215 protein-coding genes, 7 tRNA genes, 2 pseudogenes and 1 riboswitch (2 of these 225 only partly in view) are annotated in these 230,686 nt (G+C 53.1%); of the genes and pseudogenes, 83 read left to right on the top strand and 141 right to left on the bottom strand.

Going from position 1 to position 230,686, the window contains the following annotated elements; genetic code table 11:
• Together I2123_RS05135 and I2123_RS05130 are read left to right on the top strand one after the other, a co-directional pair.
• A protein-coding gene (locus tag I2123_RS05135; protein ID WP_213051933.1) for a DUF1190 family protein crosses the window boundary here: on the top strand, positions 1-554 show its 3' portion. Its footprint begins 115 nt before the window's first position; 554 of the gene's 669 nt are visible here — the last part of the coding sequence; its start codon lies off the left edge, out of view; its stop codon occupies positions 552-554.
• A gap of 7 nt (positions 555-561) precedes the next feature.
• Complete coding sequence (locus I2123_RS05130) at positions 562-1,722, top strand: glutathionylspermidine synthase family protein (RefSeq protein WP_213051932.1); 1,161 nt, start codon at positions 562-564, stop codon at positions 1,720-1,722.
• 49 nt (positions 1,723-1,771) lie between these two features.
• Here the strand turns inward: I2123_RS05130 and ygiD are convergent, their stop codons facing one another.
• Together ygiD and ribB are read right to left on the bottom strand one after the other, a co-directional pair.
• On the bottom strand, positions 1,772-2,560 hold the full coding sequence (gene ygiD, locus I2123_RS05125) for a 4,5-DOPA-extradiol-dioxygenase (RefSeq protein ID WP_213052467.1): 789 nt from the start codon (positions 2,558-2,560) through the stop codon (positions 1,772-1,774).
• A gap of 251 nt (positions 2,561-2,811) precedes the next feature.
• The gene (gene ribB, locus I2123_RS05120; RefSeq protein WP_056772983.1) at positions 2,812-3,465 is read right to left on the bottom strand and encodes a 3,4-dihydroxy-2-butanone-4-phosphate synthase; all 654 of its coding nucleotides are present in this window, start codon (positions 3,463-3,465) and stop codon (positions 2,812-2,814) included.
• A 133-nt stretch (positions 3,466-3,598) separates the two neighbouring features.
• Positions 3,599-3,774, bottom strand: a riboswitch (FMN riboswitch).
• Between the two features lie 132 nt (positions 3,775-3,906).
• Between ribB and ubiK the strand changes: the two genes are divergently transcribed.
• Positions 3,907-4,179 carry a ubiquinone biosynthesis accessory factor UbiK gene (gene ubiK, locus I2123_RS05115; protein ID WP_112164652.1) on the top strand — a complete coding sequence of 91 codons (273 nt, stop codon included), beginning with the start codon at positions 3,907-3,909 and terminating at the stop codon, positions 4,177-4,179.
• Positions 4,180-4,247: 68 nt separating this feature from the next.
• Here ubiK and yjeH read toward each other — a convergent pair whose 3' ends face one another.
• The 4 genes from yjeH to I2123_RS05095 form a co-directional block, all read right to left on the bottom strand.
• Complete coding sequence (gene yjeH, locus I2123_RS05110) at positions 4,248-5,498, bottom strand: L-methionine/branched-chain amino acid transporter (protein ID WP_112164651.1); 1,251 nt, start codon at positions 5,496-5,498, stop codon at positions 4,248-4,250.
• A 96-nt stretch (positions 5,499-5,594) separates the two neighbouring features.
• Complete coding sequence (gene hldE, locus I2123_RS05105; RefSeq protein ID WP_112164650.1) at positions 5,595-7,022, bottom strand: bifunctional D-glycero-beta-D-manno-heptose-7-phosphate kinase/D-glycero-beta-D-manno-heptose 1-phosphate adenylyltransferase HldE; 1,428 nt, start codon at positions 7,020-7,022, stop codon at positions 5,595-5,597.
• A gap of 75 nt (positions 7,023-7,097) precedes the next feature.
• A complete protein-coding gene (gene glnE, locus I2123_RS05100; protein ID WP_213051931.1) occupies positions 7,098-9,935 on the bottom strand; it encodes a bifunctional [glutamate--ammonia ligase]-adenylyl-L-tyrosine phosphorylase/[glutamate--ammonia-ligase] adenylyltransferase in 2,838 nt (945 codons plus the stop codon).
• Between the two features lie 57 nt (positions 9,936-9,992).
• Positions 9,993-11,300: a CYTH domain-containing protein gene (locus I2123_RS05095; protein WP_213051930.1), complete on the bottom strand. Its 1,308-nt coding sequence runs from the start codon at positions 11,298-11,300 to the stop codon at positions 9,993-9,995.
• Positions 11,301-11,564: 264 nt separating this feature from the next.
• On the opposite strand from I2123_RS05095, the gene I2123_RS05090 reads away from it, so the two are divergent.
• A complete protein-coding gene (locus I2123_RS05090; RefSeq protein ID WP_112164647.1) occupies positions 11,565-12,185 on the top strand; it encodes a TIGR04211 family SH3 domain-containing protein in 621 nt (206 codons plus the stop codon).
• Between the two features lie 178 nt (positions 12,186-12,363).
• A complete protein-coding gene (locus I2123_RS05085; protein ID WP_213051929.1) occupies positions 12,364-13,599 on the top strand; it encodes a multifunctional CCA addition/repair protein in 1,236 nt (411 codons plus the stop codon).
• Positions 13,600-13,672: 73 nt separating this feature from the next.
• On the opposite strand, the gene bacA is transcribed toward I2123_RS05085, so the two are convergent.
• Together bacA and folB are read right to left on the bottom strand one after the other, a co-directional pair.
• Positions 13,673-14,497, bottom strand: a complete 825-nt coding sequence (gene bacA / locus I2123_RS05080) for an undecaprenyl-diphosphate phosphatase (RefSeq protein ID WP_112164715.1) — start codon at positions 14,495-14,497, stop codon at positions 13,673-13,675.
• 187 nt (positions 14,498-14,684) lie between these two features.
• Entirely contained in the window at positions 14,685-15,041 is a 357-nt protein-coding gene (gene folB, locus I2123_RS05075) for a bifunctional dihydroneopterin aldolase/7,8-dihydroneopterin epimerase (protein ID WP_213051928.1), read from the bottom strand.
• Between the two features lie 107 nt (positions 15,042-15,148).
• Here folB and plsY point away from each other — a divergent pair, with 107 nt between their 5' ends.
• Complete coding sequence (gene plsY, locus I2123_RS05070) at positions 15,149-15,778, top strand: glycerol-3-phosphate 1-O-acyltransferase PlsY (RefSeq protein ID WP_213051927.1); 630 nt, start codon at positions 15,149-15,151, stop codon at positions 15,776-15,778.
• 101 nt (positions 15,779-15,879) lie between these two features.
• Here plsY and tsaD read toward each other — a convergent pair whose 3' ends face one another.
• The gene (tsaD, locus tag I2123_RS05065; protein WP_112164643.1) at positions 15,880-16,893 is read right to left on the bottom strand and encodes a tRNA (adenosine(37)-N6)-threonylcarbamoyltransferase complex transferase subunit TsaD; all 1,014 of its coding nucleotides are present in this window, start codon (positions 16,891-16,893) and stop codon (positions 15,880-15,882) included.
• Positions 16,894-17,223: 330 nt separating this feature from the next.
• On the opposite strand from tsaD, the gene rpsU reads away from it, so the two are divergent.
• From rpsU to rpoD, 3 genes are all read left to right on the top strand, one after another.
• The gene (gene rpsU, locus I2123_RS05060; RefSeq protein ID WP_001144069.1) at positions 17,224-17,439 is read left to right on the top strand and encodes a 30S ribosomal protein S21; all 216 of its coding nucleotides are present in this window, start codon (positions 17,224-17,226) and stop codon (positions 17,437-17,439) included.
• Positions 17,440-17,574: 135 nt separating this feature from the next.
• Complete coding sequence (dnaG, locus tag I2123_RS05055) at positions 17,575-19,323, top strand: DNA primase (protein WP_213051926.1); 1,749 nt, start codon at positions 17,575-17,577, stop codon at positions 19,321-19,323.
• 193 nt (positions 19,324-19,516) lie between these two features.
• A complete protein-coding gene (gene rpoD / locus I2123_RS05050) occupies positions 19,517-21,355 on the top strand; it encodes an RNA polymerase sigma factor RpoD (RefSeq protein WP_112164641.1) in 1,839 nt (612 codons plus the stop codon).
• A gap of 82 nt (positions 21,356-21,437) precedes the next feature.
• On the opposite strand, the gene mug is transcribed toward rpoD, so the two are convergent.
• Positions 21,438-21,935: a G/U mismatch-specific DNA glycosylase gene (mug, locus tag I2123_RS05045; RefSeq protein WP_213051925.1), complete on the bottom strand. Its 498-nt coding sequence runs from the start codon at positions 21,933-21,935 to the stop codon at positions 21,438-21,440.
• Positions 21,936-22,077: 142 nt separating this feature from the next.
• Between mug and I2123_RS05040 the strand changes: the two genes are divergently transcribed.
• Positions 22,078-22,154 (top strand) — tRNA-Ile (locus I2123_RS05040).
• 178 nt (positions 22,155-22,332) lie between these two features.
• On the opposite strand, the gene I2123_RS05035 is transcribed toward I2123_RS05040, so the two are convergent.
• From I2123_RS05035 to I2123_RS04905, 26 genes are all read right to left on the bottom strand, one after another.
• Positions 22,333-22,572: a hypothetical protein gene (locus I2123_RS05035; protein WP_213051924.1), complete on the bottom strand. Its 240-nt coding sequence runs from the start codon at positions 22,570-22,572 to the stop codon at positions 22,333-22,335.
• Positions 22,573-23,199: 627 nt separating this feature from the next.
• Positions 23,200-23,454 (bottom strand): hypothetical protein, encoded by a 255-nt coding sequence (locus I2123_RS05030; protein WP_213051923.1) that lies wholly within the window; start codon positions 23,452-23,454, stop codon positions 23,200-23,202.
• Positions 23,455-23,723: 269 nt separating this feature from the next.
• Positions 23,724-25,379: a hypothetical protein gene (locus tag I2123_RS05025; protein ID WP_213051922.1), complete on the bottom strand. Its 1,656-nt coding sequence runs from the start codon at positions 25,377-25,379 to the stop codon at positions 23,724-23,726.
• Between the two features lie 3 nt (positions 25,380-25,382).
• Entirely contained in the window at positions 25,383-25,922 is a 540-nt protein-coding gene (locus I2123_RS05020; RefSeq protein WP_213051921.1) for a baseplate complex protein, read from the bottom strand.
• Positions 25,897-26,619 (bottom strand): hypothetical protein, encoded by a 723-nt coding sequence (locus I2123_RS05015; protein WP_213051920.1) that lies wholly within the window; start codon positions 26,617-26,619, stop codon positions 25,897-25,899. Before I2123_RS05015 ends, I2123_RS05020 begins: the two co-directional genes overlap by 26 nt.
• The gene (locus I2123_RS05010) at positions 26,609-27,136 is read right to left on the bottom strand and encodes a tail fiber assembly protein (protein ID WP_213051919.1); all 528 of its coding nucleotides are present in this window, start codon (positions 27,134-27,136) and stop codon (positions 26,609-26,611) included. Before I2123_RS05010 ends, I2123_RS05015 begins: the two co-directional genes overlap by 11 nt.
• A gap of 1 nt (position 27,137) precedes the next feature.
• Positions 27,138-30,146, bottom strand: a complete 3,009-nt coding sequence (locus tag I2123_RS25430) for a phage tail-collar fiber domain-containing protein (RefSeq protein ID WP_244879881.1) — start codon at positions 30,144-30,146, stop codon at positions 27,138-27,140.
• 9 nt (positions 30,147-30,155) lie between these two features.
• The gene (locus I2123_RS04990) at positions 30,156-30,722 is read right to left on the bottom strand and encodes a hypothetical protein (RefSeq protein ID WP_420834350.1); all 567 of its coding nucleotides are present in this window, start codon (positions 30,720-30,722) and stop codon (positions 30,156-30,158) included.
• Positions 30,723-30,735: 13 nt separating this feature from the next.
• Positions 30,736-31,920, bottom strand: a complete 1,185-nt coding sequence (locus I2123_RS04985; protein ID WP_213051917.1) for a baseplate J/gp47 family protein — start codon at positions 31,918-31,920, stop codon at positions 30,736-30,738.
• Positions 31,913-32,245 carry a DUF2590 family protein gene (locus I2123_RS04980; protein ID WP_213051916.1) on the bottom strand — a complete coding sequence of 111 codons (333 nt, stop codon included), beginning with the start codon at positions 32,243-32,245 and terminating at the stop codon, positions 31,913-31,915. Before I2123_RS04980 ends, I2123_RS04985 begins: the two co-directional genes overlap by 8 nt.
• Positions 32,245-34,689, bottom strand: coding sequence for a phage tail tape measure protein (locus I2123_RS04975; RefSeq protein ID WP_244879880.1), 2,445 nt, complete (start codon positions 34,687-34,689; stop codon positions 32,245-32,247). Before I2123_RS04975 ends, I2123_RS04980 begins: the two co-directional genes overlap by 1 nt.
• Complete coding sequence (locus I2123_RS04970; protein ID WP_213051915.1) at positions 34,689-34,826, bottom strand: DUF6890 family protein; 138 nt, start codon at positions 34,824-34,826, stop codon at positions 34,689-34,691. The genes I2123_RS04975 and I2123_RS04970 overlap by 1 nt, the downstream gene beginning before the upstream one ends.
• Positions 34,827-34,876: 50 nt before the next feature.
• Positions 34,877-35,134, bottom strand: coding sequence for a putative phage tail assembly chaperone (locus I2123_RS04965; RefSeq protein WP_213051914.1), 258 nt, complete (start codon positions 35,132-35,134; stop codon positions 34,877-34,879).
• Positions 35,131-35,370, bottom strand: coding sequence for an Rz1-like lysis system protein LysC (lysC, locus tag I2123_RS25770; protein WP_420834345.1), 240 nt, complete (start codon positions 35,368-35,370; stop codon positions 35,131-35,133). The genes I2123_RS04965 and lysC overlap by 4 nt, the downstream gene beginning before the upstream one ends.
• Positions 35,255-35,626, bottom strand: a complete 372-nt coding sequence (locus I2123_RS04960; protein WP_213051913.1) for a hypothetical protein — start codon at positions 35,624-35,626, stop codon at positions 35,255-35,257. Before I2123_RS04960 ends, lysC begins: the two co-directional genes overlap by 116 nt.
• Positions 35,626-35,967 carry a M15 family metallopeptidase gene (locus I2123_RS04955; RefSeq protein WP_213051912.1) on the bottom strand — a complete coding sequence of 114 codons (342 nt, stop codon included), beginning with the start codon at positions 35,965-35,967 and terminating at the stop codon, positions 35,626-35,628. The genes I2123_RS04960 and I2123_RS04955 overlap by 1 nt, the downstream gene beginning before the upstream one ends.
• Entirely contained in the window at positions 35,964-36,257 is a 294-nt protein-coding gene (locus I2123_RS04950) for a phage holin family protein (RefSeq protein WP_213051911.1), read from the bottom strand. The genes I2123_RS04955 and I2123_RS04950 overlap by 4 nt, the downstream gene beginning before the upstream one ends.
• A 13-nt stretch (positions 36,258-36,270) precedes the next feature.
• Entirely contained in the window at positions 36,271-36,723 is a 453-nt protein-coding gene (locus I2123_RS04945; protein ID WP_213051910.1) for a phage protein, read from the bottom strand.
• Positions 36,724-36,725: 2 nt separating this feature from the next.
• Positions 36,726-37,853: a DUF2586 domain-containing protein gene (locus I2123_RS04940; protein ID WP_213051909.1), complete on the bottom strand. Its 1,128-nt coding sequence runs from the start codon at positions 37,851-37,853 to the stop codon at positions 36,726-36,728.
• A 9-nt stretch (positions 37,854-37,862) separates the two neighbouring features.
• Complete coding sequence (locus I2123_RS04935) at positions 37,863-38,552, bottom strand: phage virion morphogenesis family protein (protein ID WP_213051908.1); 690 nt, start codon at positions 38,550-38,552, stop codon at positions 37,863-37,865.
• Complete coding sequence (locus tag I2123_RS04930) at positions 38,549-39,055, bottom strand: phage tail protein (RefSeq protein ID WP_213051907.1); 507 nt, start codon at positions 39,053-39,055, stop codon at positions 38,549-38,551. The genes I2123_RS04935 and I2123_RS04930 overlap by 4 nt, the downstream gene beginning before the upstream one ends.
• Complete coding sequence (locus I2123_RS04925) at positions 39,052-39,504, bottom strand: head completion/stabilization protein (RefSeq protein WP_213051906.1); 453 nt, start codon at positions 39,502-39,504, stop codon at positions 39,052-39,054. Before I2123_RS04925 ends, I2123_RS04930 begins: the two co-directional genes overlap by 4 nt.
• Positions 39,505-39,597: 93 nt before the next feature.
• Positions 39,598-39,789 (bottom strand): hypothetical protein, encoded by a 192-nt coding sequence (locus tag I2123_RS04920; protein ID WP_213051905.1) that lies wholly within the window; start codon positions 39,787-39,789, stop codon positions 39,598-39,600.
• A complete protein-coding gene (gene gpM, locus I2123_RS04915) occupies positions 39,786-40,499 on the bottom strand; it encodes a phage terminase small subunit (RefSeq protein ID WP_213051904.1) in 714 nt (237 codons plus the stop codon). The genes I2123_RS04920 and gpM overlap by 4 nt, the downstream gene beginning before the upstream one ends.
• A gap of 2 nt (positions 40,500-40,501) precedes the next feature.
• Positions 40,502-41,536 carry a phage major capsid protein, P2 family gene (locus tag I2123_RS04910; protein ID WP_213051903.1) on the bottom strand — a complete coding sequence of 345 codons (1,035 nt, stop codon included), beginning with the start codon at positions 41,534-41,536 and terminating at the stop codon, positions 40,502-40,504.
• Positions 41,537-41,601: 65 nt separating this feature from the next.
• Positions 41,602-42,441: a GPO family capsid scaffolding protein gene (locus I2123_RS04905; protein ID WP_213051902.1), complete on the bottom strand. Its 840-nt coding sequence runs from the start codon at positions 42,439-42,441 to the stop codon at positions 41,602-41,604.
• A gap of 226 nt (positions 42,442-42,667) precedes the next feature.
• Between I2123_RS04905 and I2123_RS04900 the strand changes: the two genes are divergently transcribed.
• Genes I2123_RS04900 through I2123_RS04890 form a run of 3 tightly spaced genes read left to right on the top strand, consistent with a single transcriptional unit; the run spans position 42,668 to position 45,794 of the window.
• Positions 42,668-44,455 carry a terminase large subunit domain-containing protein gene (locus I2123_RS04900; RefSeq protein ID WP_213051901.1) on the top strand — a complete coding sequence of 596 codons (1,788 nt, stop codon included), beginning with the start codon at positions 42,668-42,670 and terminating at the stop codon, positions 44,453-44,455.
• Positions 44,452-45,483: a phage portal protein gene (locus tag I2123_RS04895; RefSeq protein WP_213051900.1), complete on the top strand. Its 1,032-nt coding sequence runs from the start codon at positions 44,452-44,454 to the stop codon at positions 45,481-45,483. The genes I2123_RS04900 and I2123_RS04895 overlap by 4 nt, the downstream gene beginning before the upstream one ends.
• Positions 45,480-45,794, top strand: a complete 315-nt coding sequence (locus I2123_RS04890) for an Ogr/Delta-like zinc finger protein (protein ID WP_213051899.1) — start codon at positions 45,480-45,482, stop codon at positions 45,792-45,794. Before I2123_RS04895 ends, I2123_RS04890 begins: the two co-directional genes overlap by 4 nt.
• On the opposite strand, the gene I2123_RS04885 is transcribed toward I2123_RS04890, so the two are convergent.
• The 10 genes from I2123_RS04885 to I2123_RS25420 all read right to left on the bottom strand — a co-directional run bounded on the left by I2123_RS04885 (position 45,777) and on the right by I2123_RS25420 (position 51,665).
• Positions 45,777-45,983, bottom strand: a complete 207-nt coding sequence (locus I2123_RS04885) for a hypothetical protein (RefSeq protein ID WP_213051898.1) — start codon at positions 45,981-45,983, stop codon at positions 45,777-45,779. The genes I2123_RS04890 and I2123_RS04885 overlap by 18 nt on opposite strands.
• Positions 45,984-46,085: 102 nt before the next feature.
• Positions 46,086-48,236 (bottom strand): replication endonuclease, encoded by a 2,151-nt coding sequence (locus I2123_RS04880; protein ID WP_213051897.1) that lies wholly within the window; start codon positions 48,234-48,236, stop codon positions 46,086-46,088.
• Between the two features lie 201 nt (positions 48,237-48,437).
• Complete coding sequence (locus I2123_RS04875; protein ID WP_213051896.1) at positions 48,438-49,268, bottom strand: Dam family site-specific DNA-(adenine-N6)-methyltransferase; 831 nt, start codon at positions 49,266-49,268, stop codon at positions 48,438-48,440.
• Complete coding sequence (locus I2123_RS04870; RefSeq protein WP_213051895.1) at positions 49,265-49,540, bottom strand: DUF3850 domain-containing protein; 276 nt, start codon at positions 49,538-49,540, stop codon at positions 49,265-49,267. The genes I2123_RS04875 and I2123_RS04870 overlap by 4 nt, the downstream gene beginning before the upstream one ends.
• Entirely contained in the window at positions 49,531-49,809 is a 279-nt protein-coding gene (locus tag I2123_RS04865; protein ID WP_274611818.1) for a DUF2732 family protein, read from the bottom strand. The genes I2123_RS04870 and I2123_RS04865 overlap by 10 nt, the downstream gene beginning before the upstream one ends.
• A 74-nt stretch (positions 49,810-49,883) precedes the next feature.
• Entirely contained in the window at positions 49,884-50,315 is a 432-nt protein-coding gene (locus I2123_RS04860) for a hypothetical protein (protein WP_213051894.1), read from the bottom strand.
• Between the two features lie 7 nt (positions 50,316-50,322).
• A complete protein-coding gene (locus I2123_RS04855; RefSeq protein ID WP_213051893.1) occupies positions 50,323-50,688 on the bottom strand; it encodes a hypothetical protein in 366 nt (121 codons plus the stop codon).
• 2 nt (positions 50,689-50,690) lie between these two features.
• Entirely contained in the window at positions 50,691-50,894 is a 204-nt protein-coding gene (locus I2123_RS04850; protein WP_213051892.1) for a phage filamentation protein Fil family protein, read from the bottom strand.
• Between the two features lie 9 nt (positions 50,895-50,903).
• The gene (locus I2123_RS04845) at positions 50,904-51,413 is read right to left on the bottom strand and encodes a phage regulatory CII family protein (RefSeq protein ID WP_213051891.1); all 510 of its coding nucleotides are present in this window, start codon (positions 51,411-51,413) and stop codon (positions 50,904-50,906) included.
• Between the two features lie 30 nt (positions 51,414-51,443).
• Positions 51,444-51,665, bottom strand: coding sequence for a regulator (locus I2123_RS25420; protein WP_244879878.1), 222 nt, complete (start codon positions 51,663-51,665; stop codon positions 51,444-51,446).
• 110 nt (positions 51,666-51,775) lie between these two features.
• On the opposite strand from I2123_RS25420, the gene I2123_RS04840 reads away from it, so the two are divergent.
• The 3 genes and pseudogenes from I2123_RS04840 to I2123_RS04830 all read left to right on the top strand — a co-directional run.
• The gene (locus I2123_RS04840) at positions 51,776-52,360 is read left to right on the top strand and encodes a phage repressor protein CI (RefSeq protein ID WP_213051890.1); all 585 of its coding nucleotides are present in this window, start codon (positions 51,776-51,778) and stop codon (positions 52,358-52,360) included.
• Between the two features lie 2 nt (positions 52,361-52,362).
• Positions 52,363-53,379 (top strand): phage integrase, encoded by a 1,017-nt coding sequence (locus I2123_RS04835; protein ID WP_213051889.1) that lies wholly within the window; start codon positions 52,363-52,365, stop codon positions 53,377-53,379.
• A 310-nt stretch (positions 53,380-53,689) separates the two neighbouring features.
• Positions 53,690-53,806 (top strand): annotated as a pseudogene (locus I2123_RS04830) (replication endonuclease); the annotation flags it as partial.
• Positions 53,807-53,921: 115 nt separating this feature from the next.
• Here I2123_RS04830 and I2123_RS04825 read toward each other — a convergent pair.
• From I2123_RS04825 to I2123_RS04815, 3 genes are read right to left on the bottom strand one after another with little or no spacing between them, the layout of a single operon-like run.
• Entirely contained in the window at positions 53,922-54,428 is a 507-nt protein-coding gene (locus tag I2123_RS04825) for a hypothetical protein (protein ID WP_213051887.1), read from the bottom strand.
• Positions 54,425-54,781: a tlde1 domain-containing protein gene (locus I2123_RS04820; protein ID WP_129991656.1), complete on the bottom strand. Its 357-nt coding sequence runs from the start codon at positions 54,779-54,781 to the stop codon at positions 54,425-54,427. Before I2123_RS04820 ends, I2123_RS04825 begins: the two co-directional genes overlap by 4 nt.
• A 12-nt stretch (positions 54,782-54,793) precedes the next feature.
• Positions 54,794-55,285 carry an Hcp family type VI secretion system effector gene (locus tag I2123_RS04815; protein ID WP_213051886.1) on the bottom strand — a complete coding sequence of 164 codons (492 nt, stop codon included), beginning with the start codon at positions 55,283-55,285 and terminating at the stop codon, positions 54,794-54,796.
• A gap of 156 nt (positions 55,286-55,441) precedes the next feature.
• On the opposite strand from I2123_RS04815, the pseudogene I2123_RS04810 reads away from it, so the two are divergent.
• Positions 55,442-55,861, top strand: a pseudogene (locus I2123_RS04810) (tyrosine-type recombinase/integrase); the annotation flags it as partial.
• 129 nt (positions 55,862-55,990) lie between these two features.
• Positions 55,991-57,718, top strand: a complete 1,728-nt coding sequence (locus tag I2123_RS04805) for an AIPR family protein (protein ID WP_213051885.1) — start codon at positions 55,991-55,993, stop codon at positions 57,716-57,718.
• A gap of 518 nt (positions 57,719-58,236) precedes the next feature.
• Here I2123_RS04805 and gdhA read toward each other — a convergent pair.
• The 8 genes from gdhA to malK all read right to left on the bottom strand — a co-directional run bounded on the left by gdhA (position 58,237) and on the right by malK (position 66,195).
• The gene (gdhA, locus tag I2123_RS04800) at positions 58,237-59,580 is read right to left on the bottom strand and encodes an NADP-specific glutamate dehydrogenase (protein ID WP_112164639.1); all 1,344 of its coding nucleotides are present in this window, start codon (positions 59,578-59,580) and stop codon (positions 58,237-58,239) included.
• Between the two features lie 136 nt (positions 59,581-59,716).
• Positions 59,717-60,202, bottom strand: coding sequence for a methylated-DNA--[protein]-cysteine S-methyltransferase (locus I2123_RS04795; RefSeq protein ID WP_213051884.1), 486 nt, complete (start codon positions 60,200-60,202; stop codon positions 59,717-59,719).
• A gap of 165 nt (positions 60,203-60,367) precedes the next feature.
• Positions 60,368-61,066 carry an acid phosphatase gene (locus I2123_RS04790; protein ID WP_213051883.1) on the bottom strand — a complete coding sequence of 233 codons (699 nt, stop codon included), beginning with the start codon at positions 61,064-61,066 and terminating at the stop codon, positions 60,368-60,370.
• Between the two features lie 67 nt (positions 61,067-61,133).
• Positions 61,134-61,574 (bottom strand): DUF2000 domain-containing protein, encoded by a 441-nt coding sequence (locus tag I2123_RS04785; RefSeq protein ID WP_112164636.1) that lies wholly within the window; start codon positions 61,572-61,574, stop codon positions 61,134-61,136.
• Between the two features lie 51 nt (positions 61,575-61,625).
• Entirely contained in the window at positions 61,626-62,465 is an 840-nt protein-coding gene (locus I2123_RS04780) for an AraC family transcriptional regulator (protein WP_213051882.1), read from the bottom strand.
• A gap of 160 nt (positions 62,466-62,625) precedes the next feature.
• Complete coding sequence (gene malM, locus I2123_RS04775; RefSeq protein ID WP_112164634.1) at positions 62,626-63,528, bottom strand: maltose operon protein MalM; 903 nt, start codon at positions 63,526-63,528, stop codon at positions 62,626-62,628.
• A 232-nt stretch (positions 63,529-63,760) separates the two neighbouring features.
• Positions 63,761-65,059, bottom strand: coding sequence for a maltoporin (locus I2123_RS04770; RefSeq protein ID WP_167457506.1), 1,299 nt, complete (start codon positions 65,057-65,059; stop codon positions 63,761-63,763).
• Between the two features lie 26 nt (positions 65,060-65,085).
• Complete coding sequence (malK, locus tag I2123_RS04765) at positions 65,086-66,195, bottom strand: maltose/maltodextrin ABC transporter ATP-binding protein MalK (protein ID WP_112164632.1); 1,110 nt, start codon at positions 66,193-66,195, stop codon at positions 65,086-65,088.
• A 377-nt stretch (positions 66,196-66,572) separates the two neighbouring features.
• Here malK and malE point away from each other — a divergent pair, with 377 nt between their 5' ends.
• The 3 genes from malE (at position 66,573) to malG (ending at position 70,323) form a co-directional block, all read left to right on the top strand.
• A complete protein-coding gene (gene malE, locus I2123_RS04760; RefSeq protein WP_112164631.1) occupies positions 66,573-67,787 on the top strand; it encodes a maltose/maltodextrin ABC transporter substrate-binding protein MalE in 1,215 nt (404 codons plus the stop codon).
• An 87-nt stretch (positions 67,788-67,874) separates the two neighbouring features.
• Positions 67,875-69,419: a maltose ABC transporter permease MalF gene (gene malF, locus I2123_RS04755; RefSeq protein ID WP_213051881.1), complete on the top strand. Its 1,545-nt coding sequence runs from the start codon at positions 67,875-67,877 to the stop codon at positions 69,417-69,419.
• 13 nt (positions 69,420-69,432) lie between these two features.
• Positions 69,433-70,323: a maltose ABC transporter permease MalG gene (gene malG, locus I2123_RS04750; RefSeq protein WP_112164629.1), complete on the top strand. Its 891-nt coding sequence runs from the start codon at positions 69,433-69,435 to the stop codon at positions 70,321-70,323.
• Between the two features lie 349 nt (positions 70,324-70,672).
• Here malG and malQ read toward each other — a convergent pair whose 3' ends face one another.
• Both malQ and malP read right to left on the bottom strand, forming a co-directional pair.
• Positions 70,673-72,760 carry a 4-alpha-glucanotransferase gene (malQ, locus tag I2123_RS04745; protein WP_213051880.1) on the bottom strand — a complete coding sequence of 696 codons (2,088 nt, stop codon included), beginning with the start codon at positions 72,758-72,760 and terminating at the stop codon, positions 70,673-70,675.
• Positions 72,761-72,769: 9 nt separating this feature from the next.
• Entirely contained in the window at positions 72,770-75,172 is a 2,403-nt protein-coding gene (malP, locus tag I2123_RS04740; protein ID WP_120078301.1) for a maltodextrin phosphorylase, read from the bottom strand.
• Between the two features lie 323 nt (positions 75,173-75,495).
• Here malP and malT point away from each other — a divergent pair, with 323 nt between their 5' ends.
• The 4 genes from malT to pdeR all read left to right on the top strand — a co-directional run bounded on the left by malT (position 75,496) and on the right by pdeR (position 83,758).
• Entirely contained in the window at positions 75,496-78,222 is a 2,727-nt protein-coding gene (gene malT / locus I2123_RS04735; RefSeq protein WP_213051879.1) for an HTH-type transcriptional regulator MalT, read from the top strand.
• A 251-nt stretch (positions 78,223-78,473) separates the two neighbouring features.
• Positions 78,474-78,758 (top strand): YjcB family protein, encoded by a 285-nt coding sequence (locus tag I2123_RS04730; protein WP_112164626.1) that lies wholly within the window; start codon positions 78,474-78,476, stop codon positions 78,756-78,758.
• 389 nt (positions 78,759-79,147) lie between these two features.
• On the top strand, positions 79,148-81,445 hold the full coding sequence (gene bglX / locus I2123_RS04725; protein WP_213051878.1) for a beta-glucosidase BglX: 2,298 nt from the start codon (positions 79,148-79,150) through the stop codon (positions 81,443-81,445).
• Between the two features lie 294 nt (positions 81,446-81,739).
• The gene (gene pdeR, locus I2123_RS04720) at positions 81,740-83,758 is read left to right on the top strand and encodes a cyclic di-GMP phosphodiesterase (RefSeq protein WP_112164624.1); all 2,019 of its coding nucleotides are present in this window, start codon (positions 81,740-81,742) and stop codon (positions 83,756-83,758) included.
• A gap of 29 nt (positions 83,759-83,787) precedes the next feature.
• On the opposite strand, the gene I2123_RS04715 is transcribed toward pdeR, so the two are convergent.
• Complete coding sequence (locus I2123_RS04715; protein WP_112164623.1) at positions 83,788-84,654, bottom strand: crotonase/enoyl-CoA hydratase family protein; 867 nt, start codon at positions 84,652-84,654, stop codon at positions 83,788-83,790.
• A 394-nt stretch (positions 84,655-85,048) separates the two neighbouring features.
• Between I2123_RS04715 and I2123_RS04710 the strand changes: the two genes are divergently transcribed.
• The gene (locus I2123_RS04710) at positions 85,049-87,085 is read left to right on the top strand and encodes an NADPH-dependent 2,4-dienoyl-CoA reductase (RefSeq protein WP_213051877.1); all 2,037 of its coding nucleotides are present in this window, start codon (positions 85,049-85,051) and stop codon (positions 87,083-87,085) included.
• A gap of 60 nt (positions 87,086-87,145) precedes the next feature.
• Here the strand turns inward: I2123_RS04710 and rlmG are convergent, their stop codons facing one another.
• The gene (rlmG, locus tag I2123_RS04705) at positions 87,146-88,297 is read right to left on the bottom strand and encodes a 23S rRNA (guanine(1835)-N(2))-methyltransferase RlmG (protein WP_213051876.1); all 1,152 of its coding nucleotides are present in this window, start codon (positions 88,295-88,297) and stop codon (positions 87,146-87,148) included.
• A gap of 171 nt (positions 88,298-88,468) precedes the next feature.
• On the opposite strand from rlmG, the gene I2123_RS04700 reads away from it, so the two are divergent.
• The 4 genes from I2123_RS04700 (at position 88,469) to I2123_RS04685 (ending at position 92,024) form a co-directional block, all read left to right on the top strand.
• Positions 88,469-88,975: a M48 metallopeptidase family protein gene (locus I2123_RS04700; RefSeq protein WP_056782395.1), complete on the top strand. Its 507-nt coding sequence runs from the start codon at positions 88,469-88,471 to the stop codon at positions 88,973-88,975.
• Between the two features lie 29 nt (positions 88,976-89,004).
• Entirely contained in the window at positions 89,005-89,991 is a 987-nt protein-coding gene (locus I2123_RS04695) for a Gfo/Idh/MocA family protein (RefSeq protein WP_213051875.1), read from the top strand.
• Positions 89,992-90,017: 26 nt separating this feature from the next.
• The gene (locus tag I2123_RS04690; RefSeq protein ID WP_112164619.1) at positions 90,018-90,764 is read left to right on the top strand and encodes a glutamine amidotransferase; all 747 of its coding nucleotides are present in this window, start codon (positions 90,018-90,020) and stop codon (positions 90,762-90,764) included.
• 285 nt (positions 90,765-91,049) lie between these two features.
• Positions 91,050-92,024, top strand: coding sequence for a TerC family protein (locus I2123_RS04685; RefSeq protein ID WP_112164618.1), 975 nt, complete (start codon positions 91,050-91,052; stop codon positions 92,022-92,024).
• Between the two features lie 64 nt (positions 92,025-92,088).
• Here the strand turns inward: I2123_RS04685 and I2123_RS04680 are convergent, their stop codons facing one another.
• Both I2123_RS04680 and mgtA read right to left on the bottom strand, forming a co-directional pair.
• Entirely contained in the window at positions 92,089-94,482 is a 2,394-nt protein-coding gene (locus I2123_RS04680; protein ID WP_213051874.1) for a beta-N-acetylhexosaminidase, read from the bottom strand.
• A gap of 129 nt (positions 94,483-94,611) precedes the next feature.
• Positions 94,612-97,314: a magnesium-translocating P-type ATPase gene (gene mgtA, locus I2123_RS04675; protein WP_414063933.1), complete on the bottom strand. Its 2,703-nt coding sequence runs from the start codon at positions 97,312-97,314 to the stop codon at positions 94,612-94,614.
• A 361-nt stretch (positions 97,315-97,675) separates the two neighbouring features.
• On the opposite strand from mgtA, the gene treR reads away from it, so the two are divergent.
• The 14 genes from treR (at position 97,676) to phnN (ending at position 112,073) form a co-directional block, all read left to right on the top strand.
• Positions 97,676-98,626 (top strand): trehalose operon repressor TreR, encoded by a 951-nt coding sequence (gene treR, locus I2123_RS04670; protein WP_112164615.1) that lies wholly within the window; start codon positions 97,676-97,678, stop codon positions 98,624-98,626.
• A gap of 140 nt (positions 98,627-98,766) precedes the next feature.
• Positions 98,767-100,185 carry a PTS trehalose transporter subunit IIBC gene (treB, locus tag I2123_RS04665; RefSeq protein WP_112164614.1) on the top strand — a complete coding sequence of 473 codons (1,419 nt, stop codon included), beginning with the start codon at positions 98,767-98,769 and terminating at the stop codon, positions 100,183-100,185.
• Between the two features lie 47 nt (positions 100,186-100,232).
• Positions 100,233-101,876, top strand: a complete 1,644-nt coding sequence (gene treC / locus I2123_RS04660) for an alpha,alpha-phosphotrehalase (protein ID WP_213051873.1) — start codon at positions 100,233-100,235, stop codon at positions 101,874-101,876.
• 332 nt (positions 101,877-102,208) lie between these two features.
• Positions 102,209-104,347 (top strand): anaerobic ribonucleoside-triphosphate reductase, encoded by a 2,139-nt coding sequence (nrdD, locus tag I2123_RS04655; RefSeq protein ID WP_112164612.1) that lies wholly within the window; start codon positions 102,209-102,211, stop codon positions 104,345-104,347.
• A 4-nt stretch (positions 104,348-104,351) separates the two neighbouring features.
• Entirely contained in the window at positions 104,352-104,816 is a 465-nt protein-coding gene (gene nrdG, locus I2123_RS04650; protein ID WP_213052464.1) for an anaerobic ribonucleoside-triphosphate reductase-activating protein, read from the top strand.
• Between the two features lie 224 nt (positions 104,817-105,040).
• Positions 105,041-105,766, top strand: a complete 726-nt coding sequence (gene phnF, locus I2123_RS04645; protein WP_112164611.1) for a phosphonate metabolism transcriptional regulator PhnF — start codon at positions 105,041-105,043, stop codon at positions 105,764-105,766.
• On the top strand, positions 105,767-106,210 hold the full coding sequence (gene phnG, locus I2123_RS04640) for a phosphonate C-P lyase system protein PhnG (RefSeq protein ID WP_213051872.1): 444 nt from the start codon (positions 105,767-105,769) through the stop codon (positions 106,208-106,210). It begins immediately after the preceding gene.
• Positions 106,211-106,213: 3 nt separating this feature from the next.
• Positions 106,214-106,795 (top strand): phosphonate C-P lyase system protein PhnH, encoded by a 582-nt coding sequence (gene phnH / locus I2123_RS04635; RefSeq protein WP_112164609.1) that lies wholly within the window; start codon positions 106,214-106,216, stop codon positions 106,793-106,795.
• Positions 106,795-107,877 carry a carbon-phosphorus lyase complex subunit gene (locus I2123_RS04630; protein WP_213051871.1) on the top strand — a complete coding sequence of 361 codons (1,083 nt, stop codon included), beginning with the start codon at positions 106,795-106,797 and terminating at the stop codon, positions 107,875-107,877. The genes phnH and I2123_RS04630 overlap by 1 nt, the downstream gene beginning before the upstream one ends.
• Entirely contained in the window at positions 107,867-108,745 is an 879-nt protein-coding gene (locus I2123_RS04625) for an alpha-D-ribose 1-methylphosphonate 5-phosphate C-P-lyase PhnJ (RefSeq protein WP_213051870.1), read from the top strand. Before I2123_RS04630 ends, I2123_RS04625 begins: the two co-directional genes overlap by 11 nt.
• Positions 108,742-109,533, top strand: a complete 792-nt coding sequence (gene phnK, locus I2123_RS04620) for a phosphonate C-P lyase system protein PhnK (RefSeq protein ID WP_112164606.1) — start codon at positions 108,742-108,744, stop codon at positions 109,531-109,533. Before I2123_RS04625 ends, phnK begins: the two co-directional genes overlap by 4 nt.
• A gap of 28 nt (positions 109,534-109,561) precedes the next feature.
• Positions 109,562-110,269, top strand: a complete 708-nt coding sequence (gene phnL / locus I2123_RS04615; protein WP_112164605.1) for a phosphonate C-P lyase system protein PhnL — start codon at positions 109,562-109,564, stop codon at positions 110,267-110,269.
• Complete coding sequence (gene phnM / locus I2123_RS04610; protein ID WP_112164604.1) at positions 110,266-111,402, top strand: alpha-D-ribose 1-methylphosphonate 5-triphosphate diphosphatase; 1,137 nt, start codon at positions 110,266-110,268, stop codon at positions 111,400-111,402. Before phnL ends, phnM begins: the two co-directional genes overlap by 4 nt.
• Before the next feature lie 98 nt (positions 111,403-111,500).
• Entirely contained in the window at positions 111,501-112,073 is a 573-nt protein-coding gene (gene phnN / locus I2123_RS04605) for a ribose 1,5-bisphosphokinase (protein ID WP_213051869.1), read from the top strand.
• 119 nt (positions 112,074-112,192) lie between these two features.
• Here phnN and I2123_RS04600 read toward each other — a convergent pair whose 3' ends face one another.
• Together I2123_RS04600 and I2123_RS04595 are read right to left on the bottom strand one after the other, a co-directional pair.
• Entirely contained in the window at positions 112,193-112,834 is a 642-nt protein-coding gene (locus tag I2123_RS04600; RefSeq protein ID WP_213051868.1) for a Rossmann-fold NAD(P)-binding domain-containing protein, read from the bottom strand.
• Between the two features lie 86 nt (positions 112,835-112,920).
• The gene (locus I2123_RS04595; protein WP_213051867.1) at positions 112,921-113,373 is read right to left on the bottom strand and encodes a YhbP family protein; all 453 of its coding nucleotides are present in this window, start codon (positions 113,371-113,373) and stop codon (positions 112,921-112,923) included.
• A 116-nt stretch (positions 113,374-113,489) separates the two neighbouring features.
• On the opposite strand from I2123_RS04595, the gene I2123_RS04590 reads away from it, so the two are divergent.
• Positions 113,490-113,813 carry a GIY-YIG nuclease family protein gene (locus I2123_RS04590; RefSeq protein ID WP_112164601.1) on the top strand — a complete coding sequence of 108 codons (324 nt, stop codon included), beginning with the start codon at positions 113,490-113,492 and terminating at the stop codon, positions 113,811-113,813.
• Positions 113,814-113,832: 19 nt separating this feature from the next.
• Here I2123_RS04590 and I2123_RS04585 read toward each other — a convergent pair whose 3' ends face one another.
• Positions 113,833-114,336 (bottom strand): GNAT family N-acetyltransferase, encoded by a 504-nt coding sequence (locus tag I2123_RS04585; protein WP_112164600.1) that lies wholly within the window; start codon positions 114,334-114,336, stop codon positions 113,833-113,835.
• Complete coding sequence (gene ubiT, locus I2123_RS04580) at positions 114,330-114,851, bottom strand: ubiquinone anaerobic biosynthesis accessory factor UbiT (protein ID WP_112164599.1); 522 nt, start codon at positions 114,849-114,851, stop codon at positions 114,330-114,332. The genes I2123_RS04585 and ubiT overlap by 7 nt, the downstream gene beginning before the upstream one ends.
• 304 nt (positions 114,852-115,155) lie before the next feature.
• Between ubiT and ubiU the strand changes: the two genes are divergently transcribed.
• Both ubiU and I2123_RS04570 read left to right on the top strand, forming a co-directional pair.
• A complete protein-coding gene (gene ubiU, locus I2123_RS04575; RefSeq protein WP_213052463.1) occupies positions 115,156-116,151 on the top strand; it encodes a ubiquinone anaerobic biosynthesis protein UbiU in 996 nt (331 codons plus the stop codon).
• A gap of 14 nt (positions 116,152-116,165) precedes the next feature.
• Positions 116,166-117,044 carry a U32 family peptidase gene (locus tag I2123_RS04570; protein ID WP_213052462.1) on the top strand — a complete coding sequence of 293 codons (879 nt, stop codon included), beginning with the start codon at positions 116,166-116,168 and terminating at the stop codon, positions 117,042-117,044.
• A gap of 58 nt (positions 117,045-117,102) precedes the next feature.
• On the opposite strand, the gene I2123_RS04565 is transcribed toward I2123_RS04570, so the two are convergent.
• The 3 genes from I2123_RS04565 to I2123_RS04555 are packed head-to-tail and all read right to left on the bottom strand — an operon-like array spanning position 117,103 to position 120,406.
• The gene (locus I2123_RS04565) at positions 117,103-118,266 is read right to left on the bottom strand and encodes an ABC transporter permease (RefSeq protein ID WP_112164597.1); all 1,164 of its coding nucleotides are present in this window, start codon (positions 118,264-118,266) and stop codon (positions 117,103-117,105) included.
• The gene (locus I2123_RS04560) at positions 118,263-119,435 is read right to left on the bottom strand and encodes an ABC transporter permease (protein WP_112164712.1); all 1,173 of its coding nucleotides are present in this window, start codon (positions 119,433-119,435) and stop codon (positions 118,263-118,265) included. Before I2123_RS04560 ends, I2123_RS04565 begins: the two co-directional genes overlap by 4 nt.
• Entirely contained in the window at positions 119,432-120,406 is a 975-nt protein-coding gene (locus I2123_RS04555) for an HlyD family secretion protein (RefSeq protein ID WP_112164596.1), read from the bottom strand. The genes I2123_RS04560 and I2123_RS04555 overlap by 4 nt, the downstream gene beginning before the upstream one ends.
• 341 nt (positions 120,407-120,747) lie before the next feature.
• Between I2123_RS04555 and I2123_RS04550 the strand changes: the two genes are divergently transcribed.
• The gene (locus I2123_RS04550) at positions 120,748-121,773 is read left to right on the top strand and encodes a luciferase-like monooxygenase (RefSeq protein ID WP_213051866.1); all 1,026 of its coding nucleotides are present in this window, start codon (positions 120,748-120,750) and stop codon (positions 121,771-121,773) included.
• 89 nt (positions 121,774-121,862) lie between these two features.
• Here the strand turns inward: I2123_RS04550 and I2123_RS04545 are convergent, their stop codons facing one another.
• The 13 genes from I2123_RS04545 to secG all read right to left on the bottom strand — a co-directional run bounded on the left by I2123_RS04545 (position 121,863) and on the right by secG (position 134,797).
• Positions 121,863-123,797, bottom strand: coding sequence for a DEAD/DEAH family ATP-dependent RNA helicase (locus I2123_RS04545; RefSeq protein WP_112164594.1), 1,935 nt, complete (start codon positions 123,795-123,797; stop codon positions 121,863-121,865).
• A complete protein-coding gene (gene yrbN / locus I2123_RS25765) occupies positions 123,787-123,861 on the bottom strand; it encodes a protein YrbN (protein WP_223499600.1) in 75 nt (24 codons plus the stop codon). The genes I2123_RS04545 and yrbN overlap by 11 nt, the downstream gene beginning before the upstream one ends.
• 121 nt (positions 123,862-123,982) lie before the next feature.
• Positions 123,983-124,867, bottom strand: a complete 885-nt coding sequence (gene nlpI, locus I2123_RS04535; protein WP_112164593.1) for a lipoprotein NlpI — start codon at positions 124,865-124,867, stop codon at positions 123,983-123,985.
• A 130-nt stretch (positions 124,868-124,997) separates the two neighbouring features.
• Positions 124,998-127,121 carry a polyribonucleotide nucleotidyltransferase gene (gene pnp, locus I2123_RS04530; RefSeq protein WP_112164592.1) on the bottom strand — a complete coding sequence of 708 codons (2,124 nt, stop codon included), beginning with the start codon at positions 127,119-127,121 and terminating at the stop codon, positions 124,998-125,000.
• A 273-nt stretch (positions 127,122-127,394) separates the two neighbouring features.
• Positions 127,395-127,664 carry a 30S ribosomal protein S15 gene (gene rpsO, locus I2123_RS04525; protein WP_112164591.1) on the bottom strand — a complete coding sequence of 90 codons (270 nt, stop codon included), beginning with the start codon at positions 127,662-127,664 and terminating at the stop codon, positions 127,395-127,397.
• Positions 127,665-127,787: 123 nt separating this feature from the next.
• Entirely contained in the window at positions 127,788-128,732 is a 945-nt protein-coding gene (gene truB / locus I2123_RS04520; protein ID WP_112164590.1) for a tRNA pseudouridine(55) synthase TruB, read from the bottom strand.
• Complete coding sequence (rbfA, locus tag I2123_RS04515; RefSeq protein ID WP_101078324.1) at positions 128,732-129,145, bottom strand: 30S ribosome-binding factor RbfA; 414 nt, start codon at positions 129,143-129,145, stop codon at positions 128,732-128,734. Before rbfA ends, truB begins: the two co-directional genes overlap by 1 nt.
• A gap of 78 nt (positions 129,146-129,223) precedes the next feature.
• Entirely contained in the window at positions 129,224-131,917 is a 2,694-nt protein-coding gene (infB, locus tag I2123_RS04510; RefSeq protein ID WP_112164589.1) for a translation initiation factor IF-2, read from the bottom strand.
• 23 nt (positions 131,918-131,940) lie between these two features.
• Positions 131,941-133,449: a transcription termination factor NusA gene (nusA, locus tag I2123_RS04505; RefSeq protein WP_112164588.1), complete on the bottom strand. Its 1,509-nt coding sequence runs from the start codon at positions 133,447-133,449 to the stop codon at positions 131,941-131,943.
• A gap of 23 nt (positions 133,450-133,472) precedes the next feature.
• Positions 133,473-133,925: a ribosome maturation factor RimP gene (rimP, locus tag I2123_RS04500; RefSeq protein WP_056782522.1), complete on the bottom strand. Its 453-nt coding sequence runs from the start codon at positions 133,923-133,925 to the stop codon at positions 133,473-133,475.
• A gap of 228 nt (positions 133,926-134,153) precedes the next feature.
• A tRNA-Met gene (locus tag I2123_RS04495) sits at positions 134,154-134,230 on the bottom strand.
• A gap of 59 nt (positions 134,231-134,289) precedes the next feature.
• Positions 134,290-134,376, bottom strand: a tRNA-Leu gene (locus I2123_RS04490).
• Positions 134,377-134,461: 85 nt separating this feature from the next.
• The gene (gene secG, locus I2123_RS04485) at positions 134,462-134,797 is read right to left on the bottom strand and encodes a preprotein translocase subunit SecG (RefSeq protein WP_213051865.1); all 336 of its coding nucleotides are present in this window, start codon (positions 134,795-134,797) and stop codon (positions 134,462-134,464) included.
• A gap of 87 nt (positions 134,798-134,884) precedes the next feature.
• Between secG and I2123_RS04480 the strand changes: the two genes are divergently transcribed.
• Complete coding sequence (locus I2123_RS04480; protein ID WP_213051864.1) at positions 134,885-135,067, top strand: hypothetical protein; 183 nt, start codon at positions 134,885-134,887, stop codon at positions 135,065-135,067.
• Here I2123_RS04480 and glmM read toward each other — a convergent pair.
• The 4 genes from glmM to rlmE form a co-directional block, all read right to left on the bottom strand.
• Positions 135,057-136,397: a phosphoglucosamine mutase gene (gene glmM / locus I2123_RS04475; protein ID WP_112164586.1), complete on the bottom strand. Its 1,341-nt coding sequence runs from the start codon at positions 136,395-136,397 to the stop codon at positions 135,057-135,059. The two genes, I2123_RS04480 and glmM, sit on opposite strands and share 11 nt — an antisense overlap.
• 2 nt (positions 136,398-136,399) lie before the next feature.
• A complete protein-coding gene (gene folP, locus I2123_RS04470) occupies positions 136,400-137,239 on the bottom strand; it encodes a dihydropteroate synthase (RefSeq protein ID WP_112164585.1) in 840 nt (279 codons plus the stop codon).
• A 126-nt stretch (positions 137,240-137,365) separates the two neighbouring features.
• Positions 137,366-139,309, bottom strand: coding sequence for an ATP-dependent zinc metalloprotease FtsH (gene ftsH, locus I2123_RS04465; RefSeq protein WP_112164584.1), 1,944 nt, complete (start codon positions 139,307-139,309; stop codon positions 137,366-137,368).
• Between the two features lie 56 nt (positions 139,310-139,365).
• Complete coding sequence (gene rlmE / locus I2123_RS04460) at positions 139,366-139,995, bottom strand: 23S rRNA (uridine(2552)-2'-O)-methyltransferase RlmE (RefSeq protein ID WP_112164583.1); 630 nt, start codon at positions 139,993-139,995, stop codon at positions 139,366-139,368.
• Between the two features lie 182 nt (positions 139,996-140,177).
• On the opposite strand from rlmE, the gene yhbY reads away from it, so the two are divergent.
• On the top strand, positions 140,178-140,474 hold the full coding sequence (gene yhbY, locus I2123_RS04455) for a ribosome assembly RNA-binding protein YhbY (protein WP_112164582.1): 297 nt from the start codon (positions 140,178-140,180) through the stop codon (positions 140,472-140,474).
• Between the two features lie 181 nt (positions 140,475-140,655).
• On the opposite strand, the gene greA is transcribed toward yhbY, so the two are convergent.
• Positions 140,656-141,132 carry a transcription elongation factor GreA gene (greA, locus tag I2123_RS04450; RefSeq protein WP_112164581.1) on the bottom strand — a complete coding sequence of 159 codons (477 nt, stop codon included), beginning with the start codon at positions 141,130-141,132 and terminating at the stop codon, positions 140,656-140,658.
• 282 nt (positions 141,133-141,414) lie between these two features.
• Here greA and dacB point away from each other — a divergent pair, with 282 nt between their 5' ends.
• The 3 genes from dacB to pmrB are packed head-to-tail and all read left to right on the top strand — an operon-like array spanning position 141,415 to position 144,631.
• Complete coding sequence (gene dacB, locus I2123_RS04445; RefSeq protein ID WP_213051863.1) at positions 141,415-142,848, top strand: serine-type D-Ala-D-Ala carboxypeptidase; 1,434 nt, start codon at positions 141,415-141,417, stop codon at positions 142,846-142,848.
• A gap of 20 nt (positions 142,849-142,868) precedes the next feature.
• Entirely contained in the window at positions 142,869-143,531 is a 663-nt protein-coding gene (pmrA, locus tag I2123_RS04440; protein WP_112164579.1) for a two-component system response regulator PmrA, read from the top strand.
• Positions 143,528-144,631, top strand: coding sequence for a two-component system sensor histidine kinase PmrB (pmrB, locus tag I2123_RS04435; RefSeq protein ID WP_213051862.1), 1,104 nt, complete (start codon positions 143,528-143,530; stop codon positions 144,629-144,631). Before pmrA ends, pmrB begins: the two co-directional genes overlap by 4 nt.
• Positions 144,632-144,685: 54 nt before the next feature.
• Here pmrB and cgtA read toward each other — a convergent pair whose 3' ends face one another.
• The 4 genes from cgtA to rplU all read right to left on the bottom strand — a co-directional run bounded on the left by cgtA (position 144,686) and on the right by rplU (position 147,521).
• Positions 144,686-145,858, bottom strand: a complete 1,173-nt coding sequence (gene cgtA / locus I2123_RS04430) for an Obg family GTPase CgtA (protein ID WP_112164577.1) — start codon at positions 145,856-145,858, stop codon at positions 144,686-144,688.
• Between the two features lie 33 nt (positions 145,859-145,891).
• Positions 145,892-146,848 carry a DMT family transporter gene (locus I2123_RS04425; RefSeq protein WP_112164576.1) on the bottom strand — a complete coding sequence of 319 codons (957 nt, stop codon included), beginning with the start codon at positions 146,846-146,848 and terminating at the stop codon, positions 145,892-145,894.
• Between the two features lie 85 nt (positions 146,849-146,933).
• The gene (rpmA, locus tag I2123_RS04420; RefSeq protein ID WP_112164575.1) at positions 146,934-147,191 is read right to left on the bottom strand and encodes a 50S ribosomal protein L27; all 258 of its coding nucleotides are present in this window, start codon (positions 147,189-147,191) and stop codon (positions 146,934-146,936) included.
• 18 nt (positions 147,192-147,209) lie between these two features.
• Complete coding sequence (rplU, locus tag I2123_RS04415) at positions 147,210-147,521, bottom strand: 50S ribosomal protein L21 (protein ID WP_056782448.1); 312 nt, start codon at positions 147,519-147,521, stop codon at positions 147,210-147,212.
• A gap of 259 nt (positions 147,522-147,780) precedes the next feature.
• On the opposite strand from rplU, the gene ispB reads away from it, so the two are divergent.
• Complete coding sequence (gene ispB, locus I2123_RS04410; RefSeq protein ID WP_112164574.1) at positions 147,781-148,752, top strand: octaprenyl diphosphate synthase; 972 nt, start codon at positions 147,781-147,783, stop codon at positions 148,750-148,752.
• A gap of 52 nt (positions 148,753-148,804) precedes the next feature.
• Here ispB and I2123_RS04405 read toward each other — a convergent pair whose 3' ends face one another.
• Positions 148,805-149,164 (bottom strand): DNA-binding protein, encoded by a 360-nt coding sequence (locus I2123_RS04405; protein ID WP_112164573.1) that lies wholly within the window; start codon positions 149,162-149,164, stop codon positions 148,805-148,807.
• Positions 149,165-149,852: 688 nt separating this feature from the next.
• On the opposite strand from I2123_RS04405, the gene I2123_RS04400 reads away from it, so the two are divergent.
• The gene (locus I2123_RS04400; RefSeq protein WP_112164572.1) at positions 149,853-150,125 is read left to right on the top strand and encodes a helix-turn-helix domain-containing protein; all 273 of its coding nucleotides are present in this window, start codon (positions 149,853-149,855) and stop codon (positions 150,123-150,125) included.
• Positions 150,126-150,184: 59 nt separating this feature from the next.
• Here I2123_RS04400 and mdh read toward each other — a convergent pair whose 3' ends face one another.
• Entirely contained in the window at positions 150,185-151,123 is a 939-nt protein-coding gene (gene mdh / locus I2123_RS04395) for a malate dehydrogenase (RefSeq protein ID WP_213051861.1), read from the bottom strand.
• Between the two features lie 463 nt (positions 151,124-151,586).
• On the opposite strand from mdh, the gene argR reads away from it, so the two are divergent.
• From argR to yhcN (I2123_RS04380), 3 genes are all read left to right on the top strand, one after another.
• Complete coding sequence (gene argR, locus I2123_RS04390) at positions 151,587-152,057, top strand: transcriptional regulator ArgR (RefSeq protein ID WP_112164570.1); 471 nt, start codon at positions 151,587-151,589, stop codon at positions 152,055-152,057.
• Positions 152,058-152,539: 482 nt separating this feature from the next.
• Positions 152,540-152,803, top strand: a complete 264-nt coding sequence (gene yhcN, locus I2123_RS04385) for a peroxide/acid stress response protein YhcN (protein ID WP_213051860.1) — start codon at positions 152,540-152,542, stop codon at positions 152,801-152,803.
• A gap of 193 nt (positions 152,804-152,996) precedes the next feature.
• Entirely contained in the window at positions 152,997-153,260 is a 264-nt protein-coding gene (gene yhcN, locus I2123_RS04380) for a peroxide/acid stress response protein YhcN (RefSeq protein ID WP_112164568.1), read from the top strand.
• Positions 153,261-153,552: 292 nt separating this feature from the next.
• On the opposite strand, the gene mpl is transcribed toward yhcN (I2123_RS04380), so the two are convergent.
• The gene (mpl, locus tag I2123_RS04375; protein WP_112164567.1) at positions 153,553-154,938 is read right to left on the bottom strand and encodes a UDP-N-acetylmuramate:L-alanyl-gamma-D-glutamyl-meso-diaminopimelate ligase; all 1,386 of its coding nucleotides are present in this window, start codon (positions 154,936-154,938) and stop codon (positions 153,553-153,555) included.
• A gap of 167 nt (positions 154,939-155,105) precedes the next feature.
• On the opposite strand from mpl, the gene fbp reads away from it, so the two are divergent.
• Positions 155,106-156,110, top strand: a complete 1,005-nt coding sequence (gene fbp, locus I2123_RS04370; RefSeq protein ID WP_112164566.1) for a class 1 fructose-bisphosphatase — start codon at positions 155,106-155,108, stop codon at positions 156,108-156,110.
• A 124-nt stretch (positions 156,111-156,234) separates the two neighbouring features.
• Here the strand turns inward: fbp and I2123_RS04365 are convergent, their stop codons facing one another.
• The gene (locus tag I2123_RS04365; protein ID WP_213051859.1) at positions 156,235-157,806 is read right to left on the bottom strand and encodes a methyl-accepting chemotaxis protein; all 1,572 of its coding nucleotides are present in this window, start codon (positions 157,804-157,806) and stop codon (positions 156,235-156,237) included.
• Positions 157,807-158,123: 317 nt separating this feature from the next.
• On the opposite strand from I2123_RS04365, the gene ppa reads away from it, so the two are divergent.
• Complete coding sequence (ppa, locus tag I2123_RS04360) at positions 158,124-158,654, top strand: inorganic diphosphatase (protein ID WP_112164564.1); 531 nt, start codon at positions 158,124-158,126, stop codon at positions 158,652-158,654.
• Positions 158,655-158,777: 123 nt separating this feature from the next.
• Here ppa and I2123_RS04355 read toward each other — a convergent pair whose 3' ends face one another.
• The 3 genes from I2123_RS04355 to tamA are packed head-to-tail and all read right to left on the bottom strand — an operon-like array spanning position 158,778 to position 164,648.
• Complete coding sequence (locus tag I2123_RS04355; protein ID WP_112164563.1) at positions 158,778-159,125, bottom strand: gamma-glutamylcyclotransferase family protein; 348 nt, start codon at positions 159,123-159,125, stop codon at positions 158,778-158,780.
• A 31-nt stretch (positions 159,126-159,156) separates the two neighbouring features.
• Entirely contained in the window at positions 159,157-162,972 is a 3,816-nt protein-coding gene (gene tamB / locus I2123_RS04350) for an autotransporter assembly complex protein TamB (protein ID WP_213051858.1), read from the bottom strand.
• Complete coding sequence (tamA, locus tag I2123_RS04345; RefSeq protein ID WP_274611822.1) at positions 162,969-164,648, bottom strand: autotransporter assembly complex protein TamA; 1,680 nt, start codon at positions 164,646-164,648, stop codon at positions 162,969-162,971. Before tamA ends, tamB begins: the two co-directional genes overlap by 4 nt.
• Positions 164,649-164,962: 314 nt before the next feature.
• Here tamA and msrA point away from each other — a divergent pair, with 314 nt between their 5' ends.
• Together msrA and paeA are read left to right on the top strand one after the other, a co-directional pair.
• Positions 164,963-165,598: a peptide-methionine (S)-S-oxide reductase MsrA gene (gene msrA, locus I2123_RS04340; RefSeq protein ID WP_112168341.1), complete on the top strand. Its 636-nt coding sequence runs from the start codon at positions 164,963-164,965 to the stop codon at positions 165,596-165,598.
• Between the two features lie 241 nt (positions 165,599-165,839).
• A complete protein-coding gene (gene paeA, locus I2123_RS04335) occupies positions 165,840-167,195 on the top strand; it encodes a polyamine export protein PaeA (protein ID WP_112168316.1) in 1,356 nt (451 codons plus the stop codon).
• Between the two features lie 113 nt (positions 167,196-167,308).
• Here paeA and I2123_RS04330 read toward each other — a convergent pair whose 3' ends face one another.
• On the bottom strand, positions 167,309-167,515 hold the full coding sequence (locus tag I2123_RS04330; RefSeq protein ID WP_056782464.1) for a DUF1107 domain-containing protein: 207 nt from the start codon (positions 167,513-167,515) through the stop codon (positions 167,309-167,311).
• A gap of 312 nt (positions 167,516-167,827) precedes the next feature.
• Here I2123_RS04330 and I2123_RS04325 point away from each other — a divergent pair, with 312 nt between their 5' ends.
• Positions 167,828-168,385, top strand: a complete 558-nt coding sequence (locus tag I2123_RS04325; protein WP_213051857.1) for a YtfJ family protein — start codon at positions 167,828-167,830, stop codon at positions 168,383-168,385.
• Positions 168,386-168,438: 53 nt separating this feature from the next.
• Here I2123_RS04325 and cysQ read toward each other — a convergent pair whose 3' ends face one another.
• Positions 168,439-169,185 (bottom strand): 3'(2'),5'-bisphosphate nucleotidase CysQ, encoded by a 747-nt coding sequence (gene cysQ / locus I2123_RS04320; protein WP_112168318.1) that lies wholly within the window; start codon positions 169,183-169,185, stop codon positions 168,439-168,441.
• Positions 169,186-169,408: 223 nt separating this feature from the next.
• Between cysQ and I2123_RS04315 the strand changes: the two genes are divergently transcribed.
• Both I2123_RS04315 and ytfE read left to right on the top strand, forming a co-directional pair.
• Complete coding sequence (locus I2123_RS04315) at positions 169,409-171,358, top strand: bifunctional 2',3'-cyclic-nucleotide 2'-phosphodiesterase/3'-nucleotidase (protein WP_213051856.1); 1,950 nt, start codon at positions 169,409-169,411, stop codon at positions 171,356-171,358.
• Positions 171,359-171,483: 125 nt separating this feature from the next.
• A complete protein-coding gene (ytfE, locus tag I2123_RS04310; RefSeq protein ID WP_112168320.1) occupies positions 171,484-172,149 on the top strand; it encodes an iron-sulfur cluster repair protein YtfE in 666 nt (221 codons plus the stop codon).
• 75 nt (positions 172,150-172,224) lie between these two features.
• Here the strand turns inward: ytfE and fklB are convergent, their stop codons facing one another.
• The gene (gene fklB / locus I2123_RS04305) at positions 172,225-172,845 is read right to left on the bottom strand and encodes a BamJ family beta-barrel-assembly machinery protein (RefSeq protein ID WP_112168321.1); all 621 of its coding nucleotides are present in this window, start codon (positions 172,843-172,845) and stop codon (positions 172,225-172,227) included.
• Between the two features lie 255 nt (positions 172,846-173,100).
• Here fklB and I2123_RS04300 point away from each other — a divergent pair, with 255 nt between their 5' ends.
• Positions 173,101-173,808, top strand: coding sequence for an OapA family protein (locus I2123_RS04300; protein ID WP_213051855.1), 708 nt, complete (start codon positions 173,101-173,103; stop codon positions 173,806-173,808).
• A 99-nt stretch (positions 173,809-173,907) separates the two neighbouring features.
• Here I2123_RS04300 and rplI read toward each other — a convergent pair whose 3' ends face one another.
• The 5 genes from rplI to yjfP form a co-directional block, all read right to left on the bottom strand.
• Positions 173,908-174,360, bottom strand: coding sequence for a 50S ribosomal protein L9 (gene rplI / locus I2123_RS04295; protein ID WP_112168323.1), 453 nt, complete (start codon positions 174,358-174,360; stop codon positions 173,908-173,910).
• Positions 174,361-174,399: 39 nt separating this feature from the next.
• Complete coding sequence (gene rpsR / locus I2123_RS04290) at positions 174,400-174,627, bottom strand: 30S ribosomal protein S18 (RefSeq protein ID WP_004392491.1); 228 nt, start codon at positions 174,625-174,627, stop codon at positions 174,400-174,402.
• A gap of 4 nt (positions 174,628-174,631) precedes the next feature.
• Positions 174,632-174,949, bottom strand: coding sequence for a primosomal replication protein N (gene priB, locus I2123_RS04285; protein WP_072158217.1), 318 nt, complete (start codon positions 174,947-174,949; stop codon positions 174,632-174,634).
• 5 nt (positions 174,950-174,954) lie between these two features.
• Complete coding sequence (gene rpsF / locus I2123_RS04280) at positions 174,955-175,347, bottom strand: 30S ribosomal protein S6 (protein ID WP_013573776.1); 393 nt, start codon at positions 175,345-175,347, stop codon at positions 174,955-174,957.
• A 151-nt stretch (positions 175,348-175,498) separates the two neighbouring features.
• Complete coding sequence (yjfP, locus tag I2123_RS04275) at positions 175,499-176,248, bottom strand: esterase (RefSeq protein ID WP_112168342.1); 750 nt, start codon at positions 176,246-176,248, stop codon at positions 175,499-175,501.
• A gap of 279 nt (positions 176,249-176,527) precedes the next feature.
• On the opposite strand from yjfP, the gene I2123_RS04270 reads away from it, so the two are divergent.
• Both I2123_RS04270 and bsmA read left to right on the top strand, forming a co-directional pair.
• Complete coding sequence (locus I2123_RS04270; protein ID WP_213051854.1) at positions 176,528-178,477, top strand: methyl-accepting chemotaxis protein; 1,950 nt, start codon at positions 176,528-176,530, stop codon at positions 178,475-178,477.
• Between the two features lie 95 nt (positions 178,478-178,572).
• Positions 178,573-178,884, top strand: coding sequence for a biofilm peroxide resistance protein BsmA (gene bsmA / locus I2123_RS04265; protein WP_112168325.1), 312 nt, complete (start codon positions 178,573-178,575; stop codon positions 178,882-178,884).
• Positions 178,885-178,887: 3 nt separating this feature from the next.
• On the opposite strand, the gene I2123_RS04260 is transcribed toward bsmA, so the two are convergent.
• The 15 genes from I2123_RS04260 to nnr all read right to left on the bottom strand — a co-directional run bounded on the left by I2123_RS04260 (position 178,888) and on the right by nnr (position 197,251).
• Positions 178,888-180,519: an isovaleryl-CoA dehydrogenase gene (locus I2123_RS04260; RefSeq protein WP_213051853.1), complete on the bottom strand. Its 1,632-nt coding sequence runs from the start codon at positions 180,517-180,519 to the stop codon at positions 178,888-178,890.
• 137 nt (positions 180,520-180,656) lie between these two features.
• Positions 180,657-181,400: a 23S rRNA (guanosine(2251)-2'-O)-methyltransferase RlmB gene (gene rlmB, locus I2123_RS04255; RefSeq protein ID WP_112168327.1), complete on the bottom strand. Its 744-nt coding sequence runs from the start codon at positions 181,398-181,400 to the stop codon at positions 180,657-180,659.
• Between the two features lie 94 nt (positions 181,401-181,494).
• Complete coding sequence (gene rnr, locus I2123_RS04250; RefSeq protein WP_213051852.1) at positions 181,495-183,993, bottom strand: ribonuclease R; 2,499 nt, start codon at positions 183,991-183,993, stop codon at positions 181,495-181,497.
• A gap of 41 nt (positions 183,994-184,034) precedes the next feature.
• Positions 184,035-184,460 (bottom strand): nitric oxide-sensing transcriptional repressor NsrR, encoded by a 426-nt coding sequence (gene nsrR, locus I2123_RS04245; protein ID WP_112168329.1) that lies wholly within the window; start codon positions 184,458-184,460, stop codon positions 184,035-184,037.
• A 227-nt stretch (positions 184,461-184,687) separates the two neighbouring features.
• Complete coding sequence (locus I2123_RS04240; RefSeq protein ID WP_213051851.1) at positions 184,688-185,986, bottom strand: adenylosuccinate synthase; 1,299 nt, start codon at positions 185,984-185,986, stop codon at positions 184,688-184,690.
• A gap of 144 nt (positions 185,987-186,130) precedes the next feature.
• The gene (locus tag I2123_RS04235; RefSeq protein ID WP_213051850.1) at positions 186,131-186,331 is read right to left on the bottom strand and encodes a DUF2065 domain-containing protein; all 201 of its coding nucleotides are present in this window, start codon (positions 186,329-186,331) and stop codon (positions 186,131-186,133) included.
• Positions 186,332-186,426: 95 nt separating this feature from the next.
• Positions 186,427-187,425, bottom strand: coding sequence for a protease modulator HflC (gene hflC, locus I2123_RS04230; protein ID WP_112168332.1), 999 nt, complete (start codon positions 187,423-187,425; stop codon positions 186,427-186,429).
• 2 nt (positions 187,426-187,427) lie between these two features.
• On the bottom strand, positions 187,428-188,720 hold the full coding sequence (gene hflK, locus I2123_RS04225; RefSeq protein WP_112168333.1) for an FtsH protease activity modulator HflK: 1,293 nt from the start codon (positions 188,718-188,720) through the stop codon (positions 187,428-187,430).
• Positions 188,721-188,753: 33 nt separating this feature from the next.
• Complete coding sequence (gene hflX / locus I2123_RS04220) at positions 188,754-190,058, bottom strand: ribosome rescue GTPase HflX (protein ID WP_112168334.1); 1,305 nt, start codon at positions 190,056-190,058, stop codon at positions 188,754-188,756.
• Positions 190,059-190,156: 98 nt separating this feature from the next.
• The gene (gene hfq, locus I2123_RS04215) at positions 190,157-190,468 is read right to left on the bottom strand and encodes an RNA chaperone Hfq (protein WP_056782484.1); all 312 of its coding nucleotides are present in this window, start codon (positions 190,466-190,468) and stop codon (positions 190,157-190,159) included.
• Positions 190,469-190,582: 114 nt separating this feature from the next.
• On the bottom strand, positions 190,583-191,524 hold the full coding sequence (gene miaA, locus I2123_RS04210; RefSeq protein ID WP_112168335.1) for a tRNA (adenosine(37)-N6)-dimethylallyltransferase MiaA: 942 nt from the start codon (positions 191,522-191,524) through the stop codon (positions 190,583-190,585).
• The gene (gene mutL, locus I2123_RS04205) at positions 191,517-193,436 is read right to left on the bottom strand and encodes a DNA mismatch repair endonuclease MutL (RefSeq protein WP_213051849.1); all 1,920 of its coding nucleotides are present in this window, start codon (positions 193,434-193,436) and stop codon (positions 191,517-191,519) included. The genes miaA and mutL overlap by 8 nt, the downstream gene beginning before the upstream one ends.
• Positions 193,437-193,472: 36 nt before the next feature.
• A complete protein-coding gene (amiB, locus tag I2123_RS04200; protein ID WP_213051848.1) occupies positions 193,473-195,251 on the bottom strand; it encodes an N-acetylmuramoyl-L-alanine amidase AmiB in 1,779 nt (592 codons plus the stop codon).
• A gap of 7 nt (positions 195,252-195,258) precedes the next feature.
• The gene (tsaE, locus tag I2123_RS04195; RefSeq protein WP_112168338.1) at positions 195,259-195,726 is read right to left on the bottom strand and encodes a tRNA (adenosine(37)-N6)-threonylcarbamoyltransferase complex ATPase subunit type 1 TsaE; all 468 of its coding nucleotides are present in this window, start codon (positions 195,724-195,726) and stop codon (positions 195,259-195,261) included.
• A gap of 10 nt (positions 195,727-195,736) precedes the next feature.
• The gene (nnr, locus tag I2123_RS04190; RefSeq protein WP_213051847.1) at positions 195,737-197,251 is read right to left on the bottom strand and encodes a bifunctional ADP-dependent NAD(P)H-hydrate dehydratase/NAD(P)H-hydrate epimerase; all 1,515 of its coding nucleotides are present in this window, start codon (positions 197,249-197,251) and stop codon (positions 195,737-195,739) included.
• On the opposite strand from nnr, the gene queG reads away from it, so the two are divergent.
• Positions 197,250-198,407 (top strand): tRNA epoxyqueuosine(34) reductase QueG, encoded by a 1,158-nt coding sequence (queG, locus tag I2123_RS04185; RefSeq protein ID WP_112168340.1) that lies wholly within the window; start codon positions 197,250-197,252, stop codon positions 198,405-198,407. The two genes, nnr and queG, sit on opposite strands and share 2 nt — an antisense overlap.
• 313 nt (positions 198,408-198,720) lie before the next feature.
• Here queG and I2123_RS04180 read toward each other — a convergent pair.
• The 4 genes from I2123_RS04180 to orn all read right to left on the bottom strand — a co-directional run bounded on the left by I2123_RS04180 (position 198,721) and on the right by orn (position 199,847).
• Positions 198,721-198,796: transfer RNA gene (locus I2123_RS04180), tRNA-Gly, on the bottom strand.
• A 50-nt stretch (positions 198,797-198,846) separates the two neighbouring features.
• Positions 198,847-198,922: transfer RNA gene (locus I2123_RS04175), tRNA-Gly, on the bottom strand.
• Between the two features lie 74 nt (positions 198,923-198,996).
• Positions 198,997-199,072 (bottom strand) — tRNA-Gly (locus tag I2123_RS04170).
• A gap of 229 nt (positions 199,073-199,301) precedes the next feature.
• A complete protein-coding gene (gene orn, locus I2123_RS04165) occupies positions 199,302-199,847 on the bottom strand; it encodes an oligoribonuclease (RefSeq protein ID WP_112167971.1) in 546 nt (181 codons plus the stop codon).
• Between the two features lie 89 nt (positions 199,848-199,936).
• On the opposite strand from orn, the gene rsgA reads away from it, so the two are divergent.
• The 3 genes from rsgA to mscM all read left to right on the top strand — a co-directional run bounded on the left by rsgA (position 199,937) and on the right by mscM (position 205,496).
• Positions 199,937-200,974 carry a small ribosomal subunit biogenesis GTPase RsgA gene (rsgA, locus tag I2123_RS04160; protein ID WP_112167970.1) on the top strand — a complete coding sequence of 346 codons (1,038 nt, stop codon included), beginning with the start codon at positions 199,937-199,939 and terminating at the stop codon, positions 200,972-200,974.
• 202 nt (positions 200,975-201,176) lie between these two features.
• On the top strand, positions 201,177-202,088 hold the full coding sequence (gene asd, locus I2123_RS04155; protein WP_112167977.1) for an archaetidylserine decarboxylase: 912 nt from the start codon (positions 201,177-201,179) through the stop codon (positions 202,086-202,088).
• A 39-nt stretch (positions 202,089-202,127) separates the two neighbouring features.
• Positions 202,128-205,496 carry a miniconductance mechanosensitive channel MscM gene (mscM, locus tag I2123_RS04150; RefSeq protein WP_213051846.1) on the top strand — a complete coding sequence of 1,123 codons (3,369 nt, stop codon included), beginning with the start codon at positions 202,128-202,130 and terminating at the stop codon, positions 205,494-205,496.
• A 35-nt stretch (positions 205,497-205,531) separates the two neighbouring features.
• Here mscM and I2123_RS04145 read toward each other — a convergent pair whose 3' ends face one another.
• The 3 genes from I2123_RS04145 to epmA all read right to left on the bottom strand — a co-directional run bounded on the left by I2123_RS04145 (position 205,532) and on the right by epmA (position 209,611).
• Positions 205,532-206,890: an 8-oxoguanine deaminase gene (locus I2123_RS04145; protein ID WP_213051845.1), complete on the bottom strand. Its 1,359-nt coding sequence runs from the start codon at positions 206,888-206,890 to the stop codon at positions 205,532-205,534.
• A 93-nt stretch (positions 206,891-206,983) separates the two neighbouring features.
• A complete protein-coding gene (locus I2123_RS04140) occupies positions 206,984-208,348 on the bottom strand; it encodes a nucleobase:cation symporter-2 family protein (protein WP_213051844.1) in 1,365 nt (454 codons plus the stop codon).
• Positions 208,349-208,633: 285 nt separating this feature from the next.
• Positions 208,634-209,611, bottom strand: coding sequence for an elongation factor P--(R)-beta-lysine ligase (epmA, locus tag I2123_RS04135; RefSeq protein ID WP_112167966.1), 978 nt, complete (start codon positions 209,609-209,611; stop codon positions 208,634-208,636).
• Positions 209,612-209,892: 281 nt separating this feature from the next.
• Between epmA and frdA the strand changes: the two genes are divergently transcribed.
• From frdA to blc, 5 genes are all read left to right on the top strand, one after another.
• Positions 209,893-211,692 (top strand): fumarate reductase (quinol) flavoprotein subunit, encoded by a 1,800-nt coding sequence (gene frdA / locus I2123_RS04130; RefSeq protein WP_213051843.1) that lies wholly within the window; start codon positions 209,893-209,895, stop codon positions 211,690-211,692.
• Positions 211,685-212,419, top strand: coding sequence for a succinate dehydrogenase/fumarate reductase iron-sulfur subunit (locus tag I2123_RS04125; RefSeq protein ID WP_112167963.1), 735 nt, complete (start codon positions 211,685-211,687; stop codon positions 212,417-212,419). Before frdA ends, I2123_RS04125 begins: the two co-directional genes overlap by 8 nt.
• Positions 212,420-212,430: 11 nt before the next feature.
• Positions 212,431-212,847 (top strand): fumarate reductase subunit FrdC, encoded by a 417-nt coding sequence (gene frdC, locus I2123_RS04120; RefSeq protein WP_112167962.1) that lies wholly within the window; start codon positions 212,431-212,433, stop codon positions 212,845-212,847.
• A 9-nt stretch (positions 212,848-212,856) separates the two neighbouring features.
• Complete coding sequence (frdD, locus tag I2123_RS04115; RefSeq protein WP_213051842.1) at positions 212,857-213,216, top strand: fumarate reductase subunit FrdD; 360 nt, start codon at positions 212,857-212,859, stop codon at positions 213,214-213,216.
• 120 nt (positions 213,217-213,336) lie between these two features.
• Entirely contained in the window at positions 213,337-213,861 is a 525-nt protein-coding gene (gene blc / locus I2123_RS04110; protein ID WP_112167961.1) for an outer membrane lipoprotein Blc, read from the top strand.
• Between the two features lie 89 nt (positions 213,862-213,950).
• Here the strand turns inward: blc and I2123_RS04105 are convergent, their stop codons facing one another.
• The 3 genes from I2123_RS04105 to efp form a co-directional block, all read right to left on the bottom strand.
• The gene (locus I2123_RS04105; protein ID WP_014333643.1) at positions 213,951-214,085 is read right to left on the bottom strand and encodes an entericidin A/B family lipoprotein; all 135 of its coding nucleotides are present in this window, start codon (positions 214,083-214,085) and stop codon (positions 213,951-213,953) included.
• Positions 214,086-214,218: 133 nt separating this feature from the next.
• Positions 214,219-214,347, bottom strand: a complete 129-nt coding sequence (locus I2123_RS04100) for an entericidin A/B family lipoprotein (protein ID WP_112167976.1) — start codon at positions 214,345-214,347, stop codon at positions 214,219-214,221.
• 95 nt (positions 214,348-214,442) lie between these two features.
• Entirely contained in the window at positions 214,443-215,009 is a 567-nt protein-coding gene (efp, locus tag I2123_RS04095; protein WP_112167960.1) for an elongation factor P, read from the bottom strand.
• A 37-nt stretch (positions 215,010-215,046) separates the two neighbouring features.
• Between efp and epmB the strand changes: the two genes are divergently transcribed.
• Complete coding sequence (gene epmB / locus I2123_RS04090; RefSeq protein ID WP_213051841.1) at positions 215,047-216,075, top strand: EF-P beta-lysylation protein EpmB; 1,029 nt, start codon at positions 215,047-215,049, stop codon at positions 216,073-216,075.
• An 81-nt stretch (positions 216,076-216,156) separates the two neighbouring features.
• Here epmB and I2123_RS04085 read toward each other — a convergent pair whose 3' ends face one another.
• The 4 genes from I2123_RS04085 to I2123_RS04070 all read right to left on the bottom strand — a co-directional run bounded on the left by I2123_RS04085 (position 216,157) and on the right by I2123_RS04070 (position 219,501).
• A complete protein-coding gene (locus tag I2123_RS04085; RefSeq protein ID WP_112167975.1) occupies positions 216,157-216,501 on the bottom strand; it encodes a DUF4156 domain-containing protein in 345 nt (114 codons plus the stop codon).
• 300 nt (positions 216,502-216,801) lie between these two features.
• Positions 216,802-218,448, bottom strand: a complete 1,647-nt coding sequence (gene groL / locus I2123_RS04080; RefSeq protein WP_104923553.1) for a chaperonin GroEL — start codon at positions 218,446-218,448, stop codon at positions 216,802-216,804.
• A gap of 53 nt (positions 218,449-218,501) precedes the next feature.
• A complete protein-coding gene (locus I2123_RS04075) occupies positions 218,502-218,795 on the bottom strand; it encodes a co-chaperone GroES (protein ID WP_009636718.1) in 294 nt (97 codons plus the stop codon).
• A gap of 214 nt (positions 218,796-219,009) precedes the next feature.
• A complete protein-coding gene (locus tag I2123_RS04070; protein ID WP_213051840.1) occupies positions 219,010-219,501 on the bottom strand; it encodes an FxsA family protein in 492 nt (163 codons plus the stop codon).
• A gap of 374 nt (positions 219,502-219,875) precedes the next feature.
• On the opposite strand from I2123_RS04070, the gene aspA reads away from it, so the two are divergent.
• The 5 genes from aspA (at position 219,876) to I2123_RS04045 (ending at position 225,540) form a co-directional block, all read left to right on the top strand.
• Positions 219,876-221,312 carry an aspartate ammonia-lyase gene (gene aspA, locus I2123_RS04065; protein WP_112167957.1) on the top strand — a complete coding sequence of 479 codons (1,437 nt, stop codon included), beginning with the start codon at positions 219,876-219,878 and terminating at the stop codon, positions 221,310-221,312.
• A 134-nt stretch (positions 221,313-221,446) separates the two neighbouring features.
• Positions 221,447-222,748, top strand: coding sequence for an anaerobic C4-dicarboxylate transporter (locus I2123_RS04060; protein WP_112167956.1), 1,302 nt, complete (start codon positions 221,447-221,449; stop codon positions 222,746-222,748).
• A gap of 205 nt (positions 222,749-222,953) precedes the next feature.
• The gene (locus I2123_RS04055; RefSeq protein ID WP_213051839.1) at positions 222,954-224,699 is read left to right on the top strand and encodes a protein-disulfide reductase DsbD; all 1,746 of its coding nucleotides are present in this window, start codon (positions 222,954-222,956) and stop codon (positions 224,697-224,699) included.
• Between the two features lie 60 nt (positions 224,700-224,759).
• Positions 224,760-225,335 carry a division control transcriptional repressor DicD gene (gene dicD, locus I2123_RS04050; protein WP_112167954.1) on the top strand — a complete coding sequence of 192 codons (576 nt, stop codon included), beginning with the start codon at positions 224,760-224,762 and terminating at the stop codon, positions 225,333-225,335.
• A 129-nt stretch (positions 225,336-225,464) separates the two neighbouring features.
• A tRNA-Phe gene (locus I2123_RS04045) sits at positions 225,465-225,540 on the top strand.
• Between the two features lie 241 nt (positions 225,541-225,781).
• Here I2123_RS04045 and I2123_RS04040 read toward each other — a convergent pair.
• The 5 genes from I2123_RS04040 to I2123_RS04025 all read right to left on the bottom strand — a co-directional run.
• On the bottom strand, positions 225,782-226,765 hold the full coding sequence (locus I2123_RS04040; RefSeq protein ID WP_046051759.1) for a tyrosine-type recombinase/integrase: 984 nt from the start codon (positions 226,763-226,765) through the stop codon (positions 225,782-225,784).
• Positions 226,766-226,783: 18 nt separating this feature from the next.
• Positions 226,784-228,235, bottom strand: coding sequence for a TraI domain-containing protein (locus I2123_RS04035; RefSeq protein ID WP_046051760.1), 1,452 nt, complete (start codon positions 228,233-228,235; stop codon positions 226,784-226,786).
• On the bottom strand, positions 228,216-228,338 hold the full coding sequence (locus I2123_RS25650; RefSeq protein ID WP_263697103.1) for a hypothetical protein: 123 nt from the start codon (positions 228,336-228,338) through the stop codon (positions 228,216-228,218). The genes I2123_RS04035 and I2123_RS25650 overlap by 20 nt, the downstream gene beginning before the upstream one ends.
• A 262-nt stretch (positions 228,339-228,600) precedes the next feature.
• On the bottom strand, positions 228,601-229,038 hold the full coding sequence (locus tag I2123_RS04030) for a hypothetical protein (RefSeq protein WP_046051761.1): 438 nt from the start codon (positions 229,036-229,038) through the stop codon (positions 228,601-228,603).
• Between the two features lie 346 nt (positions 229,039-229,384).
• A protein-coding gene (locus tag I2123_RS04025) for a Cu(+)/Ag(+) sensor histidine kinase (protein WP_213051838.1) crosses the window boundary here: on the bottom strand, positions 229,385-230,686 show its 3' portion. 147 nt of this gene lie beyond the right edge of the window; the window shows 1,302 of its 1,449 coding nt (coding positions 148-1,449); its start codon lies off the right edge, out of view; its stop codon occupies positions 229,385-229,387.

The following is a 230,686-nucleotide window of genomic DNA, read 5'->3' as shown; positions in this document are numbered from 1 at the left end:
AAACCGATGAAACGGTGTCTTTGTATCAGAACGCGGACGACTGCTCTAAAGCGAATCCGTCCGGCAGCGCACAATGCGTCGCAGCCTATGATGCCGCCAAAAAAGACGCTGAAAAAACCGCGCCGAAATACGCCTCTCGTGAAGACTGTATTGCCGAATTCGGCGAAGGCCAGTGTACGCAGACGCCAGCGCAATCCGGTGTGGCTTCCGCCGAAGGCCAGAGCAGCGGCAGCATGTGGATGCCGCTGATGGCAGGTTACATGATGGGACGTATGATGAGCGGCGGTGCTTACGCGCAGCAGCCACTTTTCAGCTCTAAAAACCCGGCCAGCCCGGCGAACGGCAAATTCGTCGATGCGACAGGTAAGAACTACGGCCCGGCAACCGCGGGCGGGCGTACCATGAACGTGCCGAAAACAGCGATGGCACCGAAACCTGCTGTCACCAAAACCATCACCCGTGGCGGCTTTGGCGAAAGCGTAGCGAAACAAACGTCTATGCAGCGCAGTTCCACTGCCGCTCCGCGCAGTGCTGGCCGCAGCATGGGTGGCTAAGACGCACATGAAACGTTTACCGATTACCGAGCGCCCGGACTGGCGCGAAAAAGCCACGGAGTTCGGCTTCAATTTTCACACCATGTATGGCGAACCTTACTGGTGTGAAGATGCTTATTATCAGTTCACGTTGGCGCAGATCGAAGAGATCGAGGACGCTACCGCCGATATCCACCAGATGTGTTTAAAAGTGGTCGAACGCGTGGTGGGTGACGATGCGCTGATGGCCAAATTCCAGATCCCAAAACATGTCTGGGAATTTGTCCGCAGTTCGTGGCGTACGCAGCAGCCTTCGCTGTATTCGCGGCTGGACCTGGCCTACGACGGTGTCAATCCGCCTAAGCTTTTGGAAAATAACGCCGATACGCCGACGTCATTGTACGAAGCGGCGTTCTTCCAATGGCTGTGGCTTGAAGACCAAATCGCGGCCGGTAACCTGCCGCAGGATACCGATCAGTACAACAGTTTGCAGGAAAAGCTCATTGAGCGTTTTGCCGAACTGAAAAACCAGCACGGCTTTTCGCTGTTGCACATCGCCTGTTGTCAGGACACAGAAGAAGATCGCGGCACCGTGCAATATTTGCAGGACTGCGCGCTGGAAGCGGAACTGGCCAGCGAGTTTCTGTATATCGAAGAGATCGGCCTGGGCGAACGCGGCCAGTTTACCGATCCTCAGGATCAGGTGATTTCCAACCTGTTCAAGTTGTATCCGTGGGAGTTTATGTTCCGCGAGATCTTCGCCACCAAGCTGGAAGATGCCGGTGTGCGCTGGCTGGAACCGGCGTGGAAAGCCATTCTCTCGAACAAAGCCCTGCTGCCGTTGCTGTGGGAAATGTTCCCGGATCACCCGAATCTGTTACCGGCATACTTCGCAGATGATGCGCATCCGGAACTGGATCATTATGTGGTCAAACCGCTGTTTTCCCGCGAAGGCGCAAACATTAAGGTCATCGAGAAAGGTCAGGAAGTTGCGAGCGTGGAAGGTCCGTACGGTGCAGAAGGCATGATCGTGCAGCAGTTTCATCCGCTTCCTGTCTTTGACGGCAGCTACGTATTGATCGGCAGCTGGCTGGTGAACGATCAACCTTGCGGCATTGGCATCCGCGAAGACAAAGCGCTGATCACGCAGGATCTGTCGCGTTTCTATCCGCACACCATCGTCGGCTAAAGCGCATAAGAAGGATAATGAAAAATCATTATCCTTCTTATTTTCCGAGTTAACCCACCTGCACTGAAAGCATCGAAAGCGATCCCATTACCAGTCCGTCGGTCGGCTGAGTCACCGGCTCAACGCCGTCCCACGCACCCAGCACATACAAAAGCGGAAGGTAATGATCGGGTGACGGATTAGAAAGCGCACCGCCTTCGTGATCCATAAAGTTCACCAGCGGATGATCCTTCGTGTCGCCCTTCCAGCTCAGGTTATCTTTCACATATTTCTCGAATGCGATCGCCCACGGATAAGGTTCGCCGTTGCCGTCCCATTTCACCATCCGCAGGTTATGCACCACGTTGCCGCTGGCGACAATCATCACGCCTTCATCACGCAGCGCGGCCAGTTTTCTGCCGAGCTCAAAGTGATATTCCGGCGGCTGTGTGCCGTCGATGCTCAGCTGAATGACCGGGATATCGGCGTCGGGATACATCTTGATCAACACACCCCAGGTCCCGTGGTCAAAGCCCCATTCACTGGTATCCGCCAGCACATTTACCGGGCTGAGCAGCTCCTGTACTCGTTTTGCCAGGGCGGGCGAACCCGGTGCCGGATAGCGTTTATCGAACAACGCCTGCGGGAAACCGCCGAAGTCATGAATGGTGCGCGGGTTTTCCATCGCCGTCACCGCCGTGCCACGGGTAAACCAGTGGGCTGACACCGCCAGAATCGCTTTTGGCCGGGGTAATGTTTCGCCCAGCGTATGCCAGGCACGGGTGTAAGTGTTGTCTTCCAGCACGTTCATCGGGCTGCCGTGGCCTAAGAAAAGTGCGGGCATACGTTGAGTCGTCATCATGAATTCCTTACCGCAAAATAAAAGAGAGCGGCGCTCATCAGCGGGCTGCCGCGTAATGAAAATACGGTACTCTTTTTCAGTGCGGGTTACAGCCGGATAACCATGAAGGAGATGTTCAATAAATTTGAAGGGAAAAATCAAAGGCGGAGGGGCTGTATTTTATTAACAACGTCCGTTCAGACAAAAATCAGCTATAAAAAGCAAAAAGGCCGCATAAGCGACCTTTTCTATATCATACCGCCAGACAGTTAACTTGCCTGCCGGGTCTGCGCCTGGCGATATTCCACCAGATCGGCAATGGTCACCACTGGCATATTGTGTTGTTTCGCAAAGACGATGGCTTCTGGCGCATGTGCCATGCTGCCGTCATCGTTGGTCAGTTCACACAGCACACCGAAGGGTTTGAGACCGGCCAGCGTCACCAGATCGATCGAGGCTTCGGTATGACCACCACGGGTCAGCACGCCGCCCGCCTGTGCGCGCAGCGGGAAGATGTGCCCCGGACGGCTCAGGTCAGAAGGTTTCGCGCCGTCTTTAATCGCGGTGCGGATGGTGGTGATACGGTCAGCGGCAGAAACGCCGGTGGTGACGCCTTCAGCCGCTTCAATGGTCACGGTGAAAGGCGTCTGGAACTGGCTGGAGTTGTTCTCCACCATCATCGGCAGATCGAGCTTTTTACGGCTGTCTTCGTTCATGGTGAGACACACGATGCCGCTGCCGTGGCGAATAGTCAGCGCCATTTGTGCAACTGTCATGTTTTCGGCGGCAAAGATTAAATCGCCTTCGTTTTCACGATCTTCGTCATCCAGCACCATCACACCTACGCCGTTACGAATGGCGTCAATAGCGCGCTCAACACGTTCAGCAGGTGTACCGAATTCGGAAAGTAGGGTCTGATTCATGGTAAAAATAACCTCATGTTCTGTATGTGGATTACCAGAATCAGGGCGTCTTGAGGAGGCTAGCTGCAGCGGCCTGATGGCGTGCTACAGTTATAAAAAATAACGCAGCGGACAAATTTTGCCCGGCTTGAATCGTTACTCTCTCCCATCCGGACTTTAACCGTCGGCCCCGGAATTACACCGGATCTGCTGACCTCTAATCCCGAAGGATTGAGCGCTCGCGGGCTTCCACGTGGAAGGGATTATGATCCTTCCGATATTCTGTGGTTTACCGCCGGTGGGGACTTTCACCCCGCCCTGAGAATAAGCAAATCAACTATAACGCCAATAAATGACCAGAGCAATCCTGCGGTTTGGCCAATTAGTGCCCCGGAAGGTTTATAGAAACGTCATCAGCGATTACACTAAGCAAAAGCACCTCCTTCGAGAAAAGGAAATAACATGATTGACCCGAAAAAAATTGAACAAATTGCCCGCCAGGTTCACGAGTCTATGCCGAAAGGGATCCGCGAATTTGGTGAAGATGCCGAGAAGAAAATCCGTCAGGTATTGCAGGCACAGTTCAGCCGCATGGATTTAGTCAATCGCGAAGAGTTTGATGTGCAGACCCAGGTTTTGCTGCGCACCCGCGAAAAACTGGCCGTGCTGGAACAACGTCTGGCCGCCCTGGAAGGTAAACTGACCGACGCCGAAAAACCGCAAGACCCGGTCTGATTTCCCCGCTCGTCAGAAACGATAAAGGCCTGCTCAGCAGGCCTTTTTATGTCTCACTTTCAGACACTCTATCGCGTGTGAATCACCGTTTTAGCGCGCGGTAAAAGCAGCCAGAGCGCGGCAAACACTATCAGCGCATACGCCGCTTTCCAGCCCACCATCGCCAGCAATCCGCAGCACAATACCGCGCCGAGCATCGCCATCCACGTCGAGCGGCCTTTCAGGATCCTTGCTCCGGCGAGCATACACAGCAGATAAATCAGAATGAAAATCCCGTTGGCGTAAGTGATCAGCGCGCCGAGCGGCAGATGCAGCCAGTAGATCAGCAGCGTGAACAGCACGCAGCAGCCGACCACCAGATTCAATGCGGCAACCGGAACGCGCTGCGCAGAGAGCTGCGCCAGTTTACTTTCCGGCTTGAGCTGCGCCTGCGACCACACCAGCCTTGCGAAGCTTTGGGTGTAAATATTCACGCTGGCAAAGCACGCCAGATAGCCAATAATGCACGCCACCCACAGTGCTTTTTGCCCGAACAGTTGCACCACGATACCCGGCAGTGACGCCCCCGCTTCCTTCCCTTCTCCCCACGCATGGAATTTCAATACCGCCACGGTACAACCCCAGTACACGGCGCCGGCAACCAGCATACCGATGAGTAAAGCACGCGGAAAATCCCGTTCCGGGTTACGAAATTCTGTCGCCAGATGCGCAAAAGCCTCCAGCCCGACGAAGCACCAGAACATCACCGCCAGCGCATCAAACAGGTTTGATGGCGAGATATCGCGAACGGCGGGCAACGGAATTTCCGGCAGCGTAATATCTCCTTTCCACCAGATGGCGATGACCAGAGCAATCACCAGCGCCGCAATCAGCGTCTGAATATTGGCGCTCGACCCCGCGCTGCGCGTCCCAAGGAACCAGATCACGAAAAGCGTACCAAGCTGAACCAGCAGCAGATTTTCGCTGCTCCAGCCAAATGCCGCCTGCCAGAAACCGGCGGCGATATGTAACGCGGCAGGCAAACCGACCGGGATCACCGATAAAAACAACCAGCCGGTCACACGCGCCATGTGCGGCCCGAAAGCTTTGCCCACGAAATGCGCCGCCCCGCCCGCACTGGGAAAATGTCGCCCGAGTGCGGCGAAGCCGATGGCAATCGGGAATACCAGCAGGATAAGCACCGGCCACGCCCACAGACTGTCGTTTTGCGCCAGCTGCGCCGCCAGCGCGGGCACCGCGAATACACCGGTACCGAGCAATGAGGTAGAAAGCAAACCGACGCCCTGCGCCAGACTGAGTTCCTGTTTTAATCCGCTCACAACAGAGTCACTTCCGTTTTGGTTTCTGAATTAAAATTCCGATAAAGAAAAAGGGCTTATCAGATAAGCCCTTCGGTCAGTGCGTGGAGGACTGGATCAGTCCTGCGCTTTGATCTGGTTGATGATCTTGGTGGTAGATAATCCGTCTTCAAAGTTCAGCACGCGCACTTCGCCGCCGTTGGCCCAGACTTCATCACAACCGGCGATTTGCTCCGGTTTGTAGTCGCCGCCTTTGACCAGCAGATCTGGCAAGATCCCGGCGATCAGGCGCTGCGGGGTATCTTCTTCAAATGACACCACCCAGTCCACGGCGCCTAATGCACCCAGCACGATCATGCGGTTTTGCAGCGCATTGACCGGACGGGTTTCGCCTTTCAGACGTTTGGTGGACGCATCGCTGTTCACCGCGACGATCAGACGATCGCCGAGTTTACGGGCGTTCGCCAGATAGGAAACGTGCCCGGCGTGCAGAATGTCGAAGATGCCGTTGGTCATCACCACTTTCTCGCCGCGCTGACGCGCCATCGCCACAGCCGCTTTTAACTGCTCTTCCGTCATGACGCCGAAACCGACGTCCGAACGGCCACCGATGGCGTTTTCCAGTTCCACCGGAGATACGGTGGAGGTGCCGAGCTTACCGACCACCACGCCTGCGGCGGCGTTGGCCAGGAAGCAGGATTCTTCCAGCGTATTCCCCGCCGCGAGCGCAGCAGCCAGCGTGCCGATCACCGTGTCACCGGCACCGGTCACGTCATACACTTCCTGCGCCTGCGTCGGCAGATGCAGCGGCTCTTTTCCCGGCTGCAACAGCGTCATACCGTGTTCTGAACGGGTCACCAGCAGCGCCGACAGCTCAAAATCAGCAATCAGCTGCATGCCGCGCGCGACCAGTTCGTCTTCATTCTTACAGCGGCCGACCACGGCTTCGAATTCTGACAGGTTAGGCGTCAGCAAGGTCGCACCGCGATAACGCTCAAAGTCAGAGCCTTTTGGATCGACCAGAACAGGAACGCCCGCTTTACGTGCCAGCTGGATCATTTTCTGCACTTCAGTCAGCGCGCCTTTGGCGTAATCAGACAGCACCAGAGCACCGCTTTCCGGCAGCGCCTGCTCAATTTTGGTCAGCATGGGTTGCAGATCGACGCCTTCAAAACCTTCTTCGAAGTCGAGGCGGATCAGTTGCTGGTTACGCGACAAAATACGCAGTTTGGTGATGGTCGGGTGCGTCGGCAACGCCACGAAATCGCAGTGAACCTTCACTTCCGCCAGACGCTCGCCCAATGCGCGCGCCGCATCGTCCACACCGGTCAGACCGATCAGACGGGAAGAAGCACCGAGGGACGAAATATTCATCGCCACGTTAGCCGCGCCGCCAGGACGTTCTTCGATGGTATTGACCTTAACGACCGGTACCGGCGCTTCCGGTGAAATTCGGTTGGTCGGGCCATACCAGTAGCGGTCTAACATTACATCACCGACCACCAGCACACCGGCACGGTGAAAATCAGGCAAAGTCACTTTCATCCCAAGACTCCAAAACAGGTAAAACCAGACATAAAAATAGTGCGGCGGATAATATCACACCCCGAATAAAAACCCTTAGCCGAGCCACTTCGCCCAGCTGGCGCGGATTTGCTCACGTTCTGTGGCAAAACTGCCTGCGGCTACTTTGCCGCTGTGTTCCTGCAATGCGAGGTGATGGATTTCATCGCGCAGCGTGACATAAGCGTGAGTCAGATCCCGCGCTTCCTCCTCCGGCATGATGCCGTTTTGCGCCATCAGTTCGAAAATTCGCACGTTATCCGACCATCGCGTCAGTTTCGGCTTCTCGTGCGCAAACCGCAGGACCAGATATTGTGCAATGAATTCAATATCAGTGATGCCGCCCGGATCGGCTTTCAGATCAAACTCGGCAGATTTTTTGCTGCCGAGATGCGCGTACATTTTTTCGCGCATCTCGCGGACTTCTTTGCGCAGCCCTTCGCCCTCACGCTCGCGGCAGAGAATGTCGTGGCGCGTGGCGTTAAACTGCTGTGCCAGCTGCGGATCGCCGTATACGACGCGCGCACGCACCAGCGCCTGATGTTCCCAGGTCCAGGCCTCATTGGCCTGATAGTCAGCGAAGGCTTCGATAGTGCTGACCAGCATACCGGACGCGCCGGAAGGACGCAGGCGCGGATCGACCTCATACAGAATGCCGGATGCCGTACGGGTGCTGAATAAATGCATGATGCGCTGCGCCAGTCGCAGATAAAATTGTCGCCCGTCGATGCTGCGCTCGCCGTCGGTCATCACCTCAGGTGCGCAGTCGAGCAGGAAGACCAGATCCAAATCGGAACTGTACCCCAGTTCCCAACCGCCCAGTTTGCCGTAGCCGACCACGGCAAACCCGCGCCCTTCTCGCTGCGTCAGGTGCGTCGGCTGGCCGTAGCGCACCACCATCTGATCCCACGCCTGCTGCACTACCACGTCCAGAATCGCTTCGGCCAGATAGGTTAAATGATCGCTGACCTTCATCACCGGCAGCGCACCGGAAATATCGCCGGCGGCAATGCGCAGGTGTTGCGCTTGTTTGAACTGACGGACGGCTTCCAGCTGCTGTTCTTCGTCTTCCGTCGGCACGCGCATCAGATACTGGCGCAGTTCATCGCGGTACGCGCCCGGTTCAATCGGATGGTAAAGCGTGCGTGAATCGAGCAGTTCATCGAGCAATAACGGATGGCGCGCCAGCTGCGACGCGACCATTGGCGAGGCGGCGCACAGGCGGATAAGCTGTTTGAGCGCGCCCGGATATTCGACCAGCAGCTCAATATAAGTCGTCCGCGTGACGATGTTCAGCAACAACTGCATCAGACGTTGCAAAGTCACATCGGCATTTTTATAGGTGCAAACCTGCGCCAGCAGGCGGGGCATCAGCAAATCCAGCTGATCGCGACCGCGCGGCCCGATGGTGCGTTTATCAACGTCACGCCGGAATTCGGCGATTTGCTGCAGGATGTGGCGCTGCGCATTTTCGTCGAGCTGCGGCACCCACGGTGCTAACTCGGACTGCTCCAGTGAATCACTCCACAAACTGCTGAAGGATGACTGCTGCTGATCGTCCTCGGTGTCCGGCGTGTCATCACCGATCAGATCGTTAAACACGGCGCGCACGGCTTGCATGTGAGCATTCACTGCGTCGAGAAGCTGCGGCCAGTCATTGAAATTCATCCCCCATGCCAGACGCGCCTGATTCAGCGGGTCCGCAGGCAGGGTTTGCGTCTGTTCGTCACCGATGGCCTGCAGCAGATTTTCAAGACGACGCAGGAACAGATAGCTGGCGCGCAGTTGCATCACTTGTACGACAGGCAGCAGCCCGAGTTTTTCCAGCGCCTGCAAGGTCGGCAGCAAAGCGCGTTGTTGCAGCGCAGGCTCGCGCCCGCCGCGGATCAACTGGAAAACCTGCACGATAAATTCAATTTCGCGGATCCCGCCCGCCCCCAGCTTGATATTGTCTTTCAGTCCCCGGCGGCGGACTTCACGGGCGATCATCCCTTTCATATTGCGCAGGGACTGGATCACGCTGAAATCGATGTAACGGCGGAACACAAAAGGCTTCAGCATCTTGCGCAGTTCCTGACTGCTGATGTCTTCCGCGCCGCCCATCAGCCGCGCTTTCACCATCGCGTAGCGTTCCCAGTCGCGCCCCTGCTCCTGATAATAATCTTCCAGCGCCGGGAAACTCATGACCAGCGGACCACTGTCGCCGAAAGGCCGCAGCCGCATATCGACGCGGTATACAAAGCCGTCCAGCGTCGGCTGATCCAGCGCTTTGATCAACCTTTGCCCCAGACGCAGGAAAAACTGTGAATTCTCCAGTTCACGGCGGCCCCCCCGGGTCTGGCCGTTTTCCGGATAAGCAAAAATCAGGTCGATATCAGAGGAGAAATTCAGTTCGCCGCCGCCAAGTTTACCCATTCCGAGGATCAGCATGCGTTGCGGTTCACCGGCTTCATTGACCGGCGTACCGAACTCGCGGCAACAGGCCTCATACAGCCAGTCACGGGCGCTGACGATCAGCAATTCCGCCAGTTCGCTCAGCTGCTGTAACGTATCCTGGGCTTCGCTGGTTTGCGCCGACTGTGACCACGCAATGCGAGTCAGCGTACGACGTCGGAACAGGCGCAGCGCCTTCATGAGCCCGTTCTCATCGGCCACGCTTTCCAGCGCAGCTTCGAGCCACTGGCGGTAAAATTGCCATTCCTGCGCCTGTGGCGGATTTTCTACGATTTCATGCCACCACTGCGGAAATGCCAGCAGGCTGTCCGTTACAAACTGACTGCTCGCCAGCACCGCCAGCTGTTCCTCTTCGGGAAGCGGCAGCGGTTCAGGATGTTCACGCCATTGTTCAAGCAAACTTTGGGCGTGGCTTTGCAAAACAGGAGAAAGTGGCAACATGAAATCAGATTCCTTGCAAAAAAAAGCCCGGGCAATGAGCCCAGGCTTATCAGTCAATTAACGTGGCTGGCCGTTTAACCAGAACGCATCCATCATCACCGCATGGGAACGGGCGGAATCCTCCAGCGCCAGTTGCTTCTGGATAATCGCCTGTTGCAGCTCCGTCCAGCCCGCCAGATAGTCGGCGACGTCGCGCTCAGGATAGGCACCCGAGAGTAAATGGAAGGTGATGATCTGACGCTTCAGGCGCGCCAGCTGATCGCGGTAACCTTCTTCGGTTAGCGGCTGTGCAAAGGCTTCTTTCAGATCGGCAGCGGTACGTCCAAGCATGATGTCAGAGAAGCGCTTGAAGGAGCCTTCCAGCTTCTTCGCCGATTTGTCATCGATGAACGGCGTCCAGCCCGACGTGGTCAGCCATGACGTGAGCACTAACTTACTTTTCAAATAGGTCGCGCTGAAGCAGACGTCCTGCGCATCGGCAGATTTCTGTTCCAGCACCGGGACTAGATCGGTCAGCAGCGTACGCAGTTCAGAGGACGCTTTACGCGGCACCAGCCCGCCAAACAGCACCAGAATCTGACGCACAGTTTCCACTGCCTGTAAGACCACCGGGCGCGCCAGTTTGTCGCCGCGCACCCACAGTTCTTCATGGTACTGCCAGTGATCGAGCGCCAGCTCGAACATTCCGGTCATCGCCTGTTCAACCGTGGCTTTTGGCTGGGCTTTATAGACCGGCAACGGTTTGGTTTCACGCAGCGGGTTACCTTTCGCAAGATGGTAACCGCGGGCAGCTTTGCTGAATCCGCCCTGACGCAAACCGCCGTGCTCGCCGATTTCAGCGGCCAGCGCCAGCAAATCCACGGTGTTGCCTTTTTTCAGCTCCAGTTCGATTTCAGAGAGCGGCTCAGACAACTCACCAGCCACCACTTCGCCCTGATCCAGCACCAGTTCGATCTCGCTTTCGCCGTAAGTGATCACCCACTTTTCACGGGTGAAATCGGTGCGAAATAACGGCACTAAGGCTTTTTGCAGCGCCGCGACTTTGCAGCCTTCCGGCCAGATGTCTTTCGGGAACGCGCTGAGCTTAAGCACCGGCTTTTTCAACTCAACGTTATATTCCGGACGCTGGTGCAAACCAGCCAACACTTTGCCGCCGGTTTTAATGGTCATTTCGTACTGATCGTCAAAACCACGGATACGCAGACCGATGTCGTGCGAACGTAAATAGTTTTCCGCAGTCTCAAAATAGATGTTGGTCAGTTTCGAAGGCGCGGTGTGCTCGCTGTTAAATCGAGCGAGTTGTGCCGGTAATTCGGCAATCGCGGCCGGGGTGGCGATAAATTTTAATTCTATTTCTACGGTCATAAGGGTCTTCACACCGATTCTTTGCTGCCAAAAGGGATAAACGCGTCACCAGAATTCTACCATAAGCACAGCGCGCAAGCCGCATGTTGCGGGATTGTAAGATAGTTCTCATTCCGGTTTATGCATTGCGTCGTCACACTGTTGCCCTTACTATCGGTCACCAAATTAACGCGAGCGCCTAAGACCGCGGTCGCTGGAAGACGTATCCCGATAAAACGGATCCACACTTCACGTTCCCTAAATTCACAAAGAAACGATGAAATAATGCATAAATTACGCCTGATTGGTTTCGCTTTGCTTGGCTTAAGCATCACTTGGGGCGCTCATGCCGATGAGAAGCGCTACATTTCCGACGATTTGATCACCTACATCCATAGCGGTCCGGGTAACCAGTATCGCATTGTTGGCACCCTCAATGCCGGTGATGAAGTCACCCTGCGCAGCGTCAACGACAGCACTAAATACGGTGAAATTATTGACTCGAAAGGGAAAACCGCCTGGATCCCTCTCGACCAGTTGAGTAATTTACCGAGTATCCGTACCCGCGTTCCCGATCTCGAGAAGCAAGTGAAAACGCTGACCGACAAGCTGACGAACATTGATTCCAGCTGGAACCAGCGCACAGCGGAAATGCAGAGCAAAGTCGCCTCCAGTGACAGCATTATCAACGCCCTGAAGAAAGAGAATCAGGAGTTGAAAAACCAGAAGATTATCGCGGAGAAGAAAGTTAACGCGGTAAACGTCCAGCTTGACGACAAACAGCGCACCATTATTTTACAGTGGTTTATGTACGGTGGCGGTGTCGCGGGTGTGGGTCTGGTTCTCGGCCTGTTGCTTCCGCACCTCATCCCACGTCGTAAGAAAAAAGACCGCTGGATGAGCTGACCGGTTTACGCCGTCACACATTTCCTGTTTGGATGTTAACCCAAAGGCACTTCGGTGCCTTTTCGTGTTTGCATCAATCAGGAAATCCGTAGCGCAACTTTGCTATGATGAAGACAGAACCCATCCCTGCTTTGGGCGCCACGGTGCGCTTTACGAGCCTTATTTCAGGAGTTATCGCGTGGAGATTTACCTGGTCGGCGGCGCAGTCCGAGACAGTTTATTAAACCTGCCTGTGTCTGAATACGATTGGGTGGTCGTGGGCGCGACGCCTGAATATATGCTGGAAAACGGTTATCAGCAGGTCGGTAAAGATTTCCCGGTCTTCCTGCATCCGGTCAGCCGTGATGAATATGCGCTGGCAAGAACGGAACGCAAATCAGGCTCCGGCTATAACGGTTTTACCTGTTACGCCGCGCCGGACGTCACGTTAGAGCAAGATCTGATGCGTCGTGATCTGACCATCAACGCCATTGCCAAAAGTGCGGATGGCCAGTTAATCGATCCTTATCACGGACAGCGCGATCTCGAAAAACGCCAGTTGCGCCACGTATCTGATGCCTTTGGTGAAGATCCGCTGCGCGTTCTGCGCGTTGCGCGTTTTGCCGCACGCTTTGCGCATCTGGGTTTCACCGTCGCAGCAGAAACGCAGACGCTCATGCAGCAGATGGCGGAAAGCGGCGAACTGCAGGCGCTGACGCCAGAACGCGTGTGGAAAGAAACCGAGAAGGCGTTGCAAACTCAGGATCCGCAGGTGTACTTCCAGGTGCTGCGCGACTGTGGCGCGCTGAAAGTGTTGTTCCCGGAAGTTGATGCGCTGTTTGGCGTCCCCGCGCCAGAAAAATGGCATCCGGAAATCGATACCGGCATTCACACGCTGATGACGCTGAAAATCGCCAGCCTGCTCTCTCCGGACGTTGACGTGCGTTTCTCGGCACTGTGCCACGATTTAGGCAAAGGCCTGACGCCGCCGCAGTATTGGCCACACCATCACGGTCACGGCCCGGCCGGCGTCAAACTGGTGGAAAATATCTGCCAGCGGCTGAAAGTCCCGACGCATATTCGTGACCTGGCGAAACTGGTGGCAGAATTCCATGACCTAATCCACACCGTGAATAAATTGCGCCCGGAAACCCTGCTCAAGCTGTTCGATACCATTGATGTCTGGCGCAAACCTCAGCGCCTTGAGCAAATGATCATGACCAGCGAAGCCGATGCGCGAGGGCGTACGACGTTTGAAGATAATCCCTATCCGCAGGGAAATTTCCTGCGTGAAGCCTTTGCTATCGCCAGCAGCATTTCCAACAAAGAAGTGCTGGATGACGGTTTTCAGGGGATAGAAATCCGCGACGAGCTGAAAAAACGCCGCACGCAGGTTTTGGCCGAATGGAAGAAAACGCAGGAACCCGATCTCTAATCAGGACGTATTCTAAAAAAAGCCCCGCACGGTTTCCCGTCGGGGCTTTTTTTTAGTTTTAAGCTGCTGAAAATCAGGCAATAAAGACGAAGTACACTGCCAGCGCGACGAAGAAGCGGTAAATCGCGAACGGAATAAACGAGATACGCTTAATCACAGCCAGGAAGGTTTTGATAGCAAACAACGCGACGATGAACGCGGTGATAAAACCGGTCGCGAACATCGGCAAATCAGCCATGCTCAAAAAGCTGTAACTTTTATAAAGATCCAGCGCCGTGGCACCCAGCATCATCGGCACGGCCAGCAGGAACGAGAATTCAGACGCAGCAAAACGGCTGACGCCCAGCAACATCCCGCCACCGATTGTTGCCCCGGAACGCGAGAATCCCGGCCATAACGCCAGACACTGGAACATGCCAATCAGGAAGGCCTGCGTATAGGTCATGTCATCCAGACCTTCTGCGCGGGGCTTTTTCGGTTTAAGCAACTCGGCGGCGATCAGTAAAAAGCCTCCGACCACCAGCGCATACATCACGTTTTTCGGCTCGAAAAGCGATTTTATCTGTGAATGCAGCAGCAAACCCAACACTGTCGCAGGTATCATGCCCAGAATAATGTGCAGTAAGTTCAGACGGCGGGTTCCCGTGCCTTCATGAACCGGTGGTTTGCCAAAATGCAGGCCAATCATGCCGAACAAACGACGCCAGAACATCACGACGACCGCCAGAATGGAGCCCAGCTGGATGATCACTTCGAACGATTTGGCTTTATCTCCGGTGAACCCTAAAAGGTTACCCACGATGATCATATGCCCGGTGGAGGAAACCGGTAAAAACTCGGTCAGCCCTTCCACCACTCCCATAATTACGGCAACCAGCAAAGAATGACTTTCAGCGATCATTAGTTTACCCAACCCTAATAGTGGCCCGCATGCGGGCAAAATATGCTGCAAAACAGACAATAAAAAAGCGACATCATGCTGAGTCGCTTCAATCAAGCGAAACCGGCGAGCCGGCTTCTACTTGTAATGCTTCTTTATGACAATCAATAGACAAGCTGATTCTGAATTCTATCCATTATCGAAATTAAAAACGTTGGCCGCGCTCAATGATCACCCCAACGTTAGCAGCCTGCGCCACAGCGCCGGGCTTGCTGAGCTTGATCCGCACCCATGGCGAGTTAAACCGTGCCAGAAGCAGCGTTGCCACTTCTTCCGCCACCCGCTCAACCAGCGCAAAATTCTGCGTGGAGACGTGCTCAATGACGGCATCACTGACATCCGCATAGCTTAAACAGTCATTCACATCATCGCTGGAAGCCGACTTGCGGTTATCCCACGCCAGTTCGATATCGAACACCAGTTTCTGTTTAATGGTCTGTTCCCAATCGTAGGCACCAATGGTAGTGATTACATTTAGTTGCTCAATAAATACGATATCCATCACGCGATTCTCTGTTTTTGGCCAAGCCGGATACCACTTCCAGCAGAAAATGCGTATTATCCATGTATGTTGCGATTAAAACGACCCTTATTAGACGGAACGGCTTTATGAGTGCTACCGCGCTTGGAATGATTATTTTCGCCTACCTTTGCGGCTCGATTTCCAGTGCGATTCTGGTCTGCCGGGTAGCCCGTTTGCCTGATCCGCGCACGGCGGGTTCATGCAATCCCGGCGCGACCAACGTGTTGCGCCTGGGTGGACGTGTTGCCGCGGCTGCAGTTCTGATCTTTGATGTGCTCAAAGGGATGCTGCCGGTCTGGCTGGCTTATCGTCTCAACATTCCGCCGATGTACCTTGGCCTCACCGCCATCGCGGCCTGCCTCGGCCATATCTACCCGGTCTTCTTCCGCTTTAAAGGCGGCAAGGGCGTGGCAACGGCATTCGGTGCTATCGCGCCTATCGGTTGGGACTTAACTGGCCTGATGACCGGCACATGGCTGCTGACGGTACTTCTCAGCGGCTACTCTTCGCTGGGTGCGATCGTCAGCGCGCTGATCGCCCCGTTTTACGTGTGGTGGTTTAAACCTGAATTCACCTTCCCGGTCGCTATGCTTTCCTGCCTTATCTTGTTGCGCCACCATGACAATATTCAGCGTCTGTGGCGGGGCCAGGAAGGGAAAATCTGGGACAAGCTGAAGAAGAAACGTAAATCCGGGCAAGAAGATAAAGCAGAATAAAATTTTCACATTTCAGATACAAAAAATGACCTTACTGAAGGTCATTTTTTTGTCTTTTATTCCTACAATCCTGACTGATCGGACGCAGGAAAGGTGTGAGGTCAGACGGGCGGCAGCTCAGCCAAAGGCCATCTTGGTCGCACTGTAACGCCCAGATCAGGGGTCGCACCGGTTTTCAGCCGTACCATGCCCGCATACGCAATCATTGCGCCATTATCGGTGCAAAATTCAGGGCGTGCGTAGAAAACTTCCCCGCCGCGTTTGGTCATCATTTCGGCTAATTTTGCGCGCAACGTGCGGTTCGCGCTGACGCCGCCTGCCATCACCAGCCTTTTAAAACCGGTCTGATCAAGTGCGCGTTTGCACTTAATCGCCAGCGTATCCACGACCGCATCTTCAAATGCGCGCGCGATGTCCGCGTGAGTTTGCGCGTCGCTGTCATTGCCGCGAATGGTGTTCGCCGCAAAAGTTTTCAGGCCGGAAAAACTGAAATCCAGACCCGGACGATCGGTCATCGGACGCGGGAAAGTAAACCGCCCTGCCACGCCTTGTGAGGCCATTTTCGACAACAACGGGCCGCCCGGATAATCCAGACCTAATAATTTGGCGGTTTTATCGAAGGCTTCACCGGCGGCATCATCAATGGATTCGCCGAGCAGAGTGTATTCACCGATGCCGGTGACGCTGATTAATTGCGTGTGACCGCCGGAAACCAGCAGCGCGACAAACGGGAAATCAGGAGGATTGTCTTCCAGCATAGGTGCCAGCAGATGCCCTTCCATGTGGTGAACAGGTACCGCAGGAACATCCCAGGCAAACGCCAGAGAGCGGCCAATCGTAGCACCCACCAGCAACGCGCCGACCAGACCGGGACCGGCCGTGTAAGCCACGCCGTCGATATCCTGTGCGGTCAGCCCTGCTTCTTTCAGTGCGGCCTGAATCAGGGGTATTGTTTTACGTACGTGGTCGCGTGAAGCCAGTTCTGGCACCACACCGCCGTAATCTGCATGCAGTTTTACCTGACTATACAGTTGGTTAGCTAATAAACCGGCTTCGCTGTCATAAACTGCAATTCCGGTTTCATCGCAGGACGTTTCAATACCCAGTACTCGCATCACTCTTTCCGTCATTGTTTAGCGCTCACTCGCGGCGCGCAGTTTAGCATACAAGCGCGCGCTGGCGCTGCACCGGCGTTGGAATTCCTGCCACTTTACTAATCATCGTCACGACCAATTAATGTCGAGCAATTTGGGTTGATTGGTATATAATCGCCGCCCGACGCAAAAGCGAGCGTACAATGTTGCAGAAGGGTTGCAAAGAGCACCCGTTTCAATTTGCCGTTATGCTTTACAAGGCGACGCGAATTGGAGTAAAATTCCGCACCATTTTGAAATGTGCTGGTACAACATCAGCAAACAAACCGATTTTATCGAGGTGAGAGGCACATGCCTGTAATTAAAGTACGTGAAAACGAGCCGTTCGACGTAGCTCTGCGTCGCTTCAAACGTTCCTGCGAAAAAGCAGGTGTATTAGCCGAAGTTCGTCGTCGTGAGTTCTATGAAAAACCGACTACAGAACGTAAACGCGCTAAAGCATCTGCAGTAAAACGCCACGCCAAGAAACTGGCTCGCGAAAACGCACGTCGCACTCGTCTGTATTAATCTTCGGGGGCAACCCCAAATCGCGTGATTTGCAATATTAAGAACGCGCAGACTGCGTAGTAGCATACGAAGGCCGTGCTTTCCGAAAGGGATGCGCGGCTTGTTCTCGTTTATAGGCTAGTGAGTAAGGGGCTTATGGCTGGGAGAATTCCGCGCGTATTTATCAATGACTTGCTGGCTCGTATCGATATCGTCGATTTGATCGACGCCCGAGTAAAGCTCAAGAAACAAGGTAAAAATTATCACGCGTGCTGCCCTTTCCACCATGAGAAAACACCCTCATTTACCGTAAATGGCGATAAGCAGTTTTATCACTGTTTCGGCTGTGGTGCCCACGGCAATGCCGTCGATTTCCTGATGAACTATGACAGGCTTGAGTTTGTCGAAAGCATTGAGGAACTGGCGACAATGCAGGGTTTGGAAGTGCCGTACGAAGCAGGCACCGGCCCGACCCAGATGGAGCGTCATCAGCGTCAAAGCCTCTACCAGTTGATGGCCCCGCTCAGCGAGTTCTATCAACAGTCACTTAAACAACCCGCAGGTGCCCCCGCACGGGATTATCTTGCCCGGCGTGGTTTAAGTGCAGACGTCATCCAACATTTTGCCATTGGTTTCGCCCCGCCGGGTTGGGACAACGCCCTAAAGCGTTTTGGTAAAAATGCCGATGACAAAGCATCACTGATTGACGCCGGTATGTTGGTCACCAATGACAACGGACGCAGCTATGATCGCTTCCGCGAACGGGTTATGTTCCCGATCCGCGATAAGCGTGGCCGCGTGATTGCATTTGGTGGCAGGGTTTTGGGCGACGGTACCCCGAAATACCTCAACTCACCGGAAACTGAAATTTTCCATAAAGGCCGCCAGCTGTATGGCCTGTATGAAGCGCAGTTGAAACACCCTACCCCGACGCGTTTGCTGGTGGTTGAAGGGTATATGGACGTCGTGGCATTGGCGCAGTTCGGCATTGATTATGCCGTCGCGTCACTGGGAACCTCAACCACAGCCGACCATATTCAGTTGATGTTCCGCTGTACGGATAACGTCGTCTGCTGTTATGACGGCGACCGCGCGGGACGTGAAGCGGCATGGCGTGCGCTGGAGACGGCGCTGCCGTATCTCAATGATGGCCGCCAGTTGCGGTTTATGTTTTTACCCGATGGTGAAGATCCGGACACACTGGTGCGTCAGGAAGGCAAAGAAGCTTTCGAACAGAGAATGGAGCAGGCGATGCCGCTTTCCACATTCCTGTTCGATTCACTGATGCCGCAGGTGGATTTGAGCAGCCCCGACGGGCGAACCAAACTCAGCATGCTGGCATTGCCGCTTATCCGTCAGGTACCCGGTGAAACGTTGCGGATGTATTTGCGTCAGCAGTTAGGGAACAAGCTCGGTATTTTGGATGACAGCCAGCTCGAAAAGCTGATGCCCAAACAGGCTGAGAATGGCAATACCTATCAGGCGCCCCAGCTAAAACGCACAACCATGCGTATACTTATAGGGTTACTGGTACAAAACCCACAACTGGCTACACTTATACCCTCGCTGCAAGGTTTGGAGCAAGCGAAGCAACCTGGACTGGATTTATTCAGTGAGTTAGTGACCACTTGCTTAGCCCAGCCGGGGCTGACCACAGGCCAGTTACTTGAACTTTATCGCGACAATAAGTTCTACCAACAGCTTGAAACTCTGGCGACATGGAACCACATGATCGTAGAGGACATGGTCGAAGAGGAATTTCGTGCCACGCTCGCCAGCCTGTATGACTCAATCTTAGAGCAACGGCTTGAAACCTTAATTGCCAAAGCCAGGACGCACGGCCTGAGCCCGGAGGAACGCACAGAAGTCAGTTCCCTGAATCAAGTGTTAGCGAGAAAGAACTAAAAAATAAGAACATACAGATAGCGCTTGAAGCGTTATCTCAGGAACACGGCTTAAGTGCCGATATAAAGCGGGGCATGGCCCTGCGCAGAGCCGCCCTGGTGGGCCGCGGCACAATAAACGCCCCTAACGTTATTGTTGGCGATATCACCCGACCGACACGAACCCAAATACTCTGAAGTGTGGATACCGTCTTATGGAGCAAAACCCGCAGTCACAGCTTAAGCTACTTGTCACCCGTGGTAAGGAGCAAGGCTATCTGACCTTTGCTGAGGTCAATGACCATCTGCCGGAAGATATCGTCGACTCCGACCAGATCGAAGACATCATCCAGATGATTAACGACATGGGCATCCAGGTTCTTGAAGAAGCGCCGGACGCCGATGATTTGATGCTGGCCGAAAACCGCCCTGATACCGATGAAGATGCTGCAGAAGCAGCGGCTCAGGTGCTTTCCAGCGTTGAATCTGAAATTGGCCGTACCACCGACCCTGTGCGTATGTATATGCGCGAAATGGGTACCGTTGAGCTCCTGACCCGTGAAGGCGAAATCGACATCGCCAAACGTATCGAAGACGGTATCAATCAGGTCCAGTGCTCCGTTGCTGAATATCCTGAAGCTATCACCTATTTGTTAGAGCAATATGACCGTGTTGAAGCAGGCGAAGCACGTCTGTCTGATTTGATCACCGGTTTTGTTGATCCGAACGCCGAAGAAGAAATCGCGCCGACTGCGACTCACGTGGGTTCTGAACTGACCACTGAAGAGCAAAATGATACCGACGACGATGAAGAAGACGACGACGATGCTGAAGACGACAACAGCATCGACCCGGAACTGGCGCGTCAGAAGTTCACCGATCTGCGTGAGCAACATGAAGCGACCCGTGCCGTCATCAAGAAAAATGGCCGTAGCCACAAAAGCGCCGCAGAAGAAATTCTGAAGCTGTCCGATGTGTTTAAACAGTTCCGTCTGGTACCAAAACAGTTCGATTTCCTGGTGAACAGCATGCGCTCCATGATGGATCGCGTCCGTACTCAGGAACGTCTGATCATGAAAGTGTGCGTTGAACAGTGCAAAATGCCGAAGAAAAACTTCGTCAATCTGTTCGCCGGTAACGAAACCAGCAGTACCTGGTTTGATGCTGCTCTGGCAATGGGTAAACCATGGTCTGAGAAGCTGAAAGAAGTGACCGAAGACGTGCAGCGCGGCCTGATGAAACTGCGCCAAATCGAAGAAGAAACTGGCCTGACTATCGAACAGGTAAAAGACATTAACCGTCGCATGTCGATCGGCGAAGCGAAAGCACGCCGCGCGAAGAAAGAGATGGTTGAAGCGAACTTACGTCTGGTTATCTCTATCGCGAAGAAATACACCAACCGTGGCTTGCAGTTCCTTGACCTGATTCAGGAAGGTAACATCGGCCTGATGAAAGCCGTTGATAAGTTTGAATATCGCCGTGGTTATAAGTTCTCTACTTATGCGACCTGGTGGATCCGTCAGGCTATCACCCGCTCCATCGCCGACCAGGCACGTACCATCCGTATTCCTGTGCATATGATTGAGACCATCAACAAACTCAACCGTATTTCGCGCCAGATGTTGCAGGAGATGGGCCGTGAGCCGACGCCGGAAGAGCTGGCTGAACGCATGCTGATGCCGGAAGACAAGATCCGTAAAGTGCTGAAAATTGCTAAAGAGCCAATCTCCATGGAAACGCCAATCGGCGACGATGAAGATTCGCATCTGGGTGATTTCATCGAGGATACTACCCTCGAGCTGCCGCTGGATTCTGCGACCTCTGAAAGCCTGCGTTCTGCAACGCACGACGTTCTGGCTGGCCTGACCGCACGTGAAGCGAAAGTTCTGCGTATGCGTTTCGGTATCGATATGAACACTGACCACACTCTGGAAGAAGTGGGCAAACAGTTCGACGTAACCCGTGAACGTATCCGTCAGATCGAAGCCAAAGCGTTGCGTAAACTACGCCACCCAAGCCGCTCCGAAGTGCTGCGCAGCTTCCTCGACGACTAGTCGTCCTGACGCTCCCGGTGATTAAAAAGCCCCGCCTTTCTCTGGAAATGGCGGGGCTTTTTTATTCTGCAAATTCGTCTCTTCAGGCATTTAGCGCGTCATACAACTCGCGATATGACGCGACCAGTTCTTCCAGCTTCGCCCTGTTCAATCCGCTTGGGTTGGGCAATACCCAGACCTTAGTACGGCCAATTTTCAGCGCCTGACGTCCCCAGTTCACTTTGCTGATACCAAACGCTTTGCTGAACGCCTGCTTACCCAGTACGGCCAACGCCTTTGGCTGATACCGCTCGATCTTCTCCGTCAGCACCGCCCCGCCCTCGCGCAGTTCATCACGTACCAGTTCTGTCGCTTCCACCGTCGGACGCTCCACCAGCATGGTGATGCCACAACCGGTATCCAGCAAATGCTGCTCTTCTTCGGGTTTCAGCAGACGTTCGGTAAAACCCGCCTGATGGATCACTTTCCAGAAACGGTTGTTGGCATTGGCAAAATGATAGCCATGGTGCGCCGTCGATAAACCGGGATTGATACCGCAGAACACCACGGTCAGATCCTCATCAATGATATCGGTAATCATAATCTTGCCCTGAGACATATTTACGGAAGTTATCAATAAAAAGTGCAGCGATCACAATACCCTGCAACTGTGCACAAAACGCGCATACAAACAGAACACATATAGACCTGTAAGTAGAGTTTACCGTATAATCCCGCACCTCGGCCCTTTAGCTCAGTTGGTTAGAGCACGCGACTCATAATCGCTTGGTCGCTGGTTCAAGTCCAGCAAGGGCCACCAAATTTTAGCTTTAAAATCATATATTTAAGCCACCTCTAAGCGGGTGGCTTTTTTATTGGTTACCCCCATTGTCCCCTTTTCGTCCCCCCAGCTTTCAGCGCCCGCATAAAAGTGGCTGTGTTAGAGGATCTCAATTGAGTTGATTTGTGTGCGATAACGATTCTCCACCACATGGTGTTTAGAAGTTTTTATAGTAATGGCCAATTGCGCAGCTATACGCCGCGCCCTCAGTACGTGGCGGGACAAACGCAAGAGACACCCACCTTTTACCATCGTGATAAGCAACACCCCACTTCCTGCCAACCGGCCAGATCGCATACACCGGATTGCCCTGTTGACCGAAAACATGTTCTCTGGTCAGTCTTTCGCCCTTCGCCATGAAATAAATCATCGCGCTGCAAATTTTCATCGACCGCATAAAATCCCCCTTTTGCCGCTTTTGCTCTGACGTCTGAAGAATAATTTTACTGTATATAATTACAGTATATCAATTTCACAAATTTCAGTTTTACAAAATGTCCGTAAATCTCTTACAGGCCGCGCCACATCTAGCCTCTGCTCAACTGAACGGCTCACGAATTTGATCTTCCTAGCGATCCGCTTAAATGACAAAAAGAAGGTAAAACCCTTTAATTTCAGTTATCTATAATTCCCCCTCGATCCTCTGGAGATCCAGAAAACTGTAATTTACTGAAATTCTTTTCATTCTTTTCAGTTTGGGAATGACGGCAGAACCCCAGACACGGCGCGGGCTGGCGGTGTGGTTTGTAGAATTTCAAAACTGAAAAAAAATACTGACGCAAAAAGCGCAGGCGGGTGCGGTGTAGTGCAATTTCCGTCACGTCTTGCTTTGTTCCGTGGCCACACGCCGCCCCATGCTTCAGACAGCAGCGTGATCGTTTTCAAAGGTTTCAGGGTGTGCGTGATGGTATTGCGCAGCGCTGTGCGCGATTGAGGTTTGTTATTTCAAGGCTATAAAAAAACCCGCAATAGTCGCGGGTTATGAATAATGAACAGATAGGAAAGTAGTTACCATCGGATAAATTTATAGTTTCTTAAGTAAACTTAGACCATTCAATGTGATGCTTCTGGCAAGATAATTATTCAAATAATCATCACCGTTTGAATGAATAGCATCTATGCAACCTTTTTCGTATAAATATTTTATATGCCGTCCTACATCTTCGGGATCATATTCTGGAAGAGAACCAGGGCCAAAAAGGTGACTCCCTTCAAACAACTTTACATTTTCCAGTATTTCCTTTAATAACACATCATTAACTGCATCATGGAGTTGCATAGATTGCCCTTACTGGTTGTTGTGATTAACTTAACGCTATTATAGACGTGCTTTTTTAAAAATATCAACCAAGCTCCTAAAGACCAAGAGCATAGTTTTCCAACTCTAAAAGTTAGCGCATATATTGCGGTAGATTTATTTCATCACCTCCTTAAAAAATTAAATTTATATACTGGCCTAGCAACTCTAAAGTCACTGCTTAAATTCATAAAACCTAAACTTCTGCAATAAAGAACCCGCACGCGGCGGGTTTAATTTGGCTGGTTGTGTTAACCAATGACAGGATCGTATTTCGTCTTAAGCGTGGCTGCACTGGTTCCGGTAGCTTTGATGGCAGTTGCATTCTGCGGTGCCCCGGTGTTGCTGTGCGTGTGGGCGGCAGTCAGTTCTGCCAGCTGCTTCACCACGTCGAGCGTGTCTAACATCAGTTGGCAGACGTTGATCGCCTGGCTTCCGATCCACACCACCGGCGCAATCACTTCCTGACGTGTCGCCGCCACGCTGCTGCGCAGCTGTCCGACCTTTTCAATCAGCTGGCCAACAACGGTTGTTTCCGCGTTGCCCTGGACACTGGCCACGTAATTGGCCTGCGTGGCCAGGCTGTAATCTCCCTGGGCAATCTGCTGGATTGCACCGGCCAATAATGTGACTTTGCCCAGCACCGTGGTTTTATCCGTAGCCTGAACTGTGGTTTCCCTGGCTACCAGCGTGCGGGTTTCATCATCCGCGGTGATAACGCGGCTCATGGACGTTTCGCGGATCACCTGGTCTGTCTGGCGTTCCCAGTCTCCCGCCACTGTTACGCGCTGTGATACGCCATCACGCTGTTGCTGCAACTGCTCACCCGGCCTTACGGCGGGCAGGCTATTGCCCTGGGCAAGGGTCTGACGCACAAACGGCTTATCCGGGCGGCCGCCGTTAAACCCGACTTCTACCAGCGTGCCGGGCGGTGGAAATTGGAACATACCGGACTCACCGCCCGCCATTGGCAGCGGCAGCGGCACGGCCGGATAAAGCGGTGTGTCTTTTGCCGGATTGCCGTCTGCGTCTAACAGCTGCAAGTCCACGGCATAACGTGGCCTGAACGGATCGGCAATATTCCCGTTGCTGACGTCTTCGCTTGGCGCTTCCACCCTGGCGAACTGGGGCAAATGCAAGCCGCTGGCCAGCTCTGGATAACTGCTTTCAACCTGACGCTGAAACGGCGTTTTCTGAAGTGCCTGACCCGTGGCCTTATTGCGTGGTGTCCAGGTGATTTCCATATCGTCGTTGTGCAATCTGACCTTAGTCAAACGCTGACCGTTCACCTCTACACCGGGGCGTAAAGACTGGATCAGCGGCACTGTCATACTATTGCCACCAGCAACGCTCTGATTAAATTCGGTTGGGATTTCAACCGGCTTACCGGCAAACAGGGCATCTGCGGACGCGCCAACAAAAACGCCGCCGTCGGGCAGCTGATACCACACGTAATCGCTGATGCTGAATGTCTTTCCCAGATTGGCCAACAGCTGATAGCCGGTGCCGGAATGCGTGAAGTGTGGGATTGGCGTATCGGTATAGGCGGCATTGTCCGGCAGGATGAAATCAAGCCCGCTTTCCTCTGTCAGCCAGCTGGCAATCTCTCGCAGCGTCGGATGCTGAAACGAGCACGGCCAAAGGCGCTCAAATACACCGACCAGCTCCCGGACAAAAAGCCGCTGATAGCCGTTTTCCGCAGGCTGCGAACGCTCAACAAAACCGGTAAACCAGCGCAACACCAGATCGTGATAACCCACATCAAGGCGCACCAGCTTGCCGGTGTAGTCTTCATCCGTCTGCGCGGTGATAAAGCCCCGACCGCAGGCGCTCAATTCTAACGCCAGATTTGCGTCCACCAGGTGCGTGGCCGCATTCGACAAATACAACCGCTTAATGGGTTTCATCCCTTACCCCAATGCATCATTGACCGGTTTCAGCACTTTGCGCTCAAACCACGTCAGTTTTTCGTCACTCTCGGCCGCCGCGTTGCCACTTCCCTTGGCACCGCCCGCCCCCTGTTTCGTTGCCGCTGTTTTACTGCCTGCGCGGGCTTCTTTCTTCTCGGCCACGCTGACTTTTTCGCGCAGCGTGAAGGTGACCAGCCAGGCCATTTTATTATCCTGCTGCGGGGCATCAATCGCCCCCGAAAACGTCCCTTCGCGAAAGTTGATCGCCTGGGCAGTCAGATTGGCCACCCGGTAAACCTGCAACGAACCGCTGGCAGATTTTGCCTCTGCCAGCTCAAACAGCCGCTTTAACGTGGCCGCATTCCGAAAGGATACTGTCCCCGATACGCGTAGCTCTTTGGCCTTAATCCCCTGCTCGGCGTTGGCCGTGCTCGATGACTGCCCGGACTGGTCTTTTTCCGCAAACTGCATAGTTGGCGTGACTTTCAGATTCATCAACGGAATGGCTTCGCCATTAAGTGCGAGCGTAGTTATCGTCATGGATCATCGCCTCCAGTGTGGATAAATCAGCCCCACAAAACAGCGTGGCCAGTGTAAAGACAGAATCCTGATTCGGGATGTTTTTACGCAGCTCTCCGGCCAGATATGCACCGTTACCTTTGGCCGTAAACACCCACGCCGGTGACGTTTTGCCTTTCAAGGCGGATAACGCATCGGCCGCCGCTGCGAGGGCAGATCCCCGCGCCGTCGTGAAGTCTTTCAGCGCAGAAAGTAAACCGGCAGCACTGGCTCCCGCTGCGGCCTCTGCCTTGGCGGCCGCAATACGCTGCGCATTCACTGCCAGACGATTGGTGGCCGTCGAAAGCGGCAGCGCCGCAGGCAGACCGCCGGATAATTTGGCGGGGATCTGCATTTTCGTGATGGCCAGCGAGGCCGCCTCCTCTGCACGTCGCTTCACCTGGGCGATTACCGGCAGCGGCAGCACGCTGGAATAATTGGCCAGCATTCCCATAAATTCCGCATGCGTTGGGGCATTGAGCATATGCACCACAATGCTGGATTCTTCGCTGACGCTCTCCAACTTCTTCGCCAGGTATTCCGTGGCGTTTACCGGGCTTAAATAGCTCACGTCCCCCGCAGCCTGACCGACGCCATACACCCACGGATGAACCGGCAGCACAGAACAGGTTAACGCGCTCATGTCGTCCGGAATGCTCAAGGTTGCTTTACGCCACATCGCCCGGCACCTCCGGCCAGACGATATCCGGCGCAGTGGATAGATCCAGACGGTTGAGCGCAACGCGGAATTTCTTCCAGGCTTGCAGGCTGGCCAGTTCCTTATCCGTCGCATCTTCAATATCAACAGCATCTTGAAGCGGGACAATGGCGGCGGCGGCCTGTGTCAGCAATGCGTTTTTTTTCTGTTCCGCCACGTCTGTGGCCAGCGGTTCAACCTTGATAAACTTCCCGTTTCTATAGCGGTAAGTCTGTTCTCCAATATCTACCGGCAATTTTTTCGGCGTTACTTCATAAACGCTCACGCCTTCGCACAAGGTCAGAAAGTTTGGATTCTCCGACCAGGTGGTGACAAAGTCATTCTGATCAACAGCAATAAAGCAGTTTTTACCTTTCCACTCCTGATCCCGCAGCGTGTACCAATCTTTTCCGCTTTCATCTTCAAAATAGAGAACGGGAATAGGTAAATCGCCCTCGAATACTTGCTTTGAGATTTTGATATTTTTAAATGTAATCATTTTAGTTCCCCACCTGACGCCAGCTACCGCTGGCCGTCCTGATCATTAAAGCGCGGTAATATTTCCCCATCATTCGGCAATCGCCCATATCCGGGCGGATGTTTAGCCCCGTCATGAAACACCCGGTTGGCGCTTCCCAGTTCTGCTGCGCCGTCCATCCCGCGTTCTCCAGCGCCTGACTGCCACGCTGTACGTCGTAAACAAAACGACTATCCGACCAGTTGCGATCCGCAAGATAAACCACGGCGTCACTTGCCTCATGCCGCATGTAGGGATTGGCCACGTTCCCGCTCGCAAATCCGGCAGTTTTGACGCTGTCACGCGCAATATAATGCGCATTACTTTCAGTCTTAGAATAAGCATCAACAAAAGGCGGTTTGTTCTGCGTTGTGTAAACCTCCCCCATATCAGAGGCGTCTACCTGAATTTTTACCTTCGCACCCGTCCAGCCGATATAGATTTTATTCGTACCCATACCGACACCGCCGCCTTGCTGAACGGCGGCAAAATTCCCGACATTCCCAAGCCCGACGCTTGAGTTAGTAAGGTTAATATCCTTTGTCCCATCAAAGGCTACACCGGCAATTTTTCGGGCAGTAGCAAGTTTCGTGGCCGCCACGGCCGTGCCATCACTCGGCAATCCACCCAGATTTTTTAATGCGTCAGCGGCCGTTTTTGCGCCGGTGCCACCACTGGCCACGGGTAACGCCGTTGATAAGGTCAGGCCATACGCACCGGTAACTTCCAGACCGCCGTCCATCACCCAATTATCCGCGGTGCCGTCTTTCAGGTTTGATGCCCTTTTACGCAGTACCCACTTACCGTTAGTGGCATCCCAAAACCCAAAGTTACCGGCATTGGAATAGCTAACATTCATTAGCGGATGTTCCGCATTTGACGAACTAAATTGGCAGGTTGCGTCATGACGGTTGAATTTCACCAGTCCGTTAAAATTGACTTCACCCGCCACCGTCATGCCACCGGCATAAGTGGCATCCTTAAGGGCTTTGATGGTTTCGTTAATGGTCACTGGTGAGTCAATCGAAACCGCAGACGTATAAATATTCGAATCCGGCCGGTTATACCCGATATAGAGCGTTCCGCCAGTTTGCGAACCCGCGTCTTTCAGGCTGGCGGCCAGCGTGGTGTTACCGTTGTTATGGTCACGCAAAATGATGGCGTCATTTTTACCGCGAATTACAGACGCCGCATTACTTGGATAGAGATTAATCCCGGCATCTGGGCGTAAAGCACCGTTAGCAATCTGGACAATATCGTTTTGGGCGTCACACACTATGCGCGCCTTAATTGCGCCCTGTTCATCCCTGGCATCCATCCGCATTACACCTTCGCCAGCCGGATAAACCGCAGAGGAAAGACCACCTAATGCACGCCCTGCATGGGGATCCGTATCGGTCAGCGTGTTTGGCAAACGAAAATATACGTTGCCCATAGAGGTTAGAACGGATGGCAATTTATCGGCTGACACCGTTCCCACACGGCTGGTGAATGACATATAGGCTTCATAGTCATTTGGCCGCAGGATCCCAAAGCGATAATTCGACTGAATTGAACTGGCCACCTCAAGGTTTACAGCCATTTTCACACTGGACGCAATACTGGTCAGCTTGCCCAGGCTGGTAATGTCGGAATTATCACCCGCCTTTGCGACACCCAATCGCGTGAGGTCTGCAAGTTCCAGGCTGTTACTGTCGAAAACCTTTTTCCACCCAAATGGCAACGGGGAGGTGCCTCGCCATAACCACCCGCCTGGCTCCGTTGTGCTGACGATGCCAATACGCTCATAAATCACCCCCGTGGTGCAATGCAGATATTGCGTAAGCGCCGCCCCTGCGTCATAAAAGCGACGGTGGCTTACCAATGTGTCAGCGGCCTGGAAAGTTGCCCCCATTGGGTGATCGTCAAAATATCCCGCCAGCGTCACCCCGCCGGATAAACTCACAATGGACGGATCGTAAAGCTTGGTAACCTTAGTGTTATCAACGCTAGGCATCACATTGCTGATTGCGCCCACGTCTGCCGGTGTCAGAGTAATGTCAGCGGTCAGCGCCTTTTTATTCACCGTGCGCGTTTTCGGCACGCCGTTGAGCGTATTGAGCGCCGCAGCCGGATCGGCAATCTCTGCCAAATTCTTATCCCGGCGCAAATATTGGCTGCTGCCTTTCGGACGCAAATCCGTGATCGCGCCGTTGGCGTCAATGCTGGCCAGTGCAAACACGTAGTGCGCAATCCCGCTTTGAACGTAGTCTTTCAGCGTCGTGGCCAGCGTGAATTTGATTTCAGTTTTGTATTCACTGGTCAGCGTGCCGTGATAGCTCACGTCCGCCCACACCTTCATTGGTTTGGTCGTTACGGTGATATTTGTTTTAGCCGCAAGGCTGGCACGCAATCCGCCCACGTAACCCAGCCCCGGCGTAACAAAGAATTGAGTGCCGGTTTTGGACACCAAAAAGCCGTTATCGAAAAATGCCCCGGTGCCGTAAATATCCAGATTAGCCAGGCGCAGGGATTCGTCCATGCCCGCCAGACGTGCCGTAAAATCAATCTGCCAGGTTTGGGCAGGCGTGCTGATCAACGTCTGCGATTCCGCGCCGTTGTACTCCATCAGGAAAGAACGGGTTAACACGTTGCCCTGCTGACCGTTGGCGTTTTTCACTTTGCTCTGTAGCGGCGCATGTACCACCATCGCCAGCTTGCCGGTGGCCTTGTTAATCAGGCCAATCCAGTTAAACGAGAAATCGCCCACGTCAGTGCCAAGCGTCACCGAATACACCACGGCGTTTTGATTCACCAGCCCGGTTTTTTCTACCGCCTGGCGGTAGACAATTTGCGCCGCTGGCGGCACGCCCTCCGCACGGTCAATCGGCTTGTTAACGTCCAGATTCGGCACGTTGGCAAACACGAATTCATCCAGGACAATCGCCTGGCCGTTGGCGGCCTGCGCGGCTTTCCACTGCTCAAAGGCCGTGGTAATGACGGTTTGTGACATGTTATTTCCTTATAACTTTGCGCCAAAGGTGGCGGATCCTGTTTCACTGATGCCAAGGCTTGCGGGATAACACACGTATTCGCCCTGGTTCCAACCGGCACGAATGCGAAGCCCGGACGTGGTGATCACTTCAAACTGATAACGGCGGCAGGTTCGGCCGTACTGGCGGATGATCTGCAAGAGTAAATCTGCGTTGTCAGAAATCTGGCTATCGGTCACCCGGACAATGATCACATCCCAATCAATGCCCGCCTGGCGTTCCAACAGCTCAACGTAGCCAATTCCCAGACGTTCAAAAATGGCGATAAACCCGGAAACTGAACCCGCGTCCTGCGCATTAATAAAGGCATAGGCCACGCGCTTTCTAAACAGTGACAGCGGTTCACCGTTAAACCGCGCAATGTCCCGGTCATAAGCCAGAAGATTTAACAGCGGCTCGGCGCAGGTCAGCGGATCAAACTGCTGCAATGGCCATGTCACCCAGCCTACGATCCCCGTCCAGAACTTCACGGCGGCTTTCAGCAATTTGGCCGGTTCGCCCCGGTTCATCCATGACGGCAATTTCAGGCTTTTCATTTTTGTGGCGAAATCAGACACCTTTCACCTCCACTTTCAGCGTGGCCAGACGCGGCACGCTCAGCTCACTGACGATATCCGCCAGCGAAAACACGAGGGATTCGACCACACCAAACTGTTTATGCAGCTCCCTGGCCAGGTTAGAAAATGAGAAACGGGAATATGGCCAGGTGCGCTTTACGTCGTATTCGGCGTTTTGCCGGAAAGCACTGCGGATCAGGTTGCTGACGCCGGAAATCAGTGAGGCTTTTTCCTCGGCCGTCATGTTGTCCGGGTTAGTCACGTACAACGTGACCGTTAAATTGTGCTGCGTCTCTGGCATGGCCATGCACTGTAAATCATCGCCGTGGCCGTGATGCCCCTGCGTATTGATGTACTCATTCACGGCATCAATAAACGGCTGGGAGGTTTCGCCACTGTCTAACAGCAAATAGGCGTTTGCCGTACCGGCACCGCGTGGGGCGTCATGCACAAAGAAAATGCGGTCAACGCTTAACCCCACGACGCCCGCAATCATGCTGCGGTACACCGCATCGGTGTGATAGTTGCCCACCAGGTTGAACTGATTGCGGCACCTGTCCCGTAAATCATCGTCGGATTCTTCATCGGCACCGGGCGTTAACAGCCAATCATCCTCGTTAACGGCTTTACTGATGCCCGTCACCGCCACCGGCAAAATGCGGTAGTAACCCGGTGCCAGGTTGTAAGCATTCCCGGCCGCCATCGCCGTGACCGGGATCAGCGCACTGGTAACGCCCGCCGCCAGCGTCGTATCCGCATTAACAATCACCGCGTACGTCACGCCGTTAATGCGCTCCGTCTGGATAACGGTTCCGGCCGGGACGGTCACCGGCTGACTGGCGTTTTCCTTGTAAAAACGGATAACCCCTTTTGCCGCGCTGGCCGGTTTGGCCGTGAGGTTCACGCCCCATGCCAGCATCCGCAGCATCGCACCGCTGGCCGTGGCCAGATACATATTGGCCAGCACCGTATTGACCAGGACATCTTTAATCCAAAGCACCGGCGTGGTCACAATGGCGGTAATGAGTCGCCAGAACGGTGACATGCGGGAAGTATTTGTGATCATCCCCTCCGCTTTCACAATCGCCGTGAACTGCTGTCCGATTTCCTCCTGAGTGACCGGCATCCCGCTTTCCTTGAGTACGGCCTCAAAATCAATGGTCGGTTTCTCACTCATAATTCACCCCGGTGGAAATCTTGCCAAAATCATACGTTTCCGCCGTTGCCCACAGGCGTTTTACAGATTCCTCTGCGATATTCACCGTGCCGGGAATAATGCGTTCATCACCTTCAATTAATAAAATCATTTGGGTGATCACATCGGCGCGTAATGTCGGGCTACGCTCTGCCACTAATAACGTGGTTAACCCGCTTTCAATAATGGCGTGGACAATATCCTGTGCAATGCTGATACGGTTATTACACAAGCCCGGTTCATTACCCGTATTCAGCGTAAAATCACGCCCGGTAATAAGGAGATCGACATACAGCAAATCCGTCATTAGTTTAATTCCTGCCATTCCATTAGCTCGGCCGGTGTTAATCCTTTGGAAGGATGAATATTCACGGTGCCGATTTTTTTACTGTTATCAATTGTGGTTTCCGTATTGGTGTTGATTTCCTTTTTCAATCCGCCACGTTCCACGCCTTTAACCGTTCCCCCCGTCAAAATATCTTTGCCCATTGGCGGCGGCGATATCAGGTTTTTATTTCCTGTCACAGCAATTTGATTTGTCACCTTGTTAAAACCTGGTGGCACAGCCGCAGGGGCATCAGCTGCGGCCACCGCCTTTGGCATCACACTGGCCGGTGAAACTCCGCCCAATGCCGCTGCATCAGGTTTCACGTTTGCCGGTGATGCACCGCCCAAAGCCGCCGCACCTGGCATTACGCTGGACGGTGACACGCCACCCATTGCCGCCTGATTTGGCATGGTGGCCGCCGGTGGCGTTCCTTTGGGCGTCACCGTAACGGGGACTTCTTTCAGCTCAATATTGACGCCGGGAATGTTGTTTAACTTCTCGACGATCCAGTTATACGTTGCTGTAAATGACGATTTCAGCGTATCCCACAGCTTGCCGAAAACGTCCCCGATCACACCGGCAATTTTGACAAAGGACTCAACCGGCGAATTGATATCAAAAGAGCTAACGACTTCCGCCCAGCCGTCAGACACGATCCCGAACATCTCAATCACTGTTTGAATGGCATGGTAGACCAGCTCAAACGGCGTCAGGATAAGCCCAATCGCCCCGGCAACAATGCGCCCGAATGTTTCCCCCGCGCTGGTAACGTTGGTCAGTTGCCCCTCGGTCATTTGGATCGGTGCCAGCAGATTTCCAAACCAGCCAACCAGCGTTTTGACACCATCCCACACCCAGCCCACCGCAGCGGCAATACCACCAAACAGCCCTTTAAACGGCGTCAGTGCCCCGCTTGCCTGGCTGAACCCGCTGATAAACCCGCTAACAAAGGCTTTGATCGGCTGCCAGAACTTAATCACCGCAATCACCACCGCCGCAATGGCGGCCACGATGGCCACGATGGGGGCGATCACCAGCAAGAACGACGCGGCACCCATGCGGGCGGCAATACTGGCGGCCAGCAACGTGACACGCAGGCCGCGTAATCCTGCACTGAATAACTGCGTCACGGCATTACTGGCCACCATTGCCAGACGGTTAAGCCCTAACAGCTTGGCCATCGGTGCCACCAGGCGGGTAACGCCCATCATGACAAAACCGTGAATGCCCATCACGATATTGGCAATTGCCCCCACCGCCGCGAAACTCAGCAACGCCACCGTGGCATAACCGATCACGCGGGCAATGTTAGGGAACAGGCGCATCCAGCGCGTCAGCTTTTCGCCGCCGTCCGCGATTTTGTTGACCAGCGGATACAGCACCGGCAACAGCGTGGAACCGATGGCGGCACGCATGGCAAACCAGATCGCCGTCAACCTGTCCCAAGGGCGGGTCATTTTCTCGGCCATCTCGGTGGCTCGCTTCATGCCGTCGTTGCTGCCCAGCTCAGTGATGTTGCGTTTCAAAACGTCAACGTTGCCGTAAAGCTGCTTAATCACCGCCGAACTGTCACCAAAGGCATCATCTAATTCGGCCTGCGCCTTGAGATTGCCCTCGATGCTTTTGCCATATTTTCCCTGGAGTTTTTCCAGCATGGCGGGCAATGACAACATATGCCCCTGCACGTCTTTGAAACTTAACCCCAGCTTTTGCGCACCGGCCTCGGCTCCGCTCATGAATCCCTCATAGGATCCGCTGGCCTCAGAACCAAGCGAACGTTGCAGCTCACCCAATACGGCCAACTGCTCATCAATCCCGACGCCGTAGTTTGAACCGACGCCGCGCGCGCCCTCCATCAGGTCTTTGATGGTGGCCATGTCCGTGCCGAACTGGTTTTTCATATAGGCCATTTTGCCCGCCAGTTCTTCCGCAAACTGGACTTTACCCACCTCAGCCGCGTAGCCGCTGAACTGGGTAAACATCTGTCCCATGAATTCCGACGCTTCCCCGGCCGTGCTTTTCAGCGCTTTGGCGGCAGTATTAGCCACCTCAGTGACGCGGGGTAATTCTGCGTTTGTCAGCCCGGCCACGGCGGCGTTGATATCCGCGGAGGATTTCACAAACTCCACCGCGGATTCGCCGTATCGCACGCTGAATTTAAGGGCGTCGTCCGTGACTTTGGCCAGGGCATCGTCACTGATACCCCGCGCACTGGCTTCCTGCATCGCGTCAAACATCTGAATGGCCGGATCGAGCGCGGCGGTAATAGAGGCACCGACGCCCCACAGTGCGGCGGCACCGATGGCCACTTTGCCAAAGGCGGCCGCGCTTTCCTGCGCGAACCCGCTTACAGAGGATTGCACCTGGCGAAGGGGGCGCGTGATGTTGTCAATTAAACTGAGTGTGAAATCTAAATCAGCCATTATTCGCCTTTAAACGCCAGGGCAATGCCATTTGCTACAGCAATGCGGTGATACTCCCAATGACGGTTATCCAGCCACACGGCACGGGCTAAGTTTTCGGGATCGTCATTTTCATGCGGTAAGTAATGGCGACGCAAAATAAGGTATTGCTCCAGCCCATTACTTTCGATAGCGCGTACCCGCGCCGTTAGTTTTTTAGTTCAATCTCTAATTTCGGCGCGAACTGATCATTCACGAAACTGCAAATTTGCAAAGCGGAACCGGGAATTTCCAGAATCGAATCCAGCGCTTCTTTGCATTCAACGTGAATAATTCGGCGCAGGTAGTTATTTGCCGGTGCCACTTTATTATCCATCGCCATTTCATTAATGAATTTATTGTAGGCGGTGGCATTTGGTTCAAAGGTCAGCGCAATGCCATTTACATTCATAATAATTTTACTCATTGTTTCATTTCCTTTCGTTGGTTTATTTCATCGACTAATTGATTATGACGCGCCGCACAGTCTGAATATTGCGGCGTCAGTATTAATATAGTTTCTGCAATATCTTTGCCCGTTACCCCGTTAATGCGCGGGAGTTTTACCGGGCATTTGGTTAACAGGTTTTCCTGATAAGGCACGCTCGGCTTTATCGACGGCGTTGTTGAACATGCTGACAAACTCAGCAGACAAGCACTCATTAATAAAAACCGGTTTGAGTATTTCAGTTCGGATTTCCGTAGGCTGCGCATCGCGTAACGCCTCCAATTTTTCCTCCAGCCTGCGGCCGGATTCACTGGCCACCTTCTCACCGGCAAGGCGGGAAGATTCACCGGCAGCGTGGGCGGCGGTGGTGATCGCCAATTCCACGCTGTCGCTGTACCAGGCATTCACCCGCCACCCGGCGGCGAACGCGGACAACAATGCCAGAACGGCGATCACCAGCTGCTTGCCCATCACTTCACCCCGTTATGTTCCAGGCTAAAGTGATTGCCGTCCGGGCGGGTTTTAAAACGCCCGCCCCAGACGCCGCCCAGCGATTCCCAATATTCTCCCAGCGGCGTATACGCCTCGGTGCTGGTCTGGTATTGGCCGTTAATGAACAGATTAAAATCCACGGCCAGACGCTGCGTGTGCAACGAATTGGCAATCCCCGCGCCGCTTTTGGCGTTCAGTTTGGCCTGTTCCGGCGTGCGGTAGGCTTCGCCAAAGGTCAGCCGGTAGCCGCGTTCCCCTGCCCACTCAATCAGCTGGGCAATCAGCTGCGTGAACAGCTGCTGTTTTTCGCTTAACGTCATTGCGGTTTCTTCCCTGTTAACAAACTGCTCCCCTTGCGGCGTAGCCAGATTTCAACGGCCTGAAAGCCTGCAATCCCCAACGCCGCGCCCAATCCGTTGATGGCCAGCGGTGAAATGCCGGGGATCCAGATAAGGATTGCCCCCGCCGCCACCGACGTGGCCGAACCTAAAATCATGCGGCCAACAAAAAGCCGCGTCGTCATCGGTTCGCTGCTGTTAAGCGCCTTACCCAGGGCAATCAGTGCGCCCAGGATAATGAGGCTCAACAGGCTTTTTTCATGCTCTTGCATCCCTGCGATTTCCTTATCCAATTAAGTTGCGCGTATCTTCATCTTCCAGATACGGCACGCCGTTAATGCGCACGAACTGCGGGCTTGTGACCATGTATTTAATTTTATGGCTCAGCGTGCTGCCGCCCTTTGGATCGTTATCCAGCAGGTTGCTCAACACCAATTTGCAGCCAAAGGCTTCAATCTTCAGTTCTTCATTACCGGCCTTGGCATAGAACATCAGATCCACCGGGTCGATGCCGCGCCACGAACCGGCACGCCGTGCAATGGCGGTCAACTGCGTGAGCACCTTGGAGGTGATTTCAATTTCACCCTCGGCCGCCACGTCACCGGACACGTGACCATCAGGTACACCCTGAGTTTGCGCAGCCGCCGTGTTGTCAGTGATATCCAAACTGACCTTTTCAATGTGTACCAGGTCACCGTCAATGCGCACATCGGTAGACTGGCCTGAAATCCGTTTCATCGTTAATTACTCCCTGTCAGGCTGGTGTCCAGCAACAAGCTCACCGTGATGCCTTTCGGGCATTCGTACGGGCGGATCACGATATACACCGCCACTTTCGTGGCCGATTGCCAGGTGATCGTTACGTCATCATCCTGCGGCGGTTTCACTTCGCCGGGGAAGGTGATGCCGTTAATCTGGCTTGAAATCGACATCTCACGCAGCACCTTGGCGAAATACGCCTGGTGGGCGGCAATACTGGACGGCGTGCTGTTTAACGAGCGGTCAGCGATTTTGGCAATCGCCTGCAAACGCACACGACGTGCGGCTTTGTCAGCAATGCGCAGGTACTCAATCGCCTGGTAATCCCCACCCTCGGCGTCCAGCGTCACCCCGTCCGCCCAATAGTACCCGTCATAATCTGGATACCACATCGGCACGCTATAACGCTGCGCCTGCAAGGCTTGCAGTGTGGCCAGCTCCAACGGCACCCCGGTGCCATCTACTGGCATTTCATCACTGCCCAGCGATACCAGCGCACCGGTTTTTACCCGCGCCGGACTGTCAGCCACTGTCACCGCACGACTGCACAGGCGACCGGCCAATACGCCCGGCTCATTGCCGAACAAGCGCGGAACCAGCTGCACGGACGGGGCAGAAATCTGCGCCTGTAGTGCAGCAAGCCGGATCAAATACTCTGCCCAATCTTCCTCGGCCTGCGGTGCCTGCACGGAAAGGATGAACCAGTTCCAGCGGGAATAACTGGCCAGTAATTTGGCACGCATTTCCGCCGCTTTGTTGATGGCCGTTTTCGTGGCGATATCGTCAAGCAACACCACCCCTTCAACCGAACAAAGAGGCTGTGAAGCCAGAACGGCATCCGCCCAGGCATTCTCCCCGGCATCCTCTGCCAGTACATGCACAAACCCGCTCCAGTTGGCTCCGGCGTTGAGCATGGCCGCGTTCACGTTACTTTTTAAAATGCTCTCCCCTGCACCCAGCAGCGCATCGAGATCGCTTTGGGTATTCACCGCCAGCGTTTTACCCGCGTTTAGCGTCCCCGTACCGACATAGAGCACCACGCGCTCAATCTCGTTTGTTTCACCCTGTAGCTGATTGACCTGATTTACATCGACCGTTGGCCACGCCATAACTTCCCCTTAGTGTCCTGCGTCACCGCCAAATCCGATGCCCTGGAGTTGACGCGCTAACGCTTTGTTAAAATCGTCTTCCGTGATACCCAAGAAAGGACGTGATGGAACATCGACCGACCAGGAGGTTTTCACCGCTTTGCCGGACAACTTCCGGATCAGCAGCCCGGCTTTGGCCATCGTCATGCCTTCCTGAATTTCTTTAAACGGCGGCTTTCGCCAGCGCTTACCCTTTTTGACCTTGTACCCCAGCGCTCGCAGGCGTTTGGCCTGTCGCTGACTGGCCGGCAGACTTTCCGCCCGGCCTTTACGTTCCACCTGACGGCGGCTAATCGTCACGTTCATGCCATTTTGCTGGGCGTAACCCACCGTTCCCGCCGCCACGGTCTTTTTGCCGTTGCGGTATCCGCCGCCGCTCAGGTAAATGCGTACCCCGTCGATTTCCGGCATTTCCCGGATATGCAGCATCTTTGGCATATTGCGCAGCATCTTGCCTTTGCGCTTCGTCTGGCGTCCCTGCCACGCCTCGCCATCCGGGCTTTGCTGATTTCTGACGTTGCGTTTAGCAGCGGGGATAAGCCCGTATTTGCCAAGCCGCCACATCAGCTTTTTGCGCTTCGCCGGTGGCAACTCCAGGCTGGCCAGCTTTTTACGCAGCGCCTTAAGTTGCTCCCGGTCTAACTCACCCCGGATAATCATTTGTCACTGCCAATCTGCGCGCCCTGACCGTCCACCCCGTACACCACCGCTTCGCTGGCAAACCAGATTGTCGGGTCTGCCAACCTCCACCGCGCCCCGTCCAACGGGATGTTGCCTTTGTCGTCTTTGATAACGCTCAGTTCTTCCACCATCGGCAAGGTGATGATCAGCACGGCGGTTTCTTCATCAACCAGATCGATATCGAAATCAGGCAGTTCGGTATCAATGCCAACCTCTTCATACAGTGACCGGTCAGACTGCATCAGCCACGCCAGCAGCAGCGCGGCCAGATTGCGCGGGTCATACAGCCGATAGGGGAATCTGTCCCAGGCTAAAACCGCGTTGTAGCGGATGATGGCCATCCGGTACTGATCCAGCCCTAAATCACGCTGGGCGGGGATAAAATTCAGTTCATCCATGTAGCTGGAGAACCCCGCGCCCTTAAATGTCCTGCCGGGCATATTGGCGGTGACAAAGGCGCTCAACGCATCCAACTGGCTCATATCTGCCTCACCGTTACGCGGCGCAATCCTTTGATTGCCCGGATAATGATTGAACCCTCGGCCAGCAGCCCTTCGCGGGTTTCCGTGCTTTCCTGCCCTGGGTGCGACTCCCTGCGCCCCTGACTTGCGAACTCTGCGATCAAATCGGCCTTTGCGCGGGCAAACACTGCTTTTTTATAGCGAGCACAAAGCAGGTTTTCGCCGGGGCGGCCGATGCCCGGCACCGCGCTGGCCTTGCCAAATCCTTTGGCTACGTGCTTTTCCTTCACGGCCTGCAAGAGGTCATTCACTTCACCGGCCGCCGTCAGCAGCGCCGTGGCCACCGTTCCGGCGTTCACGTCGGCGGGAATGCTTCGCTGTTCCTGGAATTCCGCCAGATTCAAATCCGGCCAAAATCCGTCGTTTGTTAACGGTTCGTCCTGGTAATCAATCGGCTTGCCGCTAAACATAAAATTCTCCGTAAGAAACGGGCAGACCGGGATCCACGGTACATAACCCAAGGGTATTACCTTCCCCGCGCCCGTTCCGGCTTGCGGTAGTCTTTACTTAGCCAGCGTTACCGGCTGAACTTCTGATTCATCAAACCAGCTATCAACAGCGCGGCCGTCAGCTGCCTGATAATGAATAAAATAGGCCGGGCAATGGTTGAGGTATTCAGCGCGACCTTTTACATGGCCTTTCTCACCACTGACGGAAATCTTTACCGCCTGCCCTAAATCATGCTTAAAACTCATTTCTTAGCTCCTGATTGTTTTTCCAACGCCCGGATACGTGAGGCGATTTGATTGCGCATCGTCCCCACGCCGCAGGCGGAGTAAAGCTTATGCGCTCTGGCCAGCAGCGCATCCACGCCCCGCAGCACTTCCACATCGTCGGTCACAGTGGGACGCGGCACACCTTGATCGTCATACAGCTGACGCATACCGGCGAACTTAAGCCACTTAGCCTGGATCACTTCATACAGCGCCCACTTTTCCGTAACGTTGGTAAACGTGCGGGAAAAATAAGGCTCAATTGGGTGGCCATCCCTGGCCTGTAATTCCGCCCATCCCAGAACGGTATCCGCCACAAAGGTGGTGAAATTACTTTTCAACTCACGCGGGGTTTCCTGCCCCTGCTCGATGGCGATATCCGCCAAATCCAGCGCGGCGTCCATGTCGCCCACGTCAAAAAGCCAAATCACACACCATGCCAGGATCGGATTGCGGTACACCTCGCCGCCGTCCAGATACTTCTCAACCGTAGGCATCCAGCGCGGTAGCAGTTCTTCACGCTTAAGCGCGACCTTTTGCGCCAATGTCAGCCCGTGCAACTTGTCCACGTCGTTGGCCAGCGCCGCGCTCAGAACGTGCAAACTGTCTGCGCCGTCTAACGCCTGGCGTTGCTTTAACTTCATTTCTGCCGCAATGCGGGCATTGTGTCGCTGCGCGGGTGACAGGCTCATTTTTACTCTCCGCCTACTGGTTCAGACGGCTCCACGACCTTACCGATCGTCACGGCGGATTCATCGATCGCCGCATACAGTTCCGGGTATTCCACCGCATAACCTTCATTACGCAGATACTTGTTTTCGTACGCTTTGCGGTCTTCAACGAACTCCGCTTTACGCTGGCGGGTATTACGCTGCGTATAGATATGCAGATTGTTGAGCGTGGTCACTACCATACGTTTGCCCGGCATAAACGGCGGGATAATGGCCTGACGCCCTGCGATGGAGTCTTGCAACATCTGCGCCGCGATTTTTTCGCTCGGACGGTCAGCCGCCTGATACAGGCGATACTGCTCAGCCGCGACCAGATCAGCACCGACCAGAACAACCAGACGCGGATCGTTGCGATATTCCTGCGGAATTTTGGCGTTAATAAGGTCTGACGCCATCGCATCCAGTGACTTGTAATCACCGCCCTGATCGAGCGTGACGGCATCGGTCATGATTTGAGATTTGGCAATCTTGCGTACAATTTCATGCCAGCCGATGTTCACATCTTCACCGTTAGGATTGGTCTTGTAGTCGGTATCTGCGGCAATAGATTTACCGTTAAAACCGATACGCAGCATATCCAGCGCAAATGCCTGATTGGTGAATGACTGAACCCGCTGGAAAAACTCTTCTTCCGAACCGGCGTTCGCCCACACTGACAGCAGATCCCAGCGCAGCGCAGCGCATGAATCCGTTTCAACCAGCTTGTATTCGTTACCGGACACGCCGATATTGCGACGGAAACGGCCTTCGGCAATACGGCCGGTATGCAGACCAGAAGCCCCTACACTGACGACCTGACCTGATAGCTGGTCAACATCGGCCACGGTGATCCAGTTCAGGAAATCCGAACTTTCCAGCAGCGCGTCACGCAGCTGCGTTTCTTTCGGATCGGACAATGCGAAATATTTAGATTCTTCGCCATTATCCAGCCCGTTAGCTGCCGCCAACCCCGCGCCAAATTGCTTTAAAAAGCCACGCGCTTTTGCATTTAAAATCATTATTTATTCATCCTTAATCGCTAATTAGCGGTTAATATTTTCCCTGGCGAACGCCTTATAAATGCTTATAAGAAGTTGAACGGCTTGCGTGAGCCTTTTGGATTTTTATTAGGCAACTTGGTCACCTTCACATCCAGTTTGCTGAAGTTATTTACGATATTCGGCAAGTTATCGCGCAGACGCGCAAACTCTTCGGTATCCACCACTTCTTTAACGGTTTCAACATCTGTCTGGATATCCTCAACGGTTGAATCAGTTGCTTCCGTTTTAGATTCCAGCGCAGCAACGCGGTTTTCAAGGGCTGCTAATGCTTCAGCCATTGCCTGTAATTTGTCGCCGCCCTGCGTAGTTTCTTCCGGCGCGGGTGTTTCGTCTTCAATACTGAAAAGACTGCGCCACGCTGACTTTGGTTTATTCTTCCCTGCCATGTTAATTTCCTTAACTTCGTTAATTACCAGCGGATTACTATTACCGATAAAATAATTATCTTTCCGCTTATTAAATCGCATTCGCGTAGTGCCTACGCTTGCGGGTTCATTTGTAACGCCCAAACCTTCGAGGTAATAGCGGCCAGTGCCGCGAAAGTTGCCATCAGGTGTTAATTCCACCGATGTGAATAAAAGCTGAAAATCTCTATTGGCACGCACCAAGTCAGTAGATGGGCAAAGACGTGCAAACAACTTCACGCGCCCTGCATCATCTTCAGACCAATTCACTTCTAACACTTCACCAGCACTACCGAAGCAGCGTTCATGCTCTGGCCAAAGCAGTGCGGTATACGTGTTTTCTGGATCGTAAGTTTCCGCCGCGTCAATTAACATATCCCTGGTTAAAAAACGCTTATCAACCGTTTCCCCTTCGGTTGCGATACAGAGCCAATTCGTCATTAAATGTGAACCTGACATTCCGGAATTAACCTCCGTTGTTTCCGTGAATTGCAGTATCGCCAATAATTAATGCACCTGCATCAAGATGTTTTCGGATATAGCCCCTTATCCGATGGCATCAGATATTAATTTAACGAAATAGCTGATACATCCCCGCATAATTGCATTGCAGACAAAATCACGGATGAAAAACGGTGTCGTATTTACTTCACATACGGCACCCCTAAAGAAGGGAACATTAAAAATGGCAGTATATGCGGAAGAACTGAAAGGTGTTGCGCGTGCATTATATTTACGCCGTGCCACACCGAAAGAAATCGCTCAGGATTTAAACCTTCCCAATGCGCGGATTATTTACTACTGGGCAGAAAAGGGAAATTGGGCTGATTTACTCAGTCATGAATCAACAGAGGAAGCGATAGAACGCCGTTACCAATTATTGGTTGGCCGGGATAAAAAAACAGAGCTGGAATTAAAAGAGATTGATGTACTGATTGCTCACGCCGTGAAACTGCGTGCGCAGACAAATAAGCATAAAGAGAAAATGGCCGCCGCCAAATCGGGCAATCAGGGAGGATACGACAGCCAGGGCGGCAACGGTGACGGCGCAGAGCCGGTGAAGAAACGCAAATATAAGAAAAACGATATCTCTGGGCTTTCACAGGATGATTTTGACGCTTTCGCAGAGGAGCATTTATTCGGGTATCAGAAGCACCTGCGCGGGAATCTCTCGCAGCAGATCAGGAACATCCTGAAAAGCCGTCAGATCGGGGCGACCTGGTACTTTGCGATTGAGGCACTTGAAAACGCAGTCATGACCGGCGATCCGCAAATCTTCCTGTCAGCCTCAAAAGCACAGGCGGAAGTATTTCGCTCTTACATCGTGAACATTGCGGAACAGTATTTCGGCGTGACGCTGACCGGCAACCCGATCAGATTGAGCAACGGCGCAGAGCTGCGCTTTCTGTCTACGAACAAAAACACCGCACAGTCCTACAGCGGCCATTTGTACTGCGACGAATATTTTTGGGTGCCTAACTTCGCCAAGCTGAATGAAGTGGCCAGCGCAATGGCCACGCACGACCATTGGCGAACCACCTATTTTTCAACGCCCAGCGCCAAGACGCACCAGGCTTATCCCTTCTGGACGGGGGAGGAATGGAAGCGCGGCGACAAAAAGCGCGAAAAGATCACTTTTCCGACGTTCGATGATATGCGCGACGGCGGCCGCCTCTGCCCGGATGGTCAGTGGCGATACATCATCACGATGGAAGATGCGATCAAGGGCGGGTTCAACCTGGCCAGCATCGAGAAGCTGCGCAATCGCTACAATCTGGACACGTTCAACATGCTGTACATGTGCCTGTTTGTGGACAGCAAAGACAGCGTTTTCAAATTCAGCGACCTGGAAGCCTGCGGCGTAGACGTTACCGACTGGCAGGATCATGACGTGAACGCCGCACGGCCGTTTGGCAACCGTGAAGTATGGGGAGGCTTTGACCCGGCGCGCTCCGGCGACACGTCCACGTTCGCCATCGTTGCCCCGCCGCTTTATGCGGTGGAAAAATTCAGGGTACTGCGCGTCTTCCACTGGAAAGGGATGAATTTCGCCTATCAGGCTGCGCAGATCAAAAAGCTTTTTGGTCAGTACAACATGACTTATATCGGCGTTGATGTAACCGGGATCGGACGCGGGGTGTTTGAGCTGATTGAACATTTCGCCCTGCGGGAAGCCGTGGCCATCCATTACGGCATGGAAACCAAAACGAGGCTGGTCTTAAAGATGATCGACGTAATAGGGGCAAAACGCCTGGAGTGGAACAAAGACAACCGGGAAATTCCCGCGTCATTCCTTTCCATCCGACACACCAGCACGGCCAGCGGTAACGCCATGACGTTCAAAGCGGATCGCACGGTGGAAACCGGCCACGCCGATGCCTTTTGGGCTATCGCGCACGCCGTTATCAATGAACCGATCAACTTTGAACATAAACGTAAATCTAAATGGAATTTAGGGAAAAAAGCAGCATGAGCAAACTTAAAAACGCCCGACCAGCAAAAAAGGAACAATCTACCCGAAAAGGGAGAATGAGCATCATCAGCATGGGGCGGCCGGAACCTATCCTGACCACAGGCACAGATTATCGGGATATCTGGTACGACAATGATTTCGATCACTACACCCTGCCGATTGACCGCCTGGCACTGGTTCAGCTGACTAATCTCAACAGCCAGCACGGCGGCGTGATTTATGCCCGCCATAATATGGTGGCGGCGGATTACGTGGGCGGCGGTTTGACGCATGAGCAGCTGCGCGGCGGCATCTTCGATTATTTATCCTGCGGTGACCTGGCCATTTTGAAAGTGCGTTCGGGCTGGGGTGACGTGGTGGACTTAGTGCCGCTGCCGTCGCTGTATTTGCGGGTTCGTAAAACGGGGGAATTTGTCGTTCTGCAGGACGGCGAACCGCTGGTTTACAGCCCGGATGATGTGATTTTTCTCAAACAGTACGATCCGCAGCAGCAGATTTACGGCCTGCCGGATTACATCAGCGGCATCCACTCGGCATTGCTGAACAGTGAGGCAACGATTTTCCGCCGCCGGTATTACCACAACGGTGCGCACACCGGCGGCATCATTTACACCAATGACGCGAATATGACGGATGAAGTGGAGGAGGAAATCGCGCAACGGCTGGAAAGCAGCAAGGGGATCGGGAATTTTTCCACCATCTTTGTGAATATCCCCCAGGGGGGGGAAAAGGCAATCCAGTTTATACCTGTGGGCGATATCGGCGCGAACGACGAATTCGGCAACGTGAAGAACATCAGCGCACAGGACGTACTGAACGCCCACCGGTTCCCGGCTGGCCTTGCGGGCATCATTCCGCAAAACGCGGGAGGATTACCCGACCCGGAAAAATCACGCACCACGTACCGAAAGGATGAAATCATTCCGTTGCAACGCATGATCATGAATGCGGTAAATGCTGATCCGGAAATTCCTCTACATTTGCGGCTTAACTTCGCCTTTGACACAACATCAGAGGATGAAAAATGAGCCATAAAAGGCTAAAATCGCGGGGTTATCAATTCCCCGGAGCCAATAAAATGCGCGTAATGAAAGTGGTCTGCCGTGAATGCGGGGCTAATGCGATAATTAAAAAAACGGCGCGCAAACATCGTGATATATCTGATATTTATTGCGCCTGTTCAGATTATGAGTGCGGCCATACATTTGTGATGAATATGACATTTGGCCACACAATAAGCCCCAGCGCGAAAAGCCAGGACAGCTTACTGCGTGGCCTTGTGGATTCGCTGAAATCCGACGACAGGCAAATGTTGCTTTCCCTACTGCAACAAGCCTGAATCACTGCCCCCTTCCTGGGGGCTTTTCTTTTCTGCTTTCAGCAAGCTTTCCAGTAGTTCGGCATTCAACTCCGCCAACCAATCCAACGCTATAATTCTTTCTTCATCATCACATTTTCCGATCGACACCAAACGAGATACTAACACCATCCGTTGCACCGCTACTTTCTCAAAAAAAACATCCCGCATCGCCAAATCCTCCCTACAAATTAACTGTATGAATATACAGTATCGCAAAATGTTACAGATTAAAAGCAACCTTAACGTGCATTTGCGAGTTTTCGCCTTGCATTAAATCCCCATTGCCTCAAAGGCGCGGTTAACTGCATCCTCATGATCGGATTGGAATTCATGGCCATCAGCGCACCCCCGACACTCACCGGGTGAATCAAAAGACTCATTTTCAGGCGTGATCACCACGCTGCACTCCTTGCAATAATGTTTTCTCGGCCTGACCAGTACCCGATTGCCCTCTAGTTTCATCTCGGTTTCATTATCCAGATGAATAATGTTCCCTCTGGCCAGCGCTTTGGCCATCTGATCCGCGTCCTGAGACTGAATACCAATGCCCTTTTTCAACTCGGTGATCGTACGTTGCGTACAGTTATTGACAGAACTCCAAGGGGCGGCGTTGCCGCCAGGAAAAGCAGCCTCCGCTGCGCTGTCGGCCAACTTCGGAACAATCGCCCACTTGACCAGGCGCGTTAATACCTCTGATTCCTGACCACATAAAGGCGAATAAACTCCCTGAATACGTTGAACGGCTTCCCCGTATTCGTTTCCGCATTCGGTGATTTCATACATCAGGCGCACAACCAGATCGCGACGGGATACCAACGCGCCGCCCTGCGCCTGGGTATAAGATGCCCAACACCCCACATCGGCCGCAGCCAGAACCGCGTCCATAGATTTGTTTTCCAGGGTAATGTCACGCATACGCCGCAGCTCACGCCAGACGGTCACCGGCGCACCGCCGATTTGCTGAAACTGACGGATCCGCCAGCGGCTTGCCCAGGCTGAAACAGCCTTGGACATATCTCTTAAGCTTTCGCCTGTTTCGTCGTCCACTTCACCATCCAGTGCGTAACCGTCGATATTTTTAGAAATGTATTTGGCGATATAGCCGGTTGCGCTGCCCTTCTCTTCATCAATAGGCTCAACGTGAAAACGCGCCTTGAGCGCGTATTCGGATTGCAGTTCTTCGGAGTCTTCAAGGCGGGAGTAGTAACAAAGAATATCCCGCACCTCGGCCACGTCTGACGGCCGCATAAACAGCAACATGTGCCAGTGCGGTGTCCCGTCGTGGTGTGGTTCAACCACGCGAAAACCAAAGACGTGGATCCCGGCGCGAGAAAAAGCGGCGCGGGCTTTTGCCCACACACCGCATAGGTATTTTTGTGTTTGCTGCGGGCTGGCCGCGTTCCACTGAGAAACGAACCCGCCTTTACTGTGCACGGCGTGATATTTAGACGGCGCGGTGATCGTGTAAAACTCTCCGGACATGCCCATTTCATTGGCCAAATCTTCAAACCCACGCATACGAACCATCAGTTCGCACCGGCGTTTTGCAGGGTTGGCATTGCTGCCGTCAACCAATTCGGCCAATGATTTACGTTCGCCGGTATCAAGATTTTGCATGTCACAGGCTTTGAAGAATTCGCGGTTACGTTTCTTTTGCTCTACCCATTCCCCTTGCGTGGAACGGCTAACGTAAGCCGATGCTGCCTTTTGAACCTGCCCCACAGCTATGGCCATATGTTCACGCAGCAGGTCACGGCTTCGTTTCAACTTACCGCGCCACCATTCCGGTGCCATCATCCGCAGCAAACCTGACTCAGCATTACGCGCTGTGAAATTGTTGCCCGCTTTGAAGGTATGCCAATAAGGCGGCGTAATACTGAACTGGTTCACCAGCTCGGCCAAGTGACGGTAAGCAGCTGTTGCACGCCATTCTAGTTCTTCGGGTGATTTGGAATCTTCCAGAAAGGCCGTGCGAATGAAATCATTGAAACATTCGGCCATAAAATCTGCGACACGGTGCGCCAAGTTGCGCACGTCGTCACGATCATAGCCTGGGAGTTTTTCCATGTCCTTTACAAACGGGATATGCACACCGCCAGCGCCCTGGAAATCCGCTGCATACTGTTGGCGAACTTTCCGCAGACGTGGCAATACATTTTTACCCAATGTTGTGCGTAAAAATGTATTGGCACGGCGGCGGCCATCATGGCCAGCCTCCATTAATTTGCTGTAACGATCGCCAAAGTAACGCGCTAAGAAATTTGGCATTTCTGCCAGATACTCAGCACGCCATGCGTGATCGTCTTTGTTGATATGCCATAACTGGCGTTCGGTCAGGCTAATCCCAGCAGGCGCACTAGGTGAAAACTGCGCCTTTTGAATCTCACGAGTTGCATGATGCTGGCCAAGATAATCATTCATCTGCGTGACGACCAGATAAAACAGGAATTAACGATAAGATCCACAGACCCTATAAAAATCGTAATTGGCCATAACAAAGAGGCCATGACGAGAATGTGAATTGGATCTGTTTTGTTTAGCTTACGGCGGTGATTAACAGTCAATGCTAAGGCGAATGTTATAACCATGCCGATCAGGTAAATATCTAACCAGGTGAATTGATTAATCACAGGCAATCACCTCATGCAGCTGCTTGGCGGGAAGCAATTTCGCAATGATTTCTTGAGCGGATTTAATACTGCCGGCCGCTGCGCCAATGCTGCGCGGTGCGGTGATTTTGGAGATCGAGAAATCCTTATAGAGATAGTGAACCATCTCGGCATCACTATTTGACAAGACAACAGGAACGCCCTCCCCGGCCAAACGGCGTGCAGCTCTGGCAAGGCGTCCGTGCTCTTCATGGCCGAATCCGGCAGAGTGATAAGCGGTAAAATTAGCTGTTTCAGTTAGGTACGGCGGATCGCAATAAACCACATCCCCCGTCTGCGCGGCTTTCAATGCTTCGCTGTAGTTCCCACAATGGAACGTGGCCAATTTGGCTTTTTCAGCGAATGCCATGATCTCGTTTCTTGGAAAGTACGGCTTTTTGTATTTGCCGAAAGGTACGTTGAATTCGCCCTTTTTGTTGTAACGGCATAACCCGTTATAACAGTGACGATTGAGGTAGAGAAAAAGCGGGGCGCGGTCTACATCTCCGACAGGTTTAGAGTTGAACGCAAAACGTAAACGGTAATATTCCGCCTCAGTGTTTCCCGTCTCAAATAGCGCCTCTGCCGTCTGGATGAACGCGGCCGGTTGCTTTGCAATCAGCTTGTACAAGTCGATCAAATCGCGATTTACATCAGCAATAAAATAAGCTGGGTAATCTGTATTCATCATCACTGCGCATGAACCGGCAAACGGTTCAACAAGACGCTGGCCAGCGGGCAAATGCTTTTTCAGGGTTTCGATGATGCGAACTTTTGAACCTGCCCATTTCAAAACGGTTTTCATAGGGTGTGCTCCCATGCATTCAGGGACTCAGAAAAACGCGCAAATGACAGCATCGCATACGGCTCAGCGCAGAGGTGGTGAACCGGGAGAACATGAGTAATGAGCACGCAGCGGCTGGAACCGGTCATTTCCCCGTCTTTGTATTCATGAAGCCAAAGGAAGTCACCCACCTTGAAATTACGGTCAAACTTCCTGAACTCTGCCCTTTTAGTCCCGTCCATCACGGCCGCAAAATACTCAGGCAAGATTTTTAAATCATGAGTTACCTGCATTTCCCTGCCTCCCCTTGGCGTGCAAATTGCTCAGACTCCTGACGTAGCAGTTCAACGATTTCAGCAGCGCTAAACCCTTCATTCGCGATATGCGCCGCAAGACGTTCCAGACGGCCGGAAAACTTCACTGCTGCGTACGCCATTGTTTCTGCGCGGGCATCCTTCAACATGCTGGCCATGCGATCAGAGTCCTGATAAGCCGGTGATGATTGGTCAAAACCTCGCAGCATTGGCGTGCGTTTCGGGCGGTCATTTCTGGTTAAATTCATGGGGTAACTCCAATTTTTGGCAGCAAGAAACCCCGGCCACCTGATGGAAGCCGTGGGCGTTCGTCGTGTTTTAGTTAGTGGAAACTGGCAGTTCTGCGTCCTGCGCCCGGCTCTTTATGGAGCGGTGCAGGTGGTGACATGTTTAGCGCACCGATGCGATGCACTTCTTTGGTTTGATTGAACCAAGTACGGATTATTTCGTGGATTTGGCCTTGGCCAAGCGAACCCGATAAGAAATACAGGGCACGGATGCTGGCCATAGTTTCGACCTGATCCGCCAATGATTCTGACTCACGGTAAGCGCGAACCCAAAACGCAGCATTGGCCGCAAACCATTGGTGTGGATTATCGAGGTGAACCGTGTCATTAAACATGAATGGCGTCAGCGCAACGCGGCCGTCAGTGACATGGCATTTCGCCAAAAAGAAACGGCTATAGTTGAACTTCACACCAAACGTGGCGAACGACTCCATTAAACCTTTTTCGTCTACGGTGATAATTTTCATACGTCCCTCAGTGCATTGAATTTTTGGTTTCACTATCGATTCTTTGAACAAGCTGATCTACTTGCTCTGCAAGCCGGTTTGCTCGATCACTCAGATTAAAAACAGCCTCGCTTTTAAATTCCTGTTGCGTGAAAAGTCTGGTTTGTTCATGCAACTTCCTTATCACTAAGACCCCTCTCCACAGAGCTGCTTTTTCTTCCTCTTTTAATTCCGCCCAAGAAAGCAAGACATGCGGATTCTTGAGATCGGAGATAAAACACCAAGAGCGTCTTTTACTTTCTGACAGGCTATCCCAGTAATCTTTCACCCTGTTATCACGGCCTGAAATCATCTTTCGGGCTTCAATAATCCATTTCGGTGTTTGCTGATCCATGCTTACCCCCTTAACCCCATCAGTCGGAACCACCAAGGGCGGCGCTTAATCTTCACCATTGGGTGACGACAACCACTTAGAAACGCCACTTTGCTTGCGGCCGGTTGCCAACGTTGACCGTTTGGCAGTTCTAGCCAACCGTGGCCATAGCTCGGAAGCTGGGCGGATGGCGATTGTTGCTTTAATAGTTGTGCGAAAACTTTCATCGAATAGCCTCAATTCAGGCCGGGCATGACGCCGCATGAACTCATTACGTCCATTGCGGATGCCAGCAGCGGCGTGGTGTGAAAACGCGACTCAACAGACACAACGAGCAAAGACAGATCGCGGATCGCCTGATTGGCTCGGTCTAAAATGGCGTTTCTACGGAGTTGCGTCATAGGTGCAGCGGATATGGCTTCACCGGCGATAACGCCGATTGCGGCCGTGGCACTCAGAGCGTGCATGGGTAAATTGTCGGGCTTCGCCTCATTCACCGGCACCGCAGGCAAGCATTTAAGCTGTGCCAGCAAACCATCTAACACTGTCGAATCGTCTGTGATATCAGTCAGCAAGATCAGCTCTTGCAGAGTTAAACGGTGTGGCTGGCCTGGATTCAGCTTGTTGCGTAATACCTGCGCTGAAACCCCCATAACCGTAGCAACCTCAGTAAGGTTGTGAGCCAAGGAGAAACGACGGCAGGCTGTATCCAGATGCGGATGTATGGAGGCTTGATAATCAAACATGGTTATCTTTTCCCAAATCACTAAGCTGAATTACGCTTGGAGCGCAATATTGCATTCGCTTAAAGCGCGAACAGTAAGCGCTGCCATGTTTACCTCTACTAAACCGCGAGCTTTATCAGTCTTAGGTTTAATTGGTAAACGGCCATCTCGAACCATGTCGCGAGCGGTTCCCATAGACATACCGGTTACACGACAGTATTCGTCTAAGGGCATATAGGGGACGGGGATGGTAATTGTAATGTTTGGACGCATAAGGCAAACTCCTTGTTTCGACTGAGTACAGCAATACTCAGCATTATTCGACCTAACCTAGAAACTGAATCATATATTCGATTCAATCTACAAATCAAGCGGTGATTTGATTGAACCTACAAATTGATCTAGATAAAAATAGCCCTGACGTCTTAGATAGAGTGATTGAGGCTTATGGTTTCAATACAAAACTTGCTCTTGCCAACCACCTAGGAATGGCGAGCAGCAGCCTTGCCGCTCGCTACAAACGTGGCTTATTCCCTGCGGATATAGTTGTACGATGTATGGCTGAAACAGATGTAACTTTAGAGTGGTTAGTAAGTGGGAAGGGGAAAAAATATGATGACGGAAAATTAGACGTAATGAAGTTTTCTCGTAAAAAGCTAGTTGACGGAGAGCTGTTTGAATCTGGCTACCTTATGTTTGATAAGGTCATGTTTCTACCTGGTGTCCCTCTTCCCACATCACCTATTTGCGTTCTGGACGAGAAAACTCAGTACATTGTTGATCAGAAATTTGCCGATGTTTACGACGGCCAATGGATTGTAAATATTGAGGGCAAGGTAAGCGTGCGCACCCTAACTCGAATACCCATTCACAAGGTAAGAGTTAGCGGCGTGGGAATGGCGTTTGATTGTTCGATTGACGATATTGAAATTATCGGACGCGTGGTAATGACTTGTAGCAACGGTTGACTATGAGTATTAGAAAACTTACAGACGGCAAGTGGCAGTTGGATTTCTATCCAGAAGGTAAACCAAAGGGAAAGCCTAGCAAACGCATACGCAAAACATTCTCCACAAAGGGGGAAGCGCTGGCTTACCAAAACCACATCCTTGAAAATCTGGATAGTAAGCCTTGGATTGATGGCAAAGAAGATCGTCGAACTCTTCTAGACCTAGTTACTCTTTGGTATGACGAACACGGCATTACCTTAGATGATGGTGCAAGAAGACTGAGTGCAATGGAGTTTGCTTACCAGAGCATGGGCAGGCCTAATGCAAAAGAATTCGATGCAACGATGTTTTCAAATTACCGAAAGCGTCGCCTATCAGGTGAGTTTTCCCGAACATCCAGAATAGACAAAGTGACACCTAGGACAGTCAATTTAGAGCTGTCATATTTCCGTGCCGTTTTCAATGAATTGAAAAGATTAGGTCATTGGAAATCAGAAAATCCGCTGGAAACAATCCGTGCTTTCAAAACCGAAGAAAGCGAGATGGCCTACCTAACAAAAGACCAGATCGGCAAGTTACTTCAAGAATGCAAGAATAGCCGTACAGAATGCCTTTACGATGTTGTTCGCATTTGCTTGGCTACTGGAGCCAGATGGAAAGAAGCGGAAACCTTGCGCGGCGCTCAAGTCACAAAATACCGAATTACATACACAAAGACTAAAGGTAACCGCAACAGGGCTGTACCTATCAGCAAAGCACTTTATGACTCACTCCCGGAAACTGGCGGCGCCCTTTTTGCTTCGTGTTACTCAGCATTTAGAAAAGCCATAAAGCGGGCTGACATAGAATTACCTGACGGGCAGCTATCTCACGTCTTAAGGCATACATTCGCCAGCCATTTCATGATGAACGGTGGCAACATTGTTGTGCTCCAACGAATCCTTGGACATACGGATATTAAAATGACGATGCGCTATGCTCATTTCGCACCCGACCACCTTGAAGAGGCGATCCGTCTGAATCCATTGGAGCATTAGAATTGCCCCCTTTCTGTCCCCCCAGAACTCAAATCCTCAGTAATATTCAATCATACTCAACAGCCAACCGCTTGATATACAACGTAAGTTACTGTTTTACAAGGTAGGATCATGGTTCTCATAATCGCTTGGTCGCTGGTTCAAGTCCAGCAAGGGCCACCAAATTTTAGCTTTAAAATCATATAATTAAGCCACTTCTCGCGAAGTGGCTTTTTTGTTTCTATTTTCAGTGGCGATGAAATGGCGATGCATTTTCACGAGTGGCGATTCTCTTAACCGGTTCCTCCTTTCCTTTTTAGCGAAAATGCAAAAAAACCTCTTTGACGGTAAACACCTGAACCGTGGCGGCGCGGCTTGCTACATCGCCAAATACATCGCAAAAAATATCGACAGTTACGTGCTGGAAGGCAAGATGGCCGTCAATACGCAGAACGCAACCAGATAGCCCTAGGCCGCAAAAAAACTTAACCCGCTTCATCCAAGCATAATCTTAATCATCCCTCAGTAAAGGATACGATTTAAGGCAAGTTCTTCTGCCATAACTACTTATTGGTTTTCGAGGCATCTTCCTGTTTAACCTGTTCCATCCAGCCTTCCAGTGACCATAGACAGGTTGCGGATTCAACTCCAGGAACATCAAGCAATGCCAGACGTGTTTCATTATAAATACGCATCATTTCTTCCTGAGGCTGATTTAACGGTGAAACACAGGATAGAACGCTTCCTTGCTGATGCTTATATTTGTGCTTATCGAGTATGGCGAGAGTGTCCAATGCCTCTTTAGCATTTGGGGCAATAGCATAATAAAGTGCTTCGGAGAGCTGTTCTGCCTGTTGCTGATTGATCACCGGCGCTAAATCCGGTGCTAAAGATATCCACTCATTTTGACCGCTGGAAATATTATCAAGCGCGGTTTTCCAATCATCTGATGATATTTTTTCAGAGAATTCAGCTTCGCCATATTTTTGGATTTCACTGCGTAATTTTTGCGGAGTAGCAGCAGCAAAAGCCATCACAGGAAACAATAAAAGTGCAGCAAAAACCCTCATCTGACGACCTCAAGAGATTCAGAAGACCCTCGGATTTGGTGACGCACTGATGGTGGCAGGATAATACAGCCCTCAGATGCGAAACCTGATGGCCCGTGCGTTCTTTCACCATGAATTCGAAATAGGCTCCTGCCAAAAGAATCGCCAGATGTTTGGTGAAGTTCTATGGTCATTGGGCCTTTAGACGCTGTCGTGGATCCAATTCGGTAAGTCCCACGCGGTAGAGGTCCCATACCTCTAACATGTTGGCGGTCAGGATTGTTTTTGTTGGTTAAAACGCCGGAATAACCTTGTCCAACAAGCACACCATCGTGGAACATTTCACCGGTACTTTGTTTGTATGTCCAAACCATTTTCACATCTCCTTATGCAGTAGCGCGTTCGTTCCAGCGATCAGAATGTTGAATGTTCCCATCCAAATATTTCCACGTGATTTTTTCATATCGCAATTCAACGTATTCGATGTGGTTTCTTTTTTCGCCATACGCAGATTTAATATCGTGCATCATTGGAATAATCCCAATAATTTTTACGTTTTCTAAAAGGGTATTAAAATATTCCACTTCCTGCCCAGCATCATTGATACGGTAGTATTTTATTTCAGCAGATTTGAGCGTCTGCCCGGTGCATAAAGCTTTGTAGATATAGGGGGTCGATGAATCAATTTCCTTATCGAAAGTAAACGGTGCATGAATCCGGGTGCCAGTCGGCTTCCCAGTATTGTTGTCATTGGGGATTGAAACGTCATGCGTAAAACCTACTATCTCAATGCCCCCCTCACGTCCCCGGACATCAACAGAACCTTTAATGTCTGCTCCGCAGTCATCCTTTATCCATAAATATGCTGGTATCGCCATTGTTAACACCTCCTTATGTTTTGTATGGAAAACATACACCCAAAAAACCACTTTAACAATATGGACTTTACCGCAAGGCAGGGATTGTCTATTTTGCAGGCAAGGCATTCGGGTGGTAGAGTGTGGTAGAGAAACAATACTGACCCCGTTAGCATTGTTAAATTATGCCTATCAACCGGCGCTCGCTGGTCAGAAGCTGAGGAACTGAATAATAGCCAGGTCACAAAATACAGCGTGACTTATACAAAGACTAAAGGCCGAAAAAATAGAACCATCCCCATAAGTGAAGAGCTTTATGAATCATTGCCAGTAGTGAAAAAAGGAAGATTATTTAAGAGTTGCTATGGTGCATTTCGTTCCGCTCTGGAACGCACTGATATTGAGTTACCCGCAGGTCAACTAACGCATGTACTGCGCCATACATTCGCATCTCATTTCATGATGAATGGAGGTAACATCCTAGTTCTCCAACGTGTGTTAGGTCACACAGATATCAAAATGACTATGCGATATGCTCATTTTGCACCAGAATATCTTGAAGAGGCATTACGGCTAAACCCCTTAAAAATGGTCTGAAATGAATTGGAAAGGAAACCGGAAAGCCATAAGATAAACTAGTTAAGTTTGCATAATAACAAAATGTGTAAGTATGCTATAAAAAATATAATACCTACAGGTTATGAAAAAACAAAATGAGGTAAATAAATGGCAATGAATCCAATTGTTAAAGCACAGCTTAAGACTTTCAAAGAAATGAACCCTAATGAAAATATGAGCGAATCTGACCTCTTTGAGGTGATGTCAATATTTGCATTGGAAAATGGCGTTCTTGGAGAGAACATAGATCCATTCAAAGCCCATCTTAAAGGCTCAGAGTTTGGTATTGACGGTGTCGCCATTTCCATTCAAGGGGCACTTTGTACTGATGTGGACGAGGCAGCTGAAATCCTATCAACAGGGAAGAATCACACCTCAGAGTTTCATTTCTTTCAATCGAAGACATCAGACAGCTTAGACTATGGTGACATCTCAAAATTTCTCGATGGGGTACATGATTTTTTTACTACTCAAACCTTAGTAAAAGGTCCGCAATTAGAGAGCCTTGTCGAAGTAAAAGATCAAATCTATGCCACGGCGACTAAAGTAAGCCCATCACTGAGGTGTTACTATTGCACAACCGGTTCCGGTGAGGTTTCTGGTGTCATCCAGCAATTGATTGATATGAATAAAACCCGCCTAAGTGAATTAAATATCTTTAACGATATTCACATTGAATGCATCGGTGCCAAAGTTATTCAAAATGGATTTCGCTCTGCTACCAATTCATCATCGGCAAAACTAACCTTCCAGAAAGCAATAACTTTGCCAAGCCACGATAAAGTTGATGAGGCTTACATAGGATATGTTCCTGCATCAGAGATATTAGCAATTGCACTTGGAGACCCAGACCAAGAGGGGATTAGACATATAAATAGAGCACTATTTTACGACAATGTCAGAGACTTCAACCCAGACTCAGAAATAAACAAGTCGATTATTTCTGAGCTGGAATTAGGGGACGACTCGTCATTTGTTTTCAAAAACAACGGAATTACCGTCGTTTCAAAAAGCATAGACCGTAAAGGTGATATATTTACCCTTGAAGACTATCAAATTGTAAATGGATGCCAAACTACTAATATATTGGCATATATTAAAAGCAAAGCTGACGGTATTTCGGTTCCATTAAGACTAATTGGATGTAGCGATACTGAATTTATTTCCAGCGTAATCATTGGCACAAACCGCCAAAACGAAGTCAGAGAAGATCAGTTCTGGGCGATGCGTCCTTTCATGAAAGATTTAGAGGAATACTGCGCTTCACAAAGCAGCGATTCCAGAATTTATATTGAAAGGCGAGATAACCAGTATCGAGAAATTTTAATTGAACGCACGCGTATTCTTCGCCCTTCAGACTTAATGAAAGTTGCCGCGGCTATGTTCTTTTACCAACCAAATCGCGCCGCACGAGACCATAGGGGTATACGAAAAGAATTCTCAAGCAGAATTTTCTCGGAAGGTCACAATGTTGAACTTTATCATATGGCTGCGCTTGCATTGTATAAGTTTGACTATCTGGTACGCACGGCAAAAGTTGACAGGTCGCGAGTTATTTACCGTTTCTATGCCTTATATGCACTAGTAAGAAAACAATGGGAAACACCCAATATTCTAGATGCATCACCAAAAAGCCAGAAAAAAGTTAAAGATGCTATCTTGGCTATTTTGGATGATAATGATTTATTTGCATCTCACATTGAGGAAGTTGCGAATCATCTCGAAAAGATAATATCTGAGTCAGAAATAAGTACTCGTGAAAAAATTCGAGACTATATTAGAACTGAAAGTGTAGTAGAGGCGTTTACTCGTAGACTATTTCCTAAGCAGAGTTAATAACTTAAGGGAGGAGTTTTAATTGTGAACCACATTTTTTAAAAAAATCGGTTAATAGCACTGATTCAGTTAGAGAATAGTTGGTTGATTCATTAGTTGTGTAGAACCTGGAAATGCTAGTCATTTCCGGGTTGTTTTGCTAATAGCTCAGTTTCTCGGAGGTGTTACTGAAATGGAGTACCAATTTTGTCCACACACGAATATGAGTAAAGATTCGTTTCAGGCACAGAGTTGCCGTCATACCATAGCGCACGCGCCCCAAAAAATGGCGATAAAGTGGCGACTCAATCGGTGTATGACTGCAAACCAAGGCAATAACTGGCAAGCTATGCCATTGATTATTATATTATATATATAATTTCATTAGAGCTAAGTTGATACTCATAATCCCTTGGTCGCTGGTTCAAGTCCAGCAAGGGCCACCAAACTTTAGCTTTAGATTCAAAAAATTAAGCCACTTCTCGCGAAGTGGCTTTTTTAATGGCTAATCAACGTGGCGCTAAAGTGTCGCTCCGGATTTACAAGACGCCCTGCGCCAGCATAGCATCGGCGACTTTTACGAAGCCGGCGATGTTCGCGCCGCGCACATATTGCGTCTGCTGGCTTTCTCCGCCGTATTCAACGCAGGACTGATGGATGTCCAGCATGATGTGGCGTAAGCGCGCATCGACTTCTTCGGCTTTCCAGCTCAGGCGCGCGGCGTTCTGTGCCATCTCCAGACCAGACGTTGCTACGCCACCGGCATTCGCGGCCTTACCCGGCGCAAACAGCACACCTGCCTCGATAAACAGATCCGTTGCTTCAATGGTCGTTGGCATATTCGCACCCTCGGCTACGGCTTTCACGCCGTTGGCGATGAGCGTGCGCGCAGCCTCTGCATCCAGTTCGTTTTGCGTGGCACATGGCAGCGCGATATCTGCAGGTACGTTCCACGGCTGTTGGCCTTCGAGATACTGAAGCCCCAATTTTTGCGCGTAATCCGCCACACGGCCATCGCGGCTGGCTTTGATGTTCGTCAGCAGCGCCAATTTTTCGGGGGTAAAACCGGCTTCGTCGACGACAGTGCCGTTGGAGTCAGAGGCGGTGATCACACGAGCGCCCAGTGACATGGCTTTCTCAATCGCGTATTGCGCGACGTTGCCCGAGCCGGAAACGGCCACGCGCATGCCTTCGAAATCCAGACCGTGGCGTTTTAGCATCGATTCAGTGAAATAGATCAGGCCGTATCCAGTGGCTTCGGGGCGGATCAGGCTGCCGCCAAATGACAATCCTTTGCCGGTGAACACGCTGGCGGTGTTGTTGGAGAGCTTTTTCATCATGCCCGCCATATAACCGACTTCTCGCCCGCCGACACCGATATCGCCCGCAGGAACATCAGTGTCCGGCCCGAGGTGACGATACAGTTCGAGCATCAGCGCCTGACAGAAGCGCATTATCTCACCTTCGCTTTTGCCTTTCGGATTGAAGTCACTGCCACCTTTTCCGCCGCCCATCGGCAGCGTAGTCAGCGCATTCTTGAAGGTCTGCTCGAAACCAAGGAACTTGAGGATCGAAAGATTTACCGACGGGTGAAAACGCATACCGCCTTTATAAGGGCCGATGGCCGAGCTGAATTGCACGCGCCAGCCACGGTTCACTTGCACCTGATTTTTATCATCCACCCACGCAATACGGAACTGAATAACGCGCTCCGGCTCAACAAGACGCTCAAGTAAAGCCGAACGACGGTACTGAGGATTTTGTTCGAGGAACGGCCAGAGAGTCGTCATGACTTCTCGTACCGCCTGAGAGAATTCGACCTGATGCGGGTCACGCTGCTGGACTGAGGATAAGAACTGTTCGAGGGATTGAATCTGATCCATTGACTAAAAACTCCGTTTCTAAGTGATGTTGTTTTTGCTTTTTACGACTTAATTATTTACGGCTTATTTTTTGACTATGCATCGACTTACAAACGAACATCAAGGAATTTTTCGCTCCAGGAACCTGCACCCTGGTTTAAAATTTACGCCCCTCCAGACGAAGCAATAACTCTTTATTTGCAAGCCCCCCTGCAAAGCCGGTGAGCTTACCGGAAGTACCGATCACCCGGTGGCACGGTGCAACAATAGAAATCGGATTGCGGCCATTGGCGGCACCGACGGCGCGGACCGCTTTCGGGCGTCCGATGCGGCGGGCAATATCGCTATAACTGCGCGTTTCGCCAAACGGAATTTCAAGCAAGGCAGCCCAAACTTCTTTCTGGAACTCGGTACCGGTGAAATCGAGATCCAGCTCAAAACGGGTTCGTTTACCCGCAAAGTATTCATTGAGCTGTTGTTCGGTTTTCAGCAAGACCGGGAACGCAGGGTCTTCGATCATATCACCCAGTTTCACTCGCCCATCGATTTCGCATTCCCATAAGATAGCCGTCAGCTTGTCACCCTTGGCGGCCAGCGTCAGTAATCCTACCGGTGAATCTATTCGCTTGAATCTGTATTCCATCTGCTCTGCCCTCTGCGTATATAGCGAACGACACTTTAGCGGAAATGCCGGAAGTGAACCAAGGGGAAAAACAGGGAATTGCGGGATGTATTCCGTAAAAATTTCGGGAAATGAAAGCGTTACATACAGGAATGTAACGCTTTAGGAGTAGGTTTTAAGAGGAAGTTACTTCAGCCCGAGCTGCGTGCGCAGTTCGGTTTTTGCCGCGTCGAATTCAGCCTGGAAATCCGGCTGCTCTGCCATTTTTTGGGCGATCAGCGCGGCGCCAGTGCGGCTCATCACGGTATCTGAACGGTAATGGAAACCGGCCACCAGACGGTTTTCGGCATACACAGACGCACGGGCAAACAAGGCGTTACGTTTTTCCGGCACCAGATCGCCGAGCACGGTCGCCATCAGATAACCGACGGTGGAATGCCCGGAAGGCCAGGAACCGGATTTAGATTTTTTCAGCAGCGGATGGATCTGCTCATCGAGCATGTACGGACGCGGGCGGTTGAACGCTTTCTTGGCGTGATCGTCCACCACGTCTTCGGTCGCAATCACGCGGTCAAACAGCGCGGCGGTTTTCGGCAGTTTTGCCGCGGTAAAGTCTGGTCCCATCACATCTGCAAAGCGCCAGACATTCTCTTCGGCGTCAGCGACCGCAGCCTTTTCCTGTTCCGGCGTACGGGTGGCCTGGATCTCCAGCAGCTCTTTCAACTCGGCTTTTGTCTGCGCGGAATCATCTGCCGGTGGTGCCGGCAGGTATTTAGTCAGATCAAGTTCCTGGCTGGTGATAAAGGGTTTGGCCTCGTCCGCAGCCTGAACGGCGAAGGTCGAACCCAACGTGAAAAGCAGCAAAGCGATGACGGACTTACGCACGGTGAAATTCCTAATATGAGTTTGAATATCAGGAGAATAGTCAGTAAATGTGACGGTTCAATGACAGCTATGCGCCGAGCAGACCGAGTTTACCGGTGAGTTTTCTGACGACTTTTTTATTGCCCGCCAGCGCGATCCCCAGCAATTGCAAATCTGCCGTCGGCACCCCAGAAACCGCCTCGCGAAACGCGGCGTAATCGGTGGTCTGTTGCCCTTCGACCGGAAAAATGATGCCGTCCATCTCGTCGTCGTTCAATAAATGCTGATGAAGATGCGTCAGTTGTTCGCTGTTCGCGACCAGCACACTGATACCAATCGGAATAAGCCCCGGATGCTGGCGTTTATCGGCGTCAATGAGCGGTGCGCCGACCAGCACCGGATGGCGTTGCCCGAGCGTCAGCGCCAGTACGGCAGCGGCATTGGCGGCATGTCCGGTGGAGAGTTGCTGATTGATGACAATCACGCAGCGTTCAGGGGGCGATAAAAGCAGGGTTGCAGGGGTAGTCATTGTTATGGGCTCCGGTTGAGTTGAAACCCGAGCTTAGCCTGTCGCGTTTTCTCAATCTGGAAGATTTGTGCACAGACGCCGGTAATGTGCCGGGGTGAGCTGATAAGCGCGGCGGAACCAGCGCCCGAGATGGCTTTGATCGGCGAAACCTAAATCAGCCGCCACTGTGGCAGGCGTGCCTCCTGCGGCCAGCCCGTCGCGGGCACGGGTCAGTTTTAGCTGGATGAGATAGGCGTGCGGCGGCAGACCGAACTCAGCTTTAAAAGCGCGGCTGACTACAAAACGACTTTCACCGGTGGCGGCGGCCAGCTGGTCGAGGCCGATGTCTTCATGCAGATGCGCGTGCAGATATTCCCGCGCCTGATGCGCCACCCGCGACCAGGGGACAGAAGGCTGTGACGGCGACGGCTGCCACGTCAGGTGTCCGCCCAGTGCGCCGAGTAATCCGTCGAGCGCGGTCTGGCGCACTATGCGTAACTCTTTGCCGTGCAGCGCCTGAAACGCCCGCGAGGTGGCCAGCGCCAGCTGCGGATCCTGCGCTAAGGTATTTTCAAAACTCGGGTCACCCGCGCAAGAAAGAGTGTCGCGCCGCGCGGCCAGCTCGCGGCTGAGCCACTGCGGATCGAGATACAACATGTGATAGGTAAAACCGCCGGGTTGGATGGCGTCACCGTCGTGGATTTCCCCCGGTTCGAGCATAAAGACTTTGCCCGGCAGGCTCTGATGTTTCTGGCGGCGACAGCTGAACTGCTGCAATCCCTGCTGGGTAACGCCGACCAGATAACTGTCGTGCCAGTGCGGATCGTAAGCGTGACCTTCGAAATGGGCATGGATCGTCTCGATCCCGCTGTCTGTATCTTTCGAGAAATTGACCCAGTTTGCAGATGCCATACATTCCCCGCCGAATGAATTAACAACAGGGTAACAAACGGGAGAGATGAATAAAACAGGGCATGATTAAACGCCTCCCCCTGCGAAGGGGAGGCGTTTAACGGGTGACTGAGATGCTATGAATACCCCACCCCAACCCTCCCGTTCGCAGGAGAGGGAGTTACCGCTTAACGCTTTCGATAAAGGTTTTACGGGCTGTTTTTGAGCCCAGACGTTCGGCTTCATCCAGCAATTTCAGCGCTTTATCCACGTCGCCCGCTTTCACTGCTTTCTTGATAGCATCATTGAAATAGCTTTCTGAATCGCTGAGCATTGGCTCGCTCGGCTTCGCCGGTGCAGCAGCAGGTGCAGCGGCGGCAGGCTGGGTATTACCGACGACCACTGGCGTGGCAGCAGGCGCTGTGGAAGACGGGAAGATCTGGCCGATCATCACGTTACCCGTTCTCTGTTCGGCGCTGACTTTCAGGCTCAGGGTACCTGTTGGGGTATGACGGGCGATCGGATCCGGGATATCCGGCACGGCGTTACCCACGCCAGCTGCAAAGGCTTTGGCCGGGTTGGTCATCTGGGTGGTGCCCGCCAGATCCTGACGCGTGGTGTACACCAGCAGATAAATTTGTTTTTGACCCAGCGCTGGCGTCAGTTTCAGAGTGCCTTCCAGACGATCGCTGGAGACGATCCCCGGCTTCTGGTACGGGAAATAGCTGGAAGGGTAAAACGCTGCCGGGCGCATTTGCTCATCGAGCACTAACACGTTCGGCGCATAAAGGGTTTTGCCGGTGGCAATACTGGTCAGCGTGATCTCAAGGGATCCGCGATCGGCAGGCAAAGAATACGCCCCGACGGCACCCTGAATATCACCCTGATTAATCTGTACGCTGGAGGTTCCGAGCGTCACATCCTGCGTCACTGGTGGAACCAGCGGCGTCCATGAAAGGTTGCGTAAGGTCTGGCTGGAAATCGCCGGTGCCGTATTCGCATCATTTTGCGCGGCATAGGCCACCGCAGGAACAGCACCCATCAGGCTCAGAGACAGACACAGTGACAGCAGATTTTTTCTCATTGTTATTTCCTTTTGAATCACCATGAAGGCTGGCGGCTACCGTTGGCATTCCGCCAGCCAGCACATCTTCTTTACTGCGATTTTTTTTAAAGCTTACATTGCCATTTTTCCACACTCTTTCGGGTTGCCGGAAGGCGGCAAGCGTCCTGGTCCCCGGAAACGCAGACAACTACGTGACCGGGGCGAGGACGCGCAGCCAACGCATCGGCAGCGCGAAGGAGGAAGGAAAAATTTACCACCAGATTTCCATCTGGGCACCGAATGTCACTTCATCGTCGTTACCACGGCTGAACGTACGGGTGCTGGTGTCATTCATCGCTAAGCCATTGTTTGCGCCGCTGTCGGTGTCGTAACCCCATTTCTCATCCCAGTTCGCATAGGTGGCGAACACACGGATGGCCGGACGTGACCAGATGCTGTCGCCGGCCTGCCACTGTTGTGCCAGAGTGACTTTGTACTGACCGTTAGTGTCGCTGGTACGCTGAGATTTCACGTTGTCGTAACCGACTTCCAGCAGGGTACTCATGATTGGCGTCCATTTGTACATCGGGCGCACACCCACGGTGTACCAGGTCGCACCGTTGTTGTTGTCGCGGTCAACGTCCTGATACATCGCCACGTACATCAGGCTCCAGGTGTCGTTGAAGTCAATCGCACCGTGATCCAGAACGCGAACCATGTGGCCGTTGCTGTTGATGTTGCCGCCGTTAGAGTGCCCCGTCGCTGCGCCGGTATTTGGATCCGTCATGGAATCCGTCGCGTATTGCAGGACGAACTTGTTGTAACCGTTGTAAATACTTTGCGTATGTTCTGCAGTCAGCAACACGCCGTCTTTGGCAGAGTTTTTATCCAGTGAGTAACCGTCACGCGCATTGGCACGACCGTAATCCACACCCAGTTCCAGCACGCCGCCTGGGTTCAGGTTCAGACCGGCCAGACGGACGTCGAACACGTCGTTGGAGGTCGGTACTTCGTTACGCTGATCGGCGATATACCCGTAGGAACCGCCACTTTCAGTGTTACGGGTCGCAGCCAGAGACAGCTTGCCGAAGCCCAGATCCACATCTTCCAGACCGGCACCCGGACCTGAAATATCCCAGTAGTAGAAGTCGATCATGTGAACGTCATGACGTTGGTAGAAACGCTTACCAGCCCAGATGGTGGAGCCCGGCAGCCATTCGATCAGGTTCTTACCCTTCACGTTTGCTTCGCGGAAAGCCGGATCGGTTGACTCCCAGTCGTTCTGCTGTGAAACGGAATACGCGACGTTGGTATCGAAGTAGAAGCTCTTATCCCCTTCTTTCCACACTTCCTGGCCCAGTTTTAACTCGGCATAAGTTTCGCACTCGTTACCCAGACGGTATTTGCTGTCAGCACCGGTGGCTTTAAAACATTGCTGCTCGCCGCCGCTGCCAGTCCAGCCAATGCCCGAACGGGCATAACCGGTGAAATCCACTGCCATTGCTTGTGTAGAAAGGATGCCAGCAGCCACTGCCAGCGCCAGGGAAGAACTACGCATTGTGATCATCATTTTCTCCTGTAGGGGATCGCGTGCTTTCAAACACCAGGTTCGGGGTGTAACCGGCGACAGGCTGTTCCATCCTCGTGGAACAGGTGGCAGCGGTGTGGCGGCAAACCGATGGCGAATGTTGCACCTTCTTCTACCAGCACCACGTCGTTCTGGCGGTACACCAGGTTTTGACGAATTGCCGGAATTTGGATGTGAATCTGTGTTTCGTTGCCCAACTGCTCGACAACCTGTACCTCGCCGGAGAGCGTCACTTCGGCGACGTCACTTGGCAGAAGGTGTTCCGGGCGGATCCCCAGCGACAGATTGCTGCCGACTTTCACGTTGCCGCCTTCCACCGGCAGCCAGACCTGCTGGCGGTTCGGCAATTCGACCTGCACGCGTGAAGCTTCGGCACCGGTGACTTTCACCGGCAGGAAATTCATTTTGGGTGAGCCGATAAAACCGGCGACAAAGCGGTTGGCAGGATAGTGATACAACTCGAGCGGCTTACCGACCTGCGCGATATGTCCGGCGTCGAGCACCACGATTTTGTCGGCCAGCGTCATCGCTTCGACCTGATCGTGGGTCACGTAAATCATGGTGCGTTTCAGGCGCTTATGCAGACGTGAAATCTCGATACGCATCTGTACACGCAGCGCGGCATCTAAGTTGGACAGCGGTTCATCGAGCAGGAACACCGTCGGCTCGGCAACCAGCGTACGGCCAATCGCCACGCGCTGACGCTGTCCGCCAGAAAGCGCTTTTGGACGTCGGTCCAGCAGATGCGCCAGCTGCAATACTTCAGAAACCTGATTCACGCGCTGATTGATTTCGGCTTTCTTCGCACCGGCGAGCTTCAGGCCAAAGGACATGTTTTCTGCCACGGAAAGGTGCGGGTACAACGCATAAGACTGGAACACCATGCCGATGCCACGTTCAGCGGGCGGCACTTCATTCATACGTTTATCGCCAATCTTCAGCTCGCCGGAAGTGATGTCTTCCAGGCCGGCAATCATGCGCAGCAGCGTCGATTTACCACAGCCCGACGGGCCGACAAACACCACGAATTCGCCTTCGTCGATGTCCAGGTTGATGTCACTGGAAATCACGGTGTCGCCAAAGGCTTTGTACACGCTGTTAAGGGAAACGCTCGCCATCCTGAACTCCTGTACTTGCTGCCAGCGATGAAACTCAATGCAACGAAGAGTGAAGGATTAGGCGTAAAGCGTAATCATCCGTAACAAAGTTTTTCATGGGGGAGGAGCAGGGAGGATGACGAGTTCGCGCAACCGGATGAAAGTTCACATCAAAAATCAAATTCGTGATCTGAATGGCAAAAATCGAACCATATTTTTGAGTGATGAACCACATAACGCCTGAGAGTGTCGGCGGGATCACATTCTGAGAGGCGGGGGCGTAGAGGGGGGGATGATGAAGCTCCGGCGGGTTGAATCCACACTGGCGTCGTACCCTGTCTTTTCCGTCTATGACGTTAGAAAAACCGACTCCCTACAGGAATAAAAAGGATTGGATTATGACCCTCAGCATTAAGGTTCCTTTCATCAAGAAAGTCGTGAAACACACACTGGCACTCTCAGCGCTGGCGACGCTGGTGTTGTCATCTTCCGCTTTTGCCAAAATAGAAGAAGGAAAGCTGGTCATCTGGATCAACGGTGACAAGGGCTATAACGGCCTGGCGGAAGTCGGCAAGAAATTTGAGAAAGACACCGGCATTAAAGTCACGGTAGAACATCCGGACAAGCTGGAAGAAAAATACCCGCAGGTTGCAGCCACCGGCGGCGGCCCTGACATCATCTTCTGGGCGCACGACCGTTTTGGCGGCTACGCACAGTCTGGTCTGCTGGCTGAAATCAGCCCGGATCAAACCTTCAAAGACAAACTGTTCCCGTTCACCTGGGACGCCGTGACCTTTAACGGCAAGCTTATCGGCTACCCGGTCGCGGTCGAAGCGCTGTCGCTGATTTACAACAAAGACATTATCAAAGAAGCGCCAAAAACCTGGGAAGAAATCCCGGCGCTGGACAAGGAGCTGCGTGCTAAAGGCAAAAGCGCCATCATGTGGAACCTGCAAGAACCGTACTTCACCTGGCCAATCATCGCCGCGGATGGCGGTTATGCCTTCAAGTTTGAAAACGGCAAATACAACATTAAAGACACCGGCGTGAACAACGCGGGTTCTCAGGCAGGCCTGCAATTCATCATCGATCTGGTGAAGAACAAGCACATCAACGCCGACACCGATTACTCCATCGCCGAAGCCGCCTTCAACAAAGGCCAGACCGCGATGACCATCGACGGCCCGTGGGCATGGTCAAACCTCGACAAGAGCAAAATCAACTACGGCGTGACGCTGCTGCCGACCTTCCATGGCAAACCGTCTAAACCGTTCGTCGGCGTGCTGACTGCCGGGATTAACGCCGCCAGCCCGAACAAAGAACTGGCGAAAGAGTTCCTCGAAAACTACCTGATTACCGACGACGGTCTGGCGGTAGTGAATAAAGACAAACCACTGGGTGCAGTGGCGCTGAAATCTTATCAGGAACAGCTGGAAAAAGACCCGCGTATCGCCGCCACCATGGAGAACTCCAAAAACGGCGAAATCATGCCTAACATTCCGCAGATGAGTGCCTTCTGGTACGCAGAACGCAGTGCAATCATCAACGCAGTGAATGGCCGTCAGACCGTTCCGCAGGCACTGAAAGACGTAGAAACACGCATTACCAAGTAATGATTGTGATGTCGTTGATGAAGTTAAGGTAATGAAATAAACGGTGCGGCCTGATGAAGTCCGCACCGTTACTAAAAGGATTTCCCTATGCCAGTAGCCAAAAAACGACCGCTCGGCAACGCGTTAAAATGGCTGGCCATCGGCCTGCTCGCCTGCTTATCCGGTTACCTGATCGTGCTGATGTATGCGCAGGGTGAATACCTCTTTGCCGTTCTGGCGCTGATCCTCTCCAGCCTCGGCCTCTATATTTATGGCAACCGCCGTGCCTATTCGTGGCGCTACGTCTATCCCGGTCTGGCCGGGATGTCGTTATTTGTGCTGTTCCCGCTGGTGTGTACCATCGCGATTGCCTTTACTAACTACAGCAGCACCAACCAACTGACTTTTGAACGTGCGCAGTCGGTGTTAATGGGCCGCGAATTTCAGGGTGGAAAAGCACTGAATTTTGCACTCTTTCCTGCAGGTGAGAAATGGCAACTGGCGCTGACATCCGCAGACAGCAGCGAAACACTGGTCTCTCCGCCGTTTGCCTTCGACGCCTCCGCGCTACAAACGCTGGAAATGACGCCGCAGGCCGTTCCCGCCGGTGACAAAGCCGGATTACGCGTGGTGACGCAAAACCGTCTGGCGCTCGGTCAACTGGCCGCCAGACTGCCCGACGGCGAAACCCTGCGCATGAGTTCCCTGCGCCAGTTCTCCGGCACCCAGCCGCTGTACAAACGGGCTGACGACGGCAAACAGCTGACCAACGCGCAAACCGGCACAATCTACCGCCCGAACATGGACACCGGTTTTTATCAGGCAGTGAACGCCCAGGGCGAATGGCAGGCTGAAAAACTCAGCCCCGGATTTACCGTTGGCATTGGCTGGCAGAATTTCCTGCGCGTCTTCCACGATGAAGGCATTCAGAAACCGTTCCTGTCGATCTTCGTCTGGACAATTGTTTTCGCGCTGCTGACCGTGGTGCTGACCGTCGCCGTCGGCATGGTGCTGGCTTGCGTGGTGCAGTGGGAGGAGCTGAAAGGCAAAGCGGCATACCGCATCCTGCTGATCCTGCCGTATGCGGTACCGGCCTTTATTTCGATTCTGATTTTCAAAGGCTTATTCAACCAGAGCTTCGGTGAAATTAACCTGATGCTCAGCGCGCTGTTTGGCATAAAACCGGCGTGGTTCAGCGATCCGTGGACCGCCAAAAGTATGATCATTATCGTCAACACCTGGCTGGGTTACCCGTACATGATGATCCTGTGTATGGGTCTGCTCAAGGCAATCCCGGACGATCTCTACGAAGCGTCAGCAATGGACGGCGCCACGCCGATGCAGAACTTCTTCCGTATCACGCTGCCTTTGCTCATCAAACCTCTGACGCCGCTGATGATCGCCAGCTTCGCATTCAACTTTAATAACTTTGTGCTCATCCAGTTGCTGACCAACGGCGGGCCGGACATGCTCGGCACCACCACACCGGCCGGACATACCGATTTGCTGGTCAGTTACACCTATCGCATCGCCTTTGAAGGCGGCGGCGGACAGGACTTCGGGCTGGCGGCAGCGATTGCCACGCTCATCTTCCTGTTGGTTGGCGCGCTGGCTATCGTGAATCTGAAAGCTTCACGCATGAAATTCGACTGAGGAGAAACAAACAATGCCAATGGTTAAACCTAAGTCGCAAAAAGTCAGATTACTGGTGACGCACCTGTTGCTGCTGTGCTTTCTGGCACTGATCCTGTTCCCGCTGCTGATGGTGTTCGCCATTTCGCTGCGCCCCGGTAACTTCGCCACCGGCAGCCTGATCCCGGATCAGGTCTCATGGGATCACTGGAAACTGGCGCTGGGGATCGCCGTCACCAACAGTGACGGCAGCATCACGCCGCCGCCATTCCCGGTGATGCTGTGGTTGTGGAACTCAATCAAAATCGCCGCGATCACCGCCGTCGGGATCGTCGCCCTGTCCACCACCTGCGCTTACGCCTTTGCCCGCATGAAGTTCCGCGGAAAAAGCTCGCTGCTTAAAGGGATGCTGATCTTCCAGATGTTCCCGGCGGTACTGTCACTGGTGGCGTTATACGCCCTCTTCGACCGCCTCGGCATGTACGTGCCGTTCCTCGGACTGAACACCCACGGTGGTGTGATTTTTGCCTACATGGGCGGCATCGCGCTGCACGTCTGGACGATCAAAGGCTACTTCGAAACCATCGACAGCTCGCTGGAAGAAGCGGCTGCGCTGGACGGCGCCAGCCCGTGGCAGGCTTTCCGGCTGGTGCTCCTGCCGCTGTCGGTACCGATTCTGGCCGTCGTCTTCATTCTTTCGTTTATTGCTGCAATCACTGAAGTCCCGGTCGCCTCCCTGCTGCTGCGTGATGTCAACAGCTACACCCTGGCGGTCGGCATGCAGCAATATCTCAACCCGCAAAACTACCTGTGGGGCGATTTCGCGGCGGCAGCGATTCTGTCCGCCATACCGATTACGGCGGTCTTCCTGATTGCTCAACGCTGGCTGGTCGGTGGCCTGACGGCGGGGGGAGTGAAAGGGTAACTGATGTAAAAGCTAATGCGCTTAATCCCAGCAATGGGTGTTCTACTTGTTTGATTCCCTGTGTCTTGGGCGGCTTAATAAGCCGCCTTTTTTTTATCCGCTGAGCCCTGCATTCTGAAAGACTCATTGAGGGCGGCTTCGGCAACTCGCATCACAGAGCACCGAGGTCATGCAACAGCACGGCGTACACCGGGTGGATTATCGCTTTATCCCGACCCCATAACGGCGGTATGAGCTTTACAGCATCGTCTTATGCGCCCTTTACGCAGCAGCCTGTTCACACCCTTCACGCATAAAAAAGGGGCTCTGCCTTCAGACAGAGCCCCTTCTCTCACTTCCTTCATCAACCTCAGCTCACTGACACTTTCCTGCGGCGTTTATCGAGGTCTTTAATCAGCTTATTCACCTGCTCATCGCCGAACATTTCTTCCAGCGTATGAGAAAGCTTACGTCGCCAGTTTGGGTATTCGTCACTGGTGCCGGGGACGTTTACCGGCGCGTCCATGTCGAGCCAGTCTTCCGGCTGCAGGCCAAGCAACGCACAGGCGCTGTCGGCGACGTAGCGTTGAAGCCCACGATTTAGAACCGGCGTCATTTCCATCAGCGCCGCTTTGCGTCCGGTTTTCTTCGGAATGCAGTCGTAGTGATGCAAACCGTCGAGCAGACCTTGTCGCGCACGCGCGCGGTCGGCGTACAGCGCCTGTAAAACCTCTTCGTCACGGTACAGACCAAGGGTTTTTCCGAGCGCCAGATCGTCGCTTTGCCAGTATCCGCGCAGCGTGGGCAGATCGTGCGTGGTGATGGTCGCCATCGCCTGAACCGGATACGACTGCGGCGCACGGAAGTTATTTTCTTCGTCGCGCTCGAAGTACAGCACTTTATAGGAATAAACGCCGCTCTCGCGCAGCTTGCTGACGATCTCCACCGGTACGGTGCCCAGATCTTCGCCGATCACCATGCAGCGGTGACGCTGGCTTTCCAGCGCTAAAATCGCCAGCAGGTCGTCCACGGGATATTGCACGTAAGCGCCTTTATCCGCCGTTTCTCCGGCAGGGATCCACCACAGGCGCAACAGCGTCATGACGTGATCGATACGCAACGCGCCGCAGCTGGTCATGTTAGAACGCAGAAGATCGATAAATGGCTGATAACCACGCCGGACCATGACATGCGGATCCATCGGGCGCAGATCCCAGTTCTGGCCGAGCGGGCCGAGGATATCCGGCGGAGCACCGACCGAGGCTTTCAGGCAATACAGTTCACCGTCTCCCCAGGTTTCAGAACCGCCTTCAACCACGCCGACCGCCAGATCGCGGTACAGGCCCATCGGCATATCTTGCTGCTGGCTGGTGTGATAACAACTGGCAAACTGCGTTTCCGCCAGCCATTGCAGCCACAGATAAAATTCCACGTCTTGCGCATGTTGCTCGCAGAATGCCCGAACCGCCGTGCCGCGTGCATCGTGATATTTTTCCGGCCAGCGGTTCCAGCCGAGTGCCACGTCAGTTTCTTTCGCCAGATGCTCGTAAAGCGCGTCGAACGCCGCCTGTAAATACAGGCTTTCGCCGCCCTGCTTCACAAAATTCGCCAGCGATTTCACCTGCGCATCCTGCGCCTTACGGCCCAGGAAATGGGCATAAGCGAGACGTAAACCTTCCAGTTTGAGCGGCATCACTTCGGCGTAATCCACCCAGTCGCTGGCGCGTGCCGCCTGCAAACGCTGCTGCGTCAACGGCCTGTGCCACCAGATCTGCGCTTCTTCACTTCGCTTAAAATCGTCCACTGCCGCTACGTCGATATAAATGACGTTCAGCCAGCGTCGCGAAGACGGGCTGTAAGGGCTGGCGGCCACCGGATTGGCCGGATAGAGCGCGTGGATTGGATTGAGGCCGACAAACGCCCCGCCGCGTTCAGCCACGTTTTTCAGCAAAACGTTGAGATCACCGAAATCACCGATGCCCCAGTTGTTCTCCGAGCGCAGCGTATACAGCTGCACGCACGCGCCCCAGAGTTTTTTTCCGGCCAGCAACGCGTCAGGTTCATAGCAGCGTTTCGGCGCGACAATGATCCGGCACGCCCACTCCTGCGCGTCCTGCGTCAGCGTCAGCTGGTGATAACCGGTGGGAATTTTCCCCGGCAACGCCAGTGTCATTTTGCCGCTGACGCGACCCTGTGTGGTACCGCCATTTTCCAGACGCAGCGTCCAGCCATATTCGCCGTCACCGCCGACCGGCAGCGCCAGCCGGCTGCCGGTGACGAACACTTTAACCGCTGGCACCGGCGTGATGGCCGGGCGGGATTGTGCCACCCAGCCCATCGCCGACAACAGCTCACGTTTGGTTTCCGGCGCGATGGCCTGCTGTTTGCCGTGCGCATTAATAAAACCAGAGGAAATCCCCGCCTCCCTGGCGGCCTGCTCCAGTGCTTTATTTTCCATGGGGGCTCCTTAACGTTTCGCCTGCCAGATCCGCTGCTGATAATCACGGATCGAACGGTCGGAACTGAACATCCCGACGCGGGCAGTGTTGAGAATGGTTTTACGCGTCCACTCCTGCTGATCGCGATACAGAACATCGATTTTCTGTTGTGCTGCGCAGTAATCCGCGAAGTCAGCCAGTACCAGATAAGGATCGCCGCCGTCCAGCAAACTGTCCAACATCAGGCTGAACGCCTGTTTGTCACCGTTGCTAAAGAAGCCGCTTTCCAGTTCTTTGAGGATCTTATCCAGATGCTTGTCTTTCTTACGCAGTTTGAGCGGATCGTAGCCTTTAGCCAGCAATGCTTTGACCTGATCGACGGTATTGCCAAAGATAAAGATATTGTCCTCGCCGACCTGTTCGGCGATTTCGACATTCGCCCCGTCGAGCGTGCCGACGGTCAGCGCGCCGTTAAGCGCCAGCTTCATGTTGCCGGTGCCTGACGCCTCTTTACCGGCGGTGGAAATCTGCTCGGAAACATCCGCCGCCGGAATCATCAGTTCCGCCACTGACACGCGGTAATCCGGAATAAACACCACCTTCAGGCGATCGCGCACCAGTGGATCGTTATTCACTTTTTCAGCGACCTGGTTGATGGCGTAGATAATATTTTTCGCCAGGTAATAGCCAGGGGCCGCTTTCGCGCCGAACAGGAACACGCGCGGCACCATGTCCATTTCCGGGTTATCACGCAGCTGACGGTACAGCGACAGAATATGCAGCAGATTCAAATGCTGACGTTTGTATTCGTGCAGGCGTTTGATCTGCACATCGAAAATCGCGTCCGGGTTCAGCGTCAGACCCATTGTGTGCTGAACATAGTCCGCCAGTTTGATTTTGTTCTCGCGCTTAATCGCCTGATAACGCTGACAGAATTTCTTATCGTCGGCGTAGCTTTCCAGCCCTTTCAGCGCATCAAGATCGTTCACCCACTCGGTTTTCAGCGTCTCGTCGATAAGCGATGACAGCGCCGGATTGCACTGTTTCAGCCAGCGGCGCGGCGTGATGCCGTTGGTGACGTTATGGAATTTGTTTGGCCACAGCAGGTGATATTCCGGGAACAGATCTTTGACCACCAGCTCGGAGTGCAGCGCCGCGACGCCGTTCACCGCAAAGCCGCTGACCACGCACAGGTTCGCCATACGCACCTGTTTGTTCTGATGTACGGAAAGTTTTTCCCACACCGCTTTGTCGCCCGGCCACTGTTTTTCGACCACTTTTTTAAAGCGGGCGTTAATCGCTTTAATCAATGAGAAGTGGCGCGGCAACAGGCTGCGAACCAGTTTTTCATCCCAGCACTCCAGCGCTTCCGGCATCAGCGTGTGGTTGGTGTAGGCGAACGTCTGGCTGGTGATCGCCCATGCGGCGTCCCAGTCGAGCTGATGCTCGTCGATCAAAATACGCAGCAGCTCCGGGATGGCGATGGTCGGATGGGTATCATTAAGCTGGATCACTTCGAACTTCGGCAGATCCTGAATTTTGCGGCCAAGGAAATGGTGGCGGCGCAGAATATCGGCAACCGAGCAGGCGCACTGGAAATACTGCTGCATCAGGCGCAGGCGTTTTCCGGCCTCATGATTGTCGTTCGGATAGAGCACTTTGGTGAGCTTCGCAGCATCAATCCCTTTCTGCTCGGCCTTGAGGAATTCACCGTCATTGAACAACGTCAAATCAAACGGATGCACGTCGGTCGCCTGCCATAAACGCAGCGGCTGAGTGACGCCATTTTTATAACCCACCACCGGCAGATCCCAGGCTTCGCCACGCAGGGTGAACGCCGGATGCCACTGTTCCGCGCCCGCATCGTTCTTCGTCAGCTTGCCGCCAAACGCCACGTCCACTGACAGCGAACTGTTGTGGCTGAACCACGGATAGCTTTCGCGATGCCAGTTGTCCGGCGCTTCCTGTTGCTTGCCTTCGCTAAACGACTGGCGGAACAGACCGTACTGATAATTCAGACCATAACCGGTCGCCGGTTGTCCGACGGTCGCCATTGAATCAAGGAAACAGGCTGCCAGACGCCCCAAACCGCCGTTGCCCAGCGCCGGGTCGGTTTCCTGCTCCAGCACATCCGCAAGCTCTACGCCCTGCTCCTTAAGCGCCTGCTGCACGGTGTCGTACCAGCCGAGATTGATCAGGTTATTGGCGGTAAGCCGGCCAATCAGAAACTCCATCGAAATATAGTTAACGTGGCGCTGTGGCGTTTTCCCGGCCACCGGCGCAGGCTGCGCGCTCAGCTGCTCGGAGAGCGCGCCACTGGTCGCCTGCCACCACTGATGTGGCGTCATGTCCTGTGCCTGCTGCAAACCGAATCCCTGCCACTGGCGTTTTAGTGCGGCCAAAAATTGTGTCTTATCCAAAGTCACCTGCATCACATGCCTCTTTATATTCGGGAATTTGTAGGGAAGTACAATATTGATAATCACTATGCTGACGCTTGTGTCTGTGAGCAGCATCATCCCGCCAAAGATTAGACAGGGAGGAGAAACGGGGCGTAGTCGGAGGAGACGGGCTCTCAGGGTAGCCGTACGAAAAGTCTGATTGAAATTTGTGATACAGAGCAACTTAACGGCATGTAAAAACGTAACATTCTTGCAATCAATGTTTCAAAGGAGGACTTTAGAAAAAGTGATTAATTACGCGCTGTGAAATAATTAAACCGCCCCTCTGCTTACCGTCAAAAGAATCGAAAAAAATGCTGATCCCGTCAAAACTCAGCCGCCCGGTGCGGCAGCAAAACACAGTGGTTCGCGATCGTTTGCTGACGAAGCTCACGACTGCGCCTAATTACCGTCTTACGCTGGTCGCCAGTCCGGCAGGCTACGGCAAGACGACGCTGGTGGCGCACTGGGCGGCGGGGAAAAGCGATCTGGGCTGGTATTCTCTTGATGAAAGCGACAACCAGCCGGAGCGTTTTGCCAGCTATCTGATTGCTGCCGTACAGCAGGCCTGCGGCGGCCACTGCGTGAAAAGTGAGGGGCTGAGCCAGAAGCATCAGTACGCCAGTTTATCCGCGCTGTTCGGGCAACTGTTTGTGGAGCTTTCCGACTGGCACCGGCCACTGCTGCTGGTGATTGACGATTACCATTTGATTTCTAACGACGCCATCCATGAAGGCATGCGCTTTTTCCTGCGTCATCAGCCGGAAAATATTTCGCTGGTGGTGCTCTCACGCACTCTGCCGCCGCTGGGCATCGCCAATCTACGCGTGCGTGACCAGTTACTCGAGCTCAATGCCTCGCATCTGGCCTTTACCCACCCTGAAACGCAGCAGTTTTTCGACAACCGTCTGAAAGACCCGATCGATCATGCCGACAGCAGCCGTTTGTGTGACGACGTCGCCGGATGGGCCACCGCGCTGCAACTGATCGCGCTCTCAGCACGCCAGTCCACCACCTCGACACAGCAATCCACCCAGCAGTCGGCGCGTAAACTCGCCGGGCTCAATGCCAGCCATCTGTCGGAATATCTGGTGGATGAAGTATTGGATCGTGTGGATGCCCCGACCCGTGATTTTCTGCTGCGCTGTTCATTACTGCGTTCGATGAATGATGCGCTGATCGTGCGCCTGACCGGCGGCGAAAACGGTCAGCAACGTCTTGAAGAATTAGAGCGTCAGGGGTTATTCATCCACAGAATGGATGACACCGGCGAATGGTTTAATTTCCACCCGTTATTCGCGATTTTCCTGCGCCAGCGTTGCCAGTGGGAACTGGCCGCACAACTACCGGAAATTCACCGTGCCGCCGCTGAAGGCTGGCTGGCACAGGGGTTCCCGGCGGAAGCGATTCATCACGCGCTGGGCGCGGAAGACATTGATTTATTGCGCGATATTCTGTTGCAGCACGCCTGGGCGCTGTTTAATCAAAGCGAACTGGCACTGCTTGAAGAGTGCCTGAACGCGCTGCCGTACGAACGCCTGATACAGAATCCTAAACTGGTACTGTTGCAGGCATGGCTGGCGCAGAGTCAGCATCGCTATGCCGAAGTCGAAGCCCTGCTGGTGCGCGCCGAAAGCGAGATGCAGCAGCGCAATATCGTAATGGAACAGGATATGACCGCCGAATTTGATGCCCTGCGCGCGCAGGTGGCGATCAACGATGGCCGTCAGGATGAAGCGGAAAAACTGGCCGCCGACGCCCTGCGTTTCCTGCCCTATGAAAGCTATTACAGCCGCATCGTCGCCACCTCAGTGACCGGCGAAATTCAGCACTGCAAAGGCGATTTAACCCGCGCGCTGCCGCTGATGCAGCAAACCGAACAAATCGCACGGCGCTACGAAGCCTATCACTATGCCTTATGGGCGCTGCTGCAACAGAGCGAAATCCTGATTGCGCAGGGCTTTTTACAGGCAGCCTACGAGATGCAGGATCGCGCGTTCGAACTGGTGCGCGAGCAGCATCTCGAACAGTTGCCAATGCATGAATTCCTGCTGCGCCTGCGTTCACAGCTGTTGTGGTCATGGTCGCGCCTTGATGATGCCGAAGACGCCGCGCGAAAAGGCCTCGACGTGCTGACTAATTTCCAGCCGCAGCAGCAATTACAGTGTCTGGCGATGCTGGCGAAATGCTCGCTGGCGCGCGGTCAGCTCGACAACGCCCATCACCATTTACAGCGCTGTGAAACCCTGCTCAAAACTGGCCAGTATCATATCGACTGGCTGACCAATACCGACAAACCTCGCGTGATTTACTGGCAGATGATTGGTGATAAAGCCGCAGCCCGCCAGTGGCTGCAACAGGCGCGAAAACCGGACATGGCGGATAACCATTTCCAACAGGGACAGTGGCGTAATATTGCCCGGATGCAGATTCTGTTGGAGAAATTTGACGAAGCGGAAGTGGTGCTCGACGAGCTCAATCAGAACGCACGCCAGCTGCGCCTGACCAGCGATCTGAACCGCAATCTGCTGCTGAGCAATCTGCTTTACTGGCACACCGGCCGCAAGAACGACGCGCAACGTGTGCTGATTGAAGCGCTGGGGCTGGCGAACCGCACCGGCTTTGTCAGCCATTTCGTTATCGAAGGGGAAATGATGGCGCAACAGCTGCGTCAGCTGATTCAACTCAACTTGTTGCCCGAGCTGGAACAGCGCCGGGCGCAGCAGATTTTGCGCGAAATTAATCAGCATCACCGCCACAAGTTTGCGCATTTCGACGAAGGTTTTGTGAATAAACTGCTGACTCATCCGCAGGTGCCAGAGCTTATCCGCACCAGCCCGCTGACCCAGCGCGAGTGGCAGGTGCTCGGCCTGATTTATTCCGGCTACAGCAACGATCAGATAGCCGGTGAGCTGGACGTCGCCTCTACCACCATCAAAACGCATATCCGAAATTTGTATCAAAAACTTGGCGTCGCGCACCGGCAGGAAGCGGTCCAGCAGGCCCAGCATCTGCTGCAGGTCATGGGCTACGGCGCGTAATACTTTCTTAAATGCAGTTCTTTGATAACGCACGGCCATGATTTGGCGGTGCGTTATACATAAAACGTATTAGCGAACAATTTCTGCTCATTCCCTCTGCTCATAAATAAAATCCAATGATATAATGTGACCCAAGTCACACTATTCAACTTAATTAATACCTCGATAAGCCCATTGCCCTCCTGTTTTTGCAGCCGTTTCGGCTGATGTTGGCGTCGCGCAACCGGCTGTAGTGAGTAAGGATTTTATCTATGGGTACATTAACCGCCGGCATCGTCATGATGCGCTGGGAATTACTGAGCGCTTTTCTGATGTTCTGCACCAGCCAGCTCAATATCGTTTGCCGCCAGTCGAGCCGCAATACGATGGCTTTCGTTTGTAGTGGTCTCGGCCTGACCGTGACCTGTTTCTTTGTCATGAGCCTGATGGGCATGACCTACAACGCCGCCGCCATCGCGCAATTCTGGTCAATGACCAAGGATGTGTTTTTTGACGTGATGAGTAAAACCCCGACGGATATGCCTTTCTACTATTAATTCCGTTTTGTATTAATCCCGCTTTCGCCCGTCTTATTTTCGGGCAGAACCCCCGTGTTCTGCCCGGTTCATTGTGCAAAAAAGCCTATCGCCTGCGCGATTTAATCGCTCATTCCAGCACTGCATCTTCATCAAATCCTAATTGTTTGAAATTGCGCGGTATATCGAGCGTCTTTTTGTAGCCATCTGCCCGATTACCTGTAAATTGCGATCTGTCTCCACGAGTAAAAGATAATGTGTGGCCGGTCAAAACTATTGATTGCTAATAGTTGAACGGTCGTATTAGATTCTCACACTATACTTTTCTTAGAATGATCATTGATTTGTTTGCTTCAGGCTGCTGAATTTTCAATGTTTTGGCATCCCTGCTTATGGCTGAAGGAATTCCGATGAATACGCATCACATGCTTGGCGCGTTTGTATTACTGGTAAGCTCTGCTTCTGCACTGGCGGTTGAAACGGCGGGTATCCCCCAAAATCAGGTCAAAGAGCGCAATGCGTTCATTGCCGATCTGATGAAAAAAATGACCCTCGATGAAAAAATCGGGCAGTTGAATCTGGTGACCGTCGGGACGGATTATCCGAAAGAAGCCATCATGGCAGATATCCGCGCGGGCAAAGTCGGGGGCGTGTTTAACACCGTCACCAAACCCGATATCCGTCGGCTTCAGGATGAAGTGAAAAACAGCCGTCTGAAGATCCCACCTTTTTATGCCTATGACGTCGTTCACGGTCAGCGCACGATTTTCCCGATTAGCCTCGGCCTCGCCGCCAGTTGGGATATGAGCGCCGTCGCCACCAGCGCCAGGATTTCTGCCAAAGAGACCGCCGCCGATGGCCTGAACATGACCTTCTCACCGATGGTGGATGTCACCCGTGATCCACGCTGGGGCCGCGTTTCTGAAGGTTTCGGTGAAGACACCTATCTGACGTCGCGCCTTGCACATGAGATGGTCACCGGTTATCAGGGCAAAGACCCGTCAGGGCCAGACGCCGTGATGGCCAACGTCAAACACTACGCGCTGTATGGCGCTGTTGAAGGCGGCCGCGAATACAACACCGTGGACATGAGCCTGACCCGCATGTTCAACGACTATATGCCACCGTACAAAGCCGCAGTGGATGCGGGCGCGGGCGGCGTGATGATTGCGCTCAACAGCGTTAACGGCGTACCGGCGACCTCCAATACCTGGCTGCTGAAAGATATTCTGCGTGACGACTGGCAATTCAAAGGTCTGACCGTCAGCGATCACGGCGCGATCGGCGGCCTGGTCAAACACGGCGTGGCAGAAGACGATCGTCAGGCAGCGGCCATGGCGCTGAAAGCCGGTGTCGATATGGACATGGCCGACAACATGTACGGTAAGTATCTGAAAGGATTACTCGCCGACGGGCTGGTCAGCCAGAATGACATCGACCGTGCCGTGCGTGACGTACTCGCGGCCAAATGGGACATGGGCCTGTTTGTGGATGAGTACCGTCATTTAGGCCCGGCCTCCAGCGACCCGGCGGATACCAATGCCGAAAGTCGTCTGCATCGCACCGAAGCGCGTGAAGTGGCGCGTACCTCGCTGGTGCTGCTGAAAAACAACAACCAAACCTTGCCGTTGCACAAATCAGGCACCATCGCGGTGATTGGCCCGCTGGCTGACAGCAAACGTGACGTAATGGGCAGCTGGTCGGCGGCGGGTAAAGCCGCGCAGGCCGTGACCGTCCTGCAGGGCATGAAAGACGTCCTCGGCGATAAAGGCAACGTGCTGTACGCACGCGGCGCTAACGTCACCGACGATCAGGCCATGGTGGATTTCCTCAACTCTTACGACAAACAGGTCATCAACGACACGCGTAAGCCGCAGGACATGATTGACGAAGCGGTGAAAACGGCTGAGAAATCAGACGTTGTCGTCGCCGTCGTGGGTGAAGCGCAAGGTATGGCGCACGAAGCGTCCAGCCGTTCTGAACTGAACATTCCGCAAAGTCAGCGTGACCTGCTGAAAGCGCTGAAAGCGACCGGCAAACCGCTGGTCATCGTTCTGATGAATGGCCGTCCGCTGACCCTGACGTGGGAAAACGAAATTTCTGACGCGATGCTCGAAACCTGGTTCAGCGGCACCGAAGGCGGCCATGCAATTGCCGATGTGTTGTTTGGCGATTACAACCCGTCAGGCAAACTGCCAATGACCTTCCCGCGCGAAGTCGGCCAGATCCCGTTGTATTACAGCTTCCTTAATACCGGCCGTCCGTTTAATCCGCAGCACCCGGATAAATACACCACCCGCTATTCCGATATCACCAATGGCCCGCTGTTCCCGTTTGGTTATGGTCTGAGCTATACCGACTTCAGCGTCTCTGACGTAAGTCTGTCGACCACCACCATGGATGCCAAACATCCGCTGACCGCCAGCGTGACGGTGAAAAACACCGGTAAACGCAGCGGAGCGACCATCGTGCAGCTGTATTTGCAGGATGTCACCGCGTCTATCAGCCGTCCGGTGAAACAGCTGAAGAACTTCGAAAAGGTTGAACTGCAACCGGGTGAGGAAAAAGTCGTGACGTTTACTATCAATGAACCGGATTTGCGTTACTACAACGAACAGCTGAAATGGGCGTCTGATCCCGGCAAATTCAACGTGTTCATTGGTCTGGATTCACAGAACGTTAAGCAAACCAGTTTCCTGCTGAAGTAATTTATCGAAAGTGATTTCCGGGTCGGAACCCAGGCCCGGAAATCGGTCAAAAGCCCGTTGAGCACTGACGGCGTACGGTAATTCGCGCCCCTGTGCTCAATGGCAATTTCTGTCCGCAGACTGGATATATAACGGACAGTTGCTAACCTTAATTTCAATGTGTTATGCCCTTTTGCCTTTATCCGCCGGATGCGGAGCGTTGCGAGTGGGCTCAACAGAGTAAGCTCCGTCTGTGCTGACTGTCGCCAGGTTCGCACAAAGCCGGCGTTTTGCGTTCTTTGCGGAGAAACATTCATGGTCGACTCACAAGATGCCTCCATCCTGTACCTGCATTTCGGTACGCCCCGCCCATACTGGCGACTGGGTTCAGACAGCAATGCACTGGAGTTATCTGCTGAGAAAGGCATCGTCAACGTCGCCATCTCCCTGACGCAATGGCAGGCAGGAAAGATCCGACAACTGACCGGGATCACCTCAAGTTTCACGCTGGACATTACGCTGTTCGGATCCTCCGTTCGCCTGTATCTGGTGGGCCGCAAAATTGACAGTCAGGTCTGGGCGGGCACCGCATCGGCATATCAGGACACCGAATCCGTCGCACACGATTTAGAAGTCGGGCTGACGTTTGCCGAACAGGTGGTTTCTGAGGCGAATTCCGTAATCGTGATTATCGATCAGGAAGGCAAAATCCACCGGTTTAACCGGCTGAGCGAAGAGTACACCGGCCTGCGCGAAGTCGATGTCATCGGGCGCAGCGCATACGATTTATTCATGTCGATGGAAGAAGGTCTGGCCTCACGCCAGAACATCACCAGTTTCTTTCAGCATCAGCAATCCTATGAAGTAGAACGCTGGATCAACACCGTTAAGGGCCAGCGTCTGTTTCTGTTCCGCAATAAATTCGTCCACAGTGGCAGCGGCAAGCAGCAAAAATATCTGATCTGCTCGGGGTCTGACATTACCGACGAACGTAAAGCGCAGGAACGGTTACGCGTTCTCGCCAATACCGATCTTGTCACCGGCTTCGCCAACCGCAACGCGTTGCAGGAATCTCTGGCCACCGCGCTGAAAGACCGGGGGGAGAATAAAGTCGGGCTGATTTATCTTGATCTCGATAACTTCAAAAAAGTGAACGATGCTTACGGGCACATGTTTGGTGACCACCTGCTGCGCGCGGTATCCGATGCCATACAGGATTGCCTCTCAACCAACGATAAGCTTGCCCGGCTCGGGGGCGATGAATTTATTATTCTCAGTACCCACGCTGAAATCAAAACGCTGGAATCGCTGAGCCAGCGGGTTTTACATCGTCTGAGTATGCCGTTTCGCATCGGACTTATCGAAGTGTATACCGGCTGTTCCGGCGGGATCGCCCTCTGCCCGGAACACGGTATCGACGGCGATACTCTGCTGCAAAACGCAGACACCGCCATGTACGTGGCGAAGGAAAAAGGCAAAAACTCTTACTGCGTTTTCTCGCCGGAAATGAATCAGAAAGCCGCCGAATATATGTGGCTCGACACACATTTGCGAAAGGCGTTGGCCGATAAAGATCAGCTGGTGCTCTATTACCAGCCGAAAGTCTCGCTGTACGGGGCGGTCAACAGCGTCGAGGCTCTGCTGCGCTGGCAGTCACCGGAACGCGGGCTGATTCAGCCGCAAAGCTTTATCCCTTACGCCGAAGAATCCGGGCTTATCACACCGCTCGGCAAATGGGTGATCGAAACCGCAACACGTCAGGCAACGGAATGGCAGAAAAAAGGCCTCAATCTGCGGGTGGCGGTGAATCTTTCAGGCCGTCAGCTTAATAACGGCTCCTTTATCACCACGCTCGCCGAAGCGATGAAAGCCTCGGGCATGAAGGGCTGCCTGATGGATTTTGAGCTGACAGAAAGCTGTCTGGTAGAAGATGAAAATGCAGCCGTGGCGATGATCAATCAGCTGCACAAGCTGGGTGCGCAGGTGCATCTGGATGATTTCGGAACCGGGTACTCTTCCCTGTCACAGCTGGCGCGTATTCCGCTGGACTGCATCAAGCTGGATCAGAGCTTTGTTCGTGGGATCAATGACGATCCGGTTTCGCAGGCGCTGGTTCGGGCGATTGTGGCGGTGGCAAAAACATTGCAACTGACCGTCGTGGCAGAAGGCGTGGAAACAGCGGAAGAAGAGAAGCTTATCGATGAAATCGGGGTAGACAGCAAACAGGGCTTTCTTTACGCCAAGCCAATGCCCGCGATTGAGCTGGAGCACTGGCTTGATGATAAAAACGTTGCTTCACCCAATGTGTTTAAACATAAAGCAAAACAGAAATAGCGCCAGTGACGGGCTTTTTCTGCCTGCTGCTAGCCGGTTTTACGCAAGGACGCCGTATGCCGGTTTTGCAGCATGACCAGCCGCTCCATGTAACTCAGATCCTTCTCCTCCAGCGTAAATGCGGCATCCACCCAGTCCTCCGTGATATCCATCAGTTCCGAGCGCGATAGCTGCAACACACGCTGACGCGCCCGGATCATCGCCCTGATCCCGTTGAGCTTGGGCCGCAACGTATCCATAAAGGTACGGGTGGCGTTGAATGCCTCACCGGGCTGGAACAAGATATCGACTAGCCCCCGGCTTTCAAACCACTCCGCCGTATGCGATTCGCCGGTGGTAATCAGCTCCTCCGCGAGCCGCATGCCGGCTTTTCGTGACACCAGTGAATAACCGCCCATGCCGGGGAACAGGTTAAACGCGATTTCCGGGAACCCCATGCGGGCCGTGTTCTGCGCCAGCACGTAATGGTGCGCCAGCGCCGCTTCAAACCCGCCGCCAAGCGCGGTTCCCTCGATCATCGATAAACTGATAGCACCGACATCAAATCCGCGCGCAGCGGCGTGTACGCAGTCCACACAGGCTCTGGCGTAGGCACGCAACGCTTCGCGCTTGTTATTGACGATAGAATCCACAAAGAAGCTGAGATCACCTCCCACGTTATACATGTTGGGCACCAACGAACCGGTTACCCAAAAATCGAAACGCAGCCCGGACGCTTTCGCGGCGTAGGTGAGCGTCATGATGTCTTCGATAAGCTCCTGATTAAAACAAGGACGTGGATAAGACCTGAGCATCATCCACATGACATTACGGCCTTCTTCATAATAGGCAGCAATTTGCGACAAATGCCCGGCTTCGGTAAACGGACGGCAGGCTGTATGGTCAATAAGATTCATAGTATATATCCAGGTTAGAATTGAAATTTAGGGTGAAGCAGCTCCAGCCTAGTCCAGCTCTAACCCGAACTGAATCGATTCCAGTTGTTTTTATAAGATTATTCCTAACGAGCATGAGTCAGGAAAAAAATGTTAAAAATAAACAACCTGCATCTAATCAATGTTGTGTAAAAACAGTGAAAGAATCAATTTCTCTGCTACAACGTAATAATTCGCCTCCTCAGTAATATTCTTTTTAATTAAATAAACCCGATTAATAATATGAGGAAGCGTAAATAAACCTTCCCGATTTTAGCCAGAGTGATATGCGTCACAATCATTGCTCAGCCGCTTTCCAATTCTTCCGCCACCCGCTAAATTGAATTCATCTCCTCCGACCACTTAAGAGAATTCCATGACTGAACGCGCTTCGCCGTTTTATCCGCACCTGCTGGCGCCGCTGGATTTAGGTTTTACGCAGCTGAAAAACCGCGTGCTGATGGGTTCCATGCACACCGGTCTTGAAGAACTTGAGGACGGGCCGGAGCGGCTGGCGGCGTTTTATGCCGAGCGCGCGGCGGCGGGGGTCGGGCTTATCGTCACTGGCGGCATTTCGCCCAATGCGCAGGGCGTTGTCTATCAGGGCGGTTCGATTCTGGCCGAACAGGAGCACATCACACATCACCGCATGGTGACTCGCGCGGTGCATGCCGCCGGGGGCAAAATTGCGCTGCAAATTCTGCATGCTGGTCGCTACAGCTATCAGCCCAATCCGGTTGCGCCTTCTGCCCTTCAGGCACCGATTAACCGCTTTACGCCTCATGCGCTGACCGAAGAAGAGATCGACACCACGCTGAAAGATTTCGCCCGCTGCGCTCTGCTGGCTAAAGAGTCTGGCTATGACGGTGTTGAAATCATGGGCTCGGAAGGCTATCTGATTAATCAGTTTCTGGCTGCCAGAACCAACCAGCGCACCGATCGCTGGGGCGGCAGCGCGGAAAATCGCATGCGCTTTGCGACAGAAGCGGTGCGCCGCGTGCGCGAGGCGTGCGGGCTGGAATTCATCATCATTTACCGCCTGTCGATGCTGGATCTGGTGGAGGAAGGGTCGGACTGGCAGGAAGTCGAAATGCTGGCGCAACGCATTGAGCAGTCCGGTGCGAGCATCATTAATACCGGTATCGGCTGGCACGAAGCGCGTATTCCCACCATCGCCACCATGGTGCCACGTGCCGCATTCAGCTGGGTAACGCAAAAGCTGATGGGCAAAATCGGCATTCCGCTCATCACCACCAACCGCATTAACGATCCTGATGTGGCGGAGAAAATCCTCGCCGAAGGCTGCGCCGATATGGTTTCGATGGCGCGCCCGTTTCTCGCCGATCCGGCGTTTGTCGAGAAAGCCGCACAGGGTCGGGCGGATGAAATTAATACCTGCATAGGCTGCAATCAGGCGTGTCTGGATCAGATTTTCGTCGGCGAAGTGACGTCCTGCCTGGTTAATCCGCGCGCCTGCCATGAAACGCAGATGCCGGTGACCCGCGCGGCAGCGCCTAAACGCCTCGCCGTGGTCGGCTCCGGCCCTGCCGGTCTGGCTTTCGCAACGACTGCCGCCAGCCGCGGACATCAGGTCACGCTGTTCGAGGCTCACCGTGAAATTGGCGGTCAGTTTAACATTGCTAAACAAATTCCCGGCAAAGAAGAGTTTTACCAGACCCTGCGCTATTACTCACGTCAGCTGGCGTTACTCGGTGTGACGGTGCGCCTTGGCGAAACCGTCAGCGGCAACAAGCTCACTGGCTATGACGAGGTGATCCTCGCCTGCGGGATCTCGCCGCGTTTGCCAGACATTCCTGGTATCGATCACCCGAGCGTGCTGACCTATCTCGACGTGCTGCGCGATAAAAAACCGGTCGGCAGCCGCGTGGCGATTATCGGTGCAGGCGGGATTGGTTTTGATACCGCCGAATACCTGATCCACAACGGCCCGTCATCAAGCCTCAGCAGCCGCGCGTTCAGTCATGAATGGGGAATCGATCAGTCGCTCACGCAGCGCGGCGGCCTTGCGCCACAAGGCCCGCAGCCGGAACCGGCAGCGCGGGATATCGTGCTGCTGCAACGCAAAACCACCAAAGTCGGCGCAGGACTCGGTAAAACCACCGGTTGGATCCACCGCGCCAGCCTGTTGCAGCGCGGCGTGAAAATGCAAAATGGCGTCAGCTACGAGCGCATTGACGATGCCGGATTGCATCTGATCATGAATGGCGAACCGGTGTGTCTGGCGGTGGATAACATCATCATTTGTGCCGGACAGGAACCGCAGCGCGCGCTGTATCAGCCTTTGCAGGAAGCCGGAAAAACCGTGCACCTGATTGGCGGGGCCGACGTTGCGCTCGAACTTGATGCCCGCCGGGCCATAGAACAAGGCACCCGGCTGGCGCTGGCAATCTGAGAAAGTACAGACGAAAAAAAAGCCGCGTGAGCGGCTTTTTTATTGAGAATGTCATTCAAATCAATGCTGCGACGCCGTCTTCACCGCACGCAGAATCACGAACTTCTGGTTGGTGGCGATGGTGGTGCAGTTACCGAACAACCGGCGCAGTTTCTGGTAGTAATCCAGATGACGGTTGCCGACGATACGCAGTTCACCGCCGGTTTGCAGGCAACGTTTGGCATCACAGAACATACGCCATGCGGTGTCATCACTGACCACGGCGCCCTGATGGAATGGCGGGTTACACAGCACCGCGTCCAGCGTTTCGCGCTCAACACCGGCCAGCATGTTATTCACTTCGAAATGACAGCGGCTGACATCCTGCGGCAAATTGTTTTCGACGTTGATGCGGCTCGATTCCACCGCCATGTAGGATTCATCCACGAACAGCATTTCGGCGTCCGGGTTCAGTGCCAGCGCAGTCATGCCGATCACGCCGTTACCGCAGCCTAAATCCACCATACGCCCTTCAATACCTTCCGGCAGGTGTTGCATAAAGAAACGTGCGCCGATATCCAGACCGCCACGTGAGAACACGTTCGCGTGGTTGGAAATGCGGAATTCGGTTTCATCCAGCGCCCACTCTGCGATCACCGGTTCGGCTGCCTGCGCAGGCAGCGTCGCTTCACAGTGGATCAGACGCGCTTTTTTCCACGCCAGACTGGTTTTGGTCGGGCCAAGAATTTTCTCGAACAATTGTAGCGTCGAGGTGTGGATATCACGGGCTTTCGCCCCGGCGATGATCTGCGTCTCAGGCGTTACAACTTCGCGCAGGGCCAGCAGTTGCTGTTCCAGCAGCGCCAGCGTTTTTGGCACTTTGATGATGACCAGACCCGGATTGATCGGCAACGGCACCAGGCTGCTTTGCGCGGCCACGGCGTCTTCATCAAACCCGTTCAGACGCAGGTTATGGCGCGTCGCCAGCTGGCTCATGAAAGAGTCATTGATGCTGGTTGGATTGAACTCCTGTAACGCACAGGCCAGCGCACCAAACGCATCGTTGAAAATCAGCAGCGGACGGCCATTGAGCTCAGCGGTGTTCAGGGTTTGCAGCAGATACTCATCGGCCGCTTCCCAGGCCTGCAACTGCGTTGCCGCTTCGTCCTGCGGATAACGTTCCAGACTCAGTTGCAGCAACTGACCACCTACTTCGGTTTCGAATTGGCTCATTGGCCCTCCTCAATATTCAATTTGCGCTGTTTATCCCCTAAATTGGGCTATCAGTAAAATGTTTTTTCAGTTAAAAAGGGGTTTATCTGCCGGATCCCTGCGATCGCGCCAAAATCCATGCTTATCGCTGCGGCACCTTTTTCCCGTCAATAAGAGACAAAGCAACCAGTTATGCCTGAATTGACCTATCTGCAAGGCTATCCCGAGCATCTTCAGGCTCAGGTGCGTCAGTTAATCGACCAGGAACGTTTAGGTAAAGTATTACTGACGCGATATCCGCAACCGCACGAGCTGACCACCGATAAATCGCTCTATCAGTATACGCTGGACCTGAAGAACCAGTTTCTGCGCAGTTCATCGCCGTTAAGTAAAGTGGCCTACGACAACAAAATCCACGTGATGAAGCACGCGCTGGGGCTGCACACCGCCATATCGCGCATCCAGGGCGGTAAGCTGAAAGCCAAGGCGGAAATCCGCGTCGCGACCGTCTTTAAAAGTGCGCCGGAAGCCTTTCTGAAGATGATCGTGGTGCACGAACTGGCACATCTGAAAGAAAAAGATCACAACAAAGCATTCTACAGCCTGTGCTGTCATATGACGCCAGACTATCATCAGTTAGAATTCGATACGCGCATGTACCTGACGCATCTGGAAATATTCGGTAAGTTGTACCAATAATAATTCACTACCAACTATAGGGATTTCTCATGATTCGGTTTGCGGTAGTCGGAACTAATTGGATCACCCAACGCTTTATTGATGCTGCGCACGAAAGCGGCAAGATGAAACTGACGGCGATTTATTCACGTACGCTGGAAGGTGCCAAAAAGCTGGGTGAGGATTATCCGGTCGGGCACTTCTTTGATTCACTGGACGAAATGGCCGCCTCTGATGTCATTGACGCCGTGTATATCGCAAGCCCGAATTCCCTGCACTGCCAGCAGTCGCTGTTGTTCCTGCGCCATAAAAAACACGTGATTTGTGAAAAGCCGCTGGCCTCCAATCTGGCCGAGGCTGAAAGCCTGATAGCCTGCGCGAAAGAAAATAACGTCGTGCTGTTCGAAGCGTTTAAAACGGCCTATCTGCCAAATTTCCTGCACATGAAGGGCGCGCTGAACCGCATTGGTAAGCTGCGTAAAGCTATTTTCAACTACTGCCAATATTCGTCACGTTATCCGCGTTATCTGGCCGGTGAGAACCCGAATACCTTTAATCCGGCGTTTTCCAACGGATCAATCATGGATATCGGCTATTACTGTCTGGCCAGTACCATCGCGCTGTTTGGCGAGCCGGAGTCGGTCACTGCCACGGCGACCCTGCTGGAAAGCGGCGTGGACGGTCAGGGCACGGTGATCCTGGCGTATGTCGACGACTTCGAAGTGGTTATCAACCATTCCAAAATCAGCGATTCCCATCTGCCGAGCGAAATTCAGGGCGAAGAAGGCACCTTGCAGATGGAAAAACTGTCCGAATGCCAGACGCTCAGCCTGACGCCGCGCGGCAGCCAGAAGCTGGATCTGACGCAGCCGCAGCACATCAATACCATGCTGTATGAAGCGGAAACTTTTGCAATTCTGGTGGATAACCAGTTTGTCGCCCATCCGGGGCTGGAAGTGTCGCGCATCACCGCCAAAGTATTGACGGAGATCCGCCGTCAGACCGGTGTGGTATTCCCTGCTGACCATCAGCCTTAACCTTTGTCGCAATTCGGGAGTCACCGATGACTGCATCCAGTCCGAAGCCGTTGTTGATTTTGCAAACCGGTCACGCACCGGAGCCTATCCGTCGTGCGCACGATAATTTCCCGCAGATGTTTATCCGTCAGGGCGATATCGATCCGCAGCAGGTGGTGATTGTCGATTTACAGGCTGGTGAACGCCCGCTGCCGCCTGACCAGTATTGCGGTGCGATTATTACCGGTTCGCGCAGCATGGTGACCGAGCATCTGGCGTGGAGCGAGGAGGCCGCAGACTGGGTACGTCTGGGCATGTTGCAGGAATTGCCGATGTTTGGCGCCTGCTACGGACACCAGCTGATGGCCTACGCGCTGGGCGGCGAGGTGGATTACCATCCGCAGGGCATTGAAGTCGGTACCCACGAGGTCACGCTGACGCCCGCCGGGCATCTCGATCCGCTGGTGTCGCAGCTGCCGGCGCAGTTCGCCGCGAATCTTATCCATCTGCAAACCGTGGTGACGCCCCCGGCGAGGGCGACGGTTCTGGCGAAAACGCTGCACGATCCGCATCAGATCTTGCGCTACGGCCCGAATGCCATCAGCACGCAGTTCCATCCTGAATTCAGTCTGGCGGTGATGAAAACCTATCTGTCGTGGCTCGGCTCCATTGCCGAAGACGACAGCGTGGACTTTACCCATCAGGCTCAGCAACTTAGCGAAACGCCGCTCAGCCAGGGATTACTGCTGGCCTTCGTCGGCGCGCTGGGTAAGCGTCAGGCGCTGGCGGGTTAATGTGCAAAGATATGTCAAAATGTTGACAGCAGTAACACTTTGAATTAATTTTCAACCTGCAAAGGGGAGTAACTTCTTCGTCGGATAATCGTCATTACGGTGTCTGAACCCGCGTTAAAACGCCGTCTCAGTCACCCGGTTACCGGGGCAAAAAATCTTTTTAAAAGAGGATTTTTTGTAAGTGAGACCTTGCCGGAAGGCGAGGTTGCTTATAGCTCAGAGAGAGCGGCTAACGTCTTCCGACGCTGGCCGTTTTTTTTTGATGTTTTTTCGGAGGACAACGTAATGATGAATTCAGTGGGCAACCCGATGTTGTGGGGCGCGTTTGCTGTGGTGGTGGTGATTATGCTCGCCTTCGACCTGCTGTTGCAGGGGCGCAAAGGTGCGCAGGTCATGACCATGAAAAGTGCGGCCATCTGGTCGCTGGTGTGGATTGGCCTGTCGCTGCTGTTTAACTTCGGCTTCTGGTGGTATCTCAACGGCGAAGTCGGTCGCGAAGTGGCGGACGCGCAGGCGACCATGTTCCTGACCGGTTATCTGCTGGAAAAAGCGCTGGCGGTGGATAACGTCTTCGTCTGGCTGATCCTGTTCAGTTATTTCTCCATCCCGGCAAACCTGCAACGCCGCGTACTGATTTACGGCGTGCTCGGCGCCATTGTTCTGCGTACCGGTATGATTTTCGCCGGCAGCTGGCTGGTAGGTCAGTTTAGTTGGATCCTGTACGTCTTCGGCGCGTTCCTGCTGTTTACCGGCATCAAGATGGCGCTGACCAAAGAAGACGACGGCGAGGTCGGTGAGAAACCGATGATCCGCTGGCTGCGCAGTAAAATGCGTATGACCGATGAATTGCATGGCGAGAAATTCTTCGTGCGCCGCAACGGTATTTTGTTTGCGACACCGTTGCTGCTGGTGCTGATTATGGTCGAGCTGAGTGACGTGATTTTCGCAGTCGACAGCATTCCGGCGATCTTCGCCGTGACCACTGACCCGTTCATCGTGCTGACGTCGAACCTGTTTGCGATCCTCGGCCTGCGTGCGATGTACTTCCTGTTGGCGGGCGTGGCAGAACGTTTCTCGATGCTGAAATACGGTCTGGCAGTGATCTTAATTTTCATCGGTATCAAGATGCTGCTGCTCGACGTGTTCCACATTCCGGTGGGCGTGTCGCTTGGCGTGATCGCTACGATTCTGATCGTCACCCTGCTCATTAATACCTGGGTGAACCGTCGCAACGATCGTCAGAAAGCCGGTCATTCGTAACGACAGATGGAATAAAAAGCGCGGCCGCTTCACCGGTCGCGCTTTTTTGTTTTACGCAACCACGTTACTTCACACCCGCCAGTAATTTCTCCAGCGGATACACCACCGCGAGCACCACTTCGTCCTGCACTTTGGCTGCGTCGTCGAGTTGCGACTGCGCCTGATGGCGTTCCTGCGCGTTCAGCGTTTCGCCTTTTTGCAGTTTCTCCAGCCAGATCAGGCCATTTGCCGACAATGCACCGAGCTGTTCCGCCACCGGCTGCAACGGTTTCAGCACGTAATTTTGCACCAGCACCGGTTTCACCTGCTCCGCGCTGCGCTGCCAGCTTTCAAGCTGAGAGCGCACGGCCTGCGCCGCCTGTGCATTTTGCGGATCCTGCACCAGCGCGCTGACGTGAGTACCCAATTCACGCACCGCGTTGCTTTCCGCCGGTAGCGCATCGGCCAGACGGTTCAGCGGTTCGGCCTGGGTGTAATGTCCCGCCTGGAATTTGATGTGCTGACGGGTGTAATACTGCGCCGGTTCGAGTGCGGTGGAGAAGCTCAGAAGCGGCGCGATATCAGCGCTGTTTGACAAGCGCGTCATCAGCCGCGCGGTTTCGGCGTGCTGTTGCAGCCCTGCCGATACCACTGACCAGGCGTCGATTTTTGCCAGCCGCTGATACATGTTGCCCGTATCTTTGACGTCCTGCGCCGACCACAACCGTTCAGCCACCACAAAACCGCGCGGCCAGAGCTTAATGTCCAGAATCTGCGAAGTGATATTTTCCTGCCAAAGCGCTGCTTCACCGCCGAGGATATTCTTCATTCCTGCCGCATCCGGCACGACCGGCGGCTGGCCGTCAGGCACGGCGCTGAGCGGGCTGCCAGTGACCGGATACCGCGCATTGCCGATGATGAAATAGCCGCCGAGTTTGCCGTCTTTGAGCGTCAGCACCGGTTGCGTATCGCCCATCCAGGTATCGACCGCAAACCGGACATTGCCGTCGTCTTTCACCACCACATCACGCACCGCGCGGCGGGTTTTTCCGTTGAAATCAATAAACCCGCGCCAGCCGTTTTTACCTTCAATCAGCGTGAAACTGCCGTCCACCGGTTTACCTTTCAGGCGCGGCATGGTGAATGTCCAGCTTTGCGCTTTCTCGCCGTCGGCGACGTTCTGATCGACACCGAGCGGCTGCGGCAGAATTTCGTTGCGATAGTGATAGGCCGAACTGTGCGGTTGATCGAGATAGAAGCCGGTAGACAAAATCCCCTGATAGCCCTTCTGCGCACTGGCGCCGAGAGAGTCCGGCCCCTGCCATGACTGGATCACAATGTCATGCGGCAGATCCGGGTGGAAGATCTCGTCCCAGCCGACCATTTTGCGCTGATGCTGATGAAGGATCGCCTGTAACCGGGTGTTGAAATAGGCCTGCAACGCGTGCGTATCGGCAATGCCCTTCTCTTTCATGAACGCCTGAATCGGCTGCGAATTTTTCCACTGCGTCGCATCCACTTCATCGCCGCCGATGTGCAGGTACGGATCGGGGAAGATCTGCGTGAGCTCGCCGACCAGCGCATCGGCAAAGGCGTAGACTTTTTCATTGCCCGGATCGAGCGTCGGTTCATGCACGCCCCAGGATCGTTCCATTTTGTAAGGTCCCGGCGCACTCAGCAGTTCGGGATACGCCACCGCAATCGCCGAAGCGTGGCCCGGCATATCGATTTCCGGCACCACGCGGATCCCAAGCTTCGTGGCGTAAGCCACCACCTCTTTCATCTGCGCAACGGTATAAAACTGTCCGTCACTCGCCAGCGCCTGCAATTTGGGATATTTCTGCGATTCAAAGCGCCAGCCCTGATCGTCGCTCAGATGCCAGTGCAGGACGTTAAGTTTCGCTGCCGCCATACCGTCGAGCTGGCGTTTGATATCGGGGACTGGCAGGAAGTGACGGGCGGAATCGAGCAGGACGCCGCGCCACGCAAAACGCGGCTGGTCATGAATGCTGACCAGCGGAATAAAAGTATTCTCGCCGTCGTTCTGCACCAGCTGCAACAGCGTTTCCATGCCGCGCATTGCGCCGAAACGGGTATTAGCGGTAAGCGTCGCGCCCTGCGGCGTCACGGTCAGCTGATAACTTTCATCGCTGTCCGGTTCAGGCTGTTCAGCCACTTTTTGTTTGATGATGATGTTAACGGCGGCCTGTCCGCCCGCGTTTTCCTGGGCCTCAGGCAATAAATACCAGCCGGTTTGCCGGGCAAGCCGTTCGCGCCAGCGGTTTACTTCGGGCATCAACTGGTCGCCGCTGACCTGGATCTGCAAAGCATCCGTCAGCACAAATTTGCCCGCCGGTGAGGTGACCTCCACCTGCTGCGGCCACGGCATCAGCGGTAAATTTCCGGCCGGTGCAGCCAGAGCGGAGGCGGTGAGAAAAAGTGACGTTGCAAGAAGGGTACGGTGGAAAGGCAATAACATCGGTGAAATTCCTCAGATTAAGACAAGCATCGTAGATGAATGAAATACAAAGGAATAACTATAGCCGGTGGTGAAAAAAAAGACGGTGACTGAGTTAACAATCACCGTCTTTCTGTGACATCGTAGTGGTTACTGCCAGCCGTAGCGGCGCACGAACCAGCCTTTGACACACTGGGTCAGCACCATATAGCCCGCCAGAATCGCGATCAGCCACGGGAAATAGCTCAGCGGCAGCGCCTGCAGTTGCAGGAATCCGGCAACCGGCGAGTAGATCAACGCGATGCCGGTGACCACCACCATCAGCGTCATGATGCACAGCGGCCATGAGGCGCGGCTCTGGATGAACGGCACTTTACGGGTGCGGATCATGTGGACAATCAGCGTCTGCGACAGCAGCCCTTCAATGAACCAGCCGGACTGGAACAGCGTCTGCGCTTCAACGGTATTGGCTTTAAAGACCCACCACATCAGGCTGAAGGTGAGAATGTCGAATACGGAGCTGATCGGCCCAAAGAACACCATAAAGCGGCCGATATCACCGGCGTTCCAGCGCTGCGGTTTCGCCAGTTGCTCTTCATCGACGTTATCAAACGGGATCGCCACCTGAGAGACATCGTAAATCAGGTTCTGAATTAACAGATGCAGCGGCAACATTGGCAGGAACGGCAGGAAGGCGCTGGCAACCAGCACGCTGAACACGTTACCAAAGTTGGAACTGGCAGTCATTTTGATGTATTTCAGCATATTGGCGAAGGTTCTGCGCCCTTCTGTCACGCCCTGCTCCAACACCATCAGGCTTTTTTCCAGCAGGATAATGTCCGCCGCTTCTTTGGCGATATCCACCGCCGAATCGACCGAAATCCCGATATCCGCCGCCCGCAGCGCAGGCGCGTCGTTGATGCCATCCCCCATAAATCCAACCACGTGGCCTTCGCCACGCAGCACGCGTACGATGCGCTCTTTGTGCATCGGGGTCAGTTTGGCGAACACGGTGGTTTCGCGGGCGACGCGCAACAGCTGCACATCATCCAGTTCATCAATATCACTGCCCGTCAGCACCGTATCGACTTTAAGGCCAACGTCTTTGCACACTTTACGCGCCACCAGCGGGTTATCGCCGGTGAGAATTTTGACGGTCACGCCTTTACGCTGTAACGCTGCCAGCGCCGGAGCGGTGCTCTCTTTTGGCGGATCGAGGAACGCGATATATCCGGCCAGAATCAGGCTGGATTCATCGGGCACGCCGTAACCCACCGTACGCGCAGGCATCACTTTGTGCGCGACGGCCACCACGCGCAGCCCCTGCTGATTAAGGTCGTCCGTGATGCGGCGGATCCGCGTCAGCAGCGCATCGGTCAGCGGCACAATCTCACCGTTGAGCTGCACCAGCGTACAAATCGACAGCATCTCTTCCAGCGCGCCTTTGCAAATCAGGCGATGGTTCTGATCGTTCTCCGCGACCACCACGGACATGCGGCGGCGATCGAAATCGAACGGGATCTCATCGACTTTCAGCGAGTTATGCGCGGTCGCGATATCGCCTGCATCCAGCACCGCCACATCGAGCAGATTTTTAAGCCCGGTCTGATAATGGCTGTTGAGCCACGCCAGATGCAGCACATCGTCACTGGTCACGCCGAGCACATCGGTGTGGCGTTCCAGCACGATTTTGTCCTGCGTCAGCGTCCCGGTTTTGTCGGTGCAGAGAATGTCCATCGCGCCAAAATTCTGGATGGCGTCCAGACGTTTGACGATCACTTTCTGACGCGACAGTTTCACCGCGCCTTTGGCCAGCGTGGAAGTGACGATCATCGGCAACATTTCCGGCGTCAGCCCGACCGCCACGGAGAGCGCAAACAGCGCCGCCTCCCACCAGTCGCCTTTGGTGTAACCGTTGATCACCAGCACCACCGGCGTCATCACCATCATAAAGCGGATCAGCAGCCAGCTGACTTTGCTGATCCCGGCCTGAAAGGCGTTCGGCTGAGTGTCTTCCTGCACCACACGCTCGGCGAGCTGGCCGAACCAGGTTTTGCTGCCGGTCGCGATCACCATCGCGATCGCCGTACCGCTGACCACGTTGGTGCCCATAAAGCACAGCGTGTTGAGTTCCAGCGGATCGTTTGCGATGGGTTTCTTTTCGCAGGCGTGCTTTTCCACCGGCAGGGATTCGCCGGTCAGTGCGGCCTGGCTGATAAACAGATCCTTGGCGGAAAGAATGCGCAGATCCGCCGGGATCATATCCCCCGCCGAGAGTTTGATCAGGTCACCCGGCACGAGCTGGCTGATGGCGATTTCCACCGTTTCGCTGCGCCCGGTTTGTGCGTCGCTGCGCAGTACGGTGGCGGTGTTGCTGACCATCGCTTTCAGCGCATCGGCGGCTTTGTTGGAGCGCGCTTCCTGAATGAAGTGCATAAAGGTGGAAATAAACACCATCGCACCGATCACCAGCGCCGCCGTCAGATCGTCGGTGGCGTAAGACACCAGACCGAGCACGGTCAGCAGCAGGTTGAAAGGATTGCGGTAGCAGTGCCACAGATGCACCCACCATGGCGCTGGCTGCTGATCGCCGGTCTGGTTCAGGCCGGAAACTTCACGGATGGCGTCCGCTTCCGGTCCGGTCAGCCCTTCGGGATGGCTGCCAAATTGCAGATACAGCTGGTCTTCAGTAGCGCGTGCGCAGGCCTGACAATGCGCGGCCATCGCGGCAGGCACAGCCTGTGCGGCGCGGACTGACACATTTTCGAGCATCGGATCGCGGCGGACTAAGCGGCGCGGTAAATTACGGCTGAGCGCGCTGAGCAGCCGGGAAGTGAAATTTTTGAACATGATTCGCACCTTTGTTGCGTCCACGGCAAAGCTGCCGCAGACATGGCAAAAGGGTTTACAAAAACGGCGCGAACGAAAGACGTGCGCCACCGCTTACCTGATAACTTTTAATGTCACGGTAAGCAGTAGCAAAAATGCGGGTGCTTACCGGATCACAACGGACCTACTGAATTGGGGTCGGGTTCCATGGGTTTTCACCTCCGGTAAGGAACGGTTTGGAAATTCATACGCATCGGGCAGGAAAATCCGTTAGGGTATCGGTTTGCTATTGCGCAACTTCGATATTTGAGCGGAGTATACGCCTGTGAACTGCAACCATTTTTAAACCTGATCAACTTAACCATACAAAATAATTATACAAACCATGCAAAATCGCCTGACCATCAATGATATTGCCCGCCTGAGCGGCGTGGGGAAATCCACCGTTTCCCGCGTGTTAAATAACGAAGGCAACGTCAGCCCGCAGACCCGTGAGCGGGTGCTGCAGGTCATTGAGCAGGAGCATTTCAGCCCGTCGAAATCAGCGCGGGCGATGCGCGGTTTCAGCGATAAAATCGTGGCGATTATCGTCTCGCGCCTTGATTCTCCCTCCGAAAATCAGGCGGTACGCGCCATGCTGCCGCTGTTTTATCAACAGGGTTATGACCCGATCGTACTGGAAAGCCAGTTCAGCGCCGAGCGCGTGAAAGAACATTTGCAGGTGCTCAGGCAGCGCAATATCGACGGCGTGGTGCTGTTTGGTTTTACCGGTTTATCCCCGCAGATACTGATGCCGTGGAAAGACAAACTGGTGATGCTGGCGCGTGAAATGCCGGGCTTATCTTCGGTGTGTTACGACGATGCGGGTGCGGTGCAGTTGCTGATGCAAAAGCTGCTGGCACAAAACATCCGTTCCATCGGCTTTATCGGCGTCTCCCCCCATGACACCACCACCGGCCAGAAGCGCAGTCAGGCGTATCAGGCATTCTGCGAAGAAAACGGCCTGACGCCGCACTTGGTGCTCGGCGAGCTGACCTATCAGAGCGGTTTCGACCTGCTGCCGCAGCTGCTGGAAAGCCGGATTGAAGCGGTGATCTGCGCCTCTGATACCATCGCCATCGGCGCACAAAAATACCTGCAACAGCAGCAGATCACCGGCGTGCAGGTGTGCGGCATCGGCAATAACCCGCTACTGCATTTCCTGTTCCCGGAATCTTGTTCGGTCGAACTCGGCTACGGCGCGGGCGGCGAGGCGGCAGCAACACAATTGCTGGCGCAACTCGACGGCTCCGCGACCTTAAAACAGCTGATCGTCCCCGGAAAACTGGCGGTCTGAACCCCCTCCCCTGAGCATGGAAAACAGAAACTTTGTGATCGTCCCGGCAAAACCGGGAACGTTCCCAGACAAATTCCCATCGCCTTCGCTATGCTTTAGCCGTTCCCTACACCGGCATTTAAAAACAAGAAGGTTTTTTCATGAGCAAAGTAAAGCAACAGGATGTTGATCGCCTGATCGCCCTCGTCGGCGGCAGCGACAATATCGCGATGGTGACTCACTGCATTACGCGTCTACGTTTTGTCCTCAATGACCCGTCGAAAGCCGACCCGAAAGGGCTGGAAACGTTGCCGATGGTCAAAGGTTGCTTCACCAATGCCGGTCAGTTTCAGGTGGTCATCGGCCCGGAAGTGGACGATTACTATAAAGTGCTGATCGCCAGCACCGGCAAAAGCGAAGCCGGTAAAGAGCAGGCCAAAATCGCCGCGCGCCAGAACATGAGCTGGTTCGAGCGCGGGATTTCGCACTTCGCTGAAATCTTCTTCCCGCTGTTACCGGCGCTTATCAGCGGCGGTTTGATCCTGGGCTTCCGCAACGTCATCGGCGATATCCCGATGAGCGGCGGCCAGACGCTGGCGCAGATGCATCCGATGTGGCAGTCCATTTACGACTTCCTCTGGCTGCTCGGTGAAGCGATCTTCATGTTCCTGCCGGTGGCCGTGTGCTGGTCCACCGTCAAAAAAATGGGCGGCACTGAAATCCTCGGTATCGTCCTCGGCATCACGCTGGTTTCCCCGCAACTGATGAACTCCTACAACCTCGGCCAGCAAATTCCTGAAGTGTGGAATTTCGGCTGGTTCACCATCGAAAAAGTCGGTTATCAGGCACAGGTGATCCCTTCCGTGCTGGCGGGTATGGCGCTGGCAATGATCGAAAACGCCATCAAACGTATCGTGCCGAATTACCTGTATCTGGTGATTGTACCGGTGACATCGTTGCTGATTGCCGTCTTCCTCGCGCATACGCTGATCGGGCCTTTTGGCCGCATGATCGGCGACGGTGTGGCGTTCGCAGTGAAATTCGTCATGACCGGCAGCCTCGCCCCCATCGGGGCCGCACTGTTTGGTTTCCTCTACGCGCCGCTGGTTATCACCGGTGTGCATCAGACCACGCTGGCCATCGACATGCAGATGGTACAAAGCACCGGCGGTACGCCGGTCTGGCCGCTGATCGCCCTTTCCAACATTGCGCAGGCCGCTGCCGTGGTGGGTGTGATTATCGTCAGCAGAAAACACAATGAACGTGAAATTTCCGTACCTGCGGCGATCTCCGCGTTTCTCGGCGTGACCGAACCGGCGATGTACGGGATCAACCTGAAATACCGCTTCCCGATGCTGTGCGCGATGACAGGCTCGGCCATAGCAGGCCTGATTTGTGGCCTGAGCGGCGTGATCGCCAACGGCATCGGCGTCGGTGGCCTGCCGGGCATTTTATCCATCAAACCGCAGTTCTGGAGCATCTACGCGGTGGCGATGCTGGTGGCGATTGTCGTCCCGATGGTGCTGACCGTGTTTGTCTACAAACGCAAAGTACGCCGCGATGAACTGGCTATTGTCTGAGATTTTAAGAACGTGCATGAATGAAAGAATTGAATAAGGAAAATGCGATGAGCAGCGAATTGCCGTGGTGGAAAAACGGCGTGATTTACCAGATTTACCCGAAGAGTTTTCAGGACACCACCGGCAGCGGCACCGGCGATATCAAGGGCATCACGCAGCGGCTGGATTACCTGAAAACGCTGGGCGTTGACGCGCTGTGGCTGACGCCGATGTACCTGTCGCCGCAGATTGATAACGGCTACGACGTCGCCGATTACTGCGCGATCGACCCGGCTTACGGCACGCTGGAAGACTTCGAGCGCCTGACCGCCGAAGCCCACCAGCGGGGGATGCGCATCGTGATGGACATGGTGTTCAATCACACGTCCACACATCACGAATGGTTCCGCCAGTCACAGGATCCGGGCAGTGCGTTCCGTCCGTTTTATATCTGGCGCGACGGCGCGACTGAAGGTGGTCCGCCGAATAACTGGCGCTCAAAATTCGGCGGCGGTGCATGGCAGTGGCACGAAGAGAGCGGGCAATATTACCTGCATCTGTTCGCCACTGAGCAGGCGGATCTCAACTGGGAATACCCGCCGGTGCGCGAGGCGCTCAAACAGGTCTGTCAGTTCTGGGCAGATAAAGGCGTCGACGGGCTGCGACTGGATGTGATCAATCTGGTCTCCAAGCAACAAGATTTCCCCGCTGACGAGACCGGTGATGGCCGCCGTTTTTACACCGACGGCCCGCGCATTCACGAATTTTTGCAGGAATTTAGCCGCGACGTGTTCAAACCCCTGGGGCTGATGACCGTCGGTGAAATGTCTTCCACCAGGCTGGAACACTGCCGCCGCTACGCCGCCAACGACGGCAGCGAACTGTCGATGACGTTTAATTTCCATCATCTGAAAGTGGATTATCCGAACGGTGAAAAGTGGACTGACGCGCCGCCGGACTACGTTCAGCTCAAACAGATTTTCCGCGAATGGCAGCAGGGAATGCACGGCCACGCGTGGAATGCGCTGTTCTGGTGTAATCACGATCAGCCGCGCATTGTGTCGCGCTTCGGTGATGAAGGCGCGCTGCGCACCACCTCCGCCAAGATGCTGGCCATGGTGCTGCACGGGTTGCAGGGCACGCCGTACATTTATCAGGGCGAAGAAATCGGCATGACCAATCCGGGGTTTAAACATCTCGAGCAGTATCGCGATGTCGAAAGCCTGAACATGTTTGCCGAACTGAAAAGTGACGGGCGCAGCAACGAGGAACTGCTGCGCATTTTAGCGCGCAAATCCCGCGATAACAGCCGCACCCCGATGCAGTGGAACGCCGAGCCGCAGGCCGGTTTTACCTCCGGCACGCCGTGGATTTCGGTCAGCCACAATGCACAAGAGATCAATACGGAACAGGCGCTGGCGGATAAGGATTCGGTGTTTTATCTCTATCAGCAACTGATCACGCTGCGCAAGACCGTGCCGGTGTTGACCGACGGCGATTATCAGGATTTGCTGCCGGAACATCCGCAGTTGTGGTGCTATTCCCGCTCCGCGAACGGCCATACACTGCGCGTTGTAGCCAACCTGAGCGCGCAGGAACAGGCGCTCAGCCTGCCGGAATTTAACGCTAAAACGCTGCTGAGTAATTATGCCGATGCGCCGCTTTCCGGTCGCCTTCGTCCTTACGAATGTGCCTGGTTACTGGCTGAATAGTCTGAAAATCTTCCTCTCAACCGGGCGCCCTGCCCGGTTGTTTTTAATGCATCTCCTTTAAAAACAATAGGCAAAATTCGGGCCAGAATTTACATTTGGTCATGGTTTCTTCCGACGAAAAAATTCTTTGTCCCCGGTCAATAAAACGAGAATTAACGCTCGCGCCATTCCTATATGTAGTGTGTATAGTACGCACCAAACCCAATATATAGCGATTTCACGCAAAACCCGCACAACAGGCCCGCAGGCCTTGTGGGGCGCGGAATGCGCTCAAAAGGAGTGTCATTGTGAAAGCAGACAGACTCGGATCCGTTCCCGCTCGTTCCCCTAAAATGCAGCCCATCGTCATCAAGCGGGATGGTTGCCAGGTCCCTTTCGATGAAGTTCTAATCAAACAAGCGGTGCAACGCGCCGCCATTGCCGCTGGCATCGACAGCGCGGAGTATTGCGGGCAGGTTGCGCGCATTGTCGCTGAAAATCTGCAAGACCAGACGCGCGTCGATATTCACGAAATTCAGGATGCGGTAGAAAACCAGCTGATGGCCGGGCCGTATAAAAAATTGGCACGCGCCTATATCGAATATCGCCACGACCGCGACGTCAAACGTGAAATGCGCGGACGCCTGAATCAGGAAATTCGCGGTCTGGTTGAGCAAAGCAACATGGCGCTGCTCAACGAGAATGCCAACAAAGACAGTAAAGTGATCCCGACGCAGCGTGATCTGCTGGCCGGTATCGTCGCCAAGCATTATGCCAAACAGCATATTTTGCCGCGTGAAGTGGTACTGGCGCATGAGCGCGGTGAAATCCACTATCATGACCTCGACTATTCGCCATTTTTCCCGATGTTCAACTGTATGCTGATCGACCTTAAAGGCATGCTGAATCACGGTTTCAAAATGGGGAATGCCGAAATTGACACACCGAAGTCAATTTCCACCGCCACCGCCGTAACCGCACAAATTATCGCGCAGGTCGCCAGCCATATTTACGGCGGCACCACCATAAACCGCATCGATGAAGTGCTCGCGCCATTTGTCACGTCCAGCTACGAAAAACACCGCGCGATTGCGCAGGAATGGCAGGTCGCCGACGTCGAGGCTTTCGCCCACAGCCGCACCGAGAAAGAGTGTTATGACGCCTTCCAGTCGCTGGAATATGAAGTCAACACGCTGCACACCGCCAACGGCCAGACGCCTTTCGTCACCTTCGGTTTCGGTCTCGGCACCACGTGGGAATCACGTTTAATTCAGCAATCTATTCTGCGCAACCGCATTGCAGGGCTGGGTAAAAATCGTAAAACCGCCGTGTTCCCGAAACTGGTATTCGCCATTCGTGACGGGCTAAATCACAAAGCCGGTGACGCCAACTACGACATCAAGCAGCTGGCACTGGAATGCGCCAGCAAGCGCATGTACCCGGATATTTTGAATTACGATCAGGTAGTTAAAGTCACCGGCTCGTTCAAAACGCCGATGGGCTGCCGCAGCTTCCTCGGCGTGTACGAAGAAAACGGTGAGATGATCCACGAAGGCCGTAACAACATCGGCGTGATCAGCCTGAACCTGCCGCGCATCGCGCTGGAAGCCAAACAGGATGAAGCCGCGTTCTGGAAACTGCTCGACGAGCGTTTGCTGCTGGCGAAAAAAGCGCTGATGACCCGCATCGCACGGCTGGAAGGGATCAAAGCCCGCGTCGCACCGATTCTGTATATGGAAGGGGCGTGCGGCGTGCGTCTGAAAGCCGACGACGATATTTCCGGCATATTCAAAAATGGCCGAGCGTCGATTTCTCTGGGCTACATTGGCGTGCATGAAACCATTAATGCACTGTTTGGCAATCAGACCCATGTCTTCGACGCCAGCCAGCTGCGCGAAAAAGCCGAAGCCATTGTAGGCCGCCTGAAAGACGCGACCGAAAGCTGGAAAGACGAAACCGGCTACGGATTTAGCCTCTACAGCACACCGAGCGAAAACCTGTGCGACCGCTTCTGCCGTCTCGATAAAGCCGAATTCGGGCTGGTGGCGGGCGTGACCGACAAAGGTTACTACACCAACAGCTTCCATCTGGACGTCGAGAAGAAAGTGAATCCGTACGAAAAACTCGACTTCGAAGCGCCGTATCCGCCACTGAGTAACGGCGGTTTCATCTGCTACGGCGAGTATCCGAACCTGCAACACAACCTGAAAGCGCTGGAAGACGTGTGGGATTACAGCTATACCCGCGTGCCGTATTACGGCACCAACACGCCAATCGATGAATGCTACGACTGTGGCTACACCGGCGAATTCGAGTGCACCAGCAAAGGCTTCACCTGCCCGAAATGTGGCAACCACGAGCCTTCACGGGTATCGGTCACCCGCCGTGTCTGCGGTTATCTCGGCAGCCCGGATGCACGTCCGTTCAACGCCGGTAAGCAGGAAGAAGTGAAGCGCCGCGTGAAACATTTAGGCAATGGTCAACTGGGCTGAGACGTTGAATTTCCATCAATATTACCCGATCGATGTCGTTAACGGGCCGGGAACACGCTGTGTGCTGTTTGTTTCCGGCTGCGTGCATGAATGCCGCGGGTGCTACAACAAAAGCACCTGGCGGCTGGATTCTGGCAAGCCATTTACGCAGGAGGATGAAGACCGGATCATCGCCGATCTGCAAAACACCGTAATCCCGCGTCAGGGGTTAACGTTGTCGGGTGGCGATCCGCTGCATCCGCAAAACCTGTTGGCAATCCGCCAGCTGCTGTTACGGGTGCAGGCAGAATGTCCGGGCAAAGACGTGTGGATGTGGACCGGTTATATCCTTGACGAACTGACTGTTGAACAACAGAAGGTGACCGCGCTCATCAATGTTCTGGTCGACGGCAAATTCGTGCAGGAGTTGAAAGACCCGTCGCTCATCTGGCGCGGCAGCGGAAATCAGATAATTCATTACCTGAGATAAAAAGCTCGAGCTATGCAGAGGGGAAACGCTTCCCCTCGATGCTTCAAAATTCCATTCAGCAATATTCCTGATCTTCACTTCTCTGCAATCTGACCTTCACCCAACTGTCATTAAGCTGCGCCAACATGATGCCAACGCCCTACTGAGGTTTGCATCATGACCCGCTCCCCTTCTTCAAAATTCACTGCCACTGCCCGTTTATCCTATGCGAGGTATTCATTGTGATGAACTTATCTAGACATCCGACCAGTCACACTACGGTTTATCAGCAAATCGCTGCCGAGCTGGAACAGGAACTGCGCAACGGTTACCGCTGCGGCGACTATCTGCCGCCGGAACAGCAGCTTGCAGAACGTTTTCAGGTGAATCGCCACACGCTGCGCCGCGCGGTTGATGAGCTGGTGGATCGCGGCTGGCTGCAACGCCGCCAGGGAATTGGCACGCTGGTGCTGATGCGCCCTTACGATTATCCGCTGCATTCCCAGGCACGGTTCAGCCAGAACCTGCTCGATCAGGGGAGCCACCCGACCAGCGAACGTTTGCTGGCGGTGCTGCGCCCTTGTACCGATCACGTGGCGACGGCGCTGTCGCGGCAGGAAGGCGAGACGGTTATCCATCTGCGCACGCTGCGCCGCGTCAACGGCGTGCCGGTCTGTGTGATTGACCACTATCTGCCGGATCTCGACTGGTGGCCTGCATTACAAAACTTCCACAGCGGCTCGCTGCACGATTTTATCCGCGAAGAGATTAAGCAAAAACTCAGCCGCCGCACGACCCGCATCAACGCACGTCGCGCACTGGCCAAAGAGAGCAAATTACTCGAAATCGTGCCGCAGGCTCCGCTGCTGTGTGTGCGCACCCTGAACATTCGTGAAGGCAGCGACACGGTGGCGGAATACTCCGTCAGCCTGACTCGCGCCGACATGATCGAACTGACCATGGAGCACTGAATGGATCACCTGCAAACCCGCCAGCGCTGGATGTCGGTGCTGGCTCACAGCCGCCCCGACGAACTGCTCGCGCACTGGCAGCCGTTGAATTTATCCCCACAGTTTGAACGCATACGCGCTGCTGAAACCGGCCTGACACAGCTTCAGGGCCGCATGGGCGGCACCGGAAAACGCTTCGTGATGGGCGATATGACCGTCACCCGCGCGGTGATCCTGATGGAAGGCGGCGTGTATGGTTACAGCTACGTCGCCGGTCGCAATAAACCCCACGCCGAACTGTGCGCCGTGATCGACGCCCTGCTGCAAATACAAGGCATGGACGAGCTGCTGCACAAACGGATCATCGCCCCGCTGGCGGCCATACAACAGGAGCGCCGCGAGCTGCGCGCCCGTGAAGTGGCTGCCAGTCGTGTCGATTTCTTTACCCTGGTTCGCGGAGAATAATTCATGTCACTTGTTGCCAGTTTTCAAAATCCGGTTGCCGATGCGCAATACAGTTTCCGCCGTATTCTCAAAGCGTTGAGCGAACCGGGCGTCTGCATACAGTTACCCGCCATGCAGGGATTTGGCGCACTCGGTTCCGCCAGCGCCTGTGTATTGCTGACGCTTATCGATCAGGATACGCCGCTGTGGCTGAGCGCCTCGCTTAACGATGAGATTCTGCGTAAGAATCTGCGTTTTCACACCGGCGCGGTGCTGACCGACAATCCTGCCGCCGTCAGTTTTGCTCTCGCCGATCCGGCGCTCGACAGCGCCACCTTGCTGGCCTTCCCCTGCGGGGATGAGATGTCGCCGGAGCTGGCGACCAGCGTCATCGTTCAGCTCGCTGGCCTCACCGGCGGCACCTCTTTGCGTCTGTCCGGTCCGGGCATCGAAAGCAGCCGGACGATTTCGCCGCAGCTGCCGGACGCCGTGCGTGATTATCTGACCCGCCGCCCTCACCGCTTCCCGCTGGGACTGGATTTTATGTTCACCTGCGGCGAAGAAATGATTGCCATACCGCGCACCACGCGCGTGGAGGTGTGCTGATGTACGTCGCTGTGAAAGGGGGCGAAAAGGCGATAGCCGCCGCCCATCAGCTGCTGGCGTGTGAGCGCCGTGGCAATCCGCAAGTGAATGAACTGGGCTGTGACCAGATCGAACAACAGCTGGGTCTGGCGGTCGATCGCGTGATGAGCGAAGGCGGGATTTACGACCGCGAACTGGCGGCGCTGGCGATTAAGCAGTCCGGCGGCGATCTGGTCGAAGCCATTTTTCTGCTGCGCGCTTATCGCACTACCCTGCCGCGTCTGGCGACCAGCGAGCCGCTCGACACCGCTGCGATGCGCCTCGAGCGCCGTATTTCAGCCGTTTACAAAGATTTGCCGGGTGGTCAGTTGCTCGGCCCGACCTACGATTACACCCACCGGCTGCTGGATTTTGCGCTGCTGGCCGAGGGCGAAGCACCGTTTACGCCGATTGCCGACGAGGCGCAGCCGGAAAACTGCGGCCACGTGTTTGATTTGCTGACGCAGCAACAGCTGGCAATAGCCGAACAGGACGACGGATCCGAGCCGGAAGACATTACCCGCACGCCGCCGGTGTTTCCGGCCTCCCGTGCGGCGCGTCTGCAACAGCTGGTGCGGGGAGACGAAGGCTTTCTGCTGGCGCTGAGTTATTCCACGCAGCGCGGCTATGGCCGCACGCATCCGTTCGCCGGGGAGATCCGTACCGGCTGGCTGACGGTGGAAATCGTGCCGGAAGAGCTGGGCTTCGCGATTGATATCGGCGAAATCCTGCTGACCGAATGCGAGATGGTGAACGGTTTTGTCGCACCGGACGACAAGCCGCCGCACTTTACGCGCGGCTACGGCCTGGTGTTTGGCCGCGCCGAACGCAAGGCGATGTCGATGTCGCTGATCGACCGCGCTTTGCAAACCCGCGAGCACAACGAACTGATCACAAGCCCCGCGCAGGACGAAGAATTCGTGCTGTCACACGCCGATAACGTCGAAGCGGCCGGTTTTGTTTCGCACCTCAAGTTGCCGCACTACGTCGATTTTCAGGCGGAGCTGGAATTACTTAAACGCCTGCGCGCCTCGAAAAAACAGGACTCCGCCAATGAACACTAATTCAGCGCCAGCGCTCACCGGCTATAACCACGGTTATCTCGACGAGCAGACCAAACGCATGATCCGCCGCGGGATCCTCAAAGCCGTGGCGATCCCTGGCTATCAGGTGCCCTTCGCCGGGCGTGAAATGCCGATGCCTTACGGCTGGGGCACCGGTGGGATCCAGCTCACCGCCAGCGTGATCGGTGAAAAAGACGTGCTGAAAGTGATCGACCAGGGTGCAGATGACACCACTAACGCCGTGTCGATCCGCAAATTCTTCCAGAGCGTAGCGGGCGTGAAAACCACCGAGAAAACCGTCGACGCCAGCCTGATCCAGACCCGTCACCGCATTCCGGAAACGCCGTTACAGGAAGATCAGATCCTGATTTTTCAGGTACCGATCCCTGAGCCGCTGCGCTTTATCGAACCGCGCGAAACCGAGACCCGCAAAATGCACGCGCTCGAGGAATACGGCGTGATGCAGGTGAAGTTGTACGAGGACATCGCGCGCTTCGGGCATATCGCCACCACCTACGCTTATCCGGTGAAGGTGAACGATCGTTATGTGATGGATCCCTCGCCGATCCCGAAATTTGATAACCCAAAAATGCACATGATGCCTGCGTTGCAGCTGTTCGGTGCCGGGCGTGAAAAACGCATTTATGCCCTGCCGCCGTTCACTAAAGTCGAAAGTCTGGACTTCGACGATCACCCGTTCACCGTCCAGCAATGGGACGAACCCTGCGCCATCTGCGGTTCGCGCCACAGCTATCTCGACGAAGTGGTGCTCGACGATCAGGGCAACCGCATGTTCGTCTGCTCAGACACTGATTTCTGCGCTCAGCAAGTTGAGCAACAGGCTTCCAACGAGGTTAACCGCCCATGACTACGCCATTACATCTCACCGCTGAGCCGCTGCTGTCGGTGAATAACCTGACTCACCTGTATGCGCCGGGCAAAGGCTTTTGCGATGTGTCATTCAATCTGTATCCGGGCGAAGTGCTGGGCATTGTCGGCGAATCCGGTTCGGGCAAAACCACACTGTTGCAGTCGATTTCAGCGCGGCTCGCACCGCAGCAGGGAAGCGTCATTTACAACAACGGTCAGGCCGCCGCGCAGTCACTGTATGACATGGCCGAAAGCGATCGCCGTCGCCTGCTGCGCACCGACTGGGGCGTGGTGCATCAGCATCCGATGGACGGCCTACGCCGTCAGGTTTCAGCGGGTGGCAATATCGGCGAGCGTCTGATGGCGGTCGGCGAGCGACACTACGGCGATATCCGACAGAAAGCCAGCCAGTGGCTGGAAGATGTCGAAATTCCGGTGTCGCGCATCGATGATCTGCCGACCACATTTTCCGGCGGCATGCAGCAGCGTCTGCAAATCGCCCGTAATCTGGTGACGCATCCGCGTCTGGTGTTCATGGATGAGCCAACCGGCGGGCTGGATGTGTCCGTTCAGGCGCGACTGCTGGACTTACTGCGCACGCTGGTGGTGGAAATGCAGCTGGCGGTAGTGATTGTCACCCACGATTTAGGCGTCGCGCGCTTACTGGCGCACCGTTTGCTGGTGATGAAACAGGGTCAGGTGGTGGAAAGTGGATTAACCGACCGCGTGCTCGACGATCCGCATCATCCTTACACTCAGCTTTTAGTGTCTTCCGTGCTTTCCTAAACTTCATTCCAGAGAAAGAGTGACCAAAATGACGACGAAGCTCAGGGTCGAAAATCTCAGTAAAACCTTTGTTCTGCATAACCAGAACAGCGCCAGATTACCTGTTTTCAGTAATGCCAGCCTGACGGTGGACGCCGGGGAATGCGTGGTGCTGCACGGCCATTCTGGCAGCGGTAAATCCACGTTATTGCGCTCGCTCTACGGCAATTATCTGCCAGACAGCGGCCAGATTTGGGTTGAACATCAGGGCCAGCAAATCGATATGGTCAGCGCCGAAGCGCGGGAGATTCTGGCGGTGCGCCGCCACACCGTAGGCTGGGTCAGTCAGTTTCTGCGGGTGATCCCGCGCATCAGCGCGCTGAATCTGGTGATGCAACCCCTGCTGGAACTTGGCGTGGAGAAAGCCCAAAGCGAAGCCCGCGCCAGCGCCCTGCTGACACATCTCAACGTGCCGGAACGTTTGTGGCATCTCGCGCCCTCGACGTTTTCAGGCGGCGAGCAGCAGCGCGTAAATATCGCCCGTGGTTTTGTGGTCGATTATCCAGTGCTGTTGCTCGATGAACCGACCGCCTCACTCGATGCCACCAATCGCGCCGCCGTGGTGACGTTGATCGAACAGGCGAAACAGCGCGGAGCGGCGGTAGTCGGTATTTTCCATGATGCCGATGTGCGTGAACGCGTTGCCGACCGCCTGTACGAAATGAACCCTGAAACCGCCCCGGAGATGTCCGCATGATCATCAATAACGTCAAACTGGTGCTCGACAGTCAGATCGTCGAGGGATCGCTGGAGATGCAAAACGGCGTGATCAGCGCCTTCGCCGACACCCGCAGTCAGCTGCCGCAGGCGCTGGATGCTCAGGGCGGTTGGCTGATGCCAGGCTTTATCGAGTTGCACACCGACAATCTCGATAAGTTTTTCACGCCGCGCCCGAAAGTTGACTGGCCCGCCCATTCGGCCATGAGCAGTCACGATGCGCTGATGATCGCCAGCGGTATTACCACGGTACTGGACGCGGTGGCGGTCGGAGACGTACGCGACGGTGGGCACCGTCTGGATAATCTGCAAAAGATGATTAACGCCATCGTCAACAGCCAGAACGCCGGGCTGAACCGCGCCGAGCATCGTTTACATCTGCGCTGCGAGCTGCCGCACAACACGACGCTGCCACTGTTCGAGCAGTTAATGGATACGCCGGTACTGTCGCTGGTTTCCCTGATGGACCATTCGCCGGGCCAGCGCCAGTTCTCCACGCCGCAGAAATACCGCGAGTATTATCAGGGCAAATACCACATGAATGACGCGCAGATGGATGAATTCCAGGAGGAGCAGATCGCGCTGTCACGCCGCTGGGCGCAGCCCAACCGTGAAGCGATTGCCGCCCATTGCCGCGCGCGCAATATTTCACTGGCCAGCCATGATGACGCGACCACCGCACACGTCGAGGAATCGCTGGCGCTCGGCAGCGTGATTGCCGAGTTCCCGACCACTGAGGAAGCGGCACGCGCCTCGCACGCCAACGGTTTGCAGGTGCTGATGGGCGCACCGAATATCGTGCGCGGCGGTTCGCATTCCGGCAACGTCGCGGCGCACCAGCTGGCATCGCTCGGGCTGCTGGATATTTTGTCTTCAGACTATTATCCCGCCAGCCTGCTCGACGCCGTGTTCCGCATCGCCGGTGATGAAAACAATGCGTTCAGCCTGCCGCAGGCGGTAAAGCTGGTGACGCGAAATCCGGCCAACGCGCTGGGCTTGCAGGATCGCGGCGAAATCGCCGAAGGCAAACGGGCGGATCTGGTGCTGGCAAGGGCGCATGGCGATCATCACTATGTGCAAAACGTCTGGCGTCAGGGCATTCAGGTGTTTTAAACGCAGGCGGGATAAGCTTGATCCAGCCCGCCTGCCCTATCTTTTCAGGGAGACAGCTCAATGCAGATCGACTGGGAAAGGCCGTTAGCGGAGGAAAAATGAGTCGTTTACTGTATCTGATGGGCGCATCGGGGTCGGGGAAAGACAGCCTGCTGGAGGCGCTGCGCAGGGAGTTACCGGCGGGCGTAGCGGTGGCGCATCGTTATATTACGCGCGCCGCTGACGCCGGTTGCGAGAATCATATCGCGCTGAGCGAAGCCGAATTTATCCAACGCCAGCAGCAGGGTTTGTTCGCGCTGCAATGGCAGGCGCATGAGTGCCGCTACGGCGTCGGAATTGAAATCGACAGCTGGATGCAGCTCGGTTGTCAGGTGGTGGTAAACGGCTCGCGGGCGCATCTGGAAAGCGCCCGCCAGCGTTATGGCACACTTTTGCTGCCGGTCTGTTTGCAGGTGTCCGAGGCGGTGCTGGCGGAACGTCTGACCCGGCGTGGCCGCGAAGATGCCACGCAGATTGCCTGTCGTCTGCGTCGTGCCAGAGAGTATGACAACGCTTTGCCGTCAGGGTGTCAGCGGCTGAACAACGACGGCGAATTACAGGACACGCTGAGGGCCTTACGGGAATTACTGAGCAGACAGAAGAGAACGCACGGGGAAATGCAGGAGAGCTGAAAAGGAAGGGGCAAATTTTGGTTTTTTGTCCCTACCCTATCACAGAGATCCTTCCTGCGGATCAACGACGCTTCACCGGCATACGGGAAATGCGATCCGATTCAACGTCCTGTTCAGGGTTAAAGTTCTTCAATACTGGCAGCAATCTGATCGGATTCCAGCACCGTGATGCCACCCAACCCGGCGTTAAACGCCTGTTCCTGCAACGCTTTCGCCACGATATCGGAATCAATCGCTTTCAGCTTACCCGGCAGCAGTTTGAACATCGGCGCGCTAAGTTGTTCGAGCAAACGCGGCGGATGGCGTTTTCCCACCAGCAGTGACGGCCTGACCAGCGTCAGCAGCGGCCAGCCCTGTTGTATCAGCGCCTGTTCCATTTCCCCTTTGGTACGGTTGTAGAGAAAACGCGAAGTGGCATCAGCGCCGTGAGCACTGACCGCCAGACAATGGCGGGCTCCGAGTTCTCTGGCTGCTTTGGCACTGTCGACCACCAGATCATAATCCACAGCCCGAAACGCCGCCGCGCTTCCCGCCTGCTTTCGCGTGGTGCCGAGACAGCAAAACAACAAATCGATCGGTTCATCCAGCGCGACAACCAAAGAGGTCAGGTTAGCTCCCAGCGGATTAACCACTTTGCTGCCAGGCGGCAACGGACGGCGGCTTGGCGCGACGATGCGGCTGACGCGCGGATCGAGCTGAAGCAGGCGCAACAGTTCTCGCCCGACCAGACCACTTCCACCAAGAAGAAGAACTTTTGCCATATCACTTCCTTTTAAAAAACGGCGTTTCATATTGAGATATTTGAGTGTTACCTCATTGTTAAAGCAGCGCCATAAGACATATCTTGTTACGGATATTTGTCAGACGCCACCCGATCCCACAGCAGCTTTTTCCCAAAGCCGAGTGCGTTATCCGTCATCTTGATGTAATTGAGTTTTAGCCGCCAGACCGGCGCTTTCATCGCAACAGCGACGGGAAAATGCGTGCAGTAAAGCGCACGCGCGCGATGCTCTTCCTCACCGCTCAGCACCGTAGCTTCTCCCCGATACTGAATGCCTTTGATTAACGCGATGGTTTTCGGATGCGGGGCGATGGTGCCGACCACCTGTGGGGATTTCGCCATCAGCGTGCCGTGCAGCGTTTTCAGTTCCGTCATAAAATACAGCGACAGATTTTCTGAATCGGTGACGTAAAAGCAGTTGGCGCTCCACATCTCGCCGTCGGCGACGGCACACAGCGCCAGTACGTGATTTTTATTGAGAAACTTCAGGATGTGTTTCAGATCGTCGGGATTATTCATCAACGGTGCCCTTTCCATTCTTTGCCCACAGTGTAACGCGCCGCTTTGCGTTTTTACGTCACTCCTTTATGCGCTTCAGGTAAACTTAGGCAAATTTTGCTAAACGCACCGAGCCTATGTCTGCTGCATCGAACTGGTATTTATACATGTTGAGAACCCCGACCGGCGCGCTGTACACCGGGATCACCACCGACGTGACCCGGCGTATGGGAGAACATCAGTCCGGAAAAGGGGCGAAAGCGCTGCGTGGAAAAGGCGAGTTGCAGCTGGCGTTTCACTGTGCGGCAGGCGACCGCTCGCTGGCGTCAAAGCTGGAGCTGAAAGTGAAAAAGCTGAGTAAGGCGCAAAAGGAATTACTGGTGAAAGCCGCGCCGGAGTCTCTGGCGTGTTATCTGGGCTTGCAGGAGAGTGAGGTTGAGGAAGTCAGCCAACGGGCCTGAGAACAGACCCGTGGGGGAATTATAACTTGTTGAATGCCGTCGGGAAAACCACTTCTCCGCTGGCGTTGGTCAGCGCGTCATCGGTCAGGGTGAACAGCTGGAAAGTGCCTTCAGCGCCCGACCAGCGGCAATGCAGGTCATGGGCAGCCGCCGGTTTAAAACCGAAGCGACCGTAATAGGCAGGATCGCCCAGCACCACCACCGCGGCGTAACCGAATTCATTCAGGGAATCTAACCCTTCGTAAATGAGCTTTTCGCCAAGCCCCTGACGGCGCAGAGATTCTTCCACCGCCAGCGGTGCCAGTCCGACCCAGTTGCGATCTTCGCCCTGAATATCGACCGGGCAAAACGCGACGTAACCGACCACGCCGCCTTCGTCATCGGTTGCCACAACGCCCAGCGTCAGTAAGCCGTCTTCGCGCAGTTCCTGCACCAGATCGGCTTCTGCGCCCGTAGGGAAAGCGGAACGCAGGAGGCGATCTATGCCTGCTGCATCAACAGGAATTTCAGTTCGGATTAACATGGTTCAGCTACCGGAGCTTGCGGCTCGCGGTCCTCCTGCATACCCGCTTCGACAAAATCGGCCAGACGTAACAGGCCATTTTTCAGCAACACAGGCATGGTATCAAGATCGATAGAATCCATCAGATTCTTCACATACAGACCAAGTTCGGTATCGCCCTCAATACGCAGACGGCGCTGGAAGAACAGCGTGTCCGGATCTTCTTTACGGGCTGCGATCAGGATCAGATCATTGGCGTGGCCGCTGAAACTGACATCGGCAACGCCTTCTTCGCGGATCACCAGTTTTCCGGCGTCGACTGACATCTGCCAGCTCAGACTGAGATCGGTGACATCAATTTTTAACCAGCGGCTGTCCAAAAAATCCAGTTCACCGTCGGCCAGCGCCTGACGTAGCTGCCAGCTCAACACTTGCTGCAAAACCTGACGCCGTAGCGCGAAAGGGGTGAATTTTAAAGGCACACTTAACAGGGATGGCCCCTGACGAACCATACGTGCACGTAGTTTTTGCAACACTGGCACTACTCCTTTAGGTAACTTTTTGGGCAACTCTTGGCACTATTTTGCCACATCGCCAGACTCATTCAGCGGCCTGCATCAATAAATACTGCAACAGAAAAACGTCACGTACAACCTCCCCGGCCCTAACTCCCCCTCTCAATACCCCATAAACTGCCTCAAATCAAAATATTGCATCCATAGCTTCTCTAAAATGGTTCGCCAATCAAAGCCTTCGCTGATGAATGAATTACGTCGGCACATGGCTTCTCATCACTATCAACCCTTCAGCTACGCTGTCCGGTTGCAGCAAGGAATGATCATGGAGCTACTTTGCCCGGCAGGGAATTTACCTGCGCTGAAAGCGGCAGTCGATAATGGTGCCGATGCGGTTTATATCGGCCTGAAAGACGATACCAATGCGCGTCATTTTGCTGGTCTGAATTTCACCGAGAAAAAGCTCCAGGAGGCGGCCAACTATGTTCACCGCCATCGCCGGAAACTGCATATTGCCATCAACACATTTGCACACCCGGACGGTTATCAGCGCTGGGAACGCGCCGTGGACATGGCCGCGCAACTCGGTGCCGATGCGCTGATCCTGGCTGATATCGCGATGCTTGATTACGCCGCCAATAAATATCCTCATGTTGAACGCCACGTCTCGGTGCAGGCATCCGCCACCAACGACGAAGCCATTCGTTTCTATAAACGTAACTTTGACGTCGCACGCGTAGTGTTGCCGCGTGTGCTTTCCATGCATCAGGTGCGCCAGCTGTCCCGCACGACGGTGGTGCCGCTGGAAGTGTTCGCGTTCGGCAGCCTGTGCATCATGGCCGAAGGCCGCTGCTATCTGTCCTCCTATCTGACCGGAGAATCTCCAAACACCGTCGGTGCGTGTTCACCCGCGCGCTTCGTCCGCTGGCAGCAAACCGCACGGGGCATGGAATCCCGCCTGAACGACGTGCTGATCGACCGTTATGACGAAGGCGAAAATGCCGGGTATCCGACGCTGTGCAAAGGCCGTTATCTGGTGGATGGCGCGAAGTATCACGCGCTGGAAGAGCCGACCAGCCTGAATACGCTGGAGCTTTTGCCGGAATTATTCGCTGCCAATATAGCCTCGGTGAAAATTGAAGGACGCCAGCGCAGTCCGGCGTATGTCAGTCAGGTCGCCCGCGTCTGGCGTGCGGCGATCGACCGCTGTATGGCCGATCCACAGAATTTCAAAACCGATGCCGCGTGGATGAGCACGCTGGGTGCAATGTCTGAAGGTACGCAAACCACGCTCGGGGCGTATCACCGCAAATGGCAGTAACTGAAGAGACGATGATGAAATATTCTTTAGGGGCGATCCTTTATTACTGGCCGAAAGCGCAGGTTGAAGCGTTTTATCAGGCCGCCGCAGAAAGCAGCGCCGACGTGATTTATCTCGGGGAAAATGTCTGTACCAAACGCCGTGAGATGAAAGTGAACGACTGGATGGACATCGCGCGCCAGCTGGCAGCGAGCGGCAAACAGGTGGTGATCTCCACGCTGGCCTTATTGCAGGCCCCCTCCGAACTCAATGAACTCAAGCGCTACGTCGAAAACGGCGAATTCTTGCTGGAAGCCAATGATTTCGGCGCAGTGAATATGGCGGCGGAGCGCAACCTGCCGTTTGTGGTCGGCCATGCGCTGAACTGCTATAACGCGGTCACACTTAAAATTTTGCAAAAACAGGGGATGATGCGCTGGTGTATGCCGGTCGAGCTTTCCCGCGACTGGCTGGTCAATCTGCTGAACCAGTGTCAGGATCTGGGCATCCGCGATAAGTTTGAAGTGGAAGTCCTCTCCTACGGACATCTGCCGCTGGCGTACTCGGCGCGCTGTTTTACCGCACGTTCGGAAAACAAAGCCAAAGACGAATGCGAAACCTGCTGCATCGATTATCCACAGGGGCGCAAAGTACTGTCGCAGGAAAATCAGCAAGTGTTCGTGCTCAACGGCATCCAGACGCAGAGCGGCTATTGCTACAATCTCGGCAATGAACTGATGTCGATGCAGGGGCTCGTGGATATCGTGCGGCTTTCGCCGGAAAGCATGGATTCTCTCACCACGCTTGAAGCCTTCCGCAATAACGAGCGTGGTTTAGCACCGCTGCATCTGACCAATAAAGCCGACTGTAACGGCTACTGGCAGCGCGTCGCCGGGCTGGAACTGCGCCAGTAATCCTCTGGCGCCATTAAGCAAAAAGGGATATGACGTTGAGGTCATATCCCTTTTTTGATCATACGCTTTTATGTTTGCGTCTGAACATCGCCCGCAGCCGGACGCCATCGCGCAGCATACCCACCGCAATACCAATAAAAGTGTAAAAACCGCAGAGAAGCAATAACATCAGAATATCACCGCCGACGTCTCTGAACGGCAATCCCATCTGATTCACCCCGGCAATCGCTTTGGTCGCCCATGTCGACGGCAGCATGGAAGAAATCCCCCTCACCCACGCGGGCATTGCCTGAAGCGGCCAGATAGTCCCGGAAATGTAAAACACCGGCGTGGTCAGAAAAGCTAACGTCAGGTAGATAAGTTCAACGCTGCGCAGACATTCCGTCACCAGTTTACCCAGCCCTAACACCGCCAGCAGGAACGGAAACGTCAGCAAGAGGATCTCAGGAATACTCGCCGTCTGCCGGTAGCCTAAAATCCATGGCCACAGCACGAACAGGACGATCGACAAAAATAGCCACACCGGGATCAGCGCCGAAATCCCGCCGAGAAATGCCGGGATCGCCGGTTTCCCTGAGGGGCCGCTGTTAAGCACAATGCTGACGCGCACGCTGGCGATCAGTAAGGAGTGCTGTAATAACATCACCAGCAGGCCGGGGAAAATGATCGCCGCGAAGCTGATGCCAGGGTTAAACAGATCGAGCGTCTGACCGACCATTGGCGACAACACGACGCTGGCCTGTCGTTCGCTGAATCCGTTACGCAGCAGGAGATCGCTATTGTACTGCGTAAGGATCGACTGGTACGCAGCCAGCACGTCCTGCTGGATCTGACCATTGGCCAGCCGGTTGGTGGCATCGCCGTACACCGGGATCACAATGTTCTGACCGGCGAGGATCTTCTTTTCAAGATCGACCGGCATGATAATCACCGCGAACAGCTGGCGCAGCGCCAGATCGTGTTCCGCATCCGCCAGATTTTCGTACTGTACGGTTTTGACTTTCGACGTGGCGTCCAGCTGTCGGGTCAGCATCCGGCTGGCGGAGCTGTGGTCCTGATCAACGACCGCCACGGGCAAATCCCACACCGTACGGTTGGCGTAGACCAGGCTCATCACGCACAGCGAAATCAGCAACATCATCCACATGGGTTTATCAAGCAGGCCGGTCAGCACTTTGCTAAACGTACCCCACCAGGTTTTGAACCATTCACGACGGGTCATTTGCCTGGCTCCTGTTGCTTCATCCGCAGGTATAACCGCTTACGCACCAGGAAGGCGGTGACCAGCGGGTAAATCAGCAAGATGCAGCAGACCATCAAAATACCGCGCACCGAGACTTCCCGCAGGAAAACGTCAAACATCGCCGCCAGTGCGTAACTCAGCGGTTCAATACCTGAAATTATCCGTGCCGGCAGCGGCATCGAAAGCACCGGCACCGCCATGCCTGAGAAGGTCAGCGCGATACTGACGAAAATCCCCATCATGGTGTAGGCGGTAATGGTGGTTTTGGTGAAGGTAAACAGCAGCAACCCGAGGCTTTGGGCGGCAATCACATAGAAGAAGCCGACCAGCAACATATAAAGCGGATTGCCGCTGACCCGCGCATCAAAGAACCCCACCAGCATGGCGATTTCCACCATCAGCAAGGTCGTGAAACACAGCGTATAAGGGGCCAGTTTTCCGAGCAGCGCCAACGTAAACGACGGTGCGCTGAGCAACGCCTGACTGCGTGCCATCACATAGATCATGCAGGTCACGGTGAAAAGTTGCAGCAGGTGAATGGTGGCGGCGAACTGCTGGTAGTAAATGTAGCTGCCGCTGGCGTTGAACAGGCTGCCGTAGGAGAGATCGACGCTCGCCAGCGACGGCAGCGTTTTGCCGATTTCCGTCGCGATAATCGAACGGTAGCTGGTGTTGAGTTCGGTGATAAGCCCGCTGAAATCCTGCGTGGAGTACAAACCGGCACCATAGAACAAAGCGTTATAGTACAGCACAACGCTCGGCTGTTTTCCGGCCAATACGTCGGCTTCGAAATCCGTCGGGATATACAGCAGCGCGTAATCTTGTGCCGTGCGCAACCGGTATTCGGCCTCCTGCAATCCGCCGTTAAAAGCCTGAACGTGGGCATGCGAACCGGCATCCAGTTTTCGGACCAGCGTTTTCGAGAGGCTGCTGTGATCGTTATCGACTACTGATACCGGTAAGTCCAGCAAAGTGCCTTCCGAGAAATTGCTGCTGATAAGCCCGAACAGCAGCAAGGGGAAAATCCAGCACAGCCAGTGGATCACCGGCTTACGGAAAGCAAAACTGACCTCCCGGTTAAAAGCACGACTAAAGCAGCGCCATCCGGCTTTTATCCTTTCACTGCGCGGCGCTTTGACCCGCTTCACTTCGCCTTCCACTGCCACAGCGCACTCATGCCCTGACGCAGGCCGGGCACCGGTTTCGCCGGGTAAAGACGCACTTCAAAGGTCTTAAGATCGAAATCACCCGTCGCACGCGTGGCGCGTTTGGTGGCGTAATCACCCAGCGGCGCGATGTAGCGCACTTCGGCTTCAATCATCTGGTTGTTCAGGGCAGGCACGCGCATCTGGACTTTGTCGCCTTTGCGCACGCCGGCCAAAATATCTTCACGCAGATTAAAGACGAAATAGGCGTCCGGCAGACGGACTAACGTCAGCAACGGACTGTTGGCACTTTCCAGTTCGCCAACTTCCACCGGGATCGGCCCCACCTCACCATCGACCGGCGCTTTGACCTGTAAGTCATCGGTTTGCGCTTTCAGCTCAAGTAAATCTTCTTCCGCCTGACGCAACTGTGCGGCGTAGCTATCGCGTTGTTCAACACGGTCGCCGTTGGTGCCTTCATCAAGGTTGGCTTTGGCGACCAGTACTTGCTGGTATGCGCTGTCGCGGGCACGGCGGGAATCTTCTAAATCCGCAGCGGAAATAAACCCTTTCGCCGCAACTTTGGCGTTGCGGTTGTAGAGATCGCGGGCATTGATGTATTCGGCCTGAGACTGCGCCAGCGTGGCTTTCAGGTTGCGAATACTTTCTTCACGGGTGCCGTTTACGGAGAGATCGAGCTGAGCTTTTGCCTGATCGCGCGCCGCTTCGAGCGCACGCAACTGCGCCATCATTTCAGGGCTGTCGAGGGTTATCAGCAACTGACCGGCTTTGACGTCATCACCCCGCTCGACATGACGCTCGATCACGCGGCCTTTGGCTTTAGAGGCGACAATAACCTCAGGCGCATCCACTTCGCCCTGCAACAATAAATCCTGATTGTGTGCGCGGAATAAGACCGCTAATGACACCGCCACGGCAACCAGCAGAAGGGTCAATAAAATACGTTTACTCATGTGTAGCCTGATCCTTTTTTCTCGCCAGTTTTGTTCAACGGCATGGGGTTTCCATTCCTTTATTGTTCGTTTTTGCCGCACTCCGTTTTCGGAGTAACAGATACATCATAGGTGACGCTCAATCATAGCGGCGCAGACGGAGACGTTTTAACACAAAACAACATATTGGCTGAAACGATAAATTAAACATGATTCATAGTCGTCACGTATGAATGAGAGGGTCAGGAAAGGCACAAATGCAGTATTCAATCTGCAATGAATGGGTAATACTCGTTCTAATTATGAGCATTTTTAGCGGGCGAGCCGCTTTCGTTTCGCCCCTCAACGAGTGAGCCGTGACTATGTCTGATAAACACACCGTTCCCCTTTCCGTTCTCGATCTGGCACCTGTTCCACAAGGTACTGATCCCGCGCAGGCCTTTAAATCTTCCCTGGAACTGGCGCAACACGCCGAGAAATGGGGCTATCAACGTTACTGGATGGCTGAACACCACAATATGACCGGCATCGCCAGCGCGGCGACATCCGTATTGCTGGGTTACATTGCGGGCGGCACGAAAACTATTCGCGTGGGTTCCGGCGGTGTCATGCTGCCCAACCATTCCCCGCTGGTGATCGCCGAACAGTTTGGCACGCTGGCCACCCTGTATCCGAACCGTGTCGACCTGGGTCTTGGCCGCGCGCCGGGTACCGATCAGCGCACCATGATTGCTCTGCGCCGGCATCTTTCCGGCGAAGTCGATAACTTCCCGAAAGATGTGCAGGAATTGCAGCTGTATTTCGGTGAAGTTCAGCCGCATCAGGCGGTTCAGGCCGTACCGGGTCAGGGATTGCATGTGCCGATCTGGCTGCTGGGTTCAAGTCTGTACAGCGCTCAGCTGGCTGCCGCGCTCGGGTTACCCTTCGCCTTCGCATCGCATTTCGCACCGGACATGCTGTATCAGGCATTAGCTATTTACCGCAGCAAGTTCCAGCCTTCCGGGCAGCTTGAAAAGCCGTATGCGATGGTGTGTCTCAACGCTATTGGCGCAGACACCGATGAAGAAGCGCGCCGGATGTTTACCTCCAATCAGCAGCAATTCATTAATCTGCGCCGTGGTATGCCGGGCAAACTGCCTGCGCCGGTGGATAATATCGAAAGCCTGTGGTCTGCATCAGAACGCTTTGGTGTGGATAACGCTCTGCGTATGTCGGTGGTTGGTAATAAAGACACACTGCGTCAGGGTTTGCAGTCGATTTTGCGTGAAACTGAAGCCGATGAGCTGATGATCAATGGACAGATTTTTGATCAGCAGGCGCGTTTGCGTTCGTTCGAAATTGTCTCTGAGTTGCAGGGCGATTTAGTAAAAGAGCAGCGCATCAGCTAAGCATCTCGACAAATCACAGACGAAAAAAAACCAGCCGGTTAAGGCTGGTTTTTTATTATCTAAGCTTCAGTAAACCGAAGCGCGATAAATTATGCGTCAGTAGTACGACGTGGTGCGCGGCTTGGCGGACGACGTTCGCCAGCTGCTGAAGAACCTTCACGACGGTCGCCGCTGAAAGAACGTGGAGCGCCGTTACCACGACGTTCACCACCAGCACCGGCAGGACGATCACCGTTGAAAGGACGCGGAGCGCCGTTACCACGACGTTCGCCACCAGCACCGGCCGGACGTTCGCGACGTGCAGGCTGTGGCTGAGCATCACCCAGCAACTGCATGTTCATCGGTTTGTTCAGGATGCGGGTACGGGTGAAATGAGACAGAATCTCGCCCGGCATACCTTTCGGCAGTTCGATCGTGGAGTGCGTACCGAACAGCTTGATGTTACCGATGTAACGGCTGCTGATGTCGCCTTCGTTAGCAATCGCGCCAACGATGTGACGAACTTCAACACCATCATCACGACCCACTTCGATACGGTACAGTTCCATATCGCCAGCTTCACGACGTTCACGACGCGGGCTGTCGCCATCACGTGCAGGACGGTCATTGCTGCGAGCCGGACGGTCACGACGATCGCCACGATCACCGCGGTCCCCACGTTCTTCAAATTCACGACGCGGTGGACGGCTTTTGAAGATTGGGTCAGCGGCAACGATCAGAGGACGTTCGCCCTGTGCCATTTTCAGCAGTGCAGCAGCCAGCGTTTCGATGTCCAGCTCTTCTGCAGGTTGCAGTTTAGCCAACAGTGCGCGGTACTGATCCAGATCGCTGCTTTCCAGTTGTTGCTGAACTTTTGCTGCGAACTTAGCAAGACGACGCTCGCCAAGTACATCAGCAGTTGGAATTTCAACTTCTGGAATGGTCAGCTTCATGGTGCGTTCAATGTTACGCAACAGGCGACGTTCACGGTTCTCAACGAACAGTAATGCGCGACCAGCACGACCAGCACGACCGGTACGGCCGATACGGTGAACGTAAGACTCGGAGTCCATAGGGATATCGTAGTTAACAACCAGGCTGATACGTTCTACGTCGAGACCACGTGCTGCCACGTCGGTTGCGATCAGAATGTCCAGACGGCCATCTTTCAGACGTTCCAGAGTCTGCTCACGCAGAGCCTGGTTCATGTCGCCGTTCAGTGCAGCACTGCTGTAGCCGCTACGTTCCAGGGCTTCAGCCACTTCCAGCGTCGCGCTTTTAGTACGCACGAAGATGATCGCTGCATCAAAGTCTTCAGCTTCCAGGAAACGCACCAGAGCTTCATTCTTACGCAGGCCGTGCACAGTCCAGTAGCTCTGGCTGATGTCCGGACGGGTAGTGATGCTTGACTGAATGCGCACTTCCTGTGGATCTTTCATGAAACGACGTGTAATACGACGGATCGCTTCTGGCATGGTTGCAGAGAACAACGCGGTCTGATGTTGAGCCGGGATCTGCGCCATGATGGTTTCGACGTCTTCGATGAAGCCCATACGCAGCATTTCATCGGCTTCGTCCAGTACCAGACCGCTCAGGTTAGAGAGGTTCAGGGTGCCACGTTTCAGGTGGTCCAGCAGGCGGCCCGGGGTACCCACAACAACTTGTGGACCTTGACGCAGTGCGCGCAGCTGAACGTCATAGCGCTGGCCGCCATAAAGGGCAACCACATTCACGCCATGCATATGTTTAGAGAAGTCAGTCATTGCTTCAGCAACCTGAACCGCCAGTTCGCGGGTTGGTGCCAGAACAAGAATTTGTGGTGCTTTCAGTGAAGCATCAATGTTGTGCAGCAAAGGTAAAGAGAATGCAGCAGTTTTACCGGAACCGGTCTGCGCCATACCCAGAACATCACGGCCGCTCAGCAGGTGAGGAATACACTCAGCCTGGATTGGTGAAGGTTTTTCGTAGCCCAAATCGGTAAGGGCAGAAATGATCGGAGCAGACAGCCCCAGGTCAGCAAAAGAGATTTCAAGCTCAGTAGTCATGTACACGTGCCTCATTAATAATGGCAGCCAGTCTACATAACTCGTCGAGAAAATTTTCAGTCATTTTCATTGAAAAGTGTGAACCGGCTCAAATTAGATTATAAAACGAACAAAGCAACCCTCGCCCGTTAAGGCGCTTAAAAATGGTAAAAACCATGATTAATCAGGCTGATTGGTGTCGTCAGCTATTGCTGGTCCGATTCTGATAGGTCGTCTTGCTCTTGGCCCAAAAGCGCCAATTCCAACAATGCATAGCGGTGCTCAACAAAGTTGTGAACGTTGTTAGCTACCGTCAGTTTGAACAGTGCCGCGGCGCTGTTCTTGTCCCCCAGACTTAGGTAATGCTTACCTAAATAGAAGTCAGTTTCACTGAGATGCTCAGCGAGCGAAGTGTTATCCGTTGCTTCTGCCTTGAGGCGTTCCATCAGCGTAGTTTCGCTGATTTTGCCCAAGTAGAATTCGACGATATTCCATCCCCATTGCCCTCTGTCCGCTTTGTCATAACGCTGTTGAAGCGCTACGTCGGCATCCTTCGGATTGATTTCTCGCTCCGCAAGGTAAAGCCATAACGAACGGAAGGGATCATTTGGATCGTCTCGATAAAACGCCTGCAGATCATCCTGCGCTAACGAGAATCGGCCACCGTAATACAGTGCGATACCTCGGTTCAAACGCGCGTAGTTGTAAGTTGGATCAAGCTCTAGTACAGAATCAAACGCTTCATAGGCAGCATCGAAATTGCCTGCCTGCGTTAGGTAAATCCCCAGGTAGTTAAAAACTTCTGGCATATCAGGACGAATAGACAGCGCTTGTGAAAAATCATTTCGCGCCAGTGCTCTTAGCCCGAGACTATCATACAGCACACCGCGCTCATATAATAGCTGTGCTCTCTCATCGTCGGTTAATGACCGGCTGGCAAGAATTTGTTCCATGCGTGCCAGGATGACTTCCTGCTGCAACGTCGGTTGCAACGGAATCGCCAGAACTTCATTTTTACGCCAATCATGGTTGCTGCATCCTGCCAACATAAGTGCTGTCGCAACATAACACCAGCGCAAGAAAGGCTTCATTTCTACTCCCGGAGTACAAACATTGGATAGACATCCTGTCATCCGCTTGCTTAACACAAACGCGTCCTACGTTCGTGATACGAACAGCTCCCCTCCTGATGGAAAGGAGCTGTAAAACTTCTGTTACAGATTATTCTGCGGCAGGTTGCTCAGTTGTGTCGTCTTGAGTCGGTGCAGTTGCTTCTTTGATGCTCAAACGCACACGGCCCTGGCGGTCAACTTCCAGTACCTTAACCGGTACTTCCTGACCCATCTGCAGGTAATCAGTCACTTTCTCGACACGCTTATCAGCGATCTGAGAAATATGAACCAGACCTTCTTTACCGCCGCCGATGGCAACAAACGCACCAAAGTCTACGATACGGGTCACTTTACCCTGATAGATACGGCCAACTTCGATTTCCGCAGTGATCTCTTCGATACGACGGATAGCGTATTTCGCTTTCTCGCCGTCGGTTGCTGCGATTTTCACAGTACCGTCATCTTCGATTTCGATAGTCGTGCCAGTCTCTTCAGTCAGAGCACGGATCACAGAACCACCTTTACCGATCACGTCCTTGATTTTGTCCGGGCTGATCTTAATGGTGTGGATACGTGGAGCAAACTGAGAGATGTCGCCACGCGGGGTGCTGATAGCCTGTTCCATAACGCCCAGAATGTGCAGACGCGCACCCTTAGCCTGGTTCAGAGCCACCTGCATGATTTCGCGGGTGATACCTTCGATTTTGATGTCCATCTGCAGCGCGGTGATACCATCGCGGCTACCGGCAACTTTAAAGTCCATGTCGCCCAGGTGATCTTCGTCACCCAGAATGTCAGACAGAACAACAAAGCTTTCGCCTTCTTTGACCAGACCCATTGCGATACCCGCAACAGCGGCTTTGATAGGCACGCCTGCATCCATCAGGGCCAGAGATGCACCACAAACGGAAGCCATAGAAGATGAACCGTTAGATTCGGTGATTTCAGAAACCACACGTACAGTGTACGGGAAGTCTTCTGGTTTTGGCATCATCGCCAACACGCCGCGCTTGGCCAAACGACCGTGACCAATCTCACGACGTTTAGGTGAACCGACCATGCCAGTCTCACCTACGGAGTATGGAGGGAAGTTGTAATGGAACAGGAAGCTGTCAGACTTCTCACCCATTAACTCGTCCAGGTTTTGCGCGTCACGTGCAGTACCCAGCGTCGCTGTGACCAGCGCCTGAGTTTCACCACGGGTGAACAGTGCTGAACCGTGGGTACGTGGCAGAACACCAGTACGAACGTCCAGACCGCGGATCATGTCTTTTTCACGACCATCGATACGTGGCTCGCCACGCAGAACACGGCTACGCACCACGTTCTTCTCAATGCTGCCCAGCAGGTCAGAGATTTCGCCAGCATCCAGCGCTTCATCTTCGGCTTGCAGTGTTTGCACAACTTCAGATTTGATCACGTTGATTTGAGCGTAACGGTCTTGTTTGTCAGTGATCAGATAAGCATCACCTAAACGAGATTCTGCCAGCGCAGCAACGCGAGCGTGCAGCTCAGCGTTAACCACTTCTGGCTGCCAATCCCATTTCGCTTTACCAACTTCAGCAACCAGAGAGTTGATGTTATCGATAACGATTTGTTGTTGTTCGTGGCCGAACACCACAGCGCCCAGCATCTGGTCTTCGCTAAGAACATCCGCTTCAGATTCAACCATCAGGACCGCGCCTTTAGTACCGGCAACCACCAGATCCAGACTGCTGGTTTTCAGCTCGTCTGCGGTTGGGTTAAGGACGTACTGGTCGTTGATGTAACCTACGCGCGCAGAACCGATTGGGCCGCTGAATGGAATACCAGACAGGCTCAGGGCAGCAGACGCACCGATCATCGCAACGATGTCAGGGTTAACTTGCGGGTTCAGGGAAACCACGGTGGCGATAACCTGAACTTCATTCAGGAAGCCTTCCGGGAACAGCGGGCGAATTGGACGGTCGATCAGACGGGAAGTCAGTGTTTCGCCTTCGCTTGGACGGCCTTCACGACGGAAGAAGCTGCCCGGGATACGACCAGCAGCGTAAGTACGCTCCTGATAGTTAACGGTCAGTGGGAAGAAGCTCTGACCTGGTTTAGCTTTTTTCTGGCCAACAACGGTAACGAAAACCGCTGTGTCGTCCATGCTAACCATCACGGCCGCAGTCGCCTGACGCGCCATCATGCCGGTTTCCAGCGTAACGGTGTGCTGGCCGTATTGGAATTTACGAATAGTCGGATTAAGCAATGTAATGTCCTTAATTGTGGCGCGCAGCTGTTATGACAGCAGTTCACACCGATAGATATCCGAGCTTCTCACTACATTCTCGCGACTAATGACAATCCTTATTGGCCTGGCAATGTGGCAATAAAGTCTCTCATTAGCCGCGCGAAAACATCTGTAACGGAAGTTCATGTTCTTAGATTAACAGCAGAAACAACAGCCATACAGTAACCTGATTTGGTGTCGCTTCCTAGAATAAAGGGGCCTATTGGCCCCTTTACACTGAAACTCGCTTGATTAGCGACGCAGACCCAGACGTTCGATCAGGCTGGTGTAACGTGCTACATCTTTACCCTTCAGGTAGTCCAGCAGTTTACGACGCTGAGAAACCATGCGCAGCAGACCACGACGGCTGTGGTGATCTTTTTTGTGCTCTGCAAAGTGACCTTGCAGGTGGTTAATTTGAGCAGTCAGCAGAGCAACCTGAACTTCGGAAGAACCACTGTCGTTTGTGCCACGACCAAAGTCGGAAACGATTTGAGCTTTAGCTTCAACGCTTAGAGACATAATTATACTCCAAAATATTATAGATAGTTTAAACGGGTGCCGATCTCTAATTCAGCTACCCAATGCATAAGCTGCGCTATTCTACCCTTTGCTATATATGATCGCAAGATGGGCAAAAAGCGCTTATTCGGTATATTCGACGACCAAACGACGCGGCGCAATGCGTCCATCATCATCTATTTCGCCAATGCCGATAAACTTACGTTCTTCACCTTCCGTGATGCGAACCATGCCACTTGTCGGTGCGCCAGATGCCTGAACAGGTTGACCCTGTTTCACGTATCCAGCCACTACTGGCAGCAGGTTCACTTCCGGGAAGTCTTCACAGGCGCTGTCCATAGGCAGCAACAAAGGATCCAACAGTAAGCGCGGTTCAATGCCCTGCTCTTCTGCCTGAGCCATCAGCTCATGGAGTTTTTCCATGGTGACCATACGCTCAAGTGGATACGTTGCTACCTGCAAACGGCGCAGATAAGTGACGTGTGCACCACATCCTAATTTTTCACCCAAATCATCCACAATCGTGCGGATGTAGGTGCCTTTCGAGCAGTGAATTTCCAGTTCAACCTCAACACCTTCCCAGCGAATGAACTTCAGTTCATACACCGTGATGCTGCGGGATTCGCGTGGAACTTCAATACCCTGACGCGCATATTCGTACAGCTTTTTTCCTTCGTATTTCAGTGCAGAATACATGGAAGGAATTTGCTGGGTTTCCCCGCGGAAGCTGTCGAGTGCATCGTCAAGTTGCTGCTGAGTAAAGGTCATTTCACGTTCGGAAATGATTTCACCTTCCGCATCAGAGGTATCAGTCCGTTGCCCCATGCGGGCAATGACGCGATAACGCTTGTCGGAATCCAGCAGAAAACGGGAAAACTTGGTCGCTTCGCCTAAGCATAGCGGCAACATGCCTGTCGCCAGAGGATCAAGCGCACCGGTATGTCCTGCACGGTTGGCGTTATAAAGGCGTTTGACCTTTTGCAGCGCGTCGTTGGAAGACAAGCCGTAAGATTTGTCCAGTAGCAGAACGCCGTGAATATCACGGCCGCGGCGACGTGGGCGGCTCATTATACTTCCTCGTCGTCGCCTGCAGCTGAACGACGTTCAGCATCATTCTTCACGACATTGGTCACCAGGTTAGACATACGCATGCCTTCAACCAGTGAGTTGTCGTAAGCAAAAGTCAGTTCAGGAACAACGCGCAGACGCATCGCTTTACCGATCAGGGTACGAATGAAACCTGATGCGTCCTGTAAGGCTTTGATACCGTTTTTCACACGATCGGGATCGTGATTATCGGTGGTCAGAACGTCAAGGAAGGTCACGAACACCTTGGCATATGCCAGATCACGTGAAACTTCAACACCAGACACGGTGGCCATGCCAACACGTGGGTCTTTGACTTCGCGCTGTAAAATAATCGCGATTTCTTTTTGCATCTCCTGAGAGACGCGCTGTGTACGGCTAAATTCTTTTGCCATGATTATTCTTTCTCCACTTGCTCCAGACAAATAAGGGGGCGCAAGGCCCCCATCTGGATATCAGCTACTTCGCAAACGTTAAGCGATAGTACGTTTGATCTCGATGATTTCGAAGACTTCGATCACATCGCCAGTACGCACATCGTTGTAGTTCTTAACGCCGATACCACATTCCATGCCGTTGCGAACTTCAGCAACATCATCTTTGAAGCGGCGCAGGGATTCCAGCTCGCCTTCGTAGATAACCACGTTGTCACGCAGTACACGGATTGGGTTGTTACGCTTGATCATACCTTCAGTAACCATACAACCGGCAATTGCACCAAATTTCGGTGACTTGAACACGTCACGAACTTCAGCCAGGCCGATGATTTGCTGTTTGTACTCTGGCGCCAACATACCGCTCATCGCCTGTTTAACTTCGTCAATCAGGTTATAGATTACGGAATAGTAACGCAGATCCAGGCTTTCGCTTTCTACGACGCGGCGAGCAGAAGCATCGGCACGTACGTTGAAGCCCAGGATGATCGCACGGGAAGCGGCTGCCAGCGTAGCATCAGTCTCGGTAATACCACCGACACCCATACCCACGATTTTGACTTTCACTTCGTCGGTAGACAAGCTCTGCAGTGCATCGGAAATCGCTTCGCAAGAACCCTGTACGTCAGATTTCAGAACGATATTCAGTTCAGACACTTCACCTTCGGTCATGTTCGCGAACATGTTTTCCAGTTTAGATTTCTGCTGACGAGCCAGTTTCACTTCGCGGAATTTACCCTGACGGTAAAGCGCAACTTCACGGGCTTTTTTCTCATCACGTACAACGGTAACTTCATCACCCGCAGCCGGAACGCTGGACAGACCCAACACTTCCACCGGGATAGATGGACCCGCAGACGTAATGTCGCGACCCATTTCATCACGCATTGCACGAACGCGGCCGTATTCGAAGCCACACAGAATGATGTCGCCTTTGTTCAGCGTACCTTCCTGAACCAGAACAGTTGCAACCGGGCCACGACCTTTGTCCAGGAAGGACTCGATCACAACGCCGCTTGCCATACCGGTACGGACGGCTTTCAGTTCCAGAACTTCGGCCTGCAGCAAGATAGCTTGCAGCAGATCGTCGATGCCTGTCCCTGCTTTCGCAGAAACGTGGATGAACTGAGACTCACCGCCCCACTCTTCTGGCATAACGCCGTACTGAGAAAGCTCGGTACGAACGCGATCGGGATCAGCGTCTGGTTTATCAATTTTGTTCACTGCAACCACGATTGGCACGCCAGCGGCTTTCGCATGCTGTACGGCTTCGATGGTTTGTGGCATCACGCCATCATCGGCTGAAACAACCAGAACTACGATGTCAGTCGCTTTGGCACCACGAGCACGCATTGAAGTAAACGCGGCGTGTCCCGGAGTATCCAGGAACGTGATCATGCCGTTTTCAGTTTCAACGTGATAAGCACCGATGTGCTGGGTAATACCACCGGCTTCGCCCGCAGCAACTTTCGTTGAGCGAATGTAGTCAAGCAGGGAGGTTTTACCGTGGTCAACGTGACCCATGATGGTCACAACCGGAGCACGTGGCTCAGCACCAGCGGATGCGCCCGTATCACGGTCGCTCATCAGCGCTTCTTCCAGTTCATTTTCACGACGCAGGATAACTTTATGGCCCATTTCTTCAGCAACCAGCTGAGCAGTTTCCTGATCAATAACCTGGTTGATGGTGGCCATCGCGCCCAGTTTCATCATAGTTTTGATGACCTGAGAGCCTTTAACTGCCATTTTGTTCGCCAGCTCAGCAACGGTAATGGTTTCACCCACTACGACGTCACGGTTCACTGCAGCAACAGGCTTGTTGAAGCTCTGTTGCAGGGTGCTTGGCTTACGCTTGCCTTTACCATTACGGCCAACAGCACGTGCTTCTTCGCGATCAGCTTTAGATTCAGACAGTTTATTGCCTTTCTTCTGCTTGGTCGCTTTGCCACCGCGGGTACGGCTACGACGTTCGCCTTCAACTTTGGCGTCGTTCTCGTCTTCAGCAGCACGGGCATGGGTAGAAGTGGTGACATGATAGTCAGCAGATTCTGATTCGCTTGGCGCGACAGTTTCAGTCCAGACACCAGAGTCAGCCATTTTACGAGCTTCTTCTGCAATACGCTTGGCGTTTTCTTCAACCTTACGCTGGGCTTCTTCTTCCGTTTTGCGTTTCAGCTCTGCGGCTTCAGCTTCACGGCGTGCTTTATCTGCCTGAGCTGGTTTAGTTACTTCGTCGGTATGTTGATTCGTCACTTTATCTTTTTCCGCTGCATCACGCTTAGCTTTATCAGCGGCCTCACGTTTAGCTTGCTCTTCGGCGGCGCGTTTGGCTTTTTCCTGAGCTTCGCGCTGGGCTTGCTCCGCTGCTGCACGCTGTGCCTGTTCTTCCGCGTCACGCTTCGCCTGCTCTTCCGCTTCGGCCTGAGCAAGTTCTGCTTCGGTCATATCACGTTTAACATAAGTGCGTTTCTTGCGGACTTCGATTTGCACCGATTTACTCGTCCCGCCGGTGCTCGGAATATTCAGTGTACTACGCGTTTTGCGTTGTAACGTCAGTTTGTTTGTCGCACCAGCGTTTCCGCCATTCAGATGCGCCAGCAATGTTTCTTTTTCCTGCTGGGTCACAGAGTCAGATTCGGACTTCGAGATCCCTGCATCAGCAAATTGCTGTACCAGGCGATCTACCGGGGTCTGAATCTCTGCCGCCAGCGATTTTACAGTTACATCTGTCATGCTGTTCCTTCCTGCTACAGTTATTACGCGTTGTCGCCAAACCAGCAGATATTGCGCGCGGCCATGATAAGTTCACCAGCCTGCTCGTCAGTAAGACCTTCAATATCAGCCAGATCGTCGACACCCTGCTCGGCAAGATCTTCCAGCGTACAAACGCCTTGTGCAGCCAGTTTAAACGCCATGCTACGTTCCAGACCCGCCAAATTCAGCAGATCGTCAGCAGGCTTATTGTCACCGAGACTTTCTTCCTGAGCTAAAGCCAACGTGGTCAGCGCTTCTTTCGCGCGTTCGCGCAGCGCATTCACGGTGTCTTCATCCAGGCCGTCGATTTCTAGCAATTCGTTCACCGGCACGTAAGCCAGCTCTTCGAGGGTAGAGAAACCTTCTTCGACCAGAACCGTGGCGAAATCTTCATCGATTGCCAGGTATTTAGTGAAGGTTTCGATCGCAGCGTGAGCCTCAGCCTGATGTTTGGCCTGCAGGTCGTCTGCTGTCATCACGTTCAGTTCCCAGCGGTCATCACCACGATGCTGTTTCAACAGTTGGGAAGCCAAACGTACGTTCTGACCATTACGGCCAATCGCCTGTGCCAGATTGCTGGCTTCTACGGCGATATCCATGGTGCATCTATCTTCATCAACCACGATGGAGGCAACATCTGCCGGTGCCATCGCATTGATAACGAATTGCGCAGGATTATCATCCCAAAGGATGATATCAATACGTTCTCCGCCCAGTTCACTGGAAACGGCCTGAACGCGTGCACCGCGCATACCGACACAAGCACCGACCGGGTCGATGCGCTTGTCGTTGGTTTTCACTGCGATTTTTGCACGGGAGCCAGGATCACGGGCTGCCGCTTTAATCTCGATCAGCTCTTCACCGATTTCTGGCACTTCAATGCGGAACAGTTCAATCAGCATTTCATTACGTGAACGGCTGACAAAGAGCTGCGCGCCGCGCGCTTCCGGACGGACATCATACAGAACGCCACGAATGCGGTCACCGGAACGGAAGTTTTCGCGCGGAAGCATATCTTCACGCAGGATAACAGCCTCAGCATTGCTCCCTAAGTCCAGGGCGATGCTGTCACGGTTAACTTTTTTGACGACGCCAGTGACGATTTCGCCTTGCTGTTCACGGAACTGCTCAACCACCATCGCGCGCTCAGCTTCGCGTACTTTCTGTACGATAACTTGTTTTGCGGTTTGGGTGGTAATGCGGTCGAATGTGACTGACTCGATTTGATCTTCAATGTAACCGCCGAGTTCGATAGACGGTTCTTCATACTGTGCTGCTTCGAGGGTGATTTCACGTGTTGGCTGAGTCACTTCGTCGACCGCAACCCAACGACGGAAGGTATCAAAGTCACCGGTTTTACGGTCAATGCTGACGCGGACTTCGATTTCCTGCTCGTATTTTTTCTTGGTCGCTGTTGATAATGCAATTTCCAGCGCTTCAAAAATCTTCTCGCGCGGGAGGGATTTTTCATTAGAAACTGCTTCTACAACAGCCAGAATCTCTTTGTTCATCCTAGTTGCCTCTTCCAAACTCTTTAAAAGTGGGGTACCAGGTTCGCTTTCTGGATGTTGCTCAGTGCGAACACTTCATCTTTCCCTTCCACAGTCACCGTGATCATTTCGCCTTCGACAGCTTTGATGATGCCCTGCCATTTACGACGATTCTGGACCGCCATACGCAGTACCATGCTGACTTCGTCACCGATAAAACGTTGATAATGCTCAGCGGTGAACATAGGACGATCAAGGCCTGGAGAGGAAACTTCCAGGTTATAGGCGACGGTGACCGGATCTTCTACGTCCAGCACAGCGCTCACCTGGTGGCTGACATCAGCACAATCATCAACATTGATCCCGGCGTCACTATCAATATAGATGCGCAACGTCGATTGGCGAGCCCGAACGAACTCGATGCCCACCAGCTCAAAGCCAAGTGCCTCGACTGGTGCTGTAATCAGCTCTGTTAATTTTTGTTCTAATGTGGACAAGCCCACCCCCAAGACATAAAAAAAGGGCTAAATAGCCCAGTGATTCTGTTGCCAAATAACAAAAAACCCCGATAAATCGGGGCTTTATGCAACTGGACCCTATTTGCCGCATAGCGGCTTCGGTACAACTTTCGAAGTGTTATTTTCAAATAGTTACTTTCAAATGGGAACTGCAGAACATCACAGGGAGATACTGAAAGTCTATTTGAAATAAACACTTAGGGAAAGTGGTTGCGGGGGCCGGATTTGAACCGACGACCTTCGGGTTATGAGCCCGACGAGCTACCAGGCTGCTCCACCCCGCGTCCGAAAACGTGGCAAATACTACGCCGATAATCGCTAAAAAGCAAATTATCATAAAGATTGGTACCGAGGACGGGACTTGAACCCGTAAGCCCATTCGGGCACTACCACCTCAAGGTAGCGTGTCTACCAATTCCACCACCTCGGCACTCTTTTTTTTCACAATCGCTTGTACTGTCCAAGTTCAAGCCACTGTTTAAAACTTTCACTTCTTTAGGTAAGAAGGTTACTGCTTAGTGAGGAACGTCACTGTTAGGCGCTGCTGGAGCGGCCGGTGCAGTTGTCTGCTCAGTTTGCGCTGGCTGACTTAGGTTTTCCCACTCACTACCTTTTTGGCTATTATTGGTGCTCATGTTCCCAAGAATCAAACTAATGATAAAGAACAAAGCCGCCAAAACGCCAGTCATACGGGTCATGAAGTTACCGGAACCACTCGAACCGAACAATGTGCCAGAAGCACCTGCTCCGAAAGAGGCTCCCATATCAGCGCCTTTACCTTGTTGCAGCATAACCAGAGCCACAAGGCCGATTGCTACGATAAGGAAAATCACCAGAAGAGCGTCGTACATAGTAGTACCTGTATCCTCGCGGGTTCACCGCATGCCAATTGCTTCTCACCAATTTAGCGGGCCATCTAAGGACCCACTGAAGCGGGTGTGAATACTAACCAAAGCCGTATTGGCACGCAAGGGCAATTTGCACTGAAATGTTTGTTTGCGGAAAAAAACGTCAAATACGGCTTAAAACACATTGCTGTTTTTACTTTGCGCCCTTTTCCACCCGAAAAAGATAGCGCAAAGCCGGTAAATTCACCGCTATTTTATCAGCTTACGGTTTAACCGCTTTAACTGCATCGGCAATGCGATTGGCCAGTTTTTCGACCAACTCCGCATCCTCGCCCTCTACCATGACGCGTAGCAAAGGCTCGGTACCAGATTTACGCAATAATACGCGGCCACGCCCTGCCAGCTGCTTTTCAACCTCTGCGGTAACCAGCTTAACGTCTTCAGACTCCAGCGGATCGTGTTCACCGGCGAAGCGGACGTTGATCAGGATCTGAGGAAGTAATTTCATGCCGCTGCACAAATCATGCAGGCTCATGTGGTTGCGCACCATTGCGGTAAGCACTTGCAAACCGGCCACAATGCCGTCACCCGTGGTGGTTTTGTCCAACAGGATGATATGGCCCGAGTTCTCAGCACCAATACGCCAGCCTTTTTCTTGCATTTTTTCCAGTACGTAGCGGTCACCCACTTTCGCACGGGTAAACGGAATACCCAGCTGTTTCAACGCCAGCTCAAGACCCATGTTGCTCATCAGCGTACCGACGGCACCGCCCTTCAGCTGCCCCTGACGTAAACCTTCGCGCGCAATGATATACAGAATCTGATCGCCATCGACTTTGTTGCCTTCGTTATCAACCATGATGAGGCGATCGCCGTCGCCGTCAAAGGCCAGACCGACGTCTGCTTTTTCAGCCAGCACGCGCTGTTGCAGCTGACGGACATCCGTTGCGCCGCATTCTTCGTTGATATTCATGCCGTCCGGCTCACAACCGATGGCAATCACTTTCGCACCCAGCTCGCGCAATACGCTTGGCGCGATGTGATAAGTTGCACCATTGGCGCAATCCACCACGATTTTAAGCCCGTTCAGGCTCAGTTCACTCGGGAACGTCCCTTTACAGAATTCGATGTAACGACCGGCAGCATCGACAATACGGCTGGCTTTACCCAATTCGGCAGATTCCACGCAGGTCAGCGGTTTTTCCAGCTCAGCCTCGATGGCTTCTTCCACGTCATCGGGCAGTTTTGTGCCATCGATGGTGAAGAATTTGATGCCGTTGTCGTAATAAGGATTGTGGGACGCAGAGATAACAATCCCGGCTTCAGCGCGGAAAGTGCGCGTCAGATACGCCACAGCAGGCGTCGGCATCGGCCCGGTGAAAGATGCAGATAAGCCTGCCGCCGCCAGTCCGGCTTCCAGGGCTGATTCGAGCATGTAACCAGATATGCGCGTGTCTTTGCCGATAATCACTTTGCGCGAACCATGACGCGCCAGCACTTTGCCCGCCGCCCAGCCTAGTTTCAGCACGAAATCAGGTGTAATTGGTGTATCGCCTACTTTTCCGCGAATGCCATCAGTACCAAAGTATTTACGGTTGCTCATAATTAATTTTTATCCCTTGCAGAAAGTGTTGCTTCGACGACACGCATCGCTTCGACGGTTTCTTTAACATCATGTACTCGCACGATCTGAGCGCCCTGCATGGCCGCAATAACAGCACAGGCAACGCTTCCGGTCACACGCTGTTCCGGCGAGACATGCAGCAATTGCCCCACCATAGATTTCCTCGACATGCCGACCAGAAGCGGCAGGCCGAAGTGGTGGAATTCTGCCAGTCTGCCGAGCAACGCATAGTTGTGGGTCAGATTTTTACCGAAACCAAAGCCCGGGTCGAGTATCAATTTACTTTTCGGAATGCCAGCATTCACACATCTTGCAATTTGCTCACCAAAATATTGCCCGACTTCCACCACCACATCGGCATATTGCGGAGAATGCTGCATCGTTTTCGGTTGCCCCTGCATGTGCATCAGACAAACGGGTAACCCGGTTTCTGCCGCTGCCTGCAATGCGCCCGGTTCTTGTAATGAACGGATATCGTTGATCAGATGCATTCCCGCACGGGCCGCTTCACTGATGACGATGGCCTTTGAGGTATCGACAGAAATCCAGGTATCGAAACGTCGTGCTATCGCCTCAACGACGGGTACTACACGCGCAAGCTCTTCGTCGTCACTCACCTCCGCGGCGCCGGGACGCGTGGACTCTCCGCCGATATCGAGAATAGTCGCCCCGGCATTGATCATCGCCTCAGCATGTCTAAGCGCGAGATCCAGAGTGTTATGCCGTCCGCCGTCGGAGAATGAATCTGGCGTAACGTTCAAAATCCCCATCACCTGAGGATAAGTGAGGTCGAGTATCGAGTCTCTGGCTGTGAGGCGCATAGGTCATGTCCCTTTTGGTCGGTCTGTGATCGCGATATCAAAATTCCGAGGCAAAGAATGCACGCATAAAAAACCCCGGGCAAGCCCGGGGTTGTGTGTAAACAGCGTTATTTTCCAACCAGCGCGTTATTTGCCGCTGAATTGTTCAAACATCGTGTTACCTGGATTAGGTGTACGAGGTTCATCAACCGGCGTTGGCGCTTTTGGCGTGCCACCGTCGTTAGAATTGCCGTTACCATTTTTACCGCCGACGTCATCCCAGCCTGCTGGCGGGCGAACTTCGGTACGGTTCATCAGGTCGTCAATTTGTGGCGCATCGATGGTTTCATATTTCATCAGGGCATCTTTCATTGAATGAAGGATATCCATATTTTCCATCAGCAACGTGCGTGCACGTGCATAGTTGCGCTCTACCAGAGACTTCACTTCCTGATCGATGATTCGCGCGGTTTCATCAGACATATGTTTAGCTTTTGCTACTGAGCGACCCAGGAAGACTTCACCTTCTTCCTCCGCATACAATAACGGACCTAATTTATCTGAGAAGCCCCACTGCGTAACCATGTTACGGGCAATGGACGTCGCCACTTTGATATCGTTTGATGCGCCGGTAGACACTTTCTCTACGCCGTAAATGATCTCTTCAGCAAGACGGCCACCGTAAAGCGTGGAAATCTGACTTTCGAGTTTCTGACGGCTGGCACTGATTGCATCGCCGACTGGCAGGAAGAACGTCACACCTAATGCACGGCCACGAGGAATAATCGTTACCTTATGCACTGGATCGTGTTCAGGAACCAGACGGCCGATGATGGCATGGCCTGCTTCGTGATAGGCAGTGGACTCTTTCTGCGCTTCTGTCATCACCATGGAGCGACGTTCTGCACCCATCATGATTTTATCTTTGGCTTTTTCGAACTCAACCATCGACACCACACGTTTGTTGCCACGTGCAGAGAACAGAGCGGCTTCGTTGACCAGGTTTGCCAGATCAGCACCTGAGAAGCCCGGTGTACCACGTGCAATGACAGATGCATCAACATCTGTTGCCAGAGGAACACGACGCATATGAACCTTAAGGATCTGCTCACGGCCGCGTACATCTGGCAAGCCGACAACAACCTGACGGTCGAAACGGCCCGGACGCAGCAGGGCCGGGTCAAGTACGTCTGGACGGTTGGTCGCAGCAATAACGATGATACCTTCGTTACCTTCAAAGCCATCCATCTCTACCAGCATCTGGTTCAGTGTTTGCTCACGTTCGTCGTGACCACCACCTAAACCAGCGCCACGCTGACGGCCTACGGCGTCAATTTCATCTATGAAGATGATACATGGCGCGGCTTTCTTCGCTTGTTCAAACATGTCGCGCACACGGGATGCACCCACACCGACGAACATTTCTACGAAGTCAGAACCGGAAATAGTAAAGAACGGCACCTTGGCTTCCCCTGCGATGGCTTTCGCCAGCAAGGTTTTACCGGTACCCGGAGGACCGACCATCAGTACGCCTTTAGGAATTTTACCGCCCAGTTTCTGGAAACGGCTCGGTTCGCGCAGGTAATCAACCAGCTCGCTCACCTCTTCCTTCGCTTCATCACAACCTGCAACGTCCGCAAACGTTGTTTTAATTTGATCTTCCGTCAACATGCGCGCTTTGCTCTTGCCAAAGGACATCGCCCCTTTGCCGCCGCCGCCCTGCATTTGTCGCATAAAGAAGATCCAGACCCCAATCAACAGCAACATTGGGAACCAGGAAATAAAGATAGAGGCCAGTAAGCTTGGTTGCTCTGGTGGCTCACCCACTACGGTTACGTTTTTGCTCAGCAGCGTATCCAGCAACTTAGGGTCTTCAACTGGAATGTAGGTCGTGTACTTGTTGCTGTCTTTTTTAACAACGTTAATCTCACGTCCATTGATACGCGCTTCGCGAATCTGGTCTTGGGTCAATTCGGACATGAAGGTAGAATAATCTACCCTACGGCCATTAGACTCGCTGGGCCCAAAGCTCTGAAATACAGACATCAATACTACTGCGATGACTAACCAGAGAATCAGGTTCTTCGCCATGTCACTCAAGGGATCAACCTCATATTACAACTGTGTTAACAAACAGCGTTAGGGAACTACACTTTCCGCCCTGTCGCTACGATGTACACTTCTCGCGAACGTGCTCGGGAAGCGTCTGGCTTACGAATCTTCACCTTCGTAAACAGGGAGCGAATTTCCCGCAGGTATTCATCAAAGCCATCTCCCTGGAACACCTTCACCAGGAAACTTCCGCCTGGTGCTAATACATCCCGACACATATCCAGTGCTAACTCAACTAAATACATCGATTTTGGAATATCGACTGCCGGTGTACCGCTCATATTCGGGGCCATATCGGACATGACCACCTGAACCTTGTTTTCTCCCACGCGATCAAGCAGCGCTTTGAGAACTAATTCATCACGAAAATCCCCCTGAAGGAAGTCGACTCCAACAATAGGATCCATAGGCAAAAGGTCAAGCGCAATGATGCGCCCTTTGCTACCAATCTGCGTTGCGGCAAACTGCGACCATCCGCCGGGCGCTGCACCTAAATCCACCACGGTCATCCCGGGTTTGAACAGTTTATCGCCTTGCTGTATTTCATCAAGCTTAAACCAGGCGCGAGAACGCAGCCCTTTTTTCTGTGCCTGAATGACATATTTATCGCTAAAGTGTTCCTGCAACCAGCGAGTGGAACTTGCAGAACGCTTTTTAATAGACATTATTTAGTAACCATATAGTTTTCCAACTACCCTGTGTTAGAGCTTTTGGAACAAGCTGTTAGCGTCATGACGTCTATGGCTAAGTCAGTATAAATCACCGCCCGAAGCAGTCCGGGTTGGTGATATACATGAGATGGCGGTAGAATGACCCGTTTTCAATCCCAACTTAAGCAAAAAAGACGATGAATCTTAACAATAAACAAAAACAGTACCTGAAAGGCCTGGCACATCCACTGAAACCGGTTGTCATGCTGGGTAACAACGGTCTGACAGAGGGCGTGCTCGCCGAAATCGAACAGGCGCTGGCGCATCACGAACTGATCAAGATTAAGGTCGCGGCAGAAGAACGCGAAACGAAGGCTTTGATCGTAGACGCTATCGTGCGTGAAACCAAGGCGAGTAATGTGCAAGTTATCGGCAATATGCTGGTACTTTATCGCCCTTCTACCGAAGACCGCAAAATTATCTTACCGCGTTAATTCGTCAGAGTTTAACGAAAAACGCTTTAGATTTTCGGAACGGTGCCACGAAATCACGTTCAGGAAAAGGCTATAACTGGCCTTTTTACGTTAGTTTTCAATTTAATGTGAAGCTATTCACTTCATGAATGGGTGATTTATAGGGCGAAACGTCACGTTTCGCCCTTTTTAATGCGGATTTTTAGAGGTACTCGACCTTCAGCACTTCAAACTCAACATCGCCGCCAGGTGTGTTGATCACCACCACATCATCCTGCTCTTTGCCGATCAATCCACGTGCAATCGGTGAGTTTACAGAAATCAGATTTTGCTTAAAATCAGCTTCGTCGTCACCAACGATGCGGTACGTCTGCTCTTCTTCAGTATCCAGATTCATCAGTTTGACAGTGGCGCCAAAAATGACACGGCCCGTGGCCGGCATTTTTGTCACGTCGATCACCTGGGCATTAGAAAGCTTGGCTTCGATCTCCTGAATACGTCCTTCGCAAAAACCCTGCTGCTCGCGGGCTGCGTGGTATTCAGCATTCTCTTTCAAATCGCCGTGCTCACGCGCAGTCGCAATATCGGCAATAATTTTGGGACGACGCACGCCCTTCAGATGATCCAGCTCTTCACGTAATCTTTCTGCGCCACGCAACGTCATCGGAATCGGTTTCATATATTCATTACCTCTAACTTGGTCCTTTCGGTAAACACCGTCCTGATTGAATCAGGTAAGAAATTAAGCCAGCTCTTTTGACCCACACGCTCTGGCGAAAAACAAAAAAAACCTCACCCGGAGTCGCCACCAGGCCAGGATTCATTTTGCATTATGATTCGTATTTTAACGTAGAGTTCACTGAGGATCATCGTTTACTTTCAGCCACGTTGCGCCTTGGTTCGTAGCATCGTAGTATGGCACCACATTATCCTGTTGTTACCCAGAGCCTTACTCAAAATAATGCGTTTTATACGAATTGTCAGTGGATTAGCATGCGCGTTTGTTCTCAATACAAATGCGGCCCAGATCGAGAATTACACAGAATATCTGCCGGACGGCACGAATCTGGCTGTGCTGGTACAGAAAATTGGCGCGCCTGCGCCCGCCATCGACTATCACGGTTCTCAGATGGCGCTGCCAGCCAGTACCATGAAGATTCTGACTGCGCTGGCGGCTTTACTTCAACTCGGCCCCGATTTCAGATTCACCACTACGCTGGAAACCCAGGGCTCTGTTTCGGACGGCGTCCTTAAAGGTGATCTGGTTGCTCGTTTTTCCGGCGATCCGACGTTAAAACGTCAGAATATTCGCAATATGGTCGCGGTATTGAAAAAACAGGGCATCAAAGAGATCAGCGGCAACGTGGTGGTGAATACATCCGTGTTCGCCAGCCATGACAAAGCCCCCGGCTGGCCATGGAATGATATCACTCAATGCTTCAGTGCTCCTCCGGCCGCTGCCATTGTCGATCGTAACTGTTTCTCTGTTTCCCTTTACAGTGCCCCTAAACCCGATGAGAACGCCTTTATCCGCGTGGCCTCCTATTATCCGGTTCATATGTTCAGTGAAGTGCGTACGCTGGCGAAAGGCTCTCCTGATGCGCAATATTGCGAACTGGATGTCGTACCGGGGGAATTCAATCGTTATACATTGACTGGCTGCCTGACCCAACGCAGCGAACCTCTGCCACTGGCCTTTGCCGTTCAGGACGGAGCCAGCTATGCCGGTGCGATTCTGAAAGATGAGCTTTTGCAGGCCGATATTCAGATTGATGGCACGTTGAAACGTCAGACTCAGCAGACTCCTGCAGGAACCGTTCTGGCACAAACGCAGTCAGCGCCGTTGCACGATTTGCTGCGGATCATGCTGAAGAAATCCGACAACATGATAGCCGACACCGTTTTCCGTACCATCGGCCATCAGCGTTTCGGTGTACCGGGAACATGGCGTGCAGGTTCTGATGCTGTGCGTCAGATTCTGCGTCAGAAGGCGGGTGTCGATTTAGGTAACTCAATTCAGGTGGATGGATCAGGTTTGTCGCGCCACGATTTGCTGTCACCAGCAACGATGATGCAGGTGCTGCAATATATCGCGCAGAACGATAAAGACTTAGATTTCATCTCAATGCTGCCTCTGGCAGGCCATGACGGCACGTTACAATACCGCGGTGGACTGCATGAAGCAGGTGTCGATGGCAAAGTGTCAGCGAAAACCGGTTCATTGTCTGGCGTCTATAATCTGGCAGGCTTTATTACGACGGCCAGCGGGCAACGCATGGCATTTGTCCAGTTCCTCTCAGGTTATGCAGTACCGCCTGAAGACCAGCGGACACGCCGCGCACCGCTTGTGCGTTTTGAAAGCCGGCTTTACAAGGACATCTACCAAAATAATTAACCACGGAGAAGTGCCAGACGATGAAGCTGCTGATAGTTGAAGATGATGAACTTATACGGCAGGGATTATCGCTGGCCTTAACCAGTGATAATTACGTTTGCGACTGCGCATCTACCGCTGCTCAAGCGCAAAGCCTCATTCAAACCAGCCAGTACAGTCTGGTCATCCTCGATTTGGGATTACCAGACAAAGATGGCGCGACGCTTCTGCGCCAATGGCGACGCCAGAGGATCTCCCTTCCCGTCCTGATCCTTACCGCCCGCGATGCACTTGAAGATCGTGTGGACGGTCTTGATGCCGGCGCTGATGATTACCTGATTAAACCTTTCGCCTTAGCCGAGTTACAAGCCCGCGTCCGCGCGCTCATCCGCCGGTATCAGGGGCAAAGTGATAATGAAATTTCTGTCGGAAATCTGCGAATCAATCTCTCTTCACAGCAAACCTATCTGGGTGACGCGCAGGTGGAGGTCACACCGAAAGAGTTCGCGATTTTAACCCGTCTGATGATGCGCGCCGGACAAACGGTTAACCGCGAATTACTTCAGCAAGATCTCTACACATGGCAGGATGATTTGGGATCCAATACGCTGGAAGTTCACGTCCATAACTTGCGTCGCAAGCTGGGTAAAGAGTTAATTCGTACGGTTCGTGGCATTGGTTACCGGCTGGAGATGATGCCGTGACCAGTATGCGCCGCCGTCTGTTGGTTATGCTGGCTTTGATCCTTTTCGTCACCCAGCTCACCAGCGTTTTCTGGCTTTGGCACGAAAGTCAGGAACAAATTAATTTACTGGTGAATGACACGCTTTCGGCCAAGGTGCGTAATGCGCACGTTGAGAAAGAAATTGCCGAAGCGATCGCCTCGCTGATTGCACCTTCTTTACTGATGATGGCCATTACATTGGCACTGTCCTTCTGGGCGATCAGCTGGATTATCCGTCCGCTCAACCAGTTGCAAAAACGTCTTGAAACGCGCTCGGCAGATAACCTTTCCCCTTTACCGCTGAACAGCGAAATTCGCGAAGTGGTAGCGGTGACCAACGCGCTCAATCAACTCTTTTCACGCCTGTCTAATACGATTCACCAGGAGCGATTATTCACCGCCGACGCTGCGCATGAACTGCGTACACCGCTTGCGGGGGTGCGTCTGCATCTTGAGATCATGCACAAAAACGGGGTGTCTGGCAGTGATACGCTGATAGGGCGCATCGATCAGCTGATGCATACCATTGAGCAACTGCTGATGCTGTCGCGCGCCGGGCAAAACTTTGCCAAAGGTGAATATCAGCAAGTGGACCTGGTTTCGAACGTCATCGAGCCTTTGCGGGAAGAATTTTGCGAAATGCTGGAAGAGCGCCAGCAGACGCTGGTTTTAAGGCTTCCGGAACGCGCCACGCTGCAGGGCGACGCCGTGTTGCTCCGTTTAATGGTCAGAAACTTAGTGGAAAACGCTTATCGCTACGGCCCGCCGGACAGTGAAATCACCCTTACGGTGCAGCCGCAGAATAACGGCTTCCTGATACAAATAGACGATGAAGGCCCGGGAATTGATGAGACGAAGGCCTGTGAACTGACGCAGGCATTTAAACGCATGGATCAGCGCTATGGCGGCAGCGGGCTGGGTTTAAACATTGTCATTCGCATTGCTCAGCTGCACTGCGGAACTCTGACGCTGCGTAACCGTTCTTCCGGCAACGGGTTAAGTGCACAATGCTGGCTGCCTGATGTGATTCTGGAAAATGCGCTGTCGCTTTCTGCCAGCACCACGAAAAACATGTATTAAAAAAGGCTGCCACTGGCAGCCTTTCAGATTATATCAACTCATACTCACGCCGGATTAACGTTCGTAGATGATTTCAACGCCTTCGTCGTCGTCTTCATCCCAGTCATCATCCCAATCGTCGTCAGCTTCAGCTTCCACTTCAGCCAGTTGTTCACGGTGATAATCATCCCACATGAATTCAACTTTTTCTGGCGCAGCTTCTTCGATTGCCATGTGTTTAGGATTTTCGTTGATGAACTTCATCACATCCCAGCACAAAGCATTCACGCCTTCGCGGTTTGCTGCGGAAATCAGGTAGTAATTACCTTCCCAACCCAGCGCCTCAGCGATGGCTTTCGCACGCGTTTCAGCTTCTTCTTTTTCGATCAAATCAACTTTGTTGAATACCAGCCAGCGAGGCTTTTCAGCCAGTTTGGCGTTGTATTGCTGCAACTCGTTGATGATGACTTTGGCATTTTCGATCGGATCAGATTCATCGATCGGCGCAATATCGATCAGATGCAACAATACGCGGCAACGTTCAAGGTGTTTCAGGAAACGAATCCCTAAACCAGCCCCTTCGGAAGCGCCTTCAATCAGACCAGGAATATCGGCGATGACGAAGCTCTGCTCGCTGTCCATGCGCACAACGCCGAGGCTTGGCACCAGGGTCGTAAACGGATAGTCAGCGACTTTTGGTTTCGCGGCGGAAACTGCACGGATGAAAGTAGATTTACCCGCATTTGGCAGACCCAGCATACCCACGTCGGCCAGCAGCATCAGCTCAAGGGCGATATCACGTTCTTCACCTTTGGTACCCATGGTTTTCTGGCGTGGGGAACGGTTAACCGAAGATTTAAAACGGGTGTTGCCCAGACCGTGGAATCCGCCTTTGGCAACCATATTGATCTGGCCATGTTTGGTCATATCAGCCAGCACTTCGCCGGTAGCCTGATCCAGGACACGGGTACCGACTGGCACTTTTATGGTGATATCTTTACCGCGTTTACCCGTACAGTCGCTGCTTTGACCGTTAGTACCGCGCTCAGCACGGTATGATTTCACAAAGCGGAAATCGATCAGGGTATTCAGGTTTTCATCAGCCAGCAGGAAAACGTCACCACCGTCACCACCGTCGCCGCCATCAGGGCCGCCACGTGGAATGTATTTCTCACGGCGGAAGCTTACACAACCGTTACCACCGTCACCTGCCACGACTAAAATTGTGGCTTCATCAACAAACTTCATTTGTACCGTCTCCGTAAATCATTCGCCGGGCAGCTAGAGTTTAGCTACCAGGTTTTGCTCTGTCCGACGAGGCCACCAACGATGGCCCGCTGCGGAAAACATTGCACCCGCCACCACCACAAATGCCCCAAGATAACCTACAAAATTGAGCACTGGTGCGGCAAAATAGCCTGGCCAGGCAAGTGCTAACAGATCTGAAAATAGCAGGGTAAACAATGGGGTCAGCGTCACTAATGCGCTAACCTGCGATGCCTGCCATCTCGCCATCGCTTCCGCTAAGGCGCCATATCCTACTAAGGTATTCGCGCCGCAAAACAACAAACAGGCAAACTGCCAGCCGCTGAGCTGTGAAAGCATCGCCGGACTGGCCAGCGGGAGCAATGCGATAGAACATAAAGTGTACAGCAAAAACAGGATTTGAGGCGAGGCGAGTTGGCGTAAGAGAACCTTTTGCGCCACACCGTAAATAACCCAAACCGTTGCTGCCCCGACGCCAAATAACACACCGAGTGTGTAATCGGTCAGACGGGTAAATATCTCAATCAGACTGGTATTGAAAAACAATATCAATCCGAAAATCAACATAGTGGCCCCAATGACCTGCGTGATCCGCATCCTCTCTTTCAGGATAATCACACTGGCCAGCATCATGCCGACTGGGGAAAGCTGACCGATAACCTGAGAAGCCGTTGGACTTAAAAATTGCAGTGAAGAACTAAAAAGAACGAAGTTCCCCATCAATCCGCAGGTGGCTATCAATACTAAAATCAGCCAGCGTGGCCGACTGAAAATCACTCTGGGTGGCAAACGGCGCTTTGCAGCAAGAATGCAGCCCAGCACAATTGCAGCCATTGAAAACCGGTACCAGACCACTGTAAAGGGATCCATTATCACTAATACCTGCTTCATGGCGATAGGCAAAGAGCCCCAACTCATGGCAGTGATCAGCGCTAACATAATCCCAACAGGTGCCTGCGATTTACTGTCCATATTCCGCCAGAATGGGCTAACCAGAATGTAAAAAGCCCCGCAACGAGTTGCGGGGCTTACATCTATTTACTAAGACGAGAAAAACTTATTCAGCGTCGATGCTGATGTACTTACGGTTTTTCGGGCCTTTAACTTCGAACTTGACTTTACCGTCAGCCAAAGCAAACAGAGTATGGTCCTTGCCGCAACCCACGTTGATACCAGCGTGGAATTTGGTGCCGCGCTGACGAACGATGATGCTGCCTGCCAGTACTGCTTCGCCGCCAAAGCGTTTTACGCCCAGACGTTTAGCTTCTGAATCGCGACCGTTGCGTGTGGAGCCGCCAGCCTTTTTGTGTGCCATTGTTCCGCTCTCCTAGTCTTAAGCGCTGATGCCGGTGATTTTAACGTCAGTGAACCACTGACGGTGGCCCTGCTGCTTACGATAGTGCTTACGACGACGAAACTTAACGATTTTGACTTTAACGCCACGACCGTGAGCAACGATTTCAGCTTTAACGATACCGCCAGCAACTAATGGCAGGCCGATATTGATTTCTTCACCGTTTGCAATCATCAGAACCTGATCAAACTCGATCGTTTCGCCAGTTGCGATGTCAAGCTTCTCAAGGCGGATAGTCTGCCCTTCGCTGACACGGTGTTGTTTACCACCACTTTGGAAAACCGCGTACATATAAAACTCCGCTTTCCGCGCACTCAACTTTGTATAGTTCAGAGGGCGCTATAAATATTCACAATAGGGCGCGAATTCTACGCAAAAAATCAGAGTAAGACAAGAGCACAATGACCACAAAAGAAGAAAAAAAGCGCAGTTCTTTCGTTATCATTTATCTACACTGTTTTTCAAGTACAATCCCCTTTACAGTTAGCGCCATGTGCCAATGTGAGCCAGATCTCATTGCGGTGAAGAGAACAACAGCCGAAAAAACACAATGAACCTAGAACAGATTATCGATCTTACTCAGGACGACATGGCTGCGGTCAACGCATCCATCCTTGAACAGTTGAACTCCGAAGTTTCACTCATCAATCAACTGGGATATTACATCATCAGCGGTGGCGGTAAACGCATCCGTCCAATGATTGCAGTGCTGGCGGCCAGAGCGCTCTCTTATGAAGGCGACAAGCACATCAAAGTCGCTGCACTGATTGAGTTTATCCATACCGCCACGTTATTGCACGATGACGTTGTCGATGAATCGGATATGCGCCGGGGTAAAGCCACTGCCAACGCCGCTTTTGGTAATGCCGCAAGCGTCCTGGTCGGGGATTTCATCTATACCCGTGCATTCCAGATGATGACCGATCTGGAGTCGCTGCCGGTTCTGGCCCTGATGGCTAAAGCGGTCAATGTGATTGCAGAGGGCGAAGTACAGCAGCTGATTAACTGTAACGACCCTGACATCACTGAAGACAGCTACATGCAGGTTATCTATAGCAAAACAGCGCGTCTGTTCGAAGCTGCCTCTCAGTCTTCTGCCATGCTGGCTGGCGGAACTCAGGAACAGATCCTTGCTTTGCAAGATTACGGCCGTTACCTGGGCACTGCATTCCAGCTGATTGACGATTTGCTTGATTATGATGCTGACGGCGAAACGTTGGGCAAAAATACCGGCGATGACCTTGATGAAGGTAAACCGACATTGCCGCTTTTGCATGCGATGCAGCATGGTGATAAAGAACAGTCGGCCATGATCCGTAATGCTATCGAAGAAGGTAATGGGCGCCATTTACTGGAACCAGTATTGGCAGCCATGCACCAATGGGGCTCCCTGGAATACACCCGTCAGCGGGCCGAAGAAGAAGCTGACAAGGCCATTAAGGCACTTCAGGTGTTGCCAGACTCTGTCTATCGCTCGGCACTTGAAGGCCTGGCGCATCTTTCAGTCAAACGCGACTTCTGATGTTTATCTGTCGTACCTGGCACTTATCAGGCAGGTACGACAGTTTTCAACGCTAGTTTTCGTCAGGCTTGCGCAACCTGTTTAACACTTCCGAAACGCCTTCTCTCACAATAAACGCGATCATCGTTTCACGTTCTGGTTCTCTCAATTGCTTATAGCTTTCAATCCAGATTGCCAGAGGGTCCTGATGCGAGGTATAGACATACTCCGCAGAATGCTCGTTCATCGCCAGACTGGCGATCGTATTAACGGGCAGGCTGTCGATGTGATATTCCACCGCACGCCCTTGTACACCGCGTCTTCTCCTTTTAATCCAGCATAACCTGCGTGCCATTCCATGCACGCCTTGTGTTGAAGTTGGGAGCCCTTCTTTACCGGTTAATTCCTTTGCTGCGAACCACTCTTTTTTCATAACGATCCTTTTCTTTCTTACATAAACCACTAAGAAAGTTTCTGTTATAAATCCATGAGAATAATGCCGATACTTTCCTGAAACCTCCGGTGTTTATTTTAGAGATGAATTTAACTCCGGCCATTAAGGAAAACGTCTATTTAACGGAAAGAAGATATTCAATTTTTCGAAATGAGTCTACTGATGACTCACAAAGTTTCCATGAATTTTCTTTATCAACAACTGAATGAATGGCGTAATACCCACTTTTTAGAAACAAACGGACTCAAGTCGAAAGCAAAAAAGATAAAAACAAAATAAAACCTTAAAAAACAACAATTAAAAATATAAACACTTAAAATAAAACAGATTTTATTTATCAAAACATAGCGAATTATTTATTAATAAACCTCATCCATTATGGCAATGGATGATAAAGATCAAAAAACGCACAATAGAATAACTTATCCATTTTACGTGATTTCAAACTTGCACGTAATACATTAGAAAAACTGACGCTAATCACAAAAAGCAACACGAATTTACTTGTTTGTTTTAATCAGAATAAGAAGGTATTTTCTCAATGAAAGCGATGCGGGTTTTTCGGAAACATTGATTTGAATGAGTACATCTGAAAAAAACAACCGCAGAATATATATTTAAATAAAATACATTCGAAAACTATATTTGAACAAATAAGGAAGCCATCATGAACACAAGGAACGAAGACTGGCATCAGGCTGATATCATTGCTGCGCTAAGAAAGAAAGGAACCACGCTGGCGGCGGTATCACGCTCGGCAGGCTTAAGTTCTTCAACCTTATCAAACGCGTTATCACGGCCGTGGCCAAAAGGGGAACTCCTCATTGCAAGCGCGCTTGGGCTTCATCCTTCAATTATCTGGCCAAGCCGCTATTTTGACGCGAAGACCTTTAAGATCATCGAACGTCGTTGCCGTACACCTAATGCTTCTCGTGAATAAATCACGGCGGGTATAATTTATCACCGCCGGGTTACACCGGCGGTGATAAAGGTGCAGCATCAGTTATTAATAAACTGTTCACCGAGCTCAATGTCTTTTCGCAGGATATCCAGCATGGATTCAAGCGATTGCTGCTCAAACGCGCTTAGTTTGCCGACATCCAGCAGTTCAGCAATCCCATTCTTGCCCAGCAAAACAGGCTGCGCGAAGAAACGTGTATGCTCGCCCTTCCCTTCCACATACGCACATTCCACTACGTTACTTTCGCCCTGCATAGCGCGCAGTAATGAAAGGCCGAAGCGTGCAGCTGCCTGCCCCATCGACAGCGTTGCAGACCCGCCACCGGCTTTTGCCTCGACAACTTCGGTGCCTGCATTCTGAATACGCTTAGTGAGAGAGGTGATTTCTTCGTCGCTGAACGTCACACCAGGAACCTGAGAAAGCAGTGGGAGGATGGTCACACCGGAGTGTCCACCGATCACCGGTACTTCAATCTCATCTGGCTGCTTGCCTTTCAGTTCCGCAACGAAAGTGTTGGAACGGATAGCATCGAGTGTCGTAATTCCAAAGAGTTTGTTTTTATCGTACACACCGGCATTTTTCAGCACTTCTGCCGCAATGGCGACTGTGGTGTTAACCGGATTAGTAATAATCCCGATACAGGCTTTCGGGCAGGTTTTCGCGACCTGTTGGATAAGATTACGAACGATACCGGCATTAACATTGAACAGATCGGAACGATCCATACCTGGTTTTCGCGCCACACCTGCTGAAATCAGGACAATATCCGCACCTTCCAGCGCTGGCGTGGCATCTTCGCCACAGAAGCCTTTGATTTTAACCGCGGTTGGGATGTGACTGAGATCGACAGCAACGCCCGGCGTCACCGGTGCGATATCATATAATGAGAGTTCGGAACCGGAAGGTAGCTGGGTCTTAAGCAGAAGTGCGAGGGCCTGACCGATACCACCCGCAGCACCGAGAACTGCAACTTTCATCCTATACTCCTTTTTTATCATTAACTTATAAGTGTCGTGGAATTATTTTGGTTGTGACCTTAATCACTTACGCTGTTAAAAACAATCGCTCACCTGCAGAGAATCTGAGATGGGTCGTTTAGAAAGTAAAAAAATACTTTTAAACGGCCTTTATCCGGTCTTTTATGACTTTTTATCGGAAAGCTTCCCTTAAAAGTAGCACCCCAAAACCTGTCAGGTTAATAAATGGTTAAATTTGGTTCATTGTGTGAGCTGAATCGAAGTCATCACTTCCACTCATCGGGTCGTAAAATCCACCTGCAATGCAAAATTTTGGCATATTCATGAAAAAACCTCTGATGCGACATCCGTCACATTCCTTGCGCAGTGGTGAATCAGCGATTTACCTCCGGAAGGTGTGTTGCATAAAAATGCAATTATCTGCATAATCAGCTTCACGATGTTCAAGAGACCAGGGTGCAAAATGCGTAATCCTGCCAAACAGGAAGATTTAATCAAAGCCTTCAAAGCACTGCTGAAGGAAGAGAAATTCAGCTCTCAAGGCGAAATTGTCGTCGCACTCCAGGAAGAGGGGTTCGAAAACATCAATCAGTCCAAAGTCTCACGGATGCTGACCAAATTCGGTGCGGTACGTACACGTAACGCTAAAATGGAAATGGTGTACTGCCTGCCAGCAGAGATAGGTGTGCCCACCACCACCAGCCCGCTGAAGAATCTGGTGCTGGATATCGACTACAATGAAGCCGTCGTGGTTATCCGCACCAGTCCCGGTGCTGCACAGCTGATCGCGCGTTTGCTTGATTCACTGGGTAAATCTGAAGGCATCCTCGGTACTATCGCGGGTGATGACACGATTTTCACCACTCCGGCGCGTGGTTTTAGCGTGAAGCAGCTGCACGACGCCATTTTGAGTTTGTTCGAACAGGAGCTATAAGCCGCTGTTATCGTACATGGCCACGCGCTCCCATTCTGTGCAGGGGGTCAGAAGAACAGAATTTCTGACCTCAGGCCAGTCGCTTTGCCCATCTTTTATATTGATCAACTCTCACCTGCTCCGCAGAAACCTCCCTTTCCTGAGAAATCACGGCATCCCTCATCCACCTGATTCTGTTAACTCCCGTCACAACACGCCCATTTCCGTCACATAAATATTTCAATGATGTGATTGACTACAAAAATAAGCACAGATAGTCAAATTCACTCAATTTATTGATTTTACAAATAATTATCACCAAAAGAACGTTTTATAGACGTTTTTTATTACTTTCCGTTATTAAAAACACCAATAGACCACACATAACCACCCAAATAACTATTAGCAAACTATTAATATTTGTAGTGACTAGATGTATACTCATTTCCGTGGTGTGAGACACCAGTTGTTGGAACACATAATAAATTCGACGAGGTCAAATCATGAACGTTAAAACTACAATCGCAACATTAAGCATTCTCTCTGCTCTGTCATTTGGTGCTTTCGCAGCACAACCTGTTACTCAGGATCAGGCTGTTAATCTGCAGGCAAAAGGGATGATCAGCGTCAGCGGCGTAGCCGGTGCACCTTCTGATATCCGTCAGGCACTGTCTGACAAAGCCGATGCAAAAGGCGCTAAAGCTTTCCGCGTTATTGAAGTGCGTCAGGAAGGTAACTATCACGCAACCGCAGAAATCTACCAATAAGTCACCCGGTAGACCCAGCGAAGGGGCCTGAATGAATCAGGCCCGTGCACAAGACGGATTTATCACTGCCAGCTTTACGTTCCCGAACGCTCACCGCGCCCCGAACCCCTGTAAAACAGCCCTGATAAATCTAAATTTGAACCGACGTTGCTCTCTCAGATTGCATCAACGTCAGTAAAATCAGGAAATTATCATGAAAATCATTACTACTATCGCCGCGCTTAGTCTGTTATCCGCTGTTTCTTTCGGTGCGTCCGCCGCACAACTGGTGACTAACCAGCAAGCTGAAAACCTGCAATCTATGGGTGTGATCAGCGTCAGCGGTGTAGACGGTGCGCCAACCGATATCCGCCAGCAGCTGTCTGATAAAGCTGATGCTAAAGGCGCAAAATCTTATCGTGTGATTGAAGCCCATAACGAAGGTGCTTATCACGCGACAGCAGAAATCTACCAGTAAGATTTCTGATTATTACCCTGAAACAAAAGCCACTGTTTGAATTTTTTTGAATTAGCGTACCGGGTTCAACAGCCACAGATCGTCTAAACGACGCTGTTGAGGCTGGAAGAGAGCTGACACTGCCACTGCCGCGCTCTTTTGCTAACGATACCCTCGTCGTCCTGTCCGACGACACCCTTTGGCTCCCATACCATTTTGGGAGCTTTTTTTTGCCTGCTGATCGGCCATTCACCCGAAAAATGACAAAAAAAAGCACAGCCAATGCTGTGCTCTGATTTCGATGAATCGACGCTTATTGCTGTGCTGCGGCGCTGGCTTTCGCCGCCAGTGCTGCCAGCAGTTTTCCATGGATACCACCAAACCCACCGTTGCTCATCACCAGGATATGATCGCCAGGCAGCGACGCCTTGATAACCATATCCACCAGGGAATCCACATCGGCACTCCAGTGCGCTGGCTGAATGCAATGTTCGGCGACTTCGGCGACCTGCCAGGGAATATGCTGCGGTTGCAGAAGGAAGACTTCATCAGCACGTCCCAATGACGGTGCCAGTTCATTTTTACTCATGCCCATTTTCATGGTATTCGAGCGCGGTTCGAGAACAGCCAGAATACGCGCCGTTCCGCCCACTTTGCTGCGCAGTGCGGAGAGCGTCGCCAGAATCGCAGTTGGGTGGTGGGCGAAATCGTCATACACGCTGACACCGTTTTCCACGCCACGCAGTTCAAGACGACGACGGGCGTTGATGAAATCACCCAGCGCTTTACAGGCATCTTCCGGCTTCACACCAACATGACGCGCTGCGGCAATCGCCATCAGCCCGTTATGCATGTTGTGTTCACCGACCAGATTCCAGTTCACTTCTCCAACAATTTCGCCTTTCAGGTACACATTGAAAGAGCTGGCGTCTGGCGTCAGCTTTTTCGCATCCCATGTGCAGGCGTCTGTTTCGCCGACAAATTCCTGCTCGCTCCAGCACCCCATCGCCATCACCTGTTTGAGTGGAGTATCGTGCTCAGGCAGGATGATTTTGCCCTTGCCAGGCACCAAACGCACCAGATGGTGGAACTGTTTCTGGATGGCTTTCAGATCGTCAAAAATATCGGCGTGATCGAACTCGAGGTTGTTGAGTACCAGAGTACGCGGGCTGTAATGCACAAATTTAGAGCGCTTATCAAAGAAGGCGCAGTCGTACTCATCCGCTTCAATCACCATAAACGGACTGTTGCCCAGACGCGCAGAAACCTCGAAATTGCCCGGTACACCACCGATAACATAGCCCGGCTCATAGCCACAGGCTTCGAGGATCCACGTCACCATACCGGCGGTGGTCGTTTTGCCATGCGTACCGGCAACGGCAATCACCCAGCGTTCTGGCAGAACGTGATCGTGCAGCCATTGCGGGCCGGACACGTAAGGGATGCCCTGCTCCAGTACGGCTTCGACACACGGGTTACCGCGTGTCATCGCGTTACCAATGATCACCAGATCGGGCTGAGGGTCTAACTGTGCGGGATCGTAACCCTTAATCAGCTCAATCCCCTGATTTTCCAGCAGCGTACTCATCGGTGGATAAACGTTGTCGTCCGAACCAGTAACCTGATGCCCCTGAGCACGAGCCAGCATCGCCAGCCCGCCCATAAACGTGCCGCAAATCCCAAGAATATGAATGCGCATATATTTTCCATTAATGCCTTTAAGTCAGCCGCTATTCTACCGCTCAGAATCCTCCAGAAGAAATGGATTTGCCTATGATTCATCCATATATTTGGGCTAAACTGCCCACGCTCTTGTAAAGGTTTTATTAACGAACCGTTATCCATCCTAGATTCAGGGAACGTGTTATGAAAACGTTAGGCGAATTTATTGTTGAAAAACAGCAAGACTTTCCTCATGCAACCGGTGAGCTCACCGCCTTGCTCTCAGCAATAAAACTCGGCGCTAAAATCATTCACCGTGACATCAACAAAGCGGGTTTGGTTGATATTCTTGGTACCAGCGGCGCAGAAAATGTTCAGGGCGAAGTACAGATGAAACTTGATCTGTATGCGAATGAGAAGTTAAAAGCAGCGATGAAAGCACGCGGCGAAATTGCCGGCATCGCGTCTGAAGAAGAAGATGAAATCGTCATTTTCGAGGGCGAACGCGCTGAAAATGCAAAATACGTCATCTTGATGGATCCGCTCGATGGCTCCTCAAATATCGACGTTAACGTCTCCGTCGGTACTATCTTCTCCATCTACCGTCGTACCACACCTCTCGGCCAGTCCGTGACCGAAGCCGATTTCCTGCAACCGGGCAATCGTCAGGTCGCCGCCGGCTATGTGGTTTACGGCTCTTCCACCATGCTGGTTTACACCACTGGCGTTGGCGTTCATGCCTTTACTTATGATCCTTCTCTCGGTGTTTTCTGCCTCTCCCATGAAAAAGTCCGCTACCCGGCTACCGGCAGCATGTACTCGATCAATGAAGGCAACTACATCAAATTCCCGCTCGGCGTAAAAAAATACATCAAATATTGTCAGGAGCAGGACGAAGCTACGCTGCGCCCTTACACCTCACGTTACATCGGTTCTCTGGTCGCAGATTTCCACCGTAACCTGCTGAAAGGCGGCATTTATATTTATCCGAGCACGGCAACCCATCCGAACGGCAAACTTCGTTTGTTGTACGAGTGCAATCCGATGGCGTTCCTGGCCGAACAGGCCGGTGGCAAAGCCAGCGACGGTAAAAACCGCATTCTGGATATCATTCCGCAGAAACTGCATGAACGCGCACCGTTCTTCGTCGGTAACAGCTCAATGGTGGAAGATGCAGAACGCTTTATCGCACAATTCCCTGATGAATAATCCCTGCCCTACAAAAAACATCATTGAATGAACGTGATACCTCTGTAACTTAGCGTTGACCCAACGTAAAAAGGTGGCTTTTTGAGCCACCTTTTTTATTGCGCGCAGAATCAGACTTTCGTGTTTAGTACAGTTCAGTGCGGCTGAGCTTAAATACTGCCATGCTTTCTGCCAGCAGTTGCGCCTGCTCTTCCAGAGAACGCGTTGCCGCCGTTGCCTGCTCGACTAACGCGGCGTTCTGCTGTGCGACCTGATCCATCTGGGTGATCGCCACATTCACCTGCTCAATGCCGTGTGTTTGCTCGGTAGTAGCGATGGAGATTTCACGCATCAGACTGGTCACGCGCGTCACTTCGCTGGAGATTTCCAGCATCGTCGCGGCGGCAGATTTCACCATGTTCGATCCTTCCGACACCCGGCTTTCCGAATCCCCAATCAGCTCTTTAATCTCTTTGGCCGATTGCGCGCTGCGCTGTGCCAGATTGCGGACTTCGCCCGCGACGACGGCAAAACCGCGCCCTTGCTCACCGGCTCGCGCGGCCTCTACCGCAGCGTTCAGCGCCAGAATATTAGTCTGGAAGGCAATGCCGTCGATCACTGTAATAATGTCGCCGATACGCTTCGAACTGTCGGTAATCCCCTGCATTTTGTCCATCACCTGATTGACCACCTGACTGCCTTTGTCGGCGATAGATGAAACGCTTTGCGCCAGCTGGTTGGCCTGTTCGGAGTTTGCAGCGTTCATGCGTACCGTTGAAGTCAGCTGTTCCATACTCGCTGCTGTTTCCTCGAGCGAAGCGGCAGACTCTTCCGTGCGCTGCGCCAGATGCACGTTCCCGGCGGCCAGCTCGCGGGAGCCGACATCAATCTGATTTCCTGCATCGCGGACACGCCCCACCGACAGCACCAGTGAATCTTGCATTTGTTTCATCGCTTTCAGCAGGCGGCCCATCTCATTGTTATGAGAATCGTCGATGTCGTGGGTCAGATCGCCTTTGGCAATGTATTCCAGCTGAGCGATGGAAAACGTCAGCGGATGCATGATCAGTTTTTGCAACGCAAACCACGCCAGTATCGCAATCGTAAGTGCGACGATGAAAGCCACAGCGATAATGGTCAGCTGAATACGTGCCTGCGCACGTGCCTGCTCAATGCGTTGATTGGTGTTATCCACCGCATAGGCACGAAAATCGGTCAGCGCTTTGTCGTAGGCATTGCTGTACGGCGTGATTTTGTTTTCAAGCACATCGTAATAGCTGTCAGCACTTTGCGACTGGAGAGCCTGAAGAACGGGAATAAGCCCATTGGCTTTGTAAGCCTCGTAGGTTTTTTTCACCGCGGCCGATAAATCTCTGCCACGCTGGGTTTCGTCCTCAATGCTGACGAATTTCGCCAGATCGGTATCCGCCTGTTTTATGTAACCGGCGATGCGATCGGACGTTGCTTTCGCATCGTCCATCATGCCGATTTCCAACTGACGAACGGCGACTCCGCTGGCGACGCGGGTTCGTAATGAGTAACTGTAGCTGTCAGCCAGCGAGCCTAATTCCTCGCCCTGAAGCTGATTAATCTCTTGCAGTGATGTGGCACTTTGCCTGATGGCATTGGCGCCCAGCACGCTCACCAGCAATAAAATCAGGGTCATAAACACTAACAGGCCGATCAGACCGGCCTTTACGCTCAGCTTATTCAACATACGGTGTTATCCAGTGATTCAGGTGAAAAGGAGAAATGCATATCGTGGTAGGGGTCAGGTTTAGCCTGACTTTTATTTGAATAGAGTTATCGGCAATTGGCTGAAATACTTGATAAGAAAAGCAAAAACAGGCAGTTACACGGTGAAAACGCGCAGGCGTGAATTTTACTGCCAGAAGGTCAGTTTTTGCGGCTGCGCAACAGCAGGTCGTGCCGGAAAATACGGAAGCGACATTCGGAGAAAAGGACGGGAATTCACGGGAGACTTGGCTATAATGTGCGGCACTCTATTCCTGGTTCAATTGAAGGAAACCAACCATGAGCTTACTGAATGTACCTGCTGGCAAAGACATGCCAGAAGATATCTACGTCGTTATCGAAATCCCGGCAAATGCTGATCCGATCAAATACGAAGTAGATAAAGACACCGGCGCACTGTTCGTAGACCGTTTCATGTCTACCGCAATGTTCTACCCGTGCAACTACGGTTACATCAACCACACTCTGTCTCTGGATGGCGACCCGGTTGACGTTCTGGTGCCAACGCCATACCCACTGCAACCGGGTTCTGTGATCCGTTGCCGTCCGGTTGGTATGTTGAAAATGACCGACGAAGCGGGCGAAGATGCGAAACTGGTTGCTGTTCCGCACACTAAACTGAGCAAAGAATACGATCACATCAAAGATGTGAACGACCTGCCAGAACTGCTGCGCGGCCAGATCACTCACTTCTTCGAGCAATACAAAGCGCTGGAAAAAGGGAAATGGGTGAAAGTTGACGGTTGGGCTGATGCTGCTGCCGCGAAAGAAGAGATCGTGGCTTCTTTCGAACGTGCTAAAAACAAGTAATTGATCCTGTAAATCATCGCTTGCTCTGCACGAAAAAAAACACCGCCAGATGGCGGTGTTTTTTTATGTATTACGCGTTGATACACAACGTTTATTTTTCGACGACCTTGCTCAAATCACTCACTACACCGCGTCGTTACGTTTCACCCAGTCACCACCTTCTATTCTCGGCACACCATCCAGTGAGCGAATGTAGAGGTAAATCCAGGCGCTGCCGTACGGCGTCGAAATCAGCTCGCGACGATAATCTTTCGTATTACTTTTCAGTTCATCCAGCTCGGCTAAGATAGACGAGGTTATGCGGTACACTTCGCAATAGACCTTCCCTTCCCCTGGAATGACAGCAGGATAGTGCCCCAGATTATAAAGCGCATACCCTTCCAGCTCATGGTCACCCAACCATTGAGCGTTCGTCATCCAATGACTGTTGCCTTGCTTGCGTCGCAGACTACCGTAAACAATTATTCGCATGTTTATATTCGTATAGTAAAAGTCACATGAATTAGAACTCAAACTGATAGAGTAAATCCAATGCCTGATCGATGCCCGATACCGCCTGCAGATAAAGCTTCGGCATCAACCTATAGCGTAAAGTGAGTGTTGCCAGTGAGTCGAAGATCCCGACGCCATATTTCACCTGTAAACCCGGTAAAACATAGCCACTGACCACCACCTGGGAGCTGTCTCCCACGCCCTGAGTATCCAGTGCCAGATTGCTGACACCAAACGCCTCGCCGATTTTACCCACAAGTTTACCACTTTGTGCAACCCCCAACCCGATAAGTGCTGAGGTCATTGCGCCGCTATCGCCGCCAGAATTGTCTAATCCCTGCCCGCGAAGCAGGTAGGACAAGGCTTCTTGCTGTGACATCGCCGGATCCGAGAATATTTCAAGTTTCGGCGAATCAGCCTCGCCGGTGACCCGTAAACCCGCCACAACGTCATTTTCGGTCGCATCCGGATTACGGATCGCTTCCAGATTCAGCAGCGGCTGGTCCGCCGGGCCGGAGAATAACAGCTGGCCTTTACGTACGATCAGATCCTGTCCGTACGCGTGGAAACGGCCAGAAGGAATATTGATTTGGCCGTTCAGACCAAGACCGCGGCTGTCCTGTGCGACTTTCAACGCGCCTTCAAGACGGGCTTTCAGGCCGAACGCATCCAGACGCACATCCTTGCCAATATTCACCATCAGATTGCTGTTGATCGGGATTGAGGCCGTTGCCGGTTTGATCGGCTGACGCTGATCGTTGAGCATCACTTCGTCGGACGATACGCCGACCGCGCTTTCCGGCAGCTCCTGCACCGTAATACGCGCCCACGGAATATCGACGGAGCCGTTCAGCGAGAAGAGCTGCGGCGTGGCGTCGAACACCAGATCCGGTGAGACGTCCAGACGCACCATCGGCGGCACGGAAACCCGCACGCGATCGCCGCGCGCCGCGATCCGGGCACGCCAGGCATTCAGCTCGCTCCAGTCAGCGTTGCCGTTAAGCTCCAGCTGGCCGTGCGCGGTTTTGATCACCCCTTCCATCAGCGATGACATACCGTTGAAATTAATGTTGATATTGGCGTCGGTGATATCGAACGGCATGAACTGACCGTCGAAATCGACTCCGCTCAGCGCCAGCTTGCCGAAGACCTGCGGCTTCTGCGCGTCGCCGCCCAGTCGCAGATTGGCGTTGAGAATACCAGAGGCTTTCTCGCCGTCCATCAGTGCCGGTTGCAACAGCGCCATCGAGATGCGGGTGATATTGACGTTACCGCTGAGATTGCGTTTGCCCTGCGGATCGGCAATCTGAATGTTGCCATCCAGCTGGCCGTTGTTGGCGATGCGGATCAGCCAGTCGAGCGTCGCGCGTCCATTGTTCAGCCCGGCATTCAAATTCAGCGTATCAAATGCAATGGGCAGCGGACTCCCCTGCACCAGTTGCTGCACCTTCACGCCTTTACCGACAAGCGAAACGCTGGCCTGCGGCAATCCGCCGTCGGCTTTCCAGCTCACGTCAGCCTTGCCGCTGAAGACACCGCTGAGCCGCGTATCATCGGTCAGGAAGGGTTTGACCATCGCCAGATCAAAGCGGTTGAGCACCACGCTCGCCTGCCCGCTGGCACCGGCATCAATGGTTTTCGGGACGCACAGACTGGCGTTCGGATTTTGCCAGCAGTGCGGGCCGACGGTGATGCGTTGCTCTTTGTTGAAATAATCCAGCGCGATAGACCGGTTAAGACGCCATTCGCCGACCGGCGTATCGAACAATGTATTGGTGATGTTACCTTTCCATTCTTCTGTCGCGCGGTCAAAACTGCCGCTCAGCGCCAAACGCCCGGAGACCGGTTTGCCATCGACCTTGAGCGTCAGCTGATGCTGCTTCTCGTTGCCTTTGGCGTCCAGATTGATATCAGTGATATTCAGCGCATCCTGTTTAAGCTGCTGAATGCGTACCGCAAGATTGCCCTGAATCTGGTCGGTGGAACTGACGTCACCTTTTACATCCACACGACGGATGGTCAGCGCCTGCCATTTCAGACCGGTCGCCGTCAGGTCAGCCAGCAACTTCGGCGCCTTAAGGTCCCCGCGCAGTTGCAGCATCCCTTTCGCCACGCCGCCCAGCCCCGGCAGTGCGCCGTCGAGGTGCGGCGCATCGACTTTGGCGTCCAGATCCCAGGTATCGCTGAGTTTGCCTTTCACATCCAGATTATTGCGGCCCAGTTCAAGATGCAGCTGCGGAATATCCCACTGCCCGTAACTGTTCCCGCGCAAATTGCCCTGCGCTTTGACGGCGTTTTGTTTGACGTTGCCGTTCAGCTCCAGTACCGGCACCTGTACCTGCCAGGTGCCGCCGTAGAGGCTGCCGCGTGTGGCGATTTTGCCCTGCAATTTCGCAGGCCAGTCCGGCCATTGTTTGGCGGTGTTAATACCGGTCAGCTTCAGTTCGCTGTTCCAGCTAATGGCTTTACTCCAGTCCACCACGCCGGTCAGGTCTGTATTCCCCTCCAGCGCCGCCAGACGCAGCAGCGTCAGCCTGAACTGCTCAACGTTACCCTTACCGTCCAGCGTCAACGTGGCAGGCGGTATCTGGTCGCCTTTAAAATCGGAGCGCAGGGACAGCGCATAATCCGTCGCTTTACCGCTGAAGTTCAGTTTGAAGTTTTTGACCTGATACTGCGGCGTACCGGCCAGCGGCCACTGTAAGGCGTCGCTGCTGAGTTTGAGTTCAACGGGTAAACCGGCCTCCGCCAGCTGAGTTTGCAGCGCCAGCTGCGCACGCACCGGGCCGGAAAGATTCAGGCCGACGTCCAGTTTGTCGCGCAGACCGCCCGCGACCTTGAGTTTGATCTTTTCACCTTTGACCGGATCGACGTTCACGGCGGTATTGATGGTCATGTCCACCGGCCAGTTTTGATTCAGCGTCGCCTGCCCGATCCCGTCCAGCGAGCCCTGCGGCGAACGGATCATCAATTTATCGAGCTTAACAAGCTGATCCTGGGTACTGGCTTTCAGTTCGAAGCGGGTGATCAGCACGTCGGTATCGCCGGTCAGGCGTAAGTTTTCAGCAGTGATTTGCTGAATATCCAGATCGACCGGCAACCGGAAATCAGGTAACTCAGGCAGCAGTGGTTTGGCGAACAACTCCTGCAACGTCTCACCCAGTGGCTTCTCTGGCACTACGGCAACAGGTTCGGCCGGTTTGCCGGTGGCTTTCTCCACCGCTTTATCCTGTGCAGCCTGCACCAAATCCGGTAACGGGTTGACCGGTGTTTTCGGCAGTGCGATCAGTAATCCGCCGATTTGGGTTGGCATCAGCTGAATTGCGCGCCCTTCCCAATGCGCGCCGGTGCGAAACGACGCCAGAGAAATCGCGCGGTCATCCAGCGTCACGTTGATATTCTCGAGCGTCAGCACGCGCAGCGTAATCGGATACGGCGTGCTGAGGTTGGTCAGCGGCTCGCTGTTTTCGGGTTCCGGTTGCGGCTGTGCGGGCGTCATCTCTTTGGTGTTCACCACCACATTGACGTCTTTGACCCGCAGCGCATTGACGCACAGCGCACTGTTTTTTAGGCAGGAGAAATCGACAGAGAGATGAAACTCTCCGGCTTTCACATCCACACCCGGCATTTCGTAGTGCACGCCTTTGAGCGTCAGATCACGCCATCCGCCTTCGGTACTGGCGATATTCAGCCCCGGTACAAAACGGTTAGCGCCGTTGATCATCAGATGCAGGCCGGTTTGCGTACCGACCAGGAAGGCCACCAGGCCGATTAGCAGCACCAGGAAGATCAGGAATCCCAGGCAGATTTTCTTAAATAAACTCATAATTCCGGACCTAAACCGATGTAAAACTGCAATCCATGCTCATCTTTGTCGCCGACAGGTGCGGCGACATCCAGTTTCACCGGGCCGATCGGTGAAGCCCAGCGCACACCCACACCGGCGCCGGTTTTGAAATCGTTTTGCGTGATGTCATTCACCGCTTCGCCGGAATCGACGAACACCGCGCCCCACCATTTTCCGGTCACGTTGTACTGATATTCCAGCGAGCCGGTACCCAGATAGGACGCACCGGTGAGTTTGCCTTCATCGTCGCGCGGAGAAATGGATTTGTATTTGTAGCCGCGAATACTGCGATCGCCACCGGCGAAGAAGCGCAAGGACGGCGGCACACGTTCGAAATCATTAGTTTCGATCCAGCCCAGATTGCCGCGCAGGACAAACCGGTGTTTGTCTTCCAGCGTGCGGATCCAGACGTTCTGCGCCTGAACGACGGCGAAATCGACGTCAGACCCCCAGGTCGTATCGGAGACATCCAGAGAATACCGTTGGGAATCCCCCCAGGTCGGCATCAGGCCGCCACGCTGACGCGTACGGTTGAGGCTGACGCCCGGATAAAGCAGCATCGTGGTGTTGGTGACACTGCCCTGTGTAAAGTGGTCAAGGCTCCAGCGCAGATTCACCGCGTGCTGCCAGCCACTGGAGAGATCCCAGTAGCGCGCCAGATTGACGGTGGTGGAATCTGAATTGGTATCGTTGAGGTCTTCGCGCTTGAAACCGCCCTGCACTAAATAATATTGCTCGAGCGGGGATTTCAGCAGCGGAATTTTATAACTCAGATCTAAAGACTGTTCCGGACCGGAAAGCGTGGTCGAGGTTTCAAAGCTGTGGCCGCGATCGTTGACCCACGGCTTTTTCCAGTTGGCCGTGACGCGCGGGCCAATGTCTGTGGAATACCCGACACCGGTTTCGATAGTATTTTCGGTACGCGGTGACACCAGCGCATTCAGCGGCAAGGTTTTACTGGCTTTGGCATCGGTAAAATCAGGTGAAACCACGACGGAGTTGAACCAGCCGGTGGCAGACAGGCGGCGGTTCAGCTCAGCCAGCTGCGCGGAGGTGTAGTAATCACCCTTGTGGAACGGCACCAGATTTTGCAGGTAATCATCGCGGATCTGCGAACCCTGATAATGCACGTCGCCAAAGCGGTAACGCTCGCCGCTGTCAAACTGGATATCCCAGAACGCTTTATGTTCATCTTCGATGACGCCCAGCTGGCTTTTCAGCATGTTGGCGTCAAAGTATCCTTTGCGCAGTGCCACACCGGTAAGGGAACTTTTAAAGTGTTCGTAGGTGCCATGGTTCAGAATGGTGCCCACGGCAGGAACCTGCGTTTCTTTCAGTTTTTCGAATTCGTTATCTTTATCTGCCTGCCCGGTGATAACCACTGTCGTCCCGGCAATTTTGACCGGTGTACCCGGCGTCACTTTTGCAATCAGTACCGGACGTCCCGGCGGGGGTGTCTCACGGTAATCGAAATCGATCGTCGGCGAATAATAGCCCAGCGGCCGCAGACCTTGCTCAATGGCGGCGCTGACGCGCGCACGAAACCGACCCGTCGCCCCGACTTCATCGCTTTCGATAGAAGACAAACGCACGCGAACGTTTTTTTCCAAATCGCCATCCAGGCCTTCCAGCTGCAAACGTACTTTCGCTGCCATGGAAAGTGAGGGGGCGAGCAGTACACATAACAAACCCAGTTCACGATATCGTGGCACACGCACTCCTGCTAATTTTGCTGTCCTGTTAAAATTTCAGATGCCCGCCGGAGAAAATCTGCCCATCTTTGGCAGATTCAGCTTTTAATGTCTGATGAAGGCAGTTTAGTGCCAATCCAGTGAAAATGTTCAACGACGGCGCAACGTTCCCCGTATTGTGTGCAAAGACGCAATCAGATACAACTAAGAGTGACCCGTTGGTCATTAATCTCTGTTACTAATTTTGTTCACTAATGCAACAAATGGAGTCTCCCGTGGTGCAACTTTCCGACAAAACGCATGTAGTAAATCAAGAAGATGCGTTACCTGGCCGTACAACACCGATGCCAGTGGCAACGACTCACGCCGTGAATGGTCATTCGATGACGTATGTTCCTGACAATATGGAAGTCGCGGTTTTTGCGATGGGATGCTTCTGGGGCGTAGAGCGCCTCTTCTGGCAACTGGAAGGTGTTCATAGTACGGCAGCCGGTTACAGCGGCGGTTTCACCCCGAACCCGACTTACCGTGAAGTCTGCACCGGCCAGACCGGCCATGCGGAAGTGGTGCGCGTGGTCTTTGATCCTTCGGTTATCAGCTATGCCAGGCTGTTGCAGATTTTCTGGGAGAATCATGACCCGGCACAAGGCATGCGTCAGGGCGGCGATATCGGCACACAGTATCGTTCGGCGTTATATGTGCTGAGCGCAGAGCAACAGGATCAGGCGCTGGCCAGTCTGGCGAGTTTCCAGCAGGCGATGGACGACGCGAACGACAAACGCACCATCACCACTGAAATCAGCGAAGCCCTGCCGTTCTATTATGCAGAAGACGATCATCAGCAATATCTGTTTAAAAATCCGGAAGGTTACTGCGGTTTAGGCGGAATTGGCGTCTGTTTGCCACCGCAATAATGCGGGATTTTTAAGCGCTGGCGGCGGTCTCAGTGCTGCTGCTATACTATGCGGGTCACAAATGTGGCCCATTAAAACTATTTCTGGCAATTATCTTTGTTTTTTTCATCCTTAATGCTTCTTTCTTCTGAACCGACTTTTAATCAGAGATTAAAATGACGTTGAGCTGAGTCATCAATAAGCAGCAAAAATAATGAGTGCCTTTCCCTGCCGGTTCACACCGGTGTTAAACGGATAGATTATGTTAAACAGTATTTTACTGATTCTTTTACTTATCGCGATCAGTGCCTTTTTCTCGCTTTCAGAGATATCGCTGGCCGCTTCCCGTAAGATAAAACTTAAACAGTTGGCAGACGAAGGAAACGTCAATGCCTCCCGCGTAATGAAACTACAGGAAACCCCTGGCCTGTTCTTCACCGTGGTACAGATTGGCCTGAATGCCGTCGCCATCCTCGGTGGTATTGTCGGCGATGCCGCATTCTCCCCAGCGTTCCAGTCCTTCTTTATTCGTTTCATGTCGCCAGAAATGGCGGATCAAATCAGCTTTATCTGCTCCTTCGTGCTGGTCACCAGTCTGTTTATTCTGTTCGCTGACCTCACTCCGAAGCGCATCGGTATGATTTCACCTGAATCGGTTGCGGTCCGTATAGTCAACCCGATGCGTTTCTGCCTGTTGGTGTGCCGCCCGATGGTGTGGTTCTTCAACGGAATGGCGAACATGATTTTTCGCCTGTTCAAATTGCCGATGGTGCGTAACGACGACATCACCTCTGACGACATTTATGCCGTCGTGGAAGCTGGCGCGTTGGCCGGGGTGTTGCGTAAGCAGGAACATGAGCTGATTGAAAACGTGTTCGAGCTGGAATCACGCACCGTGCCGTCATCGATGACTTCGCGTGAGAGCGTCATTTTCTTCGATCTGCGCGAAAGCGAAGAGAGCATTAAAGAGAAGATTTCGACGCATCCGCACTCAAAATTCCTGGTCTGTGACGGTCATATTGATCAGGTCGTGGGCTACGTGGATTCGAAAGACTTACTGAACCGCGTGCTGGGCAATCAGAGTTTAATGCTGAGCAGCGGCGTACAGATCCGCAACGCCCTGATCGTGCCGGATACCCTGACGCTGTCCGAAGCGCTGGAAAGCTTTAAAGCCGCCGGAGAAGACTTCGCGGTGATCCTCAACGAATACGCGCTGGTGGTCGGCATTATCACGCTCAACGACGTGATGACGACGCTGATGGGCGATTTAGTGGGTCAGGGCATGGAAGAGCAGATTGTGGCGCGTGACGAGCATTCCTGGCTGATTGAAGGCGGTACGCCGATCGAAGATGTGATGCGCGTGCTGCATATCGAAGCGTTCCCGCAGGCGGGTAACTATGAAACCATCGGCGGTTTCATGATGTTCATGCTGCGTAAAATCCCTAAGCGTACGGATTTTGTGAAATTCTCCGGCTATAAATTTGAAGTGGTCGATATCGACAGCTACAAGATTGATCAGCTGCTGGTGACCCGCATTGTCGATCAGCCCGTTGCGCCTCTGCTGCCGAAGACGCCGCAGGAAATCAAAGACGAGAAGAAAGCGCAGGCGCAGTCATAACGGTGTAACCGTGCACTTTCCGAATGCCAGAAACACGAACGGCCCCTTTCAGAGGGGCCGTTTTTTTTGCGCCTGCTGCGCCAGGTGGGCATCAGCGACTACGCGCGGGGCGTTTAACCCATTTCTGTCTGCAAATGCGTAACCTGACGGTTAACTTCAGACATCACGCTAAAGTGGCGCTTATCACGAACCTTTGGCAGCAGAATTTTGCCTTGGTCAAACTCAAAAGCGCCGACGTCTTTGATATACAAACGTCCACGGAACAATGTCTTGACGTACTTCGCGACTTTCATCGGATTGTAACGCTGGAAGATTCTCATTTTTCTACTTTTCTCCGTTAAATCACTGCATGCGCCGGCCACGTCGCAAGGCGACAGATACCGGAACAGAAAAAGGAACAATTGCAGTGATGAGACATATAACATAGCAGGGCACTCAGGTATTGCCAGTGTATTTAACTGCTTTTACATTGCTTTTCAGTATTGTCTTAATCCCTGACACTGGATGGCAGTATAACCCTGCTTTATGTGTCAATTTTGTAACCAGCAACACAAATTTAACAACTCAACAGGACAGACCACTTAAGCGATCCTATGCTTGGCGAGTCTGCCCTTTTGTGCCCCGGAGAATGTATGCTTCTAAGAAGTCTGTGTGTGATCAGTTTTATGACATTTTCGCTTTTTGCATCGGCCCATAACTTCACCCTCGGCCAGCGCGTGGCACCCGTCGGCGTCGATGACAAAGGCGAACTGAACGACGTCAACGACACGTTCAGCTACACCAAATGGAACAGCGCCAGACTGCCGGGAAAAGTGCGTATCGTGCAGCATATGGCGGGAAGAAGCAGTGCTAAAGCACTGAATGAACCCCTGATTGAAGCCATCAAGGCGGCGAATTTACCGCATGATCGTTACCAGACGACGACCATCGTCAACATTGACGATGCCATTATCGGCACCAGTCTGTTCGTGCGTAAAAGCATTGAAAGCGGCAAGCGGGAATTCCCGTGGTCGCAGATCATTGTCGACAGCAATGGCGTGGTGAAAAAGGCGTGGCAGCTGCAGCCGGAAAGCTCGGCGGTGGCGGTGCTGGATAAAAACGGCGTAATTAAATTCGCCAAAGATGGGCAGCTTTCACCGCAGGAAGTGCAGCAGGTGATTACGCTGGTGGATCATCTGGTCAAAGAATAGTGGCATAAAAAATCCCGGCTTTAACGCCGGGATTTGCATTTTTCAGGCAGGGTTTAGAACAACGAAACCCGAAAACCCGGATTGAGGAAGGATTCACGCGGCGTATACAGCAAGGTCTGCCCGGTCCAGTCATTCACCTTGGCACCCGCAGCAATCGCTACCGCATGCCCGGCACCGGTATCCCAAATATTGGTCGGCCCGAAGCGCGGATAAAGCTGTGCAGAACCTTCTGCCACCAGACAGAATTTCAGCGAAGAACCTACGGCAATCGTCTGATGTTCACCGAGTTGCGCCAGATAATCTTTCAGTTCCTGATCGTTGTCATAATGCGAACGGCTCACCACCACCAACGGCGGATGCGCTTCACTGACGTTAATCTGACGGCGCTCACCCTGATCTTCTTTCCAGGCTTTGCCTTCCGCCGCGCTGTACATCACTTTGGTCACCGGCACATACACCACCCCCAGCACCGGCACGCCATCTTCGATAAGCGCAATATTCACCGTGAATTCGCCATTACGCTTGAGGAACTCTTTGGTGCCATCCAGCGGATCGACCAGCCAGTACCGCGTCCAGCCCTGACGCTCGCTCCAGCTTTGCGGATCTTCCTCCGACAACATCGGCGTCTGTGGATCCAGTTTTTGCAGACCGGCTTTGATCACGTCATGCGCGGCAATATCTGCTGCGGTCACCGGTGAATCATCTTTTTTCTGACGGGCGTCGAGCGGCTGTTCGCCGTCATACACCGCCATAATGGCATCGCCTGCATCGCGCGCCAGCTGACAAATTTGCTCTAACATTTTCACCCTCGATGCATTCACTCTCATTGTTCAAGCCTAGTTTTTTTTGTCCGTAATAGCCATCCCGGAATGTTATCAGCCTGTCACTTACGCCGCGTCACGCCGTCATAAAGGTGTTACATCTCACATTTATTTATGACAACTGATTACATTCTCAGCGAATTTTGAGATACATATCCGGTTTTTCTATTCCGGGCATCGCCCTTTCTCTGGAGGCAAGGCAATGAATAAGCGTCATCTGACGTTATCCCTGTTGGCAACGCTGGTCGCATTACCGGCGTACGCGTCACAGGTGGATCTGCGCATCATGGAAACCACGGATCTGCACAGCAACATGATGGACTTCGACTATTACAAAGATAAACCGACCGAGAAATTTGGACTGGTGCGCACCGCCAGCCTGATCCACGCGGCGCGTAACGAAGTAACTAACTCCGTCCTCGTCGACAATGGCGATATCATTCAGGGCAGTCCGCTGGGCGATTACATGGCGGCGAAAGGACTGAAAAAGGGCGATGTGCATCCGGTGTATCTGGCGATGAATACGCTCGATTATGCCGTCGGCAACCTGGGCAATCACGAATTCAACTACGGGCTGGATTATCTGAAGAAAGCGCTGGCGGGGGCGAAATTCCCCTATGTGAATGCCAACGTCATCGACGATAAAACCGGTAAACCGTTGTTTACGCCGTTCCTCATCACCGATAACGCTGTAAAAGACCGCGAGGGTAAAACCCATAATCTGCGCATCGGCTATATCGGTTTTGTACCGCCGCAAATCATGGTCTGGGACAAGGCCAACCTGCAAGGCAAAGTGACCGTTGCGGACATCACCGAGACCGCCAAAAAGTGGATCCCGGAAATGCGCAAACAGGGTGCTGACATCATTATCGCCATTCCGCACTCCGGCCTGTCCGGTGATCCCTATAAAACTATGGCGGAAAACTCAGTCTATTATCTGAGCGAAGTGAAAGGCATCGACGCCATCATGTTCGGCCATGCCCACGCGGTCTTCCCGAGCGAAGAATTTGCCAGCATCAAAGGCGCGGACATCAAACAGGGCACCCTGAATGGCATTCCAGCCGTGATGCCCGGCATGTGGGGCGATCATCTGGGCGTGGTCGATATGGTGCTGAATAACGACAACGGCAGCTGGAAAGTTGAAACGGCCAAAGCCGAAGCACGGTCTATTTACGACAAAGAGCAGAAGAAATCGCTGGCACCGGAAGACCAGGATCTGGTGAAAGTGCTCGCGCCGTCCCATGACGCAACGCGCGAATTCGTCAGTAAACCGATCGGGAAATCGACCGATAACATGTACAGCTATCTGGCGCTGGTGCAGGACGATCCTACGGTGCAGATTGTTAACAATGCGCAGAAAGCCTATACCGAACACTTCATTCAGGGCGATCCGGATCTCGCGGGCCTGCCGGTGCTGTCGGCGGCGGCACCGTTTAAAGTCGGCGGACGTAAAAACGATCCGGCCAGTTTTGTCGAAGTGGAAAAAGGCGATCTGACGTTCCGTAACGCGGCGGATTTGTATCTTTATCCGAATACGCTGGTGGTCATGAAAGTCAGCGGCCAGGAAGTGAAAGACTGGCTGGAATGCTCAGCCGGTCAGTTCAATCAAATAGATGTAAACAGCACCAAACCGCAGTCGCTGATCAACTGGGAAGGTTTCCGCACCTATAACTTCGACGTGATCGACGGCGTGAACTATCAGATTGATGTCAGCCAGCCGGCGAAGTACGACGGTGAATGTACGCTCATCAACAAAGATGCCGAACGTATTAAAAACCTGACCTATAACGGTAAGCCGATTGATCTGAAAGCCACCTTCCTGGTCGCGACCAATAACTACCGTGCGTACGGTGGGAAATTCGCTGGCACTGGCGACAAGCATATCGCCTTTGCGTCGCCGGATGAAAACCGTTCCGTGGTCGCGGCATATATCAGCGCTGAAACTAAAAAGCACGGCGCAGTGACGCCAACTGCCGATAACAACTGGAAACTTGCGCCTGTTAAGGCTTCGCAACCGCTGGATATTCGCTTCGAAACTTCACCGGGTGACAAAGCGGCGGCCTTTATTAAATCTCACGCTCAGTATCCGCTAACGGCTAAAGGAACGGATGCCATCGGCTTTGAAATTTATCAGGTCGATTTGCAGAAATAAGCCCCTTCTCCAACGCCCCGTCCGGGGCGTTTTTTTTTCCTGTACTTCCTTTGAGCTATAGCTTCGCTTTAAACATGTATTTATAATGCATGTTATAAGATTTCATCATTTAACGAGGCTTCATCATGGACTATCGCGACCAACCCCTTGGTGCTCTGGCAGTTGCCATTCCCCGCGCCACCCGTTTATTTCGTCAATACGATCTGGATTTCTGCTGCGGGGGCAAACAAACTTTGCTGCGCGCCGTGACCAAAAAGGATCTGGATATCGATCTTATCGAGCAACAACTGGCTGAAATTGCTCAGCAGCCGGATACCTCGGCAGACTGGAAAGCGGCGCCGCTGGCGCAAATTATCGATTTCATCATCCCGCGCTATCACGACAGGCACCGTCAGGATCTACCTGAACTGGTACTGATGGCAGAAAAAGTCGAACGCGTTCACGGCGATAAAGCGCCCTGCCCGCACGGTCTGGCGGTCCAGTTGCAAATGATCCTCGACGAACTGACCAGCCATATGATGAAGGAGGAGCAGATTTTGTTCCCGATGATCCGCGACGGAATGGGACGTCAGGCGGCCGGTCCGATATCTGTCATGGAACGTGAGCATGATGATGCGGGTGAGATCCTCGAAGAGATCAAACGCCTGACCGATAACGTGACCCCGCCAGAAGGTGCCTGTGTGACGTGGCGTGCGCTGTATGCCGGGATCAATGAATTCATCACCGACCTGATGGAACACATCCATCTTGAAAATAACCTGTTGTTCCCGCGGGCATTGCGCGGCGAATAAACCGGCGTTGCCATAAACTGCGGACGTAAAAAAGGGCGCATTTGCGCCCTTTTCGTTTCTGTGTTCCGTCGGGAATTACAGAATTTCCAGCAGCTCAACTTCAAAGATCAGTGCGCTGTAAGGAGGGATGGACGCACCCGCGCCACGCTCGCCGTAAGCGAGGTTATGAGGGATGTACAGCTCCCACTTGGAGCCGACCGGCATCAGGGTCAGGGCTTCGATCCAGCCTGCGATCACGCCGTTAACCGGGAATTCAGCCGGTTCGCCGCGCTGCACCGAGCTGTCGAACACGGTACCGTCGATCAGTTTCCCGGTGTAATGAACGCGTACGCGATCCTGACGGCCTGGGATGGTACCTTCGCCCTGAGTAATCACAGAGAATTGCAGACCGGACTCGGTGCTGCTCACGCCTTCGCGCTGTGCGTTCTGAGCCAGGAATTCCTGACCCTGAACGGCCAGTGCTTCCTGACGTTCACGACGGACAGAGTCAGCACGTTCGTGGACTTCGCGCAGTGCACGGTGAACCACGTCTACAGGAACGGCTGGCGTGTTCCCTTCCAGCGCGTCACGTAAGCCTGCCAGCAGTGCATCAGGCTCTAAGCCCTGCAAACCTGATTCCTGCAACTGTTGACCGACCTGCAGGCCGATACCGTAACTTGCCTGCGCTTCTACGCTGTCAAATGAAGGGGTAGTCATGAATTTTCCTTAGCTCTTAAAAATGTCGAACGCGCAGCATAGCAGTGCAGAGCTTTTGGGTAAAATCCTCTCTGAGGCAACATGACGGCGGACGCAGTTCATTCCACTTTTCGATAAATTTTTCGCTTTTGTCGCCATCCAGGCCATCGTTTGAATGATATTTATGCTTTGTCCCTTTCCGCATCAAGCAGTTAAACGGCTATACTAGGCAGCAACAGACAGTCGAAAATGCGACAGTTAACAAGAGAGGTCGTCATGGGCAGAATCCCGCCCAGGAGAAGGAAAGCCATCCGTATTTATCAACCCATGTTGAGATCCTGGATTGCCATTATGAAAAGGCCAATGCGAGACACGACAGCGCAGAGTGACAGCGAAAGCGAAGAAACGACCGGGCAACCCGAGACTAACCCTTCTGCTGCCTCCAAAAGCAAAATGCTGTTGAGCAAAATCTGGCACCTGAGCGACGGCTTCCACTGGATGTCGCCACTGCCTTATGCCCATCGTCGCGGCATTATCATCAGCGTGCTGGTGATCCTTATCGCCCTGCTGTGGCCGTATACGCCGGAAAATACTTACGCTCCTTCGCAACCGCAACAGCCGACAAGCATTCCGATGCAGGCCGATTTGCGTAACGATCAGGGCCGTACCACACAGATGGCACAGCCTGAACCTGTTCAGCCACAGGCGAACGACAACAGCGCCACATGGCGCAGTTATCAGGTGCAGTCAGGTCAGACGTTGGCGCAGCTGTTCCGCGATAACAATATGGCCGTTAACGATGTGTTTTCGATGGCGCGGGTAGAAGGCGCGGAGAAACCGCTGAGTACGTTGAAAACCGGACAGGAAGTGAAGATTCAGCGCGATGCGCAAGGAGTCGTGAAAGCGTTACAGGTCACGACCGAACAGAACGTTACCGTAACGTTTGTCCGTCAGTCGGACGGCAGCTTCCAGCGCGAAAACTGATACGCCTGCCAGAGTCCCTCTCTGATAAAACATTTTCCCTGACGCAGAAATGCAAAACGCCGGCACAGGGCCGGCGTTTCAGGGTTACCTTCAGCGTTATTACGCTTCTGGAACCACAACGACATTCAGTTTAGCGAATACGTCGCTGTGTACCTGGAACTCAACTTCGTGTTCACCAGTGGTACGCAGAACGCCATTCGGCAAACGAACTTCGCTTTTTGCAACTTCAACGCCAGCTGCAGTCACTGCATCAGCAATATCGCGAGTACCGATAGAGCCGAACAGTTTGCCTTCGTCGCCTGATTTAGACGCGATGGTGACTGAACCCAGTTCGTTGATTTTAGTTGCACGAGCTTCAGCAGCGTTCAGAACGTCAGCCAGTTTGGCTTCCAGTTCTGCACGACGTGCTTCGAAGAACTCAACGTTTTTCTTGGTAGCAGGAACAGCTTTGCCCTGTGGTACCAGGAAGTTACGAGCGTAGCCCGCTTTAACGTTAACTTGATCACCCAGGCTGCCCAGGTTTGCTACTTTATCAAGCAGAATAACTTGCATTACCTTAACCTCTCAAAGTCGTTTATGGACAGTGGCCTATTACTGATGACGATCAGTATATGGCAACAAAGAAAGGTAGCGAGCGCGCTTGATACAACGAGCGAGCTGACGCTGGTATTTTGCACGAGTACCGGTAATACGGCTCGGGACAATTTTACCGCTTTCGGTAACGTAGTTTTTCAGCGTAGCGATATCTTTGTAATCAATCTCTACAACGCCTTCCGCGGTGAAACGGCAGAACTTGCGACGACGGAAATAACGTGCCATTAGGCTAGTCTCCAGAATCTATCAATTCAATCTGCTCGGCATGTAACACCACTTTGTTCAGTCCATTGCGCCCTTGATGGCAACTAATGAAACCAGAAACAGTGAGTTGCGTGCCGACCGTTATACTGTGAGTTAATGCTTGTGACGCTTGTCCACTGACAACCACAGGCATTCTGCACCATGTTTGTCGGTTAAATCCGGCCTCCTGCTGCTGCGAGCGATGCTCTAGCACGAACTGACAGTGAGGAATGCCCGAAGGACTGACTTTACGAATGGGGGTCTTGCACACTGTGCCGGACAACACCAGACGATTCGCCGTCACGGCAATTACTCTTCAGAATCCCCAGCTTCAGCATCATCATTAGCTTCAGCGAAATCTTCACGACGATCACGACGTTCGTCTTTCGCTTTAACCATTGGAGATGCTTCAGTTACCGCGTGTTTAGTACGCATAACCATGCTACGGATAACGGCGTCGTTGAAGCGGAAGTTTGTTTCCAGCTCATCGATCGCTTCCTGCGGGGCTTCAACGTTCAGCAGAACGTAGTGAGCTTTGTGCAGTTTGTTGATCGGGTAAGCCAGTTGACGGCGGCCCCAGTCTTCCAGACGGTGAATCTGACCAGCAGCGTTAGTGATTACTGCACTGTAACGCTCGATCATGCCCGGAACCTGTTCGCTTTGGTCAGGGTGTACCATAAATACGATTTCGTAATGACGCATAGAATTGCTCCTTACGGATTATTCAGCCTCCTGTCAGGGTCAACCGCGGCCCATGGAAGCAAGGAACGTGTTATGTGTGCGGTCGAAAAAATGACGGGGAATTATATGTACAGCCCCGCCGAAACTCAAGGAGAAAGACAGATTAATTTCTCTACAGCTTTTGCGCGAAGAATGCGGTGGCTTCTGCAAGCGCATGCACCGTCACTTTATGTTTGGCTTCGGACTCAGAAATGAACGTCAAATGGCTGTCAGCGCCGCTGCCCGCCAGTTCCTGTTGCAACCGTAAACTTTCGCCAAACGGCACCACGTCATCCTGCTCGCCATGCCAGACAAACAGAGGTTTATCGGCGATTAATGCCGCTTTTCCGGTGATATCGAGGCTCAGTAATGGCGCAGCTTCGCGCTCAAAAACTTCGCGCTGTGCGCTGTCACCGGCGGTGCAGGCCGGGAAAAGGTGATGTGATAAACGCGAGAAATAGCCCGAGCCCATCAGGTTCGCCGCCACTTTTACCCACGGGAATTTCACCAGCGCGGCCATGGTTGTCATGCCGCCCATTGATACGCCACCGACGCCAAGGCGAGCCGGGTCCGCCAGACCGCGTCCGACAAACACGTCCTTCAGCACCGCCAGTTCTTCCACGTTGTTTTGCAATATGCGCCAGAAGTGTGCCACACATTTTGCCTGGTCACTTTCGGCGCGGGCACCGTGCATGAGCGCATCGGGCAGGATCACGCGAAAACCGGCCTTCGCCAGCGTATAGCCAAAATAGGAGTAGATCTCTTTTGAGGATAAAAAGCCGTGGTAGAAAAAAATCGTCGGGAGCTGCTGCTGATATTGTCCGGCAGGCACCGCGTGGATGACCTGGATCCCTTCAATATTTTCTTCATACATCTCAACCATCTGATACCCCATTTGCGCATGCTGGAAAAGAAAGCCACCTGAGTCTGTTTTTTCATTTTACTGGCAGGAAACCGGGCGACCAGACCTTTTTCGTATGATTTATAACCGGTTATATAAAGCGTACTGAATCTGGCGGTTTTACCTTAATTCAAATTCATAGTTTCAATATTATTTCTTTGATTCAGATCAATTTTTATTGAAATAAATAGTTACATTTGATCATTAATCCTTTCCGATTTTACGCCGTTAGTGCGCTATCAAAAGCTAACGGAAAACCCCATGAAAACGGCATCAAAACGCTCATTTCGTCGATGGAGCATAGGCGCGAAACTCGCCACCATCGCCTCCCTGCTGGTCGGGACATTATTTATTATTTTCACGCTGTCACTGACCCATTCCGCCGGAAAACAGGTGAATGAACTGGCGGTGAACGCCATTTCCGAACAGGTGACCGGCGTGGTCGACATGATTGAAATGTATAACGCCAGCCTGAATGCCGAAGTGGACAGCTATACGCGGTTGTTCAGCCATTTCCTGCCAGAAAATTTTGAGCTCGATACTGCCAGTCCGGTCATGGTCGGCGAACAATCTGCGCCGGTCATCAAAGCCGGCGGTAATCCGCTGAATCTTGACAGCAAAATTCCCGACGATTTTCTGGCACGGACCGGCGCGATTTCCACCGTGTTCGCCCGCCGTGGCGACGATTTCATCCGCGTTACCACTTCCCTCAAAAAGCAGGACGGCACCCGTGCCATCGGCACGCTGCTCGATAACACCAGCCCGGCTTATACCAAAATCATGGCCGGTGATTCTTTCAGCGGGCTGGCCACGCTGTTTGGTAAAAAATACATCACCAAATATCAGCCGGTGCGTGACGCACAGGGTAGCGTGATTGGGATTCTGTTTGTCGGTGTTGATATCACCGCAGAATACGCCGATATGCGCACGAAAATCCTGTCGAAACGCATCGGCGAGCAGGGGTCTTTTTTTGTGCTCAATAGCGCACCCGGCAAGGATCTGGGGAAATATCTGGTTCATGCGACCGACGAAGGGAAAACACCGGCATGGCCGGAAGGCGTGCTGGATCAGGTGATGTCGCAGTCACGCGGCGAACGCGAGTACACCGATGCCACCCGTCAGCATCAGCAATTTATTGTGTATGCCAATGTGCCCGCCTGGCATTGGGTGGTGGTCGGCACCACGGACAAAGACAGCCTGATGGAACAAGTGACCCGCACGCGTAATCATTTCCTGATGATAAGCCTGCTGGCACTGGCGTGCTTTGCGGCGCTGTTTATCTGGCTGACGCGCAAACTGGTCAGCCGCCCGCTCAGCGACGTAGTTTATATCGCCCAGCAGTATGCCAGCGGCGATTTGCGCGCACGCGCCGAGACGCAACGCGTGGATGAGATTGGCGCACTGATGCACGCCATTGACGGCATCGGCCACGGGCTGGAGAAAATCGTCGGCGAAGTGCGTCTGGTCTCTTCTGAAATCATGCACAACACGCAGGCGCTCTCCTCAGACAGTGATCGGATCAATCAGCAGATTGGTACGCAGGCCAGCAGTCTGGAAGAAACGTCGGCCAGCATGGAGCAGATCACCGCCACGGTTCAGAACACGGCGGATAACTCCACGCAGGCGACGCAGCTGGTGCAGCAAACGGACACGGCGGCGACGGTCGGCTCCGAGGCGGTCGATCAGTCCGTTGAAAGTATGGAAGCCATCAAACACGCTTCAACGCGTATTGCGGACATCACGACGGTCATTGAAGGCATTGCCTTCCAGACCAATATTCTGGCACTGAATGCTGCCGTTGAAGCCGCCCGCGCGGGTGAGCATGGCCGTGGCTTCGCCGTGGTTGCCGCCGAAGTCCGCGCACTGGCGCAACGCAGTTCGAATGCGGTGAAAGAGATCGAAAACCTGGTGGCAGATTCCCTGAGCAAAGTGGAAGACGGCCACAAGAGCGCCGCCAAAACACAGGCAAACATGAGCAATATTCTCCAGGGGATCCGTCAGGTGAAAGTGCTGATGAGCGATATTGATATCGCCTCGCATGAGCAGTCAGCAGGTATTTCGCAGGTGAACATCGCCATTATGCAGATCGGTAAAGCGACGCAGGAGAATGCCACTCTGGTGGAAAACTCACAGCAAACGGCCGCCGCGCTGAGCGAGCAAGGGCGTCATCTTTCACAACTGGTCAGCGTATTTAAGATTTCACAACGTTAAGACGTGAGTCGCGCGGCAATAAACGCCGCGCAGACTCGCCAGCACACCGGGGAAAAGACTACACTCTGTGTATTACCCCCTTACCGGATATCACGATGAAATCCCTCCGAATCCCTGCTGCGCTGCTGATACTGGCGGCACTGAGCGGTTGCAGTAATCTGATGCAAACCACCCCCGTCCCGCCGCCCGCGCCGACGGAAAAAGCGCAGGAAGTCACCCGCGCTCAAACCTCTACGCTGACCAAAATCGGCAGCATTACTGCGGACGTGATTGGCAGCCCGATGGACGCCGAAGCGGAAATCCAGCGCAAAGCCGATGCGGCGGGTGCGCGGTATTACGTGATCATGTTTAACAGCGAAACCATTGTGCCGGGGCGTTGGTATTCACAGGCCACGCTGTACCGTTAAACCTTACTCTGCGCCGATGGCACGGTTGATCAGCAACTGACACAACCGTTCCGGCAGCAGCGTCTCACCCCGCGGGTCCAGCACCATCCGGCACCATGCGTCCGCTATCGGCGGCGAAGCGAATTCCAGCATTTGCGTCGCCGCCAGCAAATTAAACAACTGCCCGGTCAGCCAGCGCCCCTGTGCTTCTTCCGGCGTGCGCAGGCGTTGCAGAAACTGACGGGCGGCGCGATCAAATACCCGGTTCTGGCCACGCGCCTGATGCAGTGCCTGTTGCAAGAGCTCTACGCTGGCTGGCAGCTTCCTGAGCGTTCGCAGTACATCGAGACACATAATGTTGCCAGAACCCTCCCAGATGCTGTTGACGGGCATTTCACGGTACAAACGCGGCAGCTCGCTGTCTTCGCAATACCCAATCCCGCCCAGCACTTCCATCGCCTCCGCCACAAACGGGATACCCTGACGGCACACTTCGAACTTGGCGGCAGGCGTCAGCAACCGGCACAGCAATTGCTCCGTCGGGTTATCCTGCGCACCCGACGCCGCCGCGAGACGCATCAGTAGCATCGTCTGCCCTTCCAGATGCAGCGCCATGCGGCTCAGCGTCTGACGCATCAGCGGTTGTTCGATCAGTGGCTTACCGAATACCTGACGCTGAAACGCATGATACAACGCCACCGAGAGCGCCCGGCGCATCATCGCATGGCTGCCCAGCGCGCAGTCGAAACGCGTATGACCGCCCATCTTCAGGATGTGGCGGATGCCCTCACCCTCTTCACCCAGCAACCAGCCAGTGGCATTCTGAAACTCCACTTCGCTGCTGGCGTTAGATCGGTTGCCGAGCTTGTCCTTGAGCCGTTCGATGCGCACGGCATTACGTTCGCCGTCTGGCAATACTCGCGGCAGAAAGAAGCACGACAGCCCGCCCTCTGCCTGCGCCAGCACCAGATGTGCGTCGCTTTGGGGCACCGAGAAAAACCATTTATGTCCGACCAGATGATAGGGTTTGCCGCTGCCGCGACCTTCCAGCGCGGCAGCCCGCGTGGTGTTGCTCAGCACATCCGAACCGCCCTGCTTCTCGGTCATACCCATGCCAATCAGCACGCCTTTCTTCTGATCGCCGGACTGCAAGTGCGGGTCGTAACGGTCGGACATCAGCGGTTTCAGCCAGCCCCGGAACTCTGCGGGCAGATATTTTTGCAGCAGCGGGATTGCTCCGAAGGTCATGGTCACCGGGCATAACGTCCCGGCTTCCACCTGGGCGTGGAGAATAAACCTTGCCGCGCGCGCGACTGCCGACCCGATGCGGGCATCTTCCTGCCACGGCAGATTATGTACGCGGTTGGCAATCAGTCCTTGCATCAGCAAATGCCACGCCGGGTGGAAACGCACATCGTCCAGGCGTTCACCCATGGCGTCATAGCGCAAAAGATCGGGCGGATTGGCATTGGCCAGCCGGCCAAGCTCTATTGATTCTGCAGAACCTAACTGCTGCCCCAGAGAGGCCAGCACGTCGGCGTCCCATCCGGCCTGTTGCCGTGACAAAGCCTCTCGCAGCGGAGTATCGGAGAGAAATAAATTGCTGTTACTCAGCGGTTTGGGTTGATTGAAAACCCGGTGTGTTTCCCAGTTCATCGCCTGCTCCCTTATAAAAGGACATGGCATCAGTATGGTAAAAATGGGGGAATTAACAGGTGGACAGATCACAAAGGCAGGAATGCAAACGGGAGCCCTGAGGCTCCCGTTTTAGACAAGGGTGAAGAAAACTGAACTCAGCTCTTCTTCAGACCGCGCTGGCGCACGGCTTCGAACAGGCAAACGCCGGTCGCGACGGAGACGTTCAGTGAAGACACGCTGCCGGCCATAGGAATGCTGATCAGCTCGTCGCAATGTTCACGGGTCAGACGGCGCATACCTTCGCCTTCCGCGCCCATCACCAGCGCCATCGGGCCGGTCATTTTGCTCTGATAAAGATTGTGATCGGCTTCGCCCGCCGTCCCGACGATCCAGACATTGTGCTCCTGCAACACACGTAACGTGCGTGCGAGATTGGTCACGTTGATCAACGGTACGTTTTCCGCTGCACCGCTGGCGACTTTTTTCGCCGTCGCGTTCAGTTTGGCGGAGCGGTCACGCGGAACAATCACAGCATGGACACCGGCGGCATCGGCAGTACGCAAACATGCGCCAAGGTTATGCGGGTCGGTCACGCCGTCCAGCACCAGCAGGAACGGAGATTCGAGGCTTTCCAGCAGCGCAGGCAAATCGTTTTCCTGATACTGACGGCCTTCGCGCACGCGGGCAATGATCCCCTGATGCACGGCACCTTCGGATTTTTCATCCAGCCACTGGCGGTTAGCCACCTGGATCACAATGCCGCTGGCTTCCAGCTCGTCGATCAACGGCTTCAGACGTTTGTCGTCACGGCCTTTCAGAATAAAGACTTCCAGAAAGCGCTGCGGATCGTTGTCGAGTAAGGCTTTAACGGAATGAATACCGTAGATAATTTCGCTCATGATGCTCTTTAAAATAGACTTGCGGACAGCATGCTGTCCGCAATTTAACGAAGGATTGCGGGCGATTCTATCATAGAAGAATCGCCCGTCAGGCTTAGCTTTCTACTGACTTTTTCTTAGCGCGTTTAGATCGGGTCGCCGCAGCAATTTTCGCCGTTTTATCAGAAGGCTTTTTGGCTTTCTTCGGCTTACCGTCTTTGCCCACTGCGCTCACCGCTTTTTCTTTCTTCGGCTTTGCAGGCTTCGCGTCGTCTTTGCGGAATGCGCTGTCCGGCTCGAAGTTAGCGCCTTTTTTGCCTGTGCGGCGTCGACCTGCATTAGCAGGTGCGGTGGAACGCATAGTGCGCTCCCCGCCTTTCTTCTCGCGATCGCGCGCTGTTTTACCTTCACCGCGCGCCTTGCGGGTGCTGGAAACCAGAGCGAAATCGATTTTACGCTCGTCCATGTGAACGGCTTCAACGCGGATTTCCACCGTGTCACCCAGGCGGTAAACCGCACCTGAAGATTCGCCCACCAGACGCTGTCCGATGTTGTCATAACGGTAGTAGTCGTTGTCCAGAGAGGAAACGTGGACCAGACCGTCGATGAACAGATCGTTGAGACGCACGAAGAAACCGAAACCGGTTACGCTGGCGATGGTGCCGGTAAAGACTTCACCGACGTGATCCTGCATAAAGTCGCATTTCAGCCAGTCAGCCACGTTGCGGGTAGCTTCGTCCGCACGGCGTTCTGCCATCGAACAATGCTCGCCCAGTTGCAGCATGTCTTCATAATCACTGTGCCAGCCGCCGGTCGGCGTCCAGCGATCTTTCAGTGTACCGTGCTCTTTCGCCAGCAGGTACTTGATGGCGCGGTGCAGTGCCAGATCCGGATAACGACGAATCGGTGACGTAAAGTGCCCGTAGGACGGCAGCGCCAGACCGAAGTGACCGCGGTTTTCCGGGTCATAAATCGCCTGTTTCATCGAACGCAGCAACATAGTTTGCAGCATTTCGCGGTCAGGACGCCCCGCCAGTTCATCCATAATCTGAGCGTAATCTTTCGGATCAGGTTTCAGGCCACCGCCCATCACCAGACCTAACTCGCCCAGTACGCTGCGCAGCGCGGAGATATGGTCATCGCTTGGACGGTCATGCACACGGAACAGCGCAGGTTCATTATGCTTTTCAACAAAACGCGCCGCCGCGATGTTCGCGAGGATCATGCACTCTTCAATCAGTTTGTGTGCGTCGTTACGTACGGTCGGTTCGACACGTTCGATACGGCGTTCAGCGTTGAAGATGAACTTCGCTTCTTCCGTTTCGAAGGCGATACCGCCACGTTCTGCACGTGCCTGATCGAGCATTTTGTACATGGTGTGCAATTCTTGCAGATGCTTAACCAGCGGAGAATATTGCTCACGCAGCTCTTCGTCACCATCAATGATGCGCCAGACTTTGTTGTAGGTCAGACGGGCGTGGGAACTCATCACCGCTTCGTAGAATTTGGAGCTGGTCAGCTTACCTTGCGCAGAAATGGTCATCTCGCAGACCATACACAGACGGTCCACCTGCGGATTCAGGGAGCACAGGCCGTTGGACAGCACTTCCGGCAGCATCGGAACAACCTGCGACGGGAAATACACGGACGTGGCGCGGCTGCGCGCTTCGTCATCCAGCGCGGTGCCGTGACGCACGTAATAACTCACGTCGGCGATAGCCACCCACAGGCGCCATCCACCACCGCGTTTTTTCTCACAGTACACGGCGTCATCGAAGTCGCGTGCGTCTTCACCATCAATGGTGACCAGCGGCAGACTGCGTAAATCGACGCGGCCTTTTTTCGCTTCTTCCGGCACCTGTTCGCTCAGGTCTTCGACCTGTTTCAGCACCTGTGGCGGCCAGACGTGCGGGATTTCATGGGTGCGCAGTGCGATATCGACCGCCATGCTGGTGCCCATTTTATCGCCCAGCACTTCGACAATTTTACCGACCGCTTTGGTACGGCGGGTCGGACGCTGAGTCAGCTCGACCACGACCATATAGCCCATGCGCGCACCGTTAATAGCGTCGGCTGGGATCAGGATATCGAAGCTCAGGCGGCTGTCATCGGGCACTACAAAACCGGCGCCAGCGTCAGTAAAGTACCGGCCTACGATCTGGCTCATTTTCGGCACCAGGACACGCACGATGCGCGCTTCACGGCGGCCTTTACGGTCGGTTCCGACCGGCTGTGCTAATACCACGTCACCGTGGATACACATTTTCATTTGTTCAGCAGAAAGGTAAACGTCGTCTTTCTTCACGCCTTCAAGGCGCAGGAAGCCGTAACCATCACGATGACCAATCACCGTACCTTTGAGTAAATCCAGGCGTTCCGGCAGCGCGTAGCACTGGCGGCGTGTGAAGACCAGCTGGCCATCACGCTCCATCGCACGCAGACGACGGCGCAGGGCTTCCAGCGCTTCTTCGCCGGACAGGTTCAGTTCGTTACCGATTTCTTCACGGCTGGCAGGTGTTTCACGTTTCGCGAGGTGTTCGAGAATAAATTCACGACTGGGAATAGGTGATTCGTATTTTTCTGCTTCTCGTTCCAGGAATGGATCTTTTGACATAGCGGTTCCTCCGTTGCCATCAGCAGTTTGTTGAAAGTCTTTCATTCAACAAGCAATAATTTGTAGAGCGGCGAGTTATCTTTGACCATATCGGCCAGAGTGTACTGATTCAGCTCATCAAGAAAATGTTCTACAGCAGTGTGCAGGACGTGTTTTAGCCGGCATGCGGGCGTGATATGACAAAAGTCACTGTCACAGTTGACCAGTGAAAGCGGCTCGAGTTCGCGAACCACATCGCCAATGCGGATTGTCTGTGCCGGTTTACCCAGCTTTATGCCACCATTCTTTCCGCGAACGGCGGTCACCAGACCTGCACGACTTAACTGATTTATGATTTTCACCATGTGGTTACGCGACACACCGTAAACCTCGGTGACCTGCGAAATGTTGGTCATCTGATCGTCAGGCAACGACGCCATATAAATCAACGCTCTCAAACCATAATCAGTGAAACTCGTTAACTGCACACATACCTCTGGGTAGTTTTTACCCGTTCTTTCCACATCAATGAAGATTAAGGGAAAAATTGATTTTTTTAAGAAAACACAATGATGATAAACCAGCCAGCAAGTTTGCGGCTAATCATTTAAATAGTGGATGCTTTATGGGAAGTAAACAAGCGCAGACAGGCAGAAAAAAATAAACCGGGCAAATTAGCCCGGTTATGACGTTTTTACGCAATCAGCTCAGGCTGTTATGCGTCAAACGGGTCACGCAGAATCATGGTTTCGCTACGATCAGGGCCTGTCGAGATGATATCAACCGGTACTTCGGTCAGCTCTTCGATACGCTTGATGTAGTTCAGTGCTGCCTGTGGCAGTTTCTCGACCTGTTTCACACCAAAGGTGGTTTCTGTCCAGCCTGGCATGATTTCGTAGATTGGCTCGATACCTTCCCAGCCTTCTGCTGCCAGCGGTGTTGTGGTCATTTCGCGGCCATCAGGCATGCGGTAACCAATACACAGCTTCACTTCTTTCAGACCGTCAAGCACGTCCAGTTTGGTCAGACAGAAACCAGACAGGGAGTTGATCTGCACAGAACGACGCACAGCAACGATGTCCAGCCAGCCGCAACGACGGCTACGACCGGTGGTCGCGCCGAACTCGTTACCTTGCTTACGCAGGAACTCGCCGGTTTCGTCGAACAGTTCTGTTGGGAACGGACCTGCACCTACACGGGTGGAATAGGCTTTTACGATACCCAGTACATAATCGACGTAACGTGGACCAATACCAGAACCGGTAGCGACGCCGCCTGCGGTGGTGTTGGATGAGGTTACGTACGGATAGGTACCGTGGTCGATGTCCAGAAGCGTACCCTGCGCGCCTTCGAACATGATCAGATCGCCACGCTTACGCGCGCCATCCAGCAGCTCAGACACATCAACTACCATTGCCGTCAGAATGTCGGCGATAGCCATGACTTCTTGCAACGTTTTCTCGAAATCAACGGCTTCGACTTTGTAGTAGTTGACCAGCTGGAAGTTATGATAATCGATGATTTCTTTCAGCTTGATAGCGAAAGTATCTTTGTTGAAGAGATCGCCAACGCGCAGACCGCGACGGGCAACTTTATCTTCATAAGCCGGGCCGATACCGCGACCGGTGGTGCCGATAGCTTTATCGCCACGCGCTTTTTCACGCGCCATGTCTAAGGCGACATGGTAAGGCAGGATCAGCGGGCAGGCTTCAGAGAGTAACAGACGTTCGCGTACAGGGATGCCACGAGCTTCAAGTTCGCCCATTTCTTTCATTAAGGCGTCAGGCGCCAGAACAACACCGTTACCGATGATGCTGGTGACATTTTCACGCAGAATGCCAGAAGGAATTAAATGAAGAACGGTTTTTTCACCGTTGATAACCAGAGTGTGACCGGCGTTGTGACCGCCCTGATAGCGCACAACATATTTAGCCCGTTCAGTAAGCAGGTCTACGACCTTGCCTTTCCCTTCATCACCCCATTGAGTGCCGAGTACGACGACGTTCTTACCCATCTCAAGAATCACCAGGTTGCTTAAAAAAGGATTCTAACATCTCATTCTGTGCTTTCCAGTACTTTTAGCATACGTTTGCGGGAAAAATTTCAATTGCGTGCTACCGGTCTCGGGCAGACGTGACACCTGACATGTAACAAAAGCTCAGCCACCGAGATGCGTACGCAACATGTAGTAAATTACGAAGCCTGCAACCACAAGTGCCCCGCCAAAACGGCGTAAAACCGCGTCCGGAAGATTTGCTAAAGCCAGGATCATTTTTCTCCATGATTTTGGATAAAGCATCGGGCCCAGGCCTTCAAGAACCAAAACTAATGCCAGCGCCAGCAAAATTGTCGAATTCATGTTCAGAGTGTCTCTGTGCTTCCCTTGAGAAAAAACAGAAGGGTTTTAGAAAAGACAAAAGGCCCCTCAGGGCCTTTTGGAAATTGCAGAAGCAATTATTTATTTTTTTCAGGTGACTTCATGAAGCGGAAGAAATCGCTGTCAGGGCTTAACACCATGACGTCGTTACCGCTCTTGAAGCTGGCCTCGTAAGCACGCAGGCTACGAATGAATGCGTAGAAGTCAGGATCCTGGTTGAATGCATCAGCAAACAGTTTCGCCGCTTCGGCATCACCTTCACCGCGGGTGATACGTGCAGTACGTTCTGCTTCAGCAACAGTTCGGGTTCTTTCGTAATCCGCTGCAGCCTGAATCTTGGTCGCCTCTTCTTTACCCTGAGAAATGTGACGCAATGCAACCGCATTACGCTCAGCGCGCATACGATCGTAAATCGCGCTGGACACTTCTTCCGGCAAGTTGATTTGTTTCAGACGTACATCGACAACTTCGATACCCAGCGCTGCCATGCTGTTCGGGTTAACTGCAGGCTGTTTGCCTTTAGTTTCCTGCTCAACACGTTTGGCTGCAGAGGCAATCGCATCATCCGCTTCGGTGGTGGCTTCAGGCTCATCACCTACGCTACCGGTATTGAGCGCATCACGGACATCCAGCGTCAGACGGCCACGCGAATCGGTCACGATGTCTTTCACATCCAGGCGACCAATTTCAGAACGCAGACGGTCACTGAATTTACGTTTAAGCAGAATCTCTGCCTGAGAGACGTCACCGCCGCCCGTTGCCAGATAGTAACGGCTAAAATCGCTGATACGCCATTTCAAGTAAGAATCGACGATTAAGTCTTTCTTCTCGCTGGTCACGAAACGGTCGGCCTGGTTGTCCATGGTCTGAATACGTGCGTCGAGCATTTTAATGGATTCCACGAAAGGAACTTTAAAATGCAGGCCCGGCGCATACACCAGAGGTTTGTTATCGCTGTCGCGCAGAACTTTGCCGAAACGTAGCACGATACCGCGCTGACCTTCCTGAACGACAAACAGTGAGGCATAAAGCGCCACCAGCACCACAACGACGATAAGTAAAATCGACTTACGCATTGTTATTCTCTCCCTACGCGAAGTGTATCGTCACGTTGTGCATTCACACGACGCTGATCCATGACACTGCCAGACGAACGGGAACTGCTGCTATCGGCACTGCTTTTGCCATTATTGCCAGTTAAACCCGGAACGGAAGGCAACAAACCTGTTTCATCACTTTTGGTATCGCTGGCCGCAGCATTGTTGCCACGCAGCATTTGATCCAGAGGTAACACCATCAGGTTGTTCCCTTTGTCACTCACCAGAACTTTACGGGTGTGACTGAGGACTTTTTCCATTGTCTCGATATACAGACGCTCACGGGTAATTTCCGGCGCGGCTTTATATTCAGGCAACAGTTTAGAGAAGCGGGCGACTTCACCCTGCGCTTCCAGCACGGTACGATCTTTGTAAGCTTTAGCATCTTCAAGCAGGCGCTGAGCTTCACCATTGGCCAGAGGCTGGATTTGGTTAGCGTAGGCTTCTGCTTCACGGATCGACTGTTGTTCCCTTTCACGGGCAGCGATCGCGTTATCGAAGGAGGCTTTTACTTCTTCAGGCGGACGTGCGGTTTGGAAGTTAACGTCCTGAATGGTGATACCCATTTTGTACGGACGAATCGTTTCTTCCAGTACACGTTGGGTATCGCTACGCACGGTGGTACGGCCTTCAGTCAGGATTTTATCCATCGTGTATTTGCCGATAACGCCACGTAATGCGCTGTCAGTCGCCTGGCTCAGGCTGTCGTCAGGGTTGGCGACGCTGAACAAATAGGCCTCAGGATCGGTTACGCGGTACTGTACGTTCATCTCAACACGCACCACGTTCTCATCAGAGGTCAACATCACACCCGATGCGGCCAGCTCACGTACCGATTCTACGTTCACTGCGCGTACCTGATCGATGAAGGTCGGTTTCCAGTTCAGGCCCGGCTCAACCAGATGGCTGAACTTACCAAAACGGGTGACCACGCCACGTTCGGCTTCTTTAATGGTATAGAAACCCGTCGCAGCCCAGATAACCACCACCGCGGCAACCGCGATGCCCGCCATCCGGCTGCCACTCATTCCGTGACCGGAACCTGATGGCGTACCGTTGTTGTTATTGTTGTTGCCTGAACCTTTTCCACCGAAACCGCCCAGTTTTTTGCTGAGTTTACGGAAGATATCATCCAGGTCAGGTGGCCCCTGATTGCGGCCGCCTTTGTTGTCATTATTTCCACCAGAATTTCCACCAGAGTTGCCGCTATTATTATTGCTGCTGCCCCAGGGGTCGCGGTCCTGTCCGTTATTACCGGGCTGATTCCACGCCATGTTATAGCTCCATTATTCTATGATTGGTGTTCTTCAGGACAAATCAGACAGACTCTGGTTGCGGACATAGCTGGCCAGTTCCTGCTCTTGTTTGCAGAGGCGGTGCCAGTCAATAATGGGCATTCGCACCATCAGACCAATACTACCATCCTCTTCAATCCATTCTTTTTCTATCGCCTGAAGCTGGTAAAAACGGCTACGAAGGCGGCCTGCTTCCGGCGGCAAACACAATTCATGCTGCGCGATTTCGCCAGAGAGTCGCTCCGTTAATGCCTGAAAGAGCAACGGAATACCTTCACCGGTCACGGCTGAAAGCCAGACCCTGATCGGCAAATTCTCCTCGTTGCGATCGATACGCGGAACAAAATCATCCAGCATATCTATTTTGTTCATCACTAACAGCGCAGGTATTTCATCTGCTTCGATCTCTGCCAGCACCGTATTTACCGCGTCGATATTTTCTTCAACCCGGATATCCGCTGCATCAATAACATGTAATAACAGAGATGCCTGTTGGGTTTCCTGCAATGTTGCTTTAAAAGCGGCAACTAAATCATGGGGCAGGTGACGAATAAACCCTACGGTGTCCGCCAAAACCGTCTCCCCGACATCCGCAACCATAATGCGTCGCAGCGTAGGATCCAGCGTAGCAAACAACTGATTGGCCACGTAAACATCGGCCTGAGTGATACGGTTAAAAAGTGTGGATTTCCCGGCGTTGGTATAACCCACCAAAGACACCGTTGGAATATCCGCACGTACGCGCGAACGACGACCTGTTTCACGCTGCTTAGCCACTTTTTCAAGACGGCTGAGGATCAGGGTAATTCTGTCGCGCAGTAAGCGGCGGTCAGTCTCGAGCTGGGTTTCACCCGGCCCACGTGCACCGATGCCGCCACCCTGACGTTCAAGGTGTGTCCAGCCGCGAACCAGTCGGGTAGCGATGTGGCGTAACTGCGCCAATTCTACTTGTAGCTTACCTTCGTGTGTTCGTGCCCGCTGGGCAAAGATATCTAAAATTAACCCGGTGCGATCGACAACGCGACATTCGCATAATGCTTCCAGGTTTCGTTCCTGGGCAGGAGAAAGCGAGTGATCAAATAGGATGACAGAAGCGCCCGTTGCTTTGACTGCGTCTGCAATTTCCTGGGCTTTTCCTTCGCCGACAAAGTATTTAGGGTGCGGTGCCTTGCGGCTCCCGGTGACGACTTGCAGCGCCTCTACACCGGCAGAAGAAACCAGCGATTCGAATTCGCTCAGGTCTTCCGTGTCTTTGTCTCTCGAGAAATAAATATGAACCAGAACGGCCTGTTCGCCGCCTTCATAACGGTCAAACAAGCTTGCGACCTCTCATTTGGATTAAATTCGACAGCCGGGGGTGCATAAGCAGAGTGGAAATACTTATGAACCCCTTCGTGGTTGACCAACGTTGCGCTTTATTCAGCGTCATCGTTTTCCTGCTGCGGCTGTTGCTGCGCAGACGGAGTACTGCCTTGATGATAGTTATTGGTGCTGCCCGTACCTGGATTATTGCTATGATGTGACACCGGGCGGGACGGCACTACGGTGGAGATAGCGTGTTTATACACCATCTGGCTAACCGTGTTTTTTAACAGAATGACAAACTGGTCAAAAGACTCAATTTGGCCTTGCAGCTTAATACCATTCACCAAGTAAATAGAAACCGGAACACGTTCGCGACGCAATGCGTTCAGGAACGGATCTTGCAAAGATTGCCCCTTAGCCATTCTATCTTTTCCTTATTAGTTTGTTGTTTGTAACTTTGAGCCTATCGGCTCGAAAATAAATCACATAAAAAGTTCGCGCGTTGAGTACTCATCAATTGTACACAATCACCCAACCTATGCACTAACAACCTGAATTACACGGCTTAAGGCCTCGTCCGGCTTCTCTGAATCCAGCCATTCAACCTCCTCCCAACCTCGTAACCAGGTCATCTGGCGTTTGGCCAGCTGTCGTGTCGCGCAAACACCACGATAAACCATTTCATCGTAATCGAATTCACCAGATAAATATGACCACATCTGGCGGTAGCCGACACAGCGAATGGAAGGCAAATCCGTATGCAAATCGCCCCGAGCTAACAGCGTTCTGACTTCGTCTTCAAAACCATTGGACAACATCTGACTAAAACGTTCCTCAATCCGCTGATGTATTACTTCACGGCGGGTGGGTGCAATTGCAAACTGGTGAACGCGGTAAGGCAGCGTTTCACCCGAAATTTTAGTCAGTTCCGTTAAAGTTTTACCCGAAATATAAAAAACTTCCAGTGCTCTGGACAGTCTCTGCGGATCATTCGGATGAATTCGATTCGCGGCGACCGGATCAATCTCGCGTAATTGATCATGTAACGCGCTCCAGCCCTGCTCTGCCGCCTGCTTTTCGATGCGTTCACGCACGGTGGCATCAGCCTGAGGCAACGGTGATAATCCTTCAAGCAACGCCTTGAAATAAAGCATAGTCCCACCCACCAATAACGGGATCTTATTGCGTGAGGTTATTTCTGCCATTTCGCGCAACGCGTCGGCACGAAAATCGGCCGCCGAGTAAGCCTGAGTGGGGTCAAGGATATCAATCAGACGATGCGGGGCTTCCGCCAGCTCCTGCGCCGTGGGCTTGGCGGTGCCGATATCCATCCCGCGGTAGATGAGTGCGGAGTCCACACTGATCAGTTCAACGGGGAGATGCTTCATCAGCGACATCGCCAGCGCAGTTTTACCGGATGCGGTCGGCCCCATAATAAAGATTGCCGGGGGAGCGGAATGTTTTTCAGAATCAGTCATGCTTAAAAGCCGCCAGCGCGGGCTGTAAATCAAGAGGTTGCAGAAGTCCGGACGGGGGCGATTTCACCAACTGCGGGCATAGACGCTCAACATCCGTGAGTAATTGTATAGCCTGGGAAATTGTCCAGACCTCGTGCTCGCAGCCACAGTGGCGGGCAAACCACATGGCTACCGCATCAGAAGTCACCTCCTGCTGAACAGCAAGGTAATCTAACAGGTCAGGTATCAACTTTTGTAAATTTTGTTGGCGTAATGGTAAAGGTACTGCGCGGACCGTCACACGCTGTGACTCGCTGAGCATTTCTAAACCAAAATGCTGTAATAACTGCTGATTTTTCGCCAGCACCGCTATCTCGCCTTTATTGACCGTCAGCTTCAGCGGGATCAATAACGGCTGCGGACGCAATCCTTCTTCCGGCGGCGTCAGCTGCGCCCATTTCAGCCAGCGGTCGGCGACCGGCAGCGAAAGCATCACCAGCTGTTTGCCGCGTTCAAGCAGCGCATATTCCGCAGCGCACACCGTCAGCACGCGTCCGAAACTCTGGCTGTGCGATTCCAGCGCCGGTTCAGTGAGTGTACGGGCCGGTGATGCCACAGGCTTAGCGGCCTGTGCCACAGCAGGCGTGGGTTCCTGAAGGGAAAATGTTTCGGAAGAGGGTTGTAATAAACGCTGATAGACATTGCCTTCCGCGCGATTGTAAGCGGGTTCATTGCTCTGCGTCGCGGGCTCACGAGGATGGCTGGCCCGTGACGTTGCCGGGAAGACGTTTTCACGCGAAGCCGGTTTATCACGCTGAGAGTGCGTTGATTTTTCTGCCGGTTGCGAAAAATGATTGCCGCCCGCTGCCGGACGATTTTCCGGTTGCCATCGCGGTGTCTCTTCTTCCGCCTGCGGTTCTGCCAGAACCGGATTTCCCGCCTGTTGCAACACCGACATCACTGCCTGATAGATAAAATCGTGTACCAGCCGCGACTGATGGAACCGCACTTCATGCTTCGCCGGATGCACGTTAACATCCACCTGATGCGGATCGACATCCAGATACAGCACGTATGCCGGTTGCTGATCGTCTTTAAGCTGATCCTGATACGCCTGGCGGATCGCGTGATTAATCAGGCGATCTTTCATCATGCGGTTATTCACATAGCAATATTGCATGTCTGTCAGGCTGCGCGATCCGGCAGGATCGGCGACCCAGCCGCGGATGCCCAAATCACCGTGCGTCCATTCAACCTCCAGCGCGTGCTCGACAAATGTCGGGCTGCAAATGCTCGCCAGACGGCGGGAGGACTGGGAGGGATCTTTTACCGCACGGTACTGGCGGATCAGCTTGCCGTTGTGACTCAGATTGACGGAAACGTCGAAACGCGCCAGCGCAATACGGCGGACGACTTCATCAATATGGGTAAATTCAGTTTTCTCAGTGCGCATGAATTTGCGACGAGCAGGTGTGTTGTAAAACAGATCCAACACTTCGACGGTGGAACCCTGCGGATGCGCGGCCGGTTTCACCGTCACCGCCATATCGCGTCCTTCGGCGTAGGCCTGCCAGGCTTCGCTTTGATCTGCCGTGCGCGAGGTCAGCATCAGGCGGGACACCGAACTGATACTCGCCAGCGCTTCGCCGCGAAATCCGAGGCTCAGAATGGCTTCCAGATCGTCCAGACAGGTAATTTTGCTGGTGGCGTGACGCGCCAGCGCCAGCGCTAAATCGTCTTTACCTATGCCGCAGCCGTTATCACGTATGCGGATAAGTTTGGCGCCCCCGCGATCGATATCAATATCAATACGGGTTGCGCCTGCATCGAGGCTGTTTTCCACCAGCTCTTTCACTACGGAAGCCGGCCTTTCGACAACTTCACCCGCGGCAATCTGGTTAGCCAGTTGCGGGGGCAGTACCTTGATCGGCATAGCGGCTCCTGTGGAAGACGGTCGGTCAGACCGCCTTTACGACTGTGGAATAGTCAGGGTTTGGCCGAGCTGCACCTCGCCGGACTTCATGTGGTTGGCGGTTTTAATGTCCGTCATGCTGACGCCATATTTGCTGGCAATCGCTGACAGCGTATCGCCGCGCTGAACCTTATGCTTCGACGGCTTTTTCGCCGCTTTCGAGACTTTCGCCGTTGAAGCCGACGCCCCCGTTGCAGCTGATGTGCGGGTGCCCGCTGGCACTTTCAATCTCTGCCCGACCCAAACGCCGTCTTTTTTCAGTTTATTGAGATCGCGCAACGCCGCGTTGGTCGTACCGTAACTGTTGGCAATCCCCGTCAGCGTTTCGCCCCGCGTCACTTTATGGATCTGCGTGGCGCCCGCAGCACCAGCGGTCACTTCAATCGGGCCAGGCTGATTTACGGCTGTGTTGCCTGCCGGGCTACTGTCTCCCGCCGCTGCTGATGAGGCCAGCAGCGGACGGTTTTCGACCTTTGGGCCGTTTTGTATCGGATGCGACTGGAAATAATTACGCAGGCCAATGTGAATGGCTCGCGCAATTTTATCCTGGTACGCACTGCTGCCAAGCAGCCGCTCCTCGGTTCCGTTACTGATAAAGCCGGTTTCCACCAGCAGGGAAGGAATATCTGGTGAGCGTAATACGCCCAGACTGGCGTGCTCGGGTTTCGCTTTGTGCAGTGAGCCTACGCTGCGCAGTTCGCGCAATACACGGGTCGCCACGTCATAACCCACGCGCTGCGAATGGCCGAATTGCAAGTCTAATACCGCCTGACTGAGATAAGGGTCAGAGGCGGTATTGGCCAGTACATCGCCTGCTCCGCCGAGCAATTCAGACTGTTTCTCGTGCTGTTCCAGCCAGTTACCCATTTCACTGTTCGCACGACGGTTCGACAGCACCCATACCGAGGCCCCGCGCGCGCTGCGGCTTGGTGCGGCATCCGCATGAATCGACACCAGTACATTGGCGTTTTTCTTGCGTGCGACGTCGGAGCGACCCATCACCGAAATAAAGTAATCGCCATCGCGGGTGAGTACCGGCTGGAACATCGGATCCGCGTTGAGGATCGCCTGCAATTTACGGGCAATCGCGATAGTGACGTTTTTCTCTTTCAGGCCGCCCGCGCCGATAGCACCCGGATCCTGCCCGCCGTGTCCGGCATCAATGGCAACAATGATTTTGCTGTCGCTGGTGGAAATAGTGGAAGAACGCGAGTTGTCTGGCGCGATGGCCGTCGAGGCAACGGTGGTCTTGTCATTCGTAAACGGATTGGATTTCGTCGACACCACCGGCGTTCTGTTGGCATTTGGCGACGGCGTATTCGTCACAGTGGAAACTGGCGCCGTATTTCGCGGTGCGGCGGCGGCATTCATGGTCAGCACCACGGTGTACTGGCTGCCGTCTTTCTGTTTGGTCGCGTTGGTTCTGACCTTCTGATTAAGTTCAAAAACCAGACGCTGACTTTGCGCATTCGGCGGCGTACTCGCCCGTACGCGCGTCACCAGATTCTGCCCGTTGAAGGTCAGCGGCAGGCCTTTCATCACGCCGTCCTGACGGATGTCCATTACTACCCGTTCAGGGTTATGCAGCGGGAAAAAAGAATAATCTGGCGAACCGTCGAAGGTAATGGTAACGGTCGATTGCGATGCACCGTTGGACACATTGATATTTTTCATGCCCGCCGCAAAGGCGCAAGCAGGTACAAGCACGGCACAGAGCATCAGCGTCGATATGAACATCGCCGCCGAAGAAAAAAGAGAAGTGATACGTGAGTTCATCGCGTAATCATCCTTGCTGTTGAACACGATGCAACAAATTCATGCCAGATTCAGAAACCGCGACAAGGGTCGCCGTACGTCCCTGAGGCTGATAATCCAGCGTCAGCTCGATGTCTGGTTCAGGCAAAACGCCCTCACCTTTTTGTGGCCACTCGACCAGACAAATGGCGTCCTGGGCGAAATAATCGCGGATGCCCATAAACTCGAGCTCTTCAGGGTCAGCCAGGCGATATAAATCAAAGTGATACACCGCAATACTGTCCAGCTGATAGGGTTCTACCAGTGTGTACGTCGGGCTTTTTACGTTGCCCTGATGCCCTAATGCCTGAAGAAATCCCCGGCTAAAGGTTGTTTTACCGGCTCCCAGATCGCCATACAGATGGATAACCGTTGAGCCTTCGCAGGCTTTCGCCAGTGAAGCACCTAGTTGCAGCGTTGCCGCTTCGTCGGGTAATGAGAGAGTAAGTTGATTCATTCAGTGATATCTATTTCTTCAGGTCTGGATTAACTAACGGAGCAATCACCGCTAAAAGATCGGTCGCCAGCATACCGCGCGTTCCCTGCCGCCGGGCGATTTCGTCTGCAGCGGCGCCGTGAATCACTGTTCCCGCGCAGGCCGCATCATACACATTCAGTTTTTGAGCGAGCAAGCCGCCAATAATACCAGAAAGCACGTCGCCCATGCCGCCTGATGCCATACCGGCATTTCCAACGTCCGCTACCGCCAGCTCGCCCTGTTCGCCGGCGATTAACGTGCCTGCGCCTTTGAGCACCACCACGCCGCCATACTGGTCAACGAGTTTCCTGACAGAAAGTAAGCGGTCACTCTCAATGTCCTTCACGGTACAACCGAGCAGACGTGCTGCCTCGCCGGGGTGCGGTGTCAGTACGCGATTTTGCCGTTTCTCAGGTGCGATTGCCAGCAGGTTCAGTGCATCTGCGTCCCATAGGGCCGGTTTATCACATTTCGCTACGCGTTCCAGCGCCTGTTTGCCCCAGGTTTTCTGGCCTAAGCCGGGGCCGATGACAATAACATCCGCCCATTCCAACGCCTCATTAAGAGATTCTGCCGTCAGCTCCTGCACCATCAACTCAGGTCTGGCGGTGAGTAATGGCCCGGCGTGTTGTTTGTGAGTGAGTACTCGCACTAATCCGGCACCGGTGCGCAATGCGGCTTCCGACGCCATACGGATAGCCCCGGCAAAGCCGACATCACCGCCGATCACCACTAACCGCCCATGCTCGCCTTTGTTAGAACAAGGTCGACGCGGAGACAGCCACTGGCCAATCTGCGTGACATCCAGACGCTGCAACAATGCCGTATGGCCTCTAAGCCAGCTATCCAGCCCAAGCGCATCATAATGCAGACTGCCGACGTAATCGCGCGACTGCCCGGTCAGTAAACCCGGTTTGAGTGCGATAAAGCTGATGGTGTGATTGGCGTGAACTGCCCTGCCGGCAGCCTGCCCGGTTTGTGCGTTAAGCCCGGAGGGAATATCCAGAGAAATGACCGGCGCGGAGGCGGCATTTATGGCGTCGATCAGAGTAGTGTACGGCGCGCGCGGGGCGCACGATAACCCGGTGCCCAGCAGTCCGTCGATAATCACATCAGCATCTTCTGGCCATTGCGCATTTGAAGAGCCGACCCTACCGCCGCACGCCAGCCAGCCTTGACGTGCCTGTTGCGCTTCCTCAGGAAGAGCTTTGTCGTTTTCGACAGCCAGCAGCGTCACACGCAGACCCGCATTTTTTGCCAGTCGCGCCACCTCGTAGCCATCTCCGCCATTGTTACCGTGCCCGCACAAAACCAACCAGTGGCGGGCGTCAGGATATGTGCGCTGCGTCAGCGAAAAAGCTGCCTCAGCTGCGCGCTGCATCAGCGTGAACAGAGAAATCCCTGTTTCCTGCGCGGCCTGACCTTCAACCTTACGCAGCCATTCAGCAGAAAATACGGAATGTGGTAAACTCGCCTCGTTTCGTTTTTCACGTTGGTTCGTCATGACACTCCCTCTCGATCTCGTTCAACTGGCTCAACATATCAAGCAATGGGGCCAATCGCTAGGCTTCCAGCAGGTTGGCATCTGCGATACAGACTTATCTGCAGAAGAACCTAAACTGCAGGACTGGCTTGATAAACAATATCATGGCGAGATGGAATGGATGGCGCGCCACGGCATGTTGCGTGCGCGTCCTCATGAGTTGCTGCCCGGTACGTTGCGGGTGATCAGCGTCAGAATGAACTATTTGCCCGCCAAAGCCGCCTTTGCCAAAACCCTGAACAACCCGCAACTCGGTTACGTCAGCCGTTATGCGCTGGGGCGCGACTATCACAAAGTGCTTCGCCAGCGTCTGAAAAAGCTGGGTGACATGATTCAGGCTTACTGCACCGAACAACAATCTGACCATGCGGTGACGTTCCGCCCGTTTGTCGATTCCGCCCCTATTATGGAACGTCCTCTGGCAGCCAAAGCCGGGCTGGGCTGGGTTGGTAAACACTCACTTATTCTTAACCGTGAATCTGGCTCCTGGTTCTTTCTGGGTGAACTGCTGATTGATTTACCGCTACCGGTCGATGCCCCACAGGAAGAAAAGTGCGGCAAGTGCGTCGCCTGTATGACCACCTGCCCGACCGGCGCGATTGTCGCGCCTTATACTGTCGATGCCCGCCGCTGTATTTCTTATCTGACTATTGAGCTGGAAGGCGCGATCCCGGAAGAATTCCGCCCGATGATGGGGAACCGGATTTACGGCTGCGACGACTGCCAGCTGATTTGCCCGTGGAACCGTTATTCACAACTGACGGACGAAGAGGATTTCAGCCCACGCGCCGCGCTGCATGCTCCGGAGCTGATTGCTTTGTTTGGCTGGACGGAAGAGAAGTTTTTGCGCATTACCGAAGGCTCCCCTATCCGTCGTATCGGCCATTTGCGCTGGCTGCGGAATATTTCGGTGGCATTGGGCAATGCGCCCTACTCGGAAGAGGTGCTGACGGCGTTGCAATCACGGACAGGGGAAAATGCGCTATTGGATGAGCATATCGAATGGGCAATTTGCCAACAGACCGAAAGAAGAAGTGAACATCGTGTGGAAGTGCAAACTTCGCAGCAGAAACGGCTGATCCGCGCAGTCGAAAAAGGGTTGCCGCGAGATGCATGACAATTCCCATAGCAGTTAATTCGCAATGCCATATTTTCTGTGCATAAAAATAAAAATGCTTTGCCAATCAAGTGCAAAAAAAGAAGCAAGTGATCACCATAACGTTTCGCTATAAATATATTATGTTTTAAAACAAGTAATTATAAATTGGCAATAGGGGGAGTGCAAAAAACAGACAGTTTAAAAAAACAGCTAAACCTGTGGATAAGTCTGTTTAAAACATTACTACAAATCGTGTAAGGATCGGATTTATCACGCACAGATTGCGCATGAGTTTGGCGATAAGAAATGATTTTGTATTGAAGAAGAAAATTGGAGCGGGAAACGAGACTCGAACTCGCGACCCCGACCTTGGCAAGGTCGTGCTCTACCAACTGAGCTATTCCCGCTTAGAGATGCTTGGTGCATCTGCTGTAAACTTACAGCATTTGAAATTTTTTGGAGCGGGAAACGAGACTCGAACTCGCGACCCCGACCTTGGCAAGGTCGTGCTCTACCAACTGAGCTATTCCCGCGTCGCATGGCACTGCTTTTGTTTTACGTATCAAAGAATACATATAAAACGTTGAATCTAGAACCTTTAAAAATTTGGAGCGGGAAACGAGACTCGAACTCGCGACCCCGACCTTGGCAAGGTCGTGCTCTACCAACTGAGCTATTCCCGCTCTGCGCACTCAACGAAATTCTTCATCGGTACGGGGTGCGCATTATACGAGAAATCCTTTTAGCCGCAACCCCCTGAAAGCAAAAAAATGATATTTTCGTTCAAGTGCCGATTAAACCATCAAGACGGTGATTTAATCGGCGAAACGCGGTGATTTTGTGCCCTGCATGCTTTCATAAGGATTTTTAAAATAAATACCTAAAATCATCCGGCTTGCAGGATTACAGATATCACAACTGGATGAAATGCTCGCGGTAATAGGCCAGTTCAGCCACGGACTCACGGATATCGTCCATTGCCTTATGGGTATTTTCTTTCTTAAAGCCGCTAAGCACTTCGGGTTTCCAGCGACGTACCAGCTCTTTCAGCGTACTGACGTCCAGATAGCGATAGTGGAAATAGGTTTCCAGCTCCGGCATGTACTTAAACAGGAAGCGGCGATCCTGCCCGACGCTGTTACCACAGATTGGCGATTTACCTTCAGGCACCCACTCGCGCAGGAACTCGATGGTTTGTTGCTGCGCCGCATTGTCGTCAAACGGGCTGGCTTTCACGCGCTCAACCAGACCGCTGCCGGTGTGGGTGCGCACATTCCAGTCATCCATCAGCGCCAGCTGCGCGTCAGACTGATGTACGGCGATGGTCGGGCCTTCGGCCAGAATATTCAGGTGCGCGTCGGTCACCAGCGTGGCGATCTCAATGATGCGGTCACGTTCAGGATCCAGACCGGTCATTTCCAGGTCGATCCAAATTAAATTCGAGTCATTTGCAGCCATGATGTGTCCTATTACAAAGAAAGAGATATAGCTGGTATCATAGACGTTTTGGTCGCACCGAGCGATTAAAGCCAGTCAAGTGAGGCGCAGTGACTAAGTCAAAACTGTCTAAAGGGCAACAACGTCGCGTTCAGACCAACCACCAGCGTCGTCTGACACAGACCGACAAACGGAAAGAGCTGGACGATTCTCTGCATGGCGAACCGCAGGACGGCATCGTCATCAGCCGTTTTGGGATGCATGCGGACGTTGAAGCGGCCGACGGCAGCCAGCACCGTTGCAATATCCGCCGTACCATCCGTTCTCTGGTCACCGGCGACCGCGTCGTATGGCGCGCCGGCGAGAACGCCAGCGTAAAAGGTATCGTTGAAGCGGTACACGAGCGCACCTCCGTCCTGACCCGACCTGATTTCTATGACGGCGTGAAACCTATCGCCGCCAACATTGACCAGATCGTTATTGTCTCCGCAATCTTGCCAGAGCTGTCGCTGAACATTATCGACCGCTATCTGGTGGCCTGCGAAACCGTTGAAGTTGAGCCGCTGATTGTGCTCAACAAGATTGACCTGCTCGACGACGATGGCCGCAAATTCGTCGAAGGTATGATGGCTATTTACCGCCGCATCAATTATCGCGTGCTGGAAGTCTCCAGCCAGACCGGCGAAGGCATGCCCGCGTTTGAAACCGCATTGACGGATCGCATCAGTATTTTCGCCGGACAGTCAGGCGTGGGCAAATCCAGCCTGCTCAATGCCCTGCTGCCGCCGGAAGAAAAACAGATCGTGGTCAATGAAGTCTCTGACAACTCTGGTTTGGGCCAGCACACCACCACGGCAGCGCGTCTTTACCACTTCCAGCGCGGCGGCGACGTCATCGACTCACCGGGAGTCCGCGAATTTGGTTTGTGGCATCTCGCACCAGAGCAAATTACTCAGGGCTTCGTCGAATTCCGTCCTTTCCTCGGGTACTGCAAATTCCGCGACTGCAAACATGGCAGCGATCCGGGTTGTGCTATCCGTGATGCCGTGGACCGTGGCGACATCGCCGAAGAGCGTTTCGACAACTACCATCGCATTCTCGAAAGTATGGAAGACGTAAAAACGCGTAAAAACTTCGACGCACTTTGACGTTAACTCATTGAGCTAACAGGTTAATGATAAACGGGGGAAGTTAACGGACGTTGAACCGTTGATTTCTCACCGTTACAATCAGCGCCAGTAAAAACGCTCCTCCGCCATAACACGATGTGTGACCGTCCAGATGATTGACGGTCTCCTGCAGAAATGGCCGGTCAAGCCGGTCATTCATACCATCCAAGAGGTTTTCCCCGTGCTGGACAGTATCAAAATCAAACTTCAATACTTACTTCCTAAACAAGGTCTGACCCGTCTGGCAGGCTGGGGCGCGGAAAAACGTGCCGCCACGCTAACGCATTGGGTGATCAAAGCCTTTGCACGCTTTTACAGCGTGGACATGAAAGAAGCACAAAACCCGGATATCAAGTCTTACGCCACGTTCAATGAATTCTTCGTTCGCCCGCTGCGCGATGGCGCACGTCCTGTCGTCAGCGGCCTGGACATGCTTTGCCTGCCCGCCGATGGCGCAGTCAGCCAGTTAGGGGCTATCACCGACGGCAAACTGTTCCAGGCAAAAGGCCATTTCTACAGCCTCGAAGCGTTGCTGGCAGGGAATTATCAGCTGGCTGAGCAGTTCAAAGACGGCCAGTTCGCCACCATTTATCTGGCACCTCGCGATTATCACCGCGTGCATATGCCGTGCGACGGCGTACTGCGTGAAATGATTTATGTACCGGGCGATTTGTTCTCGGTAAACCCGCTGACCGCCGCCAACGTGCCGAATCTGTTCGCCCGTAATGAGCGCGTCATCAGCGTGTTTGATACTGAATTTGGCCCGATGGTGCAGATTCTGGTTGGCGCCACGATTGTCGGCAGCATCGAAACCGTATGGGCTGGCTGCGTTACGCCGCCACGTGAAGGCATCATTAAACGCTGGACCTATCCTGCCGCCGGTGAAGAAGGCGCGATCGCGCTGGAAAAAGGCCAGGAGATGGGTCGCTTCAAACTCGGTTCAACGGTGATTAACCTGTTTGCCGCCGGTCAGGTTCGCTTTATGCCTCAGCTGAACAACGGTACGGTTACCCGCATGGGCGAACCCTTTGCCGAAGCCCTGCGTGCGCCAGCGGCTGCCCCGCAAGAACCAACGACGACTGATTTCGTCTGAACTGACTGTCAGAAAGAACTGAAAAAAAGGAAGTGACGAGTGCGCCTGATCCCCGCCTTGCTGATGAGTTTACTGCTGTCTTTGCCGCTCATGGCAGGCGCAGCGCCGACTGAAGATCAGCTTAAACAGGAACTGAAACAGGCGGAAGCCAACAAAGAAATGGCCAATCAGGCGCAGGTGGTTGAGGCATTGCAAAGTGCCCTCAACTGGCTGAACGAGGCCAAAGTGTCTGCCGGGCGCACGGCGGAATATCAAAAGGTGATCGATGACTTCCCGAAACTGACGCAGTCCCTGCGTCAGGAATTGCAAAATCAGCCTGAAAAGCCGCCTGCGGTCAGCACCGATTTATCCAGTGCCGAACTCGATCAGCAAATTCTGCAAATCAGCAGTCAGCAGCTTGAAGAAACCCGTCAGCTGCGTCAGGAGCAGGATCGCTCACGCGATATCAGTGATTCCCTCAGTCAGATCCCGCAGCAGCAATCCGAAGCCCGCAATGCGCTGGGCGATATCGATCAGCGTATTCAGGCGGCAGCGGCCACGTCTTCTATTCTGGCACAGGCTCAGCTTAGCGCTTTACAGGCGGAATCTGCGGCGCGTAAAGCAAAAGTTGATGAACTTGAACTGGCTCAACTCTCGTCGAATAACCGGCAGGAACTGTCGCGGATGCGCGCCGATCTTTACAAAAAGCGTGCAGATTATCTGGATCAGCAACTGCAAGCCTTGCGCAATACGCTCAATAATCAGCGTCAGCGTGAAGCCGAACAGGCGCTGGAAAAAACCGAGCTGCTGGCAGAACAGAGTGGCGAACTTCCCCATTCCATCAGCCAGCAATTGCAGTCCAACCGCGAACTTTCACTGGCGCTGAACCAGCAGGCTCAACGGATGGATCTGATTTCCTCTCAGCAACGTCAGGCAGCCGCGCAAACGCAGCAGGTCCGTCAGGCGATCAACACCATTCGTGAACAGGCACAGTGGCTCGGTGCGTCCAATCTGCTAGGCGAAACGCTGCGGGCGCAGGTTTCACGCCTGCCGGATATGCCGAAACCGCAACAGCTTGACCGCGATATGGGCCAGTTGCGCGTTCAGCGTCTGCACTATGAAGATTTACTCGATAAACAGGCGGTTTACCGTCAGGGGCGCCAGGACGATGGCAAACCGCTGACCCCCGCGCAGCAAAAAATTCTCGACGCACAACTGCGCACGCAGCGCGATTTGCTCAATTCGCTGCTTTCCGGCTGTGACACGCAAATTCTCGAATTGACCAAGCTGAAAGTGGCCAACAGCCAACTGGTGGAAGCGCTGAATGACGTTCATGAAGCCGCGCACCGTTACCTGTTCTGGGTTGCCGACGTCAGCCCGGTCGGCCTTTCTTATCCGATGATGCTGGCGCATGACCTGAAACGCTTGCTGTCTCTGGATTCGCTGAGCCAGCTGGGCGGCGCGGGAATGATGATGATCACAAGTAAAGAAACTCTGTTGCCGCTGTTTGGCGCACTGATTCTGGTGATCATCAGCATCAGTTCACGCAAGCACTACTACGCATTTCTGGCACGCGCCAGCAGCAAGGTGGGCAAAGTTACGCAGGATCATTTCTCGCTGACGATGCGCACCGTGTTCTGGTCGATACTGGTGGCGATGCCGCTGCCGGTGCTGTGGGCGGCGCTGGGCTTCGGGTTGCAAAGCGCATGGCCGTATCCGATTGCCGTGGCGATTGGCGACGGTGTGACCGCGACGCTGCCGATCTTGTGGGCATTTATGGTCAGCGCTGCGCTGGCGCATCCGCAAGGGTTGTTCGTCACCCACTTTGGCTGGCCGCAACGCGCCGTGTCCCGCGCACTGCGCTATTACGCGCTCTCCATCTGGGTGATTGTGCCGCTGATTATGGCGCTGATTACTTTTGATAATCTCAACGATCGCGAATTCTCCAATACCCTTGGCCGCCTGTGCTTTGTGATTTTGTGTCTGGTCGTCGCGCTGGTGACGCACAGCCTGAAACGCGCGGGCATTCCGCTGTACCTCGATAAGAAAGGTAACAGCGAGAACATGCTCAATAACGCGCTGTGGTGGATGCTGCTGGGTGCACCGATTGTCGCCGCGCTGGCTTCGCTGATGGGCTTCCTCGCCACGTCGCAGGCGTTGCTTGCACGTCTGGAGACGTCGGTCGCCATCTGGTTTGTGCTGCTGGTGATATACCATATTATCCGCCGCTGGATGCTTATCCAGCGACGCCGTATCGCCTTTGAGCGCGCCAAACAGCGCCGTGCAGAAATGCTCAACCAGCGGGCACGCGGCGAAGACGAAGGACACCATGCCAATACCAGCAATGAAGGCACGGTGGAAATCGAAGAACCGGTGGTCGATCTGGATGCGATCTCCGCGCAATCACTGCGTCTGGTGCGATCGCTGCTGACGCTTATCGCGCTTATCTCAGTGATCTTCCTGTGGTCTGAAATCCATTCGGCATTCTCATTCCTGGAAAATATTCATCTCTGGCAGGTAGCATCCACCGTTCAGGGCGTCGAAAGCATGCAGCCGATCACGCTGGGATCGGTGCTGATCGCCATTCTGGTGCTGATCATCACCACCCAGCTGGTGCGCAATTTACCGGCCCTGCTGGAGCTGGCGCTGCTGCAACACCTGGATCTGACGCCGGGCACCGGTTACGCCGTGCTGACCATCACCAAATACGTGCTGTTGCTGATTGGCGGCCTGGTGGGCTTCTCACTGATTGGGATCGAATGGGCGAAGCTGCAATGGCTGGTCGCTGCGCTGGGTGTCGGGCTCGGGTTTGGTTTGCAGGAGATCTTCGCTAACTTTATTTCCGGCCTGATCATTTTGTTCGAAAAACCGATCCGCATCGGCGATACCGTGACGATCCGTAATCTGACCGGCAGCATCACCAAGATCAACACCCGCGCCACTACCATCGCCGACTGGGATCGCAAAGAGATCATCGTGCCGAATAAGGCCTTTATCACCGAGCAATTTATCAACTGGTCGCTGTCCGATTCCGTGACCCGTGTGGTGCTGACGGTGCCTGCACCTTCGGAAGCCAACAGCGAAGAAGTGACTGAAATTCTGCTCAACGCCGCGCACCGCTGTTCGCTGGTACTGGACACGCCAGTGCCGGAAGCCTATCTGGTGGATTTGCAGCAGGGTATTCAGATTTTCGAACTGCGTATGCACGCCGCTGAAATGGCGCACCGTATGCCGCTACGCCACGAAATCCATCAGCTGATTCTGGCCGGATTCCGCGAACACGGCATCACCCTGCCATTCCCACCGTTCCAGGTGCGGATGGAAACTTTGCATCGCGCGCAGAATGGCAATAACGCGACCTTTACCAGCAGCAGTGGCAGTGGCAGTGGCCGTAGCGGTAACAGCTCACGTTCGCCGGGCGATTTATAAAAGAGACTCAGGGGCAGAATGTCTGCCCCTGAGCGTTACAACTCGGCGATGAGCGCCGCCGCCGCTTTGCGGTGCTGAGAAATCAGCGATTTGATATCCATATCCACGATCTGTCCGTCAATCACCCGCCATTTGCCGCCCACCATCACCCTGTCCGCGCGTTCAGCCCCGCACAATAACAGCGCGGAAATCGGATCATGGCTGCCGCTAAAACGCAGTTCATCCAGCCGGAAGAGCGCCAGATCCGCCTGTTTTCCCACCGCGATTTGCCCGATATCATCACGCCCAATCAGCTTCGCTGAACCTCGCGTTGCCCAGCCTAAAACCCGTTCCGGCGTAACATACTCCGCGCCATAACGCAGGCGTTGCAAATACAGTGCCTGCCGCGCTTCATACATCATATTCGACGCGTCGTTGGAGGCAGAACCGTCTACACCCAAGCCGATGGGAACACCGGCTGCTTCCAAATCGCGCGTCGGACACATGCCGGAAGCCAGCCGCATATTCGATACCGGACAATGGCAAATACCGGTGCCTGCGGCACCCAGACGCGTAATTTCATCGGCGTTGAAATGGATGCCGTGCGCCAGCCATGTGCGGTCATTCAGCCAGCCGACGCTGTCGAGATAATCCACCGTGCGCAGCCCAAACATATTCAGACAAAACGCCTCTTCGTCCAGCGTTTCGGCTAAATGCGTATGCAAACGGACATCTTCGCGCTGCGCCAGCATCGCGCTTTCACGCATAATTTCGGTGGTAACGGAGAACGGTGAACAAGGTGCCAGAGCTATCTGCATCCACGCGCCTTCGCCGCGCTGATGATAGCGGTCAATCAGCCGCTGGCTGTCGCGCAGGATAGTTTCACCGGACTGCACCGTCTGTTTCGGCGGCAGACCGCCCTGCTCCTCGTCAAGGCTCATCGAACCGCGCGTCAGTAAAGCGCGCATGCCCAATTCCCGCACCACTTCGACTTGCACATCGATCGCCTCTTCCATCCCCTGCGGGAACAGATAATGGTGATCCGTTGTAGTGGTGCAACCGGACAGCAGCAGTTCGGCCATCGCCACGCGGCTGGCCAGCCCGAGCGCTTCCGGCTGCAAACGCGCCCAGACCGGATACAACTTTTTCAGCCACGGGAACAACGGCACATTGACCACAGGCGCCCAGGCTCGGGTCAGCGTCTGATAGAAATGATGATGGGTATTGATAAGGCCGGGCATCAGCACACAGTCGGTGGCATCAAAAACCTGATCAACCGGCTGTGAAGGGCTTTGGCCGACGGCTAATACTTCAGTAATCTTCGTGCCTTCGATCACGATACCGCCGCGCGCATCCAGCTCATTTGCCGTGAAAACGGCCAGCGGATTCTGGATCCACGTACGTTGTATTGACATAACTGACATCCTTTTTTGGTCGGAATAAAATTCAAAAAGTGAGTCAGCTCAGTTATGCCCTGTCTGCTGATCCAGGGGCGCACGCGCGCGAAATCAGTGAACTTTAACTTCCCCGGCCACCACGCTGACGCGCTCGGCGGGCATCAGCAGATTCAGCAAAATGGCGACCACGCCGCCGCTGGTGACCGCATGGCCGAAGATATTCCCGACGATTTGCGGGAACTGCCCCAGCGCTTCCGGTACTGCTTCAATGCCCAGCCCGATACCGAAGGAGATGGCGATAATCAGCATTTCGCGGCGACCGACCGGCGACTGCGTCATGATGCGGATACCTGCTGCCACCACGCTGCCAAACATCACCAGCGTCGCACCGCCCAGTACCGGCGCGGGAATTTGCTGCAATATGCCGCCGATAAACGGGAACAGCCCGAGCACAACTAACACCCCGCCGATATACATGCCGACAAAACGGCTGGCAACGCCGGTCATCTGAATCACACCGTTGTTCTGCGCGAAGGTGGTATTCGGGAAGGAGGAGAACATCGCCGCAACCATGCAGCTGATACCGTCGGCCAGAATGCCGCCCTTCAGCCGTTTGCGGAAACTCTCACCTTCAATAGGTTGCTGCGAGAGCATGCAGTTTGCCGTCAGATCACCGACGGCTTCCAGAATGCTGATGAAAGAAACCAGCGCGATCGGCACGAAGATAATCCAGTCAAATTTAAAGCCGAATCGGAACAGTTGCGGCAGCGCAAACCAGTCGCCCTGCACGGGTTTTAGCGGCAGATGTCCGTTCAGCGCGGCGGCGACGCAGCCGACAATAATGCCCAATACAATCGAGGCCAGACGCACCCAGCGTACGTTGATCCGGTTACAGGCGACGATCACCAGCAACGTCAGCGCCCCCAGCCCGAGATTAGCCGGCGCACCGAAATTCGCCGCGCCGTGTCCGCCCGCCCAGTCGGTGATGCTGACTTTAATCAGACTGATACCGATCAGTGCAATCACCGTTCCGCTCACTAAAGGCGTGAATACCCGGCGCATCTGGCCGATAAAGCGGCTAACCAGCAGCGGGATAAACGCGGCAACAAAGTTCACGCCAAAAATCATCGCCATAATGTCTTCAGGTGAACCGCCACGGCTTTTCACCAGCATCCCTCCGGATAGGATTACGCCGAGAAATGCAAAGCTGGTGCCCTGCAGGCAAATCATTCCCGCGCCAACCGACATAAACCGGCGCGCCTGAATAAATGTTCCGATGCCAGAAGCCAGCAGCGACATGCTGATGAGATAAGGCAGATAGGCGTTAAGCCCGAGCACCGAACCGATAATCAGCGGCGGCGTAATAATCCCGACCACGCTGGCCAGTACATGCTGCACCGCCGTGAAAAAAGCCGGTACCGGCGCAATACGCTCTTCCAGTCCATAAAGCAGTTCTTTTTCGTTGGATTCTGACATAACTGGTTTCCGGGAAAATGAGTGATAACCCTGTTATGCATAAAGCAGGCCAGCGGCGAAATAATTTGCCTTAAACACAGCGCAGTGCCCGATTTGAGCGGATTGCAGAAAACCGTGCTCACTGAAACTTTAAAATCATCGCTACGCCATTTGGGTACTTTTGTTTCATGGAATGCGCCGTAATAGTGTTTTTGCACAATAAAAGGGCAGGAGGCGGGAAAGAAAGGGGGAATCAGAAAGACGCCCCGACCAGCAATCGGGGCTAACAGGAAAGCGTTGTGGATGTCAGGCGCGCGTGACCGGGAAGGCCAGCACGTCGCTCAGGCTGTTGGCATTCAGCGCAATCATAATCAGGCGGTCAACGCCCAGCGCCACACCTGAACATTCGGGCATGCCGTGTTCCAGCGCCGCCAGCAAATTGTTATCGACAGGATGCTGCGGCAGACCGCGCGCCGCACGTTTGCGGTTGTCCTGCTCGAAACGCTGACGCTGCTCGCGGCTGTCGGTCAGCTCGCGAAAACCGTTCGCCAGCTCGATGCCTTTGTAATACACCTCGAAACGTTCAGCCACGCGATGATCCTCAGTGCTGATTTCCGCCAGAGATGCCTGCGACGCCGGGAAGTGGTAAACGAATGCCGGTTTATCGCGGCCAATATGCGGTTCAACGCCCATAGTGAACAGCAGCTGTAACAGCGTGTCGCGGTCTTCTTCGGTGTCGGCAATATTGGACAGATCCAGTTTTGCCGCTGCTTCGCGCAGTTCTGCTTTATCGGCGGAAAGCGGATCGATATTCAGGTGACGAGTAAACGCCTGCTGATATGAAAGCTTTTCGCCGCTGGCACAATCAAGCACCTGTTGCAGTAAATCATCCACTTCATTCATCAGGCGGTACATGTCATAACGCGGACGGTACCACTCGAGCATGGTGAATTCAGGATTGTGATGGATACCGGCTTCTTCATTACGGAAACTGCGACCCATCTGATAGATAGGACCGCTGCCCGCTGCCAGCAGGCGTTTCATGTGGTATTCCGGGCTGGTCATCAGATACAGCGTCATGCCATCGGCGGCACCCGGCCCGACAAAACGGGTCTCGAAGGGCACCAGATGAATATCGGTCACCGTGGCCTGGCTCATGGCTGGCGTTTCAACTTCCAACACGCCGCGATCGCCAAAGAAACGTCGGATTTCAGTAAGAATGGCAGCGCGCTTCAGCAGATTGGCGACAGAAGCGCTGGGTTGCCAGCTGGCTGTTTCGCTCATGGTGATTTACTCCGAATTCAGAAAAGTCATGCAGTCTACCCGCATCCCCACGGGCAAACAAATATCTCATTTTGCGAACCCTGACGCAGATAAAGCCGAAATGCGCGTTCACATCAAATTACCACTTCTACCACTTAGGTATAATAATTCCCTTACAAACAATAAGAATATTACCCTCTGGGACAGCGCCTGTATGTCATCAGGGTTCACTAAACCTTCGATTCCGAAGGTGTTTCGCGGGTGTATCAAACCCGATTTCATGATGATAGTGGAGGAATGCAGTGCAAACCTTTAACGCCGATATAGCAATTATAGGTGCAGGTGGGGCGGGTTTACGCGCAGCTATAGCCGCAGCGGAAGCCAATCCTGACCTGAACATCGCATTGATTTCGAAAGTGTACCCAATGCGCAGCCATACTGTGGCAGCCGAAGGCGGTTCTGCTGCTGTAACGCAGGATCACGACAGCTTTGATTTTCACTTCCAGGATACCGTTTCCGGAGGCGACTGGCTGTGTGAACAAGACGTGGTAGATCATTTCGTTCATCAGTGCCCGACTGAAATGGCTCAGCTGGAAATCTGGGGCTGCCCGTGGAGCCGCAAAGAGGACGGCTCGGTCAACGTCCGCCGCTTTGGCGGCATGAAGATCGAACGCACCTGGTTTGCCGCCGACAAAACCGGCTTCCACATGCTGCACACGCTGTTCCAGACCTCTTTGAAATACCCACAAATTAAACGCTTCGACGAGCATTTCGTCCTCGATATTCTGGTCGATGACGGTCAGGTTCGCGGCGTGGTCGCCATCAATATGATGGAAGGCACCCGCGTGCAGATCCGCGCTAACGCCGTCGTGATGGCGACCGGCGGTGCAGGCCGTGTCTACCGCTATAACACCAATGGCGGTATCGTGACTGGCGATGGGATGGGAATGGCGTTCCGTCACGGCGTTCCGCTGCGTGATATGGAATTCGTGCAATATCACCCGACCGGCCTGCCGGGTTCCGGCATCCTGATGACAGAAGGCTGTCGCGGTGAAGGCGGTATTCTGGTGAACAAAGACGGCTACCGTTATCTGCAAGACTACGGCATGGGGCCGGAAACGCCGCTCGGCGAACCGAAAAATAAATACATGGAACTCGGCCCGCGCGACAAGGTTTCGCAGGCGTTCTGGCACGAATGGCGCGCCGGACGCACTGTCGAAACTCCGCGCGGCGACGTGGTCTACCTGGATCTGCGCCATCTCGGCGAGAAAAAATTACGCGAACGTCTGCCGTTTATCTGCGAACTGGCGAAAGCCTACGTCGGCGTAGATCCGATCACTGATCCGATCCCGGTGCGCCCTACCGCGCACTACACGATGGGCGGTATCGAAACCGACGGGCAGTGCGAAACCCGCATTAAAGGGCTGTTTGCCGTCGGCGAATGTTCTTCGGTCGGTTTGCACGGTGCTAACCGTCTGGGTTCCAACTCGCTGGCAGAACTGGTGGTCTTCGGACGCATGGCCGGTGAACAGGCCGCATTACGCGCAGCACAGGTGACAGATTTCGGCAATGCTGCCGCACTGGACGCACAGGTTCAGGACATTGAAAACCGCCTGTCGGCGCTCATGCAGCAGGAAGGTGATGAAAGCTGGGCCGCTATCCGCGACGAAATGGGTCTGGCGATGGAAGAAGGCTGCGGGATTTATCGCACCACGGAACTGATGCAAAAAACCATCGATAAGCTGGCGGAGCTGAAAGAGCGCTTTAAACGCGTGAAAATCAACGATACCTCCAGCGTGTTCAACACCGATCTGCTTTACACCATCGAACTGGGTCACGGTCTGGAAGTTGCCGAATGTATGGCGCATTCCGCATTCAATCGCCGTGAATCACGCGGTGCGCATCAGCGTCTGGACGAAGGCTGCACCGAACGCGATGACGTCAATTTCCTTAAGCACACGCTGGCATTTTATCAGCCTGATTCTGCGCCGCGTCTGGAATATGGCGATGTGAAAATCACCACGCTGCCGCCGGCTAAGCGCGTTTACGGTAGTGCAGGTGAAACTCAGGATAAAAAAGATAAGGAGCAATCCCGTGGCTAAAACGCACAGCCTGAAGGTTGAAATCATGCGTTATAACCCGGAGACGGACAGTGCGCCGCATCCGGTGGTTTATGACGTCCCCTACGATGAGACAACCTCCGTTCTCGATGCCCTCGGTTATATCAAGGATCATCTGGCGCCAGATCTTTCTTACCGCTGGTCGTGCCGTATGGCGATTTGCGGTTCCTGCGGCATGATGATCAACCGCGTGCCGAAGCTGGCCTGCAAAACGTTCCTGCGCGAGTATCCGCAAGGCATGCAGATCGAAGCGCTGGGTAACTTCCCGGTGGAACGCGACCTGGTGGTCGATATGACACACTTTATCGAAAGCCTGGAAGCCATTAAGCCTTACATCATTGGTAATCAACGTACCGTCGATCAGGGGCCGGGCAATCAGACACCGGCGCAAATGGAGAAATACCATCAGTTCTCCGGCTGTATCAACTGCGGCCTGTGCTACGCCGCCTGTCCGCAGTTCGGCCTGAATCCTGAATTCATCGGCCCGGCCGCCATCACGCTGGCGCATCGTTACAATCTCGACAACCGTGACCAGGGTAAAGCGCAGCGTATGCCGCAGCTTAACGGCCAGAACGGCGTCTGGAGCTGCACGTTCGTCGGTTATTGCTCAGAAGTCTGTCCTAAGCACGTCGACCCGGCCGCGGCTATCCAGCAGGGCAAAGTCGAAAGCTCAAAAGACTTCATGATAGCGAGGCTGAGACCGCAATGAGGGAGGAAAATATGACCACTCAAAATCAGCGCACAGCCAGTAAACGCAAACCCTATGTGCGTGAAATGAAGGCCAGCTGGTGGCAACGGCTGCCTTTCTACCGTTTCTATATGCTGCGCGAAGGGACGTCAGTGCCCGCCGTCTGGTTCAGCCTGTTATTGCTGGCGGGTCTGTTCTCACTGCGGCATGGACCGGAAAGCTGGGAGGGTTTTGTGAATTTCCTGCAAAATCCGATCGTGATGCTAATCAATCTGATTGCCCTGCTTGCCGCCTTGTTGCACACCAAAACCTGGTTCGAGCTGGCGCCGAAGGCCTCCATCATCATTGTGAAAGACAGGAAGATGGGACCTGAGCCGATCATTGCCGGTTTTTGGGGCGTGACCGTGGTTGTGACGCTGGTGATCCTTGCCATTGCACTGTTTCTTTGAGGAGGCGAAATGAAAAATACTCTGCCTAAACGTTCAGATGAACCGGTGTTTTGGGGGCTGTTCGGTGCCGGTGGTATGTGGAGCGCGATTTTCGCGCCGGTGACGATTTTGCTGGTGTGCTTTCTGCTGCCGCTGGGATTCTTCCCTGGTGATGCACTGAGTTACCCACGCGTGCTGGCTTTCGCACAGAGTTGGATTGGGCGTCTGTTCCTGCTGCTGATGATCGTTCTGCCATTGTGGTGCGGTTTGCACCGGATCCATCACGCCATGCACGACCTGAAGATCCACGTTCCGGCCGGTAAATGGGTGTTCTACGGTCTGGCGACGATCTTAAGCATCGTCACGATTATCGTATTGATCCGCCTCTGATCCGCCGCGATCTTGCCTTTCAGCGGCCCGCTTTCGGGTCGCTGATATATTCCCCCACTCTCTTTTCTTTTTTCTCTATTGTTACCTACACTTAGGTGATTACCTAAGGAAGGAACAACTATGCGTATCTGGTCAAAACTCGGTGTTATCGTCACGGCACTTTTATCCGTCGCTTGCAGCGTGACTCCGCCGAAAGACGTCAAAGTCGTCAATAATTTCGAACTCAACCGTTATCTCGGCACCTGGTATGAAGTCGCCAGACTCGATCACAGCTTTGAAAGCGGGCTTGAGCGCGTGACGGCAAATTACAGCCTGCGCGGCGACGGCGGTGTGAAAGTCATCAACCGCGGATTTAATCCGAAGAAAAATAAATGGCAGGAAAGTGAAGGTAAAGGTTACTTCACCGGTTCAACGGCGCGAGCGGCGCTCAAAGTGTCCTTCTTCGGCCCGTTCTATGGCGGCTATAACGTCATCGAGCTCGATAAAGACTATCGCTATGCGCTGGTGTGTGGCCCGGATAAAAGCTATCTGTGGATCCTTTCACGTACCCCTACGCTGGACGACGGTGTGAAACAGAAGTTGCTGCAAACCGCGCAACAGTACGGTTTTGATACCAGCAAACTCGTCTGGGTTAAACAGCCTTAAATTTTCCACCCTCCAGAAACAACACTGCCTGCATCAATGTGCAGGCAGACTTCAGTTTACTTCTTGTCATGAATGACGTTCACGCCAAATTATTGCGCACTTTTCTGAATGGCCTGGCCACCGGCAGAAACGTCTTCACCGACGCCGCGCGTGGTATTGCAGGCGGTTAACGCAGAAGACAAAACAAGAACAGATAAGATGGCGAGGATACTTTTCTTCAGCATATGAATTTCCTTCCTATAGGAGAATGTAAAGTACAACACATTAAGTGTAGTTAACTTTTCAGGAATGCAGGAAATCAGGAAGGTTTTTAGGAAAGTTGGAAGCTGGAAAAAAGGGACAACAAGGCTGAAGGGATCAGCCCGCGCGTGAAATCGCTCCACCCAGATGCTGGATGTCTTCACCAAAACCGTGAACCGTATTGCAGCCGGATAACGAAGCCAGCACAGTCACTGAAACCACGATAAGCATGATCTTTTTCAACATGAAAAACAAAATCCTATTCAACAGGTTGAGGCCGTAAAGCTGCGACAGGCTCTCACCTGAGGCAGCTTTCATCCAGCGGAATAAGTGACGAAAACTTATTTAACGCGGGAAACGTATTCGCCAGAACGGGTGTCACAACGGACGATTTCGCCGATCTGTACGAATAATGGAACTTTAACCACAGCGCCGGTGCTCAGGGTGGCTGGCTTACCGCCGGTACCCGCAGTATCACCTTTCAGGCCTGGATCGGTTTCTACCACTTCTGCTTCGATGAAGTTCGGTGGCTGTACAGCGATAGGACGACCGTCCCACAGTGTCACGATACATTCCGCATTGTCTTGCAGCCATTTGGACGCTTCGGACACGGTTTTTGCTTCAACGCCGTGCTGCTCGAAAGTCTCAGGGTGCATGAAATGGTAGAACTCACCGTCGTTGTACAGGTAAGTCATGTTGGTATCTACAACGTCCGCGCCTTCGCAGGAGTCAGTAGATTTGAAGGTTTTTTCTACACGTGTGCCGGTCAGCAGACGACGCATTTTCACGCGTGCGAAAGCCTGACCTTTGCCCGGTTTTACGAACACACTGTCTTCGATCGCGTAAGGCTCGCTTTCGAACATGATTTTAAGACCCGGACGGAAATCGTTGCTAGAATAAGTCGCCATGATGGCCCTCTAATTTTAAACTGGTATTAGCCAAAAAATGGCAAACATTGTAACCCTAAAAACGCCATTTAGAGAAGATTGGTTGTATCAACTCGGCGATGTTATCACTGACCCCGATGAACTGCTTACTCTTCTGGCACTTAACGACAATGCAGAATTGCAAAGTGGGCGTGAGGCCCGTCGTTTGTTCCCGCTTCGCGTGCCCCGCGCCTTTGTGGCACGTATGCAGCCGGGCGATCCGCAGGATCCTTTATTGCTTCAGGTATTAACCGCGCGCGAAGAATTCATCGCCGCGCCGGGTTTTACCACTGACCCGCTTGATGAACAACGCAGCGTCGTTCCGGGCCTGTTGCACAAGTATAACAATCGTGCCCTGTTACTGGTGAAAGGCGGCTGTGCGGTGAACTGCCGCTACTGTTTCCGCCGTCATTTTCCGTATCAGGACAACCAGGGAAATAAGGCCAACTGGGTTCAGGCGCTGGATTATATCCGTACACGTCCCGAACTCGATGAAATTATTTTCTCCGGTGGCGATCCGCTGATGGCCAAAGATCACGAGCTCGACTGGCTCATCGGTGAACTCGAAGGTATCGCGCACATTAAGCGTTTGCGCATCCATACCCGTTTACCGGTGGTGATCCCTGCCCGCATCACGGATGCCCTTTGCCAACGCCTTGAGCAGTCGCGTTTGCAGGTACTGATGGTGACGCACATCAATCACGCCAACGAAATTGATGACGCATTACGCGACAGTATGGCAAAGCTGAAAAAGCACGGTGTGACGTTGCTCAATCAAAGCGTATTACTGCGTGATGTGAATGACTCTGCTGATGTGCTGGCAGCGCTCAGCAATGCGCTGTTCGACGCCGGTATTCTGCCCTATTACATTCACGTGCTGGATAAAGTGCAGGGCGCGGCCCATTTCATGGTGAGCGACGATGAAGCGCGCGTCATTATGAAAGCGCTGATGAGCAAGGTGTCGGGCTATATGGTGCCGAAACTGACCCGCGAAATTGGCGGTGAGCCGAGTAAAACAATTCTGGATTTACGGCTGAAGCAGTCGTAAAGGTGCAGATTGCAGATGCAAAAAGGGATGCCATTGGCATCCCTTTATCATTTCTACACGGTTAAACCGCGCGGGGCCCGATTATGGGCACTTATAAACCTGGCCGACCATTTTGCTGTCAACCGGTGCAAAGCTGGACAGGAAGTTCTGAGACGGGCTGTTGGCACCATAAATGGTGTTGCCGCCCATCGCTGCCGCTTTGTTACGCAGGTCGTTGGCTGCACCACGCATGGAGCTGCCGTCGCCGCCGGTACCGGAGAACCAGTTGCTTTGGGCACCGGTGACCTGGCCGAGCAGCTGACATTCAGCGGCTGGCTTGTCGTCGGTGAATTTCACCTGCTGGCCCGCTGCATCCAGTTGATGAGTGGTACTGCACCCGGCAAGCAGCGCGATAGCTGACAGGCCCAGTAACATTTTAATCCGCATCACTTTCCCCATTTGTTTTTGTAATCACATAAAGCCTATCAGAAAACACCTGGCTCTCTTAGGCATCCGTTGCCACGTATACCCAAGGTTCCGCGCTATCGGTAAAAATCCGAAACCCACGCAGAAATGAGTCTACACGCTAAAGGTGGAAGACATTGAGACTTATCTTACTGAATGCGATAAAAAATGGTCAAATAAAAAAACCCGGCCTTTTCAGACCGGGTTTCTTCAGCACGTTCATCAGTAAACAAAATGCCTGCTGATTTCACGTACCTGCGGATGAACGCAGGGGGATAATGATTACATCATGCCGCCCATGCCGCCCATTCCACCCATACCGCCAGCGCCGCCCATATCGCCTTTATCATCTTTTGGCAGGTCGGTGATCATGCACTCAGTGGTGATCATCAGGCCAGCAACAGAAGATGCGTATTGCAGAGCAGAACGGGTTACCTTAGTTGGATCCAGGATACCCATTGCGATCATGTCGCCGTATTCTTCGGTATAAGCGTTGTAGCCGAAGCTGCCTTCGCCCGCTTTGACTTTGTTCGCGATAACGGAGGCTTCTTCACCGGCGTTAACCACGATCTGACGCAGTGGAGATTCCATCGCGCGCAGAGCAACACGGATACCCACGTTCTGGTCTTCGTTGTCGCCTTTCAGGCCAGCCAGAGTGTGAGCAACGCGGATCAGCGCAACACCACCACCAGCAACCACGCCTTCTTCAACGGCAGCACGGGTTGCGTGCAACGCATCTTCGACGCGGGCTTTCTTCTCTTTCATTTCAACTTCAGTTGCTGCGCCAACTTTCAGAACGGCTACGCCGCCTGCCAGTTTAGCCACACGCTCTTGCAGTTTTTCGCGATCGTAATCAGAGGTCGCTTCTTCGATTTGCTGACGAATCTGGGAAACACGGCCCTGAATGGTCGCTTCTTCGCCAACACCGTCGATGATGATGGTGGTGTCTTTGTTGATAACAACACGCTTAGCCTGACCCATGTCTTCCAGAGTCGCTTTTTCCAGCTCCAGACCGATCTCTTCAGAGATAACGGTACCGCCAGTCAGGGTTGCGATATCCTGCAACATCGCTTTACGACGGTCACCGAAACCAGGTGCTTTAACCGCAGCGACTTTCACGATGCCACGCATGGTGTTCACAACCAGAGTCGCCAGGGCTTCGCCTTCAACGTCTTCAGCAATGATCAGCAGTGGTTTGCCCGCTTTCGCAACGGCTTCCAGTACTGGCAGCATTTCGCGGATGTTAGAAATCTTTTTGTCAGCCAGCAGAATGAACGGGCTTTCCAGTTCGATTGAACCGGTTTCTGGTTTGTTGATGAAGTACGGAGACAGGTAACCGCGGTCGAACTGCATACCTTCTACAACGTCCAGCTCGTCTTGCAGACCGGTGCCTTCTTCAACAGTGATGACGCCTTCTTTGCCGACTTTTTCCATCGCTTCTGCGATCAGTTTACCGACGGTTTCATCGGAGTTAGCAGAGATGGTACCTACCTGTGCAATCGCTTTAGAATCAGAGCAAGGGACAGACAGTTTTTTCAGTTCTTCAACGGCGTGGATAACAGCTTTGTCGATCCCGCGTTTCAGATCCATTGGGTTCATGCCAGCGGCAACGGCTTTCAGACCCTCGGTGATGATGGCTTGTGCCAGAACGGTTGCGGTAGTGGTACCGTCACCCGCTGCATCGTTCGCTTTGGACGCGACTTCTTTCACCATCTGTGCACCCATGTTTTCGAACTTATCTTCCAGTTCGATTTCACGTGCAACGGACACACCATCTTTAGTGATGGTTGGAGCGCCGAAAGATTTGTCCAAAACCACGTTGCGGCCTTTAGGGCCCAGGGTCACTTTTACTGCATCAGCAAGGATGTTTACGCCACGCAGCATTTTCACACGGGCGTCATTACCGAATTTAACTTCTTTAGCTGCCATTGTTAATTTCCCTTCAATTCATTCAGTTCAGAAAAAAGTGGGTCGGAGGAGGATCAGGCTTCTACGATTGCCAGGATGTCGCTCTCGGACATAATCAACACTTCTTCATTGTCGATTTTCTCAGCTTTCACGCCGTAGCCGTCGTTGAAAATGACGATGTCGCCAACTTTCACGTCCAGCGCTTTCACTTCACCGTTTTCCAGAATGCGACCATGGCCGACAGCCAGGATTTCACCACGGGTAGATTTACCTGCAGCTGAGCCAGTCAAAACGATGCCGCCAGCGGATTTAGATTCTACTTCTTTACGCTTGACGATAACGCGGTCATGCAATGGACGAATTTTCATTGATAACTCTCCTGTGAGCGGATCCATATCTATTTTTAGGGTTGAATGCCTGACAGTATGCTGCCCGGCCTCGTGGTTTGTTTAATGGGGGCGATACATCGCCCTTCAAGGGGAAGCACAGAAAAAATTTTCGTTTTTTCCTTCACATTGTCGCCTTTCAACCTGGCAAAAAACGGTCTTCCCAACAATTTTTTAACAATCAAGGGCACAGAGATTAGCGATCGCGGTGCTCTGTGTCGTCATCTTTTTTCAGAGAAACCAGACGTTCCTGGGTTTCATCGGTGCGCTTGAACTCGCCGTCAAAGGTATTGCCTGTCGGTGCGCTGTTACCCCAGTTGCCGCCGGAGCGGACGATATTGAGGTGAGGCATCAGTTTGAGCGTCAGGCGTTTCTGAACAGGCGGCAGTAAAAGCAGCAATCCGAGGAAATCGGTAAAGAAGCCCGGCACCAGCAGCAGGAAACCGGCCATCACCAGTGAGACGCTTTTCACCATTTCCGCCGCCGGGCTTTCGCCCAGCGCCAGTTTTTCTTGTAACTGCATAAAGGTCTTCATGCCCTGATTTTTCACCAAAGACACGCCCACGCAGGAAGTAAACACGACCAGCAACAATGTTGTCGCTACGCCGACCACTTCCGCCACCTTGATAAATAGGGTGATTTCAATGTAGGCCAGCAAAAATAACAGTAATAACGGTAACCAGCGCACCGCATTCTCCTTGTAATAAGGTTCCGGAAATCCAGTCTTAGGACATTCCGACACCATGAATGAGGGCCCGCTCAAGATCTCTGCCATCAAAGGCACGCGGGCTGACTACAATGAGATGGTGCTACATCTCAATGATTTCAAGCGCCAGTCCTGATTTAATTGAGCAGATAAATGATTTGTGAGAATTCTCACAGATACCAAAATACATGCACAACAAGAGGGCAGGATAGTGATCTTAATACGTGCAATTCGTTGCAAGCAGCATATGATCGCCTTCGTTGTCCAAACGATGGTTGATCGTTTTAAATTTACCACGGTAAGTAACATAATTTTAAACATCGCATAACGCGTTTAGTACCGAAGAGAAGGTTCTCATGTCAAACACCATTCGTATCGAGGAAGACCTGCTGGGCACGCGCGAAGTACCAGCAGACGCTTATTACGGCATTCATACCCTGCGGGCGATTGAAAACTTCTATATCAGCAATACCAAGATCAGCGATGTTCCTGAATTTGTCCGTGGCATGGTGATGGTGAAAAAAGCGGCGGCTCTGGCCAACAAAGAGCTGCGCACGATCCCACGCCATATTGCTGACATTATCATTCAGGCGTGTGACGAAGTGCTTGATAAAGGTAAGTGCATGGACCAGTTCCCTATCGACGTCTATCAGGGCGGCGCGGGAACCTCGGTAAATATGAACACGAATGAAGTGCTGGCGAACATCGGTCTTGAACTGATGGGACACCAGAAAGGCGATTATCAGTTCCTCAATCCAAACGATCACCTCAACAAATGCCAGTCAACCAACGATGCCTACCCGACAGGTTTTCGTATCGCCGTGTATGCCTCACTGCTGAAGCTGGTCGATGCCATTTCCCAACTGGGTGACGGCTTCGAGCGTAAAGCCAAAGAATTCGAGAACATTATCAAGATGGGGCGCACGCAGTTGCAGGATGCGGTTCCGATGACGCTGGGTCAGGAATTCCACGCGTTCAACGTGCTGCTCAAAGAAGAAACCCGCAACCTGATCCGCACCGGCGAACTGCTGCTGGAAGTGAACCTCGGCGCGACGGCGATCGGTACCCGTCTGAATACGCCGGAAGGTTATCAGCAACTGGCGGTAGAAAAGCTGGCGGAAGTCAGCAATCTCCCGTGCGTTCCGGCCGAAGACCTGATCGAAGCGACCTCTGACTGTGGCGCATACGTCATGGTTCATAGCTCGCTGAAACGTCTGGCGGTAAAGCTTTCTAAAATCTGTAACGACCTGCGCCTGCTCTCCTCCGGCCCGCGCGCTGGCCTGAATGAAATCAATCTGCCAGAGTTACAGGCCGGTTCTTCGATTATGCCCGCCAAGGTCAATCCGGTCATTCCGGAAGTGGTGAATCAGGTTTGCTTCAAAGTGATCGGCAACGACGTGTGCGTGACGATGGCGGCAGAGGCCGGTCAGCTTCAGCTGAACGTGATGGAACCGGTTATCGGGCAGGCAATGTTTGAATCAGTTCATATCCTGACGAACGCTTGTTACAATCTGCTGGAAAAATGCATCAACGGCATTACCGCAAATAAAGAAGTGTGTGAGTTTTATGTATTCAACTCTATCGGTATCGTCACCTATCTCAATCCGTTCATCGGCCACCACAATGGCGATATCGTCGGTAAGATTTGTGCAGAAACCGGCAAGAGTGTCAGGGAAGTGGTGCTTGAACGTGGTCTGCTGACCGCAGCAGAGCTCGACGATATTTTCTCGATCGAAAATCTTAAACACCCGGCATATAAAGCAAAACGCTACACGGATGAAAATGAACAGTAACAGACTCCATTACTGACCTTTTAAAGGCTCGTTGTTCTGCGGAACAGCGGGCCTTTTTACTTTGTACGACACAACAATTACATAACAAATAATTATCAATTCCTTAAGGAGTACTGGGAAATGGACAGACAACCATGTTAATCATCGAACTTATTATCGTATTGTTAGCGATCTTTCTCGGCGCGCGCTTAGGCGGTATCGGGATTGGTTTCGCAGGCGGATTGGGCGTACTGGTACTCGCCATGATCGGCGTGAAGCCAGGGTCGATTCCTTTCGACGTCATTTCCATCATTATGGCTGTGATCGCCGCCATCTCGACCATGCAGGTCGCCGGCGGGATGGATTATCTGGTCCAGCAAACCGAAAAGCTGCTGCGGCGCAATCCGAAGCACATCACTATTCTAGCTCCCATAGTGACTTACTTCCTGACCATCCTCGCGGGAACGGGCAACATCTCACTGTCGGCGTTACCGGTGATTTCTGAAGTCGCCAAAGAGCAAGGCATCAAGCCCTGCCGTCCGTTATCCACCGCCGTGGTCGCAGCGCAAATTGCTATTACCGCGTCGCCAATTTCGGCAGCGGTGGTTTATATGTCATCAGTGATGGAAGATCACGGTGTCAGCTATCTGCATCTGTTGATGGTAATGATCCCTTCCACGCTGGCGGCCGTTATCGTGATGTCTTTGATGGTGACCTGGTGCTTTGACTCCAAACTCTCTAACGATCCGGTCTATCTGAAACGTTACGAAGAAGGTCTTGTGACGCTGCGAGGCGATACCGTTATCGACATCAAACCGCGCGCAAAACTCTCCGTGCTGTTATTCCTGCTCGGCGTGTTATCGGTGGTCGGGTATGCGGTGATCAACAGTCCGAGTCTCGGGCTGGTGGCTACGCCGCTGATGACGACTACCAGCGCGATCCTCATTATCATGCTCAGCGTGGCGACGTTAATTACCCTGCTATGCCGCGTTGATACGGATTCGATTCTGACCTCCGGTACGTTCAAAGCGGGCATGAGCGCCTGTATTTGTATCCTCGGCGTGGCGTGGTTAGGCGATACCTTCGTGCAGGCCAATATCGGCTGGATTAAAGAAACAGCGGGCAGCATTATTCAGTCGCACCCCTGGTTGCTGGCGGTAATTTTCTTCTTCAGTTCTGCACTGTTGTATTCCCAGGCGGCAACGACAAAAGCCCTGTTGCCGATGGCGCTGGCGCTGAGCGTTTCTCCGCTGACTGCCGTGGGTTCATTTGCCGCCGTCTCCGGCCTCTTCATTCTGCCGACCTACCCGACGCTGGTCGCAGCGGTTCAGATGGATGATACCGGTACGACCCGCATCGGCCGCTTCGTGTTCAACCATCCGTTCTTTATTCCCGGCACCGTCGGCGTTTTCCTGTCAGTTCTGTTTGCCTTCGGTCTGGGCAGTTTCATTCTCTGACATTTTTCCGGGGGCTGCGGCCCCCGTGATATCAGCCTTCTCCTTTACTGACTTTTGTAAAAGTCCCGCAAGACTTTCTGCGCAACGATTACGCAGGGTATACTCTCAACTCCTTAACGCGTTACGGCATGAAGCCGTCCGCATCTTCTGTCGAATCATTCAGCGGCTGTCTGCCTTCGCCGCGACAAAGAGAAGTAAACTCTGCATGGATCACCGAATTCTTCGTATTTTCTTCCTGCTGTTCAGCTTGTGCCTGTTGCCGCTTCAGGCTCAGGCATCGCTCTTTAGCCAACCCGCTGCGCAGCAGTTTGTCCCCGTCGATCAGGCGTTCAGCTTTGATTTCCAGCAGCAGGGACATGACCTCAAACTGAACTGGCAAATCCGCGACGGCTATTATCTTTATCGCAGCAAAATCGAGCTCGAACCTAAGAACGCCGAACTGGCGGCATTCTTACTGCCAAAAGGCCGCGAACATCATGATGAGTTTTTCGGCGACAGCGAAGTCTACGAAAATGCCCTGCGCATCACTGTTCCTGTACGTCAGGCAAGCCAGGATGCCACGGTGCGTGTGACCTATCAGGGGTGCGCCGCCGCCGGATTCTGTTATCCCCCGGAAACCCACGAAGTCCCGCTCAGCGCGGTGACCGATGCGCAGCCAACGGGCTCGCCAGTGGCGGATCCTGCTCCTGGACGGATTACATCTGTCGACGCCACGCCCGCCCCGCAAAGTACGCCGCTCCCCTTCTCGCCATTGTGGGCATTGCTGATCGGTATCGGTATTGCGTTTACCCCTTGCGTATTACCGATGTATCCGCTGATTTCCGGCATCATTCTTGGCCGCCAGCGACCGCACAGCATGAAGCGAATTTTCCTGCTGTCGCTGGTGTATGTACAGGGTATGGCGCTGACCTACACCGTTCTCGGTATGATCGTGGCGGCGGCCGGTTTGCAATTTCAGGCGGCGCTGCAAAGCCCCTGGGTATTGATCGTGCTGTCGGTGATGTTCATCGCGCTGGCGCTGTCGATGTTTGGCTTGTTCAGCTTGCAGCTTCCCTCTTCCGTTCAGACCCGTCTGGCGTTGTGGAGTAATGAACAAAAAGGCGGATCGCTGCCGGGCGTCTTTATTATGGGTGCGCTGGCCGGGCTGATTTGTTCGCCCTGCACCACTGCGCCGCTGAGCGCCATTCTGCTTTACATCGCCCAGAGCGGTAACCTGCTGGCCGGTGCCGGCACGCTGTATCTGTATGCGCTGGGGATGGGCATCCCGCTGATTATCGTGACAATGTTCGGCAACAAACTGCTGCCGCGCAGCGGCCCCTGGATGAGCTACGTCAAAGAAGGGTTCGGCTTTGTGATTCTGGCGTTACCGGTATTCCTGCTGGAACGCGTGATTGGCGATGTCTGGGGGCTACGTTTGTGGAGCCTTCTGGGGGTCGCGTTCTTCGGCTGGGCTTTACTGCTGAGCCTGAAAAGTCAGCTTGGCGTGGTCAGAATCTTGCAGCTGATTTTCCTCGCGGCAGCACTGGTGGTGAGCCGTCCGTTACAGGACTGGGCATTCGCGCCTGCTGTAAATACCGCAACACCACAACATGCGCTGAGCTTCCAGAAGATCCACAACGTTGATGAATTGAATGACGCACTCACGGGTGCTCAGGGCAAACGTGTGATGCTCGACTTATATGCTGACTGGTGCGTGGCCTGCAAGGAATTCGAAAAATACACTTTCTCTGCGCCAGAGGTGCAGAATGAACTGGCCAATACCCTGCTGCTTCAGGCGGATGTCACCAAAAACTCGCCGGAACAAAAGGCATTGTTAAAGCGCCTTGAAGTTCTGGGATTGCCGACAATTATCTTCTTCGGCCCTGACGGCCAGGAGTTACCCCGGTCGCGGGTGACCGGATTTATGGATGCCGCGGCTTTTACTGCGCATTTGCAGAAAGCCCGTCATTAAACGACACTGGTTTTGAATAACGCGAATTGTTTTAATAACGCGAACTGTGAGGAGGCAAACGTGCTACGTGAACAAGTTCTTGATCAAACCTTAAATATCCTGGAACAACGTGGCCTTGCAACCATGTCACTGGAATATGTCGCCGAACGCGTGGATGTTCCGCTTAATGAGTTGCGCCGCTTCTGGCCGGATGCAGAAGCGCTGCTGTACGACAGCCTGCGTTACCACGGCGAACAAATTGATGTCTGGCGTCGTCAGCTGATGCTGGATGACTCCCTGAGCGCACCGCAGAAATTGCTGGCACGTTACAAGGTGCTCGATGAACAGGTCCGTCAGCAACGCTATCCGGGATGCCTGTTTATCGCGGCGTGCACATTTTTCCCGGACAGCGATATGCCAATCCATCAGTTAGCCCAGCAGCAGAAACTGGCATCTTATGAGTACACGCTGGCACTCCTGCAGGAGATGGGTTCCGATGACGCCGAGATGGTGGCCCAGCAAATGGAGTTGATCCTGGAAGGTTGCCTGAGCAGGCTGCTGGTCAAGCGCCAGCTAAACGACGTAGAAGTTGCGCGCCGGCTGGCAGAAGACGTTTTAAATGTTGCACGCTGTCGTGAACACGGCGCGCTTTCCTGACTTTCTGAGCATTCAGACAGGGAATTTCCTCGTTTTTGAATGAAAAGCCAGCAAACAAACGTGTTTTATGTGTTTTAGGTGACAAAGCCGTTGACGGCTTAGGCCCAATACGGTTTAATGCGCCCCGTTGCCCGGATAGCTCAGTCGGTAGAGCAAGGGATTGAAAATCCCCGTGTCCTTGGTTCGATTCCGAGTCCGGGCACCATATTCAGAAGCGCTTGTCAAGATTTCAGGACGAAAACCTGACAGGTACGAAATGAGTCAGAACACGCAATAACCGAAGGTGTGGTTGGAAGGTTTCATCCAGTGATACCATTACCCGGTTGTTGTAAAAAGGCTCTCGATGATCCCGCCTAGTCGCATAGGCGGGATTTTTCGCGTACAATTTTTACAGTTTCCGTATGCGAATGTCAAATTGTGTCAAGGGGATAACCTCATTCAGTCTCTCACCCATTCCCCCACTCCTGCTCCAGAAGTTCACGCAAAGCATCAATATCCTCATCAATGTACTCCAACGTAGACCGTAAGCTGGAGTGCCCCAACAGACGTTTGACGGCCTGAATATTGCGATCTGGGGACTTCATCAGGTTGGTCGCTACCGTATGCCGAAAACGGTGGGGGCTGACAGCAAACCGACACTCCTTAGAAATGCGCCGAAAGAAGGCCCTTATAGGGTAGATCCCCATATTCAAGTCGTGACTTCCTTGCACAAACTGAGCTTTTCGTCTCAGGTCAAAACGGTTCACATTGAAAAGCTGATCGCCTAATTCCGCGCCCGCCGCTAATGAGCGTTCCAAAATGACTTCTAAACGCGGATATAAAATAGACGTTATAGGGACCTTAAATTCACGATGATTTTTTGAACCCTCAGAAATCACATCGATCCAGCGCTCCTCCAGATTGACATCACACAACCGTACATGCAGAAGTTGGTTTTGACGCATTCCGGTATGGCTTAGCGTATCCAGTACAGCCAGCCAAAACCAGGCTGGATGACAGGCATTGGCCCGTGCGCTCATGGCATAAGATTGCGCAAAAAGTCGCTCCTGTTGATAGTGTTGATCCATCAATCGGTACACTGTATTCACCTGCCCCTTTGAAAGCGTTTTTTTCTTCTTTTTCCCAACCCGAACAACCGCCTTATTAAAGGGATTTTCCTTATGGGGTAATATCCCCTTCTTCATGCCAAAATTAAATAATGCCCGCATATGTGTGACTTTATTGTTCCAGGTACAAGCCTCCAGTTTCAGTTCTTTAAGAACATGCCTACGCCATTCAAGTACCAATGTATTGTTGACATCACTAGGCAATTGCTGTGCGTACTTCTGAAAAGTTCGAACAACTTTCCGATAACTCCACTCCGTCGCTGGCCGAATGGAATTACTGAAAAAATACTGCTCCATCAACTGTTCAAACGTCACATTCATCATGCCATAACTCCCTATTTCTTAAGGTTTTATCATCACCAATGGGTTATCTCCTGGAATGCTATGGTCTTTATACAGTTTCTTGGCAACGATAAGATAACCTGTCATTTTCTGGAATCGCCCTTCCTTGGCCTTATCTTGATAGACATGGCAGGTATACATCACGCCTTTATCCTGTCTATGTCTCCCTAATCGCTCGAATGCACTTTGTAAGCTAGTTTTAGCTTCGGAGTTTTCGCAACTTTCTGATAAAAACTGGTGAAAGATGTTAGGAGTACGAATAAAGACATAACCTGCAATAATATATATCCTTGCATCGGTAGTATTTACTGCAAAAGTCCCTGAGCAACATCCTTCACTCAACCATTGCCAAAAACGTTCTCCAATCCCCATTGAATCTGAAGAATCGATGTCTTCCTTTAATACAGTCTCCGTTTGCATCGATATTACCTGCACATCCTGCGCCAAATTAATGGGTGCAGAAAACCCCATGACAGCCAACAAATCCCCCGTAGTATCTTCTTCAGGAAAAGCTGGCTCTACAGTTTCACTATCGGGCAAAGTGCTGTCGAGAGAGATAGCCCCCCCTTCAGATAGGGGACTCTCAACGGGCAAGGAAGAGGAAAGCAGCACCGGGGAAGATGCTGAATGAAGAGAGCCATTCTCTAATGGCATTATTGCTTCAAGTACAACCGGTGGGATTGATGCCGAAATAGCAGTGGCAATTTCAGGTACCCCTTTTTCTTTTCCTATTGATGTAGAGATAGCTTCGGAAGCAATTGTATTGATTATTCCTGATTCGTTTCGAAAACCCGTCAGATACAGCGATAACGTTTTCAGAACCTCTGGCCAGGTACTCAACCAGAGCAAGGCTTCATCAGGAATGACTTTCCAGGCCAACATCGCGCCCAGGCTCTGAGCCTGTGTCGCTTCAACAACAGGCTTGAAACGAAAACGGTAGGGTTCACTCGGCATAGCATTGAGCGGCATCCAGCGTTGCCCACTTTCCAACTCAACTTCAATCTGACAAAGCCTGTCGAGCGATTGCAGCATAGCTGCGTAAACAATCACCGCATTCCAAGCTGCGCTTTGTGAGGCCTGATCTTCCGGTTGTGCGCCGATCGGCAGCAGGTGGTTTTTTGATAGACGGGCAGCATACGCCACAGTTTCAAGCAGATGATCCACCATCCCCCCCAGATAAGCATGATGCCCACTCTCCGTGGCAGGAAACTGCTGCATCAGAGTTACGCAGTGCTCAAGCGGTTGTAGGTAATAATGCAGATACAGGTCTTTTGGCAGTGACGAGTAATCCCACAACGTTTGCAACCATTGACGGCGTTGTGGCGAAGCCAAAAGCTTGGCAGCTTGTTCAGGTTCATGATAGCCATCAGGAACACTAGCGGCAGAGATAGAAACTTTCTCCTCCCTTTTTCCGATCGACGTAGGTAGAAGTTTAAGAAGTGATTTCAACATGGCTCATTTCCAATAAGGTTTGTTTAGCAACAGCCGCAGCTAACTGACGAAACACCACTTTTAGGATGAGGTAACGCCCTACAAAAACCTCTTTTATCAACATAGTCAAAGCCTTACCATAATTAAATCCTACCATTCTATGGGAACGCTTTTTCTCAGCAACAAAGAACCATAACGCATGTTTAAAAAGTTATTTACCTTCACCCTTTGCCATGGCTATAGTCAATCAGTCCTTATTTACTAGCCTCACAAGGCATAACAGAACCTTCCCTCTAGAGGCTAAAAAACAAAAAAGCCCCGGTGACGGGGCAATAATGTCAATAAGGATGTGTTTTTATTGTGGGTTACTCGGGGGAAACGCTTACTCAGTTAGATTGCATCATACCGCGATGCTTTTCAGCCTGTTCTTTATGCGCACTTGACTGAGCATTTTTCACCGTTTCATGGGCGATGGCAGCTTTTTCATGCTCATCCATCTGCGAGAATGACTTGGCATTTTTGCGTTCAGCATCAGTAACGCCCTGCTCTCCCCTCATTTTCTTGTGCGTCTCAGCCATTTTTTTATGGGCGTCAGAATTGCTGTTGTTCACGGTTTCATGTGCCACAACCGCTTTCTGGTGCTCATCCATGTCCATTATTTTTGTGCCAACACCCTCCACCGCAGATTTCGGTGCAGATGACATCATCTGATGTGCTGGCGCCTGGGCATTATTAACCCGATCATGTACGTTCACGGTTTCTGCAGCCCAGGTTGAGGAAACAAAGGTCATGGCAAAAGCAGTGGCAATTAAAATTTTGTTCATGGTGTGTTCTCCGTTTTCACATCATAAGTATTCAAATCGTCTGAAACATCTTTTCACTAGAGTATCTTTGAGATGTTCCGGTTTGTAGTAAATGGTCACAGCGTAATCCCGTTAACATCAGGATCTCGCTGTGCCTGTCTAAGTTAATAGTGATTATAAGGGAGCGGTTCTGTTGGACTCGTGACAGAATGATGACAAATGTGTAATGTAAGGTTTTTTATTTAAATACGATTAAAAACAGATGGTTAAGAAATTCTCTTGATGGCTTTCAGTCGGATATGCATGATTTAGCCTAGGACTGGTTATGTGACAGGCATATTTATTATTTAAAATATACCCGTCCTTATCATGCGACGAACCGGGGAAAAGAGAGAGTGAAACGGGTTGAAACCGCATCGGAGGCAACGCTAATTCTACCTTGATGTACTGTCACTATGGATTTCACGATAGCCAGACCGATACCACTTCCCTCACTTTTTCTTTGTCTCGAGGGATCAACACGATAAAAACGGTCAAACAATCGTGGAAGGTGCTCTTGAGAAATGGGCACGCCAGGATTTTCAACGATAAGATCAACCCATTCATCCCGTTCGTTCAAACGAACGGTGACCGCCATGCCCCTGGAGGTATAACGAATGGCATTCGATAAAAGGTTATTGATAACCCGACGCAACATGAGTGGATCCCCTCCAATTAGGGCTGGACTCCCCTCAAACTCGAGACTCACTTCCTGTTCCTCAGCCCAGGCTTCAAAAAACTCGAATACCTTCATCGTTTCTGACCTGAGATCTATCATTGATCGTTCAGGAATGAGTTGGTTATTGTCTGCCTGAGCCAGAAACAGCATGTCACTGACCATCTTGGCCATACGATTATATTCTTCGAGATTAGAGTAAAGCACATCCTCCAGTTCTTTATCCGGTCGACGCTGGCTTAATACAATTTCTGTCTGAGTAACAAGATTGGTAATGGGACTCCTAATCTCATGTGCAATATCTGCAGAGAAATTAGCCTGCCGGGTAAAAACATCCTCTATACGTTCAATCATATGATTGAAGGAAATAACCAGTTGCTCCAGTTCAATAGGAACCCGATCAGGCTCAAGTCTGACATCCAGATTCTCAGACGTAATATTTTTAATTTTCAGGCTGACATTTCTTAATGGTTGATGCCCTTTATGAACAGCAAACAAAACAATAAAAATAATCATCAAACTGATGACGGAGGCGATCATGACAAGATTGTTTTTGAGCTCATCAATATAATGCAGATGAAAATCAATGGAGAGTGCTATCAGCAACGTGTAAGGTTTGACGCCCTCAGTCGTCCTCACTGAGGACGCAATAAGGCGGTACGTTGTATGCCTCATTTCGCTATCAGCGTGATCTGCGTTACTTTTCTTCTCTTTTGACCAGAGAAATACTTCACCAGAGCCAAGGTACTGCGAAAAATCCGGCGAGGATGATACAGGGAGAAGATCTGGACCATCCGGCGAACGATAGAGTACCTGGTTATTTCCGTTGCTGAGTAATACCGATATATTCCGGTAACTTTGCAATACGGTGCTGAGTCGTTCGACTTTCTGTCGTTCCGAACCATCAGGATTTTTAAGTATATTTTCCAAGGTCATACTGACTTGTTTCAGATC

It is taken from the genome of Rahnella inusitata (assembly GCF_018288855.1).
In the GTDB taxonomy this organism is placed as follows: Bacteria; Pseudomonadota; Gammaproteobacteria; order Enterobacterales; family Enterobacteriaceae; genus Rahnella; species Rahnella inusitata.
This window is presented reverse-complemented; position numbering and strand designations above follow the sequence as displayed.

What these genes read in the sequence shown, in the direction of transcription:
- I2123_RS05130 (WP_213051932.1), top strand. Translation starts at nt 562, where the DNA reads ATGAAACGTTTACCGATTACCGAGCGCCCGGACTGGCGCGAAAAAGCC.
- ygiD (WP_213052467.1), bottom strand. Translation starts at nt 2,560, where the DNA reads ATGACGACTCAACGTATGCCCGCACTTTTCTTAGGCCACGGCAGCCCG.
- ribB (WP_056772983.1), bottom strand. Translation starts at nt 3,465, where the DNA reads ATGAATCAGACCCTACTTTCCGAATTCGGTACACCTGCTGAACGTGTT.
- ubiK (WP_112164652.1), top strand. Translation starts at nt 3,907, where the DNA reads ATGATTGACCCGAAAAAAATTGAACAAATTGCCCGCCAGGTTCACGAG.
- hldE (WP_112164650.1), bottom strand. Translation starts at nt 7,022, where the DNA reads ATGAAAGTGACTTTGCCTGATTTTCACCGTGCCGGTGTGCTGGTGGTC.
- glnE (WP_213051931.1), bottom strand. Translation starts at nt 9,935, where the DNA reads ATGTTGCCACTTTCTCCTGTTTTGCAAAGCCACGCCCAAAGTTTGCTT.
- I2123_RS05095 (WP_213051930.1), bottom strand. Translation starts at nt 11,300, where the DNA reads ATGACCGTAGAAATAGAATTAAAATTTATCGCCACCCCGGCCGCGATT.
- I2123_RS05090 (WP_112164647.1), top strand. Translation starts at nt 11,565, where the DNA reads ATGCATAAATTACGCCTGATTGGTTTCGCTTTGCTTGGCTTAAGCATC.
- folB (WP_213051928.1), bottom strand. Translation starts at nt 15,041, where the DNA reads ATGGATATCGTATTTATTGAGCAACTAAATGTAATCACTACCATTGGT.
- plsY (WP_213051927.1), top strand. Translation starts at nt 15,149, where the DNA reads ATGAGTGCTACCGCGCTTGGAATGATTATTTTCGCCTACCTTTGCGGC.
- tsaD (WP_112164643.1), bottom strand. Translation starts at nt 16,893, where the DNA reads ATGCGAGTACTGGGTATTGAAACGTCCTGCGATGAAACCGGAATTGCA.
- rpsU (WP_001144069.1), top strand. Translation starts at nt 17,224, where the DNA reads ATGCCTGTAATTAAAGTACGTGAAAACGAGCCGTTCGACGTAGCTCTG.
- dnaG (WP_213051926.1), top strand. Translation starts at nt 17,575, where the DNA reads ATGGCTGGGAGAATTCCGCGCGTATTTATCAATGACTTGCTGGCTCGT.
- rpoD (WP_112164641.1), top strand. Translation starts at nt 19,517, where the DNA reads ATGGAGCAAAACCCGCAGTCACAGCTTAAGCTACTTGTCACCCGTGGT.
- mug (WP_213051925.1), bottom strand. Translation starts at nt 21,935, where the DNA reads ATGATTACCGATATCATTGATGAGGATCTGACCGTGGTGTTCTGCGGT.
- I2123_RS05035 (WP_213051924.1), bottom strand. Translation starts at nt 22,572, where the DNA reads ATGCGGTCGATGAAAATTTGCAGCGCGATGATTTATTTCATGGCGAAG.
- I2123_RS05030 (WP_213051923.1), bottom strand. Translation starts at nt 23,454, where the DNA reads ATGCAACTCCATGATGCAGTTAATGATGTGTTATTAAAGGAAATACTG.
- I2123_RS05025 (WP_213051922.1), bottom strand. Translation starts at nt 25,379, where the DNA reads ATGAAACCCATTAAGCGGTTGTATTTGTCGAATGCGGCCACGCACCTG.
- I2123_RS05020 (WP_213051921.1), bottom strand. Translation starts at nt 25,922, where the DNA reads ATGACGATAACTACGCTCGCACTTAATGGCGAAGCCATTCCGTTGATG.
- I2123_RS05015 (WP_213051920.1), bottom strand. Translation starts at nt 26,619, where the DNA reads ATGTGGCGTAAAGCAACCTTGAGCATTCCGGACGACATGAGCGCGTTA.
- I2123_RS05010 (WP_213051919.1), bottom strand. Translation starts at nt 27,136, where the DNA reads ATGATTACATTTAAAAATATCAAAATCTCAAAGCAAGTATTCGAGGGC.
- I2123_RS25430 (WP_244879881.1), bottom strand. Translation starts at nt 30,146, where the DNA reads ATGTCACAAACCGTCATTACCACGGCCTTTGAGCAGTGGAAAGCCGCG.
- I2123_RS04990 (WP_420834350.1), bottom strand. Translation starts at nt 30,722, where the DNA reads ATGAAAAGCCTGAAATTGCCGTCATGGATGAACCGGGGCGAACCGGCC.
- I2123_RS04985 (WP_213051917.1), bottom strand. Translation starts at nt 31,920, where the DNA reads ATGAGTGAGAAACCGACCATTGATTTTGAGGCCGTACTCAAGGAAAGC.
- I2123_RS04980 (WP_213051916.1), bottom strand. Translation starts at nt 32,245, where the DNA reads ATGACGGATTTGCTGTATGTCGATCTCCTTATTACCGGGCGTGATTTT.
- I2123_RS04975 (WP_244879880.1), bottom strand. Translation starts at nt 34,689, where the DNA reads ATGGCTGATTTAGATTTCACACTCAGTTTAATTGACAACATCACGCGC.
- I2123_RS04965 (WP_213051914.1), bottom strand. Translation starts at nt 35,134, where the DNA reads ATGAGTAAAATTATTATGAATGTAAATGGCATTGCGCTGACCTTTGAA.
- lysC (WP_420834345.1), bottom strand. Translation starts at nt 35,370, where the DNA reads ATGAGTGCTTGTCTGCTGAGTTTGTCAGCATGTTCAACAACGCCGTCG.
- I2123_RS04960 (WP_213051913.1), bottom strand. Translation starts at nt 35,626, where the DNA reads ATGGGCAAGCAGCTGGTGATCGCCGTTCTGGCATTGTTGTCCGCGTTC.
- I2123_RS04955 (WP_213051912.1), bottom strand. Translation starts at nt 35,967, where the DNA reads ATGACGTTAAGCGAAAAACAGCAGCTGTTCACGCAGCTGATTGCCCAG.
- I2123_RS04950 (WP_213051911.1), bottom strand. Translation starts at nt 36,257, where the DNA reads ATGCAAGAGCATGAAAAAAGCCTGTTGAGCCTCATTATCCTGGGCGCA.
- I2123_RS04945 (WP_213051910.1), bottom strand. Translation starts at nt 36,723, where the DNA reads ATGAAACGGATTTCAGGCCAGTCTACCGATGTGCGCATTGACGGTGAC.
- I2123_RS04940 (WP_213051909.1), bottom strand. Translation starts at nt 37,853, where the DNA reads ATGGCGTGGCCAACGGTCGATGTAAATCAGGTCAATCAGCTACAGGGT.
- I2123_RS04935 (WP_213051908.1), bottom strand. Translation starts at nt 38,552, where the DNA reads ATGATTATCCGGGGTGAGTTAGACCGGGAGCAACTTAAGGCGCTGCGT.
- I2123_RS04930 (WP_213051907.1), bottom strand. Translation starts at nt 39,055, where the DNA reads ATGAGCCAGTTGGATGCGTTGAGCGCCTTTGTCACCGCCAATATGCCC.
- I2123_RS04925 (WP_213051906.1), bottom strand. Translation starts at nt 39,504, where the DNA reads ATGTTTAGCGGCAAGCCGATTGATTACCAGGACGAACCGTTAACAAAC.
- I2123_RS04920 (WP_213051905.1), bottom strand. Translation starts at nt 39,789, where the DNA reads ATGAGTTTTAAGCATGATTTAGGGCAGGCGGTAAAGATTTCCGTCAGT.
- gpM (WP_213051904.1), bottom strand. Translation starts at nt 40,499, where the DNA reads ATGAGCCTGTCACCCGCGCAGCGACACAATGCCCGCATTGCGGCAGAA.
- I2123_RS04910 (WP_213051903.1), bottom strand. Translation starts at nt 41,536, where the DNA reads ATGATTTTAAATGCAAAAGCGCGTGGCTTTTTAAAGCAATTTGGCGCG.
- I2123_RS04905 (WP_213051902.1), bottom strand. Translation starts at nt 42,441, where the DNA reads ATGTCAGGTTCACATTTAATGACGAATTGGCTCTGTATCGCAACCGAA.
- I2123_RS04900 (WP_213051901.1), top strand. Translation starts at nt 42,668, where the DNA reads ATGGCAGTATATGCGGAAGAACTGAAAGGTGTTGCGCGTGCATTATAT.
- I2123_RS04895 (WP_213051900.1), top strand. Translation starts at nt 44,452, where the DNA reads ATGAGCAAACTTAAAAACGCCCGACCAGCAAAAAAGGAACAATCTACC.
- I2123_RS04890 (WP_213051899.1), top strand. Translation starts at nt 45,480, where the DNA reads ATGAGCCATAAAAGGCTAAAATCGCGGGGTTATCAATTCCCCGGAGCC.
- I2123_RS04885 (WP_213051898.1), bottom strand. Translation starts at nt 45,983, where the DNA reads ATGCGGGATGTTTTTTTTGAGAAAGTAGCGGTGCAACGGATGGTGTTA.
- I2123_RS04880 (WP_213051897.1), bottom strand. Translation starts at nt 48,236, where the DNA reads ATGAATGATTATCTTGGCCAGCATCATGCAACTCGTGAGATTCAAAAG.
- I2123_RS04875 (WP_213051896.1), bottom strand. Translation starts at nt 49,268, where the DNA reads ATGAAAACCGTTTTGAAATGGGCAGGTTCAAAAGTTCGCATCATCGAA.
- I2123_RS04870 (WP_213051895.1), bottom strand. Translation starts at nt 49,540, where the DNA reads ATGCAGGTAACTCATGATTTAAAAATCTTGCCTGAGTATTTTGCGGCC.
- I2123_RS04865 (WP_274611818.1), bottom strand. Translation starts at nt 49,809, where the DNA reads ATGAATTTAACCAGAAATGACCGCCCGAAACGCACGCCAATGCTGCGA.
- I2123_RS04860 (WP_213051894.1), bottom strand. Translation starts at nt 50,315, where the DNA reads ATGAAAATTATCACCGTAGACGAAAAAGGTTTAATGGAGTCGTTCGCC.
- I2123_RS04855 (WP_213051893.1), bottom strand. Translation starts at nt 50,688, where the DNA reads ATGGATCAGCAAACACCGAAATGGATTATTGAAGCCCGAAAGATGATT.
- I2123_RS04850 (WP_213051892.1), bottom strand. Translation starts at nt 50,894, where the DNA reads ATGAAAGTTTTCGCACAACTATTAAAGCAACAATCGCCATCCGCCCAG.
- I2123_RS04845 (WP_213051891.1), bottom strand. Translation starts at nt 51,413, where the DNA reads ATGTTTGATTATCAAGCCTCCATACATCCGCATCTGGATACAGCCTGC.
- I2123_RS25420 (WP_244879878.1), bottom strand. Translation starts at nt 51,665, where the DNA reads ATGCGTCCAAACATTACAATTACCATCCCCGTCCCCTATATGCCCTTA.
- I2123_RS04835 (WP_213051889.1), top strand. Translation starts at nt 52,363, where the DNA reads ATGAGTATTAGAAAACTTACAGACGGCAAGTGGCAGTTGGATTTCTAT.
- I2123_RS04825 (WP_213051887.1), bottom strand. Translation starts at nt 54,428, where the DNA reads ATGAGGGTTTTTGCTGCACTTTTATTGTTTCCTGTGATGGCTTTTGCT.
- I2123_RS04820 (WP_129991656.1), bottom strand. Translation starts at nt 54,781, where the DNA reads ATGGTTTGGACATACAAACAAAGTACCGGTGAAATGTTCCACGATGGT.
- I2123_RS04815 (WP_213051886.1), bottom strand. Translation starts at nt 55,285, where the DNA reads ATGGCGATACCAGCATATTTATGGATAAAGGATGACTGCGGAGCAGAC.
- I2123_RS04805 (WP_213051885.1), top strand. Translation starts at nt 55,991, where the DNA reads ATGGCAATGAATCCAATTGTTAAAGCACAGCTTAAGACTTTCAAAGAA.
- gdhA (WP_112164639.1), bottom strand. Translation starts at nt 59,580, where the DNA reads ATGGATCAGATTCAATCCCTCGAACAGTTCTTATCCTCAGTCCAGCAG.
- I2123_RS04795 (WP_213051884.1), bottom strand. Translation starts at nt 60,202, where the DNA reads ATGGAATACAGATTCAAGCGAATAGATTCACCGGTAGGATTACTGACG.
- I2123_RS04785 (WP_112164636.1), bottom strand. Translation starts at nt 61,574, where the DNA reads ATGACTACCCCTGCAACCCTGCTTTTATCGCCCCCTGAACGCTGCGTG.
- I2123_RS04780 (WP_213051882.1), bottom strand. Translation starts at nt 62,465, where the DNA reads ATGGCATCTGCAAACTGGGTCAATTTCTCGAAAGATACAGACAGCGGG.
- malM (WP_112164634.1), bottom strand. Translation starts at nt 63,528, where the DNA reads ATGAGAAAAAATCTGCTGTCACTGTGTCTGTCTCTGAGCCTGATGGGT.
- I2123_RS04770 (WP_167457506.1), bottom strand. Translation starts at nt 65,059, where the DNA reads ATGATGATCACAATGCGTAGTTCTTCCCTGGCGCTGGCAGTGGCTGCT.
- malK (WP_112164632.1), bottom strand. Translation starts at nt 66,195, where the DNA reads ATGGCGAGCGTTTCCCTTAACAGCGTGTACAAAGCCTTTGGCGACACC.
- malE (WP_112164631.1), top strand. Translation starts at nt 66,573, where the DNA reads ATGACCCTCAGCATTAAGGTTCCTTTCATCAAGAAAGTCGTGAAACAC.
- malF (WP_213051881.1), top strand. Translation starts at nt 67,875, where the DNA reads ATGCCAGTAGCCAAAAAACGACCGCTCGGCAACGCGTTAAAATGGCTG.
- malG (WP_112164629.1), top strand. Translation starts at nt 69,433, where the DNA reads ATGCCAATGGTTAAACCTAAGTCGCAAAAAGTCAGATTACTGGTGACG.
- malQ (WP_213051880.1), bottom strand. Translation starts at nt 72,760, where the DNA reads ATGGAAAATAAAGCACTGGAGCAGGCCGCCAGGGAGGCGGGGATTTCC.
- malP (WP_120078301.1), bottom strand. Translation starts at nt 75,172, where the DNA reads ATGCAGGTGACTTTGGATAAGACACAATTTTTGGCCGCACTAAAACGC.
- malT (WP_213051879.1), top strand. Translation starts at nt 75,496, where the DNA reads ATGCTGATCCCGTCAAAACTCAGCCGCCCGGTGCGGCAGCAAAACACA.
- I2123_RS04730 (WP_112164626.1), top strand. Translation starts at nt 78,474, where the DNA reads ATGGGTACATTAACCGCCGGCATCGTCATGATGCGCTGGGAATTACTG.
- bglX (WP_213051878.1), top strand. Translation starts at nt 79,148, where the DNA reads ATGAATACGCATCACATGCTTGGCGCGTTTGTATTACTGGTAAGCTCT.
- pdeR (WP_112164624.1), top strand. Translation starts at nt 81,740, where the DNA reads ATGGTCGACTCACAAGATGCCTCCATCCTGTACCTGCATTTCGGTACG.
- I2123_RS04715 (WP_112164623.1), bottom strand. Translation starts at nt 84,654, where the DNA reads ATGAATCTTATTGACCATACAGCCTGCCGTCCGTTTACCGAAGCCGGG.
- I2123_RS04710 (WP_213051877.1), top strand. Translation starts at nt 85,049, where the DNA reads ATGACTGAACGCGCTTCGCCGTTTTATCCGCACCTGCTGGCGCCGCTG.
- rlmG (WP_213051876.1), bottom strand. Translation starts at nt 88,297, where the DNA reads ATGAGCCAATTCGAAACCGAAGTAGGTGGTCAGTTGCTGCAACTGAGT.
- I2123_RS04700 (WP_056782395.1), top strand. Translation starts at nt 88,469, where the DNA reads ATGCCTGAATTGACCTATCTGCAAGGCTATCCCGAGCATCTTCAGGCT.
- I2123_RS04695 (WP_213051875.1), top strand. Translation starts at nt 89,005, where the DNA reads ATGATTCGGTTTGCGGTAGTCGGAACTAATTGGATCACCCAACGCTTT.
- I2123_RS04690 (WP_112164619.1), top strand. Translation starts at nt 90,018, where the DNA reads ATGACTGCATCCAGTCCGAAGCCGTTGTTGATTTTGCAAACCGGTCAC.
- I2123_RS04685 (WP_112164618.1), top strand. Translation starts at nt 91,050, where the DNA reads ATGATGAATTCAGTGGGCAACCCGATGTTGTGGGGCGCGTTTGCTGTG.
- I2123_RS04680 (WP_213051874.1), bottom strand. Translation starts at nt 94,482, where the DNA reads ATGTTATTGCCTTTCCACCGTACCCTTCTTGCAACGTCACTTTTTCTC.
- treR (WP_112164615.1), top strand. Translation starts at nt 97,676, where the DNA reads ATGCAAAATCGCCTGACCATCAATGATATTGCCCGCCTGAGCGGCGTG.
- treB (WP_112164614.1), top strand. Translation starts at nt 98,767, where the DNA reads ATGAGCAAAGTAAAGCAACAGGATGTTGATCGCCTGATCGCCCTCGTC.
- treC (WP_213051873.1), top strand. Translation starts at nt 100,233, where the DNA reads ATGAGCAGCGAATTGCCGTGGTGGAAAAACGGCGTGATTTACCAGATT.
- nrdD (WP_112164612.1), top strand. Translation starts at nt 102,209, where the DNA reads ATGCAGCCCATCGTCATCAAGCGGGATGGTTGCCAGGTCCCTTTCGAT.
- phnF (WP_112164611.1), top strand. Translation starts at nt 105,041, where the DNA reads ATGAACTTATCTAGACATCCGACCAGTCACACTACGGTTTATCAGCAA.
- phnG (WP_213051872.1), top strand. Translation starts at nt 105,767, where the DNA reads ATGGATCACCTGCAAACCCGCCAGCGCTGGATGTCGGTGCTGGCTCAC.
- phnH (WP_112164609.1), top strand. Translation starts at nt 106,214, where the DNA reads ATGTCACTTGTTGCCAGTTTTCAAAATCCGGTTGCCGATGCGCAATAC.
- I2123_RS04630 (WP_213051871.1), top strand. Translation starts at nt 106,795, where the DNA reads ATGTACGTCGCTGTGAAAGGGGGCGAAAAGGCGATAGCCGCCGCCCAT.
- I2123_RS04625 (WP_213051870.1), top strand. Translation starts at nt 107,867, where the DNA reads ATGAACACTAATTCAGCGCCAGCGCTCACCGGCTATAACCACGGTTAT.
- phnK (WP_112164606.1), top strand. Translation starts at nt 108,742, where the DNA reads ATGACTACGCCATTACATCTCACCGCTGAGCCGCTGCTGTCGGTGAAT.
- phnL (WP_112164605.1), top strand. Translation starts at nt 109,562, where the DNA reads ATGACGACGAAGCTCAGGGTCGAAAATCTCAGTAAAACCTTTGTTCTG.
- phnM (WP_112164604.1), top strand. Translation starts at nt 110,266, where the DNA reads ATGATCATCAATAACGTCAAACTGGTGCTCGACAGTCAGATCGTCGAG.
- phnN (WP_213051869.1), top strand. Translation starts at nt 111,501, where the DNA reads ATGAGTCGTTTACTGTATCTGATGGGCGCATCGGGGTCGGGGAAAGAC.
- I2123_RS04600 (WP_213051868.1), bottom strand. Translation starts at nt 112,834, where the DNA reads ATGGCAAAAGTTCTTCTTCTTGGTGGAAGTGGTCTGGTCGGGCGAGAA.
- I2123_RS04595 (WP_213051867.1), bottom strand. Translation starts at nt 113,373, where the DNA reads ATGAATAATCCCGACGATCTGAAACACATCCTGAAGTTTCTCAATAAA.
- I2123_RS04590 (WP_112164601.1), top strand. Translation starts at nt 113,490, where the DNA reads ATGTCTGCTGCATCGAACTGGTATTTATACATGTTGAGAACCCCGACC.
- I2123_RS04585 (WP_112164600.1), bottom strand. Translation starts at nt 114,336, where the DNA reads ATGTTAATCCGAACTGAAATTCCTGTTGATGCAGCAGGCATAGATCGC.
- ubiU (WP_213052463.1), top strand. Translation starts at nt 115,156, where the DNA reads ATGGAGCTACTTTGCCCGGCAGGGAATTTACCTGCGCTGAAAGCGGCA.
- I2123_RS04570 (WP_213052462.1), top strand. Translation starts at nt 116,166, where the DNA reads ATGAAATATTCTTTAGGGGCGATCCTTTATTACTGGCCGAAAGCGCAG.
- I2123_RS04565 (WP_112164597.1), bottom strand. Translation starts at nt 118,266, where the DNA reads ATGACCCGTCGTGAATGGTTCAAAACCTGGTGGGGTACGTTTAGCAAA.
- I2123_RS04555 (WP_112164596.1), bottom strand. Translation starts at nt 120,406, where the DNA reads ATGAGTAAACGTATTTTATTGACCCTTCTGCTGGTTGCCGTGGCGGTG.
- I2123_RS04550 (WP_213051866.1), top strand. Translation starts at nt 120,748, where the DNA reads ATGTCTGATAAACACACCGTTCCCCTTTCCGTTCTCGATCTGGCACCT.
- I2123_RS04545 (WP_112164594.1), bottom strand. Translation starts at nt 123,797, where the DNA reads ATGACTACTGAGCTTGAAATCTCTTTTGCTGACCTGGGGCTGTCTGCT.
- nlpI (WP_112164593.1), bottom strand. Translation starts at nt 124,867, where the DNA reads ATGAAGCCTTTCTTGCGCTGGTGTTATGTTGCGACAGCACTTATGTTG.
- rpsO (WP_112164591.1), bottom strand. Translation starts at nt 127,664, where the DNA reads ATGTCTCTAAGCGTTGAAGCTAAAGCTCAAATCGTTTCCGACTTTGGT.
- truB (WP_112164590.1), bottom strand. Translation starts at nt 128,732, where the DNA reads ATGAGCCGCCCACGTCGCCGCGGCCGTGATATTCACGGCGTTCTGCTA.
- rbfA (WP_101078324.1), bottom strand. Translation starts at nt 129,145, where the DNA reads ATGGCAAAAGAATTTAGCCGTACACAGCGCGTCTCTCAGGAGATGCAA.
- infB (WP_112164589.1), bottom strand. Translation starts at nt 131,917, where the DNA reads ATGACAGATGTAACTGTAAAATCGCTGGCGGCAGAGATTCAGACCCCG.
- nusA (WP_112164588.1), bottom strand. Translation starts at nt 133,449, where the DNA reads ATGAACAAAGAGATTCTGGCTGTTGTAGAAGCAGTTTCTAATGAAAAA.
- secG (WP_213051865.1), bottom strand. Translation starts at nt 134,797, where the DNA reads ATGTACGACGCTCTTCTGGTGATTTTCCTTATCGTAGCAATCGGCCTT.
- glmM (WP_112164586.1), bottom strand. Translation starts at nt 136,397, where the DNA reads ATGAGCAACCGTAAATACTTTGGTACTGATGGCATTCGCGGAAAAGTA.
- folP (WP_112164585.1), bottom strand. Translation starts at nt 137,239, where the DNA reads ATGCGCCTCACAGCCAGAGACTCGATACTCGACCTCACTTATCCTCAG.
- ftsH (WP_112164584.1), bottom strand. Translation starts at nt 139,309, where the DNA reads ATGGCGAAGAACCTGATTCTCTGGTTAGTCATCGCAGTAGTATTGATG.
- rlmE (WP_112164583.1), bottom strand. Translation starts at nt 139,995, where the DNA reads ATGTCTATTAAAAAGCGTTCTGCAAGTTCCACTCGCTGGTTGCAGGAA.
- yhbY (WP_112164582.1), top strand. Translation starts at nt 140,178, where the DNA reads ATGAATCTTAACAATAAACAAAAACAGTACCTGAAAGGCCTGGCACAT.
- greA (WP_112164581.1), bottom strand. Translation starts at nt 141,132, where the DNA reads ATGAAACCGATTCCGATGACGTTGCGTGGCGCAGAAAGATTACGTGAA.
- dacB (WP_213051863.1), top strand. Translation starts at nt 141,415, where the DNA reads ATGCGTTTTATACGAATTGTCAGTGGATTAGCATGCGCGTTTGTTCTC.
- pmrA (WP_112164579.1), top strand. Translation starts at nt 142,869, where the DNA reads ATGAAGCTGCTGATAGTTGAAGATGATGAACTTATACGGCAGGGATTA.
- cgtA (WP_112164577.1), bottom strand. Translation starts at nt 145,858, where the DNA reads ATGAAGTTTGTTGATGAAGCCACAATTTTAGTCGTGGCAGGTGACGGT.
- I2123_RS04425 (WP_112164576.1), bottom strand. Translation starts at nt 146,848, where the DNA reads ATGGACAGTAAATCGCAGGCACCTGTTGGGATTATGTTAGCGCTGATC.
- rpmA (WP_112164575.1), bottom strand. Translation starts at nt 147,191, where the DNA reads ATGGCACACAAAAAGGCTGGCGGCTCCACACGCAACGGTCGCGATTCA.
- rplU (WP_056782448.1), bottom strand. Translation starts at nt 147,521, where the DNA reads ATGTACGCGGTTTTCCAAAGTGGTGGTAAACAACACCGTGTCAGCGAA.
- ispB (WP_112164574.1), top strand. Translation starts at nt 147,781, where the DNA reads ATGAACCTAGAACAGATTATCGATCTTACTCAGGACGACATGGCTGCG.
- I2123_RS04405 (WP_112164573.1), bottom strand. Translation starts at nt 149,164, where the DNA reads ATGAAAAAAGAGTGGTTCGCAGCAAAGGAATTAACCGGTAAAGAAGGG.
- I2123_RS04400 (WP_112164572.1), top strand. Translation starts at nt 149,853, where the DNA reads ATGAACACAAGGAACGAAGACTGGCATCAGGCTGATATCATTGCTGCG.
- mdh (WP_213051861.1), bottom strand. Translation starts at nt 151,123, where the DNA reads ATGAAAGTTGCAGTTCTCGGTGCTGCGGGTGGTATCGGTCAGGCCCTC.
- argR (WP_112164570.1), top strand. Translation starts at nt 151,587, where the DNA reads ATGCGTAATCCTGCCAAACAGGAAGATTTAATCAAAGCCTTCAAAGCA.
- yhcN (WP_213051860.1), top strand. Translation starts at nt 152,540, where the DNA reads ATGAACGTTAAAACTACAATCGCAACATTAAGCATTCTCTCTGCTCTG.
- yhcN (WP_112164568.1), top strand. Translation starts at nt 152,997, where the DNA reads ATGAAAATCATTACTACTATCGCCGCGCTTAGTCTGTTATCCGCTGTT.
- mpl (WP_112164567.1), bottom strand. Translation starts at nt 154,938, where the DNA reads ATGCGCATTCATATTCTTGGGATTTGCGGCACGTTTATGGGCGGGCTG.
- fbp (WP_112164566.1), top strand. Translation starts at nt 155,106, where the DNA reads ATGAAAACGTTAGGCGAATTTATTGTTGAAAAACAGCAAGACTTTCCT.
- I2123_RS04365 (WP_213051859.1), bottom strand. Translation starts at nt 157,806, where the DNA reads ATGTTGAATAAGCTGAGCGTAAAGGCCGGTCTGATCGGCCTGTTAGTG.
- ppa (WP_112164564.1), top strand. Translation starts at nt 158,124, where the DNA reads ATGAGCTTACTGAATGTACCTGCTGGCAAAGACATGCCAGAAGATATC.
- I2123_RS04355 (WP_112164563.1), bottom strand. Translation starts at nt 159,125, where the DNA reads ATGCGAATAATTGTTTACGGTAGTCTGCGACGCAAGCAAGGCAACAGT.
- tamB (WP_213051858.1), bottom strand. Translation starts at nt 162,972, where the DNA reads ATGAGTTTATTTAAGAAAATCTGCCTGGGATTCCTGATCTTCCTGGTG.
- tamA (WP_274611822.1), bottom strand. Translation starts at nt 164,648, where the DNA reads ATGGCAGCGAAAGTACGTTTGCAGCTGGAAGGCCTGGATGGCGATTTG.
- paeA (WP_112168316.1), top strand. Translation starts at nt 165,840, where the DNA reads ATGTTAAACAGTATTTTACTGATTCTTTTACTTATCGCGATCAGTGCC.
- I2123_RS04330 (WP_056782464.1), bottom strand. Translation starts at nt 167,515, where the DNA reads ATGAGAATCTTCCAGCGTTACAATCCGATGAAAGTCGCGAAGTACGTC.
- I2123_RS04325 (WP_213051857.1), top strand. Translation starts at nt 167,828, where the DNA reads ATGCTTCTAAGAAGTCTGTGTGTGATCAGTTTTATGACATTTTCGCTT.
- cysQ (WP_112168318.1), bottom strand. Translation starts at nt 169,185, where the DNA reads ATGTTAGAGCAAATTTGTCAGCTGGCGCGCGATGCAGGCGATGCCATT.
- I2123_RS04315 (WP_213051856.1), top strand. Translation starts at nt 169,409, where the DNA reads ATGAATAAGCGTCATCTGACGTTATCCCTGTTGGCAACGCTGGTCGCA.
- ytfE (WP_112168320.1), top strand. Translation starts at nt 171,484, where the DNA reads ATGGACTATCGCGACCAACCCCTTGGTGCTCTGGCAGTTGCCATTCCC.
- fklB (WP_112168321.1), bottom strand. Translation starts at nt 172,845, where the DNA reads ATGACTACCCCTTCATTTGACAGCGTAGAAGCGCAGGCAAGTTACGGT.
- I2123_RS04300 (WP_213051855.1), top strand. Translation starts at nt 173,101, where the DNA reads ATGGGCAGAATCCCGCCCAGGAGAAGGAAAGCCATCCGTATTTATCAA.
- rplI (WP_112168323.1), bottom strand. Translation starts at nt 174,360, where the DNA reads ATGCAAGTTATTCTGCTTGATAAAGTAGCAAACCTGGGCAGCCTGGGT.
- rpsR (WP_004392491.1), bottom strand. Translation starts at nt 174,627, where the DNA reads ATGGCACGTTATTTCCGTCGTCGCAAGTTCTGCCGTTTCACCGCGGAA.
- rpsF (WP_013573776.1), bottom strand. Translation starts at nt 175,347, where the DNA reads ATGCGTCATTACGAAATCGTATTTATGGTACACCCTGACCAAAGCGAA.
- yjfP (WP_112168342.1), bottom strand. Translation starts at nt 176,248, where the DNA reads ATGGTTGAGATGTATGAAGAAAATATTGAAGGGATCCAGGTCATCCAC.
- I2123_RS04270 (WP_213051854.1), top strand. Translation starts at nt 176,528, where the DNA reads ATGAAAACGGCATCAAAACGCTCATTTCGTCGATGGAGCATAGGCGCG.
- bsmA (WP_112168325.1), top strand. Translation starts at nt 178,573, where the DNA reads ATGAAATCCCTCCGAATCCCTGCTGCGCTGCTGATACTGGCGGCACTG.
- I2123_RS04260 (WP_213051853.1), bottom strand. Translation starts at nt 180,519, where the DNA reads ATGAACTGGGAAACACACCGGGTTTTCAATCAACCCAAACCGCTGAGT.
- rlmB (WP_112168327.1), bottom strand. Translation starts at nt 181,400, where the DNA reads ATGAGCGAAATTATCTACGGTATTCATTCCGTTAAAGCCTTACTCGAC.
- rnr (WP_213051852.1), bottom strand. Translation starts at nt 183,993, where the DNA reads ATGTCAAAAGATCCATTCCTGGAACGAGAAGCAGAAAAATACGAATCA.
- I2123_RS04240 (WP_213051851.1), bottom strand. Translation starts at nt 185,986, where the DNA reads ATGGGTAAGAACGTCGTCGTACTCGGCACTCAATGGGGTGATGAAGGG.
- I2123_RS04235 (WP_213051850.1), bottom strand. Translation starts at nt 186,331, where the DNA reads ATGAATTCGACAATTTTGCTGGCGCTGGCATTAGTTTTGGTTCTTGAA.
- hflC (WP_112168332.1), bottom strand. Translation starts at nt 187,425, where the DNA reads ATGCGTAAGTCGATTTTACTTATCGTCGTTGTGGTGCTGGTGGCGCTT.
- hflK (WP_112168333.1), bottom strand. Translation starts at nt 188,720, where the DNA reads ATGGCGTGGAATCAGCCCGGTAATAACGGACAGGACCGCGACCCCTGG.
- hfq (WP_056782484.1), bottom strand. Translation starts at nt 190,468, where the DNA reads ATGGCTAAGGGGCAATCTTTGCAAGATCCGTTCCTGAACGCATTGCGT.
- miaA (WP_112168335.1), bottom strand. Translation starts at nt 191,524, where the DNA reads ATGACTGATTCTGAAAAACATTCCGCTCCCCCGGCAATCTTTATTATG.
- mutL (WP_213051849.1), bottom strand. Translation starts at nt 193,436, where the DNA reads ATGCCGATCAAGGTACTGCCCCCGCAACTGGCTAACCAGATTGCCGCG.
- amiB (WP_213051848.1), bottom strand. Translation starts at nt 195,251, where the DNA reads ATGAACTCACGTATCACTTCTCTTTTTTCTTCGGCGGCGATGTTCATA.
- tsaE (WP_112168338.1), bottom strand. Translation starts at nt 195,726, where the DNA reads ATGAATCAACTTACTCTCTCATTACCCGACGAAGCGGCAACGCTGCAA.
- queG (WP_112168340.1), top strand. Translation starts at nt 197,250, where the DNA reads ATGACACTCCCTCTCGATCTCGTTCAACTGGCTCAACATATCAAGCAA.
- nnr (WP_213051847.1), bottom strand. Translation starts at nt 197,251, where the DNA reads ATGACGAACCAACGTGAAAAACGAAACGAGGCGAGTTTACCACATTCC.
- orn (WP_112167971.1), bottom strand. Translation starts at nt 199,847, where the DNA reads ATGGCTGCAAATGACTCGAATTTAATTTGGATCGACCTGGAAATGACC.
- I2123_RS04145 (WP_213051845.1), bottom strand. Translation starts at nt 206,890, where the DNA reads ATGTCAATACAACGTACGTGGATCCAGAATCCGCTGGCCGTTTTCACG.
- I2123_RS04140 (WP_213051844.1), bottom strand. Translation starts at nt 208,348, where the DNA reads ATGTCAGAATCCAACGAAAAAGAACTGCTTTATGGACTGGAAGAGCGT.
- epmA (WP_112167966.1), bottom strand. Translation starts at nt 209,611, where the DNA reads ATGAGCGAAACAGCCAGCTGGCAACCCAGCGCTTCTGTCGCCAATCTG.
- frdC (WP_112167962.1), top strand. Translation starts at nt 212,431, where the DNA reads ATGACCACTCAAAATCAGCGCACAGCCAGTAAACGCAAACCCTATGTG.
- frdD (WP_213051842.1), top strand. Translation starts at nt 212,857, where the DNA reads ATGAAAAATACTCTGCCTAAACGTTCAGATGAACCGGTGTTTTGGGGG.
- blc (WP_112167961.1), top strand. Translation starts at nt 213,337, where the DNA reads ATGCGTATCTGGTCAAAACTCGGTGTTATCGTCACGGCACTTTTATCC.
- I2123_RS04105 (WP_014333643.1), bottom strand. Translation starts at nt 214,085, where the DNA reads ATGCTGAAGAAAAGTATCCTCGCCATCTTATCTGTTCTTGTTTTGTCT.
- I2123_RS04100 (WP_112167976.1), bottom strand. Translation starts at nt 214,347, where the DNA reads ATGTTGAAAAAGATCATGCTTATCGTGGTTTCAGTGACTGTGCTGGCT.
- efp (WP_112167960.1), bottom strand. Translation starts at nt 215,009, where the DNA reads ATGGCGACTTATTCTAGCAACGATTTCCGTCCGGGTCTTAAAATCATG.
- epmB (WP_213051841.1), top strand. Translation starts at nt 215,047, where the DNA reads ATGGCAAACATTGTAACCCTAAAAACGCCATTTAGAGAAGATTGGTTG.
- I2123_RS04085 (WP_112167975.1), bottom strand. Translation starts at nt 216,501, where the DNA reads ATGCGGATTAAAATGTTACTGGGCCTGTCAGCTATCGCGCTGCTTGCC.
- groL (WP_104923553.1), bottom strand. Translation starts at nt 218,448, where the DNA reads ATGGCAGCTAAAGAAGTTAAATTCGGTAATGACGCCCGTGTGAAAATG.
- I2123_RS04075 (WP_009636718.1), bottom strand. Translation starts at nt 218,795, where the DNA reads ATGAAAATTCGTCCATTGCATGACCGCGTTATCGTCAAGCGTAAAGAA.
- aspA (WP_112167957.1), top strand. Translation starts at nt 219,876, where the DNA reads ATGTCAAACACCATTCGTATCGAGGAAGACCTGCTGGGCACGCGCGAA.
- I2123_RS04060 (WP_112167956.1), top strand. Translation starts at nt 221,447, where the DNA reads ATGTTAATCATCGAACTTATTATCGTATTGTTAGCGATCTTTCTCGGC.
- I2123_RS04055 (WP_213051839.1), top strand. Translation starts at nt 222,954, where the DNA reads ATGGATCACCGAATTCTTCGTATTTTCTTCCTGCTGTTCAGCTTGTGC.
- I2123_RS04040 (WP_046051759.1), bottom strand. Translation starts at nt 226,765, where the DNA reads ATGATGAATGTGACGTTTGAACAGTTGATGGAGCAGTATTTTTTCAGT.
- I2123_RS04035 (WP_046051760.1), bottom strand. Translation starts at nt 228,235, where the DNA reads ATGTTGAAATCACTTCTTAAACTTCTACCTACGTCGATCGGAAAAAGG.
- I2123_RS25650 (WP_263697103.1), bottom strand. Translation starts at nt 228,338, where the DNA reads ATGTTGATAAAAGAGGTTTTTGTAGGGCGTTACCTCATCCTAAAAGTG.
- I2123_RS04030 (WP_046051761.1), bottom strand. Translation starts at nt 229,038, where the DNA reads ATGAACAAAATTTTAATTGCCACTGCTTTTGCCATGACCTTTGTTTCC.